This is a genomic window from Pseudarthrobacter sp. H2 (assembly GCF_050157045.1).
In the GTDB taxonomy this organism is placed as follows: Bacteria; Actinomycetota; Actinomycetes; order Actinomycetales; family Micrococcaceae; genus Arthrobacter.
The window spans coordinates 4,818,555-5,047,844 of sequence record NZ_CP189594.1 but is presented as its reverse complement, the minus strand read 5'-3'; the positions used below and the strand labels follow the sequence as shown (position 1 = coordinate 5,047,844).

195 protein-coding genes, 3 pseudogenes and 1 riboswitch (1 of these 199 cut by a window edge) are annotated in these 229,290 nt (G+C 67.0%); of the genes and pseudogenes, 111 read left to right on the top strand and 87 right to left on the bottom strand.

Annotated features, from left to right (window positions below; all coding sequences use genetic code 11):
* Positions 1 to 4: 4 nt before the first annotated feature.
* The 4 genes from ACQCSZ_RS23365 to ACQCSZ_RS23350 form a co-directional block, all read right to left on the bottom strand.
* Positions 5 to 664, bottom strand: a complete 660-nt coding sequence (locus tag ACQCSZ_RS23365; protein ID WP_427005964.1) for a nucleoside/nucleotide kinase family protein — start codon at positions 662 to 664, stop codon at positions 5 to 7.
* A 63-nt stretch (positions 665 to 727) separates the two neighbouring features.
* Positions 728 to 1,630, bottom strand: coding sequence for a rhamnose ABC transporter substrate-binding protein (locus ACQCSZ_RS23360; RefSeq protein ID WP_427008436.1), 903 nt, complete (start codon positions 1,628 to 1,630; stop codon positions 728 to 730).
* A 184-nt stretch (positions 1,631 to 1,814) separates the two neighbouring features.
* Entirely contained in the window at positions 1,815 to 2,873 is a 1,059-nt protein-coding gene (locus ACQCSZ_RS23355) for an ABC transporter permease (RefSeq protein WP_427005963.1), read from the bottom strand.
* A gap of 2 nt (positions 2,874 to 2,875) precedes the next feature.
* Positions 2,876 to 5,515, bottom strand: coding sequence for an ATP-binding cassette domain-containing protein (locus ACQCSZ_RS23350; RefSeq protein WP_427005962.1), 2,640 nt, complete (start codon positions 5,513 to 5,515; stop codon positions 2,876 to 2,878).
* Between the two features lie 636 nt (positions 5,516 to 6,151).
* Between ACQCSZ_RS23350 and ACQCSZ_RS23345 the strand changes: the two genes are divergently transcribed.
* From ACQCSZ_RS23345 to ACQCSZ_RS23300, 10 genes are all read left to right on the top strand, one after another.
* The gene (locus ACQCSZ_RS23345) at positions 6,152 to 7,051 is read left to right on the top strand and encodes a serine hydrolase (RefSeq protein WP_427005961.1); all 900 of its coding nucleotides are present in this window, start codon (positions 6,152 to 6,154) and stop codon (positions 7,049 to 7,051) included.
* A gap of 334 nt (positions 7,052 to 7,385) precedes the next feature.
* The gene (locus tag ACQCSZ_RS23340; protein WP_427005960.1) at positions 7,386 to 8,051 is read left to right on the top strand and encodes a response regulator transcription factor; all 666 of its coding nucleotides are present in this window, start codon (positions 7,386 to 7,388) and stop codon (positions 8,049 to 8,051) included.
* A gap of 62 nt (positions 8,052 to 8,113) precedes the next feature.
* On the top strand, positions 8,114 to 9,628 hold the full coding sequence (locus tag ACQCSZ_RS23335; protein ID WP_427005959.1) for a sensor histidine kinase: 1,515 nt from the start codon (positions 8,114 to 8,116) through the stop codon (positions 9,626 to 9,628).
* A gap of 187 nt (positions 9,629 to 9,815) precedes the next feature.
* On the top strand, positions 9,816 to 10,991 hold the full coding sequence (locus ACQCSZ_RS23330; RefSeq protein WP_427005958.1) for a glycosyltransferase family protein: 1,176 nt from the start codon (positions 9,816 to 9,818) through the stop codon (positions 10,989 to 10,991).
* Positions 10,978 to 12,198 carry a glycosyltransferase family 4 protein gene (locus ACQCSZ_RS23325; protein ID WP_427005957.1) on the top strand — a complete coding sequence of 407 codons (1,221 nt, stop codon included), beginning with the start codon at positions 10,978 to 10,980 and terminating at the stop codon, positions 12,196 to 12,198. The genes ACQCSZ_RS23330 and ACQCSZ_RS23325 overlap by 14 nt, the downstream gene beginning before the upstream one ends.
* Complete coding sequence (locus ACQCSZ_RS23320) at positions 12,195 to 13,370, top strand: glycosyltransferase family 4 protein (protein ID WP_427005956.1); 1,176 nt, start codon at positions 12,195 to 12,197, stop codon at positions 13,368 to 13,370. The genes ACQCSZ_RS23325 and ACQCSZ_RS23320 overlap by 4 nt, the downstream gene beginning before the upstream one ends.
* Positions 13,367 to 15,280 (top strand): ABC transporter ATP-binding protein, encoded by a 1,914-nt coding sequence (locus ACQCSZ_RS23315; protein WP_427005955.1) that lies wholly within the window; start codon positions 13,367 to 13,369, stop codon positions 15,278 to 15,280. The genes ACQCSZ_RS23320 and ACQCSZ_RS23315 overlap by 4 nt, the downstream gene beginning before the upstream one ends.
* Positions 15,277 to 16,539, top strand: a complete 1,263-nt coding sequence (locus ACQCSZ_RS23310; RefSeq protein ID WP_427005954.1) for a phosphotransferase family protein — start codon at positions 15,277 to 15,279, stop codon at positions 16,537 to 16,539. The genes ACQCSZ_RS23315 and ACQCSZ_RS23310 overlap by 4 nt, the downstream gene beginning before the upstream one ends.
* Positions 16,536 to 17,645, top strand: a complete 1,110-nt coding sequence (locus ACQCSZ_RS23305) for a phosphotransferase (RefSeq protein ID WP_427005953.1) — start codon at positions 16,536 to 16,538, stop codon at positions 17,643 to 17,645. Before ACQCSZ_RS23310 ends, ACQCSZ_RS23305 begins: the two co-directional genes overlap by 4 nt.
* A complete protein-coding gene (locus tag ACQCSZ_RS23300) occupies positions 17,642 to 18,757 on the top strand; it encodes a phosphotransferase (RefSeq protein ID WP_427005952.1) in 1,116 nt (371 codons plus the stop codon). The genes ACQCSZ_RS23305 and ACQCSZ_RS23300 overlap by 4 nt, the downstream gene beginning before the upstream one ends.
* A gap of 327 nt (positions 18,758 to 19,084) precedes the next feature.
* Here ACQCSZ_RS23300 and ACQCSZ_RS23295 read toward each other — a convergent pair whose 3' ends face one another.
* Entirely contained in the window at positions 19,085 to 20,473 is a 1,389-nt protein-coding gene (locus ACQCSZ_RS23295; protein ID WP_427008435.1) for an IS1182 family transposase, read from the bottom strand.
* A gap of 205 nt (positions 20,474 to 20,678) precedes the next feature.
* On the opposite strand from ACQCSZ_RS23295, the gene ACQCSZ_RS23290 reads away from it, so the two are divergent.
* Both ACQCSZ_RS23290 and ACQCSZ_RS23285 read left to right on the top strand, forming a co-directional pair.
* Entirely contained in the window at positions 20,679 to 21,194 is a 516-nt protein-coding gene (locus tag ACQCSZ_RS23290) for a hypothetical protein (RefSeq protein ID WP_427005951.1), read from the top strand.
* Between the two features lie 183 nt (positions 21,195 to 21,377).
* A complete protein-coding gene (locus ACQCSZ_RS23285) occupies positions 21,378 to 22,214 on the top strand; it encodes an alpha/beta fold hydrolase (protein WP_427005950.1) in 837 nt (278 codons plus the stop codon).
* A gap of 137 nt (positions 22,215 to 22,351) precedes the next feature.
* On the opposite strand, the gene ACQCSZ_RS23280 is transcribed toward ACQCSZ_RS23285, so the two are convergent.
* Positions 22,352 to 23,161, bottom strand: coding sequence for a serine hydrolase (locus ACQCSZ_RS23280; protein WP_427005949.1), 810 nt, complete (start codon positions 23,159 to 23,161; stop codon positions 22,352 to 22,354).
* Positions 23,162 to 23,492: 331 nt separating this feature from the next.
* Here ACQCSZ_RS23280 and uraD point away from each other — a divergent pair, with 331 nt between their 5' ends.
* From uraD to nboR, 4 genes are read left to right on the top strand one after another with little or no spacing between them, the layout of a single operon-like run.
* Complete coding sequence (gene uraD / locus ACQCSZ_RS23275) at positions 23,493 to 23,990, top strand: 2-oxo-4-hydroxy-4-carboxy-5-ureidoimidazoline decarboxylase (protein ID WP_427005948.1); 498 nt, start codon at positions 23,493 to 23,495, stop codon at positions 23,988 to 23,990.
* Entirely contained in the window at positions 23,987 to 24,328 is a 342-nt protein-coding gene (gene uraH / locus ACQCSZ_RS23270; protein ID WP_427005947.1) for a hydroxyisourate hydrolase, read from the top strand. Before uraD ends, uraH begins: the two co-directional genes overlap by 4 nt.
* Before the next feature lie 33 nt (positions 24,329 to 24,361).
* On the top strand, positions 24,362 to 27,160 hold the full coding sequence (gene aceE, locus ACQCSZ_RS23265) for a pyruvate dehydrogenase (acetyl-transferring), homodimeric type (RefSeq protein ID WP_427005946.1): 2,799 nt from the start codon (positions 24,362 to 24,364) through the stop codon (positions 27,158 to 27,160).
* Positions 27,161 to 27,181: 21 nt separating this feature from the next.
* Complete coding sequence (nboR, locus tag ACQCSZ_RS23260) at positions 27,182 to 27,790, top strand: nicotine blue oxidoreductase (protein WP_427005945.1); 609 nt, start codon at positions 27,182 to 27,184, stop codon at positions 27,788 to 27,790.
* 28 nt (positions 27,791 to 27,818) lie between these two features.
* On the opposite strand, the gene ACQCSZ_RS23255 is transcribed toward nboR, so the two are convergent.
* The gene (locus tag ACQCSZ_RS23255; RefSeq protein ID WP_427005944.1) at positions 27,819 to 28,469 is read right to left on the bottom strand and encodes a uracil-DNA glycosylase; all 651 of its coding nucleotides are present in this window, start codon (positions 28,467 to 28,469) and stop codon (positions 27,819 to 27,821) included.
* A 79-nt stretch (positions 28,470 to 28,548) separates the two neighbouring features.
* On the opposite strand from ACQCSZ_RS23255, the gene ACQCSZ_RS23250 reads away from it, so the two are divergent.
* A complete protein-coding gene (locus ACQCSZ_RS23250; protein WP_427005943.1) occupies positions 28,549 to 29,073 on the top strand; it encodes a DUF488 family protein in 525 nt (174 codons plus the stop codon).
* Between the two features lie 15 nt (positions 29,074 to 29,088).
* Here the strand turns inward: ACQCSZ_RS23250 and ACQCSZ_RS23245 are convergent, their stop codons facing one another.
* From ACQCSZ_RS23245 to ACQCSZ_RS23225, 5 genes are all read right to left on the bottom strand, one after another.
* Entirely contained in the window at positions 29,089 to 31,977 is a 2,889-nt protein-coding gene (locus ACQCSZ_RS23245; protein ID WP_427005942.1) for a molybdopterin-dependent oxidoreductase, read from the bottom strand.
* Between the two features lie 2 nt (positions 31,978 to 31,979).
* Positions 31,980 to 32,942: an FAD binding domain-containing protein gene (locus ACQCSZ_RS23240; RefSeq protein ID WP_427005941.1), complete on the bottom strand. Its 963-nt coding sequence runs from the start codon at positions 32,940 to 32,942 to the stop codon at positions 31,980 to 31,982.
* Complete coding sequence (locus ACQCSZ_RS23235; protein WP_427005940.1) at positions 32,933 to 34,291, bottom strand: XdhC family protein; 1,359 nt, start codon at positions 34,289 to 34,291, stop codon at positions 32,933 to 32,935. Before ACQCSZ_RS23235 ends, ACQCSZ_RS23240 begins: the two co-directional genes overlap by 10 nt.
* Before the next feature lie 169 nt (positions 34,292 to 34,460).
* Positions 34,461 to 35,999, bottom strand: a complete 1,539-nt coding sequence (locus ACQCSZ_RS23230; RefSeq protein WP_427008434.1) for an NCS2 family permease — start codon at positions 35,997 to 35,999, stop codon at positions 34,461 to 34,463.
* A 14-nt stretch (positions 36,000 to 36,013) separates the two neighbouring features.
* A complete protein-coding gene (locus ACQCSZ_RS23225) occupies positions 36,014 to 36,508 on the bottom strand; it encodes a nucleoside deaminase (protein WP_427005939.1) in 495 nt (164 codons plus the stop codon).
* Positions 36,509 to 36,919: 411 nt separating this feature from the next.
* Between ACQCSZ_RS23225 and ACQCSZ_RS23220 the strand changes: the two genes are divergently transcribed.
* Entirely contained in the window at positions 36,920 to 38,293 is a 1,374-nt protein-coding gene (locus tag ACQCSZ_RS23220; RefSeq protein WP_427005938.1) for an 8-oxoguanine deaminase, read from the top strand.
* 100 nt (positions 38,294 to 38,393) lie between these two features.
* Here ACQCSZ_RS23220 and ACQCSZ_RS23215 read toward each other — a convergent pair whose 3' ends face one another.
* Positions 38,394 to 38,603, bottom strand: a complete 210-nt coding sequence (locus ACQCSZ_RS23215) for a hypothetical protein (protein WP_427005937.1) — start codon at positions 38,601 to 38,603, stop codon at positions 38,394 to 38,396.
* Positions 38,604 to 38,703: 100 nt separating this feature from the next.
* Between ACQCSZ_RS23215 and ACQCSZ_RS23210 the strand changes: the two genes are divergently transcribed.
* The 3 genes from ACQCSZ_RS23210 (at position 38,704) to ACQCSZ_RS23200 (ending at position 41,577) form a co-directional block, all read left to right on the top strand.
* Entirely contained in the window at positions 38,704 to 38,868 is a 165-nt protein-coding gene (locus ACQCSZ_RS23210) for a hypothetical protein (RefSeq protein WP_427005936.1), read from the top strand.
* A 152-nt stretch (positions 38,869 to 39,020) separates the two neighbouring features.
* The gene (gene pucL, locus ACQCSZ_RS23205) at positions 39,021 to 39,929 is read left to right on the top strand and encodes a factor-independent urate hydroxylase (protein ID WP_427005935.1); all 909 of its coding nucleotides are present in this window, start codon (positions 39,021 to 39,023) and stop codon (positions 39,927 to 39,929) included.
* A 163-nt stretch (positions 39,930 to 40,092) separates the two neighbouring features.
* Positions 40,093 to 41,577, top strand: a complete 1,485-nt coding sequence (locus tag ACQCSZ_RS23200) for a nucleobase:cation symporter-2 family protein (RefSeq protein ID WP_427005934.1) — start codon at positions 40,093 to 40,095, stop codon at positions 41,575 to 41,577.
* A 105-nt stretch (positions 41,578 to 41,682) separates the two neighbouring features.
* Here ACQCSZ_RS23200 and ACQCSZ_RS23195 read toward each other — a convergent pair whose 3' ends face one another.
* Positions 41,683 to 42,438, bottom strand: coding sequence for an IclR family transcriptional regulator (locus tag ACQCSZ_RS23195; protein ID WP_427005933.1), 756 nt, complete (start codon positions 42,436 to 42,438; stop codon positions 41,683 to 41,685).
* 211 nt (positions 42,439 to 42,649) lie between these two features.
* Between ACQCSZ_RS23195 and ACQCSZ_RS23190 the strand changes: the two genes are divergently transcribed.
* From ACQCSZ_RS23190 to ACQCSZ_RS23175, 4 genes are read left to right on the top strand one after another with little or no spacing between them, the layout of a single operon-like run.
* Entirely contained in the window at positions 42,650 to 44,053 is a 1,404-nt protein-coding gene (locus ACQCSZ_RS23190) for an NAD-dependent malic enzyme (RefSeq protein WP_427005932.1), read from the top strand.
* A 25-nt stretch (positions 44,054 to 44,078) separates the two neighbouring features.
* Positions 44,079 to 45,692: a malate synthase A gene (gene aceB / locus ACQCSZ_RS23185; protein WP_427005931.1), complete on the top strand. Its 1,614-nt coding sequence runs from the start codon at positions 44,079 to 44,081 to the stop codon at positions 45,690 to 45,692.
* A 3-nt stretch (positions 45,693 to 45,695) separates the two neighbouring features.
* Positions 45,696 to 46,964, top strand: a complete 1,269-nt coding sequence (locus tag ACQCSZ_RS23180; protein ID WP_427005930.1) for a DUF6986 family protein — start codon at positions 45,696 to 45,698, stop codon at positions 46,962 to 46,964.
* Between the two features lie 10 nt (positions 46,965 to 46,974).
* On the top strand, positions 46,975 to 47,787 hold the full coding sequence (locus ACQCSZ_RS23175) for a bifunctional allantoicase/(S)-ureidoglycine aminohydrolase (protein ID WP_427008433.1): 813 nt from the start codon (positions 46,975 to 46,977) through the stop codon (positions 47,785 to 47,787).
* A 145-nt stretch (positions 47,788 to 47,932) separates the two neighbouring features.
* Here ACQCSZ_RS23175 and ACQCSZ_RS23170 read toward each other — a convergent pair whose 3' ends face one another.
* Positions 47,933 to 48,829: a LysR family transcriptional regulator gene (locus ACQCSZ_RS23170; RefSeq protein WP_427005929.1), complete on the bottom strand. Its 897-nt coding sequence runs from the start codon at positions 48,827 to 48,829 to the stop codon at positions 47,933 to 47,935.
* A 109-nt stretch (positions 48,830 to 48,938) separates the two neighbouring features.
* On the opposite strand from ACQCSZ_RS23170, the gene ACQCSZ_RS23165 reads away from it, so the two are divergent.
* The 6 genes from ACQCSZ_RS23165 to ACQCSZ_RS23140 all read left to right on the top strand — a co-directional run bounded on the left by ACQCSZ_RS23165 (position 48,939) and on the right by ACQCSZ_RS23140 (position 53,648).
* Entirely contained in the window at positions 48,939 to 49,862 is a 924-nt protein-coding gene (locus tag ACQCSZ_RS23165; protein ID WP_427005928.1) for a pseudouridine-5'-phosphate glycosidase, read from the top strand.
* Positions 49,863 to 49,872: 10 nt separating this feature from the next.
* Positions 49,873 to 50,760, top strand: a complete 888-nt coding sequence (locus ACQCSZ_RS23160; RefSeq protein ID WP_427005927.1) for a carbohydrate kinase family protein — start codon at positions 49,873 to 49,875, stop codon at positions 50,758 to 50,760.
* Positions 50,761 to 50,885: 125 nt separating this feature from the next.
* Positions 50,886 to 52,307 (top strand): MFS transporter, encoded by a 1,422-nt coding sequence (locus ACQCSZ_RS23155; protein WP_427005926.1) that lies wholly within the window; start codon positions 50,886 to 50,888, stop codon positions 52,305 to 52,307.
* An 84-nt stretch (positions 52,308 to 52,391) separates the two neighbouring features.
* Entirely contained in the window at positions 52,392 to 52,970 is a 579-nt protein-coding gene (locus ACQCSZ_RS23150; RefSeq protein ID WP_427005925.1) for a DUF1097 domain-containing protein, read from the top strand.
* A 3-nt stretch (positions 52,971 to 52,973) separates the two neighbouring features.
* Complete coding sequence (locus tag ACQCSZ_RS23145; protein ID WP_427005924.1) at positions 52,974 to 53,114, top strand: hypothetical protein; 141 nt, start codon at positions 52,974 to 52,976, stop codon at positions 53,112 to 53,114.
* A 48-nt stretch (positions 53,115 to 53,162) separates the two neighbouring features.
* Positions 53,163 to 53,648, top strand: a complete 486-nt coding sequence (locus ACQCSZ_RS23140) for a carbonic anhydrase family protein (RefSeq protein ID WP_427005923.1) — start codon at positions 53,163 to 53,165, stop codon at positions 53,646 to 53,648.
* A 31-nt stretch (positions 53,649 to 53,679) separates the two neighbouring features.
* Here ACQCSZ_RS23140 and ACQCSZ_RS23135 read toward each other — a convergent pair whose 3' ends face one another.
* Complete coding sequence (locus tag ACQCSZ_RS23135) at positions 53,680 to 54,612, bottom strand: threonine/serine dehydratase (RefSeq protein ID WP_427005922.1); 933 nt, start codon at positions 54,610 to 54,612, stop codon at positions 53,680 to 53,682.
* Positions 54,613 to 54,878: 266 nt separating this feature from the next.
* On the opposite strand from ACQCSZ_RS23135, the gene ACQCSZ_RS23130 reads away from it, so the two are divergent.
* The 6 genes from ACQCSZ_RS23130 (at position 54,879) to bcp (ending at position 61,780) form a co-directional block, all read left to right on the top strand.
* Positions 54,879 to 55,679, top strand: coding sequence for a hydroxypyruvate isomerase family protein (locus ACQCSZ_RS23130; protein WP_427005921.1), 801 nt, complete (start codon positions 54,879 to 54,881; stop codon positions 55,677 to 55,679).
* Between the two features lie 108 nt (positions 55,680 to 55,787).
* Positions 55,788 to 56,666 (top strand): 2-hydroxy-3-oxopropionate reductase, encoded by an 879-nt coding sequence (locus tag ACQCSZ_RS23125; RefSeq protein WP_427005920.1) that lies wholly within the window; start codon positions 55,788 to 55,790, stop codon positions 56,664 to 56,666.
* 130 nt (positions 56,667 to 56,796) lie between these two features.
* A complete protein-coding gene (gcl, locus tag ACQCSZ_RS23120) occupies positions 56,797 to 58,587 on the top strand; it encodes a glyoxylate carboligase (RefSeq protein ID WP_427005919.1) in 1,791 nt (596 codons plus the stop codon).
* A gap of 26 nt (positions 58,588 to 58,613) precedes the next feature.
* Entirely contained in the window at positions 58,614 to 59,804 is a 1,191-nt protein-coding gene (locus tag ACQCSZ_RS23115) for a glycerate kinase (RefSeq protein ID WP_427005918.1), read from the top strand.
* Positions 59,797 to 61,140 (top strand): allantoinase AllB, encoded by a 1,344-nt coding sequence (gene allB, locus ACQCSZ_RS23110; RefSeq protein WP_427005917.1) that lies wholly within the window; start codon positions 59,797 to 59,799, stop codon positions 61,138 to 61,140. Before ACQCSZ_RS23115 ends, allB begins: the two co-directional genes overlap by 8 nt.
* A 160-nt stretch (positions 61,141 to 61,300) precedes the next feature.
* Complete coding sequence (gene bcp, locus ACQCSZ_RS23105; protein ID WP_427005916.1) at positions 61,301 to 61,780, top strand: thioredoxin-dependent thiol peroxidase; 480 nt, start codon at positions 61,301 to 61,303, stop codon at positions 61,778 to 61,780.
* Between the two features lie 72 nt (positions 61,781 to 61,852).
* Here the strand turns inward: bcp and ACQCSZ_RS23100 are convergent, their stop codons facing one another.
* The 3 genes from ACQCSZ_RS23100 to ACQCSZ_RS23090 all read right to left on the bottom strand — a co-directional run bounded on the left by ACQCSZ_RS23100 (position 61,853) and on the right by ACQCSZ_RS23090 (position 64,915).
* A complete protein-coding gene (locus ACQCSZ_RS23100) occupies positions 61,853 to 62,728 on the bottom strand; it encodes a class I SAM-dependent methyltransferase (protein ID WP_427005915.1) in 876 nt (291 codons plus the stop codon).
* Between the two features lie 103 nt (positions 62,729 to 62,831).
* Positions 62,832 to 64,211, bottom strand: coding sequence for an ATP-binding protein (locus ACQCSZ_RS23095; protein WP_427005914.1), 1,380 nt, complete (start codon positions 64,209 to 64,211; stop codon positions 62,832 to 62,834).
* Between the two features lie 23 nt (positions 64,212 to 64,234).
* Positions 64,235 to 64,915, bottom strand: coding sequence for a response regulator transcription factor (locus ACQCSZ_RS23090; RefSeq protein ID WP_427005913.1), 681 nt, complete (start codon positions 64,913 to 64,915; stop codon positions 64,235 to 64,237).
* A 134-nt stretch (positions 64,916 to 65,049) separates the two neighbouring features.
* Here ACQCSZ_RS23090 and ACQCSZ_RS23085 point away from each other — a divergent pair, with 134 nt between their 5' ends.
* The 4 genes from ACQCSZ_RS23085 (at position 65,050) to purM (ending at position 68,855) form a co-directional block, all read left to right on the top strand.
* Positions 65,050 to 65,532, top strand: coding sequence for a hypothetical protein (locus ACQCSZ_RS23085; protein ID WP_427005912.1), 483 nt, complete (start codon positions 65,050 to 65,052; stop codon positions 65,530 to 65,532).
* A 72-nt stretch (positions 65,533 to 65,604) separates the two neighbouring features.
* A complete protein-coding gene (locus ACQCSZ_RS23080; RefSeq protein ID WP_427005911.1) occupies positions 65,605 to 65,916 on the top strand; it encodes a hypothetical protein in 312 nt (103 codons plus the stop codon).
* A gap of 66 nt (positions 65,917 to 65,982) precedes the next feature.
* On the top strand, positions 65,983 to 67,674 hold the full coding sequence (gene purF, locus ACQCSZ_RS23075) for an amidophosphoribosyltransferase (protein WP_427005910.1): 1,692 nt from the start codon (positions 65,983 to 65,985) through the stop codon (positions 67,672 to 67,674).
* A 23-nt stretch (positions 67,675 to 67,697) separates the two neighbouring features.
* Positions 67,698 to 68,855, top strand: a complete 1,158-nt coding sequence (purM, locus tag ACQCSZ_RS23070) for a phosphoribosylformylglycinamidine cyclo-ligase (RefSeq protein ID WP_427008432.1) — start codon at positions 67,698 to 67,700, stop codon at positions 68,853 to 68,855.
* Positions 68,856 to 68,928: 73 nt separating this feature from the next.
* On the opposite strand, the gene ACQCSZ_RS23065 is transcribed toward purM, so the two are convergent.
* The 3 genes from ACQCSZ_RS23065 to ACQCSZ_RS23055 form a co-directional block, all read right to left on the bottom strand.
* Positions 68,929 to 69,723 carry a VOC family protein gene (locus tag ACQCSZ_RS23065; RefSeq protein ID WP_427005909.1) on the bottom strand — a complete coding sequence of 265 codons (795 nt, stop codon included), beginning with the start codon at positions 69,721 to 69,723 and terminating at the stop codon, positions 68,929 to 68,931.
* Entirely contained in the window at positions 69,720 to 70,514 is a 795-nt protein-coding gene (locus tag ACQCSZ_RS23060) for a VOC family protein (protein WP_427005908.1), read from the bottom strand. The genes ACQCSZ_RS23065 and ACQCSZ_RS23060 overlap by 4 nt, the downstream gene beginning before the upstream one ends.
* 295 nt (positions 70,515 to 70,809) lie before the next feature.
* Positions 70,810 to 71,043, bottom strand: a complete 234-nt coding sequence (locus ACQCSZ_RS23055) for a DUF3073 domain-containing protein (protein WP_211882627.1) — start codon at positions 71,041 to 71,043, stop codon at positions 70,810 to 70,812.
* 459 nt (positions 71,044 to 71,502) lie between these two features.
* Here ACQCSZ_RS23055 and ACQCSZ_RS23050 point away from each other — a divergent pair, with 459 nt between their 5' ends.
* Entirely contained in the window at positions 71,503 to 72,162 is a 660-nt protein-coding gene (locus tag ACQCSZ_RS23050) for a septum formation family protein (protein ID WP_427005907.1), read from the top strand.
* Positions 72,163 to 72,222: 60 nt separating this feature from the next.
* Here ACQCSZ_RS23050 and clpB read toward each other — a convergent pair whose 3' ends face one another.
* Positions 72,223 to 74,892 (bottom strand): ATP-dependent chaperone ClpB, encoded by a 2,670-nt coding sequence (gene clpB / locus ACQCSZ_RS23045; protein ID WP_427005906.1) that lies wholly within the window; start codon positions 74,890 to 74,892, stop codon positions 72,223 to 72,225.
* A 462-nt stretch (positions 74,893 to 75,354) separates the two neighbouring features.
* Between clpB and ACQCSZ_RS23040 the strand changes: the two genes are divergently transcribed.
* Positions 75,355 to 75,846 carry a carboxymuconolactone decarboxylase family protein gene (locus ACQCSZ_RS23040; RefSeq protein WP_427005905.1) on the top strand — a complete coding sequence of 164 codons (492 nt, stop codon included), beginning with the start codon at positions 75,355 to 75,357 and terminating at the stop codon, positions 75,844 to 75,846.
* Between the two features lie 25 nt (positions 75,847 to 75,871).
* Here ACQCSZ_RS23040 and ACQCSZ_RS23035 read toward each other — a convergent pair whose 3' ends face one another.
* The 4 genes from ACQCSZ_RS23035 to ACQCSZ_RS23020 form a co-directional block, all read right to left on the bottom strand.
* Positions 75,872 to 76,933, bottom strand: a complete 1,062-nt coding sequence (locus ACQCSZ_RS23035; RefSeq protein ID WP_427005904.1) for a sulfate/molybdate ABC transporter ATP-binding protein — start codon at positions 76,931 to 76,933, stop codon at positions 75,872 to 75,874.
* Positions 76,930 to 77,715: an ABC transporter permease gene (locus ACQCSZ_RS23030; protein WP_427005903.1), complete on the bottom strand. Its 786-nt coding sequence runs from the start codon at positions 77,713 to 77,715 to the stop codon at positions 76,930 to 76,932. Before ACQCSZ_RS23030 ends, ACQCSZ_RS23035 begins: the two co-directional genes overlap by 4 nt.
* A gap of 97 nt (positions 77,716 to 77,812) precedes the next feature.
* Positions 77,813 to 78,637, bottom strand: a complete 825-nt coding sequence (gene modA, locus ACQCSZ_RS23025) for a molybdate ABC transporter substrate-binding protein (protein WP_427005902.1) — start codon at positions 78,635 to 78,637, stop codon at positions 77,813 to 77,815.
* Complete coding sequence (locus ACQCSZ_RS23020; RefSeq protein WP_427005901.1) at positions 78,634 to 79,044, bottom strand: TOBE domain-containing protein; 411 nt, start codon at positions 79,042 to 79,044, stop codon at positions 78,634 to 78,636. The genes modA and ACQCSZ_RS23020 overlap by 4 nt, the downstream gene beginning before the upstream one ends.
* A 124-nt stretch (positions 79,045 to 79,168) precedes the next feature.
* Between ACQCSZ_RS23020 and ACQCSZ_RS23015 the strand changes: the two genes are divergently transcribed.
* Entirely contained in the window at positions 79,169 to 80,038 is an 870-nt protein-coding gene (locus tag ACQCSZ_RS23015; protein ID WP_427005900.1) for a DUF4031 domain-containing protein, read from the top strand.
* 40 nt (positions 80,039 to 80,078) lie between these two features.
* Here the strand turns inward: ACQCSZ_RS23015 and ACQCSZ_RS23010 are convergent, their stop codons facing one another.
* From ACQCSZ_RS23010 to ACQCSZ_RS23000, 3 genes are all read right to left on the bottom strand, one after another.
* Positions 80,079 to 80,552 (bottom strand): SRPBCC family protein, encoded by a 474-nt coding sequence (locus tag ACQCSZ_RS23010; RefSeq protein ID WP_427005899.1) that lies wholly within the window; start codon positions 80,550 to 80,552, stop codon positions 80,079 to 80,081.
* 11 nt (positions 80,553 to 80,563) lie between these two features.
* Positions 80,564 to 80,971 carry a YccF domain-containing protein gene (locus ACQCSZ_RS23005; RefSeq protein ID WP_427005898.1) on the bottom strand — a complete coding sequence of 136 codons (408 nt, stop codon included), beginning with the start codon at positions 80,969 to 80,971 and terminating at the stop codon, positions 80,564 to 80,566.
* A 77-nt stretch (positions 80,972 to 81,048) separates the two neighbouring features.
* Positions 81,049 to 81,600 (bottom strand): YceI family protein, encoded by a 552-nt coding sequence (locus tag ACQCSZ_RS23000; RefSeq protein ID WP_427005897.1) that lies wholly within the window; start codon positions 81,598 to 81,600, stop codon positions 81,049 to 81,051.
* Positions 81,601 to 82,052: 452 nt separating this feature from the next.
* Between ACQCSZ_RS23000 and ACQCSZ_RS22995 the strand changes: the two genes are divergently transcribed.
* The gene (locus ACQCSZ_RS22995) at positions 82,053 to 82,940 is read left to right on the top strand and encodes a metallophosphoesterase (protein WP_427008431.1); all 888 of its coding nucleotides are present in this window, start codon (positions 82,053 to 82,055) and stop codon (positions 82,938 to 82,940) included.
* Between the two features lie 78 nt (positions 82,941 to 83,018).
* On the opposite strand, the gene ACQCSZ_RS22990 is transcribed toward ACQCSZ_RS22995, so the two are convergent.
* The gene (locus tag ACQCSZ_RS22990; RefSeq protein ID WP_427005896.1) at positions 83,019 to 84,077 is read right to left on the bottom strand and encodes a glycoside hydrolase family 16 protein; all 1,059 of its coding nucleotides are present in this window, start codon (positions 84,075 to 84,077) and stop codon (positions 83,019 to 83,021) included.
* Between the two features lie 233 nt (positions 84,078 to 84,310).
* Here ACQCSZ_RS22990 and ACQCSZ_RS22985 point away from each other — a divergent pair, with 233 nt between their 5' ends.
* The 8 genes from ACQCSZ_RS22985 to ACQCSZ_RS22950 all read left to right on the top strand — a co-directional run bounded on the left by ACQCSZ_RS22985 (position 84,311) and on the right by ACQCSZ_RS22950 (position 92,678).
* Positions 84,311 to 85,171 (top strand): glycosyltransferase family 2 protein, encoded by an 861-nt coding sequence (locus ACQCSZ_RS22985; protein ID WP_427008430.1) that lies wholly within the window; start codon positions 84,311 to 84,313, stop codon positions 85,169 to 85,171.
* 1 nt (position 85,172) lies between these two features.
* Complete coding sequence (locus ACQCSZ_RS22980; RefSeq protein WP_427005895.1) at positions 85,173 to 86,171, top strand: glycosyltransferase family 2 protein; 999 nt, start codon at positions 85,173 to 85,175, stop codon at positions 86,169 to 86,171.
* A 67-nt stretch (positions 86,172 to 86,238) separates the two neighbouring features.
* The gene (locus ACQCSZ_RS22975) at positions 86,239 to 87,339 is read left to right on the top strand and encodes a hypothetical protein (RefSeq protein ID WP_211879886.1); all 1,101 of its coding nucleotides are present in this window, start codon (positions 86,239 to 86,241) and stop codon (positions 87,337 to 87,339) included.
* Positions 87,340 to 87,350: 11 nt separating this feature from the next.
* Positions 87,351 to 89,459, top strand: coding sequence for a glycosyltransferase (locus ACQCSZ_RS22970; protein WP_427005894.1), 2,109 nt, complete (start codon positions 87,351 to 87,353; stop codon positions 89,457 to 89,459).
* Positions 89,456 to 91,354 carry a hypothetical protein gene (locus ACQCSZ_RS22965; protein ID WP_427005893.1) on the top strand — a complete coding sequence of 633 codons (1,899 nt, stop codon included), beginning with the start codon at positions 89,456 to 89,458 and terminating at the stop codon, positions 91,352 to 91,354. The genes ACQCSZ_RS22970 and ACQCSZ_RS22965 overlap by 4 nt, the downstream gene beginning before the upstream one ends.
* Positions 91,344 to 91,721: a hypothetical protein gene (locus ACQCSZ_RS22960; protein WP_427005892.1), complete on the top strand. Its 378-nt coding sequence runs from the start codon at positions 91,344 to 91,346 to the stop codon at positions 91,719 to 91,721. Before ACQCSZ_RS22965 ends, ACQCSZ_RS22960 begins: the two co-directional genes overlap by 11 nt.
* A complete protein-coding gene (locus ACQCSZ_RS22955) occupies positions 91,718 to 91,888 on the top strand; it encodes a hypothetical protein (protein ID WP_211879878.1) in 171 nt (56 codons plus the stop codon). Before ACQCSZ_RS22960 ends, ACQCSZ_RS22955 begins: the two co-directional genes overlap by 4 nt.
* 322 nt (positions 91,889 to 92,210) lie before the next feature.
* A complete protein-coding gene (locus ACQCSZ_RS22950; protein ID WP_427005891.1) occupies positions 92,211 to 92,678 on the top strand; it encodes a hypothetical protein in 468 nt (155 codons plus the stop codon).
* Between the two features lie 175 nt (positions 92,679 to 92,853).
* Here ACQCSZ_RS22950 and ACQCSZ_RS22945 read toward each other — a convergent pair whose 3' ends face one another.
* Entirely contained in the window at positions 92,854 to 93,453 is a 600-nt protein-coding gene (locus ACQCSZ_RS22945; RefSeq protein ID WP_427005890.1) for a phosphoribosylanthranilate isomerase, read from the bottom strand.
* 136 nt (positions 93,454 to 93,589) lie between these two features.
* On the opposite strand from ACQCSZ_RS22945, the gene ACQCSZ_RS22940 reads away from it, so the two are divergent.
* The 3 genes from ACQCSZ_RS22940 to ACQCSZ_RS22930 all read left to right on the top strand — a co-directional run bounded on the left by ACQCSZ_RS22940 (position 93,590) and on the right by ACQCSZ_RS22930 (position 96,230).
* A complete protein-coding gene (locus tag ACQCSZ_RS22940) occupies positions 93,590 to 94,267 on the top strand; it encodes a HutD/Ves family protein (protein WP_427005889.1) in 678 nt (225 codons plus the stop codon).
* 254 nt (positions 94,268 to 94,521) lie between these two features.
* On the top strand, positions 94,522 to 95,532 hold the full coding sequence (locus ACQCSZ_RS22935; RefSeq protein WP_427005888.1) for an aldo/keto reductase: 1,011 nt from the start codon (positions 94,522 to 94,524) through the stop codon (positions 95,530 to 95,532).
* A gap of 47 nt (positions 95,533 to 95,579) precedes the next feature.
* Positions 95,580 to 96,230 (top strand): MBL fold metallo-hydrolase, encoded by a 651-nt coding sequence (locus tag ACQCSZ_RS22930; protein ID WP_427005887.1) that lies wholly within the window; start codon positions 95,580 to 95,582, stop codon positions 96,228 to 96,230.
* Positions 96,231 to 96,317: 87 nt separating this feature from the next.
* Here the strand turns inward: ACQCSZ_RS22930 and ACQCSZ_RS22925 are convergent, their stop codons facing one another.
* A complete protein-coding gene (locus ACQCSZ_RS22925) occupies positions 96,318 to 98,210 on the bottom strand; it encodes a DEAD/DEAH box helicase (RefSeq protein WP_427005886.1) in 1,893 nt (630 codons plus the stop codon).
* Between the two features lie 442 nt (positions 98,211 to 98,652).
* Entirely contained in the window at positions 98,653 to 99,921 is a 1,269-nt protein-coding gene (locus ACQCSZ_RS22920) for an MFS transporter (RefSeq protein WP_427008429.1), read from the bottom strand.
* A 707-nt stretch (positions 99,922 to 100,628) separates the two neighbouring features.
* On the opposite strand from ACQCSZ_RS22920, the gene trmB reads away from it, so the two are divergent.
* Both trmB and ACQCSZ_RS22910 read left to right on the top strand, forming a co-directional pair.
* A complete protein-coding gene (trmB, locus tag ACQCSZ_RS22915; protein WP_427005885.1) occupies positions 100,629 to 101,552 on the top strand; it encodes a tRNA (guanosine(46)-N7)-methyltransferase TrmB in 924 nt (307 codons plus the stop codon).
* Positions 101,553 to 101,691: 139 nt separating this feature from the next.
* Positions 101,692 to 102,498: a DUF1206 domain-containing protein gene (locus ACQCSZ_RS22910; protein WP_427008428.1), complete on the top strand. Its 807-nt coding sequence runs from the start codon at positions 101,692 to 101,694 to the stop codon at positions 102,496 to 102,498.
* A 22-nt stretch (positions 102,499 to 102,520) separates the two neighbouring features.
* Here the strand turns inward: ACQCSZ_RS22910 and ACQCSZ_RS22905 are convergent, their stop codons facing one another.
* The 3 genes from ACQCSZ_RS22905 to ACQCSZ_RS22895 all read right to left on the bottom strand — a co-directional run bounded on the left by ACQCSZ_RS22905 (position 102,521) and on the right by ACQCSZ_RS22895 (position 105,597).
* Positions 102,521 to 104,287 carry a hypothetical protein gene (locus ACQCSZ_RS22905; protein WP_427005884.1) on the bottom strand — a complete coding sequence of 589 codons (1,767 nt, stop codon included), beginning with the start codon at positions 104,285 to 104,287 and terminating at the stop codon, positions 102,521 to 102,523.
* A gap of 114 nt (positions 104,288 to 104,401) precedes the next feature.
* A complete protein-coding gene (locus ACQCSZ_RS22900) occupies positions 104,402 to 105,100 on the bottom strand; it encodes a zf-HC2 domain-containing protein (protein WP_427005883.1) in 699 nt (232 codons plus the stop codon).
* Positions 105,097 to 105,597 carry a sigma-70 family RNA polymerase sigma factor gene (locus ACQCSZ_RS22895; RefSeq protein ID WP_427005882.1) on the bottom strand — a complete coding sequence of 167 codons (501 nt, stop codon included), beginning with the start codon at positions 105,595 to 105,597 and terminating at the stop codon, positions 105,097 to 105,099. Before ACQCSZ_RS22895 ends, ACQCSZ_RS22900 begins: the two co-directional genes overlap by 4 nt.
* 215 nt (positions 105,598 to 105,812) lie before the next feature.
* Here ACQCSZ_RS22895 and ACQCSZ_RS22890 point away from each other — a divergent pair, with 215 nt between their 5' ends.
* The gene (locus tag ACQCSZ_RS22890; protein ID WP_427005881.1) at positions 105,813 to 106,361 is read left to right on the top strand and encodes a COG4315 family predicted lipoprotein; all 549 of its coding nucleotides are present in this window, start codon (positions 105,813 to 105,815) and stop codon (positions 106,359 to 106,361) included.
* Between the two features lie 66 nt (positions 106,362 to 106,427).
* On the opposite strand, the gene ACQCSZ_RS22885 is transcribed toward ACQCSZ_RS22890, so the two are convergent.
* Entirely contained in the window at positions 106,428 to 107,255 is an 828-nt protein-coding gene (locus ACQCSZ_RS22885) for a DMP19 family protein (RefSeq protein ID WP_427005880.1), read from the bottom strand.
* Between the two features lie 230 nt (positions 107,256 to 107,485).
* Between ACQCSZ_RS22885 and ACQCSZ_RS22880 the strand changes: the two genes are divergently transcribed.
* The gene (locus ACQCSZ_RS22880; protein ID WP_427005879.1) at positions 107,486 to 111,010 is read left to right on the top strand and encodes an SNF2-related protein; all 3,525 of its coding nucleotides are present in this window, start codon (positions 107,486 to 107,488) and stop codon (positions 111,008 to 111,010) included.
* A 16-nt stretch (positions 111,011 to 111,026) separates the two neighbouring features.
* Here the strand turns inward: ACQCSZ_RS22880 and ACQCSZ_RS22875 are convergent, their stop codons facing one another.
* The 7 genes from ACQCSZ_RS22875 to ACQCSZ_RS22845 all read right to left on the bottom strand — a co-directional run bounded on the left by ACQCSZ_RS22875 (position 111,027) and on the right by ACQCSZ_RS22845 (position 117,360).
* On the bottom strand, positions 111,027 to 111,425 hold the full coding sequence (locus tag ACQCSZ_RS22875) for a hypothetical protein (protein WP_427005878.1): 399 nt from the start codon (positions 111,423 to 111,425) through the stop codon (positions 111,027 to 111,029).
* A gap of 261 nt (positions 111,426 to 111,686) precedes the next feature.
* The gene (locus ACQCSZ_RS22870; protein WP_211879841.1) at positions 111,687 to 112,109 is read right to left on the bottom strand and encodes a heat shock protein transcriptional repressor HspR; all 423 of its coding nucleotides are present in this window, start codon (positions 112,107 to 112,109) and stop codon (positions 111,687 to 111,689) included.
* A gap of 14 nt (positions 112,110 to 112,123) precedes the next feature.
* On the bottom strand, positions 112,124 to 113,104 hold the full coding sequence (locus ACQCSZ_RS22865; protein ID WP_427005877.1) for a DnaJ C-terminal domain-containing protein: 981 nt from the start codon (positions 113,102 to 113,104) through the stop codon (positions 112,124 to 112,126).
* A 94-nt stretch (positions 113,105 to 113,198) separates the two neighbouring features.
* Positions 113,199 to 113,873: a nucleotide exchange factor GrpE gene (locus tag ACQCSZ_RS22860; protein ID WP_427005876.1), complete on the bottom strand. Its 675-nt coding sequence runs from the start codon at positions 113,871 to 113,873 to the stop codon at positions 113,199 to 113,201.
* 2 nt (positions 113,874 to 113,875) lie between these two features.
* A complete protein-coding gene (gene dnaK, locus ACQCSZ_RS22855) occupies positions 113,876 to 115,738 on the bottom strand; it encodes a molecular chaperone DnaK (RefSeq protein ID WP_427005875.1) in 1,863 nt (620 codons plus the stop codon).
* Between the two features lie 250 nt (positions 115,739 to 115,988).
* Entirely contained in the window at positions 115,989 to 116,510 is a 522-nt protein-coding gene (locus ACQCSZ_RS22850) for a hypothetical protein (protein WP_427005874.1), read from the bottom strand.
* Positions 116,511 to 116,607: 97 nt separating this feature from the next.
* Positions 116,608 to 117,360: a TetR/AcrR family transcriptional regulator gene (locus tag ACQCSZ_RS22845; RefSeq protein ID WP_427005873.1), complete on the bottom strand. Its 753-nt coding sequence runs from the start codon at positions 117,358 to 117,360 to the stop codon at positions 116,608 to 116,610.
* A gap of 169 nt (positions 117,361 to 117,529) precedes the next feature.
* Between ACQCSZ_RS22845 and ACQCSZ_RS22840 the strand changes: the two genes are divergently transcribed.
* A complete protein-coding gene (locus ACQCSZ_RS22840; RefSeq protein ID WP_427008427.1) occupies positions 117,530 to 118,453 on the top strand; it encodes an NAD-dependent epimerase/dehydratase family protein in 924 nt (307 codons plus the stop codon).
* A gap of 23 nt (positions 118,454 to 118,476) precedes the next feature.
* Here ACQCSZ_RS22840 and ACQCSZ_RS22835 read toward each other — a convergent pair whose 3' ends face one another.
* Positions 118,477 to 120,708 (bottom strand): MMPL family transporter, encoded by a 2,232-nt coding sequence (locus ACQCSZ_RS22835; RefSeq protein WP_427005872.1) that lies wholly within the window; start codon positions 120,706 to 120,708, stop codon positions 118,477 to 118,479.
* 155 nt (positions 120,709 to 120,863) lie between these two features.
* Between ACQCSZ_RS22835 and ACQCSZ_RS22830 the strand changes: the two genes are divergently transcribed.
* From ACQCSZ_RS22830 to ACQCSZ_RS22805, 6 genes are all read left to right on the top strand, one after another.
* Positions 120,864 to 121,406 (top strand): MarR family winged helix-turn-helix transcriptional regulator, encoded by a 543-nt coding sequence (locus tag ACQCSZ_RS22830; RefSeq protein ID WP_427005871.1) that lies wholly within the window; start codon positions 120,864 to 120,866, stop codon positions 121,404 to 121,406.
* 114 nt (positions 121,407 to 121,520) lie between these two features.
* The gene (locus tag ACQCSZ_RS22825) at positions 121,521 to 122,336 is read left to right on the top strand and encodes a class I SAM-dependent methyltransferase (RefSeq protein WP_427005870.1); all 816 of its coding nucleotides are present in this window, start codon (positions 121,521 to 121,523) and stop codon (positions 122,334 to 122,336) included.
* Positions 122,337 to 122,407: 71 nt separating this feature from the next.
* Positions 122,408 to 122,863, top strand: coding sequence for a hypothetical protein (locus ACQCSZ_RS22820; protein WP_427005869.1), 456 nt, complete (start codon positions 122,408 to 122,410; stop codon positions 122,861 to 122,863).
* 374 nt (positions 122,864 to 123,237) lie between these two features.
* Positions 123,238 to 123,720, top strand: coding sequence for a hypothetical protein (locus ACQCSZ_RS22815; protein WP_427005868.1), 483 nt, complete (start codon positions 123,238 to 123,240; stop codon positions 123,718 to 123,720).
* 112 nt (positions 123,721 to 123,832) lie between these two features.
* A complete protein-coding gene (locus ACQCSZ_RS22810; protein WP_427005867.1) occupies positions 123,833 to 124,384 on the top strand; it encodes a dihydrofolate reductase family protein in 552 nt (183 codons plus the stop codon).
* A gap of 64 nt (positions 124,385 to 124,448) precedes the next feature.
* Entirely contained in the window at positions 124,449 to 125,072 is a 624-nt protein-coding gene (locus ACQCSZ_RS22805) for a LysE family transporter (protein ID WP_427005866.1), read from the top strand.
* 65 nt (positions 125,073 to 125,137) lie between these two features.
* On the opposite strand, the gene menE is transcribed toward ACQCSZ_RS22805, so the two are convergent.
* The 9 genes from menE to ACQCSZ_RS22760 form a co-directional block, all read right to left on the bottom strand.
* Positions 125,138 to 126,697: an o-succinylbenzoate--CoA ligase gene (gene menE, locus ACQCSZ_RS22800; RefSeq protein ID WP_427005865.1), complete on the bottom strand. Its 1,560-nt coding sequence runs from the start codon at positions 126,695 to 126,697 to the stop codon at positions 125,138 to 125,140.
* An 88-nt stretch (positions 126,698 to 126,785) separates the two neighbouring features.
* The gene (locus ACQCSZ_RS22795; protein WP_427005864.1) at positions 126,786 to 128,150 is read right to left on the bottom strand and encodes an MFS transporter; all 1,365 of its coding nucleotides are present in this window, start codon (positions 128,148 to 128,150) and stop codon (positions 126,786 to 126,788) included.
* Positions 128,151 to 128,188: 38 nt separating this feature from the next.
* Positions 128,189 to 128,644, bottom strand: coding sequence for a MaoC family dehydratase (locus ACQCSZ_RS22790; RefSeq protein WP_211879805.1), 456 nt, complete (start codon positions 128,642 to 128,644; stop codon positions 128,189 to 128,191).
* Positions 128,645 to 128,735: 91 nt separating this feature from the next.
* Positions 128,736 to 129,956, bottom strand: coding sequence for an acyl-CoA dehydrogenase family protein (locus ACQCSZ_RS22785; RefSeq protein WP_427005863.1), 1,221 nt, complete (start codon positions 129,954 to 129,956; stop codon positions 128,736 to 128,738).
* Between the two features lies 1 nt (position 129,957).
* On the bottom strand, positions 129,958 to 130,851 hold the full coding sequence (locus ACQCSZ_RS22780) for an amidohydrolase family protein (protein WP_427005862.1): 894 nt from the start codon (positions 130,849 to 130,851) through the stop codon (positions 129,958 to 129,960).
* 1 nt (position 130,852) lies between these two features.
* A complete protein-coding gene (locus ACQCSZ_RS22775) occupies positions 130,853 to 131,803 on the bottom strand; it encodes an SDR family NAD(P)-dependent oxidoreductase (protein WP_427008426.1) in 951 nt (316 codons plus the stop codon).
* A gap of 217 nt (positions 131,804 to 132,020) precedes the next feature.
* Complete coding sequence (locus tag ACQCSZ_RS22770; RefSeq protein ID WP_427005861.1) at positions 132,021 to 132,449, bottom strand: nuclear transport factor 2 family protein; 429 nt, start codon at positions 132,447 to 132,449, stop codon at positions 132,021 to 132,023.
* Positions 132,449 to 133,690, bottom strand: coding sequence for an MFS transporter (locus ACQCSZ_RS22765; RefSeq protein WP_427005860.1), 1,242 nt, complete (start codon positions 133,688 to 133,690; stop codon positions 132,449 to 132,451). Before ACQCSZ_RS22765 ends, ACQCSZ_RS22770 begins: the two co-directional genes overlap by 1 nt.
* A 118-nt stretch (positions 133,691 to 133,808) precedes the next feature.
* On the bottom strand, positions 133,809 to 134,507 hold the full coding sequence (locus tag ACQCSZ_RS22760; RefSeq protein WP_427005859.1) for a GntR family transcriptional regulator: 699 nt from the start codon (positions 134,505 to 134,507) through the stop codon (positions 133,809 to 133,811).
* A gap of 135 nt (positions 134,508 to 134,642) precedes the next feature.
* On the opposite strand from ACQCSZ_RS22760, the gene ACQCSZ_RS22755 reads away from it, so the two are divergent.
* Together ACQCSZ_RS22755 and ACQCSZ_RS22750 are read left to right on the top strand one after the other, a co-directional pair.
* Entirely contained in the window at positions 134,643 to 136,337 is a 1,695-nt protein-coding gene (locus ACQCSZ_RS22755) for a bifunctional 3-(3-hydroxy-phenyl)propionate/3-hydroxycinnamic acid hydroxylase (RefSeq protein WP_427005858.1), read from the top strand.
* Positions 136,334 to 137,551 (top strand): acetyl-CoA C-acetyltransferase, encoded by a 1,218-nt coding sequence (locus ACQCSZ_RS22750; RefSeq protein WP_427005857.1) that lies wholly within the window; start codon positions 136,334 to 136,336, stop codon positions 137,549 to 137,551. The genes ACQCSZ_RS22755 and ACQCSZ_RS22750 overlap by 4 nt, the downstream gene beginning before the upstream one ends.
* A 126-nt stretch (positions 137,552 to 137,677) precedes the next feature.
* Here ACQCSZ_RS22750 and ACQCSZ_RS22745 read toward each other — a convergent pair whose 3' ends face one another.
* Positions 137,678 to 139,183: an FAD-dependent monooxygenase gene (locus ACQCSZ_RS22745; protein WP_427005856.1), complete on the bottom strand. Its 1,506-nt coding sequence runs from the start codon at positions 139,181 to 139,183 to the stop codon at positions 137,678 to 137,680.
* A 183-nt stretch (positions 139,184 to 139,366) separates the two neighbouring features.
* Here ACQCSZ_RS22745 and ACQCSZ_RS22740 point away from each other — a divergent pair, with 183 nt between their 5' ends.
* The 5 genes and pseudogenes from ACQCSZ_RS22740 to ACQCSZ_RS22720 all read left to right on the top strand — a co-directional run.
* Positions 139,367 to 140,080, top strand: coding sequence for a VOC family protein (locus ACQCSZ_RS22740; RefSeq protein WP_427005855.1), 714 nt, complete (start codon positions 139,367 to 139,369; stop codon positions 140,078 to 140,080).
* A gap of 14 nt (positions 140,081 to 140,094) precedes the next feature.
* Positions 140,095 to 140,940 (top strand): fumarylacetoacetate hydrolase family protein, encoded by an 846-nt coding sequence (locus ACQCSZ_RS22735; RefSeq protein WP_427005854.1) that lies wholly within the window; start codon positions 140,095 to 140,097, stop codon positions 140,938 to 140,940.
* Positions 140,941 to 140,973: 33 nt separating this feature from the next.
* Positions 140,974 to 143,001, top strand: a complete 2,028-nt coding sequence (locus ACQCSZ_RS22730; RefSeq protein WP_427005853.1) for an acetoacetate--CoA ligase — start codon at positions 140,974 to 140,976, stop codon at positions 142,999 to 143,001.
* A 258-nt stretch (positions 143,002 to 143,259) separates the two neighbouring features.
* A complete protein-coding gene (locus ACQCSZ_RS22725; protein WP_427005852.1) occupies positions 143,260 to 144,561 on the top strand; it encodes a PucR family transcriptional regulator in 1,302 nt (433 codons plus the stop codon).
* Positions 144,562 to 144,820: 259 nt separating this feature from the next.
* A pseudogene (locus ACQCSZ_RS22720) lies at positions 144,821 to 146,035 on the top strand (ISAzo13 family transposase); the annotation flags it as partial.
* Positions 146,036 to 146,070: 35 nt separating this feature from the next.
* On the opposite strand, the gene ACQCSZ_RS22715 reads toward ACQCSZ_RS22720, so the two are convergent.
* Positions 146,071 to 146,559 (bottom strand): flavin reductase family protein, encoded by a 489-nt coding sequence (locus ACQCSZ_RS22715; RefSeq protein WP_427008425.1) that lies wholly within the window; start codon positions 146,557 to 146,559, stop codon positions 146,071 to 146,073.
* A 335-nt stretch (positions 146,560 to 146,894) separates the two neighbouring features.
* Here ACQCSZ_RS22715 and ACQCSZ_RS22710 point away from each other — a divergent pair, with 335 nt between their 5' ends.
* From ACQCSZ_RS22710 to ACQCSZ_RS22685, 6 genes are all read left to right on the top strand, one after another.
* Positions 146,895 to 148,109 (top strand): acyl-CoA dehydrogenase family protein, encoded by a 1,215-nt coding sequence (locus ACQCSZ_RS22710; protein WP_427005851.1) that lies wholly within the window; start codon positions 146,895 to 146,897, stop codon positions 148,107 to 148,109.
* Positions 148,110 to 148,235: 126 nt separating this feature from the next.
* Complete coding sequence (locus ACQCSZ_RS22705; RefSeq protein ID WP_427005850.1) at positions 148,236 to 148,412, top strand: hypothetical protein; 177 nt, start codon at positions 148,236 to 148,238, stop codon at positions 148,410 to 148,412.
* Between the two features lie 183 nt (positions 148,413 to 148,595).
* Positions 148,596 to 149,483 carry an AMP-binding enzyme gene (locus ACQCSZ_RS22700; protein ID WP_427005849.1) on the top strand — a complete coding sequence of 296 codons (888 nt, stop codon included), beginning with the start codon at positions 148,596 to 148,598 and terminating at the stop codon, positions 149,481 to 149,483.
* 35 nt (positions 149,484 to 149,518) lie between these two features.
* Positions 149,519 to 150,004, top strand: coding sequence for a MarR family winged helix-turn-helix transcriptional regulator (locus tag ACQCSZ_RS22695; protein ID WP_427005848.1), 486 nt, complete (start codon positions 149,519 to 149,521; stop codon positions 150,002 to 150,004).
* Between the two features lie 71 nt (positions 150,005 to 150,075).
* A complete protein-coding gene (locus ACQCSZ_RS22690; protein WP_427005847.1) occupies positions 150,076 to 150,918 on the top strand; it encodes a prephenate dehydratase in 843 nt (280 codons plus the stop codon).
* Positions 150,919 to 150,979: 61 nt separating this feature from the next.
* A complete protein-coding gene (locus tag ACQCSZ_RS22685; RefSeq protein WP_427005846.1) occupies positions 150,980 to 153,097 on the top strand; it encodes a chorismate-binding protein in 2,118 nt (705 codons plus the stop codon).
* Between the two features lie 18 nt (positions 153,098 to 153,115).
* Here ACQCSZ_RS22685 and cls read toward each other — a convergent pair whose 3' ends face one another.
* On the bottom strand, positions 153,116 to 154,591 hold the full coding sequence (gene cls, locus ACQCSZ_RS22680) for a cardiolipin synthase (protein WP_427005845.1): 1,476 nt from the start codon (positions 154,589 to 154,591) through the stop codon (positions 153,116 to 153,118).
* Between the two features lie 93 nt (positions 154,592 to 154,684).
* Here cls and ACQCSZ_RS22675 point away from each other — a divergent pair, with 93 nt between their 5' ends.
* Positions 154,685 to 155,638 (top strand): aminodeoxychorismate lyase, encoded by a 954-nt coding sequence (locus ACQCSZ_RS22675; protein WP_427005844.1) that lies wholly within the window; start codon positions 154,685 to 154,687, stop codon positions 155,636 to 155,638.
* Between the two features lie 171 nt (positions 155,639 to 155,809).
* Here the strand turns inward: ACQCSZ_RS22675 and ACQCSZ_RS22670 are convergent, their stop codons facing one another.
* Positions 155,810 to 157,339: a purine-cytosine permease family protein gene (locus tag ACQCSZ_RS22670; protein WP_427005843.1), complete on the bottom strand. Its 1,530-nt coding sequence runs from the start codon at positions 157,337 to 157,339 to the stop codon at positions 155,810 to 155,812.
* A 109-nt stretch (positions 157,340 to 157,448) separates the two neighbouring features.
* On the opposite strand from ACQCSZ_RS22670, the gene ACQCSZ_RS22665 reads away from it, so the two are divergent.
* A complete protein-coding gene (locus ACQCSZ_RS22665; RefSeq protein ID WP_427005842.1) occupies positions 157,449 to 158,993 on the top strand; it encodes a PucR family transcriptional regulator in 1,545 nt (514 codons plus the stop codon).
* A gap of 64 nt (positions 158,994 to 159,057) precedes the next feature.
* Here the strand turns inward: ACQCSZ_RS22665 and ACQCSZ_RS22660 are convergent, their stop codons facing one another.
* The 3 genes from ACQCSZ_RS22660 to ACQCSZ_RS22650 form a co-directional block, all read right to left on the bottom strand.
* The gene (locus ACQCSZ_RS22660) at positions 159,058 to 159,885 is read right to left on the bottom strand and encodes an IclR family transcriptional regulator (RefSeq protein WP_427005841.1); all 828 of its coding nucleotides are present in this window, start codon (positions 159,883 to 159,885) and stop codon (positions 159,058 to 159,060) included.
* A gap of 92 nt (positions 159,886 to 159,977) precedes the next feature.
* The gene (locus tag ACQCSZ_RS22655) at positions 159,978 to 161,234 is read right to left on the bottom strand and encodes an aminopeptidase P family protein (RefSeq protein ID WP_427005840.1); all 1,257 of its coding nucleotides are present in this window, start codon (positions 161,232 to 161,234) and stop codon (positions 159,978 to 159,980) included.
* 58 nt (positions 161,235 to 161,292) lie between these two features.
* A complete protein-coding gene (locus ACQCSZ_RS22650; RefSeq protein WP_427005839.1) occupies positions 161,293 to 162,648 on the bottom strand; it encodes an MFS transporter in 1,356 nt (451 codons plus the stop codon).
* Between the two features lie 395 nt (positions 162,649 to 163,043).
* Between ACQCSZ_RS22650 and ACQCSZ_RS22645 the strand changes: the two genes are divergently transcribed.
* Together ACQCSZ_RS22645 and ACQCSZ_RS22640 are read left to right on the top strand one after the other, a co-directional pair.
* Positions 163,044 to 164,180, top strand: a complete 1,137-nt coding sequence (locus tag ACQCSZ_RS22645) for an S-(hydroxymethyl)mycothiol dehydrogenase (protein ID WP_427005838.1) — start codon at positions 163,044 to 163,046, stop codon at positions 164,178 to 164,180.
* The gene (locus ACQCSZ_RS22640) at positions 164,177 to 164,797 is read left to right on the top strand and encodes an MBL fold metallo-hydrolase (RefSeq protein WP_427005837.1); all 621 of its coding nucleotides are present in this window, start codon (positions 164,177 to 164,179) and stop codon (positions 164,795 to 164,797) included. The genes ACQCSZ_RS22645 and ACQCSZ_RS22640 overlap by 4 nt, the downstream gene beginning before the upstream one ends.
* 112 nt (positions 164,798 to 164,909) lie before the next feature.
* On the opposite strand, the gene ACQCSZ_RS22635 is transcribed toward ACQCSZ_RS22640, so the two are convergent.
* The 9 genes from ACQCSZ_RS22635 to ACQCSZ_RS22595 form a co-directional block, all read right to left on the bottom strand.
* Positions 164,910 to 167,066, bottom strand: coding sequence for a glycogen debranching N-terminal domain-containing protein (locus ACQCSZ_RS22635; RefSeq protein WP_427005836.1), 2,157 nt, complete (start codon positions 167,064 to 167,066; stop codon positions 164,910 to 164,912).
* Between the two features lie 313 nt (positions 167,067 to 167,379).
* On the bottom strand, positions 167,380 to 168,357 hold the full coding sequence (locus ACQCSZ_RS22630) for an ABC transporter substrate-binding protein (RefSeq protein WP_427005835.1): 978 nt from the start codon (positions 168,355 to 168,357) through the stop codon (positions 167,380 to 167,382).
* A gap of 74 nt (positions 168,358 to 168,431) precedes the next feature.
* Positions 168,432 to 170,465 carry an ABC transporter permease gene (locus tag ACQCSZ_RS22625; RefSeq protein WP_427005834.1) on the bottom strand — a complete coding sequence of 678 codons (2,034 nt, stop codon included), beginning with the start codon at positions 170,463 to 170,465 and terminating at the stop codon, positions 168,432 to 168,434.
* Positions 170,465 to 171,499 (bottom strand): quaternary amine ABC transporter ATP-binding protein, encoded by a 1,035-nt coding sequence (locus tag ACQCSZ_RS22620; protein WP_427005833.1) that lies wholly within the window; start codon positions 171,497 to 171,499, stop codon positions 170,465 to 170,467. Before ACQCSZ_RS22620 ends, ACQCSZ_RS22625 begins: the two co-directional genes overlap by 1 nt.
* The gene (locus ACQCSZ_RS22615; protein WP_427008424.1) at positions 171,496 to 173,007 is read right to left on the bottom strand and encodes an aldehyde dehydrogenase family protein; all 1,512 of its coding nucleotides are present in this window, start codon (positions 173,005 to 173,007) and stop codon (positions 171,496 to 171,498) included. The genes ACQCSZ_RS22620 and ACQCSZ_RS22615 overlap by 4 nt, the downstream gene beginning before the upstream one ends.
* Positions 173,008 to 173,045: 38 nt before the next feature.
* Complete coding sequence (betA, locus tag ACQCSZ_RS22610; RefSeq protein WP_427005832.1) at positions 173,046 to 174,743, bottom strand: choline dehydrogenase; 1,698 nt, start codon at positions 174,741 to 174,743, stop codon at positions 173,046 to 173,048.
* A 60-nt stretch (positions 174,744 to 174,803) separates the two neighbouring features.
* Complete coding sequence (locus ACQCSZ_RS22605) at positions 174,804 to 177,311, bottom strand: GcvT family protein (RefSeq protein ID WP_427005831.1); 2,508 nt, start codon at positions 177,309 to 177,311, stop codon at positions 174,804 to 174,806.
* A 71-nt stretch (positions 177,312 to 177,382) separates the two neighbouring features.
* Positions 177,383 to 178,324 carry a formyltetrahydrofolate deformylase gene (purU, locus tag ACQCSZ_RS22600; protein ID WP_427008423.1) on the bottom strand — a complete coding sequence of 314 codons (942 nt, stop codon included), beginning with the start codon at positions 178,322 to 178,324 and terminating at the stop codon, positions 177,383 to 177,385.
* A gap of 68 nt (positions 178,325 to 178,392) precedes the next feature.
* On the bottom strand, positions 178,393 to 178,743 hold the full coding sequence (locus ACQCSZ_RS22595) for a bifunctional 3-phenylpropionate/cinnamic acid dioxygenase ferredoxin subunit (RefSeq protein WP_427005830.1): 351 nt from the start codon (positions 178,741 to 178,743) through the stop codon (positions 178,393 to 178,395).
* A gap of 232 nt (positions 178,744 to 178,975) precedes the next feature.
* On the opposite strand from ACQCSZ_RS22595, the gene ACQCSZ_RS22590 reads away from it, so the two are divergent.
* Together ACQCSZ_RS22590 and ACQCSZ_RS22585 are read left to right on the top strand one after the other, a co-directional pair.
* Complete coding sequence (locus ACQCSZ_RS22590) at positions 178,976 to 180,217, top strand: NAD(P)/FAD-dependent oxidoreductase (protein WP_427005829.1); 1,242 nt, start codon at positions 178,976 to 178,978, stop codon at positions 180,215 to 180,217.
* A gap of 52 nt (positions 180,218 to 180,269) precedes the next feature.
* Positions 180,270 to 181,406, top strand: coding sequence for an aromatic ring-hydroxylating oxygenase subunit alpha (locus tag ACQCSZ_RS22585; RefSeq protein WP_427005828.1), 1,137 nt, complete (start codon positions 180,270 to 180,272; stop codon positions 181,404 to 181,406).
* Between the two features lie 73 nt (positions 181,407 to 181,479).
* Here ACQCSZ_RS22585 and ACQCSZ_RS22580 read toward each other — a convergent pair whose 3' ends face one another.
* From ACQCSZ_RS22580 to ACQCSZ_RS22565, 4 genes are all read right to left on the bottom strand, one after another.
* On the bottom strand, positions 181,480 to 182,289 hold the full coding sequence (locus ACQCSZ_RS22580; RefSeq protein ID WP_427005827.1) for an IclR family transcriptional regulator: 810 nt from the start codon (positions 182,287 to 182,289) through the stop codon (positions 181,480 to 181,482).
* A gap of 318 nt (positions 182,290 to 182,607) precedes the next feature.
* Complete coding sequence (locus ACQCSZ_RS22575; protein ID WP_427005826.1) at positions 182,608 to 183,411, bottom strand: creatininase; 804 nt, start codon at positions 183,409 to 183,411, stop codon at positions 182,608 to 182,610.
* Positions 183,412 to 183,482: 71 nt separating this feature from the next.
* The gene (locus ACQCSZ_RS22570) at positions 183,483 to 184,739 is read right to left on the bottom strand and encodes an aminopeptidase P family protein (protein WP_427005825.1); all 1,257 of its coding nucleotides are present in this window, start codon (positions 184,737 to 184,739) and stop codon (positions 183,483 to 183,485) included.
* Positions 184,740 to 184,796: 57 nt separating this feature from the next.
* Complete coding sequence (locus ACQCSZ_RS22565; RefSeq protein WP_427005824.1) at positions 184,797 to 186,341, bottom strand: purine-cytosine permease family protein; 1,545 nt, start codon at positions 186,339 to 186,341, stop codon at positions 184,797 to 184,799.
* 143 nt (positions 186,342 to 186,484) lie between these two features.
* Between ACQCSZ_RS22565 and ACQCSZ_RS22560 the strand changes: the two genes are divergently transcribed.
* Complete coding sequence (locus ACQCSZ_RS22560; RefSeq protein WP_427005823.1) at positions 186,485 to 188,002, top strand: PucR family transcriptional regulator; 1,518 nt, start codon at positions 186,485 to 186,487, stop codon at positions 188,000 to 188,002.
* A 9-nt stretch (positions 188,003 to 188,011) separates the two neighbouring features.
* Here the strand turns inward: ACQCSZ_RS22560 and ACQCSZ_RS22555 are convergent, their stop codons facing one another.
* A complete protein-coding gene (locus ACQCSZ_RS22555) occupies positions 188,012 to 188,686 on the bottom strand; it encodes a GntR family transcriptional regulator (RefSeq protein WP_427005822.1) in 675 nt (224 codons plus the stop codon).
* A 174-nt stretch (positions 188,687 to 188,860) separates the two neighbouring features.
* Between ACQCSZ_RS22555 and glyA the strand changes: the two genes are divergently transcribed.
* The 8 genes from glyA to ACQCSZ_RS22515 all read left to right on the top strand — a co-directional run bounded on the left by glyA (position 188,861) and on the right by ACQCSZ_RS22515 (position 200,067).
* Positions 188,861 to 190,171 (top strand): serine hydroxymethyltransferase, encoded by a 1,311-nt coding sequence (glyA, locus tag ACQCSZ_RS22550; protein ID WP_427005821.1) that lies wholly within the window; start codon positions 188,861 to 188,863, stop codon positions 190,169 to 190,171.
* A complete protein-coding gene (locus ACQCSZ_RS22545; RefSeq protein ID WP_427005820.1) occupies positions 190,168 to 191,388 on the top strand; it encodes a sarcosine oxidase subunit beta family protein in 1,221 nt (406 codons plus the stop codon). Before glyA ends, ACQCSZ_RS22545 begins: the two co-directional genes overlap by 4 nt.
* A gap of 14 nt (positions 191,389 to 191,402) precedes the next feature.
* Entirely contained in the window at positions 191,403 to 191,732 is a 330-nt protein-coding gene (locus ACQCSZ_RS22540) for a sarcosine oxidase subunit delta (protein WP_427005819.1), read from the top strand.
* Positions 191,729 to 194,671 (top strand): FAD-dependent oxidoreductase, encoded by a 2,943-nt coding sequence (locus ACQCSZ_RS22535; protein WP_427005818.1) that lies wholly within the window; start codon positions 191,729 to 191,731, stop codon positions 194,669 to 194,671. The genes ACQCSZ_RS22540 and ACQCSZ_RS22535 overlap by 4 nt, the downstream gene beginning before the upstream one ends.
* On the top strand, positions 194,664 to 195,311 hold the full coding sequence (locus ACQCSZ_RS22530) for a sarcosine oxidase subunit gamma (protein ID WP_427005817.1): 648 nt from the start codon (positions 194,664 to 194,666) through the stop codon (positions 195,309 to 195,311). Before ACQCSZ_RS22535 ends, ACQCSZ_RS22530 begins: the two co-directional genes overlap by 8 nt.
* Positions 195,311 to 196,702 (top strand): L-serine ammonia-lyase, encoded by a 1,392-nt coding sequence (locus tag ACQCSZ_RS22525; protein ID WP_427005816.1) that lies wholly within the window; start codon positions 195,311 to 195,313, stop codon positions 196,700 to 196,702. The genes ACQCSZ_RS22530 and ACQCSZ_RS22525 overlap by 1 nt, the downstream gene beginning before the upstream one ends.
* A 3-nt stretch (positions 196,703 to 196,705) precedes the next feature.
* Positions 196,706 to 197,602 (top strand): formyltetrahydrofolate deformylase, encoded by an 897-nt coding sequence (purU, locus tag ACQCSZ_RS22520; protein ID WP_427005815.1) that lies wholly within the window; start codon positions 196,706 to 196,708, stop codon positions 197,600 to 197,602.
* A 152-nt stretch (positions 197,603 to 197,754) separates the two neighbouring features.
* The gene (locus ACQCSZ_RS22515; protein ID WP_427008422.1) at positions 197,755 to 200,067 is read left to right on the top strand and encodes an FdhF/YdeP family oxidoreductase; all 2,313 of its coding nucleotides are present in this window, start codon (positions 197,755 to 197,757) and stop codon (positions 200,065 to 200,067) included.
* 25 nt (positions 200,068 to 200,092) lie between these two features.
* On the opposite strand, the gene ACQCSZ_RS22510 is transcribed toward ACQCSZ_RS22515, so the two are convergent.
* The 4 genes from ACQCSZ_RS22510 to ACQCSZ_RS22495 all read right to left on the bottom strand — a co-directional run bounded on the left by ACQCSZ_RS22510 (position 200,093) and on the right by ACQCSZ_RS22495 (position 205,676).
* Complete coding sequence (locus tag ACQCSZ_RS22510) at positions 200,093 to 202,249, bottom strand: glycogen debranching N-terminal domain-containing protein (protein WP_427005814.1); 2,157 nt, start codon at positions 202,247 to 202,249, stop codon at positions 200,093 to 200,095.
* A 69-nt stretch (positions 202,250 to 202,318) separates the two neighbouring features.
* A complete protein-coding gene (locus ACQCSZ_RS22505) occupies positions 202,319 to 202,789 on the bottom strand; it encodes a YkvA family protein (protein WP_427005813.1) in 471 nt (156 codons plus the stop codon).
* Positions 202,790 to 202,868: 79 nt separating this feature from the next.
* Positions 202,869 to 204,206 (bottom strand): NADP-specific glutamate dehydrogenase, encoded by a 1,338-nt coding sequence (gdhA, locus tag ACQCSZ_RS22500; RefSeq protein WP_427005812.1) that lies wholly within the window; start codon positions 204,204 to 204,206, stop codon positions 202,869 to 202,871.
* Between the two features lie 222 nt (positions 204,207 to 204,428).
* The gene (locus tag ACQCSZ_RS22495) at positions 204,429 to 205,676 is read right to left on the bottom strand and encodes an amidohydrolase (protein ID WP_427005811.1); all 1,248 of its coding nucleotides are present in this window, start codon (positions 205,674 to 205,676) and stop codon (positions 204,429 to 204,431) included.
* 362 nt (positions 205,677 to 206,038) lie between these two features.
* On the opposite strand from ACQCSZ_RS22495, the gene ACQCSZ_RS22490 reads away from it, so the two are divergent.
* The 6 genes and pseudogenes from ACQCSZ_RS22490 to ACQCSZ_RS22465 all read left to right on the top strand — a co-directional run bounded on the left by ACQCSZ_RS22490 (position 206,039) and on the right by ACQCSZ_RS22465 (position 210,620).
* Entirely contained in the window at positions 206,039 to 206,773 is a 735-nt protein-coding gene (locus ACQCSZ_RS22490) for a DUF5058 family protein (RefSeq protein ID WP_427005810.1), read from the top strand.
* Positions 206,774 to 206,797: 24 nt separating this feature from the next.
* Positions 206,798 to 207,562: a hypothetical protein gene (locus ACQCSZ_RS22485; protein ID WP_427005809.1), complete on the top strand. Its 765-nt coding sequence runs from the start codon at positions 206,798 to 206,800 to the stop codon at positions 207,560 to 207,562.
* A gap of 13 nt (positions 207,563 to 207,575) precedes the next feature.
* Positions 207,576 to 208,823 (top strand): amidohydrolase, encoded by a 1,248-nt coding sequence (locus ACQCSZ_RS22480; RefSeq protein ID WP_427005808.1) that lies wholly within the window; start codon positions 207,576 to 207,578, stop codon positions 208,821 to 208,823.
* Between the two features lie 99 nt (positions 208,824 to 208,922).
* Entirely contained in the window at positions 208,923 to 209,915 is a 993-nt protein-coding gene (locus ACQCSZ_RS22475; protein ID WP_427005807.1) for an Lrp/AsnC family transcriptional regulator, read from the top strand.
* 16 nt (positions 209,916 to 209,931) lie between these two features.
* Positions 209,932 to 210,009, top strand: a pseudogene (locus ACQCSZ_RS22470) (L-arabinose isomerase family protein); the annotation flags it as partial.
* A gap of 194 nt (positions 210,010 to 210,203) precedes the next feature.
* Positions 210,204 to 210,620, top strand: a complete 417-nt coding sequence (locus ACQCSZ_RS22465; protein ID WP_427005806.1) for a RidA family protein — start codon at positions 210,204 to 210,206, stop codon at positions 210,618 to 210,620.
* An 86-nt stretch (positions 210,621 to 210,706) separates the two neighbouring features.
* Here ACQCSZ_RS22465 and ACQCSZ_RS22460 read toward each other — a convergent pair.
* Positions 210,707 to 211,009 (bottom strand): annotated as a pseudogene (locus tag ACQCSZ_RS22460) (pyridoxal-phosphate dependent enzyme); the annotation flags it as partial.
* 49 nt (positions 211,010 to 211,058) lie between these two features.
* Positions 211,059 to 211,173, top strand: a riboswitch (SAM riboswitch).
* A gap of 12 nt (positions 211,174 to 211,185) precedes the next feature.
* Between ACQCSZ_RS22460 and ACQCSZ_RS22455 the strand changes: the two are divergent.
* Genes ACQCSZ_RS22455 through ACQCSZ_RS22445 form a run of 3 tightly spaced genes read left to right on the top strand, consistent with a single transcriptional unit; the run spans position 211,186 to position 213,107 of the window.
* Positions 211,186 to 211,491, top strand: coding sequence for a DUF1737 domain-containing protein (locus tag ACQCSZ_RS22455; RefSeq protein ID WP_427005805.1), 306 nt, complete (start codon positions 211,186 to 211,188; stop codon positions 211,489 to 211,491).
* Positions 211,488 to 211,898 carry a rhodanese-like domain-containing protein gene (locus tag ACQCSZ_RS22450; RefSeq protein WP_427005804.1) on the top strand — a complete coding sequence of 137 codons (411 nt, stop codon included), beginning with the start codon at positions 211,488 to 211,490 and terminating at the stop codon, positions 211,896 to 211,898. Before ACQCSZ_RS22455 ends, ACQCSZ_RS22450 begins: the two co-directional genes overlap by 4 nt.
* Positions 211,899 to 213,107 carry an O-succinylhomoserine sulfhydrylase gene (locus ACQCSZ_RS22445; protein WP_427005803.1) on the top strand — a complete coding sequence of 403 codons (1,209 nt, stop codon included), beginning with the start codon at positions 211,899 to 211,901 and terminating at the stop codon, positions 213,105 to 213,107.
* On the opposite strand, the gene ACQCSZ_RS22440 is transcribed toward ACQCSZ_RS22445, so the two are convergent.
* On the bottom strand, positions 213,094 to 215,028 hold the full coding sequence (locus tag ACQCSZ_RS22440; RefSeq protein ID WP_427005802.1) for an FAD-binding monooxygenase: 1,935 nt from the start codon (positions 215,026 to 215,028) through the stop codon (positions 213,094 to 213,096). The two genes, ACQCSZ_RS22445 and ACQCSZ_RS22440, sit on opposite strands and share 14 nt — an antisense overlap.
* A 204-nt stretch (positions 215,029 to 215,232) precedes the next feature.
* Here ACQCSZ_RS22440 and ACQCSZ_RS22435 point away from each other — a divergent pair, with 204 nt between their 5' ends.
* From ACQCSZ_RS22435 to ACQCSZ_RS22405, 7 genes are all read left to right on the top strand, one after another.
* The gene (locus ACQCSZ_RS22435; RefSeq protein WP_427005801.1) at positions 215,233 to 216,714 is read left to right on the top strand and encodes a fumarylacetoacetate hydrolase family protein; all 1,482 of its coding nucleotides are present in this window, start codon (positions 215,233 to 215,235) and stop codon (positions 216,712 to 216,714) included.
* The gene (locus ACQCSZ_RS22430) at positions 216,707 to 217,405 is read left to right on the top strand and encodes a GntR family transcriptional regulator (protein ID WP_427005800.1); all 699 of its coding nucleotides are present in this window, start codon (positions 216,707 to 216,709) and stop codon (positions 217,403 to 217,405) included. Before ACQCSZ_RS22435 ends, ACQCSZ_RS22430 begins: the two co-directional genes overlap by 8 nt.
* 57 nt (positions 217,406 to 217,462) lie before the next feature.
* Positions 217,463 to 218,977, top strand: a complete 1,515-nt coding sequence (hpaE, locus tag ACQCSZ_RS22425) for a 5-carboxymethyl-2-hydroxymuconate semialdehyde dehydrogenase (protein WP_427005799.1) — start codon at positions 217,463 to 217,465, stop codon at positions 218,975 to 218,977.
* A gap of 49 nt (positions 218,978 to 219,026) precedes the next feature.
* Positions 219,027 to 220,100, top strand: coding sequence for a 3,4-dihydroxyphenylacetate 2,3-dioxygenase (gene hpaD, locus ACQCSZ_RS22420; protein WP_427005798.1), 1,074 nt, complete (start codon positions 219,027 to 219,029; stop codon positions 220,098 to 220,100).
* A gap of 2 nt (positions 220,101 to 220,102) precedes the next feature.
* Positions 220,103 to 220,888, top strand: coding sequence for a 2-oxo-hept-4-ene-1,7-dioate hydratase (gene hpaH / locus ACQCSZ_RS22415; RefSeq protein WP_427005797.1), 786 nt, complete (start codon positions 220,103 to 220,105; stop codon positions 220,886 to 220,888).
* A complete protein-coding gene (locus ACQCSZ_RS22410) occupies positions 220,873 to 221,691 on the top strand; it encodes an HpcH/HpaI aldolase family protein (RefSeq protein ID WP_427005796.1) in 819 nt (272 codons plus the stop codon). The genes hpaH and ACQCSZ_RS22410 overlap by 16 nt, the downstream gene beginning before the upstream one ends.
* Before the next feature lie 62 nt (positions 221,692 to 221,753).
* Complete coding sequence (locus ACQCSZ_RS22405; RefSeq protein WP_427005795.1) at positions 221,754 to 223,262, top strand: NAD-dependent succinate-semialdehyde dehydrogenase; 1,509 nt, start codon at positions 221,754 to 221,756, stop codon at positions 223,260 to 223,262.
* 10 nt (positions 223,263 to 223,272) lie between these two features.
* Here the strand turns inward: ACQCSZ_RS22405 and ACQCSZ_RS22400 are convergent, their stop codons facing one another.
* The 5 genes from ACQCSZ_RS22400 to ACQCSZ_RS22380 form a co-directional block, all read right to left on the bottom strand.
* A complete protein-coding gene (locus tag ACQCSZ_RS22400; protein ID WP_427005794.1) occupies positions 223,273 to 224,424 on the bottom strand; it encodes a glutamate--cysteine ligase in 1,152 nt (383 codons plus the stop codon).
* A gap of 115 nt (positions 224,425 to 224,539) precedes the next feature.
* Complete coding sequence (locus ACQCSZ_RS22395) at positions 224,540 to 226,063, bottom strand: UDP-N-acetylglucosamine 1-carboxyvinyltransferase (RefSeq protein ID WP_427005793.1); 1,524 nt, start codon at positions 226,061 to 226,063, stop codon at positions 224,540 to 224,542.
* Between the two features lie 129 nt (positions 226,064 to 226,192).
* Entirely contained in the window at positions 226,193 to 226,996 is an 804-nt protein-coding gene (locus ACQCSZ_RS22390) for an energy-coupling factor transporter transmembrane component T family protein (RefSeq protein ID WP_427005792.1), read from the bottom strand.
* The gene (locus ACQCSZ_RS22385; RefSeq protein WP_427005791.1) at positions 226,993 to 228,702 is read right to left on the bottom strand and encodes an ABC transporter ATP-binding protein; all 1,710 of its coding nucleotides are present in this window, start codon (positions 228,700 to 228,702) and stop codon (positions 226,993 to 226,995) included. The genes ACQCSZ_RS22390 and ACQCSZ_RS22385 overlap by 4 nt, the downstream gene beginning before the upstream one ends.
* 56 nt (positions 228,703 to 228,758) lie before the next feature.
* Positions 228,759 to 229,290, bottom strand: the 3' portion of a protein-coding gene (locus tag ACQCSZ_RS22380) for an ECF transporter S component (RefSeq protein ID WP_427005790.1). The gene runs 101 nt beyond the window's last position; 532 of the gene's 633 nt are visible here — the last part of the coding sequence; its start codon lies beyond the right edge, outside the window; it ends in the stop codon at positions 228,759 to 228,761.

The window sequence follows — 229,290 nt, the reverse complement described above, 5'->3', positions numbered from 1 at the left end:
GCCGTCATGAAAGCCTGATGACGAGGTCGGCCGTGTGCCGGGTGGTCCGGATGAATTCCGCGTTTGGTTCATCGGACCGGTGTACCCATTCCACTGCTCTGGCCAGTGCCTTGCCGAAGTGGACGTGCCGGTCAACGAGTCTGGCTACCCGGATCTCGTCAGGGGTTTCCAGGTACCAGACCTGGTCCAGTTCGGCACGGACCGCCTGCCACCGGGGATCGGGAGCCAGCAGGTAGTTTCCTTCCGTGATGATCACGGGAAGTTCCCGGGGCACGGCGATGGACGCCGCGATGGGCTCTTCGAGTCCTCGGCGGTACAGCGGCGCGTAGACAACATCTTCGTCGCGGGACCTGATCCGCTGAAGCAGGGACCGGTAGCCGCCGACATCGAAAGTGTCGATCGCGCCTTTACGGTCAAGCTTCGGGGAATCCTTGATGACCTCGTGACCGAGGTGGAAGCCGTCCATGGGCACTACTACCGCACGGTCGCTGCCCAGCCGGTCCGCGAGCTGGTCGGCGAAGGTGGACTTGCCAGCCCCCGGCGCCCCGCACAGGCCAAGGATCATCCGCGACCCGGGTGCCAGGTTGCCCAGGATCCGTTGGGCCAGCTGGTCCACGTCAGTCTCCAGGATCTCTGGAAACGGCCGCTGCTTGCTCAGCTCCATGACTTAACTCCTTGTAGTTGGTGCCTGCGGCCGGCCGGGATGCCCGGCCAGCCGCAGGGGATTTCAGAACGCGAATTCGTTCACGTTCGCGGTGGTGACGATCTTGGCCGGTCCGAGGATGACGGTCTTCTCATCGCCCACCGTGTAGGAACCCAGCTTGCCGGCATCGAACTTTTCGCTGGCTTTTCCGGTCACGGTGCAGCTCGCGGCGGCCTTGGCGGCGTAGAAGGACAGGTAGCCCAGATCGGTGACGTTCCACCAGATGTCCTGGACATTACCGGTCTGGATCTGCTTCTTGATCAGGGACGCCGGTGCCAGTCCGGTCAGTTTGACCTTGCCCAAGGCGCCGATTTCATCCAAGGCTGTTGCAGCCGCGGGCAGCGAAATTCCGGCCGGGACAATGATGCCCTTGAGATTGGGGTGGGTAGTGACCAGCTCTTTGGCCCGGTTGGCGCTGACGTCGGCCTTCTCTTCGCCATAGACAACGTCGACCAATTTCATGCCACTGAACTTCGCCTCGCTGGCGAGCCGCTTCTTGATGTCGGCGATCCAGGCGTTCTGATTGACCGCTGTCTGGGTCGAGGAGAGGATGGCGAACTCCCCCTTGCCGTCCAGGAGGTTGCTCATGCTGTCCAGCATCCCGGTTCCGAGTTCGTCGGTCTTGGCCTGGTTGATGAAAAGCGACCGCGCGTCGGGGGCGACGTCGGAGTCGAAGGTAATGACCTTGATGCCCTGGGCCTGGGCCTTCTTAAGCTCGGCGGCCGCACCGTTGAGGTCGCTGCCGGAGATGGCGATGACGTCAACCTTCTGGGAGATCAGCTGCTGGACAAACGGGATCTGTGCGGCCCCGGTTGCTTCGCTGGGCGAGGTGTACACGACCTTGTTGTTGCCGCCCAGTTCGGTGGCTGCCTTCTGGGCACCGTCCCTGACGGTAGTCATGTAGGGGTCGTCGCCCAGTTTGGGGATGTAGCCGACGGTGATGTTGTCCTTGGGGGTGCATGTTCCTCCTCCGGAGGCGGCTGTGCCTCCGGGGGGGGGTGCAGGCAGTCAATGCAAGGCTTGCGAGGCTAAGAACGGCAAGGCCCGACAGGGCAGCCCGTGCAGGTGTACGCATGTAAATCTCCTGTTATTTGGTGGGGGTTGTGGCTGGTTATTTGGCGGGCAGAACGGTTGTGGCTGGTTCGGGGGCCGGGTTGCCGAGCTTTTGGGCCCGGGTCCGGCGGCTGGCCAGCATGGATGAGGTTCGGTTGACGATGTTGGCCATCAGCAGGGAAACGATGAGGACAAGCCCGACGACGGCGGCCTGGCCGTAGGCGCCGAAGTTCTGCAGTTGGAGCATGCTGCGGATGGCGATGACGACGACCAGTGCCCAGAAGATGCCGGTCATTTTTCCCTTACCGCCGAGGAAGCTGACGCCACCGAGGAATACGACGGTGACCACGTCGAGTTCGTATCCGATGGCGCCGTCCGGCGCTGCCGAGGAGGTGATGCCGACGTGGATGATGCCGGCGAGGGCAGCGACGAGCCCGGAGGTGGCGAACAGCCGGAAGATGATCCGCGATTTCCTGACGCCGGAGTAGGAGGCCGTGTCGGGGTTGCCGCCGATGGCGAAGACGCGGCGGCCGAAGGGTGTCTTGTGCAGGACGATGTAGAAGACGGGCGCCATGAGCAGGAACGGAACAATGGCTGCGGGGATGTAGGTCCCGAGTATTGAGTCATTGCCCAGCGAGATGATTTCCGGCGGCATGTTGCTGATCGGCGTGCCTCCGACGAGCACGTAGCACAGCCCACGGAACAGGGCCAGGGTGCCCAGCGTGACCACGAGGGAGGGCAGACCGAGCACCGCCACGAAGAAGCCGTTGAGTGCGCCGCAGGCAAGTCCTACTGCCAGTGCCACGGCGACGGCGGCTAGCGTTGATCCGCCGGACTGGACAGTCAGGCCGAACGCGATGCCGGCCAGTCCGGCGGTGCTGGCGACGGAGATGTCGATTTCGCGGGCGATGATGAGGAACACCAGGGGCAGCACCATCAGTGCTTTCGCAGCCATGCGGGCAACGGAGGATCCCAGGTTGTAGCCATCGGCGAAGCCAGGGGTCGTGATGCTGGCGGTGATGATCAGGATAATGGCGAAGGCTCCGAGAAGCCCTTCCCAGGACAGGATCCGGGATTGGAGCCGGTGGGGCCATCCGGTGGTGGTTGATGTCGACATGGTCAGTGTCCTTTCGCCTTGTTCCGGCGGCTGTGGAGTACGACGTCCACGGAGACCGCGGCAATGATCGCGGCTCCGTAGACTGCCTGCAGATATTGGTCCGGTACGCCGGCGATGGTCAGGACCTTCCTGATGGCCAGAAGTCCCACCGTGCCGATCAGGACGCCGACGACGGTGCCGGACCCGCCTCGGAGGGCGACTCCGCCGACGACGACGCCGGCGATGATGGCTGTCTCCAGGCCGAAGGCCACCTGTCCGTCCACGAAGGGGTAATAGGACGCCCACATGGCGCCGACGGCGCCGGCGAGGAGTCCTGAGATGGTGAAAGCGGCCAGGGTGCGGCGTTTGGCGGGGATGCCGATGAGTTCCGCGCCGGCGGGGTTGGATCCGGCGAAATAGGTTTCGCGGCCCTTGGCAGTCCACCAGAGAATGAAGCCGGCCAGGGCAAATACGGCGATGGCGCTGAGCTGGACGGGGGAGATGCCGAGGATGGCCGTTTTGGTCATGGTGAGCCAGTCATGTGAAACCTGTTCGGGCTTGACGCGGTCTCCTGAGGAAACGATGCTCAAGACGCCCCGGTACAGAGCCAGCGTTCCAAGTGTCACCACGATGGAGGGGACTCCGCCGTAGGCGATGACTGCCCCGTTGATGAGGCCGCAGAACAGTCCGACCGCGAGGGCGACGCCGATGCCCAGAAGGATCGGAGCGTCCGGCACCGCCCGCATGGCCGCGGCGGAGCCGTACGCGGCAAGGCCGAGGGTAGAGGCGACGGAAAGGTCGATGTTCCGGGTGAGGATCACCAGCATCTGGCCGATCCCGACGATGCCGAGCATTGCCGAGTAGTCGGCCAGGTCGTGCAGGTTGTCGCCGGAGTAAAAGTTGGTGTTGAGCAGGCTCAGCGGTGCCACGACGGCCGCCAGCGCCAGCAGGAGTCCCAGTTCACGGCGTCCCAGTGCCTGCCGGGGCCAGGAGAGGTTGCGGTCCCACGCCGTATCCGCGGGCCGTTTAGTCCGCGCTGGTCGCGCCTCCGGCGGTTCCTTGCCGGCTGCTGGTTTAGCCGCGGTTGGCTTGGTGGTTCGTGTGGATGCGTGCAGGCCGGTGGCTGCGAGGCCGATGTCGTACTGGTTGGCGTGTTCGCGGTCGAATTCCGCGACGAGGTCGCCGTGTTTCATGACGTAGATCCGGTCGCATGCCCCAAGAAGCTCGGGCATGTCCGAGGAAATCAGCAGGATGGCGATCCCCTGCGCGGAGAGTTCCCGGATGATGCGGTGGACTTCGGCTTTGGCCTGCACGTCGATGCCTTGTGTGGGTTCATCCAGGATCAGCAGCGTCGGTTTCGTCGCCAGCCATTTGGCCAGGACAACTTTCTGCTGGTTGCCGCCCGAGAGGTTGCCGATCGGCTGGTCGTAGCCGGCGAACTTCAGTTTCATCCGCTCCAGGGGACCCTGCACCATGGCGAGTTCGGCTTTGGTGCTGATCAGTCCCCATTTTGTGGCCTTGCCGACGACGGGCAATGTGGCGTTGTCCAGGATCGTGAAGTCTTCGACGATGCTTTGGCCGCGGCGGTCCTCGGAGACGTAGGCGATCCCTTCGGAGATGGCGTGGGCCGCGGATTTGATGGTCCGCTCGTGGCCGTGGATCAGGATTTTGCCGGACGTCGGCCGTTCCATCCCGAAAATGGCACGCGCGACTTCGGTGCGGCCGCTGCCGATGAGCCCGGCCATTCCCACGACTTCGCCTGCGCGGACGCTCAGGTCGATATTTCTGAACTTTCCTGTGGAGGAGAGTCCCTGGAGTTCCAGGACGGTGTCTCCGAGTACGGCTGCAGACCGTTCGTACAGGTCGCCCAGCGCCCGGCCGACCATGAGCTTCACGATCTCTTCTTCGGTGACTTCCGATGTCCGGCAGGTGTCGACGACGGCGCCATCGCGAAGCACTGTCAGGCGGTCCGAAATTCTGAAGATTTCCTCAAGGCGGTGGCCGACGAACATCATCGCGACGCCTTGCTCCTTGAGCCGTTCGATGACCTCGAACAGGCGGTCCACTTCGGCGGTGGTCAGGGCCGCGGTCGGCTCATCCAGGATCAGGACCTTCGCTTCTGAGACCAGGGCTCTGGCGATCTCGACGAGCTGTTGCTCTGAGACGCGCAGAGAGCCGACGGGCATCGTCACGGTCCGTTCGAGCCCGAGCTGCGCCAGGACCTTTTGAGCCTCGGTCTTCATCCTCGTGTGATCCAGCAGACCCGTCCGTGAGCGCAGCGGCTGCCCGGCAAAAACGTTTTCCGCGATGGACAGATCAGCGAAGAGCCCAGGGTGCTGATGGACGACTGCCACGCCGTGCTTGTGCGCTTCCAGCGCAGTCGAAAAATGGACGTCCTCCCCCGCGATGCGGACGGTTCCGCCGTCGGGGTGATAGACGCCGCCAAGCATCTTCACGCAGGTGCTCTTTCCGGCACCGTTTTCACCCACGAGCGCCAGAACCTCTCCGGTGAACAGCTCGAATGACACCTCCGAGACGGCCACCGTCGAGCCAAAGATCTTCGAAACACCTGCGAGCTGGGCCGCCGCTACCGGGCCGTAGGCCTCAGGCTCGCTCTTCCCGCCCACGGCTGGGGCGGCATGGTTTGTCCGTGTTACATCCACGATGATGTCCTCCAAAGATCTCAACGGCCGGGCAATTCTTGAAGCAATCGAATGCGCATTCGTATGCGCGTTTAGGCAATCGTATGCGCATGTGACTTGGATTACAAGAGAGGCGGGATGCTCAGTTCATAAACATGGGGCTGATGCGCCAGGTGCGTCCCGGAGTCTGGTAGCACCGTCACTTGATTCCAAGAACCCGGACTATTTGAAAGACAACGTGGCATAACACCAGATGTCCTTGAAGCCACTGCCACCAAATGTCTCGTACCCTCCGTCGCGCGAGACTCTCGGATTGCAAGGCGCGATCCCGGCCTTCCACGCAGATAACTCCCGGTCCACTAGATACCGAGACGACGTCGTGTCCGCCTGGGAAATGAGAAGCCACAGCGTAACCAGAGCGGGACGACTCTTTACCTCCGGCGGCGGCGTGTGCCTGCTTAATCACCGGGCTGGTTCGTCCCCTGGAGCGGGCGTTCCCTCCACTGCGGACGGACGACGGCGGGCGCCCGCCGTCGCCCGTTCCTGGGAGTTTGCCCACACCTGCCGCAAGTCCGGCGCGGTCGGTGGACATGCTCCCGGCGGCGGCATACGTTCTTGGGGAATCCCGCCCCCGCTTGCACTGGAAGGTCCTGGCCCATGAACTCAACAGGTCCTGTCAGTTCGCACGGGCAGGACCCGGCTGGCGGCAGCAACCGGAGGATGCTGGCTTTGGTGTGGCTGGCCACGCTGCTCATCATTGCGGCCACCATCGTCGTCGCCGCAGTCCGCACCGGGCCGGTGCCGAAGACGGACTTCCTTGCCCTTGCCGCCGTGCCGGAGCTGCGCGGGGAGGTCTCCGCGCCGGACGCCGGCGTCGAGCTCGGCGCCAGGCTGCAGGGCATCCTGGACGAGAACGGGGACCACCGGATCGGCGTCGCGATCGTGGACACCCGCAACGGGAAGCTGCAAGCCTTCGGTGACGCGTCGCCGTACGCGGCCGCCAGCACCGCCAAGATCATCACGGCCGCCGCGTACTACCATCTGGTGGAAACCGGCGAAAAGTCGCTGGACGCTCCCCTGGGCTCTTTCGACGCCGGGTTCCAGGTCAAGGCCATGGTCAATACCAGCAGCGACGATTCCTGGCTGCTGCTCATGCAGGACATCGGCTACCCCCGGCTGATCGAGTACGCCGGCTCGATCGGGCTGGACTACGACCCCGAACAGAACCTCCTGACCCCGCCGGACATGGCACTGCTGCTGACGGCGCTGTCCGCAGGGAAGCTGCTCAACGCCGGACACACGGAAGAGCTGCTGGGCTACATGCAGCAGACCAACGACGAGGACCTCATCCCCGCCGCCCTGGACCCGGACATCACGGTCCACCACAAGTACGGCGTCGTGGAGGGATATGTCCACGACGCCGCCATCCTGAGCTCCGGTGACCGTTCCTACGCGGTGGCGATCTACACCTGGGGGCCTGACGATGCCGACAGCGGGGACCGCCTGGGCATCATCCACCGGCTCACCCGCGAGATCACCGGGGCGCTGTTCCGGTAGCAGCGTCTTGGCCGCCGGTGGAGGGCTGAGGGCCGAAAATTCCGGAATCCTGGCCGCGAGGGGTGGCGCGGGCCCCGCCGCAGGAGCACCATAGGAGAACACCGGGTCCAATGCCAATCGCGGATGCCGGAACTTCGCGCACGGATGTTAGCAATGTCCGCACAACGCCCGCACTCCGGGCCGATCGAGGCTGCTGGGGCCTCCGACCTTCCTCCCAGCACATGCAGGAGACGCCGCAGTTTGGAGCAGGCCTGAATTCACGGGAATAGTGCCGGGAACGCCACGGGCGGCCCCCTTGAACCGTTCCCGATCCGGGCATTTCCTTGGGGTTGTAGTGATCCGCATACTCATCGCCGAAGACGAAGAGCGCATCTCCCGGTTCATCGAGAAGGGTTTGCGGTCGGCCGGCTACGTACCCACCGTCGTCGCGGACGGCGTCACAGCCGTGGATTACGCCTCCAGCGGCGAGTTCGATCTCCTGCTCCTCGACGTCGGACTCCCCCGCCTGGACGGTTTTACCGTCCTGACCGTGCTGCGCAAAAACGGGGTGGACATTCCGGTCATCATCCTCACGGCGCGGGGCTCGGCCGCGGACACGGTAGCAGGCCTTGAGGGCGGCGCGGACGACTACATGACCAAGCCGTTCCGCTTCGAGGAACTCGTGGCCCGCATCCGGCGCCGGCTCCGGCCCGGGGACAACAATGACCCGCCCGCGGACCACATCATCCGCTACGCCGCCCTGGAACTGAACCTTCACACCCGCACGATGAGCGTCGGGGACAAGGTCGTGGAACTCTCGGCCCGCGAGTTCGCGCTGGTCGAAATGTTCCTGCTCCACCCGGGGCAGGTCCTGAGCCGGCAACAACTCCTCAGCCACATCTGGGGGTACGACTTTGACGGGACGTCCAACGTGGTCGACGTCTATGTGCGGCAACTGCGGCAAAAGATCGGCGCGAACCACATCGTCACAACGCGCGGCGCGGGATACCGCCTTGGCTAGGCAACGGAGAAATTGTGACATCCCTTCATGACCGTCTGATACGAAACGGCCACACTGCGCCCGTGGCGCCGGCGGCTGCTCCGGCCGGGCCTTTTCCCCCCGCCGCGGACCTGGACCCGTCCGGCTGGGGCGCGAAGTTCCACTCGGTGCGCTTCCGGGTGGTGGCCGCCATGCTGGGCATGATGCTTGCGGGGCTGGTTGCTGCGGGACTGATCGCCTTCGTTGTCCAGTTCCAGGACTCCGATGCCAGGGTTGACCAGGCAATCCTGGACAAGGGCAATTCGCTGGTCAAACTGGTACAGACCAACATCAAGTCCAGCGGCGATTCATACAGCAAAAGACTCCACGAAGCCGCCGAGGACATCGAACCCCGCAGCAACGAAGTCATGGCCGGAATCGTTGACGGGCGCGTTGAGTGGATCATCGAGGGGAATTCCGACGAACCCCTCCTGACCGCAGGCCTGTACCCCGCCGCCACCCGGCTCCGGGACGTCTCGGGCGCCGCCTTCGGCGAGTTCAACGCCGGCGGGCGCCCGCTCAGGACGGTCGTCCTGCCGGTGAAGGGTACGGGGGCCGAAAACACCGGGACGTATCTGTTGCTGGGCCGGGACGCCGCCGACCAAAGGGCTCACAATCTCGCCTCGGTCCAGACGTACTCACTGGTGGCAGCCGGCACGCTGCTCGCCGCAGCCCTGATCGGAGGCCTGGTGGCCGGCCGTCTGCTGAGTCCACTCCGGCGTTTGCGCGAGGCCACCCTTGTGGTCAGCCATGAGGACCTCACCCGGCGCGTGGAAGTGCGCGACGGCGAGGACGACGTGACTCTCCTCGCGAAGACCTTCAACACCATGCTGGAAAGACTCGATGAGGGCGCCCAGCAGCAGCAACAGTTCCTGGACGACGCCGGCCACGAACTGCGGACCCCACTCACCATTCTCCGCGGACACCTGGAGCTGGTGTCCGTCGACGACCCCGCCGATGTCATCGCCACGAGGGAGGTGCTGCTCGAAGAGGTGGACCGGATGCAGCGCCTCGTGGATGACCTGCTTATGCTCGCCAATGCCGGCCACCCTGACTTCATCAGGAAAGCGCCCATCCGCATCCCGGAATTCCTCCACCAGGTGATGGAGAAGATCCATGTCCTCGCGGACCGCCGCTGGCAGATCGATGAATCCGCCGACTACGAGATCGAGGCCGACCCCCAGCGCCTCACCCAGGCCCTCGTCCAACTGGCCGCCAACGCCGTCAAGTACACCGGGCGCTCCTCCACGATCGCCCTGGGCAGCAGGATCGAAGGCCCGACGGCGCCGGACGGCACCCCGGTGCCGGATTCCGACACGCTCCTGCTGTGGGTGCGGGACGACGGGACGGGGATCGCCGCGGAGGACCAGCAGCGGATCTTCGAGCGGTTCGGCCGGGCCCACCCAGGCCGCGGGCAGGAAGGGTCCGGCCTCGGCCTGGCCATCGTCACTGCCATCGCCGAAGCGCACGGCGGTACGGCCACCGTGGAATCCGCCTACGGCCAGGGATCGCGCTTCATGATCCGGATCCCGCTGCAGGCCGTCGGCGTCCGGCTCTGAACCGGCCGCAGCGGGCACTCCCTTCATGAGAACTCCTTAATCTTCCCCTCATCCGCTCCTCACCCTTGCGTTGCAGGCTGGTTCCTAACATCAACCACCGCTGGCAAGGAACATCCCTGCTGCGGACCGTGGGCTTGGGAGGATCGCCGTGCAGCCTATGCGAATAGTGCTTTACTCACATGATTCAGTGGGTCTGGGGCATGCGCGCCGTAACCTGGCCTTGGCCCACGCGCTGAACAATCAACTACCGGGACTCACCGGCCGGCCGGTCACCGGAATCCTCATCACCGGCACGGCCCTGGCGCCCGCGTTCCAGGCGCCGGAAGGCTGGGACTGGGTCCTGCTTCCCGGGGTGGAGAAAAGCCCCGAAGGCTACCGGCCCCGGAACCTCTCCTTGCCCATGCACGAGCTCGTATCCCTGCGGGCCAGGCTGCTTCAGGCGGCCGTGGCCGGATTCCGCCCGGACCTGGTGATCGTGGACCGCCACGCCACCGGGGTGCACCGCGAACTGGAACCGGCCCTGCGGCGTGCCCGCACGGCCGGCCCGGTGCGGGTGGTGCTGGGGCTCCGCGAAGTCCTGGACTCCCCCGAGGCGGCCTTCGCTGAATGGGCCCGTTATGGCGGCCCCGAGCTGGTGAAGGCTCTCTTTGACGCGATCTGGGTCTACGGCGACCCCGCCGTCCACGACCCCGTGGCGGCGGGCGAGATACCGTTCTCCCTGCGGAAGCTGATCCGCTATACCGGCTACCTCGCCGCCGGCCGCCCTTCGGTTTCCGGGACGAGCTGCATGCCCGGTCCGTACTGCATGACGACGGTGGGGGGCGGTTCGGACGGTCATGCCTTGGCCAGCGTGGCCGTCGCCGCGCCGGTGCCTGCCGGACTGGGCCACCTGATCGTGGCAGGCCCGCAGATGCCCCTTGAACAGCTCAACGACCTGCGGCGCCAGGCCGGGCCGGCCGTCAAGGTTGTCGCCGCGGTCGATGACGTCGTCTTCCACCTCCGGCACGCGGCCGCCGTCGTCTCGATGGGCGGCTACAACACGGTGTGCGAGATCATGAGCACCAATGTCCCTGCGCTGATCGTGCCCCGCACCCAGGCGCGCGCCGAGCAGCGCATCCGTGCCACGTCCCTGGCCGATGCCGGGTATCTGGAACAGCATGACATCGGCACCCTGACCCCCGAGTTCCTGGCCGGATGGCTGGCCGCGAGGCTCGGCACCACGGTGGACCGCCACCGCGCAGTCCTGGACGGACTGATCCGCGTTCCGCAACTGGCGGCCGAACTGCTGCAGCCGCTCGTTCATGTGGCTCACAGTCCTGCGGCAGCCGAGGCCAAGGAAAGTGCCGGCCGTGTCGCCGTCTGAGCCGGGGACTGCGTACGTCCTCAAGATGTATCCGCGTTTCTCGGAAACGTTCATCGTTTCGGAGATCCTGGCCCGGGAAGCAGCGGGAGACAGGATCGAGATCTTCTCCCTCCTGCCGCCCAACGACCCCAGGTTCCACGCCGATCTCGCACGGGTCCAGGCGCCGGTGACCTACATTGACCGGCCGCTGAAGACAGTTGACCTGTGGGAAAGCTTCAATGCGGCCGGAGCGGCCGGGCTCACGGGCGCCCTGGCCCGGAATTTCGCCGAACTCGCCGCCGCCACGCCGGACGACGCCGTCCGGGCCATCAACCTGGCCGTTGCCCTGCAGCACCGGAATATCCGGCACATGCACGTCCACTTCGCGTCGGGCGCCACCAGCGTAGCGCGGCTGGCCTCGGCCATCACGGGCATCCCGTATTCCTTCACGGCCCACGCCGTCGACATCTTCCATGAGTCGGTCAGCAGCGAAGACCTCCGGCTCAAGCTCGAACAGGCCCACCACGCCGTGACGATCAGCCGCTTCAACCTGCGATACCTGCGCCGCCGCTTCCCCGCGTCCACTTCCAGGCTCCATCTGGTGCGCAACGGCCTGGAACTGGGACGCTTCCCGTACCGCGATCCGCGCCCCCTCGGAACCACGGTGAGGATCGCCGCCGTGGGCCGGCTGGTGGAAAAGAAGGGGTTCCAGCATCTGCTGCCCGCAGCCGCCGAACTCCTTGACCAGGGCTTCAGCCTGGACTTGCGCATCGCCGGAACTGGCGTGCTGGCCGAGGAGCTCGAGTCCAGCATCGAACGGCTCCGACTGGGCGACCACATCCGGCTGATCGGCCCCCAGACCCAGGACCAGGTCCACGAACTCCTCAGTTCCTCCGACATCTTCGTCGCCCCCTGTGTCATCGGCGCCGACGGAAACGCGGACGGCATGCCCACCGTCCTTCTGGAGGCCATGGCCACCGGTATTCCGTGCATCAGCACCGCGGTCACCGGGATCCCGGAAGTGGTCCGGAACGGATCCACCGGGCTCCTGGCCCGGCCCGGAAATCCCCGCGCTCTGGCCCGGGCCATCCAGGCGATGAGCTCCCCAGGCACCGACCGCGTGACGCTGGCCCGGAATGCCCGGGCCCTGATCGAGGACCAGTTCGATGTCCGCCGCCAGGCCGAAGCCCTGAGATCCCTGTGCCTCGATGAAAGGAAGGCCGCATGATGCGCGTGGCCTACCTCTGCGCCGACCCCGGGGTGCCGGTCTTCGGCACCAAGGGTTCCTCGGTGCATGTCCAAGAAATCGTCCGGGCGTGGCAGGGAGCCGGCGCCACCGTCACGGTCTACTGCACCCGACGGGGAACCGACTGCCCCGCCGACCTCGCCGGCCTCGACGTCGTCGAAATCCGGCCGGACAGCGCCCCCGGACCGGACCGTGAGCGGGCGGTCGAAGACGCGGCGCTCGCCCTCGCCGACGAGGTCCTGCGCCACGGCTGCGGCCTGATCTACGAACGCTATTCGCTGTTCAGCCCGGCACTCTCGGTGGTTGCCAGCATCCTCAACGTCCCGGCGGTGCTCGAAGTCAACGCCCCGCTCATCGAGGAACAACAGCGGTACCGCCAGCTGCTGGACGTGAAGAAGGCCGAAACGATCCTGCGGCGCAACGCCCGGACGGCCGACGTCGTCGCCTGCGTCTCGCAGCCGGTGGTCCGGTGGGTCCGGGACCGGGCGCCCACGGCCAGGACGGTGCTGGCACCGAACGGCGTCAACGTCGAACGCATCACTGCCCGCCGCCCCGGACGGCGCAACCCCGACCACCTCACGGTGGCCTTCGTTGGAACGCTGAAGCCCTGGCACGGGGTCCCGGCCCTGCTGTACGCAGTTGCCCTGGCCAATGCGCAAACGGCCGAAAAGGATCAGCGCTGGAGCGTCAAAATCATCGGCGACGGGCCCGGCCGGGCCGACCTCGAACGCCTCGCCGCGACGCTTGGCGTCGAAACAGACTTCGCCGGCGCGGTGCCGCCCGCAGCCGTACCGGGCCTCCTGCAGGAGTGCGACGCCGCCGCCGCCCCCTATCCCCCCGAAGCGGATGGCGAGGACGACTACTTTTCCCCGCTGAAGGTGTACGAGTACATGGCCGCCGCGATGCCGATCATCGCGAGCGCCGAGGGCCAGATCCCGTCCATCGTGGAGGACGGGCGCACCGGGATCCTGGTGCCGCCCGGGGAACTGGAATCCCTCGCCGCCGCCCTCACCAGCCTTGCGGGGGATCCCGCGCTGCGGGAACGGCTCGGGGCAGAGGCCCGCCACGACGCCGTCGAGCGGTTCAGCTGGAACGGCGTCCTCGGCCGGATCATTGCGGCGTTGCCGCCCGGACGGAAGGTGGCCCTCCGATGAGCGCCACGCCCAGGCATCTGCCTCCCCGGTGGCTCCCCGTGCGGCACTCGCGCCGGGGCCGCGGCCCCAAGCCGGAGTCCGGGCTGCGCCGGACACTGCGGTGCGTGCGGCCGCACCTTCGCGGGCACCGGCTCCTGATGGCCGGCGGATTCGTGGCACTCGCAGCGGACGTCCTGCTCCGCCTGCTCGAGCCGTGGCCGGTGAAGCTGGTGATCGATGCGGTGTCCCGCTCGCTGGGTGCAACACTGCGCAAACCCGGACCCCATTTGGACGCCAGCCTGGAAACGCTCCTGCTGTGCGGCGGCGCGATCGTAGTCATCAGCATCGCGCGTGCCGTCGCCAACTACTGGTCGGCGATCTCCTTCGCCCTGATCGGCTCCCGGGTGGCCGCCGACCTCCGGGCCCGCACCTTCCGCCACGTGCAAAGCCTGTCCATGCGGCACCACACGCGGGCCTCCTCCGGAGACACCGTCCAGCGCCTCGTAAGTGACGTCTCCCGCCTGCAGGAAGTCGCCGTCACCGCGGGACTTCCCATGCTGGGCAACATGGTCACCCTCGTGGCCATGATCATCATCATGCTCTGGCTGGACCCCCTGCTTGCCCTCGTCGTCTTCGTGGCCACCGGGATTTTCGCACTGCTGTCCCGCCGGAGTTCCGGACCGATCACCGCCGCGGCCGGCAAGTCCCGCAAGGGCGAAAGTGCGCTTGCCACTACGGCCGGCCAGACCCTCGGCGCCATGCGGGAAGTGCAGGCCTACGGACTCGAGGACACCATCAGCTCCAGCTTCCGCAACAGCAACAACGCAGCCCTCGGCACGGGGGTCGTCGCGCTGCGGCTGGCCGCCAGCCTGGAGCGGCGCACCGACGTCCTGATCGGCGTCGCCACCGCGGTGGTGCTGGCCGGAGGAGGCTGGCGGGTGCTGGATCATTCGATCACGCCAGGGGACCTCGTCGTGTTCCTGATGTACCTGAAAACCGGGCTGAAACCATTGAAGGACCTGGCCAAACAGACCAGCCGGATCGCCCGGGCCACCGCTTCCGGCGAACGCGTGGCGGACCTCCTCGAGGCCCAGACCGACCTTCCCGAGGCCCCGGACGCCCGCCCGCTGCTGAGCCGGAACCCGGACATCGCGTTCGAGAACGTCTTCGCCGGCCACGGCGAGGGGACCACAGTGCTGCACGGGATCAACCTCCGCATTCCGGCCGGGGAGCACCTGGCCATCCTCGGTCCGTCCGGCGCGGGAAAATCGACCCTGGCGAGTCTCGTCCTGCGCATGATCGATCCCGCCTCCGGCGCCGTCCGGGTGGGAGGCGAGGACCTCAAGGAGCTCCAGATCGCATCGGTGCGCTCGCACGTCTCCATCCTGCTGCAGGACTCCGTCCTCTTCGGAACCACCGTCCGGGAGAACCTCAGGTTCGGCCGTCTCGACGCCTCCGACGACGACATCGAACACGCCGCGTCGCTGGCACAGGCCGACGGCTTCATCCGCGCCCTCCCCAACGGCTATGACACGGTCCTGGGGGAAGCCGCCAAGGATCTCTCCGGCGGCCAGCGCCAGCGGCTTGCGATCGCCCGCGCCATCCTCCGGCAGGCACCGATCGTCATCCTGGACGAGGCGACCGCAGGACTGGACCCGGCTTCGCGAGCATCGATCCTGGACGCCATGGAGGTGCTGACCCGGGGACGGACGTCGATCACGATCACCCACGATGCCTTCGCCGCACGCTTGTGTGACCGGATCATCTGGCTCGAGGACGGCCGCATCATCGAGGAGGGCCGCCCGCCTGAGCTGTTGCAGGACCCCGGCAGCCGATTCAGCAAGTGGATGGGAGAGGCACCCGCCCCTCGCACCGGGGAGGAACCGACTGTGCAGGAACGCGGCGGGCAGGAACTGGAGGTGCCGACGTGAGCGCGATACCCATTCGGTTGCGCGACGCGGACGTTTCACTCGCCGGCCGCGACGATGCCCTTCCGTGTCTGGCCGTAGTGCTCGACGACGGCCGCCTCTCCGAAGTCTTGGGCGAACCGGTCCGCATCACCCGGGTCCGGTACAAACCACACACATCGGCCCTCGTTGCCTTCCGCCGCAGCCGCAACGGCCAGGAGGACTACGGCTGGGCACTCACCACGGCCCGCAATACGAAGCTGTACGGACGTGCCCAGAAATCGGCGCGACACGGCGGCGGCCTGCAGCTGATCCGCCCTGCCCTGCGTCACACGGACGCGATCATCGCCGTAGGTGGTATCGCGGACGACTGGGCCTTGCGCGAGAACCTTCGCTGGCTCGGCGACAGCGGACTGGAACAGCTCGGCGCCGTACATCAGCCCGGACAACCGCTCCTGGACAGCACCGCCCGGGTGCTGCGCTATCTACCCGAGTGCCGGCTGGTGTTTATGCGGAAAACGCCGGGCGGCTCCATCGTGATCAGGACGGCGGCGCAGCCGGTCCCGGAGGACGAGCGCATGCTCCTGCGGCGGCTGGAGCTGCACGGGGTTCCGGTGCTTCCCCGGCTCGGCGACGCCGACTGCTCGCGCCACGGGATCAGCGCCAGCCCGGAGTGGGGCGACCATGATCTGTCCGCGTGCGAGGACCCGCAGGGAGCACGCCGGGCAGGGAAAGCCCTCGCCAAGCTGCACGGCATCCCGGTCGAGGCCCAGCCGGACCGCTCCGTGGTCGCGCAGGATCTTCTCCGGCAACTGGCGGCGAACCGCGAGATGGTCGCGGCCCTGCTGCCTTCCCTCGCGGACCCTGCCGCAAACGTGGCGGCCCGGATCTACCGCCGGCTGGAAGGGTGTGCGGGCCACGGGACGGTCGTGGCCCACGGCGACTTCTCCGCAGACCAAGTGCTGGTCGGCGGAGCGGAGGTCCGCCTGATCGACTTCGACCGCTCCCATCTGGGAACCCCGGAAACCGACCTGGGTTCTTTCGCGGCCGTTGAAGAAATGAGCCGGTGGCGGGGACCCGCGGACGCGCCGCGCGGTTCTCACACGGACCACCTCCTCGATGGCTATGTCGAGGCCGGCGGCGGGATCAGGCAATCTGCCGTGGAGGCCTGGATGGCCTTCCGCCTGTTCACCGGTGCCGTCGATCCATTCAGGAACAGGTCCCCGGATTGGGCCGCCGACATGTGCCGGCACATCGACCGGGCCGGGGAACTGGTCCCATGAACTGGCTCCCGCCGGTCCCCCCGGCCGCCGTCGACAAATCCGGCCGAACCTGGCAGGTCCACCGGGCATGGCCCGATAGAACTCCCGGAGACTACATCCTGGAGGTCCTGACGCCAGGACGGACGGGCGTCCGGGCAGCCCATCTCCGGTCCGGGCACTTCGAGCTGGTGCCCCGGGATGATCCGGGGCTGCCGGCCCTGCGGGCGGAAGCACGTCGTGGGGAAATAATTTCCCACCGGCCCCACGCACGCGCCGTCATCCGGGCAGCGGGCCGCTACATCAAAGTCTTCCGGCCGGGTGAGGCGCTCGTCCCCGCCGAACGGTGCACACAGGTAGGGCTCCTACTGGACGCCGGGAATTTTTCGTCTCCCACGGTCCTTCGGGGCTCCGCGGACGTCATCGTCTTCAGTTCCCTCCCCGGGCGGACCCTCGGCGAGCTCGGCCAGGACCACACGACGGTCAGCGATGAATCGTTCGCCAGGATGTGGGAAGAATGGTCGCACGCCTGGACCGCCCAGGTGGGTGGCCGCTACGACACCGCCAGGAGCAGCGCGCTGGCGACCCTGCCCGTGCATTCGCCGGAGGTGGAAGCAGCGGATTTGCAGCGGTGGGTAAACCGTTGGCTGCGTCACTATGAAAACGTCCCGGATGCGTCGCCGCACCGCGATGCTTTGTGTGCCAGGGCAGAAGAGGTGACGCAGAACCTGCTCCGGACGGCACCGGATCCGCTGGTATGGGCCCACGGCGACCTCCACGACAAACAAATCCTCGCCGCCGACGGCACGTCCCCGCTCGGGCTGCTGGACTTCGACGACACCGCCCAGGCCGAAGCCGCCCTCGATCTGGCCAATCTGGATGTCCACCTGGAGCTTCACGTACGCCAAAACCGCATGACGCCGGCACGCTACCTCACGGCCCACACCCAGGTACTGGCCGCCGCTGACAAACTGCAGGTCACCCCGGAGCGTTTCCGGGCCTATTCCGATGGCGCCTGGCTGCGTCTGGCATGTTCCCCGCTCCCCGGACGCTCGTCCCAGGCCCTCGCCATTCTCGACGAACGCGCCGCGCATCCGCCCGTCCGCCGGGCCCGGGAATTGATGGCATGAGCTGGCACCCGCCCGTCCCGCCCGTGGTCCCGGACACGGAAGGAACGGACTGGCAGGTCATCCGGGCCTGGCCCGAAACAACCGCCGGCGACTACACCCTGGAGGTTCTGGCTCCGGACCCGCCCGGCGTCCGGGCAGGCCATCTGCGGGACGGAGCGTTGGAGCTGCTACCGGACGGCGGCGACCGGTTCCTGCCCGCCCTGGCGCAGGCGGCACCGCTGGGCGAGGTGGTGGTGCACCGGGCCCACATGCGTGCGGTGGTCAAGGCCGGCGACCGCTATCTGAAGATCTTCCGGCCCAGGCAGTCCGCCGAAGCCGCGGCCCGGCACACCCGGATGAACGCGCTCCTGGGCGCCGAGGACTTCCTGACCCCTGAGGTGGTTTCCTTCAGCCCGGGCTGCCTCATCCTCGCCAGCCTCCCCGGCACATCGCTGTTTGAACTGGGGCAGGATCTCGCGGCCAGCGACGTGGTGTTCGAAAGAGCCTGGCAAAAGTGGTCCCAGGGCTGGGTCCGGCAACAATCCCTGGCCAGGGCGCCCGCGTACCGTCCGGCCCTCGAGGCGCTCGCACCGCGCACGGCCGCCGTCGAACTGGAGAACCTGCAGCGCCTGGTGGACTTGTGGCTGTTGCATGCCCAGGACATTCCGGCGGCGCAGGCCCAGCGCAACGCCGTACGTGCCGCCACGGTGCAGATCGCCCACCAGTTGCTCCGGGCCGAACCCGATCCCCTGGTCTGGTCCCACGGTGACCTCCACGACAAGCAGATATTCGCCCAGGATCCCGGCGCCCCCCTGGGGCTGCTGGATTTCGACGAGGCCGGCCGGGCCGAAGCTGCAGCCGACCTGGCAAACCTTGCCGTGCACCTTGCGCTGCGCCTGCGTCAGGGGCGCCTGACGGCCGGGCGGTACCGGACCGCCCACCGCGAGGTCATCGCCGCTGCCGAGGAACTACGGGTCACACCGACGCGCTTCGATGCCTACGCGAATGCGACCCGCCTGCGGCTGGGCTGCCTGTATTCCTTCCGGCCCCGGTGGGCCGCCCTGGCCGGGGAATTCCTCAACCAGCGAGCAGAACCGCTGTCCGCCGCCAGCACATCAACGCCCAAGGTCTAGGTTGAGCGTTCACCGCCGCCGCATGCTCGTTTGCGCGGCAGCGGCAGCGGCATATCCATTGACATGGCACTCACGATGGTCCTGCGTTGAGGGTCCGCGGCAAACGGTCTCCACCGTCCAGAGTTGACGGTGTGCCACCACTAGGTGCGTGGGTCGGTAGTGGTTTGACGGTTCCGCTGGTTTGAGTCGTGATGGTCCAGAGGCCGGCCGCCTTTTCGTGGAAGGGGGCCGGTCTCCGGGCGTTTTCGCGGAAGGAAGCCTGGGAGGCTCCCGCGGGGCGCGGTCCGGTGCTGCAGGTTTGATCCCGGGGCATCGTCCCGGCCGTGTTCAGGCCGTGGCGGTGCGGTAGGTGAAGAGTTTGAGCAGGTTGTGGCAGCCGGCCATCAGCTTCCATTCCCCGGATGCCTTCTCCAGCCCGCGCAACAGGACATGCTTGCCCTGGCGGGTGTTGATCTGTCCGAAGACCGGTTCGACGATGGCTTTGCGCCGGGCATAGACCGCTTTGCCCTTCTTCGTTTTCAGTTTCCGGGCCATCCGCTCGGCCAGGGTCGCGTCCGCCGGGATCCTGCCCCTGGGCGAGTCCGGGACCGGGCGTCCGTGTTTCATCCGCCGGGTGGAGATGAAGAACTCGGTGCCGCCACCGGCTTCGAGGTCTTTGACGTGTTCCAGGTTCGCTGCCGAGCAGTACCCGGCGTCGGCGCTCCACTTCCCGGGCATGGCTTCCAGGGTGTCCTGCGCGTTCTTGACCATCGGGACCAGTTGCTGGACGTCCACCGCGGTGTTGGTCAGTTCGGTGGCAACGATGACCTGGTGATCTTTATCAACGACGCCCTGGGCGTTGTAGCAGTAGTGGTAGGAACCGTCCGCGGTCTTCATGATCCTCGCGTCGGGGTCGGTGAAGTTGCGCTGGGCGGTGGGCTTGGGCACCGCCGCGGCAGCGGCGGCATCGCCCTTGCCCGAGACATCGTCGTCATCGTCCCCGCGGGACCGGGCCTTCTCCTGGGCCTCACGGCGGGCCCTGTCCGCGGCCTCGGCCTCGATGGATGCCCGGGCGGTCTTCATCGCCTCGGCGCGCCGGGCCCGGTTGGCCAGTTCGGCCGGGAGTTCATCCCCGCGTTTGCCCGGCCCGAAGCGGGCGTCCTCGGCCGCGTCCACGGTCTTGGCCTCCGCCATCAGGTCGCTGATCTCATCGGCCAGGACCTTCTGTTTCTCCGTCAGCCGGGCATAGCTCATGGCCTTGTGCCGGGAGGCGTTGGCACGCACCTTCGTCCCGTCCAGTGCGACATGGCCCAACGAGACCATGCCCGCGGCCCGGCAGAGCTCCAGGGCCTGGAGGAACACGTTGGCCAGCGCCGCGAGGTGGCGTTCGCGGAACCGGGCGATGGACCGGAAATCCGGGGCCTGCTGGGCGGCCAGCCAGCGGAACGCGACCACGTCCGTGCAGGATTTTTCCAGTTCCCGCGAGGACCTTACCCCGACGCAGTACCCGTAGAGCAGGATCCGCAGCATCAGCCGCGGATCATACGGCGGCTGGCCCTTGGCCTTGGCGTAGGAGGCGTGGAACCGGGTCAGGTCCAGTTCCCCGTCGACGAGTTCGGCGATGAACCGGGCCAGATGGCCCTGGGGCAACCATTCATCCAGCGACGGCGGGACCAGCATCACCGCATCGGGCTCGAAGGCCTTGAAGCGTTTGTTGACCCCGCCGTTGGCATCCATCGGCACATCGGTGGGCTGCCCGACCCGCTCCACGAGCGACTCGTCGAACAAACCATCCTGCGCGGAAGAACCGGTATCCATACCCCGATTCTCCCAGCCACCCCCAACCGGCCCCGGTTAATCTGCCGGCGTTTTAAAAACCGGCACCCTCACTACTGACCCACGCACCTAGGAAGCCTCGCTTCCTCGGCATCGGAGGTACCCCATGAAACAGTCCACAACGGCCCGCCTATCGGCAGCAGCAATACTCGCAGCAGCTTTCTGCTCCGCCCCCGCCGCGAACGCGGCCCCGAGCGGACCACCGGATCCTCTCGTTGTCGATCTGGAGGCCGGAACGGGCTGCTCCTTCGCGCTGAGCGTGAGGGGCGTCGATTCCAATCGCCACACCAAGAATTTCCTGGACGCAAACGGCAAAATCGTTCGCACCATCGACGCGGGCAAGGGATTCACCCTCACCTTCACCAATGCCGAGAACGGCAAGTCCATAACCTTCAAAGGGAATGGGAGCGTCACCCACACGACAATTGACAATGCCACTGGAATCTCGACGGTCACCGCCACCGGCCACAACGGCCTCGTCCTGTTCCCGACTGACATACCCGCCGGGCCCACGACGACGGTGTACACGGGCCGAATCGTCTACACCGTCGACGCGGCGGGCGTCTTCACTCTGAAGAGCACGTCCGGCACGAAGGTGGACGTCTGCGCAGCGCTTAAGTAGCCCGAGGACCATCAAGGCATCTCGTTGATTCCCGCTCTCCTCCGGCACCGCAGCCGGGGAGGGCGGGAATCCCTTCACGGACACCCTGTTGCCCGGCGGCGTTGGTTCCCTACAGTGGTACCCACGATTGGGGACGCTCCTGCACCGTACGGACGTCACCCCTGTACCGAGAGGACTGCCGGCATGGCTTACATCAAGGTTGGAACCAAGAACAGCACCGATATCGAGCTCTACTACGAGGACCACGGGTCCGGCCAGCCGGTGGTCCTGATCCATGGTTACCCGCTGGACGGCTCGTCCTGGGAGAAGCAGACCACGGCGTTGCTCGCCGCCGGCTACCGCGTCATCACCTATGACCGCCGCGGCTTCGGCCAGTCCAGCAAGCCCACCGACGGCTACGACTACGACACCTTCGCCGCAGACCTCGACACCATCCTCACCACGCTGGGCCTGAACCAGACGGTTCTGGTCGGCTTCTCGATGGGAACCGGCGAAGTGGGCCGCTTCCTGGCCACTTACGGCTCGGCCCGGGTGGCGAAGGCCGTGTTCATCGGGTCGCTGGAGCCCTACCTCCTGCAGGCCGACGACAACCCCGAGGGCGTCCCGCAGGCTGTCTTCGACGGGCTCATGGAGGCAGTGACCGCGGACCGGTACGCCTTTTTCACCGAGTTCTTCCGGAATTTCTACAACAGTGGCACCTTCCTCGGCACCCCCCGCCTCAGCCAGGAAGTCATGCAGGCGGGCTGGAACCTCGCCACCCGGGGCGGCGCCACCGCCTCGGCCGCCGCGCAGCCGACGTGGCTGACGGATTTCCGGGCCGACATCCCGAAGATCGATGTACCGGCGCTGATCGTCCACGGGACGGCGGACAACATCCTGCCGATCGACGCCACCGGCCGGAGGTTCGCCAAGGCCCTGCCCGGCGCCGAATACGTGGAGATCGACGGCGCCCCGCACGGCCTGCTGTGGACCCACGCCGCCGAGGTCAACGAGGTCCTGCTGCGGTTCCTCGCGAGGTAAGGGCTGCTTTTCGGTCTCGCCCGGCGCCGCCCGGGGGCACTTTGACACGAAACGCCGGGCCGGCGTCGTCCGTTTCGACGCCGGCCGCCCCAAAGTAGCCCCGGACCGTCGGCGGGACGCGCGCTGACGGCACGCTCCTAGAACAGGGCCCCGGCCACCGCCTCCGTCAGCCGGTGGATGACCCCGGTGCGCTGCGGGATGTCGCCGGTGTCCTCGCCCTTGGTGTAGATGACGAAGGCGTAGGCCGTGCCATCCTTGGCGAGGACCGCGGCGTCGTGCAGTTCCCCACCCAGCAGCCCGTACTTGTGGAAAACGGTGATGCCGGCGGGGACGGCGGCGGGAATGAGGGATTCATAGTTCGTGTCCTGCATGTAGGACAGCAGCTGCGCGGTGTCGTCGGCGTCAAGCAACTCCCCGGAGTAGAGTGCGGCCAGGACCTTGGCCATTTCCGCCGGGGTCAGTGTGTTGCTTTCGGGGTCATAGCCCACCCCGATCGACGCCGCATAGCCGCTCAGTTCGTCGTGGCCGATCGCGTCCATGATGAGGGACCAGGACTCGTTGTCGCTGTCCTGGATCATTTCCTTGAGCTGGAACCCGGCCGTCCAGTCCCCCAGGGGCTCGTCCAGGGAGGCTGCCCCGGTTTCGACGAGGTGGTAGTAGGCTGCGGCGGCCAGGACCTTGGCGGTGCTGGCGGCCACGAACGCCTGCCGGACGCCGTACTCATGGACCACGCCGTCGGACAAATCGATGAGTGCCACGCCGATCTGATACCCGCCGTTGGCATCGATGATGGCGTTGATTTCCGTGTCCAGGCCGGCGTTGGGGGTTCCGGCAGCCTGGGCGTTCAGGCCCGGTCCCGCGTCCGACGCCGGCGCGCTGGCCGCCGCGGCTCGGGGCGCCGCTGAGCGGGCCTCGCCCGAGGTGTAGATGGTGGCGGCCAACGCCACGGCCAGCACCGCGGCACCCGCGCCCAGAAGGAATTTGCGGAATCTCCGGAACCTCCGCAACCGGCCCGGCGCCCGGCGGTGGCGCCTGTCCCTGTCGGACCCGTGACTTGGCTGCTGCGTTCGTTCTTCCATAGTGCCTACAAGCTAGCGACGCGAGCTATGCCGGAGCTATGAACTGCCTGTCGGTCCGAGGCCCGGGGAGTTGACACCCGCACCGGCGTAGGGTTGACTTTTGCATATGCTGAAATAACAGTTCCACGATACGAAATAAACTGTTTCGTATAACCCCGCACCGTGGATGCCAGCATCGACCCCTATGAGGACCTGGCCCATGCACATTGAACAGTTCAACGCGGCCGACCGCACGGACGCCGTCGCATCGCTGCGCCCCTGCCTGGACATCCAGCGCTGGCTTGATGAACTCGCCGACGCGCGGCCCTATTCCGGCCTTGAACCGCTCCTGGCCGCCGGCCGCCGGGCGGCGGATCCGTTCACCCCGGCGGAGGTGGCAGCCGCCTTGGCCCACCACCCCCGGATCGGGGAGCGCGCGCCGGGCACCAGCACCGAGGCGCGCCTTTCCCAGTCGGAACAGGCCGGACTCGGCAATCCGGAGGCGGCCGTGTCCGAAGCCCTGGCGGACGGCAACCGCGCCTACGAAGAGAAGTTCGGCCAGGTGTTCCTGATCCGCGCGGCAGGCCGCAGCCGCGAGGAGATCCTGGCGTCCCTCAACGCCAGGCTGGCCCACACGCCCGAGCAGGAAGAACCCATCATCGGCCAGCAGTTGCGCGAGATCGCAGTGCTCCGACTCGAAGGACTGATGAGCAAGTGAGCGTCTCCCACGTAACCACCCACGTGCTGGATACCGGCTCGGGCAAGCCTGCGGCCGGCGTCGCCGTGACGCTGCAGGCCCTCGACGGCGGGCGGTGGGTCCTGATCGCCGCCGGTTCCACCGATGCGGACGGGCGGATCAAGGAACTCGGCCCCGACAGGCTTCCCCCGGGAACCTACCGGCTGGGCTTTGACACCGGTGCCTACTTCGCCGCGACCGGCACGGAGACCTTCTTCCCCGAGGTCACCCTCACGTTCGGGGTAGCCGAGGCGCAGGCGCACTACCATGTGCCCCTGCTGCTGAGCCCGTTCGCCTACTCGACCTACCGGGGCAGCTAAGCCCTGACCGCCGTGGACCACCCGAAAAAACCGATGTTCAAAGACGAAGAGAGGCCAAACGTGGCTGCAGGAGAAGAAACCTCCCATATCCTCAGCGGGTTGACAAACCAGCTGCCTGATCGTGATCCGGAAGAGACCGCCGAGTGGCTGGAGTCCCTGGATGACCTGATTCAGGATCAGGGCACGGAACGTGCCCAGTACATCATGCGCAGCCTGCTCCAGCGGGCCGGGGCGCAGTCCGTGGGGGTGCCGATGGTGACCACCACGGACTACGTCAACACGATCCCGGTGGACCAGGAAGCGCCGTTCCCCGGTGACGAGGAGATCGAGCGGAAGTACCGGGCCTGGCTGCGGTGGAACGCCGCGGTCATGGTGCACCGGGCGCAGCGGGCCGATATCGGCGTCGGCGGGCACATCTCCACCTACGCGGGCGCGGCGACCCTGTACGAGGTCGGCTTCAACCACTTCTTCCGCGGCAAGGACCACCCCGGCGGCGGGGACCAGGTCTTCTTCCAGGGCCACGCCTCCCCCGGCATGTACGCCCGGGCCTTCATGGAAGGCCGGTTGAGCGAGGAGGACCTGGACGGCTTCCGGCAGGAGAAGTCCAAGGAAGGCCACGCCCTGTCCTCCTACCCGCACCCGCGGCTCATGCCGGAGTTCTGGGAGTTCCCCACCGTGTCGATGGGGATCGGGCCGATGAACGCGATCTATCAGGCGCAGTCCAACCGGTACCTGCAGAACCGCGGCATCAAGGACACCTCGGACCAGCAGGTCTGGGCGTTCCTGGGCGACGGCGAAATGGACGAGCCCGAATCCCGCGGCCTGCTCCAGCTCGCCGCGAACGACAAGCTGGACAACCTCAACTTCGTGATCAACTGCAACCTCCAGCGCCTGGACGGGCCGGTCCGGGGCAACGGCAAGATCATGCAGGAACTCGAGGCCTTCTTCCGCGGCGCCGGCTGGAATGTCATCAAGGTCGTCTGGGGCCGGGAGTGGGACGCGCTCCTGGACAAGGACGGGGACGGCTCGCTCGTGAAGATCATGAACGAGACCGTCGACGGGGACTACCAGACGTACAAGGCCGAGTCCGGCGCGTTCGTCCGCGAGCACTTCTTCGGCCAGACCCCGCAGACCAAGGAAATGGTCCAGGACCTGACCGACGACCAGATCTGGAACCTCAAGCGCGGCGGCCACGACTACAACAAGGTCTACGCCGCGTACAAGGCCGCCACCGAGTTCAAGGGCAAACCCACCGTCATCCTCGCGCACACGGTCAAGGGCTACGGCCTGGGCACCCACTTCGAGGGCCGCAACGCCACCCACCAGATGAAGAAGCTCACCCTGGCGGACCTGAAGGCGTTCCGTGACCACCTGCGCATCCCGGTCACGGACGACCAGCTCGAAGCGGACCTCTACCGGCCGCCGTACTACCACCCCGGCATGGACTCCCCGGAAATCAAATACCTGATGGAACGCCGCCGCGAACTCGGCGGCTTCGTCCCCGAACGCCGGCCGGACCACGCGCCGGTGGAGCTGCCTGACCCCAAGACCTATGAGGTTGCCAAGCGCGGTTCCGGGAAGCAGCAGGCCGCGACCACCATGACGTTCGTCCGGCTGCTCAAGGATCTGCTCCGGGATAAGAAGTTCGGGCACCGGATTGTCCCGATCGTTCCGGATGAATCCCGCACGTTCGGCATGGACGCGTTCTTCCCCTCGGCGAAGATCTACAACCCGGACGGCCAGGGCTACCTGTCCGTGGACCGGGACCTGGTCCTTGCCTATAAAGAATCGGCCCAGGGCCAACTGATCCACCCGGGCATCAACGAGGCCGGGGCGGTGGCGGCCTTCACCGCCGCGGGAACGTCCTACGCCACCCACGGCGAACCGCTGGTCCCGGTCTACGTCTTCTACTCGATGTTCGGTTTCCAGCGCACCGGCGACTCCTTCTGGGCCGCCGCGGACCAGATGACCCGCGGCTTCATCATCGGCGCCACCGCGGGCCGGACCACGCTGACCGGGGAAGGCCTGCAGCACGCGGACGGGCATTCCCCCATCCTCGCCGCCACCAACCCGGCCGTCGTCACCTACGACCCGGCGTTTGGGTACGAAATAGGCCACATCATCCGCGACGGACTGGAGCGGATGTACGGGCCGGCCTCCGCCGCCGGAACAGCCGCCGCCGGAACAAGCACCGACCGGAACCTGATGTACTACCTCACGGTCTACAACGAGCCGATCTTCCAGCCGGCCGAACCTGAGAACCTGGACGTCAACGGGGTCCTGAAGGGCATCTACCGGGTGTCGGCTTCGGAGATTGAAGGGCCCAAGACGCAGATCCTCGCCTCGGGCGTGTCCGTCCCCTGGGCCCTCGAAGCCCAGAAGGTCCTCGCCGAGGACTGGGGCGTCTCAGCCGACGTCTGGTCCGTGACGAGCTGGACCGAACTGCGCCGCGACGGAATGGCCGCCGAGGAGGAAGCCTTCCTCAACCCGGGCCAGCCCGCGCGCGTCCCGTTCGTCACCCGGCAGCTCGCCGGCGCCACCGGACCCATCGTGGCGGTCACCGACTACATGAAGGCCGTCCCGGACCAGATCCGCCAGTTCCTCCCGAACGAGTTCGCCTCGCTCGGTGCGGACGGCTTCGGCTTCTCGGACACCCGGGCCGCCGCGCGCCGCTTCTTCAAGAACGACATCCACTCGGTTGTGGTCCGTTCCCTGCAGATGCTCGCGGCCCGCGGCGAGGTCGACGCCGGTGTGCCCTCCTACGCGATGGACCGCTACAAGCTCCTGGACGTGAACGCCGGAACCACCGGCGGAGCGGGAGGCGAGGCCTGACCGGCGCGTTAGGGTGGGCAGATGAGCGACAGTGGCGCACCAGGCACGACGGCGGTGCTGCTGGCCGCCGGAGCCGGGACGCGGCTGGGGCTCGGGCCCAAGGCGCTGCTCCGGTTCCGCGGCCGCACGCTCGTCGAAGTGCTGGCTGACGTGCTGCTCGCCGGCGGCTGCCGCGAGGTGGTGGTTGTGCTGGGCGCGGACGCCGCCAGGGTCCGCGCCGCCACCGACCTCAGCCGACACCGGGTCATCGAAAGCCCGGACTGGGACACCGGGATGGGCGGCTCGTTCCGGCTGGGGGTTGCGGCGGCCGCTCCCGACGACGACGTGCTGGTGGCCCTCGTGGACCAGCCCGGCCTCACACCGGCCACAGTGGCCCGGCTCCTGGCCACCCACCGTCCGGGCCGGGTCACGGCAGCCGCCTACCGCGGCACGGACGGGAAACCCAGGCGGGGACATCCGCTGCTGCTCGATGCCGCCCTGCGTCCGGGTGCGGCAGCGTCAGCAACGGGCGACGCCGGTGCCCGGCTTTTTCTGCAGGCCCACCCGGAGCTGATCGATCTGGTGGACTGCAGCGACCAGTCCGGGGGCGAGGACCTCGACACCCCGGGCCAGCTGCACCTCCTGGGCTGACTGCCCGATGGTGACTGCCCGATGCTGACTACCCGATGGTGCCGTCGGCCAGCAGCCCTTGCAGGCCCAGCTGGAACCTGGCCTTCCCTCCGTGGGCCGGGTGCCGCACCTTCGGTACGTTCCGACCGCTCCGCAGGATGCTCCGATGCGCCACGTTGCCCACCGCCACCACGGACTCGATGGCGAACAACTCAAGCAAGGCCTGCCAAAAGGGAGCGCCCACGGCGGCCTCCGCGGGCGTCGGCGTGCGGTTGGACAGGGGCTTGCCCGGAATGTGCGAGTGCAGTGGGTAGGCACTCCACAGCAGCGGCAGGAAATCGAGCTCCTGCAGCACCTGCCACATCACGGTGGCTGTGGGCTCCGACGCTATGCCCGCGGCGTCCGCGGGCACTGCATAGCCTTTTCCCGGCCCGAACAGGCCGAACGCATTTGCCGGCCCCTCCAGAATGGTGCGGTTGGTAAACGGAACTCCGGTGATCTTCATGCCCCGGAAGCCGGGGGCTTCCCCCACCAGCAGCACCCTGGGGTCCCGGTCCCGCATTTCCCCCAGGAAGATCTCCAGGTTTTGCCGCCGCTGGGAATTCGCAGGGACGGCGTAGTCGAAGAAGTTCTGGCACCCCGGACCCGTATCCACGGAAGCGAGCCTGTCAATGAAGGACTTGACGGATGATCCGCTCATTCAAAGGCGCCCTTCCCTTCGCAGCGTTCAAGGCAAACAGGATATCCGGGCAGGCTCACAGCCGCCTTAGCATGGGGGCATGACGGACCTGACCATCTTCACGATTGGCCACTCCACGCATCCGATCAACGAATTCATCGCCATGCTGGAGGCACAGGGCATCAAGAAACTCATCGATGTGCGCACCATCCCGAAATCGCGGCACAATCCGCAGTACAACGGTGACTCGCTGGCTGCGAGCCTCCGCGCCCGTGGAATCACGTACCGGCGGATGGAATCGCTCGGCGGCCTGCGGCACGCCCAAAAGGACAGCCCCAACAGTGCGTGGCGGAATGCTTCCTTCAAGGGATTTGCTGACTACATGCAGACCGAAGAATTTGCCGCTGCGGTGGACCAGCTGGTGCAACGCGGACGGAACAACGATGCGGTGATCATGTGTGCGGAAGCCGTCCCCTGGCGCTGCCACCGCTCGCTGATCGGGGACGCCCTCCTGGCCCGGAATATCGCGGTGCTGGATATCATCGCCGAAAAGTCCGTCAAACCCCACACGCTGACGTCCTTCGCCCGCGTTGACAAACACCGGGTGTGGTATCCAGCCGGCTAAACATCGCGGGGTCACCTACGGCCCATCCGCAACGACCTTATGGGCGCTAAGTGACCCCACGTTGCCGTGGAGGGGCGGCACAAGCCCGGCTTCCTTCAGCCCCAGGTAGATCTTGTCCCGGGCGATCGGCAACTCGGCGAACCGCACGCCGGTGGCGTTGCGGATGGCATTCGCGAGCGCGGGCGCCACCGGGTTGAACGGGCTCTCGCTCATGGACTTGGCACCCAGCGGCCCCAGGAAATCGCTCGTTTCGGCAAAGTACACCTCGCTGCGCGGGACGTCCGCGAAAGACGGGATGTGGTACTGCCGGAGGATGTCGGTGGTGACCTTGCCGCCGTCGTCCACCCTGACTTCCTCGTACAGCGCGGCGCCGAGCGCCTGCGCGATCCCGCCTTCGATCTGGCCGCGGCACTGCCGCGGATTGACCACCACACCGGCGTCGGCCGCCTGCACGCTCTGCAGGATCCGCAGCTCGCCCGTCCCGGTGTTGACGGCAACCCTGAACCCGTGGACGTTGAACGCCACGGAACGCGGTGTCCCGCCCCAGCGCCCTTCGGCGGCGAGTTCGACGCCGGCGCGGGCGGCGGCGTCGTAAATCTCCGCCAGCGGCACCCTGGTTCCCTCGCAGAGGACCGCGTCGCCGTCCAGCGTGCAGCCGGATACCTGGATCTGGCGGACGCCGGCGGCGAACGCCCGGATCCGCACCGCAAGTTCCTCGGCGGCAGCGAGTGTCGCCTTGCCGGCCACCACGGTACCGGCGGAGCCGAAGGCCCCGGTATCGTGCTCGACCAGATCCGTGTCCGACTGCCGGACACTGATGCGGCCGGCCGTTGTGGCCAGGGCCGTCGCCGCGAGCTGGGCGTGCACCGTGGTGGTGCCGTTGCCGAATTCGGCGGTCCCGACGTCGGCCGCATACGTGCCGTCCGGCAGGAGCCGGAGCTTCGAATGGGCGAAATGACCTCGCGGCGGGACGGTGTCGATCATGGACAGCGCCGAGCCCTCCCCGGTGACCCAGTCCGGGCCAAGGTCGTCCAGACCTGCCGCGCGGTAACGTTCGCGGCCCCGGTCCAGGGCGTCCGCGACGAGCCGCAGGCACTGGTCCAGCCCGTAGCTGCCGTAGTGCACGTCCTCCTCGGGTTCCGGATGCGTGGACAGCATGTCATCGCCTTCGCGGACCATGTTGCGGCGCCGGAACTCGAGCGGGTCCAGGCCGATTCCGGCCGCCAGCTCATCGATGGCTGACTCGACGGCAAAGATCATCTGGCTCAGTCCGTAGCCACGGAAGGCCCCGGACGGCACCGTGTTGGTGTAAACGGCCTGGGCGTCCACCTTTTTGTTGGCGCATTTATACACACCCAAGGATTCGCCGCAGCCGTGGAACATCACTCCCACGGCGTGGTTGCCGTAGGCGCCGGTGTTGGTCAGCACGTCCAGCTGCAGGGCGGTGAGCCGGCCGTCCCGGCTGGCGCCCGCCTTGAGCCGGATGGTGAACGGGTGCCGCGTGGTGGCCGCCGTGAACTGTTCGGTCCGGGTGAACTCCAGCTGCACGGGACGGCGCAGTTTCAGCGCGGCGAGCGCCACGATGTCCTCTGTGAGCACCTCCTGTTTGCCGCCGAAGCCGCCGCCCACCCTGCCGGCCACCACGTGGACCTGGTTCTCAGGCAGCCCAAAAACCCTGCACAGCGTCCGGCGGACCAGGAACGGCACCTGGCTGGAGGTACGGACCTGCAGCCGGCCGTCGTCGTCGATCGACGCGATGGAGGCGTGCGTCTCCAGCGCCACATGCTGCACGCGCTGCGTGCGGTACGTCCGCTCGTGGACGAAATCCGACCCGGCAAAGCCGGCGGCCACGTCCCCCAGCTCGGAATGCAGCTCCACCACGACGTTCCGCTCCGGCCGGCCGATGCGCGCCGTTGCCGCATCCTTGTCCCCGTGAATGGCCGGGGCCCCGGGCCGCAGGGCCTCCTCCGGCGTGAAGACGGCGTCCAGCACCTCGTACTCAACGGCCAGCGCGCGGACGCCGGCTTCCGCTGCGCTCACGGATTGGGCGACGACGGCGGCAACCCGCTGCCCGATGAACCGCACCACGTTATCCAGCACCCGGGTATCGTCCGGGTCGTCCGTGTAGAGCTCGTGCTGGGCCGTGGAGAACAGCTGGGCCGGGGCATCCTCGTGGGTGAAGACGGCTTCCACTCCGGGAATCTGCAGGGCGGCCGTTGCGTCGATGGAGACCACCCGGGCGTGGGCGTGCGGGGAGCGCAGGAGCAACAGGTGCAGCAGGCCCGGGAACTCGTCCGCCGGAACATCCAGGGTGTAGCGCGCCTGGCCTGTGACAATCGCCCGGCCGGCCGGTGCGGGGACGTCGTCTCCGAGCTGCCCGCTCCGGGGCTCCGGATGGGGCTGCTCTTCGCCGGCGGTTCCGGCACCCGGGCCGGCCGGGGCAGGGCGGCTGGATTCGCTGTGCGCGGCGTGCCCGCACACCGCGTCCTCGATGGCGCGGTATCCCGTGCAGCGGCACAGGTTGCCTTTGAGGCTGCGGGGCAGGTTCTCCTTCTGCGCCGCGTCAAAGGTGGCGGCGGTCATGAGCATTCCGGCAGTGCAGAAACCGCACTGGAAGCCCTGCCGGTCCAGGAACTGCTGCTGCACCGGGTGGAGCGCGCCGCCGGTTCCGGCTGTGGCGGACAGTCCCTCCACGGTGGTGACGGCATGGCCTTCCGCCCGGACGGCCGGATAGATGCAGCTGTGCACGGGGGTGCCGTCCACGTGGACGGTGCACGCCCCGCAGTCGCCGCCGTCGCAGCCCTTCTTGACGCCGAAGTTGCCCTGCTCCCGCAGGAACGTGCGCAGGCATTGGCCCGGGCGGGGTTCGGCCTGGGCCGGGGCGCCGTTGATTTCGACGGCCATGCTCAGGCCCTTTCCTTCGGGGATGCATTCAGGGTCGGATCCACAGACGCGTTCAGAGCCTGGGGGACTGATGCCCGCGGAGGCCAGAAGTCGCCGGAAACGTGCAGAGGCGTGCCGCCGGCCGGGGCTGAAAGTTCGACGCGGATTTCTTCGGCCAGCCGGTACGTCATGTCCCGCCGCCAGGCAGGGAGCCCGTGGATGTCGTCGTGATACAGCGCCGCCGGGATGGCGGTGTCGAGGGCAGCAGCCAATGCGGCGGCGTCCGGTTGCGCGTCGAACCGCAGCTGGATCGGCCGCTTGGTCGCTGCGGTGACGGTGAGCGCCAGGTTCCCGCCGGCGTCGAGCGTCCCGATCAGCAGCACCCCGGACCGTCCCAGGTTGCTGAGGGAGAGCCGGCGGAACGCCGCCCGCGAGGCGAGGGCCGACGCCGGGAGGTGCACGCTGCGCAGCAGCTCGCCGGGAGCCAGGGCGTTCCGCCCGTCCCCCGTCACGAACTCCGTCACCGGAATAGTGCGGCTGGCGCCGCCCGGGCCCAGGACGGTGGCCTGACCGTCCAGGGCGGCGCACAGTGAAATCATGGGTCCGGCGGGCAGCGAGGTGCACAGGTTGCCGCCGACGGTGGACATGTTCCAGACCTTGAAGGAGGCCACGAAGGAATCGCAGCAGGGGCGGATGAGGGCAAGGGCGGGCCAGGATCCGGCGTGCCCGCCCAGGGCCGGATCATCCGGGAGTGCATACAGTTCCGCGACGGTGCACGTTGCCGCGAGCTCAATGCCCTCCCCGGTGACCGTGACCGCGGGCCATCCGGTGGAGCCCAGGTCCAGCAGGCGCTTCAGCGGTTGCTGGCCGAACGCGTAGCTGCCGTAGGAGAACAGGACCGTGCCGCCGGCGAGCCAGGCATCGCCGTCGCGCCATTCGGCCGGGTCCGCGGTGGGGACAACGGCCTCAATGGTGTTCATGTCCATGCGATCTCCTGGTGTGCTGTTTCTGAGTGCCCGGCTTCTTTGTGCTTGGCTTCTTCGTGCCCGGCCTCTTTGTGCCCGGCTTCTTTGTGCTTGGCAGCGGTGCTGCGTCCTGCGGAGCGGTGGATGGGGCCGCTCCCGTCTTTCAGCGGAGCGCAGCCGGCGGCAGGTGTTCCACCGGCCCTCTGGTTGCGGGCGGCTATCAGCTCGGCCGTGATGGAGACGGCGACTTCGGCGGGGGTGACGGCTCCGAGATCAAGGCCGATCGGCGAATGCAGCCGTGCCAGCCGCTCCGGCACAACCCCCGCCTCGAGCAGGGAGTCGACCCGTTGGCGGTGGCTCCGCCGGGATCCCATGGCCCCCACGTATGCCAGCTCCAGGCCGAGGGCGGTCCGGAGCAAGGGGACGTCGAACTTGGGGTCGTGGGTGAGGACGCAAACCACGGATCTGCCGTCCACCCGGCCGGCCGCAGCTTCTGCGGCCAGGTAGCAGTGAGGCCAGTCGGTGACCACTTCGTCTGCAACACTGAACCGCTGCTGCGCCGCGAAGGCCGGCCGGGCATCGCACAGGGTCACGCGGTAGCCCAGCAGCTTCGCGGCGGGAAGCAACGCGGCGCCGAAGTCGTTGGCGCCGAATACCAGCATGCGCGCCGGCGGCAGACGGCTTTCCACGAGCAGGGTGACGGGCTCGGCGTGCGGCAGGGTGGCTACCGGGGCCACGGCATCCGGCACACCCATGCCGAATACCCGGCCGGCGCAACCATCCGCAGGCGCCAGCCGCACCAGGCCCGTGTGCCCTCCCCGCAGGAGGGGTTCGAGCTGGGCCGCTGCAGCCAGCATTGCGGAAGCGTCGTGGCGCACGTGCAGTCCCAGCAGCGCCGCGAGTTCGGCGGAGTGCGCCGCGGAAAAGGCGGCCGGATCCGGAACCACGATGCCGCCTCCGCCGTCCGCATCCACCCTCCGGATCAGCGCCAACGCCCCGTCAGCGCCGGCCGGGAAGCCCCGGAGCGCCTCCAGCTGCAGGGCGCCGGAGCGGGATCCGAGTGGCTGGATGTGCACTTCAAGCTCTCCCCCGCAGGTGAGTCCGGCGGCGAATGCGTCCTCGGCGCTGTACCCGAAAGTTTCCAGGCGCGAACCGCCGTCGCGCATGGCTTCCAGCGCCGCCCCCACCACGGCGCCTTCAACACAGCCGCCGGACAGGCTGCCCAGCACCTCGCCGGAATCGGAGACCACCATGGACGTGCCCGGCGGCCGCGGCACGGACCCGCTCGCCGAAACGATGGTGGCCACGGCGCACTGCTGCCCGGAAACCGCGGGGCGCCATTCGTTCAGTGAAGGCATCAGGTCCAGCATGGCGGCACTCCCTTTTCCGGTGCGGCGATCGTATCCATATTCTCGTTCCTATCAGTGGGCGGGGAAAGCATCGCCCCGGCGGGGTTGCTCAGAAGTGCGCTGCGCTTCCGGATTTTCGCGCCCGGGATCCCCGGTGCGGCAGCCCGAAAGCGCAGCGCAAGTCCGGATGCTAGCCGCCCAGCAGCAGGCTGATCGGTCCGCGCGCGAAGTACACCAGGAATCCCGCGCTCACCACCCACATCAGCGGATGGATCTTCCTGGCCTTGCCGGACGCTGCCCCGATGATGGCCCAGGAGACACAGCCGACGCCGATGCCGTTGGCGATCGAGTAGCTCAGCGGCATCGTGACGATCGTCAGGAATGCCGGCAGGGCCACCGCGAACTTGGTGAACTTGATCTCGCGGATCTGTGCCATCATCATGGCGCCCACCACCACCAGGGCGGCGGCGGCCACTTCCAGCGGAACCACGCCGGTGAGCGGGGTAAGAAACATGGAGCCAAGGAACAGGACACCGGTGACCACGGAGGCCAGCCCGGTCCGGGCGCCTTCGCCGATGCCCGCCGCGGAATCGATATATACGGTGTTCGAGGATCCCGAGGTGGCTCCGCCGGCAATTGCACCGAAGCCCTCAACGATGAAGGCGGATTTCAGCCGCGGGAAGGTGCCGTCCTTGTGCGCCACACCGGCGCTCTTGGCGAGGCCGGTCATGGTGCCCATGGCGTCGAAGAAGTTCGTGAACACCAGTGTGAAGACCAGCATGGTTGCCGCGAGCCCGCCGATCCGGCCGAAGGCGCCGAACATGTCGAACTGACCCACGAGGCCCAGATCCGGTGCGGAGACCAGCTGGCCCGACAGCACGGGAGTGTTCAGGTGCCAGCCGCCGGGATTGGTGGCGCTCGAAGGACCGATGTGCAGGATGGCCTCCACGACAGCTGCCAGCACGGTGGTGGCTACGATGCCGATCAGCAGGCCGCCCTGGACCTTGCGTGCCACGAGGATGCCCATGGCCAGCAGGCCCACTACAAAGACGAGGGTCGGGATCGACGTAATGGAGCCGTCATTGCCGAGCTGCACCGGCGGGCCGGCCTTGGTGGCACGGACGAAGCCGGAATCCACGAAGCCGATGAATGCGATGAACAGGCCGATGCCCACGGTGATGGCAGCCTTGAGTTCCTTGGGGACGGCCCGGAAAATCGCGGTCCGGGCTCCGGTGATGCCGAACAGGACGATCAGGATGCCGTTGACGACCACCAGGCCCATGGCCTCGGGCCACGTGACCTCGTGGATCACTGAGACCGCGAGGAAGGAGTTGATGCCCAGCCCCGCTGCCAGGCCGAACGGCAGATTGGCCACCAGCCCGAAAAGGATGGTCATCACACCGGCGGTGAGTCCGGTGACCGCGCCGACCTGCGCGGCCGACAGCCAGCCGCCGGCCACATCGGTGGGGGCGTTGTCCGCGCTGAAGCCGCCCAGGATCAGCGGATTCAGGATCACAATGTAGGCCATGGTGAAGAACGTGACCAGGCCGCCGCGGAATTCGCGGGCAAGTGTTGAACCACGCTCGGTGATCTGGAAGAAGCGGTCCAGGAAAGCGTTCGACGCCGGCGGCCGGGTGTTGCGGCCCTGTCGCTTGGCGTGCGGTGCGGCGTTGGGGGCCGGCGCCGTTGCCGGTTGCGGCCCTTCGTGGGACTGGTCGAGGATTGTCATGTCAGCCACCGGCCCTAGTAGTCAATCCTGGAGTCGAGCGTGTTCCAGGTGTTGAACGGCTCCAGCACTGCGGGGGCCTGGGGATCGCCCAGGTCCAGCTTGGACACCGGCATCAGGACATCCCGGTTCTCGTTCTCGAAGTACTCGTAGAAGACGGCGTCGTCGAAGCCCACCGACGCGGCGTCGTGCCGGTCCGCGGCGAACACCACGCGGTCAATGCGGGCCCAGAGCGCCGAGGCAAGGCACATGGGGCACGGCTCGCAGCTGCTGTAGAGGGTGGATCCGCGCAGGTCAAACGTGCCGAGTTCGGTGCAGGCCCGCCGGATGGCCGTGACCTCGGCGTGGGCCGTGGGATCGTTCGTGGCGGTGACGCGGTTGACGCCGTCGAACGCTTGACCGCCCGCGGTGACGACGACGGCGCCGAACGGCCCGCCGCTGTTCAGGACGTTGGCCGTGGCCAACTGGATGGATCTGGCCAGAAACTGTTCGGCCGTGACGGTGCTGCTCATGATGCGACTCCCTTTGCTTGGAAGCCGGTATACCGAGGTGGGACGGAAAGGACCAGATGCGACGGTTACCAGGCTTCAGCATGTGCTTTTGAAGGTTAAGTTGCGCCTGGTAGATAGCTTCCCCGGAGTCCGGGTGCCCGCCTTTGGCAAGATCGAGACTAGCACCGGGATGTGGTGTGCGCCATAGTTTTTGGAACTTTAATTCCGCAGTGTGAAATCTGATTTCATGTTCCGGGGGCGTTGACGGGCATTTGCCGGCTACCTTACGCTGATCCCGGGCCGCCGCTGTTCGCAGTGCCGGCCAACCTGGATCAGCAGACAGGGCCTCACTGAGCTGGAACCTTCACCACCGGGACGCGCCGGGACTCACCGGAACGAGCGGACCCGGAACCATCAGACAAGGAACCAGCCATGGCCCCCACTCATCCCCATCCCTCCGCGACCCGGCTGTGGATCAAGAATCCACAGGCGGCATTCACCGCGAATGGCCTCGACGCCTCGGGCGGCATCGTGGTCAGCGGCGGCAAAATAGCGGAGGTCCTGGCCGCCGGACAGCAGCCTTCCGCACCCTGCGAGGAGACGTTCGACGCCGGAAATCACGTCCTGCTCCCCGGCCTGATCAACACCCACCACCACTTTTACCAGACGCTCACCCGGGCCTGGGGGCCGGTGGCCAACGCGCCGCTCTTCCCCTGGCTGCAGAACCTGTACCCCGTGTGGGCCAGGCTCACGCCGCGCGGCCTTGAGCTGGCCGCCACGGTGGCCCTGGCCGAACTTCTGTTGTCCGGGTGCACCACCGCCGCCGACCACCACTACCTCTTCCCGGGCGGCATGGAAGATGCCATCGACATCGAGGTGGAGGCGGTCCGCAGGCTGGGAATGCGGGCAACCCTCACCCGCGGTTCCATGACGCTGCGAGAGGACGACGGCGGCCTGCCGCCGCAGTCCACAGTGCAGGCGCCCGAGGTGATCCTGGCGGACAGCGAGAGGCTGATCGGCGCGTATCACGAGCGCGGCGAGGGGGCCACGATCCAGATTGCCCTGGCCCCGTGCTCGCCGTTTTCCGTGACCAGGGAGATCATGGCCGAGAGCGCTTTGATGGGAGGGCGCCTGGACGTCAGGCTGCACACCCACCTCGCCGAGACCCTGGACGAGGAAGATTTCTGCCGGGAAATGTTCGGGCTGCGCACCGTGGACTATCTGGAAAGCGTCGGCTGGCTGACGGACCGGACCTGGCTGGGCCACGGCATTCACTTCAGCGACGACGAGATCGCCCGGCTGGGAGCCGCCGGCACCGCCGTCGCACATTGCCCCACCTCAAACATGCGGCTGGCATCCGGCACCGCGCGGATCCTGGAACTGGAGGATGCAGGCGTGCCGGTGGGGCTGGGAGTGGACGGATCGGCGTCGAACGATGCCTCCAACATGATCCTCGAGGCACGGCAGGCGCTGTACCTGCAGCGGCTGCGCTACGGGGCGCAGGTCCCGGTGGAGCGGGCGCTGGGCTGGGCCACACGCGGCTCGGCTGCCGTGCTGGGCCGACCCGATCTTGGCCAGCTGGCACCGGGGATGCAGGCGGATCTGGCCCTGTTCAGGCTCGATGACCTGCGGTTCTCCGGAAGCCACGATCCCGTTGCTGCACTGCTCCTGTGCGCGGCCGACCGCGCCGACCGGGTCATGGTCGGCGGGGCGTGGCGCGTCGTGGACGGCCGGATCCCGGGCCTCGACATCGCCGGGCTGATCGCGGAACACTCGACCGTGGCACGGAAACTGGTCTCCGGTTAACCAAAAGCAACGCGGGGTCACTTCGGGCCCATCCCCGGCATCGGGATGGGCTCAAAGTGACCCCGCGTTGCTCCAGGATCGGTCCAGGAACGGGTGGGCCCTAGGAACGCAGCCGGCCCACAATCGGGAGGCGGTGCACCCAGCGCGAGAACGGACCGGGGCCATGCCCGCGGTCGGCCGGGATGAAGAAGTCCGGGTCCGTCCCGCCACCCGTGGGGAGATAGAACTCCTGGGCTGGTGCTGCGGCTCGGGCTGCGGCCGGTGCCGCGGCTCGGGCCGGCGTGACATGTTCCTGCTCCTGCGGGGTCATCTGATCCTCCTCATCTGGACTTTCGTGGGTACTTCAAAATTTTCGCTGTGCATATTCTCGCTGTGAATATTTTCGCTATGCGGAAAATAAATATTGTTCTATGGAAATCTTAGATCGCCTGCGCTGGCGCCGTCAAGGGCTGGTTCAGGGGTGGGCGCCGCCCACAGGTTCCGCGCTGCTCACAATCGGATTTTTCAGAAAAGTGATGTACACCATGGGTTTCCCGCGCTACGCTTTAACCCAACTCGTGGCGCAGGTCACGTAACCTGGGAGCAGCAGGCAGGGTCGTAATGAGCTGGCGTCAATCGACGTCGGCTCATTTTTTGTTGGGTCGACGGCACAAGAAACGCACGCGAAACGCGTACGAAATTTCTATGTGGGAATTTGATTCCACATACCGGAAGTTGGGAACCCGTCATGAGCAACAAGATCGTCCTCGGTACTAACCAGTACGGCAAAGCAGAGGTCCGCGTCGTCAAGATCACCCGCGACACGGAGCGCCACGAGATCGAAGACCTGAACGTCACCTCGCAGCTGCGGGGGGATTTCGCCGCCGCCCACCTCGAAGGCGACAACGCCCACGTGGTGGCCACGGACACCCAGAAGAACACCGTCTACGCCTTCGCCCGGGAAGGAATCGGGTCTCCCGAAGCCTTCCTGCTGCGTCTCGGCGAGCACTTCACGTCCAGCTTTGACTGGGTGACCGGCGGCCGCTGGGAAGCCGAGTCCTATAGCTGGGACCGCATCCAGGCCCACGGCAGCGCGCACAATCACTCGTTCGTCCGCAACGGCCAGGAAGTCCGCACCGCGGTGGTGGTCCGGGACGGCGCGGCCACCCACGTCATCTCCGGGCTGACCGACCTTACTGTCCTGAAGTCCACCCAGTCCGGCTTCGTGGGCTACCCGAAGGACAAGTACACCACCCTCCCGGAGACCACGGACCGCATCCTGGCCACCGACGTCACGGCGCGCTGGCGCTTCAACGCCGGCACTGACTTCAGCTCGCTGGACTTCAACAAGAGCTACGACGACGTCAGGAGCCTCCTGCTCGAAGGCTTCACGGAGAACTACTCCCACGCCCTGCAGCAGACCCTGTTCGACATGGGGACCAAGGTCCTCGAGGCACACAGCGAGATCGACGAAATCAAGTTCTCCATGCCCAACAAGCACCATTTCCTGGTGGACCTCTCGCCGTTCGGCCTCGACAACCCCAATGAGGTCTTCTTCGCTGCGGACCGCCCCTATGGCCTGATCGAGGCCACCGTCCAGCGTGATGACGCCACCCCGGCGGACATCGCCTGGAGCGGCATCGCCGGTTTCTGCTAGGCCGCCGCATCCTCGAATAAGTAAACATCGCAACACCCCGGAGTTGCCGCGCCGACAGGTGCAGCAACTCCGGGGCACTCTCAACGTACCCAAAAGCCCCAAATTGTTAGCCAGACATTGTTAGCCAGACGAAGGCGTCTGCCATGAACCAAGAAAGTCTGCCATGAACACTAAGAAGAAATCCCGCATGTCGGAAGCCCGCCCCGAGGACAAGCGCCTCCCGATCGGAAGCACGTTCGCCTACGGGTTCCAGCACGTCCTGACCATGTACGGCGGCATCATCGCCCCGCCGCTCATCATCGGGGCCGCCGCAGGAATGACGTCCCAGGACATCGGCCTGCTGATCGCCGCGTGCCTGTTCGTCGGCGGCCTCGCCACGATCCTGCAGACCATCGGCATCCCGTTCTTCGGATCGCAGCTCCCGCTGGTCCAGGGCGTCTCGTTCGCCGGCGTCTCCACCATGGTGGCGATCGTCAACGGCGGCGGAGGCATCCAGGCGGTCTTCGGATCCGTCATGGTGGCATCGCTGATCGGGCTGGCCATCACGCCGCTCTTCTCCAGGATCATCAAGTTCTTCCCTCCGGTGGTCACCGGAACGGTCATCACCACCATCGGCCTGACCCTCATGCCCGTCGCGGCCAACTGGGCCATGGGCGGCAACGCGAAGGCGCCCAACTACGGGAGCATGGCCAACATCGGCCTGGCCGCAGCCACGTTTGTGGTGGTTCTGCTGCTCAGCAAGGTCGGCAACGCCGCAATCTCGCGCCTGTCCATCCTGCTCGCCATGGTGGCTGGCACCGCCATCGCCTTCGTCACCGGCATGGCGGACTTCTCCAAAGTGGGCCAGGGAGACATCCTCGCCTTCCCCACTCCTTTCGCGTTCGGCATGCCCACCTTTGAGATTGCCTCGATCATCTCCATGCTGATCGTCATCCTGGTCACCCTTACCGAGACCTCCGCTGACATCATCGCTGTCGGCGAGATCGTCGACACCAAGGTGGACTCCCGCCGCATCGGCGACGGCCTCCGCGCGGACATGCTCTCCAGCGCGATCTCCCCCATCTTCAACTCCTTCACGCAGAGCGCCTTCGCCCAGAACGTCGGGCTGGTGGCCATCACCGGGATCAAGAGCCGCTTCGTGGTCAGCGCCGGCGGGCTCATCCTGGTGGTCCTGGGCCTGCTGCCCGTGCTTGGCCGCGTTGTCGCGGCGGTGCCGACACCCGTCCTGGGCGGCGCCGGCGTCGTACTCTTTGGAACGGTGGCCGCCAGCGGCATCCGGACGCTGTCCAAGGTGGAATACCGCAACAACATGAACCTGATCATCGTGGCCGCGTCCATCGGCTTCGGCATGATTCCGATTGCCGCCCCGGCGTTCTACAACCAGTTCCCGGCCTGGTTCTCCACCATCTTCCACTCGGGCATCAGCTCGGCCGCCCTCATGGCGATCGTGCTGAACGTGCTCTTCAACCACTTCAGGGCGGGCAACACGGACAACCAGTCGGTGTTCGTGGCCGGCACGGGGCGTGTGATCCGCGAGGAGGATATTGCCTGCCTGGCCGACGGCGACCGCTACGAAGACGGCAAGCTGATCGACTGCGACGGCAAGGAGGTCCCCGTGCAGCCCGCCAGCAAGCCAGCTGGGCACTAAACCGGGCAAACGCCGCCTGCCGACGAGGCCGAACGGGCACTTGGGGACCGGAATCCGCGGATTTCGGGGCCCCAAGTGCCCGTTCGCGCTGCCAGTACAGCGGGCTCAGATCTGGTTGAGCTCCTCCGAGATCGCCTTGGCCGCGGCACGCAGCAGCGGCACGGCCCGCTCGGCAAAGGACTGGTCCACGCGGGACACCGGCCCGGAGACGGAGATGGCCGAGGGGGTGGGCGCGTTGGGAACCGCCATGGCGAAGCAGCGCACGCCGAGCTCCTGCTCCTCCTCATCGATGGAGTAGCCGCGTTCGCGGATCAGCTTCAGGTCCAGGAGGAGGGAATCGATGTCGCCGATGCTCTTGGGCGTGGGAGTAGGCATCCCGCTGCGGCCGACGATTCCGCGGACCACGTCGTCGTCCAGCTGGGCCAGGATGGCCTTGCCGACGCCGGTGTCGTGCGTATGGGCGCGGCGGCCCACCTCGGTGAACATGCGCATGGAGTGCAGGGACGGGACCTGCGCCACGTAGATGACCATGTCCGAATCGAGCACGGCCATGTTGGAGGTTTCGCCCAGCCGGTCCACCAGTGACTTGAGCTGCGGCCGGGCCAGGGCGCCGAGCTGCTTGTTGGCGCCTTCGCCAAGCCGGATCAGCCGGGGGCCCAGTGCGTAGCGGCGGTTGGGCAGCTGGCGGATGTAGCCCAGCGTGACCAGGGTCCGCAGGAGCCGGTGGATGGTGGGAAGCGGCAGATCTGTGGATGAGGAAAGCTCACTGAGCGTGACGTCGCCGCCGGCGTCAGTGATCAGTTCCAGAAGTTCAAAGACGCGCTCAACGGACTGCACGCCTCCGGGGGCTTTTTCAGCCATTTCGCAAGTCTCCTGCTGCTCGGATTCCGACAACTCTTATCCACATCGTGAAAAGAACTGCTTTGAAATCCCAACATACAGCACGGCCGGCCGCCACGTCGACGAACCCCAGGGGGTTGTGTTTCCACAAAGTAGATAATAATATCCATAATACGAAAACATTTGGCACCAACAGCCGGCCCATGCATGGGCCCTACCAGGAGGACATTCAATGGCGAACCCGAGCCCCGGAAATTCAATCACCTTGCGCGTGGAGGCACCGTCCAGCTTCTCCGCCACCAGCGAGCTTGCCGCTGCCGTGGGAGCTGCCGGTGCGGCAATCACCGCGCTGGACGTCACCGAGTCCCACCACGAGACCCTGGTTGTGGACGTCACCTGCAACACCACCGACGACGCCCATGCCGACCGCGTCAAGGACGCCCTCAATGCGCTCGACGGCGTCAAGGTCCAGCACGTTTCGGACCGCACCTTCCTGATGCACCTTGGCGGCAAGCTCGAGGTCGTCCCCAAAGTAGCCCTGCGGAACCGCGACGATCTCTCCCGCGCCTACACTCCCGGCGTCGCCCGTGTCTGTTTGGCCATCGCCGAGGACCCGGCAGCCGCCCGGAACCTGACCGTCAAGCGGAACACCATCGCCGTGGTCACCGACGGCTCGGCCGTCCTGGGCCTGGGCAACATCGGCCCCGCAGCCGCGCTTCCCGTCATGGAGGGCAAGGCTGCCCTGTTCAAGCAGTTCGCCAACGTCGATGCCTGGCCGGTCTGCCTGGACACGCAGGACACCGAGGAAATCATCATGATCGTCAAGGCGCTGGCCCCCGTCTACGGCGGCGTGAACCTTGAGGACATTGCGGCCCCGCGCTGCTTCGAAATCGAGAACCGGCTCCGTGCGGAACTCGACATCCCGGTGTTCCACGATGACCAGCACGGCACGGCGATCGTTACCCTCGCGGCATTGGCGAACGCTCTCCGGGTGGTGGACAAGAAGCTCTCCGAGGTCCGCATCGTGGTGTCCGGCGTGGGCGCGGCAGGATCCGCCATCATCCAGCTGCTTAAGGCCCAGGGCGCACGGCACATCGTGGCCGCCGGCCGCTCCGGAGCCATCCACTCCGGCGAAAAGTACGACGACGAACACCGCAGCTGGATCGCCGCGAACACCAATGAAGAGGGTTTCTCCGGAACGCTGCACGAGGCGCTCAAGGGCGCGGACGTGTTCATCGGCGTCAGTGCCCCGAATGTGATCGGCGAGGAGCAGGTCGCCTCCATGGCAGAGAAAGCGATTGTGTTTGCCATGGCCAACCCGACGCCGGAAATCGATCCGTCCATCGCGTCCAAGCACGCGGCGGTGGTGGCCACCGGCCGCAGCGACTTCCCCAACCAGATCAACAATGTGCTGGCGTTCCCGGGCTTCTTCCGCGGGCTCCTGGATGCCGGCGCATCCGACATAACACCCGAGATGCTGGTGGCCGCTGCCGAGGCAATTGCCAACCGGGTAGCTGACGACGAGCTCAATGCCAGCTACATTATCCCCAGCGTCTTCGATCCGCATGTTGCCGCCGACGTCGCAACTGCTGTGGCAAACGCAGCCCACGCGGCAACCGCTTCCGCCACCGCCTGATACGCAGCCAAGAAAAGGACTCAACATGGCTATCACCGTCACAGACCCCCGGCCGATCGAACGTGCGGAGGAAATACTTACGCCGAAGGCACTGGCCTTTGTGGAGGAACTCCACAAGCGTTTCGCCGGCACCCGCGCGGAGCTGCTGGCCGCCCGCGGCGTCAAACGCCAGCGGGCCACCGATACCGGCAAGCTGGATTTCCTGCCGGAAACGCAGGACGTGCGCAACGGGGACTGGAAAGTTGCGCCGGCACCGGCAGCCTTGCAGGACCGCCGGGTCGAAATGACCGGCCCGGCCACTCCGGCCAAGATGGCCATCAACGCGCTGAACTCCGGCGCCAAGGTCTGGCTCGCCGACCTGGAGGATGCCAGCACCCCCACGTGGGCCAACGTCATCGACGCCCTCCTGAACCTTCGTGACGCCGCCACGGGCAGACTCAGCTACTCCTCGCCCGAGGGTAAGGAGTACACGCTCCGCACGGACGCTCCGCTGGCCGTTGTGGTGGCCCGTCCCCGCGGCTGGCACCTGCCGGAAAAGCACCTGCTGATCGACGGCGAACCCACCGTGGGGGCGCTGGTGGACTTCGGCCTGCACTTCTTCCACACCGCCAAGCAGCTGGTCATGAATGGCCAGGGCCCGTACTACTACCTGCCCAAGCTGGAGAGCCACCTTGAGGCGCGTCTCTGGAACGACGTGTTTGTGTTCGCGCAGGATTTCCTGGGCCTCGGGCAGGGTACGGTCCGCGCCACGGTGCTGATCGAGACCATCCCGGCAGCTTTTGAGATGGACGAGATCCTCTACGAGCTGCGCGACCATGCGGCCGGCCTGAACGCCGGCCGCTGGGACTACCTGTTCAGCATCATCAAGTACTTCCGCGACGCCGGCGAGGAATTTGTCCTGCCGGACCGTGCCACGGTGGCCATGACTGCACCGTTCATGCGTGCCTACACGGAGCTGCTCGTCAAGACGTGCCACCGCCGCGGCGCTTTTGCCATGGGCGGCATGGCCGCGGTCATCCCCAACCGGCGCCACCCCGAGGTCACCGAGGCGGCCTTCGAGAAGGTCCGCGCCGACAAGACCCGCGAGGCCAACGACGGCTTCGACGGCTCGTGGGTTGCCCACCCGGACCTGGTCCCCACGTGCCGGGAAGCGTTCGGCGCGGTGCTGGGCGATCCGGAAAAGGGCGGGCGCCCGAACCAGCTGGACAAGCAGCGTCCCGAGGTCTCCGTGACCGCGGGCCAGCTGCTGGACATTGCCTCGGCCAAGGGCCAGGTCACCGAAGCCGGAATGCGCCTGAACCTGTATGTCGCCGTCGCCTACACCGCGGTGTGGCTGTCGGGCACCGGCGCGGTGGCCATCCACAACCTCATGGAGGACGCCGCTACGGCCGAGATCTCCCGCTCCCAGGTGTGGCAGCAGATCCGCAACAAGTCGGTGCTCGCGGACACGGGCAATACCGCGACCCGCGAGCTGGTGGAACGCATCCTGGGCGAGGAAACCGAGCGCCTGCGGACCGAGTTCGGCGACGAAGCCTTCCGCCTCTACTACGAGCCGGCCAGCAAGCTGATCGGGGAGATCTGCCTCTCCGAGGAATACACCGATTTCCTCACGACACCGGCCTACGAACTGGTGGGCTGAGGCATGGCAGAGTCCTCCTTCAGCACGGCCGATCTTGCCCGGATCGAGGAACAGCTGGCCGCCACCGACCAGCTCCTTGACCAGGGCTACCCCGGCGACGACGGCAGCCGCCAGCCCGTGCACACCGTGTACGTGCCGGCGGACCGGTTCACGCCGTCCCTCGCCGCCGACTGGGGCGCGCAGGCGCTCGCGGCGGCGGAAGCCCACGGGGGGCTGGCCCGCCTGGGTTCCCTGCTCGGCCAGGACAGCGAACTCGCTTCCGCCGTTGCGGAGCGGGTTGCCGCGAAGCTCGCCAGCGAGCCGATCGAGGACCTGCGCCTGGACTTCGAGGATGGCTACGGTGACCGCGGCGACGAGGCAGAAGACGCCGACGCCGTTGCTGCCGCCAACGCGGTGGCCGCGGCAGTTGCCGCCGGCACCGCCCCGCCGTTCATCGGTATCCGCTTCAAGTGCTTCGAGGCCCCCACCCGGGCGCGCGGGCTGCGGACCCTGGGTCTGTTCGTCTCCACCCTCGCGGCCGCCGGCGAACTGCCTGCCGGGCTCATCCTGACACTGCCCAAGGTCACCACGGTGGCTCAGGTTCAGGCGATGGACTATGCGGTGTCCCGGCTCGAAGAAGTCCACTCGCTGCCCGCGGGACGGTTGAGGTTCGAGGTGCAGGTGGAGACACCGCAGCTCATCCTCGGCCCGGACGGAACCTCCCCGGTGGCGCAGCTGCCGCACGCCGTTCCCGGCCGGATCAGCGCCCTGCACTACGGCACCTACGACTACTCGGCGTCCCTGCAGATCTCCGCGGAATACCAGTCCATGGAGCACCCTGTTGCGGACTTCGCCAAGGAAGTCATGCAGCTGGCCGTCGCCGGCACGGGCATCCGCCTCTCCGACGGTTCCACCAACATCATCCCGGTGGGCGACGCTGTCGAAGATGCCTGGAAGCTGCACGGACGTTTGGTCCGCCGCTCGCTTGAGCGTGGCTACTACCAGGGCTGGGACCTGCATGCGGCCCAGCTGCCCAGCCGTTTCGCCGCCACGTACGCCTTCTACCGTGAGGGGCTCCCGGCCGCAGCGGCGCGCCTGCGCAACTACGTGGATCGCACCGAAGGCGGGGTCATGGACGAACCCGCCACCGCCCGGGCCCTGGCAGCGTTCGTCCTGCGTGGCGTCCAGTGCGGCGCCGTGGGGACCGAAGAGGTCCAGGCGCGTGCCGGCGTCGAACTTTCCCAGCTGACCGCACTGGCGCACCCGCGGCTGGCACACTCCACTTCGAAGTAAGGATCCAATGATGGGCAAGTACTACACCCCGCAGGGCGGTCTGCCGCCGCAGACCCACCTCACCACGGAGCGGGCAATCGTCACGGAGGCCTACACGGTCATCCCCAAGGGCGTGATGACCGACATCGTGACCAGCACCCTGCCGGGTTTCTCCAACACCCGCTCCTGGATCCTGGCCCGCCCGATCTCCGGGTTTGCCACCACGTTCTCGCAGCTGATCGTGGAGATCGGCCCGGGCGGCGGCGCTCCGAAGGCCGAGTTTGAGCCCGGTGTTGAGGGCGTTGTCTTCGTCACCAAGGGCAAGGTCAACCTGACCCTCGACGGCGAACTGCACCAGCTGGAGGAAGGCGGCTACGCCTACCTGGCCGCCGGTGCCACCTGGGGCCTGGAGAACGTCTCGGATGACATTGTCTCCTTCCAATGGATCCGCAAGGCCTACGAGCGGCTCGAGGGTTACGAGGCAAAGTCCTTCGTCACCAGTGATGCCGAGGTGGAACCCACCGCGATGCCGGATACCGACGGCGCCTGGAAGACCACCCGCTTCACGGATTCCAGCGACCTGGCCCACGACATGCAGGTGAACATTGTGACGTTCCAGCCGGGCGGGGTCATCCCGTTCCCGGAGACCCACGTCATGGAGCACGGCCTGTACGTCCTGGAGGGCAAGGCCATGTACCTGCTCAACAACGACTGGGTCGAAGTGGAGGCCGGCGACTTCATGTGGCTGCGCGCCTTCTGCCCGCAGGCCTGCTACGCCGGTGGTCCCGGCCAGTTCCGTTACCTGCTGTACAAGGACATGAACCGCCAGATCCGCCTCACCTAGGCTGCGTCTTTACCGGCTGGCCGCCGAAATCGCCGGAACCGTGCCGGGTCGCTGCAAATTTGCGGCGACCCGGACACGGTTCCGGCGATTTCGCGTACGGCGGCACCCGGGTTCCGCCGTCGGCCCCTCCTCGGTGAGGGGGTGCTTAGCCGAGGGCAAGCGCCTTGCTGCGGATAATGTCCAGGAACTGCGGCACGATCACACGCGGATCATGCTTAAGCCACAGCATTTCCAGCGGCAGGGTTGCCCTCGTCTTCAGAGGGATAGCCTGCAGGCTCGCCGGGAGGTGGTTGGCCGCGGACTGCGGAACCAGGGAGAATGCTCTGCCCTCGGCGATCAGGTAGGAGCGGGCCCCGACGATGAGCGGCGGGCTGACCAGGATCAGGGGGGACAGGCCGCGGTCGTAGCAGATCTGGAGCAGCGCGTCGTAATACCCGGGGTTCTGCTCGCGGGACCAAAGCAGCAGGGGGAGATCGCCCAGATCCTGCAGCTCGATGGACTCGGACCCCGCAAGCGGATGGCTGGAGCTCAGGGTCACCAAGACGGATTCGTCTACCAGAGTTTCCTTCCGGAACCCCGGCGGCGGGGTCAGGAAGCGGCCCAAGCCGATGTCGCCGCCTTCACTTTGCAACTTCAAGGACACAGCGCCGGTGTCCACTGGAACATCCTCGATGCTCAGCCCCGGCAGCTCCCGTTCTGACTCGCTGATCACGTCCGGCAGCAGCCGGTTGACGATACTGGGCGACGCCACGACGCGCAGCCTATTGACGTGTTCGGGAGAGAACAGCAAGGCCTTGTCCATCAGCTGCGTCGCCGATGCCATGAGCTGCTTGGCCTCGACAAGAATGGCCTCACCCGCCGTGGTCAGATGGGCCGCACGCGTGGTGCGGTCAAACAGCTGCACCTGCAGGGCACGCTCAAGCCGGCGGATCTCCTGGCTCACCGTGGGCTGGGAGATGTGGATGGACTCGGCAGCCCGGGCAAAATGCATCTCGGAGGCGACCGCGAGGAAGATTTCGACCTGACGTAACGTCATTTTCATAGGCAAAGTCTATCAATTATGATCATTTTGATTCTTGTTGCCTCAGAGTGGAGCCAATAGCTTGGGTACATCGAAGGTATCGATCTACCCAACAGAAAGAAGACCCGCCATGTCTTCCACGCTTGCCACCAACGCCGTCTACGTGTCCGAAGAGGTCACCGCAGCAGTCGCCGAGGGACGCCCCGTCGTCGCCCTTGAATCGACCATCTTCACCCACGGCCTGCCCCGCCCCCGCAACATCGAGGTCGCCCTGGAGGCCGAGGAGTCCCTGCGCAAGTCGGGCGTCGTGCCGGCCACCATCGGCGTCTACAAGGGCGTTCCGACCGTTGGCCTGAGCATCGAGCAGATCGAATCGCTCTCGAACGATGACTCCGTCACCAAGGTCAGCCTCCGCGATCTGCCCGTCGCCGCAGCCCTGCGGCTGAACGGCGGCACCACTGTGGCAGCAACTGCATTCCTGGCCCACAACGCAGGCATCAAGGTGTTCTCCACCGGCGGCCTCGGTGGCGTCCACCACGGCGCCTCCACCACGTTCGACGAGTCCGCGGACATGACCACCCTGGCCCGCACCCCCATCATCGTCGTCAGCGCCGGCGTCAAGTCCATCCTGGACGTTGCAGCAACTCTGGAGCGCTTCGAGACCCTCAACATCCCCGTGGTCGGCTACCAGACCAAGAAGTACCCGGGCTTCTACGTTGCAGACTCCGGTTTTGAGATTGAATACTCCGTGGAGACGCCCGAGGAAGTGGCCGCCATTTCCAACGCCCGCGACTCCCTGCAGATCGAAGCCGCGCTGCTGCTGGCCAACCCGATCGCCGAGGACAAGCAGCTCCCGCCGTCCGAACTGGACGACATCCTGGCCCGCGCATGGGCCGAGGCCACCAAGAACGGCATCTCCGGCAACGAGACCACGCCGTTTCTGCTGGACTTCATCCAGCGGGACACGAATGGCCGTAGCCTGATCGTCAACGTTGATGTTTACCGGAGCAACGTAGCCCTGGGCGGCCGCGTCGCAGCGGCCTTGGCCCGTTAGTACTGGAGGTATGACGATGCTCGGTGTGGTAGGCGACCTGGTTGAGGACGTGATCGTGTGGCTGGGAGAACCCGTGCAGCACGGCACTGACAGCAAAGTAGAAATCTTCCACACCCGCGGCGGCAGCGGAGCCAACGTGGCCGGGTTCGCTGCCGCGCTGCATCCCACCCGGTTCCTGGGCTGCGTTGGCGATGACCATGTGGGCCGTTTCCTTGTCGATGACTTGGAAGGCAAGGGAGTCGATGTCAAAGTCCAGCGCCGCGGAAAGTCCGGCACCATCGTGATTCTCATCGACGAGAACGGCGAGCGGACCATGCTCCCGCAGCGTGGCGCTTCCATGCTGCTCCAGGACGTTTCCGACGACTGGATTGACGGCCTGGATCTGCTTCACGTTCCGGCCTACTTCTTCGACGGAGGGCCTCTGCAGCACACGTCCTGCGATCTGATCCGCCGGATGAAGAAGCGCGGCGGACTGGTCTCCGTGGATGCCTCGTCCACGGGCATGCTGCAGCACTTCGGCGTCGATCCGTTCCTGGACCTCATGGCGGAGCTGGGCCCCGATTTCATCATCGCCAACCAAACGGAAGCCGCATTGTTGCAGCTCTCCAGCAACGGCGTTCCCGGGGACGGCCTGGCCCGTCTCCCGCACACCATCGTGGTTGCCAAGTCGGGGCCGGAGCCCACGGTGGTCCACATCCCTGGCCGTGAGCGGCTTGTGGTTCCTGTCCCGCCGGTGGACTGTGTCCGCGACCTCACCGGCGCGGGCGACGCCTTTGCCGCCGGCTTCCTGGCCGGATACTTGCAGACCCGCCAGCTGTGGGAAGCCTGCGTCACAGGCCATGCCACCGCGGCGAAGGTCCTCTCCTCCCCCGGGGCATCCATGGCCGAGGCCGCCTAGCCCGAACACTTCCAGTCCGACGGCGGTGGGCGCCGGTTCTTCCTGACGCCCACCGCTTTCACGACCGCACAAACGCACACCAGCTTCCCACTCCAACTTCCGCATGCCCAAGAAAGGTAGTCCCAATGACGGCGACTGCTCTAATTCCTGAAGCTACAAAGAAAATCCGCATCGGCGCGCTGATGGTGGCCCTGTTGGCCGCCTGCACCGCATTCCAGCTCAACGCCAGCATGCTCAGCCCGGCACTGGTGACCATGGCAAAGGAACTGCACACGGACGAGGTCAGCGTCGGTCTCTCCCAGACGGCGTTCTTCACCAGCACCGCACTGTTCGGCCTGTTCCTGCCGCGGCTCAGCGACATTGCGGGACGGCGGAAAATCCTGATCCTGATGGTGGCCGGCATGACTGTGGGGGCAGTCCTTGCGGCCTTTGCGCCGAACATGGAAATGCTGTTCGTGGCACGCGCCATCCAAGGCATCTCCGGCTCGATCATTCCGGTCTGCCTGCTGATGCTGCGCACGGAAATCACCGACCGCAAGAAGTACGGCACCCTGATGGGCGTGGTCGCCGCAGTCAACGGCGGCATTGCCGGCCTTGATGCGCTGGCCGGCGGCTACCTGGCCACAGCGTTCGGCTTCCGTTCCATCTTCTGGGTGATCACCGGCGTCGGGATCGTGGCGACGTATCTCGTGGTGCGCATCGCGCCGGACTCACGCCCCTCGGCAGGCGTCAAGATGGACTGGCGCGGCGTGGTTCCCCTGGTCCTTTCCATCCTGTTCCTGCAGCTGGCCGTAAATGAAACGGGCAAGCTGGCCGCGGCCGACTGGTCCCACGTGGCCCTTTTCCTGGCGATTGGCGCCGCCGCGGGCGTGGTCTTCTGGGTGCTCGAAGGCCGCACGGCCGAGCCACTGGCCTCCCCGCAACTGCTCAAACAACGGTCCACCTGGGCCATGGTGCTGACCACAGTGCTGACCATGACCGGTGTTTTCGCCACCGTCAACGGTGTGGTGATGTCCCTGGCCCAGAACCCTGCGGTCGGGTTCAACCTCCAGGCGGATGCGGCCTCGCTGTGGCTGCTGACACCGTACGCGCTGGTCGGCTGGGCCGTGGGGCCCTTCGCCGGACGGTTGGCACCGGTCCTGGGCTACCGCACCATCCTGCGGATCGGCCTGCTGGGCAGCATTGTGGGAATCGTGGTCCTGGCCCTCTGGGGCGTCCATTCCCTGCCGATGCTGATCGGCGGCACCGTGCTCCTGGGCATCACCTACGCCGGCATGGCCAACATCATGCTCAACGGTCTGGGCGTGGTGCTTTCGCCGAAGGACAACCCCGGGTTCCTGCCCGGCCTCAATGCCTCGGGCTTCGGCCTGGGTGCCGGCCTGAGCTTCGCGATCCTGCCGGCCGTGCAGCTCGCGTCCAGCTCCGGCGGAGCCGCCACCGTGGACGGTTACTCAGCCGCCATGCTGGTAGGTGCGGGCATTACCGGCCTGGCGTTCCTCATGTCCCTCCTCATCCCCAAACCCATCAATGCTGAAGTAGAGCACTGATGCCCCACGGCGCGCCGCCGGCCCCCAGGTCGGCGGCGCGCCGTTTTTCCTGCAACCCGCGTCACCAGCCAAAGGATCAATTGCATGCGTTTTCGACTCCCGGTGGAAGTTTCGGCAACATTGTTGGCCGCGTCCACTGTGTTCGTCGGCATGGCCGGACTGCCCGCGTGGGGCATCTTCCTTGGCTGGGCCGCCACTTCGCTCTGCGGCGGGCCAACGGGCCGCGTTGTTGCGGTCCTCTGGCGGACCCTGCCGCTCGGCGCCGTCTTCGCGGTGGCCACAGCATTCCTGCAGGGGTGGCTGGCTGGCGTTTTCGGTCCGGACGTTCCGGTTTGGGCCTCCCTGCTGCTGGCCATCCTGGTGATGAACCCGGGCATGCTGCTGCTGGGCCGCATCCGGGCACTATCGCTGATCCCCGGCATGTTCATCGGTTTTTCCACTGTGCTGGCAACCCAGGCGGGTCACTTTGGTCCGGTGCCTGGAAACATCATGTGGTCCGCAGCCTGTGGTCTTGCGATGAACCTGGTTGGACTCGGTGTCGCCTGGGCGGCCACGGCAATGTCCGGCGGCCGGCCCGCCACAGCGCCTGCGGCACCTGCATCTCCCACAGCACTTCACGCCCGCCCCTACGGCCCGCAGGAGAGTACCGCCAGCAGCCGCTGAGCGATGGGCTTTGCCCGCAAGGTGGCCGACCGCGTGGTGTTCATCGACGGCGGCAGGATCGCCGCCGACCTCCCGCCGGAAGAGTTCTTCTCCGAAAGCAACACCAACCCGCGCATCCGGTCGCTCCTGGAGAAGGTTCTGTAACCCAGGACTCCTTCGGGGACCGTGGGTCACATCCTGCGGTGAGGCTCTGTGACAAGACCTGCCACCGGCCCCGTGGGCATCACGGTCAGCAGCAGGCAGTACGCCTTCAAGCGGATGCACTTCCATGCCCCGTCCGAGCACACGCTGGACGGCGTCCGGCACGAGGCCGAGTTCCACTTCGTCCACCAGGCCGACGACGGCGGGCTGGCCGTCGTCGGGATCCTCGCCACGGTGGGGACGGCCAATGCGGCGTGGGCGCCGTTCACGGACGGCGTGCCTGCCGCAGCCGGCGGGCAGAAGGTGGCGGCCGGCGTCGTGGACTTCCCGGCGCTGTTCCCGGCGTCGCTGGATCATTTCGCGTACGACGGCAGCCTGACCACTCCGCCCTGCTCGGAAGGCGTGCGCCGGCTGCTCCTCGAGACCCCCGTCGAGCTGGGAGCCGGGCAGCTCGCCACGCTGCGCGCGGCGCACGCGGGCAACAGCCGGCCGGTCCAGCCGCTCAACGGCAGGGACGTCGTCGTGGTCGATCAGTAGCGTCGCGGCAGGGCACCCGCCGCTTCCGGGGTCAGACCGTGGCGGGGTCCGTGTTGGCGCCGCAGAGGATCACGGCCACGCGTTCCCCGTCCGCCGGGACGTAGGCGCCGGAGTGCAGGGCGGCGAAGGCCGCGGCCGCGCCGTGCTCCACCATGATGCGGTACTGCTCCCACAGCAGGGAGCGGGCGGCCACGATGTCCTCGTCGGAGACCAGCACAGCGCGGACGCCGGTACGGACGGCCACTTCGAAGCCGATCCGGCCGATCTGCCGGGCCCCCAGGGAGTCGGCGGCGATCCCGGAGACGGCCACATCCACGGGGGTCCCGGCCGCGAGCGCGGCGTGCAGGGTGGGCGTGGTTTCGGACTCGACGCCCACCACTTTGGCCCGGCCCTCCACGGCGGCCGCGACACCCGCCATGAGCCCGCCGCCGCCCACGGCCACCACCACTGTGTCCACTTCGCCCAGCTGCTCCAGCAGCTCGGTTCCGATGGTGCCGGCGCCGGCTGCGATCTCGGGCTGGTCGTAGGCATGGCAGTAGACCGCGCCGCTCTCGGCGGCGTAGGCCATCGCGGCGTCGTACGCCTCGGAGTATTCGGCACCGTGCTGGACCACCTTGGCGCCGATGGCCCGAAGTTTCTCGACCTTCACGACTGGGGCAGTCTCGGGCACGAACACGGTGGCAGGGACGCCCACTTCCGTGGCGGCGTAGGCGTTGGCGAGGCCGGCGTTGCCGCCGGAGGCCACCACGATGCCCACGTCGTCCTTCAGTTCGCCGCGCTCCCGGCAGGCCAGGACACGATTGAACGCGCCCCGGGCCTTGAACGTGCCGGTGTGCTGCATGAACTCGCACTTGAGCCACACCTCGCCGGGGAACGTGCCGCGGTCTGCCTCCAGCACGGGCGTGACGCGGATCCTCCCGGCAATCCGGGCAGCGGCTTCGTCGACGTCGGTGCGTGTGATCATGGGGAAATCCTCGTTCCGGGGTGGGGCTGGGTTTAACGATCAGGCTATACGGACAGTCGGGCTGGATGGTCATGCACGGCGACAGCCGCCTGCCACCCATCTCGCCTTGGCCTCCCAAACCTCCGCTGCCCCACACACCCCCTTGACTCCCACCCACTCCTTCTCTAAACTTTTCATAAAGCAGAATCTAAATTCCACAAAGCGGAAACTCAACAAGAGCCGAACGCTGGAAGATAGATCCCAGCCCCTCCTCGGAAGGACCTACGATGACGTACACAGTGAACTGCTCCATCCTCCTGACGGAGCTTCCCCTGCTCGAGCGCCCCGCAGCCGCGAAAGCAGCGGGTTTTGACGCCGTCGAGTTCTGGTGGCCCTTCGACACCTCCGTCCCCACGGACGCCCAGGTCACCGGGTTCGAGAACGCCATCCAGGACGCCGGCGTCCAGCTCACGGGCCTGAACTTCAACGCCGGCAACATGCCCGGCGGCGACCGCGGCCTGGTTTCCTGGCCCGCACGCTCCACCGAATTCCTGGACAACATCGACGTCGTTGCAGGCATCGGCGAGCGCCTCGGCTGCAAGGCCTTCAACGCCCTCTACGGCAACCGCGTCGACGGCGAATCGGCCGAGAAGCAGGACGCCATCGGCGCCGAAAACCTCGCCGCGGCAGCCGCGGGAGTCGCCCGGATCGGCGGCACCGTCCTCCTGGAACCGGTCAGCGGCGCGCCCCGGTACCCGCTCCTCACCGCGGAGGACGCCCTCACGGTGATCGCCCGGGTGAAGGCTGAAACCGGCGCGGAGAACATCAAGCTCCTCGCCGATTTCTACCATCTGGCGGTCAACGGCGACGACGTCGCCGCGGTGATCGAAAAGCACGCCAAAGACTTCGGCCACATCCAGATTGCCGACAACCCAGGCCGGGGGGCTCCCGGAACCGGAGAGCTTCCGCTTGGTGAATGGATCGCCCGCAGCCGGGAACTCGGCTACACCGGAAATATCGGCCTCGAATACAAGGAGCCGGCGGAAACGGCCTTCAGCTGGGCCATCCGCGAGCGCGTCTCCCGCTAAGCCCCACCCGCCCAACTGACTAGCAGTAGATGTCGTTTTGAGCCCTCATAACGACATCTACTGCGACCTAGTTGGGTCCGCCACCAAAACTTTCAGTAAGGAACCATCATGAGCAACGTTGCAGTCATCGGACTCGGAATCATGGGCCTGCCCATGGCCATCAACCTCGCCAAGGCCGGCCACGCCGTCACCGGCTTCAACCGCAGCCAGGACAAGATCGACAAGCTGGTCTCCGAGGGCGGCCGGGGCGCCACCAGCATCGCGGACGCCGTCAAGGACGCCGACGTCGTCATCACCATGGTGCCGGACTCCCCCGACGTCGAGGGCGTAGTCAGCGGCAAGGACGGCGTCTTCGCCAACGCGAAGAAGGGCACCTTGTGGATCGACGCCAGCAGCATCCGCCCGGACGTTGCCAAGCGGCTGGCCGACGACGCCAAGGCAGCCGGCATCCGCGCCCTTGACGCCCCGGTCTCCGGCGGCGAGCAGGGCGCCATCGACGCCGCCCTGTCGATCATGGTGGGCGGCGAGGCCGCAGACTTCGAGGCAGCGCAGGGCGTCCTCAACGCCGTCGGCAAGACCATCGTCCACGTCGGACCCGCCGGCTCCGGCCAGACCGTCAAGGCAGCCAACCAGCTGATCGTGGCCGTCAACATCGAGGTCCTCGGTGAGGCCATCGCCTTCCTCGAGGCCTATGGCGTGGACACCGACGCGGCCCTCAAGGTCCTCGGCGGCGGCCTGGCCGGCTCCAAGGTCCTCGACCAGAAGGGCCGGAAGATGCTCGACCGCAACTTCGAGCCCGGCTTCCGCCTGGCCCTGCACCACAAGGACCTCGGCATCGTCACCTCCGCCGCCCGCGAAGCCAACGTCGCCGTTCCCCTCGGCGCCGTCGTCGCGCAGCTGGTCGCCGCCACCGTCAACCAGGGCGACGGCGGACTGGACCACTCGGGCCTCTTCAAGCAGGTCCTCCAGCTCAGCGGCCGCAAGTAAGCACCTCCGGCAGTAGCTGGACAACAAGCAAAACCGGCGATCCGCCGTCATACATCACGACGGCGGCTCCCCCAGACACACCCATTTTCGGGCCTCGACAGGCTCGACCACCAGATTTTAGGAGTACACCATGACTAAGATGCGCACCGTAGACGCAGCAGTCGCCATCCTGGAAAAGGAGGGCGCCACCGAGGCGTTCGGCCTGCCAGGCGCGGCCATCAACCCGTTCTACTCGGCCATGAGGGCCCACGGCGGCATCCGCCACACCCTGGCCCGCCACGTCGAAGGCGCCAGCCACATGGCCGACGGCTACAGCCGGGCCAAGGACGGCAACATCGGCATCTGCATCGGCACCTCCGGCCCCGCCGGCACGGACATGATCACCGGCCTGTACGCCGCGTGGGCCGATTCCATCCCGATGCTCTGCATCACCGGCCAGGCCCCGGTGGCCAAGCTGCACAAGGAAGACTTCCAGGCCGTGGACATCGAGTCCATCGCCAAGCCGGTCACCAAGATGGCCATGACCATCCTGGAACCGGGCCAGGTTCCCGGCGCCTTCCAGAAGGCCTTCCAGCTGATGCGCTCCGGCCGCCCCGGTCCGGTGCTGCTGGACCTGCCCATCGACGTGCAGATGGCCGAGATCGAATTCGACATCGACACGTACGAGCCCCTGCACGTCGAGAAGCCCAAGGCCAGCCGCAAGCAGCTGGAAAAGGCGCTGGACATGCTCACCGCTGCCCGGCACCCGCTGATCGTGGCCGGCGGCGGCATCATCAACGCCGGCGCCTCCGCGCAGCTGGTGGAACTGGCCGAACTGCTGAACGTTCCGGTGATCCCCACCCTGATGGGCTGGGGCGCCATCTCCGACGAACACCCGCTGATGGCCGGCATGGTGGGCCTGCAGACCTCGCACCGCTACGGCAACGAGACCATGCTGGCCTCCGACTTCGTGATCGGCATCGGCAACCGCTGGGCCAACCGCCACACCGGCGGCCTGGATACCTACACGGCCGGCCGTAAGTTCGTGCACATCGACATCGAACCGACCCAGATCGGCCGGGTCTTCTCGCCGGATCTGGGCATCGCGTCCGACGCCGGCGCGGCGCTGGACGGCCTGATCGAGCTGGCACGCGAGCGCCAGGCCGCCGGGTCCCTGCCGGACTACTCGGGCTGGGTTGCCGAATGCGCCGGGCGCAAGGCCACGATGCACCGCAAGACGCACTTCGAGAACATCCCGATCAAGCCGCAGCGCGTGTACGAGGAGATGAACAAGGCCTTCGGCAAGGACACCACGTACGTGTCCACCATCGGCCTGTCCCAGATCGCCGGCGCCCAGATGCTGCACGTGTTCGGCCCGCGCAAGTGGATCAACGCCGGCCAGGCAGGCCCCCTGGGCTGGACCGCACCGGCTGCCCTGGGCGTGGTCCGCGGCAAGCCTGACGAGACCGTTGTTGCCCTCTCCGGCGACTACGACTTCCAGTTCATGATCGAGGAACTGGCCGTGGGCGCGCAGTTCAACCTGCCGTACATCCACGTGGTGGTGAACAACTCCTACCTGGGCCTGATCCGCCAGTCCCAGCGCGGCTTCAAGATGGAACAGAACGTGTCCCTGGCGTTCGAAAACATCAACTCCACCGATCTCTCCACGACCGCAAGGGGCTACGGCGTGGATCACATCAAGGTGGCGGAAGGCCTGGGCTGCAAGGCCATCCGGGTCGAGGACCCCAACGACCTGGGTGCCGCGTTCGGCAAGGCCAAGGCCATGATGGGCGAGTTCCAGGTTCCGGTGGTGGTTGAAGTGATCCTGGAAAAGGTCACCAACATCTCGATGGGCACCGAAATCAACGCCGTCAACGAGTTCGAGGACCTGGCCGAGACCCGCGAGGACGCCCCGACCGCCATCCGCTCCTCGCTGGCCTGACGCAAACAATGGAAGGAGGAACCAGCATGCGCGTGGTCATCGCCCCCGACAAGTTCAAGGGCTCCCTGTCCGCCCCCGACGTCGCCCGTCACCTGGAAGCAGGGCTGCGGGCAGCGTGGGGAACCGCAGGCTCCCGCGGTGAGCTGGCTGTCCTCCGGATTCCCGTGGCCGACGGCGGCGAGGGCACCCTCGATGCCGCCGTCGGCTCCGGCTTCACCCGCCGGAGCGCCGTGGCCAGCGGCCCCACCGGACAGCCGCTCCGGGCGGAGTTCGCGGTCCGCGGACGCGAAGCGGTGATCGAAATGGCCGCCGCGTCCGGGCTCGCCGTCCTGCCGGACGGCATCAAGGACGCCACCGGGGCCACCAGCCTGGGCACCGGTGAACTGATCCGCGCAGCGCTCGACGCCGGGTGCCGGCAGATCATTCTGGGCGTCGGCGGGAGCGCCAACACCGACGGCGGCGCCGGGATCCTCCAGGGACTCGGCGCCAGGCTCCTCGACGCCGGCGGCCGGGAACTCCCGCCCGGCGGCGGCGCCCTGGCCCGGCTGCACCGGATCGATTTCTCCGGGTTCGACACCCGCCTGGACGAGGCCCGCTTCATCCTGGCCAGCGACGTGGACAACCCGCTGCTCGGCCCCGAAGGCGCCCCCGCCATCTTCGGCCCCCAGAAGGGCGCCACCCCTTCGGACGTCGCCGCGCTCGACGCCGCGCTGTCCCGCTTTGTCGAGGTGCTCGCGAAGGAAATCGGCCCCCGCGCCGTCAAAGCAGCCCTTGCCCCGGGCGCCGGCGCCGCGGGAGGCGCGGGCTACGCCGCCATCGCGGTCCTGGCCGCGACGCGCAGGCCGGGCATCGACGTCGTGCTTGAATTCACCGAACTCGGGCAGCGGCTTGCCGGCGCGGACCTGGTGATCACCGGCGAAGGCAGCCTGGATGAGCAAAGCCTCCTCGGCAAGACCCCCATGGGCGTTGCCCGGGCGGCCGGACGCGCCGGAGTCCCCGTCATCGCGGTCTGCGGACGCACCACGCTGGGCGCGGAACAGCTCCGGAAGTCCGGCTTCCGGGACGTCCATGCTTTGACGGAGCTGGAAAGCAATGTAGACACGTGTATAGCGGAAGCGGGACCGCTGCTGGAACGCCTCGGTCGGCGCATCGGCGAGCAGCTGGCGGCCCTGGCTCCGGCAACGAACGCCGACACGAAGGAGGCCCTCCATGCCTGAAGAGACATTTGACCTGGTGATCCGGGGCCGGCGGGTCCTGACCACGGCCGGGATCGCCGCGCGCGAGGTCGGGGTCCGCGGCGGGAAGATCGTGGCGATCGAGCCGCTGGGCAACAACCTCTCCGGCGCCGAAACGATCGAGCTGGCCGACGACGAGACCCTCATCCCGGGCCTGGTGGACACCCACGTCCACGTCAACGAGCCGGGCCGGACCGAGTGGGAGGGCTTCGCCTCCGCGACCCGCGCGGCGGCGGCCGGGGGCGTGACCACCATCATCGACATGCCGCTGAACTCCATCCCGCCCACCACCACCGTGGAGAACCTCAAGCTCAAGCGCAGCGTGGCCGCGGACCAGGCGTTCGTGGATGTGGGGTTCTGGGGCGGCGCCGTGCCGGGCAACACGGCGGACCTCCGTCCGCTGCACGACGAGGGCGTGTTCGGGTTCAAATGCTTCCTGCTGCACTCCGGCGTGGACGAGTTCCCGCACCTGGAGGCGGACGAGATGGAGGCCGACATGGCCGTCCTGAAGTCCTTCGATTCGCTGATGATCGTCCATGCGGAGGACTCCCACGCGATCGACCACGCACCCCACCCGGGCGGGGACCAGTACGCCACGTTCCTGGCCTCCCGCCCCCGCGGCGCCGAGAACAAGGCGATCGCCGAGGTGATCGAACGGGCCCGCTGGACCGGGGCCCGGGCGCACATCCTGCACCTGTCCTCCTCGGACGCGCTGCCGATGATCGCCACGGCCAAGCGCGACGGCGTGCACCTGACCGTGGAGACCTGCCCGCACTACCTGACCCTGATGGCCGAGGAGATCCCCAACGGCGCCACCGCGTACAAGTGCTGCCCGCCGATCCGCGAGGCGTCCAACCGGGAACTGCTGTGGAAGGGCCTGCAGGACGGCACCATCGACTGCATCGTCTCGGACCACTCACCCTCCACCCTGGACCTCAAAGACCTGGAAAACGGCGACTTCGCCGTGGCCTGGGGCGGGGTGTCCTCCCTGCAGCTGGGCCTGTCCCTGATCTGGACCGAGGCCCGGCACCGCGGCATCGCCCTGGAACAGGTGGTGTCCTGGATGGCCGAGAAGCCGGCCGCCCTGGCACGGCTCTCCACCAAGGGCCAGCTGGCGCTTGGGTACGACGCGGACTTCTCGGTCTTCGCCCCGGACGAGGCCTACGTCGTGGACGTCTCCAAGCTCAAGCACAAAAACCCCATCACCCCCTACGACGGCAAGGCACTCTCCGGCGTCGTCCGCAAAACCTTCCTCCGCGGCACCCTGGTCGACGGCCGGACCCCCACCGGCAAACTCATCCGCCGCGGCGGGATTTGAGCCGTGCACGCAATCATGACTTGTCCGCAGCGGAGCCACCGGTTCGTTCCCGGGCTCCGGGTCCGCGCGAGAGGCCGGTGGAATACAGCATCTGGTGGAACTGTTGTTCATCACAGACCCAGGTAACCAGTCCGCTTTTCTACTCGATCAAAGGAATCCCATGAACACCAATCTCACGGTCAAGCTCCAGCCCGGAACCCAGGCTCCGGACTTCGCCCTGCCGGACGCGGAGGGCAAGCAGATCGCGCTGGCCGATTACCGCGGCCGGAACGTCATCGTGTACTTCTACCCGAAGGCCGCGACGACGGGCTGCACCACCGAGGCCTGCGATTTCCGCGACAACCTGGCCTCCCTGCAGGGTTCCGGCTACGAGGTCCTGGGCATCTCCCCCGACGGCCCGGAAGCCCTGGCCCACTTCACCGGTGACTTCGCACTGACCTTCCCCCTCCTCTCCGACGAGGACCACGCCGTGGCCCTCGCCTACGGCGCCTGGGGCGAAAAGCTGGTCAACGGCGAAATCACCGAGGGACTCGTCCGCTCCACCGTGGTGCTCGACCCCGAGGGCAACGTAACGCTGGCGCAATACCAGGTGACCGCCCAGGGCCATGTGGCGGCGCTGAAGGGAGAGCTGGGCCTCTAACCCCGACGCTCCCCCACCTTCCGCACGCACCAACCCGGCGCTCCCTCACCTGATGTGAGGGAGCGCCGGCCGTTAGACGTCGAATCGTGAGGGGGCGCCGGCCGCCCGGGTCCCCGCCACGATGGTGGCCGTGGACCGGAGCCGGATGGCGCCGTCGTGCTCGTAGCGGTCCAGCAGCTGGAACACGTCCGAGCGGATCAGTTCCCGGGCAGCCGTATCCGCCTGGGCAAGGCCCGCAGTTACGGTGGCAGCGATCTCCGTCATGAACTCCCAGTAGCTCTCCGGCGAATTCCGCACCAGTTCTGTGCTGACTTTCCGCTCCGTCACGTCGAGGAGTCCTGCATTCTGGAAGACCCGGCTCATGAATCCCAGGGCGGCGCAACGGAACAGCCCGGGTGCGCCTTGTGCCGGCAAAGGCAACTCCGTGTGCCGCGCGATCGTGCCCAGGACGAGGCTCGCCCAGGGGTTTTCCGCGGCCCGGCTCCAGACTGCGGCGCTGATCCGGGCCCCAGGCCTGGCCGTACGGACCATTTCCGCCAGGGCAGCAGACATATCCGGAAAGTACATGAAGCCGAAGCGGCACAGGACCGCGTCAAAAGTGCCGTCGCCGAACGGCAGGGCGGCGGCGTCGCTGACCGTGGTGTGCACGTTCCGCAGACCCCGCGCCGCTGCCTTCTCACCCGCCACGCGGAGCATGCCCTCCGAAATGTCGGTGAGGGTCACGCTGCCCTCGGGGACGAGGCCGGCCGCGGTGAGACCGGGCTCGCCCGTGCCGGCCGCGACGTCGAGCACGGAGGAGTCGGGCCGGAGCCGGGCCTCCGTGATCAGGGCATCCCCGAACGGTGCATGCCAGCCCAACACCTCAGCGTCCCATTTCTTCCAGCCGGCCGAGAACTGATCCCAGACAGTCCGTTGCTGGTCCCGGATATGGTCCGCTGCGGGCGACATGGCGGTTCCTTAGCTCGTCAGTACCTGGGCCTCCCCCACCCCTAGTGTGCTCCCGCCGACCAATCGCGGCAAACAGAAATTTGCGGGGGTTTCGGGCGGGATTTCACGCTGAATTGAACGTCACGCAGGCGTCCAGGCCGGTGGCACCGGTTCCCGGTGCGGGTGCCCTGGGCGCCAGTGAGGCTTCGGCGCCGCTGGCCTCGGCAAGCTGTTGGACGATGGACAGGCCCAGCCCGCTGCCCTCGCTGTCCGTCCGGCCCCGCCAGAACCGGCTGAACGCCCGCTGGCAGTCCGCCAGGGACAAGCCCGGACCCTCATCCAGGATGTGCAGTTCGATCGTGCCGGGCTGTTGCCCGCGGGACACCACCAGCATGATGTGCGATCCGGGCGGAGCGACGGCGAGGGCGTTGTCGATCAGGTTGTCGATGATCTGCTCCGCCGCCCCCGGCAGGACCATGATGGGCGCCTCCGGCGGGGCGTCCAGGCTGATCCGGACCCCGGTTTCTTCGGCGAGCGCCTCCCATTGCTCCTTGCGGGTCAGCGCGACGTCGGCGAGGTCCGTCGCGACCGGGAGAACGGTCTGGCCTTCGGCCCGGCTCAGCAGCAGCAGGCCGTCGATGATCCGTTGCAGCCGGTAGGTCTCTTCGAGGGACGCCGCCACCATGGTCCGGCCGGCTTCCGGGTCAGCCGGCATGGCCTGGACCGCGTTCTCGAGCCCGAGGCGCAGCCCCGTCAGCGGGGTGCGGAGCTGGTGGGAGGCGTCGGAGGCGAACCTCCGTTGTTGCTCGAGCAGGTGCTCCGTCCGGGCTGCCATCCGGTTGAACGAAACCGCCAGGGTCCTCAGCTCCGGCGGACCCACGCCTTCCTCGGTGCGGGTGCCGAGATTGCCCTCAGCAAAGAGTTCCGTGGCCCTCCGCAGCCGCTTGAGCCTGCTGGTCACGGCGCCGGCCATGAAGTATGCCACGACGCCGGCAAGCAGCACCGTAGTGCCTGCCACGGTCCAGATGGTCCGCAGCTGGCCGTTCACCTGGTCGGACACGACAGACGCCGGGTAGGTCAGCCGGACGGCGCCGGAAATCGTGTCACCGCTGAGCACCGGCACCGCGACGTACAGCAGGTCCAGGCCCAATGTCTGGGAGTACCGCTGGCCGGTGTTGATCTGACCGGTCAACGCCGCGGCGATTTCCGGCCGTGAAGTGTACGGGGATCCGGTGGCTGACTGATCATCATCCGAGGTGGCAACCGCTGTCCCCGCGGCGTCCACGATCACCACGCGGGCGCCGCTCGCCTCCCGGTAGCGTCGCACAGCCGTGGCCACGTCCCCGGGCATGGCGCCGCCGGTTTTCAGGGCATCCCCGGTCCGGCCGGCCATCAGAAAGGCATCGCGTTCCAGCGATGTGGTCAGGCGGTCACGCTCCACGCGGACCAGGTAGCTGCCCAGCGGAATGTCCTGTACCAGCACCACGAGCAAGGTGATGAGCATGAAGGCCCCAATCAACCGCCATCTCATCCGGGAATGCCCAGCCTGAAGCCGACACCCCGGACGGCCTCGATCCAGCGCGGATCACCGAGCTTCTTCCGGATCGCCGCCACATGGGCATCCACCGTCTTGGTGGTCCCGTACCAGTCGCTGTCCCACACGGCGCGAAGGATTTCACGCCGCTGGAACACCGCGCCGGGATCTTCGGCCAGATAGTAGAGGAGTTCGAACTCCTTTGCCGTCAGACGTACCTCGACGCCGTCGAGGACCACCCGCCGCGACCGCTGGTCTATGCTCAGGCCGCCGAGGTTCCGGTTGAAGGCGTCCGGCTGTCCGTCCGGGACCCGCTCGTCCGTGCGGCGGGCGACGGCCCGGATCCTGGCGATGAGCTCCCGCATGCCGAAGGGCTTGACCAGATAGTCGTCGGCACCGAGTTCCAGGGCCAGCACGCGGTCGATCTCCTCGTCCCGGGCGCTGACAACGATGATCGGGGTTGCGGTCAGCGCACGGACGGCCCGGCACACGTCAGTTCCGTCCATATCCGGCAGCCCGAGGTCCAGGAGCACAAAATCCGGGCAGGAGTCCCTGACGGTGTCCAGGGCATGGCCGCCCGTGGCAACATGGCTGGCCGCAAAACCGGCCCTGGTCAAACCTTCCACGACGCCGGCGGCTACTGACTCGTCATCCTCCACTACCAGGATCTGCATACCCCTGATTATGTTCCCGGCTTGCCAAAAAAACTGGTACCGGCCGTTTTTTGGGCGGATTGCGTCAACATTCTTGGACAACTCTTGGATTTTCGCGGGGCCGATCTTGTCCCTGGGATTCCTAGAGTTGAGCCATGAAAACAAAAACAGCCCTGGTCCTGGCAACGGCAGGAGCCCTCCTGACCGGCTCCGCCGCGCTCGCCGCGAATACCCTGACCCTGAACAGCTCACCGGCCGGGAACACCGTCCCCGCGAACGGGGTCCTGCTCCCGCAGAATTCCACCACCGCCGAGCCGGTGATCTCCGATTTCCCGTCGCCGGCGTCTGCCAAGGACCCTGCCGCCACGTCCCGTGCCGAGGCGCCCAGCAAGACCGACAGCGCCTCAGACAAGGCGGGCGCTCCCGACAGCGCCTCCAACACGCCAAGCCCGCCCCGCACGGCCGACGACACGCCACATTCCGAGGATGTCCGCCATTCCGGCACCGACGATGCCGCCGTCTCCCGTCCCGTGGCGCCCGCGCCGGCACCGGAGCCTGCCCGTTCCGTCGAACCCGGCGATGACCACGGAGGCGGCGCATCCGAGCCCGGCCACAAGCACTCCGGCAAAGACGACTGAGCAATCCACCCAGGCGGGCGCCCTGGCGGCACCTGCGCGTAGCCGCCGCGGGCGGGCAGTAGGCTTAACGGCATGTCTTCCCCAGAAACTCCGGCGCCCGAGCGGCGCGAGGTGACCGTGCGCCGGGCACCGAAGTACGTGCCGTTCCTGATCCTGGGCGCGCTGGTGGGCATTGCCGTGGCGGCCTTCATCGCCTTCGGAATTCCGGGAGATGAAAACTGGGACCCCAGCGCCGTCTTCGGCTTCTTCCTGGTCCTCTGCGGCGCAGGCGGCGCCGTCCTCGGCGCCATCGCCGCACTCGTGCTGGACCGCCTGAGCGTCCGCCGGGCCGAGCGCGCCGTCGTCGAGTCCGTCCCCGAGTCCGACGGCGACGACCTCCCCTGAGCGGGGCGGCAGGTCATAAAACGGCCGCCGGAAAAGTCATAGCGCATCCCGTGAGATAATCAACCAGTGGCACGCGGCGATGGAAAACTTTCTCATGATCTTCTCCCTGGCGAAAAAGGCCCCCGGGACGCTTGCGGCGTCTTCGGGGTCTGGGCACCAGGTGAAGAAGTAGCAAAACTAACCTATTACGGGCTGTATGCACTGCAGCACCGTGGTCAGGAGTCGGCTGGCATAGCAACCAGTGACGGCACCCGGATCAACGTCTACAAGGACATGGGGCTCGTCTCCCAGGTCTTCGACGAGACGACCCTGAACACCCTGACCGGGCACCTGGCCGTCGGCCACTGCCGCTACTCCACTACCGGCGCCAGCCACTGGGCCAACGCCCAGCCGACTCTGGGCGCGACCGCCACGGGGACTGTGGCCCTGGCCCACAACGGCAACCTGACCAACACGGCCGAGCTCAAGGCCATGATCATGGACCGCAACGCCGGCCAGCTCAGCGGCGAGATGAAGCAGGGCAACACCTCGGACACCGCCCTGGTCACGGCACTCCTGGAGGGCGAAGAGGGTAAGTCCCTTGAGCAGACGGCCATGGAGCTGCTGCCCAAGATCAAGGGCGGCTTCTGTTTCGTCTTCATGGACGAAGGCACCCTCTACGCGGCCCGCGACACCTACGGCATCCGCCCGCTCTGCCTGGGCCGGCTGGACCGCGGCTGGGTTGTCGCCTCCGAACAGTCCGCCCTGGCCACCGTCGGCGCCAGCTTCATCCGCGAGATCGAACCCGGCGAATTCATCGCCATCGACGAGGACGGCGTCCGCTCCCAGCGCTTCGCCGAGGCCACGCCGGCCGGCTGCGTCTTCGAATACGTCTACCTGGCCCGCCCGGACGCCTCCATCGCGGGCCGCTCGGTCTACGAGTCCCGCGTGGAGATGGGCCGCCAACTGGCCCGCGAAAACATCCAGGAAGCGGACATCGTCATTCCGGTCCCGGAATCCGGCACCCCCGCGGCTGTCGGCTACGCCGAGGAATCCGGCATCCCGTTCGCGCACGGCTTCGTCAAGAACTCCTACGTTGGCCGCACCTTCATCCAGCCCTCGCAGACGCTGCGCCAGCTGGGTATCCGACTCAAGCTCAACGCGCTGGAATCCGTGATCCGCGGCAAGCGGGTTGTGGTGGTGGATGACTCGATCGTCCGCGGCAACACGCAGCGCGCCATCGTCCGGATGCTCCGGGAAGCCGGCGCCGCCAGCGTCCACATCAAGATTTCCTCCCCGCCGGTCAAGTGGCCGTGCTTCTACGGCATCGACTTCGCCTCCCGGGCGGAGCTGATTGCCAACGGCGCCACCGTCGAAGAGATCACCCAGGCCATTGGCGCCGATTCCCTGGCCTACATTTCCGAAGACGGCATGATCGGCGCCACCCAGCAGCCGCGCGAACGCCTTTGCACCGCCTGCTTCACCGGAAAGTACCCGATCGAGCTGCCGGGCGCCGACAAGCTGGGCAAGAACCTGCTGGAACGCACGGACCTCGGCGGCCTCCCGGCCGCCGGAGATGCCGCCCTCGGCGCCGCAGCGTCGGAATCCGCCGCCGAAGCCGCCGCCGGTATCAGCACCGATGAGGATCCGGCCGAGAAAGCCGGGGCCACCGGCTGCGATCCGGGACCGGACGCCGAGTTCGAAGAACTACTCACGGATGCTGATCGCGTCAACCCCGCTGATCGTTCAATCGTTGCCGACAAGAAAGAGCCCGTATGACTTCCGCCTCCCCGTCCGCGGACATGAGCGCCGCCATGAACGCCGCCCAGAATGCCGCCGGCATCACCTACGCCTCGGCCGGCGTCGACGTCGAAGCGGGGGACCGCGCCGTCGAACTCATGAAGGACGCCGTCAAGGCCACGCACAATTCCTCGGTGATCGGCGGGGTCGGCGGCTTCGCCGGCCTCTACGACGTCTCCCGGCTGCTGACCTACAAGCGCCCGCTGCTGGCCACCTCCACCGACGGCGTCGGCACCAAGGTGGCCATCGCGCAGGCGATGGACATCCACGACACCATCGGCTTCGACCTGGTGGGGATGGTCGTCGATGACATCGTCGTGGTGGGCGCCGAGCCGCTGTACATGACCGATTACATCGCGTGCGGCAAGGTTGTCCCGGAGCGCATCGCGGACATTGTCCGTGGCATCGCGGCCGCCTGCTCCGTGGCCGGCACCGCCCTGGTGGGCGGCGAAACCGCCGAGCACCCGGGCCTGCTGGGTGAGAACGAGTACGACGTCGCCGGTGCCGCCACCGGTGTGGTCGAAGCCGACTCGCTGCTGGGCCCGGACCGGGTCCGCGCCGGTGACGTGGTGATCGGCATGGCCTCCTCCGGCCTGCACTCCAACGGCTATTCCCTGGTCCGCCGCGTGATCAACCATGCCGGCTGGGCGCTGGACCGCCAGGTCTCCGAACTGGGCCGCACCCTGGGCGAGGAACTGCTCGAGCCCACCCGCGTGTACGCCGCGGACTGCCTGGACCTCGCCCGCACCTTCCCGGTCAGCGGCTCCGCAGCCGGGCAGGCCGTGCACGGCTTCAGCCACGTCACCGGCGGCGGCCTCGCCGCCAACCTGGCCCGCGTCCTGCCGCAGGGCCTGCTGGCCACCGTGGACCGCGCCACCTGGGAGCTGCCGGCCATCTTCAAGCTGGTCGCCGAGCTGGGCAACGTCCCGCTGGCCGACCTCGAGCGCACCCTGAACCTCGGCGTGGGCATGGTCGCGATCGTCTCCGCGGAGGCCGCCGACGCCGCGGTGAACCGCCTCAACGACCGCGGCCTGCCGTCCTGGATCATGGGCACCGTGGAGGAGAATTCGGACTCGGTCCTCAAGACCGGCCCGGATTACGTCCAGGGCGCCAAGGGCGTCGACGGCGGCGCCGTCCGCCTGGTCAACGCCTACGCCTGACCCCCTTTCCCATCGAGTGCTCCGCAACCGCCGTTTTGAGAGCTGAAAACGGCAGTTGCGGAGCACTCGCCGCTTAAACCTGCACGAGGCTGAAAACACCGCCCTGCGGATCCTGCAGGGTGGCGATGATGCCGGCCTCCTCGCCGTCCTCCGGACTGTCCTCAGGTTCCACGAGGACGACGGCGCCTGCGGCCGCCGCCGTGGCCACCGCGGCCGCGACGTCCGAGACGCCGAAGTACACCTGCCACTCGGCCTCGCGGGTTCCCTCCTCATCCGCCGGCAACGGGGCGATCCCGGCCACCTCCGCGCCGTTGGCGATGAGCGTCGTGTACGTGCCGCCGTCATCCTGCGGGTATTCGGTCACCTCATGTCCGAACAGCTGCTGGAAGAACCCGACGGCGGCCTGCGGCTCCGGCGTGACCAGCTCGGCCCAGGCAAGGGCGCCGGGCTCGTTGCTCCGGGCGGTCCCGAAGTGCGTGCCGGCCTGCCACACGCCGGTGGTTCCTCCGCCGGGTGCCGCGAGGAAGACCATGACGCCGGTGTCAGCCACCGCCTCCGGCCCGGACTGCACCTCGCCGCCCGCATGCGGGGCTTCCTCGGCAACGGCCCCGGCGTCGTCCGCCGCAAAGTAGATGTTCCACTGCGCCGTGGCCCTGGACGCCTCCTGCTGCGGGTTCTGCGGGGCGATGACCGTGACGAGGTCATTGTCCAGGAAGGCCTTGGCGTAGCTCCGCCCGTCAGGGGTCGGCAGATCCTCGTAACGCCATCCAAAGACCCCGGCGTAGAAGGACTTCGCGGCCTCGACGTCCTGTGTCTGCAGGTCCGCCCAGCAGACCTCGCCCGTTCTGTAGCCCGTGCGGCCGGTCACGGCGTGCCGGACGATTCGCCGGCCATGAGGCTGAAGGCCGCTCCGTTCGGGTCCGCGAGCACGGCCAGCCGGCCCACTCCGGGGACGTCGAAGGCGGGGGCATGGACCGCTGCGCCGAGCTCCTGCGCCCGTGCCACGGCTTGGTCCACATCCTCAACCTTGAAGTAGGTCATCCAGAACGCAGGCACTCCCTCCATGGGCTGCCTCATGGCGCCGGCAACGGGCTGTCCGTCCACCAGGAAGGTGGTGTATTCGACCAGGTCGCCGGCGGGGCCCGTTTCCGTGGTGCAGCCGGTGACTGCCTGGTAAAAAGGAACTGCCCGGGAGACGTCGTCGGTCTGCAGCTCGCTCCAAGCCATGGCGCCGGGTTCGTCAGCCAGACCAGAGCCGATGTGGGTGCCGGCCTGCCAGAAACCGATCTCGGCGCCGGTGGGATCGGACGCGAAAAACATCCGCCCGGCGCCGTTCGGAACGTCATCCACGGGAAACAGCAGCGTTCCGCCGGCCTTCGTGGCCCGGACGGCTGCCTCATCGGCGTCATCCACCGCGAGGTAGTTCTCCCAATGGGACGGCACCCCGGCCGCCGCCATGTCCGGCATCTGCTGCATCATTCCGGCCACATAGCGGCCCTGGAGCCTGGCCATGTAGTACGTCATGTCCGGCCCGGCAGGCATGGCGTCCAGCTCCCAGCCGAACAGCTGCGAGTAGAACGTTTTGGCCGCCTCGATATCAGTCGCAGAAAGATCCACCCAGCACGGCGTCCCCTGCTTATAGCTTTCAACCTGTGGCATAAAGAATCATTCCCCTTCGGACCTTCGATGAACCCGCCGGCAAGCCGCCCACGAACAACCTAGTACGGGGCCCTGACCCTGACAACAGCCCTGGCGCCCGGGCGTTATGGTGCCGGTTGTGGCGCCGGCTTTGGTGTCGAGGGCCGCCGGCAACAGAAAAGGCCCGCGGGACACACCGCTAACGGCGTGCCCGACGGGCCTGATACCTGGAGTCAGCACCGACGGTGCTGTAAAAAGAGACGGTGCTGTAAAAAGAAGATCCGGGGTGCCGCGCTGCAGCTTCGGCGGGCGGCAACTAACCTATCCGACGGGAATCCACCTCGTCGTCGTCTTCTTCCAAATCGTCCGCGTACTTATCCACGTAGGCTGAATAGTCCGGCTCGACCGGGTCATCCGCGAAGTGGCTCGTGGCACGGCCGCCCGGGCCCGTGAGCTCGCGCTGAAGTGCCGAATAGTCAGTGTTCGGGGAGTAGTACTTGATATCCCGAGCCTGCTTGGTAGCTTTTGCCTTTTGACGGCCGCGCCCCATGGCGTGACCCCCTTTGTACTCGGACCGGAGGTGGTCACCTTGGCGATCGGTGAGGCCCCGGAATGTTTGGTCAATTTGTCGTACACCTAGATTACATGCTTTCGGGCCCGACTGCTCGCCGGCGCCGCCCTTGTGGACCGTGTGGCGCGTCCGGCGGCCCCGGCCGGGGCCCCGCGGCATGCGGCCCGGAAGGCTTCTTCGGTAGAGTTCCGTAGTGGACTCCCGGAAAAAGGCCATGGCGCCGGGCCTCCAGTCGCGGCAAAGACGCACGGAAGTGGTGAATTCTCAGTGACCGAAGAGAACGCAAGGCACGGCGATGCCGGGCTGCCTGAGGCTCCTCCCGCCGGTGAGCCGCGCGGACAATCAGGGCCCGGTATCCCACCGCGGCCCTCAACACCGCCGACGTCCGCGACGCCGGTCGTGCCGCCTGCCGCGCGGTCAACGCCCGTCCGCCCTTCCATGCCGCCGGCCAGCAGGGAAGACACCCGGACTTTCTTCACCTACTCCCGCCGCCGGACAACGGCCGGAACCGCCGCGTCCGGCGCCAGCAGGCTGGTCTCGGCGCGCGCCGCCCAGGTGGGCGGCTGGCTCCGGCGGCAGGGCCTGCCGAGGGTCGGCGCCGGCGTGGCCGGGCTCCTTGTCCTCGGCGTCCTGGCCTGGTGGCTGGCATCCTCGTTCGGGGGCGGCTCCAGCCCCTCCGCCGGGAACAGCTCCCCCGCTCCCGCCGCAGCGTCGTCGGCTCCCGCCAGCCGCGGCCCGTTGCCGCTGGAGGGCGTCAATGCCCTGGATTTCCGGCTGGGCGACTGCTTCAAGGACTTCGATCCCGAAGCCCCGCAGTCCACCGTTGTGGCCTGCGAAACCGGCCATTCTGCCCAGCTGATCGCCGTCGAGACGTATCCGGCTGAGGACGCCTATCCTGGCCGCGACCCGCTCAAGCAGAAAGCCCTGGACGCCTGCAAGGCGGCGCCGCTCACGGACAAGCGAGCCGACTACGTCCTGAGCTACAAGCTTGCCTACCCGAGTGCCACCAGCTGGGACAAGGGCGACCGCCGGGTGGACTGCTTCGTCACCGCGGACACCGGCAACGCCATCATGCAGTCCCTGCTCCCCCAGCCGTAAGCCGGCAGCCGGGCCGTAAACCGGCAGCCGGGCGGGGAACCGGCTGCCGGGGCAGCCCCGCTAGTCCCTGCGCCGCACCGAGAGACCGCCGCTGGTGGCCGCACCGCCGTCGGGCCAGCCCGAAGCCAGCGCGCCGCCCCCGGTGAGTTCCTCTAGGTCCGGGGCGGTGTCCACCAGCACGGTGTCACCGTCCGTGATCTCGCCGGCGAGGATGGCCTTGGCCAGCCGGTCCCCGATCTCGCGCTGCACCAGCCGGCGCAGCGGACGGGCGCCGTAGGCCGGATCGAAGCCGGTCACCGCCAGCCAGGCACGGGCGCCGTCGGTGACTTCCAGGTTGAGGCGGCGGCCCTTCAGCCGCTCCCCCAGCTCCTTGACCTGCAGTTCCACGATCCGGGACAATTCCTCGACGGTCAGCGGATCAAAGAGCACCACTTCGTCCAGCCGGTTCAGGAACTCGGGTTTGAAGGCCGCGTGCACCGCCGCCATCACGGCGTTCCGCTTGGCCGTGGCATCCAGGGCCTGGTCCACGAGGAACTGGCTGCCCAGGTTCGAGGTCAGCACCAGGATCACGTTGCGGAAGTCCACGGTGCGGCCCTGGCCGTCGGTGAGACGGCCGTCGTCGAGCACCTGCAGGAGGATGTCGAACACCTCCGGGTGCGCCTTCTCCACTTCATCGAGCAACAGCACGGAGTAGGGACGACGGCGGACGGCTTCGGTCAGCTGGCCGCCTTCCTCGTAGCCGACGTAGCCAGGGGGCGCCCCGACCAGGCGGGCCACCGTGTGCTTCTCCGAGTATTCGGACATGTCGATCCGCACCATGGCGCGTTCGTCGTCGAAGAGGAAGTCCGCGAGGGACTTGGCGAGCTCGGTCTTGCCGACGCCGGTGGGGCCCAGGAACAGGAAGGAGCCGGTGGGCCGGTTGGGGTCGCTGATGCCCGCCCGGGCGCGGCGCACGGCGTCGGAGACGGCGGTGACGGCTTTCTGCTGGCCGATCAGCCGCTCGCCCAGCACGTGTTCCATCTCGAGCAGCTTCTGGCTTTCGCCCTGCAGCATGCGCCCGGCCGGGATCCCGGTCCAGGCGGAAATCACCTCGGCGATGTCATCCGCGGTGACTTCGTCGGCCACCATGAGCTCCTGCTTTGAACCCCCGCCTGCCACGCGGGCGGACTCCGCCTCGGCGGCGGCGCTCAGTTCCCGTTCGAGAGCGGGGATCTCGCCGTAGAGGATTCTGGACGCCGTCTCGAGGTCACCCTCGCGTTCGGCCTTTTCCTCTATCGAACGCAGCTCATCAAGCCTCGCCCGGAGGTCGCCCGCCCGGTTCAACCCGGCCTTCTCGGCCTCCCAGCGGGCGTTCAGGGCCGCGAGCTCTTCCTTCCTGTCCGCCATGTCCGCGCGGAGGGCGGCAAGGCGTTCCACGGACGCGGCGTCCTTCTCATTGGCAAGGGCAAGCTCCTCCATGGTCAGCCGGTCCACCGACCGGCGCAGCTGGTCAATCTCCTCCGGGGCGGAATCGATCTCCATCCGCAGCCGGGAAGCGGCCTCGTCCACGAGGTCGATCGCCTTGTCCGGCAGCTGGCGGCCGGAGATGTAGCGGTTGGAGAGCGTGGCGGCGGCGACGAGGGCGGAGTCTGAAATGGAGACCTTGTGGTGCGCCTCGTAGCGTTCCTTGAGGCCGCGCAGGATGCCGATGGTGTCATCCACGCTCGGCTCGCCGACAAAGACCTGCTGGAACCGGCGTTCCAGGGCCGGATCCTTCTCGATGTTTTCCCGGTACTCATCCAGCGTGGTGGCACCGATCAGGCGGAGTTCGCCGCGGGCCAGCATGGGTTTGAGCATGTTGCCGGCGTCCATGGAGCTGTCCCCGGTGGCGCCGGCGCCCACCACAGTGTGGATCTCGTCGATAAACGTGACGATCTGCCCTTCGGAGCCCTTGATCTCCTCCAGCACCGCCTTGAGCCGCTCCTCGAACTCGCCGCGGTACTTGGCGCCGGCCACCATGGACGCGAGGTCCAGGGCGATCAGGGTCTTGCCGCGCAGGCTCTCGGGCACGTCGCCGGCCACGATCCGCTGGGCCAGGCCTTCCACGACGGCGGTCTTGCCGACGCCGGGCTCGCCGATGATGACCGGGTTGTTCTTCGTGCGGCGGCTCAGGACCTGGATGATGCGGCGGATTTCGGCGTCGCGCCCGATCACCGGATCCAGCTTGCCCGAGCGGGCAATGGCGGTGAGGTCGGTGCCGTACTTCTCCAGGGCCTGGAAGGTGTTTTCCGGGTCCGCAGTGTTGACCTTTCGGTCGCCGCGGACGCCGGGCAGGGCCGCGAGCAGCGCCTCGTGGGACGCGCCGGCGTCGCGCATCAGCTTTCCCGCCGCATCGCTCCCCGCGGCGAGTCCCAGCAGCAGGTGTTCGGTGGAGACGTAGGAGTCCCCGAGCCGGTCGGCCTCGGCCTGCGCAGCCTTGATGGCCAGGAGCGCGGTGCGGGACAGTTGGGCCTGCTGCACTGAAGTGCCTGAGGTGGACGGGAGCGCCTTGATGGCGGCGCTGGCCTGGACACTGACCGCATCCGGGTCTGTTCCGGTGGCGCGGAGCAGCGCGACGGCGACGCCCTCCCGCTGGTCCATGAGGGCCTTGAGCAGGTGGGCAGGTTCCACCTGGGGATTTCCCGCCGTCGAGGCGTTCATGGCTGCTGCCGCAAGAGCCTCCTGGCTCTTGGTGGTGAATTTGGCGTCCAAAGAGAGCTCCTTCCGGATTGACTGCTGTTAAAGTTGAGTCTATCCCGCTCAGGTTTTGGTGGACTCCCCTTGGATCCAAGTTGCGCACGGCGAAACGCCTGTCCAGCCTTGGTGTCTTGCCGGACGCCCGAGCCCCCGCACCCTGGACCCGCCCCTGGCCCCGCACCTGGACCCGCGCCAACCCCGCTCTGGACCCGCGGACATGCCCTCCGCTGGCCCGCGCGACCGGACATAACCCCACTATGCCCAGTGGCTGAGCCCAGGAATGGGCATGTCCCCCGGCGCGCGGGAGCGGGAATGGGCATGTCCCCCGGCGGATGATGGCCGCCCGGCGATTCGGTGGCCGGCTCCCCCAAGGAACCGGCCACCGAACCGTGGCTCTTTTGCATCTGAAGCTTGTCATATCCTTGACTGATCTGTCACGTCGCGCGTCAAGGGCGGGCGGTGGGTATTCTGGGCAGCATGGACGAGACGGCGGCACCGCAGAACCCCATCACCCGGAGTGTTTTCCTGGACAAGGAAAATCCGGCGGTATGGAAGGCACTGAACGGACTGAAGCTTAAAGCCCGGGAGGCCGCCGAGGAGGCTGGACTCGACCGGACACTGACGGAACTGCTGAATATCCGCATCTCCCAGATCAACGGCTGCGCCTACTGCCTGGACGTGCACGTCAGTGATGCGCTGGACAACGGCGAATCGACACAACGGCTTGCCGTGCTGCCTGCCTGGCGCGAAACCACGTTGTTCACCGCGAAGGAACGTGCGGCTCTCGCCCTGGCCGAGGCCGTCACCAACGTCAGCGATTTCGCTGCCCGCGAGCGGGACAGCGGCTACGCCCGGCATCACCTCACGGTCGAGGAATTTTCCGTCATCAGCTGGCTGGCGATCACGATGAATGCCTTCAACCGGCTCTCCATCGTCAGCGAACACCCCGTCCGGCGCCGGCAGCCGTAACTGCAGCCTGGAGCCGCCGCCCCGGCTACGCCGGGTAGATGGACACCGCGGCAGCCTTGACCACGAAATACACGCCCAGGCCCGGCACCAGGCCGAGGTCCCCGGAAGCTGCCGGTGTGACATCGGCGGACAGTTCCCCGGCCCGGATCCGGATCTGGTCGCCGTGCGACTCCAGGTCCGTGATGGTCACCGGAAACGAGTTCCGCGGGCTGCCGTGCGCCTCGCCGAGGAAAACGGACACCGCCGACGGCGGGAAGGCGGCCACCCCGGCCTGCCCGGGGATGAGCGGGACGTCATGCCGTCCGGCGAACTCCAGGCCCTCCGCGGAGCGGATCCCGGTCGCGGTCACGGAGCCTGTGACCAGGTTCAGCCCGGCCAGGCCGGCGGCGAAGCTGCTGCGCGGCCGCCGGAGCACCTCGCGGGTGGGGCCTTCCTCGGTGATCCGGCCATCCTCCATCACGATCACCCGGTCCGCGAGCATGTACGCGTCCAGCACGTCGTGCGTGACGATGATGGCCCTGCGGCCGGCCAGGACCCGCTTCAGCAGCCGGCGCAGCAGCGGGGCGGCGTGGATGTCCAGGGCGGCCATCGGCTCGTCCAGCAGCAGCACGTCGGGACCGGCTGCCAGCGCCCTCGCCACCGCCACGCGCTGGGCCTGTCCGCCGGAGAGTTCCCCGGGGCGCCGGGAGGCAAGGTCTTCGGCGTCGACCTCGGCCAGCCAGCGCAGGGCGGTCTCCCGGGCCGCCCGCTTGGGCACCCCGGCACTGCGCGGCCCGAAGGCCACGTTCTCGAGCGCGCTCAGGTGCGGGAACAGCAGCGGTTCCTGGGCCAGGAGGGCTGTGCCCCTGCGGTGCGGGGCGGTCCAGCCGGCCGTCCCGTTCCTGCTGGCTGACGGCAGGTCGAACAGGATCCGGCCGTCCACTTCCGCCCTGCCCGTATCGGGGCGCAGCAGGCCCGCGACCACAGCAAGCAGAGTCGATTTTCCGGCGCCGTTGGGCCCCAGGACGGCGATCGTCTCGCCGTCCCCCAGCCCCAGGGACACCTCGAAGCCGCGGGCGGCGACGGCGGCGTCGATCCTGAACGTCATGCGCCAGTCCCCGGCCGGGCGCTGGCCCGGATCCCGGCAGGCGCCGGACGCCGGTAGGAGAGCCCGACGACGGTCACCGCCACCGCCACCAGCAGCAGGGAGAGCGCGACGGCGGCGTCGGCGTCGGTCTCGCGCTGCAGGTAGATCTCCAGCGGCAGCGTGCGCGTGACCCCCTGCAGGCTGCCCGCGAAGGTGAGGGTGGCGCCGAATTCGCCGAGGCTCCGGGCGAAGGACAGCACGGTCCCGGAGGCGAGGCCGGGCAGGACCAGCGGCACCGTGACCCGGCGCAGCACCGTGGTGGGGCGCGCGCCGAGGGTTGCCGCCACGGCCTCATACCGGCTCCCGGCCGAGCGCAGGGCACCTTCGAGGCTCACCACCAGGAACGGAAGGGCCACGAAGGTCTGGGCGAGCACCACCGCCGTCGTCGAGAACGCGATCTGGATCCCGGCCACTTCCAGGCTCCGGCCCAGCAGGCCCTGCCGGCCGAAGGTGTACAGCAGGGCGATGCCGCCCACCACCGGCGGCAGGACCAGCGGCAGCAGCACGAAGGAGCGCAGCAGGGACTGCCCGCGGAAGCGCCCGCGGGCGAGCACCAGCGCCAGCGGCACGCCCAGCAGCACGCACAGGAGGGTGCTCGCCGCGGCCGTGCGAAGGCTCAGCCCGAGCGCGGTGAGGGACGCCTCGGAGGTCACCAGCGGGAGGAACAGCGGCCAGTTGACCTTGGCCACCATGGCCGCCAGCGGCAGCAGGACGAACAGCGCGCCGGCGGCCGCCATCGCCATGATCCAGACTGGAATCCCGCTGTACTGGTGGCCCGACGTGCTGCCTGTTCTTTTCCCTGTGCCGTTTCCCCGGCGTCGTGACGGACTCATCCGCCGCCTACGGTGCGCCGAAGCCGGCGTCGAGGAGGACTTTCCGGCCCTCGCTGCCAGTCACCGCGGCGATGAAGGCGGCGGAGAGGTCCTTGTTCCTGCCGGTCCGCACGGCGGCGATCGGGTAGGTGTTGACGGCCTGGGCCGACTCGGGGAACGGGATTCCCCTGACCTTGTCCCCGGCGGTCCTGACGTCAGTGACATAGACCAGTCCGGCGTCGGCTTCACCCGAGGTGACCTTGCCCAGGACATCGGTGACGGAGGATTCCTCGCTGACCGGCTGCAGGGTGATGCCGCTTGCCTTCTGGACCGTCCGGGCCGCGGCGCCGCAGGGCACCTGGCTCGCGCAGATGACGACCTTCACTCTCGGTCTGGCGAGGTCCGCAAACGAGCCGATCGAGGCGGGATTTGCCGGCGGCACGGCGATGGTCAGGACGTTGGTGGCGAAGTCCCGGGGCGATCCTTCGATGAGCGACGCGTCGGAGAGCTTGGCCATGTTCTTCGTATCGGCCGAGGCGAACACATCCGCCGGGGCCCCCTGGGTGAGCTGGGTAACCAGATCGGAGGAACCGGCGAAGCTGAGCGTGACCCTGGTTCCCGGGTTCCTGGCCTCGAAGTCGCCGGCCAGCCTGGTGAAGGTGGCCTTGAGGGACGCCGCCGCGAAGACCGTGATGCTCCCGGAGAGTCCCGGCGTCTCGGACCCGCCCGCTGCGGCGGCGGCGGAACTGCCGGAGGCGGCGGGGGTGCCCGATGCGGCGGGGGTGCCGGATGCACAGCCGACGAGGCCGGCGGCCAACGCACCCGCGAGAAGGAAGGCCGGTGAAAATTTCATAGGATGCTCTTGCCTTTCGGCGTTTCGATGATGACGGTGGTGGCCTTGACGACGGCGGTGGCAACAGATCCGAGCTCCAGCCCCAGGTCCCGCACGGCCTCGCTGCTCATCAGCGACACGACCCGGAACGGCCCGCACTGCAGTTCCACCTGCGCCATGACGGTGTCCGCGGTGATGGCGGTGACCAGCCCGACGAAGCGGTTCCGGGCCGAGCTGCCCACTTTGGCCGGGTCATCCGGAAGCTGCGCCTGTTCCCGGGCCAGCCGCGCGAGCTCCAGCCCGTCCACGGCCAGCCGGCCGGCGTCGTCCTTAAGCGGGGTCAGGCTTCCGTTCTCGGTCCAGCGGCGGACGGTGTCATCACTGACGCCGAGGAACCGGGCGGCCTCGGAAACGCGGATATTAGGCATAGGGCCATCTTAGATCCTCAAATGCGGCGCGGGAAGCCCGTTGGTTCCGCACAGCAGGAGGACCGGAGCGGATGGGATTCCCCTGATTGGCCATGGTCCGGACCCGCCGCAGTACACTTCCTGCATGGCCGTCTACGTTGACCCGCCCCTCTGGCCTGCCCATGGCACCCACTTCTCGCACCTGATCTCGGATACCTCGATCGAGGAGCTGCACGCCTTCGCCGTGGATGCCGGCATCCCGGAACGGGCGTTCGACGGCGACCACTACGATGTTGCCGAGGCCCGGTATGGAGCACTCGTGGCGGCCGGAGCCATCCCGGTGGAGGGCAGGATCCTGGTCCGCAAGCTGATCGCCAGCGGCCTTCGGATCCCGGCACGGCGGCGCGGGGAGACGCTGAAGGTCCCGCTCCTGAACCGCTGGAACGGCGTGCTGCCGGGCCGCGACGCCCTCTTCCTGGACCTGTTGGACCGCTGGGGCGAAGAGCACCGGAAGTACCACGGCCGGACCCATCTGTTGGCGGTGCTGGAAGCCCTGGACGTGCTGACCGATCCTGCCGATCCGCCCCGCACCGTGCTGCTCGCGGCCTGGTTCCATGACGCCGTCTACCGCGGCATCGCGGGCCAGGACGAGGAAGAATCGGCCCGGCTGGCCGAGGATACGCTCGAACGGGCAGGGCTTCCCTACGCCGAGGTGGACGAGGTGGCCCGGCTGGTGCGGCTGACGGCCGACCACCGCCCCGCGCCGGAAGACGACGCCGGCGCCCTGCTCAGCGACGCCGACCTCTCGGTCCTGGGCGGGGACCCCGAGGCCTATGCCCGCTACCTGGCCGCGGTCAGGGAAGACTTCGCGCACATCGGCGACGACGACTTCGCCGCCGGGCGCGCCGCCGTCGTCCGCCAGCTCCTGCAACAAGAGCCGCTGTTCCACACAAGCCGCGGACGCGAACTGTGGCTGGCGGCTGCCCGCCGGAACCTCCAGGGCGAACTCGCTTGAGCGGGCCCGGCCCGGCGGGACGTCCCCGCCCGGGTCCGGACTAGGCTGCGACGCCCAGGTGATCGGCCAGCCGGTCGAACGACTCCCGCCAGCCGCTTCCGTGGCCGTCGCGGCTTTCCACGGACTCGAACGGCCCCTGGCTGAAAGTCATGCGGGTGCCGCCGCCGATCTCCTCCAGGCGGAATGCCGCCTCGGTCTCGGCGCCGCGGGTCCCGTCCGGCTTGTCCCAGGCATGGGTGAACACAAACAGGGTGGGCGGTTCAATGTCGGTGTGGACGCCGCCCCACCAGTGTTCCTCCCCGGTTGCGTCGTTGATCATGCAGGCCCGGTACAGGCCTCCGATCTCAGGGTCCGCGTCGACACTCCCGCGCGGGACATGGAAACCGTGCGGCCCCCACCAGTCCGGGGCCTGGTCCGGATCTGTGAGCGCGGACCAGAGGGCCGCGATGGGCACCGGGAACTCGCGGACGATGACCAGCATGAGGTCTTCGCTCTTCGTTGAATCTTCAGGCATCGTGGTCTTCCTCAACTCGCGCGGTAGGCCGTCACGAAGGGTGAGTTGCTTGGGATGATCTGTTTTCCCAGCGGCATCAGGGACACCGGGATGAGTTTGAGGTTGGCGATGGCCAGCGGGATGCCCACGATCGTGACCGCCATGGCGAACGCCGTCACGACGTGTCCAATCGCGATCCAGATGCCGGCCACCAGCAGCCAGATAACGTTCCCCAGCAGGGTGAACACGCCGGTGCCGCCGGGCCGGTCCACCACCGTCCGGCCGAAGGGCCAGAGCGCATAGGAGGCTATGCGGAACGAGGCGAGCCCCCACGGAATCGTGACGACCAGCAGGCAGCAGATGATTCCCGCCACGAAGTATCCAAGCGCCAGCCAGAGACCACCGAAGAGCAGCCAGATGAGGTTCAGAAGAGTCTTCATGGACCCATTCTCCCCCTCGAGGAGCCGATCAGTACCAGGGGCGGACCCTGCACGGCCGCTGACGACGGGAGGCGCCCCTAAGCCTGAGCCTGCTTCACCATGGCCGCTTCGACGTTGATCTTGACCTTGTCGCCCACCAGCAGGCCGCCCGCTGACAGGGCGGCGTTCCACGTCAGGTCGAAGTCCTTGCGGCTGATTTCCGCCTCCGCACTGAAGCCTGCCCGGGTCGCCCCGTAGGGGTCGACCGCGACGCCGGTGTATTCGACTTCCAGGTCCACAGGCTTCGTGATGCCGCGGATGGTGAGATCGCCCGTCAGCACGTAGTCCTCGCCCTCCCCCCGGAGCGAGGTGGCCCGGAAGGTCATCTCGGGGAACTTCTCGACGTCGAAGAAGTCAGGACCGCGGACGTGGCCGTCGCGGTTGGCGTCACTGGAATCGAAGCTGGCGGTCTTGACGGTCGCGTGCAGGGTGGCGTCGGCGAGGGAATCCCGCAAACGGGCCTCCGCGGAGGCCTCGTTGAAGCGGCCACGGACCTTGCTGATCCCCGCATGGCGGACGCTGAATCCGATTTCACTGTGGGACATGTCCAGCGTCCAGACGCCAGTGGTCAATCCTTCGGGCAGAGTCACAACGGTCTCCTTCGAGAAGCGGGGCCGAACCCGCCCGGTCATCGGGGTACTCCCCCACAGAGCATGCTAACGAGGAAGCTTGCAGCATGCTAGGGCACGGGGTTGGCCCATCCGGCCTCTGGTCTTCGACCCCTTGCCGGGTTAGTCTGGCGTATCAAACACCGAGCTTTCACATAAGCCTGATCCACCCAGTGATGTGAGGAATCGTGGCCGGATCGCCGAGTAAACGGGGCAAGCGTAATTGGGGCAGGCGCGGCAAGGTTTGCTGGGGTGCCGGCTGGCTGAGTCTGTGTATGCTGCTGGCAGCCTGCCAGCCTGGCCCGGCACCAACACCGTCCCCGGCGCCGCCGACACCCACGCAGTCGCCGGCGCCCCCGGCACCCTCGCAGCCGCCGGCACCCACCGCGGCGCCATCACCCGGGACCGCCGTACACTTCACGGCCCAAGGCGACATCGGTGTGAGCACGGGAGCCAAGAAGGTGCTGGACGTCGTGGCGGCGCTCAATCCGCAACTGAATCTCGCTCTCGGTGACTTCACCTATGAAGCGGGAATCGAGCAGAATTTCTGCGACATGGTCACCGGCGCACTGGGGGCCGAGTTCCCCTATCAGCTGATCACGGGAAACCATGAGAGCGATGGGCATGAAGGGGATATCGAGAATTTCGTCCGTTGCCTGCCGAACAAACTGCCCGGCCTTCAGGGCGAGTACGGCACGCAATGGCGCGTGGACTTCCCGGAACAAAATCCTCTCGTGCGGTTCATTATGGTTTCCCCGGGCATTGACTTCCGCGGCGGTCAACCACTCGATTACTCGAAGGACAGCGAACGCTGGCGCTGGACCATTGACGCCATCGAAGAGGCCAAATCACAAAAGATCCCCTGGACCGTGGTCGGCATGCATGTTCCCTGCCTGAGCGTAGGCAGATATGACTGCCAGGCCGGCCAGGAATTCACGAATATGTTGATCGAAAAGAAGGTCGACCTGGTTTTGTCCGGCCATGACCATGTCTACCAGCGAACGCACCAGCTGAGCCTGGGCGGACAATGCCGGGAAGTCGTCCCTGCCGCCTTTTCCGGCGGGTGCCTCGTCAACACCGATGCCAGTATGGTCCAGGGCTCGGGGACAGTCTTCGCAACCATAGGAGTGGGTGGGGTCGGGCTCTACGACGTGAACGAGGGAGACCCGGAAGCGGGCTACTTTGCCTCATGGTCCGGAAAGAACCTGAATCCCACGCTGGGGACCCTGGACGTCACCGCCACTGCGGCCGATCTTTCAGCCCGGTTCGTTCCCGCCGAGGGGTATACGTTCACCGACTCCTTCACCCTCCGGCGAAGGTAGCAGGGGCGTGCGAAGGTAGCAGGGCGTGTGGTGATCGGCGGCGAGCGCAGTGAAAGCCCAAAGATTCCCGCAGGATCCTCAGGCCGGCGTCCAAATGCTGATCCAGTCGAGGTAGACATGGCCCTGGGTCTCCGGAAGCGGGCAGCCCGTAAGGCAGGACTCTGTCTGCAGAATCAAGTGCATTGGCGTCGTGGGCGGTGCGGTCATGCTGGCGCTGATGGATTGGCCGTCAAGAAAGAACTCGACCCGTCCCGGGCTCCACTCCATAGTCGCAACGTGCCACGAGGAGTAGTACGCGGCCGATTCACCTTTGTCGAAGGTGTCGCTACCATCCGGCCTTGGGTAATGCACTGCCCCATAAATGACTCCGGCGAGGTCACCCTCGGGGAAGTCGATCTCACCGTCGCGGGGCCAGACGCCGCTGTCCGGCCACATGAGCCATGCCGTCTTGAATCCGGCCAGCGAGTCGGCCTTGAAGCGAACCGAATAGCGGCCGTACAGCAGGCTGTTGTGACGCGGCGGGTTGGCACTGGCGTTGGGAATCCTGGGCTGGGGCGCAGCCCCCATGGATATCCCGTTTTCAGAGTGCAGATACCAGTCAAGGGCACCGTCTTTGACGCTGAGGACTTTCGACGGGTAGTAGCCGGAGCGTCCGCCGCTGAGCTGCCCTGCCGTGTCTGGCGTTCCGTCCTTATAGCCCGCGCTCCAGCGCGTGCCATACAGCTCCCCGGGGAAGGCGCCAAGGGGGACATCGCCGGCGGAGAAATCTTCCTCGAAAACCTGTTTCCAGCCGGGCAGATCGCCGCTCTGTTTCAGATCCGCGGCGGCGCTCTGCGGCGACGCGGGGGACGCGGGCGAAGCGGGGCCATCGGAGGCTCCGGCGGCAGGAGGCTCGACGCCTGCCGGCTGCGCCCCGGGCGCATCGCCGCCCTGGGTCGAATCCGGCGCGGGGCTGAGCGGCACCCGCTGGTCCGCGGGGCCGGCCATCCCAACGCCGCAACCGACCAGTACCAACACGACGGGGGGAACGAGGATATGCAGGAATCTGCGCAGCAACCGGCTGCTTGTTCGGGCAGCCGTTCCTTGATCCGGTTTGCGCATGCGGCCAGTGTGGCATGGAAGGATCCGGCGGATCAACCGATTTTCGCCCGGGTGGGACGAGCGATTCGCCTTGACCTCGGCTTCCCGGCTTAGAAAGTGGAAGCTTCAATAAAACCCAAGGTTTATGCAAGGTGCCTCGCCCAGTATTTAGGTCTGGGGTATTTTCACTAAGTTGCCACAACTTATCAGCGGAAGTGACGGGTCTATTTCCCGGTTTGAGGGTCCGGGGAAGCGCTGCAGTTGGGGCGAGCAGACTACGTCATTGAGTGGTGAGGCCAGTGTCCATCCCGAATCTTAAACCAAGTGTGCGCCCCCAGTCCACGCCCCCGCCGGCAAGCCCGTCCGTCAGCGTCGTCATCCCTACCCTGAACGAGGCAATGAACTTGCCCTGGGTGCTCCGCAGGATGCCGTCCTACGTGGACGAGGTGGTGATAGTTGACGGCCGTTCCCTCGACAGCACCGTCGACGTAGCCCGGGCCCTCCGTCTGGACGTCGTGGTCGTTTCAGAACTCCGTCCCGGCAAAGGCAACGCAGTGCGCGCCGGCTTCGCTGCAGCATCCGGCGACATCATCGTCATGCTGGATGGTGACGGCAGCATGGACCCCCAGGAAATTGGCTGGTTGGTCACGCCGCTCCAGCACGAATACGATTTCGTGAAAGGCTCGCGCTACGTCACGGGCGGCGGTTCCGACGACATCACCTGGTTGCGCAGCACCGGGAACCGCATGCTCACGGCCCTGGCCAACACTGTCCTTCACAGCGACTTCTCGGATCTCTGTTACGGCTACATCGCTCTCCGCCGTGAATGCGTCGAGATCCTGGAGCTGGAGTCGGACGGCTTCGAAATCGAGACAGAACTGATCGTGAGGGCTTCCAGGGCCGGGCTTCGGATTGCCGAGGTACCCAGCCACGAACTGTGCCGCATCTCCGGCAACTCAAACCTGAACACGTTCCGGGACGGGTGGCGGGTCCTGCGGACACTTGCCCGGGAACGCGTCAGTTGGGAAGCACCCACTGCCGGAGCCCGCCCTGAAGCCCTGCGGCGCGTGAAATACAAGTACCCCAGCAAAGAGTTTCCCCATGTCCCCACGGATCCCCGAAGCATTCTGGGTTTGAGGGCGGGTGAGTAGAATGTCCCAGCCGACCGGCTTGCCCGCCGTATCCGTGGTCATCTGCTCCTACGCCGAAGAGCGCTGGGACCTGTTGATGGGCGCGCTGGACTCAGTTCGGGGCCAGACGCTTCCTCCGCAGCAGACGATCGTCGTCGTCGACTACAACATGGATCTTTACAAGAGGCTCATCTTCACCGTGCCGGACGCGGTGATAGTCGAAAACACCGGCCCCAAGGGCCTCTCCGGCGCACGCAACACCGGAGCCGGCGTCGCGACTGCCGAGATAGTGGCCTTCCTCGACGACGACGCCGAGGCAGCCCCGGATTGGCTCGAACGGCTCGCGGCGCCGTATGACGATCCGGATGTGCTCGCCGTGGGCGGCCGCGTCGCGCCGCAGTGGGAAGCCGGCCGGCCCCGCCATTTTGCCGAAGAGCTGGACTGGATTGTCGGCTGCACGTATCGGGGTATGCCCAAGGTTTCCACCGAGGTCCGGAACGTCATCGGGGCGAACATGTCATTCCGCGCCGAAGTCCTCAGCCGCGTCGGCGGCTTCAACACGGCGCTTGGCCGGCAGGATGCCATTCCGCTCGGCTGCGAGGAGACTGAGCTCTGCATCCGGGCGGTGATCGGGGCGCCGGGCTCCCGCGTCGTCTACGAACCCGCAGCCCTCGTGCACCACCATGTTCCCGTTGAACGGGGCACCTTGAAATACATGCTGTCCCGCTCCTGGTCCGAAGGAATTTCCAAGGCGCAAGTAAGCCGGGTCGTCGGCCACAAGCGGGCACTGGGCCCGGAACGGCGCTATGTCCGGCGGGTCCTGCCCCGCGCGGTGTTTTCCGGAGTGCGTGACTGGATCCGAGGCAAGGATTCCGCCGGGCTTGGTCGTGCAGGCGCGGTCATCGCCGTCCTCGCGTCCACCGCCAGCGGATACGTGCGCGGCCGCCGCCAGCCTCTCGAGCCCATGCCAGTCAAACCAAGCCCGGTAACACCGGACGACCTCTGGAGGGAAGTTCAGTGAAACGGACACGCCAACCCCATGCCCCGACGGTTGCCAGCGGCAGCCCTGATATCAGGAAGCGGCAATCATGAGCCAGTCTGAACGAGACGTCAAGCAGCCGACTGGGGCGTCTCTCGGCGCCAGCTTCGACGTCCACGGCGTCGTAGGCATCGAAGTCGAAGCCGGAACGCCTGGCGAGTCGCAACTGCGCGACATGCTCGCCCCGTTCCTAGGCGAGTCCCACGCACCAAGGCGGATCACCATCGGCGGAAACGTCTCACCGGGATCCGGCCAGTCGCACGCAGAGGACGCCTACCGTTTCACTGCGGACTCGCTCTACATCCCGGCCGACCGCGTTCAGATCATCGAGACACCGGACGGATACCGCATTGAAGGCGCCGGTGAGCTGTTGACCGCCGTGATCCCGCTGCTGGATCGGTTGTGCGTCCTGGAAGAGACGGCGATGATCCATGCGGCCGTCGTGGATTTCCGGGGTTCCGGGGTTCTCCTCCCGGCGTGGGGTGGTGTCGGCAAGACCAGCACCGTCGCCAAACTGGTCGCCATGCGCGATGTACGCTTCATGGCGGATGACTGGGCATTCATGGGGGCCGGCGGCATGCTGATGGGATATGCCAAGCCAATGTTCATCAAACCCCACCACCGGGCCATCTACCCGGACTTGTTTCGTGGAACCCGCAAGCCCCTGGCGCCGGGCTGGCTGACGAACCCTGTCGCCCATCTGGCCACGGCCGTCCACCCCGTTATTGTGCGCTACCCGAAGACCGCAGCCTTCACGAGACGCTGGTCCCCCGAACACCGGATGGTGCAACCGGACCATGTCTTCGGTTCGGAGCGGATCTCGTCGGCGGCACCGGCGCAGCTGGCAATCTTCCTCGAACGCTATGACGGGGCTGACGCCCGGCTGGAAGCCCGCAGCACGGAATGGATGACCTCCCGCATCGTTGGAAACTTCCATTCCGAACTGCCGATGGTTTCGCGTCGGCTGGTCGAAGCCCTCGGTGCCACCAGCCTGGTTCCGCTGGAGGAGCACTTCGGGCAGAAAGCCGCGGTCGTCAGGCGGGCACTGGAGGACGTGCCGTGCTGGTTGCTTCGGCTGCCGGCCTCTTGGTCCGCGGACCAAGCCTCCGACTTCATTGCCAACATGGTCCGCTCCAAGCTCGACGAGTGAGGTGAGGCCACGTGAGCGATCTCAAGGTGTCAGTTGTTGTTCCGGCACGCAATGCAGCGACCTGGTTAGGGGAATGCCTGGAGTCCATTGGCCGCCAACACCCCCACGAAATGATCGTCATCGATGGATGCTCGACGGATGACACGGTCCAGATTGCACGATCCTTTGGAGCGCGCGTCATTTCCGACGAGGGCCGCGGCCTCCCGGCCGCGCGGATGCTGGGCGCCCGAAGCGCCAAGAGCGACGTCGTCGCCCTGATAGACGCCGACGTCGTACTTCCTCCTGGGAGCCTGGAGGAACTCCTGGGCGAATTCGAGACAGGAGGCTTTGACGGACTCCAGTTCGGGCTGGCCAGCGAGTCCGATGGCCCGGGGTACTGGGGCTCGGCCCTGGCATGGCACCACAACCACAGCCGGGTGCGGTCCTGGTTCGGGGTCTGCGCCACCCTCATGCGTCGTGACGTGCTGCTCTCGGTCGGATTTGACGACAACTTCCGGTCCGGAGAAGACATCGAGTTGAAGATACGACTGGAGGACGCCGGGTACCGGCTCGGCGTCTCCCCCACCACCGTGGTCCGGCACCGCTTTGCCGACACGTTTGACTGTGCCCGCGACCAATGGCTCCAGGACGGCGCAGGGTTGGCCCGGACCATCCGCAAGCACCCTGCCCGCGCCGGCTGGATGCTGGTACTGCCGCTGCTGGCGTCAGTGCGCGGGGCGGGTCTGTCCCTGGTCCTTGCACCCCGCTACCTGCCGTATTGGGCGGGCTTCCTGCTCTACAACTACCGCTCCATGTTCGGCGAGATCCTGCGTCCGCAAAACCAGCCGATCTCGGTCGGAGGAAATGCGGCCTGGCTGGCCGCAGCCAGGGTTGCCCCCATGCTGACGGGGTTCCTGTTCTGGGCTTTGGCTGCCCTGGTGCTTCCTCCGGCCCAAATAGGCCTGGGCTCGGCCGTCGTGTCCGCGGCCCTCCTCACCGTCCAACTGGGAATGCTGGGCGTCGGACCGGCAACGCTGACGCTTCTCCCGCGAGAAACGGACGGGGGGCGCCGCCTCATCGCCACCAGCCTGCTCACGGTGGGTATTTTCTCGCTCGTGGTGGGCGGAGCATTGGCGGCGATCACGCACTCGCTGGGTTCGGGCGTGGGGGAGGCCTGGAATAACCCGCTGGTAACCCTTGTCTTCCTCGCTACGGCTCTTTTCGCCGCCAGCGCCTATCAGCTGGACCACATCGGCGTCGCCCAGGAGCGTGCTGACCGCACGCTCGTCCGCAGCCTCGTCCAAAGTTTGGTGCAACTTGCGTTCCTTGCCGGTGCGTTCGCCGTCGGAATCCGTGATTTGCTGGTTGTCATCGGAGCGGTCGGCGCCGGCGCACTGCTCAGTGTTCTGGTGGGGCTGCGCCAACTTGGCCGCGCGCACGTCTCGCCTGACTGGCGGCATGGGCTCAGACCCCGCCCTGCCTTGAGGCTCTTGAAACCGGGCCTCCCGAACCACGCGCTCATGATTGCGGACCGGGCACCCGGCTATTTGCTTCCGCTCATCGTCGCTGCCACCTTGGGCCCGGCGGCCACGGCAGCCTGGTACATCGTGTGGATGATGGCCTCAGCGGTATTCTTTGTGCCGCAGTCCGCCGGGTTCACGCTCCAGACAGCCTTGGCAGGCCCACGTTCGAAGCCTGGCCTCGTCGCCTCCGCAATGCGGGCCAGCCTCCTCCTTACCCTTGCGGCCGGCCTGATCCTAATGGTTGCCGGACCCTTCCTCCTCAGCCTCCTCGGTCCGCAGTACGCCTCGGCCTGGGTACTGCTGCCTGTACTGGTTCCGGCGCTGCTGCTGAGCTGCTTCACCCAGGTTTACTACGGGCTGTGCCGCGCCCAGGGGCGTCTGGTGGAATCCACATCCCTTGCCCTCGTTGCCGCCATCCTGGTCGTGGCACCGGCTGCAGCAGTTGCCCAACAATATGGCCTTACGGGCGTTTCCGTGCTCTGGTCCGTCGCCCAGGCGGCGGTTGCGCTGATCGCCGTCCGACGTCTGATCAAGCTGACCCGAGAGATGCCCGCCGCCGCAACCGGCGGGGTCCCTTCGGCGGCGCGCCATGAGCCGACAGGAATCGAGAAACCATGACAAACGACACGGCAGAAACTGTACCTGTGCGCACGGCGCCCGGACGGGACGAGCACGCTCGACACAGCGGTGCAAAACCTCCCACGGACCGCAACCTCGGGCTGACGCCCAGCTGGAAAGTCGGCGCTCTAGCGGCCGTGGCCGCGGTGGCCCTGGTTCTTGGGATCTGGAGCATGACCGGCGTTGATCCTCAACAGATCGGCGGCTCCGGACTCATCAGCGCTCTCCCCCTTACTTACTTCGTGGCGCTTGCCCTCAGCTTGGCCGGATTCGTGGCCTCGCTTGGTCTGCGCCGCTTCATTCCGGGGCTCCTGACCTGGCAGGTTCTGGTCCTGGTCCTCATCCTGCATGGCGCCGACCCCATCATCCATGGTCTGCCACGCCTCGAAGCAAGCTTTCGCCACTTGGGGATTGCCGACAACATATCCCAATCCGGACAAATCAATACGGGTCTGGACGCATATTTCAACTGGCCCGGCTTCTTCGATGCGCTGGGGATGCTGTCGGGGGCAACCGGCGTGGCGGACCTGACGGGTATCGCCACCTGGGCTCCCGTCGGGATCAACGTGATCCTCCTGGCGCCGCTCCTGGCGCTCGCGACACGGTTGACTTCAAATCCGAGGCAGGCGTGGGCGGGTGTGTGGGTCTTCTATCTGACCAGTTGGGTCGGTCAGGACTATCTGGCCCCCCAGGCCTACGCCTTCGTTCTTCTGCTGACTCTGCTGGCCCTGCTTCTCAGCACCTTCAGTGGATGGGCGTGGCCGACGGACCGAAACCGGTTCTGCAGGTGGCTTGCCCGGAGTGTATCCGGACTGGACGGCCCGGTTGCCCGGCAAGGAATAGTCGGGCCTTCCAGGGTGGACGCGGCGATCCTCGTGGTGGTCAGCTCACTGATTCTCATGGCGATGACGGCGTCGCACCAGCTCACGCCCTTTGCAGTGATCCCGTTCCTGGCTGTTTTTCTGCTCACTGGCCAGCTGCGGCTGCGGTTCCTGCCCGTCCTGGCGGTGGTCCTGCCGCTGGGCTGGCTGCTCTTCGCCGCGTCAGCGTACCTCCAGGGGCACACCGGCCAGCTCTTCGGCTCCTTCGGCGACGTCGGGGCCAACACTCTGGGGGCGCTGTCCACAAAAGTGTCCGGCAGCGATTCACATATGTTTGTGGTCTACACCCGGTTAGCGGAAGTGGCGCTGGTATGGGTCCTGGCCATCATCGGCGCCATAACGGGCTACAAGCGAAAGACGCCCTGGCTTGCGGCCGCGGCCGGTACGCTCGCACCGCTGTTCCTTATTCCGGCCCAGCCGTACGGCGGCGAACTGCTTCTTCGCCTGTATCTGTTCAGCCTGCCCTTCGCGGCATGTCTCGCGGTGCTGCCTCTGATGTCGGACAAGATCGTGGCGTCGGACCGGACCGGGGGCCTGGGCTTGAAACGGGCTCTGATCCTGCTGCTGCTCGGCGGGCTACTCGCCGCAACGACCATCGTTACCCGCTATGGAAACGACAGCATGGAGAGCTTCAACGACGACGAAATCGCCGTCGTGAACCACCTTTACTCGACGGCCCCCACGGGATCAATACTGATCGAAGCGGTGCGCAACACTCCGTGGAAGGCCCAGCACTATGCGGACTATGACTACCGGGCACTTGTGGCAGCCGAAGCAAGGCCCGGCGCGGCCCCGCTCACCTGCGACCCTGTCAACGAGATCGCCCGCAACTCGGGGGCGTACGTGATTGTCACCGACAGCCAGCAGGCGGCCGCCGATCTTCGCGGCTCGACTCCAGCAGATGACCTTAAGCACTTCATCGCCACCTGCGGCACCAGCCCCGGCTGGACAAAGGTATTTGAAAACGCCGGCGGCGTGATCTTCCAGATCCAAGGAGCAAAAAATGGCAAATGAACGCATCTACCTGAGCTATGCGACGGCCTCCGTCGCAGTCGCCGCCGTACCGCTCTCGTTCTTCGGTCCGGGCGGCCTCCGGCTAGCGGTGATCGGCCTGCTGATGCTCGCCGGCCCCGGGACGGCGCTGGTCCTGCTCCTCCGTCTTGACCCCCCGCGCTCCATGCAGGCAACCGGGGTGCTGCCACTGAGCATCGCCGTCGCAATCGCGTTCAGCCTTGCGATGTCCACGCTGGTAGCGACCGCAATGATCTACGCAGGACTTTGGTCCCCGCCCGCGGGCGTCTTCATCCTCACCGCCGCCACACTCGCACTACTGGGATTTGAGCTCAAAAGGTCCCGGACCACCCTGGCCGGTGCGAAATGATCGTCTTCCTGGTGGGCTTCGCCACCGTAGTGGCACTCGTAAGCTGCGAGGTGCTGCGGGTGTTGAAGCCCGAAAAGCGACTCCCCAAGGGGGCCGTATTGGTAACCGCTGCTCTTCTATCGGTGATTGGCATCTCGGTCGTAGTGCAGTTGGTGACGCTGGCCTGAACAGGGCCAGCCTGCTCGTCGCTTCGGCGCGAGATCACCTTAACAAGCAGAACCAATCACGGAGAGTACATCAATGAAAAGTTTAAAAGCACTGAGCACAGCGGGGACACTCGGACTGATCGTAGCCGGTACCCTTGTTTTCGGTTCCGCGCAGGCAAGTTCCGCGGCCACCTGCAGCGTACCGCCCCCCGGAGCCCCCATCACCTCCACAGGCTTTGAGTCCGGCAGCCTTTGCACGCTGATCCCGAAGGTATCGGGAACCGGCACGGCAACCGTTACGGGATCATTGGCAAAAGCCGGGACCCGTTCAGCCAAACTGCATGTGACCACCGATTCCGGTTCCCTCGCGAACCTCTCAACTCCACCCCTCCCCGCGGGGACCAAAACGGTCACCGCCGACGGCTGGTTCAATATCACCAAGGCCGGAGTCGCCGGCAACGATGTGCCGTATTTCCGCTTCTTCTCCGGCACCACCCGGGTTGCGGATATCTACCGCTACAACAGCAACGGGCAGCTGTGGCTGCGGGTGACGGCTCCGAACGGGAACTTTGTCTACACGAAGCTGATCGCCGGAAACATATCCATGAGTGCCTGGCATCACGTCACGATGCGCGTCACCGCCAACGGCAGCAAATCAACGATCCAGGTTTTGTTTGACGGGGTGCAGAAATACTCAAGCAGCACGGTCAGCATGACCGGGACCAGCCTTAGCAAAGTCCAGCTTGGGGCCGAGCACAACCGCCAGATGGGCGACGAATACATCGATGACGTCGTCATCAAGGCCTCATAGCTGAACAGCCTGGACAGAGGCAGCGCTCGCGGCCTCCGACGGGAACAACGTCAGCGCCGCAATGACCAGAGGGCGGCGGCCGGAGATCTTTCCGGCCGCTGCCCTCCGGCGCGGGCTTCCCGCCCTCGGCCGGCCAGGTTTCAGCCCTGGCATCGGCCCTTCCTGTCACTGGCCCTCACGACGATTTGGCTGCCGTCACGAAGGCCTTGATCTTGGCCAGGTCCTTGACCCCGCGGGACGATTCGACGCCGGAGGAGACATCCACGCCCCAGGCACCTGCCTGCGCGGCAGCCTGGGCGACATTGATTGGATCCAGGCCCCCCGCCAGCAGCCAGGGCCGGCCTTCGAGCCCCTTGTCCCGGACGGAACCGTAGTCCCAGGCCTCACCGGAGCCCGGTACGGCGGCGTCGATCAGCAGCAGGTCCTCGCCCCAGCTGCCGAACGCAGCAGGAGGGGCGGACATCGTGACGGCGCGGATGATTTTCAGGCCGGCGTCGTGCACCGTCTCCACGTCCGCCGCGGAGCGCTCACCGTGCAGCTGCACCCAGGCCAGGCCGGCCTCGCGGGCCACCGCGACGGCGGCCGCGGCCGCCTCGTGCCGGAAGACGCCCACAGCAGGAAACCCGGCCGGGAGCTGCGCCAGGAGTTCCCTGACCTGCGCCGGCGTCACTTCCCGGGGACTCCGGGTCAGGACGAAGCCGACGGCGTCTGCACCGGACCCGACCGCCAGGCGCACCGACTCGGGCGTACTGAGGCCGCACACTTTGACAAACATTTCAGCTCCTTTCGCAGCAGTTCCTGCCTCTGACGTTAGCAAGACGACACCGCCGGCGCCGAGGTTACGCCCCGCCACCCCGTGGCGCATCCAGGCCGGCGTCCGGCCAGAGTGAGCCGGCCGCTAGGCTGGGGACATGGAGATCATCCGCTATGCCGAGCTGAAAGCCCAACCCTGGCGAAACGGCGGCGGGCTGACCCGCGAACTGGCCAGCCATCCCGCGGCCGCCCCGGCGGGTGACGCCACAGTGCAGCACGGCTGGGACTGGCGGGTGAGCATCGCCGAGGTGTCCAAGGCCGGCGGCTTCTCGACCTTCCCCGGCATGGACCGGGTGTTGACGGTGATTGATGGTGAGCTGCTGCTGCTGAGCGTCGACGGGGCCGAGCACCCGCTCGAGAAATACCGCCCGTTCCGGTTTTCCGGCGACGCGGACTCGGCCGGGGCCCTGCCGACCGGCGACGTCCGGGATCTGAACGTCATCACCCGGAACGGCGTTTTCAAGGGCTACACCTCCATCGTCGAGCTGTCCAAGAAGCGCGCCCATCCCGTGTTTGCAGGCCAGTGGGGCATCCTCCTGCACGGCCAGGCCAGGGTCAGCAGCCCCGGAACCGCGGGAGGCGCGGCCGTGCCGGGCGGCGCGGCGGCGTCCGCCGGGCCGCCTGAGCCCGAACCGGCCGCCGTGGAGCTAAACCGTTTTGACGCCGTCGTCGGTTCAGACACGGCCACGCCGGAAATCCTGGGCCGCGGATTCCTGGCCGTTGTTTCCATCGACCGCGTTTCCGGCGGCGCGGAGAGCGGGCTTGCCACGGACTAACAGTCCCGAACCAGCAGTCACGGCAGGGTTCCGTGGCCTTCACCCATCCCGTCCGGCCCGGACTGTCCGGGCAGCCCCAGCGCCCGGGAAAACTGCCACTGCCTCGACGCTCCGGCCCGGCTGGTCGGAGCCCGGGCGGCGTGCCCGCGGCAACACGCCGTGCCAGGAGCCGGTTCGCGGTCAGCGACTGGGCAGGAGCGCTGGAATATAGGACACTGGCCCGGGGTTCTGGGATAGAACGAACGGAGCACATCATGGCAGCATCAGTCCAGCTCGGCGACGGCCTGACGGTCAGCCCCCTGGGGTTCGGCGGCATGGCCCTGACCCCGGTGTACGGGGAGGTGGACCAGTCCGAGGCCCTGAAGACCCTGCACCACGCGGTGGATGCCGGCGTCAGCTTCATCGACACGGCGGACATCTACGGCGGAGGCGGCAATGAGGAGCTGATTGCCCGGCTGCTCAAGGAACGCCGCGGCGAGGTCCAGCTGGCCACGAAATTCGGGCTGGTCGGCACACCGGCAACCGGCTACACGGACATCCGGGGCGACGCCGCCTACGTGCGGCAGGCCGTGGACCGCAGCCTGCAACGGCTGGGCACCGACACCATCGACCTGTATTACATGCACCGCCGTGACCTCCGCGTTCCGATAGTGGAAACCGTGGAGGCCATGGCGGGGCTCGTGCAGGCCGGCAAGGTGCGGCATCTTGGCCTGTCCGAGGTGACGGCCGAGGAGCTGCGCGAAGCCAGCAGCATCCACCCGATCGCCGCGGTCCAGAGCGAATGGTCCATCTGGAGCCGCGATGTGGAACGCAACGTTGTTCCTGCGGCGGCCGGGCTGGGGGTGGGTTTTGTGCCCTACTCGCCGCTGGGCCGGGGATTCCTCACCGGCACCGTGGACGCCTCGAAGCTGGGCAGCAACGACTTCCGCCGCAACATCCCCCGCTTCGCCGAGGACGCCGCCGTCGCAAACCAGGGTGTGGTGGCCGCCGTGCAGGCAGTCGCCGCCGAAGTCACCGCCGCCGGGCAGGGTGCCACGCCGGCGCAGGTTGCGCTGGCCTGGCTCCTGGCGCAGGGCCGGAAGCTGGGGCTCCCCGTCGTCCCGATCCCGGGCACGCGCAAGGCGCACCGGATCGATGAGAACCTGGGCGCCCTGGGGCTCAACTTCACCGCCGCCCAACTGGAGAAGCTCGACACCGCTGCGGACGCCGTCGTCGGCTCCCGGTCCCCAGACCCCCGCTGGGTGTCCCAGGGCCGGGAACAATAGGGGCGTGAACAGCAGGGCCGCGAATAAAGCGACCGTAGACTAAGCCCATGGACTCGCTCATTCACTCACTTCGTGACATCACCATCCGCCGGATTTCGGTCAGCGAGATGGACAACAACGTGTACCTGCTCACCGCCAAGGAGTCCGGCGCGCAGCTGCTGATCGACGCGGCCGACGACCTGCCCGCCATCCGGGGGCTGCTGGAAGACGCCGCCGCGGACACATCCGCGACGCCGAAGCTGGCGATGATCGCCACGACGCACCAGCACTGGGACCATGTCCGTGCACTGCCGGGCCTGGTCGAATCCACCGGCGCGAGGACGGCGGCCGGTACGGAGGACGCCCCGGAGCTGCCAGTGCCGGTGGATGTCCTGCTGGGCCACGGCGACGTCGGCAACTTCGACGGCTTCGACGTGACGGCGGTGCACCTGCGCGGGCACACCCCGGGCTCGGTCGCGCTGGTGTACGAGGACCCGGAGGGACCTGCGCACATCTTCTCCGGCGACTCGCTGTTCCCCGGCGGCGTGGGCAACACCCAGAAGGATCCTGAGCGGTTCGCCCAGCTCATCGCGGATGTGGCCGAGCGGCTGTTTGATGTGTATCCGGATGACACCGTGGTGCATCCGGGCCATGGCAAGCCCACCACCCTGGGTGCGGAACGCCCGCACCTTCACGAGTGGCGTGCCCGCGGCTGGTAGGTCTGAAACCTCATCGAGTGCTCCAGAACTGCCGTTATGAACCTTCTAAACGGCAGTTACGGAGCACTCGATGGTGGTTAAGCGGCCTTAGCGGCTGCGGCGTTCGTTCGACGCCGGAGCGGACGCGCGGCGGGGGCCGCCGCTGCGTGCCGGACGGCCTTCGCCGGAGCGGCCGCTGCCGCCGCCTGCGTAGGATCCGCCCGAGGTGCCACCGGTGTTGGATGACCAGACAGCAGCGTTTCCTCCGGTTTTGCTTCCGGTTTTGCTTCCAGAGGGCTGGGCGCCGGCAGCTGCACGCTGGCCGGTTGCCGGACGTCCGCTGCGCTGGCCGCCTGCCGAAGCACCCGTGCGGGGTGCGCCGGTGCGGGGAGCGCCGCCGCGGGGAGCGCCGCCGCGTCCTTCGGAGGTGCGGCCGTCAGAGCCACGGCCAGCCGCTGCGCGGCCGCCTGCTGCCGGTACATCGTTGCGGTGTGTGCCGTAGGAGGTTGAGCGTCCGCGGGTACCGCGGCGTTCGGCGCGCTCGGCCTCCATCCGGTCCTCGTTCTTTTCCGTGACGCGCTCCGCGGCGTTGCGCGCGGCGGCCTGGCCTTCGTACGCCACCGCACGGCGGTCGGCACGGGCCAGATCGGTGCGGGGGGCCTCAGCCCCGACGCGTCCGCGTCCGCCACGTCCGCCGCGGCCACCCGCGGTGGGTGCGGCCTGGGTGGTGCGGCGGGCGCGCTTGCGCTCGGCGTTGGCTCCGGTGGACGTGCCGCCGCCCTGGTTGGACTTGGCGGCCAGCAGCGCGGCGCGGGTGCGCGGATCGATCTTGTCCGCCATTTCGCCAACCAGTTCGGCGACCAGCGGGGAGTTGGCGGTGACGCGCTCGAAGTTGACCTCGACGCCGGCAGCCTTCATCAGCTTCTTGACGTCGGACTGCTGCTCCGGCAGGGTCAGCGTGACCACGGTGCCGTCGGAGCCGGCGCGGGCGGTACGGCCCGAGCGGTGCAGGTAAGCCTTGTGCTCTGTGGGCGGATCAACGTGGATGACCAGTTCGACGTCGTCGACGTGGACGCCGCGGGCCGCGACGTCGGTGGCCACCAGGACGCGGACTTCGCCGGAGGAGAACTCGGCGAGGTTCCGGTCACGGGCGTTCTGCGAAAGGTTGCCGTGCAGATCGACGGCGGGGATGCCGGCGTCGGTCAGGGTCTTGGCCAGCTTGCGGGCGTGGTGCTTGGTACGCATGAAGAGCACCCGGCGGCCGGCGCCCGAGGCGAGCTCGACGATCAGCTGCTTCTTGACGGTCTGGTCGTTGACGACGAGCACGTGGTGTTCCATCGTGGTCACCGCTGCCTGTGATTCATCCACGGCGTGGGTCAGCGGGTTGGACAGGTAACGCTGGACGATCTTGTCCACGCCGTTGTCCAGGGTGGCGGAGAACAGCAGGCGCTGGCCCTGGCTGGGGGTCATGTCCATGAGCTTCTTGACGACCGGCAGGAAGCCGAGGTCGGCCATGTGGTCGGCCTCGTCCAGCACGGTGATCTCGACGGCTTCGAGGGTCAGGATGCGCTGGCGGATCAGGTCCTCCAGGCGGCCCGGGCAGGCGATGACGATGTCGACGCCGGCACGCAGGGCCTTTTCCTGGCGGGCCTGGGAGATGCCGCCGTAGATCACGGTGGTGGTCAGGCCCATGGCCTTGGCCATCGGTTCGATGGTGGCGTTGAGCTGGGTGGCCAGCTCACGGGTCGGGGCAAGGACCAGACCCATGGGACGGCCGGGCTTGCGGAAGTGCTTGGCTTCCCGCTCGGCGAGTCGTGCCACCAGCGGGATAGCGAAAGCGATGGTCTTGCCGGAGCCGGTGCGGCCGCGGCCCAGGACGTCGCGTCCGGCCAGGGTGTCCGGCAGGGTCTTGACCTGGATGGGGAACGGCTCGACGATCCCCTGGGCGGTGAGGGTGTCGGCGAGTGCCTTGGGCGTGCCGAGGGCAGCAAATGTAGTCATATGTTTCAAAGGTCTTTCAGGCGGTATCCATGCGGATATCGGCCCCCGATGCCGGTTGGCTCAGGGGTTCGCCGAAGAAAAGTCAGGTGATCAACCGGGCTGCTACTAACCTTGCGGCAGTTGCGGCCGGGACCAAATAGAACGCGTTCATCGACGCAGGATGTGCCTCTCACATGAAAAAAACCCACTCCCCGCAGTCGGATTCCGGGAGGAATCCAGCAGGGGAACCGGTTGATGAACCGGAACAAAAGTGGGCATCACTGCACATCAAGTTCCCTCAGTCTATCAGCTGCGGTACCCCTTCCCTGCACACGGCCCACGGCGCGGCTCCGTGGAAGGCCCGGGGGAAGCATGGCCCCCAGGTAACTCGCAATAGATGCCGTTTTGAGCCCTCAGAACGACAACGAATGCCAGTCAGTTGGGCAGGCCACGCCGTCGGGCGTCAGCCGCCGATGAAGCGGTTCCGGCCGGCGCGGTAGCCGAAGACCGCCGCCAGCGAACCGACGGCCAGGAACAGCACACCCGCGGCGGTAAAGGACCCCGTGGACTGGTGCAGCTGGCCGACCATGAGTGTCCCGGTGGAGCCCAGCCCGTAGCCCACGCCCTGCATCATGCCGGACAGGTGTGCGGCCGTGTGCCCGTCGCGGGTGCGCAGCATGATCATCGTCAGCGCCACCGCAGTCAGGCTCCCCTGGCCCAGGCCCAGCAGCCCGGTCCACAGCCAGATCAGCTGCAGCGGTCCGAAGATGCTCAGGGCGAACCCGCCGCCGGTCATCAGCGCGACGACGGTGTTGATGGCGCGCTGGTCACGGAACCTTGCGGCCAGGGCCGGCGCGAACAGCGACCCCAGCATCTGCAGCACGATCGAGGCCGAGACGATCAGCCCGGCCGTGCCGCCGTCCACTCCGCGTTCGCGCAGGATCGGCGCGAGCCACGCAAACACGCTGAACGACATCATCGCCTGCAGCACCATGAAGACCGTCACCTGCCAGGCGACGGCCGAGCGCCACACGTTGACGCCGTCGGCCGCCTGCTGGTGCGGGCCGTGGTGCTGCCGCAGGGCCAGCGGCAGGAACAGCAGCAGGACGACGCCGGCCGGCACCGCCCAGAGCCACAGCGCCGCCGTCCACTCCCCCGTCGTGGTGTAGACGGGGTAGGTGAAGCCGGCGCCGAGCGCGGCCGAGGCGCAGATGGCCGTGGTGTACAGGCCGCCCATCAGGCCCAGGCGGTGCGGAAAATCCCGTTTCACGAGCCCCGGCAGCAGCACATTGCACAACGAGACCGCGGCGCCGCACGCAGCGGTTCCGGCCAGCAGCGCGGGAAGATGCCCGGCCCCGGCAGCGTCCAGCGGCCGCAGCAGCAGCCCGGCGGTCAGCACCGCCATGGCCCCGAGCAGCACGCGTTCCGCGCCGAAGCGCCGCGCCAGCACCGGGGCCAGCGGGGCGAACACCCCAAGCAGCGTCACCGGCACCGTGGTGAGGACCACCACGGCCCAGCCCGGCAGCCCGGCGTCGGCCGTCACCTCGGGAAGCACGGCGGAGAAACTGGAGAACACCGTGCGCAGGTTCAGCCCGATCAGGACCAGGCAGACGCCCAGGTAGGCCAGCCCGCGCCGGCTGCCGATGCGGGTGGGCTCCGCCGCGGGAACGTCGTCGGCCTCCGCGTCCACCAGGGCGGTGCGGAAATCCTTGGCGCGGCGTTCCGCAAAAATGCGGTCGACGGCGGCTGCCCCGCCGGCAGCGGAGGCCTGGGCTCTCTTCGGTACGGTCACTGACCCATTCTGGCAGGCGCCCCGGGACGGCGGAGGCGCACATGGGATTTATCCACATACGGCGCAGGCGCGTGGAGGCATGTCCCGATCCGCACGTACGCTGACCGAACAAGCACGACCACATGCACTGCCCGCACTTACACTGCCCAGTAAACACGGGAGGAACAATGATTCTCCAGCAGTCCCGGCCAACGCCGCCGCCCGTTCCACCCCCTGCACCGGGCCTCGGCGCCGGTGTAGCAAGTCTCGTGTGCGGCGTCCTGGGGGCCTGCAGCTTGACTGTGACCGTGCGGGCCAGTCTCCTCGCCGCGGTGCTTACGCGGGGGGACTTTGGCCGCGGTCCGCGCGATTGGGTTGCGCCCGCGGTCTTTTGGAGTCTGCCGGCTCCCCTCGGCCTGGCCTGCCTGATCCTGGGCATCATCGCCGTCGTTCGATCAGGCGGCCGGACGAATGCCCGGGTCGCCGGCGTCCTGGGGTTGTCCGTTCTGGCGGTCCAAATTGTCGGCCTTGTGGCTCTGGTGGCCAACGGCGGAGGATTCCTGATGGTTTGGTGAACGCCACCGGCATCCCGGCGCTCTCTGGTCCGCCCGCCCCGGCGGCTTCCCCCGGCGCCGCCCACCCCAGCAAACTCCTCTATTCTGGAAGGGATGAGTGAATCCCCAGAATCCCCCCGGACGCAGCCGCCGTCGCGCCCGGTGACCCCCGGCAGCCAGGCCTCGTTCGGGACCTACGGCGGCCGGCCGGTCAGCTTCGTGCGCCGCGGAACCCGGCTGCAGGGCCGTCGCCAGGCGGCCTGGGAGGAGCACTCCGACCGCTGGGCCGTGGAGGTCCCCCGCCACATCTCCAACACCTCCGTACACCCGGACTATGTGTTCGACGCCGCCGCCGAATTCGGTCGCACCGCGCCGCTGATCGTGGAGATCGGTTCCGGCCTCGGCGACGCCGTCTGCCACGCCGCGGAGCAGAACCCGGACACGGACTTCGTGGCTGTGGAGGTTTACACCCCCGGCCTGGCCAACACGCTGATCAAGATCAACAGCCGCAAGCTGAGCAACGTCCGGGTGGTCGAGGCGAACGCCCCGGAAGTGCTCGCCACGATGCTGCAGGCAGCCTCGGTCACGGAACTGTGGGTCTTCTTCCCCGACCCCTGGCACAAGTCCCGCCACCACAAGCGCCGGCTCATCCAGCCGGCCTTCGCCGGGCTCGCCGCGAGGGTCCTCAAGCCCGGCGGCGTCTGGCGGATCGCCACGGACTGGTCCAACTACGCCGTCCATGTCCGCGAGGTCCTGGCCGGCTCGCCCGATTTCGAAAACCTGCACGGGGGCCAGCGCAGCGGCAGCGAGAGCCCCCTGACCCGGGTCTGGGAATCCGGCGTCGAGTCCCTCGTCGGAGGCGCGCCCGTGAAGGAAGGCCGCGCACCCGTCAGCACCGACCAGACAGGCCCCAATGAAGGCGTCGATGAGACCGGCGGGTGGGCCCCGCGGTTCGAGGGCCGGATCCTGACAAGCTTCGAAAACAAGGCGCACGACGCCGGCCGCCTCATCTTCGACCTCAGCTACCGGCGCCGCTAAGCCTCGGCTGCCGACGACGCCTCAGGCACCTGTTCGGAAACCCTTCCGCGTGGCACGATTATTGAAGGGACATGCGCCGGCGTAGGTTTCGTCCGGGAGGACAACCGAGTCACTCGAGGGACTGGCCATCAAAAAGGAACTGAGGGACGCGGCGGATGCCGCCGAAGACGTCACCAACTCGAAGCCGCTCGAGGTGGTGGCGCGGGCCGGGTTTGCTGTGAGCGGCGTCCTGCACCTCCTGATTGGGCTGGTCGCCGTCCGGCTCGCCACGGGCGGCCAGGGCAAGGCCGACGTCAGCGGCGCCATGGCGGAACTGGCCGGCCAGCCCGCCGGACCGGTGCTGCTCTGGAGTTCCTTCGTGGCATGTGTCGCCTTGGCGCTCTGGCAGACCAGTGACGCGGTCTTCGACTTTCAACATCTTCCCGCCAAGAAGAAGCTCGGGAAGAAACTCAAGGCCGCACTCCAGGCCGTGGTGTACGCCGCACTCGCCGTGACGCTCGCGTCTTTCGCCAGGGGCACGGGGAAGGACCAGGGCCGTACCACGAGCGACTTCACGGCAACGCTCATGAAGGCACCGGGAGGCGTCGTCCTCCTGCTCGCCATCGGCGCCGCCGTGGCCGTCACCGGAATCATCTACGCCATCCGGGGCTTCCGGAAATCGTTCATCAAGTACCTCCGGATGCCGTCCTCGGACACGGCCCGGACGGTGGTGACGGTGCTCGGCGTCGCCGGCTACGCCGCCAAGGGCATCGCCCTTCTCCTGGTGGGCCTGCTGATAATCATCGCCACCGTGACCGTGCACCCCGAGGAATCAACAGGGCTCGACGGCGGCCTGAAGGGCCTGCGCGAGCAGCCGTACGGCATCTACCTGCTGGCAGCCGTGGGCGCCGGCCTGATCTGCTACGGCGTCTTCATGATGGTGCGCGCCAGGCTCGCCAAGATGTAGGTACCCGCTCAGGAGTACCGGTTCACGGCTTGTAATCGTCGTGGACGACAACCCTGGACAGCTCGATCGCCCCGTCCGGCAACCTCCAGAAGTGCAGCCGGCGGGCGGCTGCAACGTTCTTTTCAATCGCCACGCGGAAACAGGTGGCCCCGTCGTCACGGCGGTGTGGCGGAGTGTCCCCCGCCGCGTTGGCCCGCAGCGGGTGGAGCTCCCGGGCCGGGTTGCGCTCGGCTGCCCCCGTCAGGATCTCCACCGTGGCCTTGAGGGCCTTCGCTGCCACACCGGGCTCTGTGAAAGCGTAGAGTGAGGCTGCGAATTCGGGCCCGGCCTTCCATCCCGGCGGCAACGCCTGCCGTGCCTTCTCAGCGGCCGGTGTATTGCGCACCCATGAGAGATAGACATCGTGGCGAAGGCGGGCGTCCAGCGTCGCGAACAGTTCGCCGGGATCAACCTGCGCCCGTTTGAGCGCCTGCTGGGTTTCGCGGTTGCGGGTGCGCAGGCCCTGGAGTTCCTCCCGCTGCCTGGCCAGCCGCGCCCTCGCCGCCTCCAGATCCGCATTTGCCGCGTCCGAGATCTTCCGTTCGGTTTCCAGCTGCAGCTTCAGCGCTTCGCGGTCCTTCTGGAGGCTGACCAGCCGGGCGCCGGCCTGGCTTCCGGCGGACACAAGCTCCTGGAGCGCAGCGACTTTCCGTCGTTCGGCGTCGAGCTGCAGCTGGGCGGACAGCAGCGCGGCCGACGGCTTCGGCGCCGGGGCGGAGGCCTCCGCCTTGCTGCCGACCGCGTCCGTGGACGCGGTGCCCGCCACGTCTGCTCCGGGGGCAACGAATGTCCTGCCGGCCCTGGATTGTTCGGCCAGATGGCGCCCGGCCCGCAGCCAAGGGGTGCCACCTGCAAGAAGCGCGGGCGATTCCTTCACCTCGGCGTCGTCATCCACATCAAGGAGGGACAACACCACCGCCCCCTGCTCCCGCAGGAACCGTGCCACCACAACCTCGCCCTCCGTGACCAGGCTGTCGGCGGTGTCCAGCGGGTTGGAAGAAATGCAGTCCGCGCCGACCGACCAGCTGGAACCCGGGAACAGTGTCAGTTCGACGCCCCTGGCAGTGACCTCCTCGGCCAGGGCCAAAACGAGGTCCCCGGAACGGTAGAGCTCTGCAAGCCGGGGAGTGGCCTTTAGTTCATTGACGTCCAGCGCCTTGTCTTCATCGTTGAAGAGGCCCTCGATCGGCTGCCCCGGCGCAAGCATCCAGTCGAGGCGGACGGGCGGAACAACCCGTTCCCGCTGGATGGAACAGCGGGTGCCGTCGTCCAGTTCGACGATTGCCCTGGAGCCTGCGCTGGTGAAAGCCCTGATGGTGCCGCGGACGCGGCGTGGTGCCGCGGCGGCGGGCCTCGTTTTTGGGGGAACCACGGTGATCAGGCTGAGGACGTCCTCGATGATGTCCTCAGCCGCGCGCGCTGCGGCCGGGCGGTCCCCGGCCATGCGCAGCGGACTCTGATAGACGTCCCGCATCCAGCGGAGATCCGCCGAGTAGACCCGCGCGGCGTTGCCGAAGACGTGGGCGCCCGCCGACAGGTGGTCTTGGAAGATATAGCTTTCCCCGCCGTTTTCCAGGCAGAAAATCTCCGCCAGCCCACCCACTTCCCGGGCGATGTGGTCCACGTCGATGCGGTTCCGCTCCAGCTGCGGATGCCAGGAGATCACCGCTGCCGGTTTGGTCCGCCCCTTGGCCATGAGGCGGAGGGCCAGGTCCTTTCCTGACGTGACAACTTCATATCCCTGTTCCACGACGAATCCCCATTTCGTTGGTGCGGAGGTGCGAAGTCCGCGTGTGACGGAGAAGCCTGCGGACTCTCCACGCTCAGTTGAGCAGGAGGGTCTGACAATAACGGGCCGGCGCGGCTACCCGTCCGGCACGGCGATGACGGCCACGGTCTGCTGCTGCCCGTTCCGCATCTCCACGCTGCCGATACTGGCGAGCTGCAGCGGGGTGGCCCCGGTGATCCTGACCCGGCCGGACGGGGTCGCCGTCCAGGAGCACGCGCGGTCTTCTCCGCCGTCGCGGTCCTTCACCCACAGCGAGAACGTCCCCGCCACGGGCAGGCTCCGGCCATCCACCGCCAGTTCGGTGCCCCAGGTCTTCCTGACCAGGCCGACGGTGACCTGCAGGCCCTCGCCGGACTGAACGGAGTAGCTGGCGTCCGGCTTGGGAGGTTGATTGAGCAGCGGGGCGGCCACGATCCCGAGGGCGAGGCACGCCGCAGCCGCGGCGGCCACCGCCGCGGACCACCGGCGCCGGACTGTCCGGCGGCGCGCGGCAACTTCATCGAGCAACAGCCGCAGCACGGGGCCGGACTCGTGCGCAGCGGGGGCCCGCTCACCGGCCCCGGGCACAGCCGCAGCGGCTGCCGCGGCGGTCAGCGCGACGGCGTCGGGCACCGGAAGCGCGTCGAGCAGCGCCGGGAGGCTGGCCAGATCATCCAGTTCCTGCCGGCAGTCCGCGCAGGAGTCCAGGTGCTCCTCAAAGGCTGCAGCCTCCGCGGCCTCCAGCCCGCCGAGCAGGTAGGCGCCGAGCAGGTGGTGGAGCCCCGTTCCGTTCACCGCTGCACCCCCATTTCGTCAAGGATGGTCCGCAGCGCGCGCACGGCGTAGAACGCCCTGGACTTCACTGTGCCGCTGGGGATGTTCAACCGGGCGGAGGCCTCCTGGACCGTGTAGCGGCGGTAGTGCAGGGCGACGAGGACGTCGCGGTGCTCCGCGCTGAGCCGGAGCAGCGCCTCCTCCATCAGCACCTTGTTGAGCAGATCATCGACCCGGTCGGCCGCGTCCACGGGATCGGTCCCATCGCGTTCCGTGGCCTCGAGGGGGCGGCGCTGGGACTTGCGGTAGTTGTCGATCATGATGTTTCGGGCCGTCCGGAACAGGTAACTGCGTAGGCTCCCGGTGATCTGGGGCGCCTGCTGCCAGACCCGCAGCACGGTCTCCTGCACGACGTCGTCCGCCAGGTGCGGATCCCGGGAGGCGTTCAGGACGAAGCGCCTCAGGGCCGTACCGTGGTCGCGGTAAATCGCGGCCACCACGTCTTCGTCCAGCGACATTCCGCACCTCCGGGCTCGTGTCCTGATGCCCCTTACGACGTACGGGCGGCCGCATTAGTTCAGTGCGCGCGCCGGCCGGGAGCCGGGAGCCTGAGCCGGGTCAAGAACAAGGGCCAGGAATAATCCCCCAGACCCTGAACCATTCTTCACCGCAGTGCGTCATATCGGATAGCGCCGGACTGACGAATTGGCCGGCACGAGCCAAGGAGCAGCAGATGAAAAAGCACCTCAGCATTGGCCTGTCAGCTTTCGCCCTCGCCGCGTTACTCTCCGGCTGTGCGGGCGGCGGCACTACGACCGCCACGGTGGCACCGGCGCCTTCGGCCAGCAGTGCCGCGGCCAGCAGCCCGGCCACTGCACCGGCCACCGGTGCGCCCCTGCCTTCCCCTCCGGCATCTGCCGCGGAACTCATGGTCGCGCCATCGAAGGCCGGACAGATCGTGGTCGATGGCAAGGGCATGAGCGTCTACTACTTCACGAAGGACACGAAGGACTCCGGGACCAGTGCCTGCACCGGCGGGTGCCTCACCGCCTGGCCGCCGGTCACCACCACCTCTGCCACCCCGGCTGTCGCCGGCGTCACCGGCACCGTGGGAACCATCACCACACCGGACGGCAACAAGCAGCTGACCATCGGCGGCATGCCCGTCTACTACTTCGAAAAGGACAAGGCCGCCGGCGACATCCTGGGCCAGGGCGTCGGCGGCGTCTGGTACCTCGTGGCTCCGTCCGGGGAGATGATCACCGCACCGGCCGGTTCTTAAAGACGCCTGGCGCCTGCTGCCGGGGGCAGCAGGCGCGGCGCCGCTCCCGCGGAGCCCGCTGTCCGCCTACTCGAACTCGACGGCGGCCACGATCTCCTTGGTGTCCGGATGGATCATGAATGCTTCGTCGTCGTCTTCCACCATCAGGAACTCGCCCTGTTCCGTGCTGAAGTGCCAGGCCAGGGTGCGTTCGCCGTTGTGGTCATAGTTGGGGTCGCCCATGGTGATCTTCAGCAGCGTATGGCCGGCCACAGCGCACAGCTCACGGATGGTCAGCTCGAACTCCGGAGCGTCCAGGCGTGCGTCTTCGGCAGCCTCGGCCTGGCGTTCTTCCAGGTTGGGGATCCGGGCCACCCGCTCGACGATATGCCGGTCGAGTTCCTCTGCGTCCAGGACCAGAAGGTCCTCCTGGCCCCGGAGCCAGGCCGCGTTCAGCGCGATGAGGTCCTCGGTCTCCAGCAACCCCTCGAACTCGACGTCGAGCTCCTCCAGCTGCCGGACGGCCCCGGAGACGCCCGCCTCGCCGTCGGTGTCCACGCCGGCGCCCCCCTCCAGGTAGCAATCGACGTCGTCCTCCGTGAGGGAGTCGAAGGCGGCCACCGTGCGGTTGAAGAGGTCCAGATGGGCGACGGCACCCATGCTCCCAAGCCCTGCGCGGATGTAGGCATCGATCTCTTCGCGCTCGGGCGCCGTGAAGACGTACTGGGCGAAGCCGCCTTCCAGCGACTGCGTCATGTAGAAGTCCACGTAGTAGCTGCGCAGCGCGTTTTCGGCGATTTCCTCGACGTCGAGCAGTTCCGCGTACATGGCGTTGACGACGTCGACATTGGCGTCCACCACGTCCGCGTCGCCGCCGTTGATGCTCTCCTGGCTCAGGACCAGGACGTTTGTCATGCCGGAAGGGCTACTGGGAAGGCCGTTGCTCATTGGGATCCTCACTGCTGAATGCGGGTGGCGCTCCGAACCACTCCAAGCTACCGTCCCCGGCTGTCCCCCGGCTGAGCTGGAGTTGAACGGCAGGGGAACCCTGGGGGCGGATCCGTGGCCGCCGGCTCCTGCGAAGTTCAGGGGCCTCCGGGTCGCTAAGATGGATCAGATGACCAACTGCTGAAAGTAGCGCGCACATGCCATCCCATCCGGACGAGAGTGCGGCACTGGCAATACAGACTCCCGCCATTAACGACCGCTCCCTCGCGGCCGGACTGGCCTACGCCATGGGGAGCCGCGTGTCCGGAATCTCCTTCGACGCCGCCACCGGGCTCATGCTGGGCAAGGTGCGCGGCGGCGCGGACGTGCCCTATTCGACGACGGCGAAACTGGTCCGGAAGGCGGGTGGCTGGAGCTGCACCGTAGGGGTCTGCAGCTGCCCGGTCCGGAAAGACTGCAAGCACGTGGCCGCCCTGCTGTTCGCAGCCGAAGACAACCCGGCAACCCGGGTCCAGCTGCTGGCCCCGGGCGGGGCCACCCGGCTGTCCCGCCAGGCTGCGGCGCCGGAGGCGCCGGACTGGGAGCAGGCCCTCAGCCCGCTGCTCGCCCGGCCCGGCATCACCGCGTCCACCAACGGCACCCCGCTGGCGCTCCAGTTCGAGGTGGAGGAACCCGCCCCGCACTTCTCCTACACCGGCCGCCGGGATCCGCTGCGCAGCGTGCGCCAGCTCAAGGCGCGGCCCGTGATCATGGGCGCCAAGGGCAAATGGATCCGCGGGGACGTCTCCTGGAACACCCTGAGCTACCTGAGCTACCGGCGCGAATGCAATGCGGCCCACGTCGAGTGGATGCAGGAATTCCTGGCCTCGCACACGGCCCTCGCCAACCGCCAGCACTCCGCGACCGCCCCGTGGCTGGGGCTGAACACCTACGCCGGCAGGAACCTGTGGGGACTGCTGGCCCAGGCGCAGAAAATCGGACTGGCCCTGGTCCACGGCCGCGGCCAGGAGCCGGTGCGGCTCGTCGAAGAGCCTGCCGCCGTCGGCCTCAATCTGAGCCGCTTCGGCGCCCCGGTTCCCTCCGAACCGGAGGCGGCGGCCGCCGTCGTACCCGCAACCAGCGGACAACACGACAGCGGACACGACGGCGGACACGACGGCGGCGGGCTGGCGCTTGAACCGACCATCACCGTGGAGGGCGTCGTCGTTGACCCGGCCACCGTGGGTACCATCGGCCACCCGGCGCACGGGATCTTCCTGGCCTCGGGCGGTGACGCCCTCCCGGGCGTCGCAGCGGCGGACCCTGTGATCACGCTCGCGCCGCTGGAAAGCGGTCTCAGCGAGGAACTCCTGACGTTCGTGACCGCGGGAACCACCCTGCACATTCCGGCCCGGGATGAGAGCCGCTTCCTGACCGGTTTCTATCCCAAGCTCAAGCAGACCGCCCGGGTCACCGCGTCCGATGAGTCCGTGGAGCTGCCCGCGCTGGCCGTTCCCGCGCTCTCCTTGCTCGCCAACTACGGCGCGGACCACCGGGTCCGGCTGCACTGGGAATGGCACTACACGTCCGGAAACCTTGTCACGGCCCAACCCCTGTGGCGTCATCCCGGCGATCACGGCTACCGGGACGACCCCGCCGAAGCCAGCATTCTGGAGGGTGTTGGCCAGCCCTGGGACGTGGTTCCCGCCCTGGGCGAATCAGCCACCGGCGGTTGGGGGACCCCGCGCCTTGCGGCTTCCTCCGAACTCAGCGGACTGGACACCCTGACCTTCACCGAGGAGGTGCTCCCCCGGCTCCGGGAGCTCCCCGGCGTCTCGGTCGACACCGCCGGGGAGATCGCGGACTACCGCGAAGCTGAGGAGGCGCCCGTGGTGGCGATCTCCACGACGGCGACGGACAGCCGCGACTGGTTCGACCTTGGCATCGTGATCACCCTGGAGGGCCAGCCGGTTTCCTTCGCGGCGCTGTTCTCGGCCCTTGCCGCCGGGCAGACCCGGATGCTGCTGCCCAGCGGCGCGTACTTCTCGCTCGACCTGCCCGAACTGCACCAGCTGCGGGCGCTGATTGATGAGGCACGCATCCTTCAGGACAACCAAGGCAAGGATGCGCCGCTGCAGATCAGCCGGTTCCAGGCCGGCCTCTGGGACGAGCTCGCGCAGCTCGGCATCGTGGACCAGCAGGCCACCGCCTGGCGCGAGGCTGTCGGTGGCCTGCTGGAAGGCGGGGTGCAGGGCCTGCCGCTGCCCGCGACGCTGAACGCGGAGCTGCGCCCCTACCAGCTGGAAGGGTTCAACTGGCTCAGCTTCCTCTACCGCCACGGGCTGGGCGGGGTGCTGGCCGATGACATGGGCCTCGGCAAGACCGTCCAGGCGCTGGCGCTGATCTGTGCCGCCAAGGTCGCTGCCAATGACTCCGCTCCAGCATCCGGAGCAGAACCCGACGCCGGCGCAGCCGATGCCGCCGCAGGGGCCGCCGCAGGGGCGGCCCCCTTCCTGGTGGTCGCCCCGACGAGCGTCGTGGGCAACTGGGAGGCGGAAACCGAACGGTTCGCCCCCGGCCTGACGGTGCGGGCGATCAGCGAGACCTTCGCCAAGAGCGGCTCCAGCCCGGCCGAGGCGATGGCCGGCGCGGACGTCATCATCACCTCGTACGCGCTGTTCCGGATCGACTACGACGCCTACGCCTCAAGGGAATGGGCCGGCCTGGTCCTGGACGAGGCCCAGTTCGTCAAGAACCACCAGTCCAAGGCCTACCAGTGCGCCCGCAAGCTGCCGGCCGCCTTCAAGCTCGCCGTCACCGGCACGCCGCTGGAGAACAACCTGATGGAGTTCTGGGCTCTCACCTCCATCGTGGCGCCGGGGCTCTTTTCCAGCCCCAAGCGGTTCGCGGAGTACTACCAGAAGCCGGTGGAGAAGAACGGTGACAAGGCGCAACTGGACAAGCTCCGCCGCCGGGTGCGGCCGCTCATGATGCGCCGCACCAAGGAACAGGTCATCCACGACCTGCCGCCCAAACAGGAGCAGATCCTTGAGGTGGTGCTCAATCCGCGGCACCAGAAGGTCTACCAGACCCATCTGCAGCGGGAACGCCAGAAGATCCTGGGCCTGATCGAGGACGTCAACAAGAACCGCTTCACGATCTTCCAGTCGCTGACCCTGCTGCGGCAGCTCAGCCTGGACGCGTCCCTGATAGACCCGTCCTTGTCCGGCGTCCGGTCCAGCAAGCTCGACGTGCTTTTTGAACAGCTGGCGGACCTCGTGGCGGAAGGCCACCGGGCGCTGATCTTCAGCCAGTTCACCGGTTTCCTGGGCAAGGTCCGGGAGCGGCTCATCGAGGAGAACATCGAGTTCTGCTACCTCGACGGGAGCACCCGCAACCGTTCCGACGTCGTCAATGAGTTCAAGAACGGCGCGGCCCCGGTGTTCCTGATCAGCCTCAAGGCCGGCGGCTTCGGCCTGAACCTGACCGAGGCGGACTATGTGTTCCTGCTGGACCCGTGGTGGAATCCCGCGTCCGAGGCGCAGGCCGTGGACCGGACGCACCGGATCGGCCAGGCCCGGAACGTCATGGTCTACCGGCTCGTGGCCAAGGACACGATCGAGGAGAAAGTCATGGCGCTCAAGGCCCGGAAGTCCCAGCTTTTCGCGGACGTCATGGAAGGCGATGCCCTGACCGGCGGCGCGCTGACCGCGGACGACCTCGCCGGGCTGTTCAACGACTAAGTGCTTTCCGGCACAATCATGCGGCGGCGGGGGCCGCCAAGGAGCGTGAGGGCGTCCGGCTGCGGAGCCAGCGGGCCAGCTTCTTTCCTTTGCCCTTCCACCAGTTGTCTTCGTCCGTGTCGTTGCGCCACCTGAAGGTCACGGTCATGAGGATGAAAACCCCTGCGGCGACGTTCTGCCAGGCGCCGGAAGCCACGTCGATCAGCACGCTGGCCGCCATGATCACGATGGCCGGAAGTGCCAGGGTGCGGAAGACCGTGGCGGCCACGTAGCGGCGGTGCGAGCGGGGCACGGAAAGCAGCCGGATCATGTCCGAGCAGATGCAGACCAGGACCAGGGCGTGCCCGAGGATCAGCAGGATCGAGCCCGGCACAGACCCCGCGAACTGCACGGCCGATGCCAGCCCGGAGCTCATGACCGGGGTCCGGAAGCTGCGAAGCGTTGCCCGGATCTCACCGGTTTCGAAGATTTTGACATGGTGCCCTCCCGACAATTCTGGCGGTTGCGCCGGCAGCAAGGTTGAACGGCCTGCCACACCCATTCAACGGGGCGGGGCGTCGTGAAGTCACGTGAAGGAAGTACCCGACTTTCTCCCCGGGCTACCTGAAAAATTCCGCGACCACCCGGTCCGGAGCACCCGCCGCGCGGAAGCGGCAGGCAGGGAGCAGCTAACGGACTATTCGTTTCCGCGGGGCCGCCACACCACGAGGGCCTGGGACCGCGGGCGGGGACGCTTCCCGCGGGCCAGGCTGACGACGTCGCCGGCCGTTCCCGCGGCGAAAATACGGGAGTCCAACGGCAGCCGGCGTTTGTCCAGCTCCTCGGTCAGCTCGCCCACCCGCCGCTGGAGCGCGGCCACCTGGTTTTCCAGCTGGAGGATCCGCTTGATGCCCTCGAGGGAGACACCCTCGTGGGAGAGCCGCTGGACCTCACGGAGCATGATCACGTCCCGCTGTGAGTACCGCCGGGACTTGCCGGGGGCGCGGCTGGGCGAAACGATGCCCAGCCGGTCATACTGCCGCAGTGTCTGCGGGTGCATGTCCGCCAGTCCAGCGGCGACGGAGATGACGAAGATCGGCTGGTCGAAGTCGATGGCCATGACGGGACCCGTTCTTAGAGCGTGGCCTTGGCTGCCAGGCCGGTACGGACATCTTCGCCGGCAGTCGCTGCGGCGAAGGCCTTCACGGCTTCCTCCGCTTCCTTGCTCAGCTTCTTGGGTACGGCGACGTCGATCGTCACCAGCAGGTCCCCGGTCGCCTTGGCGTGTTTGACGCCGCGGGCCTTGACCCGGAGCGTTCGCCCGGACGGCGTGCCGGCGGGGACGCGGACCCTGACCTTGTCGCCGTCGATCGTCGGGACCTCGATATCGGCGCCCAGGGCTGCCTCGGGGAAGGTGACCGGAACATGGATGCGGAGGTTGTCGCCGTCGCGCGTGTAGAAATCATGCGGCTTCACGGACACCGCGACCATGAGGTCGCCGTTGCCCGCGGGGCCGGACTGGCCCTTGCCCCGGACCCGGACCTTCTGCCCGTCCTTAATGCCAGCCGGGATGCGCACGTCGATCACTTCGCCGTCCGGTTCGCGCAGTCCGATGGTGGTGCCGCGGATCGAGCCCGCGAAGGAGATGGTGGTGGATGCCGTACGGTCCGCACCCTTCTGCGGGGTCCGCTGGAACGACTGGCCGCCGCCGAAGCCGCCGCCGCCGAACAGGTCGGCGAACTCAGGCGGCATGCCGCCGGCGGTGCTGAAGCCGCCGGAATGGCGGCCGGCGTTGCCGGTGAAGAGCCCGCCAAAGAGGTCCTCGAAGCCTGCCCCGCCTGCGCCGCCGCCCGCGCCGCCCGGGGCAAAGCGCGCCCCGCCGCCCATGGCCCGGATGGCGTCGTACTGCTGGCGCTCCTCGGGGTCGGACAGTACCGAGTAAGCCTCGGAGATGTCCTTGAATTTCCGCTCCGCAGCCGCGTCCCCCGAGTTCGTATCCGGGTGGTGCTGCCGCGCGAGCTTCCGGTAGGCCTTCTTGATGTCGGCGTCGGAAGCGTCCTTGGCGACACCCAGGATCTTGTAGAAGTCCTTGTCCACCCAGTCCTGGCTAGCCAATGGCGTTTCCTTTCAAATCTGTGTGCCGAGGTGACAGTTCGCGCCAATGTTTGGTTGAAACACGGGCGCGAACTGTCACCTCGATGACGTACTGCTAGGCCGGTACAGCCACGATGACCTGTGCTGCGCGAAGCACCCGGTCACCGGACTTGTAGCCCGTGCGCAGGACCTGGCTGACGGTGTCGATCTCGACGTCCGCGCCGGGCTGCTGGATGAGGGCCTCGTGGATCGTGGGATCGAACTCCACTCCGGTCTCATTGATGCGCACCAGGCCATACGTCTGCAACGCGTTCTCCAGTTTGGCGGCGATCGCGGCGAACGGGCCGTCCGCGAGGTCACCGTGCTGGCGGGCGGCGTCGACGTCGTCCAGTACCGGGAGCAGCGAGTTCAGGACGCCGATGACGGCCATCTCCCCTGCCACGGCACGGTCGCGTTCGACGCGCCTGCGGTAGTTGACGTACTCGGCCTGCAGCCGGCGAAGATCGTCCTTCAACTCCTCCGCTTCGGCAGAGACAGCACTCTGGGCCACGGATTCCTCCGCAGGCACCTCAACGCTGTTGAGGATGTCCTCGGCCTGGGACAGCGCGTCCCCTGAACCGGCGTCCCCTGCTGCGGCGCGCTCCTGGTCAGGGTGGCGGGCCTGGCCGGTCTCCGGATCAACCTTGCGGTTGTCGTGGATGATGGGCTTCTGCGGCTCGTTCTCCTGCTCGTTACCGTGGCCCCGGTTCCCGGAAGAACTGTGCTCGTCTTCGTTACCGTGATGGGGCATGGTTACTTCTTCTCTTCTTCGTCAACGATCTCGGCGTCGACGATGTCCTCGTCGGATCCGGCGGCCTTCTCACCCGCGGGTGCGCCCTGGGTGCCCGTGGCGCCGTCCGGCGAACCGGCCTGCGCGTAGATGGCCTCGCCGAGCTTGGTCTGGGACGCCTGCAGCTTCTCAAACGCGGTCTTCACGGCGGCGTCGTCGGTGCCTTCGAGGGCCTTCTTGAGGGCGTCGACGTCGGCCTTGACCTCCGTCTTGACCTCTTCCGGCAGCTTGTCAGCGTTGTCGGCGATCAGCTTGTCCACGGAGTAGGCGAGCTGCTCGGCGGTGTTGCGGGTGTCGGTGGCCTCGCGGCGCGCCTTGTCCTCCGCGGCGTGCTCCTCGGCGTCACGGACCATACGGTCGATGTCCTCCTTGGAGAGCGCGGTGCCGCCGGTGATGGTCATGGACTGTTCCTTGCCGGTGCCCTTGTCCTTCGCGGAGACGTGCACGATGCCGTTGGCGTCGATGTCGAAGGTGACCTCGACCTGCGGGACGCCGCGCGGTGCCGGCGCGATGCCGGTCAGTTCGAACGTGCCCAGCGGCTTGTTGTCACGGGTGAACTCGCGCTCGCCCTGGAAGACCTGGATGGCCACGGACGGCTGGTTGTCGTCCGCCGTGGTGAAGGTCTCGGACCGCTTGGTGGGGATGGCCGTGTTGCGCTCGATCAGGTGCGTCATGACACCGCCCTTGGTCTCAATGCCCAGAGACAGCGGGGTGACGTCGATCAGCAGCACGTCCTTGCGCTCACCCTTCAGGACACCGGCCTGCAGGGCGGCGCCGACGGCGACGACCTCGTCCGGGTTGACGCCCTTGTTGGGCTCCTTGCCGCCGGCGAGTTCCTTGACCAGCTCGTACACGGCCGGCATGCGGGTGGAGCCGCCGACGAGCACGATGTGGTCGATCTCGGAAAGCTTGATGCCGGCTTCCTTGATGACGTCCTGGAACGGCTTCTTGGTGCGGTCCAGCAGGTCCTTGGTCAGGTCCTGGAACTTGGCGCGGGTCAGCTGCTCGTCCAGGTGGACCGGGCCGTCGGGGGTGACGGAGAGGTACTGGAGGGAGACGTTGGTGCTGGTGGAGGAGGAGAGTTCCTTCTTGGCCTGCTCGGAGGCCTCGCGCAGGCGCTGCAGGGCGATCTTGTCCTTGGACAGGTCGATGCCCTTGACCTTGAGCTGGTTCAGCAGGTAATCGACAACACGCTGGTCCCAGTCGTCGCCGCCGAGGTGGTTGTCACCGGCGGTGGAGCGCACCTGGATGGTGGAGAAGTCGTCCTCATCCTTGCCCACCTCGAGGAGGGAGACGTCGAAGGTTCCGCCGCCGAGGTCGAAGACCAGGATGAGTTCGTCTTCCTTGCCCTTGTCCAGGCCGTAGGCCAGGGCAGCCGCGGTGGGCTCGTTGACAATGCGGAGGACGTTCAGGCCCGCGATTTCGCCGGCCTCCTTGGTGGCCTGGCGCTGGGCGTCGTTGAAGTAGGCCGGGACGGTGACGACGGCGTCGGTGACCTTTTCGCCGAGGTAGGACTCGGCGTCGTTCTTCAGCTTCATCAGGATGCGGGCCGAGATTTCCTGGGCCGTGTACTTCTTGTCGTCGATGGCGACGGTCCAGTCGGTGCCCATGTGGCGCTTGACGGAATGAATGGTCCGGTCAATGTTGTTGACGGCCTGGCGCTTGGCGATCTCGCCGACCAGGACCTCGCCGGACTTGGAGAATGCCACGACCGACGGCGTGGTGCGGCCACCCTCGGCGTTGGCAATGACGGTGGGCTCGCCACCTTCGAGAACGGAGACGACGGAGTTGGTCGTTCCGAGGTCAATTCCTACTGCACGTGACATATGTTGCTTCCTTCTTTCTGGGAAACCTGCTGGGCCTGGCTGCGGACGTGGAGGTCCGGCCGTCGTTGAGCGATCTACACTCAACTTTACCCAGGGCTGGATTTAAGTCAATCCAGAGTTGAGTGGATGTGACTCAACTCTGGATTGACGCCGGCCCGGAGGACTGTCCCAGCGGCGGTTTTTCCCGGAATTCCGCAGGCGGAAGCCGCAGGGCGACGGGTGTTCGCCCTGCGCGAATACCTTGCGGAGACTAGATGTCGTCGGGCTCCGTGTTGTCACTGCGGCGCTGGTCTGCCCGCCGGGTGTCTGCCGTTCCTGCGGTTCCCGCAGCACCGTAGTCGCCTTCCTGATACTCGCCCTCTTCGGCGGCAGCGTCGCCGACGGCGGCCGGCTCGCCGGCGGGGGCTGCGCCACCGGCGGCGTCACCGACAGCGGCCGGCTCGCCGACGTCGCCGGCCGCGCCGTAGTCGCCCGCAGGGTAATCGCCGGCCTCGGCGCCGACGGACGCCGTGCCTGCCACGCCCGCCGTGCCGTAGTCGCCGGTGGGGTATTCGCCCTCTGCGGCGGTGGGCGGATTCTCGCCGGCCACCCCCGCTGCGCCGTAGTCGCCCTCGACGTACTGGCCTTCGGCGGGGGCGGGTTCTGTATCCTCGGCTTCGGTCACGGCGGGTTCGGCGGGTTCGGCGGCGGCGGGGGCCGGCGTGGCGCCCTGCCGCTGTTCTGCCGCCGTGCGGTCAAACTCGCTGTTTTCAGACATGCTCTCTTCAGACATGGACGGATCCTTCCTGGAAGCATCGGGCGCGCCGGGAGGGCGCAGTGGCAGTCTATCGAGCACCGCGCGGGGGCAACAGGGGGCGCCGGGACGCAGCCTAGGCAGGCTGGCCAGGAAGGCCTGCCACTCCTGCCAGCAGTTCCAAATGGTGGGCGAAGAGCTCGTCACGGGCAGCGAAAGTGTCCGGGCCATACTGGCCGAAAACCTCAAAGCTGATGGCACCGAACAGCGAGGTCCACACCAGCGCCCCCCGCGCCAGCAGCGCATCGGCGACAGCAAGGCCCTGCGCCGCCCGGATTTTCGCCAGGTCCGCCGCCAGCCCCGGGCCCACCATGGGCGCGACAACGGCGGCTGGGTGGCCTTCCGCGGTCAGCCGGCCCGCCCGGTAGGCGCCGTCGAAGATGGCCATCAGCGCGTAGATGACCCGGGTTCCGGGGCCGGTGGTCCGCTCGGGCGGCGCGCGGTAGCCGGGCACCGGGCTGCCGAACAGCAGGGCGTAGCGGGCAGGCTCGCGCAAGGCCCAGTTCCGGACGGCCAGTCCGAGCGCCCGGAACCGTCCGGCGAAGTCGCCTTCCGGCACGGCCTCGACGGCGGCATCCACTTCGTCGCCCAGTTCGCCGTAGGCGTCGATCAGCAACAGCGTCAGCAGCTCCTCGCGGTTCTCCACGTAGCGGTACACCGCTGAGGAGACCACACCGAGGTCCCGCGCCACCGCACGGAGGGAGAGTGCCGCCGCCCCGTGCAGCGCCAGGTGCTCCCGGCCCAGCCGGATGATGTCGGCAACCGTCCGGGCGCGCGCCCGCTCACGAGGCGTGCGGGGCTTTGCGGGGCTGGCTGTGGCGAGGGGCATGGTTCCAGCATTCCACAATGCAGAGCACTGTCAACAAATGCGAGCACCGCTCTTGACTTCCCCTCGCATCGGCGCCATTCTTGTTGTGAGAGCAGTGCTCTCACAACTGAGAGGGAGACCAGTGAGCGAATACAAGGCGCCTGAGCCTGATGTGTCCGGACAGTCTGAACTGTTTGTAGTCACCGGAGCAGGCCCCGTCGGCTGGACGGTCGCCGAGCAACTGGCCGCGGCCGGCCACCGGGTGCGGGTCCTGACGCGGTCCGGAAGCGGCCCTGCCGGCACCCGGATCGAGAGGCGGGCCGTGGATGTGTCGGATGCCGGGCAACTGGGCGACGCCTTTGTCGGAGCCAGGGCCGTTTTCCACTGCATCCATGGTTCGCAGTACAGCGCCAAGGTCTGGGAAAAGGAACTCCCGGCAGCCGAGCAGACGGTGCTGGCAGTGGCGGCCGCGGCTGGCGCCGTCGTCGTCTTCCCGGAAAGCCTGTACTCCTACAGCGAGCCGGGACGGACGATGCGCGAGGATGGTCCGCGCCAGGCAAGCGGCGGCAAACGCGGGGTGCGGACCGCACTGCTCCGCGCCCGGGCAGCGTCCCCCGCGGATACCGTGAGCGTCGTGGCGAGCGATTTCTTCGGCCCGAGGGTCCGCAGCTCCCATGCCGGCGAGCGCGTGGTCCGGCCGGTGCTGGCGGGCAGGTCCCTGCAGGTGATCGGCAGCACGGAACAGCCGCATTCCTTCACCTACGTCCCGGATCTGGCCGCAGCCATGATCACGGCGGCCCGGACCCCTGCGCTGTGGAACCGGGTGTGGCACGCCCCCACCGGGCCGGCGCTGACGCAGCGGCAGATCGCCGGAGCATTCGCCGCCGCAGCCGGCGCCTCCGCACCGCGGGTCACGGCTGTTCCTGGCTGGGTGGTGCGGGCGGCCGGGTGGTTCTCGCCCGGCATGAAGGAGCTCGTCGAGACGCTCTACCAGTTCGAGCGGCCGTTCGTGATGGATTCCGGCGCCAGCGAGGCGGCCCTTGGCCTGCACCCCACACCGCTTAAGGAAGCAGCCGCCGCGACCGTTGCCTGGTGGGGGGTCCAGGAACGGTGACGGCGGCTGCGGTCAGGGAGCCCCTACCGAATGACGGCTGGCGCGGGGTCGGAGTCCTCGGGGGCGGAGTCCCCGGCCGTCAGCCGGTGGCGTGCCTGCCCATCCTGCTCCCGCCGGCCCGGCCTGGCCGGCCACCAGATCCGTGCCCCGAGGTCGTAGGCCAGCGCGGGGACGAGCAGGGAACGGACCAGCACCGTGTCCAGCAGCACCCCGAAGGCAACGATGAAGGCCAGCTGTACCAGGAACATGATCGGGATGACGCCCAGCGCCGCAAAGGTTGCGGCCAGGACCACACCGGCGGATGTGATCACGCCGCCCGTCATGCCCAGGCCCCGCAGGATCCCGGCCCGGGTGCCATGCTTCAGCGATTCCTCCCGGACCCGGCTCATCAGGAAGATGTTGTAGTCCACACCCAGGGCAACCAGGAAGACAAAGCCGAACAACGGCACCGTGGCATCTGCCCCCGGGAACCCGAAGAGGGTGTTGAACACGAGGGCTGAGACGCCCATGGCGGCCCCGTAGGAAAGGACAACCGAGGCCACCAGCAGAACCGGCGCGAGCACAGACCGCAGCAGCAGCATCAGGATCACGAGGATGACCGCCAGGACCACCGGGATGATGGTGACCAGGTCGCGCTGGGCCGTGGTGTTCGTGTCCAGTGCCGTCGCGGTCACGCCGCCGACCAGGGCGCCGTCGTCGATCTTCTTAAGGTCCTGGCGGAGGTCCACCACAACGCTTTCGGCCTCGTTGGAGTCCGCGGCGAAGTTCAGCGTCGCGTTGATCAGCACCTTTCCGTCCCGCACCGCGGGGGCGGTGGGGGGACCCGCGGCGGCTGGTGGGCCGGTGATGATGGGGACGCTGCCGTCGGCCAGTAGGTAGGCGTCCCCGACGCCGTCGCCCGCCTTGACCGTGTCCAGCACCGCCTGCGCTTTCGCCTCGTCGGCGACGATCACCGCGGGGCTGCCGGAACCGGCGTCGAAGTGCCGCGCCAGGGCGTCCTGTCCGTCGACGGCGTTGGACGCGCTCAGGATGACGTCGGTCTGCGCCACGCCGTTGGCCTTGAGCTGCAGGACGCCGGCGGACGCCACCAGGAGCAGCAGCACGGAAGCCACCCAGACGGTCCGCGGCCGCCGGGAGACCAGCATGCCCGTGGCCCGCCACAGCCCTTCCTGGCCTTCCATGCCGGTGACCAGCTCCGGCTCGTGTTCCGTCGCCGGGAGGAGCTTCGGGCGGAGCGGCCAGAAGGCGGCGCGGCCCAGCAGTGCCATCAGCGCCGGCAGCAGGGTCAGTGCCGCAAAGAGGGAGCAGAGGATGCCGGCGGCGGCCACGGGGCCGAGCGCCTTGTTTGAGTTGAGGTCCGAAAACAGCAGGCACAACAGGGCGATGATGACCGTGGCGCCGGACGCCAGGATCGGCTCGAAGGAGGCTTTCCAGGCTGTCAATGCGGCGGCGGTCCGGTTGGCGGTGTGCGTCAGGGCTTCACGGAACCGTGCCACGTACAGCAGGGCGTAGTCGGTGGCAGCACCGATCACGAGGATGGACAGGATGCCCTGGCTTTGGCCGTTGAGCTGGATCCAGCCGAGCTTGGCCATCCCGAACACCAGCAGGATGGCGGCGCAAAGGGCGAAGACGGAGGTGAACAGCACCGCGATGGGCAAGAGCAGCGAGCGGTAGACCATCAGCAGGATCAGGAACACCGCGCCCAGCGCCACGAGCAGCAGGATGCCGTCGATGCCGGCGAAGGCGCTCACGAGGTCCGCCGTCAGCCCGGCAGGGCCCGTCACGAAGGTCTGCATACCCTCCGGGGCGGAGGCCGTGACCGTATCGCGCAGATCCTTGACGGCTGCCTTGACCTGCCCCGAGGAGGAGATGGGCACCACGAACTGGACGGCCTTTGAGTCCTCGGACGGGATGGGGCCGATGACGGTGCTGCCGCCCTTCAACGCTTCAAGCTTGCCCTGGAGGACAGCGGCCTGGCCGAGCTGCGCGGGAGTGAACGCGGCGTCATTCTCGATCACGATGACGGCGGGGATTTCGTTGGAGTCCCGGAACTTTGCCTGCCAACCCTGGGCTTCGGTGGCTTCGGCGCCCGCGGGCAGGAAGGAGGCCTGGTCGTTGGACGAGACCTCGCCCAGCCGGCCGAAAGTGGGTCCGCCGATTCCGGCGATGGCCAGCCACGTGATGACGAGCAACAGGGGAACCAGCCAGCGCAGCCAGAACGGGACTCGCACGGTGCTGTGAGGGGTCTTGTTCATGGATCCTTCTGGAGGGTGCCGCGGAAGAGTACAACATGTTCCAGCATAGACTATCTCCGCGATAGAGATATATGCGTGGGCCGGAATCGCTGCAGTAAACTCCGGAGGACGCCCATTCGAGGCGCCGCAACGGCAAAGGAGGAGGGACGTGCGCCGTGCCAGCTGAAACACCCGAACATCCCGCAGCGGCAGGCCCCCCGCCCCTGATCCGGATCCTTCAGGAATTCACCCTCGAAGCCAACCGGTATGTGGACGCCGCCGGCGGTCGCAATGACATGCACCGGACCGACCTCAACGCCCTGGCCGTCATCATGCGCCACACCGCGCGGGGAGAGACCGTCACGCCGGGCATCCTCCGGAATGAACTCAACCTCAGCTCCCCCGCCACCACCGCACTGATTGACCGGCTGCACGGCTCGGGCCATGTGGTCCGGGAGCGGGAGGGCCCGGACCGCCGGCAGGTCCAGCTCCGCATGACGCCGAAGGCCTACCGCGACGGCAGTGCCATGTTCCTCCCGCTCGCCCGCAACATGGGCGACGCGATGGCAGGCTTCACGCCCGAGGAACTGGCGACCGTCACGCGGTTCATGAACTCCATGATCGAGGCAACCATCCGGGCAGCGCAGGAAGCAGGCCAGGATGCGGCGCAGGCCCAGCCCGGAACCGGGGACGCCGCCGTCGTCCGCCCGCCCGGCTGACTCGCATTCGGTGTCATTTTGAGTCGGGCGGTTTGAGGCGGCAGAACGGCAACAACTGCTGCCTGGTTGGGTGGGTTCGAACGGATTTCCCGGGCGGAGGGGTAGCGTTTTCCTATGAGCGACCAGCAGCCCGAAGACGTCTACACCCACGGCCACCACGAGTCCGTGGTCCGCGCCCATGCCTCACGGACCGCGGAGAACTCCGCGGCCTTTGTCATCCCGCACCTTACGCGAGGGGTTTCGGTGCTCGACGTCGGCTGCGGACCGGGCAGCATCACCTGCGATTTCGCCGAACTCGTCGCCCCCGGCCAGGTCACCGGGCTGGACCGCTCCCCCGAGGTGGTCGCCCAGGCCACCGCCCTGTCCGCCGAACGCGGCGTGCAGAACGTCACGTTCGTCGCCGGCAACATCTACGACCTGGGGTTCGACGACGAGACGTTCGACGTCGTCCATGCTCACCAGGTGCTGCAGCACCTGACGGATCCGGTGGCCGCGCTGCGGGAGATGCGCCGGGTGGCCACGCGCGGCGGAATCGTGGCGGTGCGCGACGCCGATTTCCACGGCATGAGCTGGTACCCCGCCATCCCGGAGCTGGACGAATGGATGGAGCTGTACCAGCGCATCGCCCGCCGCAACGGGGCCGAACCCGACGCCGGCCGGCGCCTGGTGTCGTGGGCGCAGTCCGCCGGGTTCACCGACGTCGCCCCCTCCAGCAGCAACTGGCTCTATGCCACCGGGCAGCAGCGCCGGTGGCAGGCGCGGGTGTGGGGCGAGCGGGTCCTGCATTCGGCGTTCGCGGACCAGGCCCTCGAATACGGCTTCGCCAACGCCGCCGACCTGGCCCGGATTTCCGCGGGCTGGCACCGCTGGGGCTCCACCGACGACGGCTGGTTCCTGATCCCCAACGGCGAGGTCATCGCCCGGGCATGACTGGCAGGCCGTTGTCCACATAGTCACTCCCGGCTCTGGAGCTCCGCGGGCGGGGTTTGTAGCGTCGAATCATGATTATTCAAGCTGGTTTCGACTTCGAATTTCTTGCCCGGCCGTTCATCGTCCAGGACGGCAAACCCATGCCAAAGCTCGTGCTGATCTGCGTCGACGCGGAAATGCGACTGAACAGCGTCGACGTCATAGCAGAGGATTTTGCGGGCTCACTGGCTCCTTTCCATGATGCAGTCTTGGTGGCGCTGGATCCGGAATACACCAGGTACTTTGCCATCGCCCACCCTGGCAGATTCAGTGAATACGATTTTTCGGAGCCAATCATGGACGAGGCACACAAGTTGGAATCGAAGGCAGCCGAACGGGGCATGCAACTGATCGGCCATTTTGCCATCGACGAAACGGGCTACATGTCCGCTCGGGCAAGATCGTATTTCGACCAGTACCCTGACCATGACGACCTGCCACGGACCATGTTCCACTGGAGTCATTCAAGGCTCGGTAAGTGTGGCTGAGCTACCGCGCATGAGCGACCTGCCTGCTGAAACTCAATGAAAACTTTAGTTTTGAGATATCGATCATTTCAAAACTAAAGTTCTTTAGTAGTTCCATGGCCCATACAACCATTCGCAGGTTTCCAGCAGCGCGGATACAACCTGCCGCGCCAATTCTGAGAGCTGTTCGATTTCTTCCGCGTGCTGGCCAGTCTTGGCCATGCGGCCCGGCCTTGCGCGGCGGGCGTCGCACCCCCGAGTCTCAACCAGCGGGCCGACACTCACAGCGCCGCCACAGCGGCACCAAAGTCCCGCCATACCTCCGCGCCCGAGGCTGGTTACAGGCCGAAAGCTCGGCCGGCCCGGGGATCCGGGCCCCAGCAAAGGAGATCCAGATGGCAAAGATCAACAAGACCACTGCAGGAATCATGCTCGCCGCAGTCATCAGCGGCGGCGCAATCGGTGCGGCGGCCCTCCCGGCGATGGCCGACGACGCCAGCGGCACTTCGACGTCGACCGCCACCACTGCCGCGAACGGTTACGGCTACGGAACGTCCGACGGCGGCACCGCTGCCCCGCGCGGCCCCCACCAGGCCAACGGCAAGACCGAGGAAATCCTCACCGGCGACACCGCCACGAAGGTCGAGGCGGCCGTCAAGGCTGCCCAGCCCGATGCGACGATCGAAAGGATGGAAACCGACGCCGACGGCGCCACCTACGAAGCCCACATCACCAAGGCGGACGGCACCCACGCCACCGTCCTGCTCGATGCGAACTTCACGGTCACGGAAACCCAGGACCAGGGCCAGGGCGGGCCGCACGGCGGACATGGCGGCCCGGGCGATGCGGACGCGGACGGCGGCGCCTCCAACGGCTGACCCGCCGCGCTGGTGACTGCCCCGGATCGCGGCACTGCCGCGGTCCGGGGTATTCCCTGCCTTCCGATCTGCCGCTAGGGTGCAGTCAAAGACCCAGCGGCGAGGAGAACCCATGCGCAAAGTAACGGCCGGCCTGTTCAGTTCCGTGGACGGCGTGGTGGAAGACCCGTTCCTATGGCAATTCGATAGCTTCGACGAGGAGCTGGGGGCGGGGATGGGCGAGATGATGGGCCGGATCGACACCGGGCTCCTGGGCCGCGTCGGATACCAGCAATGGGCGGAGTACTGGCCGAATGCCGAAGCCGACGCCGACTTCGGCGGGTTCATCAACCCGCTGCCCAAATTTGTGGCCTCCCGGACCCTGGCCGGCGAGCTGGCGTGGCAAAATTCGCAACTGATTGAGGGGCCGCTGGAAGAATTCGTCGCGGGCCTGAAGAACGGCGACGGCGGCGACATCGGGGTCTTCAGCAGCATCTCGCTGGTCCGCCAGCTGCTCTTCGCCGGGCTGCTCGACAGCCTGATGCTGATCGTCCATCCCGTGATCGCGGGCAGCGGCCGACGGCTCTTCGACGATGGCGATCCGCTGACCCGGCTTGAGCTGCAGTCATCCGAGCAGACCAGCAAGGGCAACATGATTCTGAGCTACGGGCTCCGCGCCGGCTGAAGCGGGCACTGGGGGGCAGCGCCAGGGGAAAAGTGGGATACCTCCGCGGCCTTAAACTGGCTGGGTGCAACCTTCCCTTTGGCTGGCCCTCGCGGGCGCCGGCGTCCTGATCAGCTTCACGCCCGGCGCGGGCGCAATCAACACCATGAGCAACTCCCTGAACTCGGGGTTCCGCCGCTCCCTGTGGGGCATCCTGGGCCAGCAGGCGGCACTGGTGGTGCACATCCTGATCGTGGCCCTGGGCGTCGGGGTGCTCGTGGCCAGCTCGCCGGTGGCCTTCAGCGTCATCCGCTACGCCGGCGCAGCGTACCTGGTTTTGCTGGGTATCAGGCAGTTCCTGCACAAACCGGACCTGGACCAGGAGAAGGCCGCCGCACTGCGGAATGAACCGGCCCGCTCGATGTTCCGCCGCGGCGTGTGGGTGAACCTGCTGAACCCCAAGGCGATCGTGTTCTTCCTGGCCTTCATGCCGCAGTTCATCCGCCCGGAGCAGCCGCTGCTGCCGCAATACCTGGTCCTGGCCGCGACGGTGATCGGAATCGACATCCTGGTGATGTGGTTCTTCTTCGCCGCCGCGGCCAGGTCCTTCCAGCGCTTCACCCACGATGCCCGCGGACAGAAGATCCTCAACCGGATGTTCGGGGTGCTGTTCGTGACGATGGGCGCCCTGCTGGCACTGATCCACTGACCCGCCGGCGCGACCCGGAGCGGTCCTGCCCGGCGGGCGCCGTGCCGGCACGTGCCGGCACGGCGTCACTGCTGGCTGGAACTCAGCTTCCGGAGATCGGCCTTCCTGATCTTGCCGCTGGCGGTCCGGGGCATCTCATCGACGAACACCACGGACTTGGGGATCTTGTAGCGCGCCAGCCGGCCATCCAGGTGGGTCCTGAGCTGATCCTCGGTGAGCTGCGCCCCCTCGCGCAGCAGCACCACCGCCCGCGGGACCTCGCCCCACTTCTCATCGGGAACACCGATCACGGCGACGCTTCCCACCGCCTCGAGTTCGGCGATGGCCTGCTCGATTTCGGCCGGATAGATGTTTTCGCCGCCGGAGATGATCATGTCCTTGAGCCGGTCGGAGACGAAGACAAACCCGTCCCCGTCCTTGTAGCCCATGTCGCCTGACTTGAACCAGCCGCCGGGTGCATAGGATTCGGCCGTTGCCTCGGGCCTGTTCCAGTATTCATGGATCACGTTGGGACCCTTGATCTGGATCTCGCCCACGGTTCCCTGCGCCGCCGGGCGTTCGTCGAAGCCGGCGATCCGGACGTCGGTGAAGAACTGCGGAAGCCCTGACGATCCCGCCTTCTCACGGGACCGGGCGGCCGGAAGCGTGGTGGCCCCCGGTGCTGTTTCGGTCATTCCGTAGCCGTTGGAGAACCGCAGGCCGCGCGCTTCATAGGCTTCCAGGACCCGCATGGGCACCGCGGAGCCGCCGCACGTCAGCTTGTTCAGCGAGCCCAGCTCCGTGGTCTCCCAGGCCGGGTCCTCGCACAGCATCTGGTAGGTGGTGGGCACGCCGCTGATGGTGGTGGCCCGGTGCTTTTCGATGAGCTCCAGCGTCCGCCGGGCATTGAACTTGGGCTCGAGAACCACGGTGCCGCCCTTGAGGAGCGTCGGCAGCACCCCCATGTCCAGCGACGCCACGTGGAACATCGGCGAAATCATCAGCGCCACGTCCTGCGAGGAGAAATCGAAATCCACGATCACGTTGATGCAGTTCCAGGTGATGTTCCCGTGGGTCAGCAGGGCGCCCTTGGGGCGCCCGGTGGTGCCCGAGGTGTAGAGGATCATGGCGCCGTCGTCCAGGGTCACCGGTTCATCGAGGGGCCGGTCCGCGCCGGAGGCCAGCACCTGCTCGAAGTCCTCCACCGCCGTCGGGCCCTCAGCGGCGCCGGACGGCGCGCCGTCAACGGAATCGTCGACGGCGATGAGTCTCGCCACCGCCGTGCCGGCCGATCCGCGGGCCGCCAGTTCGCGCAGGCTCCGCGAGTGGACCAACGCCGCGGCCCCGCTGTCCTGCAGCTGGAACTGCAGTTCCGGAGGTGCGAGCCTGGTGTTGAGCGGGACGAAGACGGCACCGAGGCTGGCGCAGGCGAACAGGGTCTCCAGGAACGAGGGGTGGTTCTCCCCCAGATACGCCACCCTGTCCCCCTTGGCCACGCCGCGGTCCCGCAGCGCATTGGCCAGCCGGACGCTCCGGTCAGCGAACTGTTCATAACTGAGTTCGTGGTTCCCGCTGATCAGCGCAGTCTTGCTGCCCGACTTGGGGCGGCGACGTTGCAGCCACGAGCCGATGCCAAAATTCTCCACGGCGAGTCCTTTCTATAACGAGGTTAGTACGGTGTGCCGGGTTCAGGCCCGGACCGGAGGCCGGTTCCGGGCCCGAACCCTGCCAGGGTCAGGCCTGGACCGTCTGGAGGTCGTTGTTCTTCGGTTCCCGGGTCAGGAGGATGAACACGATGGACACGGCCGACATGATAGCCAGGAACCAGACCACGGACGACGTCTGCTGGCCGGAGTCCTTGAAAATCTGCGCCACGATGCCCGGCGTGAAGCCGGCACCCAGCAGGGTTGCCAGCTGGTAGCCCAGGGATGCGCCGGTGTAGCGGGAGGTGGTGCCGAACTGCTCGGACACGAACGCCGCCAACGGCCCGAAGAGGGTGGAGTGGATCATCAGGCCGATGGCGAAGGCCACGAAGATCAGCATGATGTTGTTGGAGGAGAGCAGCGCGAACATCGGCACGAGGTAGATGACGAAGAGCACCAGTCCGCCGATCATCACCGGCCGCCGGCCCACCTTGTCGGACAGCTTGCCGCCCAGGAGCACGAACACGATGGAGACCAGGGAGGCCGCGGCAAAGGCATACAGTACGCCCTGCCGGTCGGCGCCCTTGGAGACGGTGTAAGTTACGGCGAACGTGGCCAGGACCACCTGGAGCCCGAACCCCGCGGCGCCGGCGAGCATGGTGAAGATGAGGGTCTTGGGCCGACGCAGCACCTGCAGGAGGGGCATCACCTGCTTTGTTGTGGCGTCCGCTTTGTCTTCGAGCGCCGCTTTCTCCTGCTCGGCCTTTTCCTGCTCAATAGCCGCTTTGAAGATGGGGCTTTCGGAAACCTTCAGCCGGACGAACATGCCCACGCCCAGCAGCACGAAGGAGAGCAGGAACGGCACGCGCCAGCCCCAGGCGAGGAACTGGTCGTTCGGCAGGGCGGAGAAGGTGCCCATGATGAGCGTGCCCAGGACGGCGCCGGTGGGGGCGCCGGCATTGACGAACGAGGCCGCAAAGCCGCGTTTCCCCGATTCCGAGTGCTCGAGCGCCATCAGGGCAGCTCCGCCCCACTCTCCGCCCACGGCGATGCCCTGGAAGACCCGGAGGATCACCAGCAGCACCGCGCCCCAGGGGCCAATGGCCGAGGCTCCCGGCACCAGGCCGATCAGGGTGGACGCCAGGCCCATGACCAGCATGGAGATGATCAGCATGCCCTTGCGGCCCATCCGGTCGCCGAAGTGGCCGAAGATGATCCCGCCGAGCGGGCGGGCCACGTAGCCGGCGGCGAACGTGCCGTAGGCGGCCACCACCCCCACCCAGTCGTCCATGCCGGAGAAAAAGACCTTGGGGAAGACTACGGCTGACGCGGTGGCGTAAAGCAGGAAGTCATAGAATTCGATGGTGCTGCCCAGGTAGCTGGAGGCGATGACCGTGCGTGCTTCCTTGCGGCGCTCGGCGGTGCCCAGGGCTTGAAGCTGGGTGAGTCCGGACATGGTTGTTCCTTTGAACAGAGGGTCTTGAAGAGGCGCTTTTACTTGTAGAAGCGGGCGAGGAACTCGGCCACGACGGCGGGGCGTTCCTGGCCTTCGATTTCGATGACGTTGGCCACCTTGATCTGGGCGCCGCCCTTGACCTCGGTGACCTCGGCGATGGTGGACTGCATGCGGATCCGGGAACCCACCTTGACCGGGGAGGTGAAGCGGACCTTGTCGAGCCCGTAGTTGACCTTGGTGGTGACGCCGTCGACGTCGAACAGCTCGCCCCAGAACGGGATGATGAGCGAGAGCGTGAGGAAGCCGTGGGCGATCGGGGCGCCGAACGGGCCGTCCTTGGCGCGTTCGGGATCTACGTGGATCCACTGGTCGTCACCGGTGGCATCGGCGAACTTGTTGATCTGTTCCTGGGTGATTTCGCGGTATTCGGTGGTGCCGAGGTCGGTGCCGGCGAGGGTGAGCAGTTTGTCGAAGTCGACGACGAGGTTGGGCATGGTGTCCTCCTGGAGGGATGGCTGGGGTAGGGAAGTGTCCGACGGCGGCGTCGGAGTGGGGTGGTGCTGTTTCAGTTGGGTGGTGGTGGGGTCAGCGGGTGAAGGCGCTTTCGCCGGTGAGGGCCCGGCCGATGATCAGGGCGTTGATTTCGTGGGTGCCCTCGTAGGAGTAGACGGCTTCGGCGTCGGCGTGGAAGCGGGCGACGTCGGTGGCGAGCGTGATGCCGTTGCCGCCGACCACTTCGCGGGCGAGGGCCACGGTTTCGCGCATCAGCAGGGACGTCTGCATCTTGGCCAGGGCCGAGTCCTGGTCCCGGTAGATGCCCTTGGCCTGCTGCTCCGTCAGCCGGACCACCAGGGAAAGGGACGCGGTGACGTTGCCGAGCATCCGGGCGAGCTTTTCCTGGACCAGCTGGAAGGACCCGAGCTGGCGGCCGAACTGCCGGCGTTCCGTGACGTAGCGCAGGGCCGCCTCGAACGCGCCGGCCTGGATGCCGGTCGCGATCCACGCGACATCCGAGCGCATGGCCTTCAGCATCGCGGCCACGTCCCGGAAGGAGTTCACGTTGTGCAGCCGCATGGACTCCGGAACGCGCACGCCGTCGAGCGTGATGTGCGCGTTCTGCATCATCCGGAGCGCGGTTTTACCGTGGATCTTCTCCAGCGTCACACCGGCCGCCTCACGCTCGACCAGGAACGCCTTGACCTGGCCGTCGGCCACGTCGCGGGCAAACACGGCCAGCACATCGGCGGTGGAGGCGCCACCGATCCAGCGCTTGGCACCGTCCAGGACCCAGCCGTGGCCGTCCGGGTCACGCCGCGCCGTGGTGGACAGCCCGCCGGCGATGTCCGAGCCGGAGTCCGGTTCGGTCAGGGAAAAGACGCCCTTGAGCGAGAAGTCGATGACCTTGGGCATCCATTCGGCCTGCTGCTGCGCGGAGGCGCCCACGCGGATGGCCGTGCGGAACAGCCCGGCCTGGGCGGTGTAAAAGGTCGCCAGGGAGGCGTCGGTGCGGGCGAGTTCGAAGATCCGGAAGCCCTGGTAGATGCCGCGGGCCGGGTTGCGTTCTGCACCCGGGGCGCCAGTCAGCTCCGCCGGTTCCATCAGGTCCAGGTCGATCAGGGGCCGGGTGAGCTGCTCCGGGAATTCGCCGCGTTCCCAGTACTCGGCCAGCAGCGGCCGGGCCTTCTCATCGAGGAAGGCCCGCAGCCTGCCGAGCACGCTGCGCTCATCCGCGGTGAGCAGCGACTCGGCGTCGTAATAGTCGCAGACCCCGTACAGCCTGGTCTGGTTTTCGGTCTCCACTGACATCTCAGACTCCGAGCCCGAGGAGCCGGACGGCGTTGTGCTTGAGGATCTTGGGCCGGACCTCGTCCTTGAGCGGCAGGTCCGCGAAGGCGCGCAGCCACTTCTGCGGGGTGATGAGCGGGAAGTCGGTGCCGAAGAGCACCTTGTCCTGCAGCACCGAGTTGGACATCCTCACGAGGGACTCCGGGAAGTACTTCGGGGACCAGCCGGAGAGGTCGATGAACACGTTGGACTTGTGCGTGGCGATGGAGTTGGCCTCGTCCTGCCACGGCACCGAGGGGTGGGCCATGATGATCTGCAGTTCGGGGAAGTCCGCCGCGACGGCGTCGAGCAGGAGCGGGTTGGAGTAGCCCAGCTTGATGCCGTAGCCGCCGGGGAGCCCGGCGCCCATGCCGTTCTGGCCGGTGTGGAAGATGGCCGGCAGTCCGAGGTCCTGCAGGGCCTCCCAGAGCGGGTAGAACTGTTCGTTCGAGGGGTCGAAGCCCTGCAGGGACGGGTGGAACTTGAAGCCCCGGGCGCCCAGATCAATGGCCTGGCGCTTCGCCCCCTGGATGGCCTCGGTGCCGGTCCGGGGGTCGACGCTCCCGAACGGGATCAGGACGTCGTTGTTCCGGGCGGCGCCGGCGATGAGGTCCTCAATGCTGTTGGGCTCGTGCTTGAGCTGGGTGCGGGCGTCCACGGTGAACACGACGGCGGCCATGTTCAGTCCGCGGTAGGTCTCGGCAATGGAGTCCAGTGAGGGGGTGCGGTCCTCGGCCTTGAAGTACTTCGCCGATGCTTCAGTCAGAGCCGGCGGCAAAGATTCGTGGCCGTGGCCGTCCACTTCGAGGTGGACGTGCATGTCGATCGCGTCGAGCTTGGCGACGTCGATGTTGAGTTCGTAGCGCTGGGCAGCCATCTCAGCGCGCCTGTGCTGCTGCCGGCTGGGCGGCTTCGGGCTTGAGGTCTTCGGGGAGCGGGAGGAATTCCTCGCCGACGCTCTGCAGCTTGTCGCCGAAGAGCTTCCCGAAGTTCTCCACCAGGTCCGCGTAGCCCCAGCCGCCCTCGCGGTATTCGGTGGCCGCGGCCTCGGGGTGGGTCCAAAGCTGCAGGCGGTCCCCGCCGGCGCCGATGGCCTGGCCGGTGATGCCGGCCGCCGCGTCGGAGGCGAGGAAGGCGATGAGGCCCGCGACGTCGTCGGCGGTGCCGAAGCCCAGCTCGTGGCGGAAGAAGGCGGGCATGGCCTCGCCGCGCTCGTCCGCCTCGACGGCCTTCTGGAAGTACGGGACGGTCTTGGTCATGGCGGTGGCGGCCACCGGGATGACGGCGTTGGCGGTGACGCCGGCCTTCTTCATCTCCAGCGCCCAGGTGCGGACCATGCCGACGATCCCGGCCTTGGCAGCGGCGTAGTTGGTCTGGCCGAAGTTGCCGCGCTGCCCGGTGGGCGAGCCGATGGTGATGATGCGGCCGGCGATGCCGTTTTCCTTGAAGTAGGCGAACGCCTCGCGGGCGCAGGTGAAGGTGCCCTTCAGGTGGACGTTGATCACGAGGTCGAAGTCCTCGTCCGTCATCTTCAGCAGGGACTTGTCCCGCAGGATGCCGGCGTTGGTGACCAGGATGTCCAGCCCGCCGAAGTTCTCGACGGCTGCCGCGACCAGGGCCTTTGCGGATTCGGTGCTGCCCACCGGCGCCACGACGGCGACGGCGCGGCCGCCGTCGGCCTCGATGGTCTGGACCGCTTCGGCCGCCACGCCGGCGTCGACGTCGTTGATCACGACGGCGGCGCCCTGGCGGGCGAGCTCCCGGGCGTAGGCCAGGCCCAGGCCCCGGCCGCTTCCGGTGACGATTGCTACTTTTCCTGACAGGCTCATGGCTGCTCCTTTGTACTGCGCCTTGCGGCGGATCTCCTGGGGCCGGCGTGTGACGCCGGTCTCCGTTGTCTGGTTCAATCAGAACCCGAATCCTTGAAAATGTCAATCATTTATTTCTGCATTCAAAATGCGGCAGGCCGTCAAACGGGGAATAAGCGCCTCCCGGCCGGGGATTCCGGCCGGGAAACGCTCGACTCCGACGACAGGTTGGCCGGCGCTAAGCCTGGACGGCCGTCAGCTGGGACGCCAACAGCTTCCAGGCCCCGGCCTCACGGACCCAGACGGACGTAGAGACGTTGCGGACCGTTCGCAGGGCTCCGGACACGCTCAGTTCCGCTTCCATGGAGCCCGTAACCACGGCGCAATCCCCGGCCAGCGCTATCTGTTCGGCGGTGGCGTCGATCCGGTGGTAGCGGATCAGACCCTTGCGGCAGGCCGCTGAAAAGGATGATTTGGTGTCCCGGTGGCCGGTGGAATGTGTGTAGATGAAGCGGTCGTTGCAGAGGTCGTCGAAGGTGTCGAAGTCTCCGTCGACCAGGGCTGCGAAGCGTCGTTGTTCGGCCCGGCGCACTTCTTCTTCCGCGGCGTCTTCCGCGGCCGGCCCGGCACGGCCGGCTTCGTGCACTGTTGCTGCTGCCGTGGCCATTAGTTCACCGGGACCGAGGACGTGGCCGCTGCCGTGCGGGCGGACTTGCCGGGGGCAAAAAAGCTGACGACCGCGGCGGCACCGGCGGCAATGCCCAGGATCCCGACAGCGGCCGGCATGCCCCCGGCAGCCGCTCCCAGCGCGGCAATGATGAACGGTGAGAGGAACTGGCCGATCCAGAGGGCGCTGGTCCAGATACCGGTACCCGTTCCGCGGACCTCGAGAGCGAGCAGGTTCACGGCCCAGGTGAGCAGGGTCGGCAGCAGCAGTCCCGCGCCGGCACTGGCCAGCACGGCCCCGGTCATGACTGCGGGAACGCTGCCCGCGAACCAGATCACGATGAATCCGACCGCGGTCAGGCCGAAGGCGGCCGGCATGAGCCGGTGCGGTCCGAATTTTCCGACGGCGCGGAAGGAGAATGCGCCTACGGCTGTAGCCAGCGAAGCCAGCGCTGCCATCAGGCCGATGCCCCCAATGTCCGTCAGCCCCTGGCCGGCGAGCAGGAATGAAAGGTGGACTACGAGAGTGTAGAAAACGATGCCGCCGAACAGGGTCACGAGGGCGGGCCTGATGATCTGGTTCCACGGCACTGCCTGGCGGAGATGTTTGGTGGGCTGCTTCACCGGTTCCCAGAGCACAAACATCATGGGCACGGCGATCACAATGCTGATGGCGTAGAGCCAGAACGGTGCACGCCAGCTCAGTGAGCCCAGCGCACCGCCCGCCGCCAGGAAGACCGTGGCGCTGATGGTGGTGACCACAGTCTGCAATGAAAGGTACTTGTTGCGGCGCTGCGCCGAGTAGTAGTCACCCAGGAGCGTCGTGCAGCACGTCATGATGAAGCCCTCGCAGATGCCGACACCCACCCTGGTCACGACGATGGCCTCGAGGCTGTCCATGAAGAACGGGGCGACGCCGAGGACGGCGTAAGCGATCATCGCCGCGAGCAGCACCTGCTTGCGTCCGACCTTGTCTGCCGCGGCGCCTGCCATGGGGGCCACGATGGCCACCATCAGGGCGGGCACGGTCAGGATCATCGGCACGAGGACGGCAACGCCGGGGGTGGCCGCGAAAACCTGCATGAGATTCGGCAGGGAGGGCGCGAGCAGGACGGCGCCGAGAACGGGAAGGCAGCTTCCGATCAGGAGCAGGATGCCCTGGAAGGTCGTCCCGGAACGGTCGGAGGATGCGGGGGCGGCTCCATTCGTGATGGAGCCGGTGGGGGTCGGGAGAATCGCCATTGAGATCCCTTTGCTGGGTCGCGGCGCGCGGTGGTCCTCGCGCCTGTCGTCAGCCCAGAGTGCCCCAGTTTCACTAGTTAAACAATAGATTTTCGAAAATAAGGAAATTCTATGGTGATTACCGGGCGCTCCCGGCGGTTGCTACCGGCTCAGCCAGGACGGACTCCAGCAAGGCGTCGGTGGTCCATTGCAGGTGCCGCCGAAGCGACTCGACCGCCTCGTCGGCCTGACGGCCCGTCGCCAGCTCCATCAGTTCCCGGTGTTCACCCTTCACATCGCGGCTTCTTTCCACCGCCGTTCCGGAGAGCTGGCGGTACAACTCCGAGCTGTCGCGCAGGGTGCGGGTGAATGCAATCAGACGCGGGCTGCCGCAGCCGACACCCAGGGCGTCATGAAAAGCCGCATGGGCCGCGCTCCATTCCTCGGTGGTGCCAGGTTCGCCCGGATGCGTCAGCGGCGCCCGCTCCAGCCGGTGGTGGGTTGCCACGACATTGGCCTCCCAGCCCATGTCGCCGGACTCAACGGACCGCTGCAGGGCCAGGCCTTCGAGCCGGATCCGCAGATCGGTGAGGTCGATCAGGTCCTGCCGGGAGATGGTGATGACCCTGAAGCCCTGGTTGGGCGCAAGAGCCACGAGGTGCTGTTCAGCCAGGCGGACGAGGGCCTCCCGGACGACGGCCATGCTGACGCCGAACTCCTTGGACAACGCAGCGAGACGCAGCGGGCTGCCCGGAACGTAGCGGCCCTTGAGGATGCCGGCACGAAGCTGTTCATAGACATGCTCGGTCAGGGTCGAGCCGCTGGGATTGGTTGCCATGGTTCCACGATAGCCGATGTCCGCGAATCCGTTTATTTTCGATAATTCTTGAATGCATGAAGAATCTCTGCGATGCTGGCCATGACCCCCGTCACTTTAAACGCAGGCCGGCATCGTTTCAAGGGAGAAAATCGCATGTCAGATTACGCAGCAGACCCTTCGGGTCCGCCGGAGACCGCCCTCACGGCCCCCGTCCACGACGTGGCAATTGTCGGGCTTGGACCCGTTGGCCAGGTGCTGGCGCTGTTGCTGGCCCGGCACGGGCACGACGTCGTCGTCGTCGAGAAGCAGACCGAACCGTACCCGCTTCCCCGCGCCGTCCACTACGACGGCGACATCTCCAGGGTCCTGGACGGCCTCGGACTTGCCGGCTTCATGGCCGAGTTCTCCTCCGCCTCGGATATCTATGAGTGGCAGACGGCAGCCAGGGAAACCCTGCTGCAGTTCAGGTTTCCCCTGGAGGGCCCCCAGGGCTGGCCTGAATCCACGATGTTCAACCAGCCCGCCCTCGAGGACCGGCTGCGCCGGCGGGCCGGGGACTTCCCCAATATCCGGGTCCTGCGCGGCACCGAAGCGGTCGGCCTCGAACAGGGGGAAGGCCACGCCACCCTCGCCATCACCAGCCCCACGCTCAAACACAAGAAGCTGCGCGCCCGGTACGTGGTGGGCTGCGACGGGGCCAGGAGCTTTGTCCGCCAGTACATGAACACCGCCGTCACCGATCTGGGGTTCTTCTACGACTGGCTGATAGTGGACATCCTGCCGAAAGAGGTCCGGGAGTGGGTGCCGGACAACCTGCAGGTGTGCGATCCCGCGCGTCCCACCTCTGCCGTCAACGGCGGACCGGGCCGGCGCCGCTTCGAATTCATGCGGATGCCGCAGGATAACCTCAAATCCTTTGACACCGATGAAACGGCATGGAGCCTTCTCGAACCGTGGGGCGTCACGCCCGCGAATGCGGCGCTGGAACGCCGGGCCCTGTATACCTTCCAGGCCCGGTATGCCTCGTCCTGGCGTGACGGCCGGATTATCCTGGCCGGCGATGCGGCCCACCAGATGCCGCCGTTCTTCGGCCAGGGCATGGTCAGCGGTGTGCGGGACGCGGTGAACCTGGCCTGGAAGCTGGACCTTGTCCTCCGGGGCGCCGCCGGGGACGCGCTCCTGGATACCTACGATTCGGAACGTTCAGCGCACGTCCAGCACGCCATTGGCATGTCGGTGGAGCTGGGAAAGGTCATCTGCGAAACCGATCCGGCTGCGGTGGCCGCGCGGGATGCGCACTTCCTGGCCAACGGCCCGGACCCGGTGTCGGCTCTTCCGCCGATCCCGCCGGAGCGGCTGGGCCGCGGCGTCTTCCCGGGCGGTGACCCGCTCAGTTCCGCCGTGGCGGGAATCATCGGCGTGCAGGCACGCGTCCGGTTTGCCGATGGCATCACGGACTTGCTGGACCGGCGCACTTTCGGCGGCTTCACCCTCGTGTGCGACGGGTCAGCGGTCGGCCCGCAGGCCGCCGTCGAACTTGCCGGTTCCTTCCCTGACGGGATCGCAGGCTGGGTTGTCCGCGTTCTGCCGCCGGGGTCCGCGCTGCCCGTGGAGGCGCGCCCCGAAACCGGCAGGACGGCGCCCGGCGGCGTCCTGACAGTGGAGGACACGGGCAACCTGTACCTGGAGTACCTCGCCGGATACGGCCACATTGCCCAACTGTTCCGTCCGGACTTCTACGTCTACGACGGCGCCGCAACCCTCGCAGATCTCCACAGTCTCATCACGGGCCTGGGCGACAGCTTGAACACGACCGCAACCGCACTCTCCAGGAGCACAGCACCATGACCCCCAAAGACAACGACGCCGTCATCGTCGCCATCGGCCGCTCCCCCATCGGGAGGGCCGGCAAAGGCACCCTGACTGCCATCCGCCCCGACGACCTGGCCGCCGAGGTCTTCACCGGGATCCTGGCGAAAGTTCCCGATCTGCCCCTCAGCGAGTTCGAAGACCTGCATCTGGGCTGCGCCCAGCCTCAGGACGAGCACGGCTGGAACATGGCCCGGCGCGTCGCGGTGCAGCTGGGCGCGGATCTGTTGCCCGGAACCACCGTCAACCGGTACTGCGCGTCGTCACTTCAGGGCGCCCGCATGGCCTTCCACGCGATCCGTGCCGGTGAAGGCCGGGGATATCTGGTGGGAGGCGTGGAGTGCGTCTCCTGGTACGGAGAAAACCGGGAGGCCGCCAACCCCGGTTTCGCAGAAGCGTCGGCGCGGACTGCCCGCATCGTGTCCACGGGTGCAGCATGGTCCGATCCGCGGCTCGAGGGCCTACTCCCGGACTACTACATGTCCATGGGCCATACTGCAGAAAATGTGGCCGCGCTGACCGGGACGACGCGGTCCGAGATGGACGCGTTTGCCGCCCGCTCCCAGCAGCGCGCAGTCGCCTCTGCCGCGAACGGGTTCTTTGCCCGCGAGATCATCCCCGTGACCGGCCCCGACGGACAGGTCTTCAGCGCCGACGACGGCCCGCGGCCGGGCACGACAGCGGAGAAGCTGGCCGGGCTGAAACCCGTGTTCAGGGAAGACGGCACTGTCACGGCAGGCAATGCCTGCCCCTTGAATGATGGCGCGGCCGGGTCGGTCATCGTGTCCGCGGAACTGGCCCGCGACTATGGACTGAAGCCGCTGGCACGCATCGTCTCCACGGGAGTGACCGGCCTGTCGCCCGAGATCATGGGACTGGGCCCCGTGGAGGCCAGCCGGATGGCCCTCCGCCGGGCGGGACTGGGCATCAAGGACATCGGCATCGTGGAACTTAACGAAGCGTTCGCGGCCCAGGTTCTCCCCTCGGCCCGCCAGCTTGGCATCGACATCGACGAACAGCTGAATCCGCACGGCGGCTCCATCGCCCTGGGCCATCCGTTTGGTGCCACCGGCGTCCGCTTGCTCACCACCCTGATCAACGGGCTGGACACGCGCGACCAGCAGTTCGGGCTGGCCACGATGTGCGTTGGTGGCGGCCAGGGAATGGCGATGGTGATCGAGCGCCTGAGTTGAGGGCACGCTTCGACTGACGGCTCTCAACGCAAACCGGGACCCATCCGACGATGAAGGGCGGTTGCGGAACTCACGTTCCGCAACCGCCCTTTCGGTCTTCAATCCAGCTGCCGGTCCTTCCTCGGGCTAGGACCGGCCAGCGATGGAGAGGAAGGCCTGCCGGAGCTCCTCATCCGGAGAGTCCCCTGCCTTGTCAGCCCGGAACGCAATGAACTTATCCGGCCGGACCAGAATGGCTCCGGCGGCTGTGTGTCCGCGGTCCCGGATCCACGCGCAACGGGGATCGAGCACGATGGCGGCCGAATCGTAGCGGAATCCGGCCTCAATGTTATGTTCCCGGAACTCCATGGACTGGGCGGCAATCGTTGCGCTCAACACGGCGCGGAAGTCGTCGTCGGCCGCGTCCTCGCTCCAGACCCGCCGCAAGGAGGCCAGGTTGTCCTCGGTGCTGTTGGCCGGGCTGACACCGAGGGCCTCCCCGATGGCCAGGTGGTTCATGGCGTTCTCCGTGGAACGGCGGACGTTGGTGGCGGCCACCGGCTGCCGCTCGGCCTGGTAGGTCTCCAGCAGCGCGGGCGAGGCCTGCCCGCGCAGGACCGCGGCGGTCTTCCAGCAGAGGTTGTAGGCATCCTGAATGGCGGTATTCAGGCCCAGGCCGCCCGTGGGGCCATGGCGGTGCGCTGCGTCCCCGAGCAGGAACACCCGGTCTTCCTGGAAACGCTCGGCGACCAGGGCCTCAAAGGTCCAGCGGCTGATCTTGTGGACAGTGGGCTCAAGATCAGGCAGGCCGAGCGCCTTCTTCATGTTGGCGATCAAGATCTCATCGTCCGCCACCCTGTTGTCGTCGAAGGCGTAGTTCTCGTGGAAGACCCATTCCTGCGAGCCAGGGCCCCAGTTATCGGGTCCCATCGGCACCAGGAGGGTCATATTGCCGGTGTGGGCGGGCCACATCCAGTTGATCAGGACGCTGGGATCCTTGAGGTACTTGCTGAGGTCCGCCGTGAAATGCACCGAGACGGTGTAGAGGATGTTGCGCTGGCCAAGGAGTTCAATGCCGGCTTCGGCGCCGACCTTCCGCCCGCCGTCGGCCCCGTAAAGGTACTGGCTCCGGACCGTATAGGTCTCACCGGTGTCCTTGTTGAGGACGGTGGAGCTGACGCCGGCGTCGTCCTGGGTGAAGGAGAGCAGCTCGTGGTTGAACCGGATCGCGTCCTGGTTCTTCCGCTTGGCGTGCTTAAGGAGGACAGGTTCCAGGCGCAACTGGGGCAGATTGGTCATCCGGCAGGGGCTCGCGGCGATGTAATCCGGGTCCGTGTAGCCGGCTCCCCACACCTCCTGGCTGGCGATCTCCCGCCCGTAGACGGGGTCATCACCGTTCAGGCCCGCGTACCAGGCGGTCCTGGCCATCGCTTCCGGCGGGGTTCCGGCCTCGTAGATGTCCCCGGCCACCCCGAGTTTGCGGTAAATCTCCATGGACCGCTGGTTGACGACGTGCGCCTTGGGCAAGGTGGACGTTCCGGGCAGGGCACTGACCAGCAAATGCTCAATGCCCAGATCGGACAGGAGCATCGAAGCCGTAAGCCCGGCCCCTCCTCCGCCGATAATAAGGACGGGAACTTCGATATCTGACACTGAATCCTCCACGCTGGGTAAGTGATCTCGGGCACGTTCTGTCCCACCGCCATCCTCTCCCAGTTTTAACTACTAATCAATGGATTATCGAGAATTTGTTGACATACCGAGAATCCTGGGTTTTGATGGAACCTGGAGCCGGCGGCAAAGACCGGCAATCTGCCTTCGATGAAAGGGACAACGATGTCGACCAATGAGCAGTCCAACTACCTGCGCAACCCCAAGCCGCGGCCCATCACGGCACCCAAGCTGCACCATGCAACCTTCATGACAATGGACGTGGACGCCATGGTGCACTTCTACGAACTGGTGTGCGGCCTTCAGCCGGTGTATTACTCCTCCCACGCCGCCTGGCTCACCAACGATGAGGCGAACCACCGCATCGCGCTCCTGCGACTGCCCGGCACCAAGCCGCCGGTGGACAAGCCCCACACCGCAGGCCTGCACCACACGGCGTTCGAGTACGCCACGTTTGACCAGTGGCTGGACAACTACGAGCGCCTCCGCGACCAGGGAATCCTGCCGGCCGTCTGCCTGGACCACGGCATGACCATGTCCATGTACTACGTGGACCCCGACGGCAACGGCATCGAAATCCAGGTGGACAACTTCGGGGACTGGGGCCTGTCCAAGGAATGGATGTGGGCCGCGCAGGAATTCTCCGAAGACCAGGTCGGCCCCCAGTTTGATCCCGAGCAGCTCGTCCAGGCCCGCAGGGACGGCCTGGACGGTGACCAGATCCACAAGAACGCCTACGCCGGAAAGTACCGGCCGGAGAACGAGAGCCCGGACATGTCCTTCCCGGACCCGTGGCCGGCCCGGATCGCGGCCAACCCGGCCCTCGCGGACGGCGTCCCCCTCCCTCCGGGCGCCGATGTCGCGCCGGGAATCGACTAGAAGGGCTGCCGACCATGCGCATCGCCAACCTCAAAGGCCGATCCGTCCTCCTCAGGGAGGGCAAAGCCCTCGATATTGAACGGGCCAGTCATGGCGCCTTCGCTGCAGATCCTTTGTCCGTCTACCAGGACTGGGACGCTTTCCGGAGTTGGGCGGACGGCGCCGACTACTCCGCCGCCGAGCCCTTCAACGAGGACCACCTGGGTGCTCCCGTTCCCAACCCGCGGCAGATCTTTGCCATCGGCCTCAACTACAAGGACCATGCCGACGAGGCCAGCCTTCCGTACCCGGAGCACCTCGTCGTGTTCACCAAGTTCCAGTCCTCGCTGGCCGGGCCAAATGTGACGGTGGACCTCCCGTCCGACAGCGTGGACTACGAAACCGAGCTCGTCGTCGTCATCGGCAAAGAAGGCTACAAAGTCGACGAGGAAAAGGCCTGGGACCACGTCGCCGGGCTGAGCCTGGGCCAGGACTACAGTGAGCGCGTCGTGCAGCGCCGCGGGCCGGCCGCCCAGTTCAGCCTCGGCAAGTCGTTCCCGAACTTCGCACCCTTCGGGCCGGCTGTCGTTACCACGGACGAACTTGCGGACAAGGATTCCCTGCGTATCTCCGCGGTCCTTGAAGGTCCCGGGGTGGACGGCCAGTGGACAGTCCAGGACGGCAATACCCGCGACCTGATCTTCTCAGTGCCAAGAATCGTCGCCGATCTTTCCCAGGTGGTGACCCTGCAGCCGGGGGACCTCATTTTCACCGGAACACCGGCCGGGGTAGGTATGTCCCACGGCATCTTCCTCAAACCCGGCAACGTCCTCACCAGCACCCTTGAGGGCATCGGAACCATCCGCAATCAGTTCGTTTAGCCACGCACCACCCCAGAATCACCAGGAAGGGCAATGATGCCTCAGGAAGTCCAGACCGAAACTGCCATTGCCCCGCCGGTGATGTGGTCTCCCAGCCCGGAACAACGGGAGGGCACGCGGCTGTGGGACTTCATGGGACATGTCTCCCGGAGCCGCGGAATCGGCCTCACCACCTACCGCGAGGCGTGGCAGTGGTCCGTCGACGAAATGGGGGACTTCTGGGCCGCCGTGACCGGGTACTTCGGGGTAATAGGCGACGGACTCGACGGCCCGGCCCTGGCTGAGGAGCGGATGCCCGGCGCCCGCTGGTATCCGGACGGCCGGCTCAATCTGGCCGAAAACATCTTCCGTCGCAGCAATGGAGGTAAGGAGCGGAGTCCGACGGCGGTGCTGACCGTCGAGGAGGACGATTCCACCCGCTCGCTGAGCTGGCAGGAATTTGAACGGCAGGTCGCGTCGCTGGCTGCCGCGCTGCGGCGGCTGGGAGTGAAGCCCGGGGACCGCGTCGGCGCCGTACTGCCCAACATCCCCGAGGCACTCATCGGGCTCCTCGCGGCTGCGAGCATCGGCGCAGTCTGGTCCATCAACTCTCCGGACCTCTCGGCTGAGGCCAGTCTGGACCGCCTGCGCCAGCTCGAACCGACCGTGCTGATCGGGGTGGACGGATACCGGTTCAACGGCAAGGAAATTTCGAGACTCGCTCAACTGGCCGAGGTGGAGGCAGGGCTACCCAGCCTCCGCCAGACCATCCTGGTCCGCTGCCTCCACCCTGGCCAGGAGCCGGAGGCGGGCCGGCTTTCCTTTGACGGGCTTCTGGGCGGGGACGCCGAACCGGACTACGAGCGGGTTCCGTTCGACCACCCGCTGTGGGTGCTTTTTTCTTCAGGAACGACCGGTGCGCCGAAGGGCATCGTCCATTCCCATGGCGGCATGACCCTGGAGGCGCTGAAGGGCATCGGCCTGAATCAGGATGCCGGGCCGGGGGATCTGTACTACGTGGCCGCCAATACCTCGTGGATGGTGTGGAACACCCTGGTCAGCTACCTCGTCACCGGAGCCTCGGTAGTCACCTACTCCGGTTCGCCCACCCTGGCGCGCAAGGACCGGCAGTTCCAGATCCTGGCCAATACCGGCGCCACGATGTTTGCCACCGGCGCCGCGTATCTGTCCCTCGTGGAGAAGTCCGGACTGGAGCCGGGACGGGAGTGGAATCTGGCGAAGCTGCGCTTCATCATGTCCACCGGCTCGCCCCTGCCCGACTCCACCTGGTGTTGGGTACACGAGCACGTCAAGGCCGACGTCCACCTGGGCTCCGACTCCGGCGGCACGGACATCTGTTCCGGGTTCATCGGCTCAAATCCCCTGGAGCCGGTCCACCTGGGCGAACTCCAGGGCCCCCTGCTGGGCGTCGCCGTGGAGTCCTGGTCCGACACCGGGCAGCGGTTGATCGGCGGCATCGGTGAAATGGTCATCAGACGGCCCATGCCGTCGATGCCCGTCTTTTTCTGGGGAGACCCGGACGGATCCCGCTATTTCGATTCCTACTTCGCAAAGTTCCCGGGAGTCTGGACGCACGGTGACTGGATCACCGAAACCCGGCGGGGCTCGTTCATCGTCCACGGCCGGTCCGACGCCACACTGAACCGCGGCGGCGTGCGGCTGGGCACCTCGGACATCTACGCGGCCCTTGCCGGCATCCCGGAAATTACGGATTCCCTCGTCGTCGGCGCCGAACAACCGGACGGAGGCTACTACATGCCGCTCTTCGTCGTGCTCGCCCCCGGCGCAGCCCTGGACGACCCCCTGAGGGACCGCATTCGTTCGGCCATCCGCGCCCGCTCCTCCGCACGCCACGTGCCGGATGAAATCATCCAGGCACCGGCAATTCCCGTAACCCACTCCATGAAACGGGTCGAGGTGCCCATCAAGAAGCTTTTCAGCGGACTGGCACCCCGGGACGCGGTCAGCGTGCAGGCTCTTGCCAACCCCGAGGCGATGGACTGGTTCGTCACCCAGGCGCAGAGCTACAGGGAGCACCGCAACAACAGCATCGTAGAGTAACCAACGAACTGATCCTCCAAGTAGCTGGCGCAGCCGGAATATCCCTGGGCTGACCTCGGGACTGGCGAAATCAAACAAGCAGATCAAGTTGCAGGAAAAATCTTCACCACACAACCAGACGGGTCCGCTGCGGATGCACGGCTTGGACGTTGCCTGCGACAATTTTTGGAAAGAACCGGAATGCACAGCGCCAAGACTCTTTTCGACCGCCGGTGCGCTAGCTAGGACGATGACGATGTCTGATGGAAGTGAGGAGTGATGGGCGCTGATTCGTGGCTTCGACAGCTGACGCCCGTGCCCGGCGTTGAAGTGCCCAAGCCCGCAAGCCGTCCGGTGACTGTTGCTGACGCGATTGAGCGGCTTGGGGTTGGACCTGTTGAGTGGGCGATCCAGGTTGGGGCGGCGATGACAGCCAAAGTCATGGCAGAAATACCGAATCATCAGCAGGGGCCAGAGGAATTCGAATCGCTGCGGATGGGCCCGGAGTCGTCGGTGATCAGGGCGCTATTCTGGCTCAGCCACGAAGGGGAAGGTTTGCCCGCTATCACCCCAGAGGCCCTTCAAGGGGATATGGACTTCGTTCGCCGTGGGATGCGCCTGGACAGCGTTTTACGCGGGATACGGCTGGGCCACGCCGTCATGACGAAAGCCTTTCTGGATTCCTGCAGCGTTCTGGTGCCGGAAAAGGACCGAGTCGGTCAGATGCAGCTGATCTCAGAGGGTCTGTTCAAGTACATTGATGAATTCTCTGCGGATATGGCGGAATCCTTTCTGGGCGAGCGGGAACGATGGACGGTCAGCGCCGCCGCGGCCAAGGCTGAAACCATCCGTCAGATCCTGGAAGGAACCCGTAGAGACAAGGCAGAAGCGTCACGGGACTTAGGGTATGACCTTTCCCGCCAGCACATCGCGATGACGCTCTGGTTTGATCCGCCGAGAAACGGCACCGACACGCCCGATCTTGAGGCTGCTGCAATGGAAGCCCTTGCCCGGATGGACGCTACGAAGACTTTGGTTATGCCCGTCGGGGGTGGCAAGGTTTGGGCTTGGGGCAGCCGAACGAGTTTCTCTTCGCCGCCGGCTGCTGTCGACTACCCGCCTCCGGCAGTAGACATCCACATGGCCGTGGGGTGTCCTGCCCGGGATGTGGACGGGTTCCGTCGCTCCCACCGGGAAGCAGAGGTAGCTGAGCGCACAGCCAGAACCCGTCACACGTCAAGGGCCTGGGCAACCTACTACGCGGACGTTGCCATCCCCAGTATGCTTTCAGCGGATATGTCGACGGCCCGCGACTTGGTCACGCGCGAGCTCGGTCCCCTGGCTCTGGACACGCCTAATGCCCGGGACCTGCGCACCACCTTGCTGATTTACTTGGAGGAGGAAAGCAGCCCCCATGCGGCAGCCCAGCGGCTGTTCGTCTCTCGAAACACCGTGGCGTACCGGGTCAAGCGCGCGGGAGAATTGCTGGGCTATGACGTGGCCCAGCGACGGTTTGAATTGCATACAGCGCTGGTTCTCGCAGATACATTTGGGTCTCTGGTGCTTCTAGCCTCCATGTGAGCGGCCGCTTCCAATCCCGGGGCCGCAGTGACGGACAACTGCTCCCCGCACACCGTTCACAGCCCGGTGGGATGCTCAGGCGGAACCTTCTGGCTGGACCAGTTATACGCGGACCGATGCAGTCCCAAACGAACATGAGATCGGCCACCTTGAGTAATTTCAGTCCTCACGGACCCGCAGTACGGTGAGCAACTCAGGCGCGTTAGGGAACGCCCATAAATAAGTACGACTAATTGACCTTTGAGTGAGACAATGGTGTATGCCCATTTCCGCTGAGGTTGTCGACTCACTGCGTGCAAAGTTCGACACGATCCTGCCCCACCTCGATGAACGGGCCACGCGGCTACTGCTGGCGGCCGAGGCCCGGTCCCTGGGCCATGGCGGGATCGCCGCGGTGGCCCGGGCCTCGGGCGCCGCTCGCTCAAGGGTCCAGCAGGGCGTCAACGAGCTGGAAGCCGGCACCGCCCCGCTTCCGGGCATCCGCAAGCCCGGGGCTGGCCGCAAGACCCTGACCGAGAAGAACCCCGGACTGGTCCCGGCGTTGCTGGCGCTGGTGGAACCAACCCGCCGCGGGGACCCCGAATCCCCATTGTCATGGACGACTCTCTCAACGGCGAAGCTGGCCACCGAGCTCACCGGACAAGGACACCGGGTGGGAGCGGAGAGCGTGGCGAAACTGCTCAAGGACAATGGCTTCAGCCTGCAGGGAAACGCCAAGACCCTCGAGGGCGGGCAGCACCCGGACAGGGATCAGCAATTCGCCTACCTCAACGCCCAAGCCTCCGACCACCTCGAAGACAACCAGCCGGTCATTTCCGTGGACACCAAGAAAAAGGAACTCGTCGGCGAGTACAAAAACAAAGGCACCGAATGGCGCCCCGCCCGAGACCCCGAACAGGTCAAGGTCCACGACTTCATCGACAAAGAAAAAGGCAAGGCCAACCCCTACGGCGTCTATGACGTGGGCACCAACACCGGGTGGGTGTCGGTGGGCACGGACCACGACACCGCAGCTTTCGCCGTGAACACCATCCGCTCCTGGTGGAACACCACCGGCCACACCACCCACCCAAGTGCCAACCGGATGCTGATCACCGCCGACGGAGGCGGCTCCAACGGCTACCGGACCCGGCTCTGGAAGACCGAACTCGCCGCACTGGCCGCCGAAACGGGCCTGGAGATCACCGTCTGCCACCTGCCCCCGGGCACCAGCAAATGGAACAAGATCGAGCACAAACTCTTCTCCCACATCTCCATGAACTGGCGCGGCCGGCCGCTGACAAGCCACGAAGTCATCGTCAACTCCATCGCCGCGACCACCACTAAAACCGGACTCACCGTCCAGGCCGAACTGGACACCGGCACCTATCCCACCGGCGTGAAAATACCCGACGAGCAAATGGCTTCACTGCAGGACACCGGCGCCGCCCTCACCAGGCATGAATGGCACCCCGAATGGAACTACACCCTCAAAAACCGCAACACACCAACTAAATAATCAGTGGGCCCTTAGTGCGCCCACCAACCGAGGTGGTTGGTCTTCCCTTGGCGTCCGGACGTCGGGTGCAGCCGGGAAATGAGTCCACGGTAGAAGATCAGGGGACGGCTGTCCGAGGTTGTCAATCCCGTTACCCGTGCCATCAGACCGAAGTGGTCTCCGGCTTCGAACACCGAATCGATGCGGCATTCCATGGATACGGTGGCGTTCTTCAAGGTCGGCACGTCATGTAATTCCATGTCCCAGTTGCCGACCTCGAATTTGGGACCCGTGGATGAGGCGAATGCGAAGCAGATGTCGGTCTGGTCTTCGTCCAGGACGTTTATGCAGATCGTCCGTAGGGTTCGAAGGGTGGCGAAGGAACGTGAGTTTTTCATAGCGAAAAAGGTCATGAGCGGCGGATCGAGGGAAACCGTTGCTACGGACCCAACAGTCATTCCAACCGGACCTTCGGGCCCGTGACCTGTCACGACAGCCACGGAGGTCGGGATAAGGCCCATCGCTCGGCGAAGGGACAAGGCGTCCAGTGCAGCGGGACGTTCTATCGATACGGTCATCATTGACTCCTTGGTTGGCATGGTGGGGATACGGCAACACTGATGTCAGTGAACCAGACCATAGTGGGGCCTTCCATGGCTCCACCTCTAAGCCTGAGGTCCAAGTTTGTGCTGAGAGCCACATGTAGCCCTTGCCTGCGCCAACCGCCAAGCAGGGGGCCGTGATCTTGGTGGCCCAGCACAAGAATCGAAACAAGCTGAGGTCCAACATGGTGGAATGCAGCTTCTTGGGAGGCTCCTGAAACTAATCTCATCCGTGAGAACCCTCTGGAAGGACAATGATGACCATCATCACAGAGCAAACTGCCCCATCCACCGCTGATCTTGCCTTGGAGCTTCCCATCCGGGCAGCCCAACTCCTGGATCTGTTGCGAAAGAATGCCGGCCAAACGGAGACGGACCGCCGTGTCGTCGAGGAAAACATCTTGGCCCTGGAGGAGGCTGGTCTTTTCAAGATTGCTGTGCCCAAGCGGTTCGGTGGTCACGAAGCAAACATCTCCACGATCCTGAAGGTAACCTCGACCCTAGGTCAGGCCTGCGGGTCCACGGCCTGGGTATCGACTCTTACGAACGTCTGTTCCTGGCTGGTGGGTCTGTTTCCCGACCAAGCCCAGCGTGACGTTTTTGAAGGCGCCCCCAACGCCCGCGTCTGCGGTGTCCTTGCTCCGAGTTCCAGCAGCGTGGCCGTCGAAGGCGGGCTGAGAGTCACCGGGAAATGGGGCTTCGCTTCGGGGTCATCGCACGCCGGCTGGGCTGCTCTAGGCGTTCCCGTGGTCGATGGGACTGGTGCGCAGGTTGATCAGGGTGTCGCCTTGATCCCGATGACGGACCTGAGCATCGAGGACACGTGGTACGTTGCGGGCATGCGCGGGACCGGCAGTAACACTCTTGTCGCCGAAGACGTGTTCGTTCCCGCCCACCGGATTATTTCAGTGACCCAAGCAGTGGAGGGTCACACTGCCACCGAGCACAAGGACGAGACCTTGTACCGCTCGGCGTTTGTCCCAGTCTCGGCCATTGTCCTCGCTGCCCCCCTGCTGGGGCTGGTGAAGGGAGCACTTGATCATGTCATCAATTCCCTCGGCAAAGGTAAGGGCATCTCGTACACCTTCTACGACAGGGCCACCGATGCTGGATCCACCCAGATAAACGTCGCCCTGGCGGCTTCCCTGATTGACTCTGCTGAGCTGCATCTTTTCCGGGCAGCGGATGACATTGACAAGGCTGCTGCATCTGGCGAGTACATGGACTTCAATACCAGGGCGCGGGTTCGGATGGATGTTGGAGTGGTTGCCACTCGATGCCGTGAGGCCATGGACCTGCTGCTGAGCGTCCAGGGGGCCGGTTCCTTTGCCGAGGCCAACCCGCTTCAGCAGAAATGGCGGGACCTTGAAACAGGGTCCCGCCATGCAGTCATAAACCCCGCGATCTCCAGCGAAGCCTACGGACGGGCATTGCTCGGCGTAAAGGAACAGGTGACCCCGCTGATCTAGGCAGAAAGCTCAGGAAGAGGGCAGGCGCCGTTGGCTCCTGCCCTCTTCGGTAATTATCTGAGCTGCTTTTCCGCCAAGGCGTGTTCATAGCCTGCATAAACTTCGAAGGAGAAGCCTCCATGTCTGATGCGCGCAACCATCACCACCCACAACGGAAGCTTTGGAGGCTTCATGTTCGGAAAGTTCACCGCGCCCCGACTGGAACCGTGTGGACACGCCCAGAGGATCGCGTTCGAGCTGATGAAGGCCGTCCCCGACGGCCAGCCCGTACTAATGCTGACCCTGATGGGCTGGCTGGAATAGCTCAAAGGCCACGGCGGCCAAGCCGACCGGCACCTGAATCTCGCGACAGTGGACGTGCCTGCGTTCCGGGTCGCGGTCCTGCTGCGGGAACTGATCAACCGCGGAAACATCGCGGACGTCGCGGCGAACGCCGAAACCTCCTATGAACGCCCAATGATCTAACCCGCCGCGTATCTGTCCCTCGTGGAGAAGTCCGGACTGGAACCCGGGCGGGAATGGGACCTGGCGAAGCTGCGCTTCATCATGTCCACCGGTTCCCCGCTGCCGGACTCCACCTGGCGCTGGGTCCACGAACACGTCAAGACCGACGTCCACCTCGGCTCCGACTCCGGCGGCACCGACATCTGTTCCGGATTCATCGGCTCAAACCCGCTGGAGCCGGTCCGCCTGGGCGAACTCCAGGGACCCCTGCTGGGCGTCGCCGTCGAGTCCTGGTCCGACACCGGGCAGCGGGTGATCGGCGGCATCGGCGAAATGGTCATCGCACGGCCCATGCCGTCCATGCCCGTCTACTTCTGGGGAGACCCGGACGGATCCCGCTACTTCGATTCCTACTTCGCAAAATTCCCGGGAGTCTGGACCCACGGGGACTGGATCACCGAAACCCCACGGGGCTCGTTCATCGTCCATGGCCGGTCCGACGCCACCCTGAACCGCGGCGGCGTGCGGCTGGGCACCTCCGACATCTACGCGGCACTTGCCGGCATCCCGGAAATCACGGATTCCCTCGTCATCGGCGCCGAACAGCCCCACGGAGGCTACTACATGCCGCTCTTCGTAGTGCTCGCCCCCGGCGCAGCCCTGGACGACCCCCTGAGGGACCGCATTCGTTCGGCCATCCGAACCCGCTCCTCGGCACGCCACGTGCCGGACGAAATCATCCAGGCACCGGCAATTCCCGTAACCCACTCCATGAAACGGGTCGAGGTGCCCATCAAGAAGCTTTTCAGCGGACTGGCACCCCGGGATGCGGTCAGCGTCCAGGCCCTCGCCAATCCGGAGGTGATGGAATGGTTCATCACCCAGGCACGCAACTACCGGGAACACGGCAACAGTGGGATCATTGAATAATTCAACGAACTAGCCCGCCCTGCCCGAAAGGCATCATGACACTCCAGGCAACGGACGCCGTCGGAAACTCCAGCGAGCCGTCCTCGCGGCTGGCAGAATCAAGCATCAGCAACGACATGGGCTTCCTGCTGGCCAAGCTGCACGCGGCCGGGAGCGTGCTCAATAACGCAGCCCTGGCCGAGTTCGGGCTGAAGGAGCGGTCCTATTCAGTCCTGGCGCTGGCGTGCGGTGACCTCGGGCCCACACAGCGGGAACTGGCCGATTTCCTCAGCCTCGATCCCAGCCAGATTGTCGCCCTCATCGACGAACTGGAGCAGCGCGGCCTGGTGGAACGGAAACCGGGCGTCTCGGACCGGCGGCAGAAACTCGTGGCCGCCACCCCGGAGGGCCGGAAGGTCCATGCCGCGGCACAGCAGGCCACCAAGGCAGCAGAGGCCCGCCACCTGAGCATCCTCAGCGCCCACGAGGTCGCGTCGCTGCGGTCCATTCTGCGCAAGGCGGTCTGGGCGGGGACTCCCTAATCGAGCCTGAGTCGCCGGGAGCGCGGGTCCGCCGGCGTCCAGGGCTGGAAAACCGTGAAAGCATTTGCACCATGGCCAACAGGATTGCGTACCAGGGGGAACCCGGCGCCAACTCAAACATTGCATGCACGGACATGTTCCCGGACATGGACGCCGTGCCGTGCGCCAGCTTCGAGGACGTCTTCGAACTCGTGGCGGGCGGTACAGCGGACCTGGCGATGATTCCGATCGAAAACTCGATCGCCGGACGCGTAGCCGACATCCACACGCTCCTTCCAAATTCCCGCCTTCAAATCGTCGGAGAGTACTTTCTTCGCATCCGGTTCGACCTGCTCGGCATTCCAGGCAGCACCATCGAACAGGCAAAGGAGGTGCACAGCCACCTGCATGCATTGGGCCAGTGCCGCAAACTCATCCGGTCGTTGGGGTTAAGGCCCGTCATCGCAGGCGATACCGCCGGTTCTGCACGGGAAGTCCGCGATTGGAACGACCCTTCCAAAGTCTCACTGGCGCCACCGCTGGCCGCAGGCATGTACGGTCTCGACGTCCTGGCCTCCGGCGTCGAAGATGATCCGACCAACACCACCCGCTTCGTCGTCCTCGCACAAGAGCGTCCGACACCCGGCCGTGGCACCCTCCCCGGACCCGTGATCACGAGTTTCCTGTTTCGTGTCCGCAACGTCCCGTCCGCGCTGTACAAGGCGCTGGGCGGTTTCGCCACTAACGGCGTCAACATGACGCGGCTGGAAAGCTACATGGTCGGCAACGAATTCTCGGCGACCATGTTCATGGCCGACGTCGAAGGCCACCCGGATGAACCACCGCTGCGCAGGGCACTGGAAGAGCTGGAATTCTTTACCACTGAGGTGAGAATACTGGGCGTCTACGCCGCGGATGCCTACCGATCCGGATAACCCGCACGCACCGGACCGGCAACATCACCGCAACATCACGGCAGCGGGTACGCTCTATTTCATGAGCCAAGCACCCGTCATCATCGCCATCGACGGGCGGTCAGGCGCGGGAAAGACCACTCTGGCCATCGAACTCGCGGCGCGCCTCCGGGAGCACCACAAGGTCTCGCTCTTCCACCTCGAGGACATCTACCCCGGCTGGAACGGGCTCACCGCGGGGATCGAGCGCTACATCTCCACGGTCCTGGCCCCGCTGCGGCGCGGCGAGACGGCCGCCTGGGTCAGCTGGGACTGGGACAGGCATTACGACGGCGAAACCCGCACCACCCAGCCGGCCGAGATCGTGCTGGTGGAAGGCGTCGGGGCCGCCGCGGAAGCCGCCCGGCCCCTGCTGGACGCGGTCATCTGGGCGGACTCCCCGGAGCCGGACCGGCGCGCCCGCGCACTGGCCCGCGACGGCGATACCTACGCGCCCTTCTGGGAGCAGTGGGCGGCCCAGGAGCTGGAATGGCTCGCGGCGGATGACGTTCCGGCGCACGCCGACGTCCGGGTGCTCAACCTCGCGGACGGCTCCGCACCGGCCGATGTCCTGCAGTCCCTCCAGTACCTTCCCGCCCTCGCACCCGTGCTCCTGCCCGAGCTCGCGGCCCGCCGCGGGCTCCAGCTCCGGGCCGAACGGATCGCGGCGGCGCCGGATCCCGCCCGGCTGTTCGAGGCGCTGTTCGGCCACTCCTCCAACGCGGTGTGGCTGGACTCCTCGCTCGCGCCGGCGGGCCTGTCCCCGGCGGCCGCAGGACGCAGCCGGTTCAGCATCCTGGCGGACGACGGCGGCCGCTTCGGCCAGGCGGTCCGGCACAGCTCCGGGCTGACCCGGGTGAGCGCCGGCACCGCCACCGTGACCACGGACGGTCCGTTCTTCCGCTGGCTCGACGGCGTCTGGGGCGGCCGCGCCCTCCCCACCCCGGACGGCTACCCCTGCGAATTCACCCTGGGCTGGCTGGGCTACCTCGGCTACGAACTCAAACGCGAGACCGGCGGCAGCGACGTCACCGCGCAGACCCCCGACGCCTGCCTGATCTTCGCGGGCCGCGCCGTGGTCCTGGACCATCTGGAGGGCGCGGTGTGGCTGCTGGCCCTCGACACCCCCGACGCCGGGGACTGGCTCGGGGCGGCCCGCTCGGCGGTGACGGACGCGGCACGGGAGCCATCGGCGGGCGGCGCCGCCGCCGTCGTACATTCCGCCCCCGGCCCCACACCCCTGGACTTCCGCGCGCGGGACAGGGAGGCGGACTACAAGGCCAAGATCGCCGAGGCCCAGCGCGAGATTTTCGAGGGAAACACCTACGAGGTCTGCCTCACCACCACCCTGTCTGCCGCAATGCCGGCGCCCTCCCTGGCTCCGGCCGGGCCGGGAAAGCTGGACCCCTGGCAGGCCTACCTGGCGCTGCGGCGGAGGAACCCGGCGCCCTTCGCCAGCTATCTGCGCTTCGGGGACCTCGCCGTGGCCAGCACCTCGCCGGAGCGCTTCCTGAAGATCGCGGCCGACGGCGGGATGCGCGCCGAGCCGATCAAGGGCACCCGGCGCCGGGACGCGGATCCGGGCCGGGACGCGGCGTTGCGGCGGGACCTCGAATCCTCCCCCAAGGACCGGGCCGAGAACATCATGATCGTGGACCTGCTCCGCAACGACCTCAGCCACTTCGCCGTCCCTGGTTCGGTGACCGTCAGCCGGCTCTGTGCGGTCGAAAGCTACGCCACCGTGCACCAGCTGGTGAGCACCATCGACGCCCGGCTCAGGCCGGGCATGCCCCGGGCCGAGGCCGTGGCCGCGTGTTTCCCCGCCGGTTCCATGACCGGCGCGCCCAAGGTCAGCACCATGGCCATCCTGGACCGGCTCGAAGGCGGACCGCGCGGCGTGTACTCCGGCGCGATCGGCTACTTCTCGCTCAACGGCGCCACCGACCTCGCGGTGGCCATCCGCACCCTGGTGGTCAGCGCCGGCGCTGACCCGTACGGGGCAGACCCGGACGGCGCCCATGGCGGGGCCGGCACGGTGCTCAGCCTCGGCGTCGGCGGGGCGATCACGGCGGATTCCTCCGCGCAGGACGAGTACGACGAGATCCGGACCAAGGCGTTCGGCGTCCTCTCGGCGCTCGGCGCCGAATTCCCCGCCGGCTGACACCCGCAGGCTGAAACCCTACTGGAGGGTGGCCGTCAGCCTCGCGACATTGTCCACGTACTTCGCCGCCATCGGCCGCTTCATCCAGTCATCGAGGGTCAGTTCGTGCGAGATGTCGCGGTAGGTGTCCTCCACGGCCCGGATCCTCTTCACGATGTCCTCGCCCAGGAGCATCACCGAGACCTCGAGGTTCAGCGAGAAGGAGCGCATGTCCATGTTGCTCGAGCCCAGCACGGCGACCTCTCCGTCGATCGTGAAGTGCTTGGCGTGCAGCACGAACGGCGCCTTGTAGAGGTAGATCCGCACCCCGGCTTCGAGCAGCGCCTCATAGTAGGACTGCTGGGCGTGGTGGACCAGGAACTGGTCGCCCTTTTCCGAGACAAAGAGTTCGACGTCGACGCCCCGCTGGGCCGCCGTCGTCACCGCGTAGAGCAGCGAATCGTCCGGGACGAAGTAGGGGCTGCAGATCGATATCTTGTGCTGCGCCGAGTAGATGAGCGTGTTGAAGAGCCGCAGGTTGTTTTCGGTGATGAAGCCGGGGCCGCTGGGCACCACCTGGGCCGTGATGTGGCCGGGATGGGATTCGGGCCGGTGCTCCAGCTGGTCCTCGAGCGATTCGTCGGTCTCGCTGAGCCAGTCGGTGGCGAAGACGACGTTGAGCGTGGTGACGATCGGCCCGCGCAGGCAGGCCATGAGCTCCACCCATTCGCGGCCCACCTTGCGGTGCCGCGGGTTGTTGTAGGAGGGCTCGATCAGGTTCTGCGACCCGGTGAAGGCCACCTCGCCGTCGATCACCATGATCTTGCGGTGGTTGCGCAGGTCCGGCCGGCGCCACTGTCCGCGCACGGGACTCAGCGGCAGCATGGGCCGCCAGCTGATCTTGCTGGCCTTGAGCCGGGCGATCAGTTTGCGGTACCCCTTGATCCGCAGCGTGCCGAGGTGGTCGAACAGGATCCGGACCTCGACCCCGCGCCCGGCGGCGTCCTCCAGGGCGGTGAGCAGATCATCCGTGATGTGGTCCGTGCTCATGATGTAGAACTCGGCGTTGACGAAGGATTTTGCCCCGCGGACAGCCTCGGCCATCGCCTTGATCGAGTCCGGGTAGCCCGGCAGCAGCTCGACGCTGTTGCCGTCCACCATGGGCAGGGACCCCAGGGTCTGGTTCAGTTCCGCCGCGGAGGCCACCCATTCGGGGCCGTCATACTCGCTCTCGAGGGCAGCCAGCGCGGATATGCCGGCCCGGACGCGCGCGTTCACCTCCTCCTGCTGCTCCCGCCGGCGCCGGGACAGCCGGAAGTTGCCGAAGAGCAGGAACAGGATCAGGCCAAGGGCCGGGACGAAGAAGATGCCCAGCAGCCAGGCCATGGCCGTGGTCGGGCGGCGGTTGCCGGGGATGATCCCGAGGGCCAGCACCCGGATGACGAAGTCGGCGACGCTCAGGATCAGGATCACCCAGGACGGCAGTGTTCCCGCCAGCGGAAATGGCCACAGCACAGGCGAACCCCTCAAGCTCCAGACCCGCGGAACGGTTCCGGAACGGGCAATCCCCAAATCCTATCCCGGCGTGTCCGGCACTAAGCTGAAACCATGACCTCTCCTGCCTCTGTTCCCGCCCCTGCCCCGGTGCTGGTTTTCCTGGATCCCGCGTATGCGGACGGCCGCGTTGCCGACGCTTCCAAACCGCAGCTGATGGCCACGGACCAGGGCGCCACCCGGGGCGACGGCGTCTTCGAGTCGCTGCTCGCCGTGGGCGGGCAGCCCCGCAAGCTCCAGGCCCACCTGGACCGGCTGGCCGGATCCGCCCGCGTGATGGACCTGGTTATCCCGGCGGAGGATGCGTGGCGGCGCGCGATCGGGACGGCGATCGGCGAATACCGGAGCCAGCATGGTCCGGCCGGCGCCGGTGATGAGCTGGTGGTGAAGCTCCTTGCGACCCGCGGGGTCGAGGGTGCCTCCACCGCGACCTGCTGGGTACAGGCCTCCGAGCCGGGGCCCTCCGGCCGGCGCCAGCGCGAGACCGGGATCGACGTCATCCTCCTGGACCGCGGCTATGACAGTGACGTGGGAGAGCGCGCGCCCTGGCTGCTGCTGGGCGCCAAGACCCTCTCCTACGCGGTGAACATGGCCGCGCTGCGGTACGCCCGCAAGCATGGCGCCGATGACGTCATCTTCACCTCCGCGGACGGCATGGTCCTGGAGGGCCCGACGTCGACCGTGCTGCTGGCGCACCTGGAAACCTCCGACGACGGCGCCGGCGGCGTCCGCACGGTCCGCCGTCTCATCACGCCGCAGCAGGACAGCGGCATCCTGCCGGGGACCTCGCAGGGCGCCCTGTTCACCGCGGCCAAGGCGGCCGGCTGGGAGCTGGGCTACGGGCCGCTGGAGCCGAAGGACCTGCTGGACGCCGACGCCGTGTGGCTCATTTCCAGCATCCGGCTCCTGGCACCCGTCAACCACATCGACGGCCAGGAAATCGGCACCCCGGAACTGCGCCGGCAGCTCACGGCCGAGCTCAACGAGCTGTACGCCACCATCGGGTAGCCCCCTCGCACTGCTTATCCCCCGCCCCCTCCCCCATGCGCAGCAACGCGGGGTCACTTACGGCCCATTCCGTGGTCCCGGATGGGCGGTAAGTGACCCCGCATTGCTTGTCATGGCCTTCGGGCCACGTGATGGGGGTGTGCCGGAAAGTTCCTCCGATTGATCTCCTGGTCAGAGGCCGGAGGGAGTGGTGGATGCGGCCGGGATGCCGGACGCCAAGGGGACGGACGCCTCGGGGGCGGTTTCTGTGCCGCTGCTCAGGTGCAGGTAGCGGCGATGGAACCGCGGGCCCATGATGGCGTAGGATGCGGCTGCGGCCAGGCCGCCCGCGAGCCAGGACAGGTCCCAGCCGCCCAGGGCCACGGCGATCGGTCCCTGCATCGCCGGTACCAGCCCGTACATGAACAGCCAGGTGGCGAAGATGCCGATCAGCAGGGAGGCGATTCCCGCAGGGTTCACGCCCGGCAGGCGCTTGGTGCCGACCCCGTCGAAGAGCCTGGACGGGTCCCCGGGCCAGCGCTTCTCGATCCAGAAGTAGTGGACCAGCATGACTCCGCCCCAGGCGGCCACCCAGGCGACCAAGCCGATCAGCCAGGCATCAAGCACCGAGGCGAAATCCTCCTGGAAGATGAAGAAGACCACGGCGGCGAGGGAGAAGACGCCGACGAACAGGTTCAGCTTGCGCCTGCTGATGGAGATGTCCAGTGCCTGGGTGGCTACCGAGAAGGTGTAGATGTTCAGGATGTTGGTGGCGATCGGGCCGTGCAGCACCATCAGCAGCACGGGCAGGGCCAGGGCGCCGAAGTTCTGCACGATGAGTTTGCCGGGGTCGATCTCACCGGTGTTGGTGGCCAGGCTGGCCCCCAGGATGCCCAGCCAGACGACGGGGATGAACTGGCCCAGCACCGACGCGAGGTAGACCTTGCGCTTGGGCACTTCGGTGCTGACGAAGCGGGAGTAGTCGGCGGCGTAGGTGAACCAGGTGATGCCCCAGCCGATGCCGATGGCCGTCATGACCGCGCTCATAGCGGCGATGCGGTCCGAGCCTTCCAGGATGTGGCCGGCGGGGCCGGCGTAGGACCAGTTGATCTTCATGCCGAACCAGGCCACCGCCGACATCACGGCCAGGATGACGATGGTCGGCGGGACCGTCCACTTTTCGAACGCCGCGATTGCCTTGTAGCCGAACCAGGCAATCGCCACCTGCGCGGCCATGATGACGGTGGCGATGCCGACCTTCCACGCGTAGTTGTGGGCGAGCGGATCAACCCATCCAAGGGTGCCGAAAAGCGCCATGACCAGATCCAGGATGATCCAGGTGTTGACCGCGCACCAGCCGATCACCAGGAGGGCCTGGATGCCGGCGGGCAGGTAGTTCCCGCGCCGGCCGAATACGGCCCGGGCCAGGACCATGCCGGTCGCTCCCGTCTTTTGGCCAAGCAGCACGAAGAGCCCGAAGAGCAGCATGCCGATGAGGTTTCCCAGCACGAGCACGGTGACCGTGTCTGCAAATCCCAGGCCGAGCTGGATGCCAAGGGCACCGAGCACCCAGTTGATCGGGGCGAGGTTCGCGCCGGCCCAGATCCAGAACTGGCCGGAGACTTTCCGGGTCCGCTGTGATTCGGGAATGGGCTGGAGCCAGGCTTCGTGGTCTTCGCCGGCCACTGGGCCAGCCGGAACCGCTGGGGTTTGTTGACGCATTGGGGGGCCTCCGTGAGAGTTTTAGGGATGCCTTAAGGTTATGTGGCGTAGCCCACACCCCCTATATACAATGTGTCGAGACAATCGGGCTCGAATGCGACGGAGTGTAATGGCGATACGGCTTGCGGATGTTCTTACCCATCCGACCCTGGCGGCGGCGGACCCCGTGCTCCGGGCAGCAGCCGCCGCCGCAACCCGGACCCAGCTCCGGTGGATCCACTCTAGTGAAGTCCTGGACATCGCGCCGCTGCTTGGCGGCGGGGAGCTTCTGCTTACGGGCGGGGAAGCCCTGGCCCTCGCCTCCGAAGAGCGGCGGATCAACTACATCCGCGAACTGGCAGAGCGGGGAGTGGCCGCCCTGGCCATCGAAACCGGCCATGCTCTTCCGTCAATCCCCTCCTCGATGGTGGCGGCAGCCGAAGAAGCAGGCCTTCCGCTGATCGAGCTTCGCAAGGTGGTGCCGTTTGTCGGCGTCATGCAGGCCATCAATTCCATGCTGGTCAGTGAGTCGGTTTCCCAACTGCAGCGGGCCGATGAGGCCAGTCACGCAATGGCCGTTGAACTGGCGCACGGCGGCAGCCTGGATCGGATTCTGTCCGTGCTGGCCGGCATCACTCACGCCGAGGTGACCCTGACCTCAATGTCGGGTGCAACTCTGGCCAGTGCAACGTCCGGCCAGGCCGAGTCCGCCGACGGTGCCGTCTCCGGCGCTGCCGCCCAGGAACGCCTACGTCCGATTCACATCGACGTTCCCGTGCGCGGAATCCTTTCGGCGCGGCTGGCCCTCCAGATCCCGGCGGACGGGGACGCGAATCTTGCGCGTACGGCCGGAAACCGTTCGGTGGACATTCTGGCCCTGGCGTTGCTGCAGCGGATGTCCCCCGGCCTGAAGGAAGTTGCCGCGGCAGCTTTGCTGCGGGCGATTGATTCCGGCAGCCAGGCCTGGCGGCTGCAGCAGTTGGCTTCCACAGCCGGGATTCCTGCATCTGCCCCGCTCGTGGCAGTGGTGGTCCGGTCCGCCATATCGCAACAGGTGCGGGCCTCCGTGGAGCAGCTTCTGTCCCGAAGGGCGCAGCCCAGCGCCACGTATGTGGATAACGCCGAGCTTCTGGCAGTGACGGTCCTCCCGGATGATGCTCCCAAGGCAGGCCGGAACGAGCTCCTGGCCCGCCTGCGGGCGCTTCCGGCCCTGGCAGGGACGCTCACTGCCGTTGGTCCGCTGGCCGCCGGAATTTCGGAAGCCCCCTGGGCATTGGCCGAAGCGAAGCTGACTCTGGAATTGGCGGGCGGCCAGGGCCAATCCCCGGCGGGGGCTGGTGGCACGCACACTCCCGTGATCGATTCCGAGGCATTCGCCCTCGAACGTTTCGCTGTTCAATCCCTGGATACCGAGCAGAGACGGAACTTCGTGCGCCGGCAGCTGGGCGCGCTCCTGGACCATGATGCCCATCGCCATTCGCAGCTGCTGGGCACGCTGGCAACGTGGCTGGATTCCGGCTGCAACACCGCCCAGGCGGCCAGGGAGCTGCATGTGGAACGGCAGTCACTGCACCAGCGGCTGCAACGGATCTTCGAACTGTGCGGCGGTGACCCACGGGTCACGGGTCGGCTGGCGGCATTGCATCTGGCCACCCGGCTTGCGCGCCTCCCCTGAGTATCCGGGGCCGCGTCACCGGCACGTCCGGCCATGGATCACGAAGCGAAAGTTGCGCGGCCAGCTAGCGTTGCTTGCGTTGTTCCGTGCTCCCGGGCGCACGTCCGCCCAGGCGGGTGGTGACCCGGTGTGCCGCGGCGGCGCACGCTTCGCCCAGGCTTTGCAGCCGTTCCCGTGAGACGCGGAACCGGGGGGCCGGGACCAGGACGGCGGCCACGACATCGCCCCGGTGGTCATAGACCGGTGCTGCCACGCCCACTTCGTCGATGGAGGATTCGCCGTAGTTGATGGCCCAGCCCCGGCGCGATACGTCCTTGAGCCTGATCTGGTAGGCCTCGATGCCTGCGTCGTCCAGTCCCGGATAGGTGATCGCTCCGCTGCGTAGCATCGCGCTGACGCGTTCGGCGGTTTGGGCGGAGAGGAAGACCTGCACGGAGGCGCTCATGGCGTCGTTGTACCGCGCGCCGAGCGGGGTGGTGTGTTTGATCTGGTGATGGCTGGCGATCTGTTCCACGCACATCGATTCGGTGCCGTTCCACACCATGAGGGCGCTCGTCTCGCCCGTCTGTTCGGCAAGTTCACGCAGGACCGGATACGCCACGCGCCGTTCTTCCAGTTCGGCCAGCAGCGGCCCGGCGATGGCGATCAGCCCCAGGCCCAGGCGGAAACGGCGCGTTTCCGGGTCCCGTTCCACCAGGTGTTCCTGTTCGAAGGTGGCCAGGATCCGGGAAACGGTGCTTTTGTGCAGGCCGACCCTGTTCGCGATCTCGGTGACGCCGAGCAGTGGTTCGTCCGCGGTGAAGGTCCGCAGGACGGCGATGGCGTTGACGATGACGGAGGTGCCCTTGGTGTCGCCGTTTCCGTTGGTGTCAGGAGAATCTGCTGGAGTCATGATATAGACCATCATTCCGTACGGGAGCCGAAAAGCGGCGCCACGTCGGACGTGGCGCCGCTTCCTTGCGGGCTAGGGGCGGTCAGGGACGGTCAGGCGCTGATGATGTTGTGTTCGGGGCCGAAGGGGAACTTGGTGATGTTCTCGGCTCCGTCCTCGCCGACCACCAGGATGTCGTGCTCACGGTAGCCGCCGGCGCCGGGCGCACCGTCCAGGACGGTGATCATGGGTTCCATGGAGACCACCATGCCCGGCTCCAGCACGGTGTCGATGTCCTCGCGGAGCTCCAGTCCGGCTTCCCGGCCGTAGTAGTGGCTCAGGACGCCGAAGGAGTGTCCGTAGCCGAACGTCCGGTTGGCCAGCAGTCCGTGGCCCACATAGATCTCGTTCAGTTCGGCGGCGATGTCCTTGCAGACAGCGCCGGGCTTGATGAGCTCGAGGCCCCGCTTGTGGACTTCCACGTTGATGTTCCACAGCTGAAGGGAGCGGGCATCCGGTTCGCCGTAGAACAGGGTCCGTTCCAGGGCGGTGTAGTAGCCGGAGGTCATCGGGAAGCAGTTCAGGGACAGGATGTCGTGTTCCTGGATCTTGCGGGTAGTGGCCCAGTTATGCGCGCCGTCGGTGTTGATGCCGGACTGGAACCAGACCCAGGTGTCCCGGATTTCGGAATCCGGGAAAGTCCGCGCGATTTCGTGGACCATGGCTTCGGTGCCGATCAGGGCGACCTCGTACTCGGTGATCCCGGCGGTGATGGCGTTGCGGATGGCTTCCCCGCCCAGGTCGCCGATGCGGGCCCCGTGCTTGATGACCTCGATCTCTTCGGCCGACTTGATCATGCGCTGGCGCATGGCGGCCTGGGCCACGTCCACCAGGGTGGCCGATCCGAAGGCGGCCTGGATCTTGTTCCGGTTGTCCAGCGGCAGCGAGTCGTCCTCGACGCCGAGCCGGCGGACGGAAATGCCGCGCGTGCGCAGCGCCTCCTGGATGGCGAAGATGTAGTTGTCCCGGCGCCAGTCCGTGTAGACCACGTTGTCGCCGTAGCTGCGCCGCCACGGCATACCGGCGTCGATGTTCGCGGTGACGGTCACGGTGTCGTCCTTGGTGACCACCATGGCGTAGGAACGGCCGAAGTAGGTGAAGAGGAAGTCGGAGTAGTACTTGATGGAGTGGTAGCTGGTCAGGACGACGGCGTCCAGGCTCTTCTCTGCCATGATCCGGCGGAGGCCGGCGAGCCGGCGCTCAAATTCCGCGGTGGAGAAAGTCAGCTTTTCCTTCTGCCCATTGTGCAGGACCTTCAGGCGCTCCAGTTCTGCGATGGACGTGGCGTTCTCGGATGCTGTGGTGGTCATTGTGGTGATGCCTTTCTTTGGTGCGGTTTCATTCGAGGAAAGTTTGGAGCCCGTCCGACTATTCGTGGCGGAGCGGTTCTTTGCAGGTTTCGCGGGAGAGGGCGACGGCGATCAGGGAGATGACAGCGGCGCCGACCAGGTACCAGGCCGGAGCCAGATTGTTGGCAGTGGCCGCTATCAGCAGGGTGGCCATGAACGGAGCCGTGCCGCCGAAGAGCGCGTTGGAGAGGTTGAAGCTGACCGCGAAGCCGCTGTAGCGGACCCGGGTCGGGAACATTTCGGCAAGGAAGCTCGGCAGCGTACCGTCATTGAGGGTGAGCATGGCGCCCAGCAGGATCTGGACGAGGACGATCACCAGGAAGTTCCCGGTGCCCAGCAGCGCGAAGGCGGGCACTGTCAGCACGATGAAGGTGATGGATGCGCTGATGAGCACCTTCTTGCGGCCGTAGCGGTCCGAGAGCATTCCGGTCAGGAAGATGAACCCGATGTACGTCAGCAGGGCGATGGTGGTTGCCAGGAAGGATTCGGTTGCGCCGAGGCCCAGCTCCGAGGACAGGTAGGTCGGCATGTAGCTGAGAATCACGTAAAAGCCGACGGCGTTGAGCAGCACGGCTCCGACGGCCTGCAGCAGCTGCCGCCAGTGGTTCCGGAACAGGCTGGACACGGGAGCCTTGATGGTCTCGTCCTCGGCTGCCAGTTCGCGGAACACCGGGGTGTCTTCGAGCTTGGTCCGGATGTAGCGTCCGATCAGTCCCATCGGGGCGGCCAGCAGGAATGGCAGGCGCCAACCCCAGCTTTGCATTGCCTCGGAACTGAGCAGGACTGTCAGCAGGCCCGCGATCAGGGAGCCGAGGAGCAGTCCCGCGGCGGTGCTGGCGGGAACGACGGCGGCGTACAGGCCGCGCTTGTTGGCCGGGGCGTACTCCACCAGGAAGGCCGACGCTCCGGCGTATTCACCGGAGGCGGAAAAGCCCTGCGCGACCCTGACAACCAGAAGCAGGATCGGAGCCCAGATGCCGATCGTGTTGTATCCGGGGATCAGTGCGATGCAGAAGGTCGCCCCGGACATGATCAGGATTGACAGGGAAAGTGCGGTCCGCCGGCCGACCTTGTCGCCGATATGGCCCCAGACGAAACCGCCGAGCGGGCGCACCAGGAACGATATTGCGAACAGGGCGAAAGTCAGCAGAAGACCGGTCTGGGGGCTGGATTCGGGGAAGAAGACCACGGCGATGGTTGCGGCCAGATAGCCGTACACGGCGTAGTCGAACCATTCGACGAAGTTGCCGATGAAGCTGGCAGCGATGACTCTACGGCGGGTGTCCTTGCTGATGCCGTCGCCGTTGACGGGTGCGGGCTGGCCGCCGAGCGGCGATGACGCCGATGCAGCCATGGATGTTGTTTCGTTACTCATAGGTCCACCAATGATTTTTTGGGGTTGCAATGAACGCAACGCTGTTGCACAAGACTAAGGGTGATGCGGACCACAGTCAATGATTTTTTGTCTAGAGGTGGAAGAAAACACTGGCTTCGATGCGTTCGTCTTACCATTTCGAGTTCCAGGTGATCAGCCCTAATGTTGCATTAGGCAAAACCGTGTTGCGGTAAAGCAGACCCATGGAAGGCTTTCGGCCGAGGGTCGGCGCGGCCCTGCCGCACAATCTATTGACACCCTCTGTGGGGACTGCCATATTTTCAGTAAGCCCCATATGCACCATGTTGCGTAATACGCAACCAGCTTGAGCCAGCAAGATGGGCAACGATGCCGCCATCAGGAGTCCCGGGGATTCAGGAAAGGAACACAATCCAGTGGTTCACAAGGTAAAGGCAGTCATTGCCAAGGAAAAGAATGCCCCGGTGTCGGTCGAGACCATCCTGGTGCCGGATCCCGGACCGGGCGAGGCCCTGGTGGACATCCTCACCTGCGGCGTCTGCCACACGGACCTGCACTACAAGCAGGGCGGAATCACCGACGATTTTCCCATCCTGCTGGGCCACGAGGCCACCGGTGTGGTCAGCGCCGTCGGACCGGACGTCACCGAGGTGGCTCCCGGCGACCGCGTGATCCTGAACTGGCGCGCCGTGTGCGGCGAATGCCGCGCCTGTGCCAAGGGGCAGCCGCAGTACTGCTTCAACACGCACAACGCCACCCAGAAGATGACGCTCGAGGACGGCACGGAACTCTCGCCCGCGCTTGGCATCGGCGCCTTCGCCGAGAAGACGCTGGTCGCCGCCGGACAGTGCACCAAGGTTGACGAAGACGCCGATCCCGCCGCCGTCGGGCTGCTCGGCTGCGGAGTGATGGCAGGCATTGGCGCCGCGATCAACACCGGTGAGGTCAAGCGGGGCGAATCCGTCGCCGTGATCGGCTGCGGCGGCGTGGGTATCGCCGCCATCGCGGGCGCGAAGCTGGCCGGCGCCACCACGATCATCGCCGTGGACATCGACGCCAACAAGGTGGAAATGGCCAAGTCCCTCGGCGCCACCCACGGGGTGGACTCCAGCAAGGAAGATCCGGTTGAAGCGATCCGGGCGCTGACCGGCGGCAACGGTGCCGACGTCGTGATTGAGGCGGTGGGACGCCCCGAAACCTACAAGCAGGCGTTCTACGCCCGGGACCTGGCCGGCCGCGTGGTGCTGGTGGGCGTCCCGACGCCGGATATGAAGCTCGAGCTGCCCCTGCTGGATGTCTTTGGCCGCGGCGGGTCCCTGAAGTCCTCCTGGTACGGCGACTGCCTGCCGTCCCGGGACTTCCCGATGCTGGTCCAGCACTACAAGCAGGGCAACCTGGACCTCGACGCCTTTGTCACCGAGCGCATCACCATCGACCAGGTGGACGAGGCCTTTGGCAAGATGCACGAGGGCAAGGTCCTGCGTTCCGTGGTCGAAATCCGCCCAGCCGTTGCCGGCGCTGCCGCCGGAACCGCCACGGCGGTCTCCGCATGAGCGTCACCATCGAGAACCTGGTCACCTCGGGGACGTTTTCGCTCGACGGCGGCGCCTGGGACGTGGACAACAACGTCTGGATCGTGGGGAACGAGGACGAATGCGTGATCATCGATTCCCCGCATGACGCAGAGGCGATCATCAGCCAGGTCCGCGGGCGGAAGGTCCTGGCCATCCTGCTCACGCACGCGCACAACGACCACATCGGCGCGGCGCGTGCCGTGGCGGAGGCCGTGAAGGCACCGGTCTACCTGCATCCCGAGGACCTGGTGCTGTGGGAACAGGTCTATCCCGATGCCAGGCCGGACCGCAACCTTGCCGACGGCGACGAGTTCCAGGTGGGCGGGGCCACCCTGCGCGCCCTCCACACCCCTGGCCACTCGCCGGGATCCACCTGCTTCCTCCTGGAGGGCGAAGGGACGGTCTTCACCGGAGACACGCTCTTCAACGGCGGCCCGGGTGCCACCGGCCGGTCCTACAGCGACTACCCCACAATCCTCGCCTCCATCCGCGAACGGCTGCTGACGCTGCCGGCAGGGACCGTGGTCCGCCCCGGCCACGGGGACAGCACCACCATCGGGGCGGAGCGGGAGACGCTGGCCAGGGTCAGCCGATGAAGGCGTCCCCATCAAGTTCGGCAGGCAGCCGGCTCCCGTCGCGGACAAGGACAGCCGCACCCGCCGGAGCGGGTGCGGCTGCCGCAGGGTTCCCGAACGCCTCGCACAGTCCCTAGTCCTTTCTGTGCATCCTGGCCTGCTGCACCAGGTCGGCCATCCAAGGCCGGGTTCCGTGGCGGAGGACCATGCCCTCCGGCAACCCCTGGATGGTCGCGTCGGAGCCGGAAATATCGATGGTAATCCGGCCGCCGGCCATGGGCGCGTTGGTGATGTGCAGGTGTCCGTAGGATTCCGGAAGCACGGGATCCATCCACAGGGCGCCCTCGGAAACGTGCGGGTTGTAGCGCATCAGGTTCGTCACCAGGTAGATCGGTGTGGTGGCCGCCCACGCCTGCGGCGAGCACGCCGTGGGGTAGGGCACAGGCGCGGAGAAGTGCTCCCGGTCGAAGCCGCAGAACAGTTCGGGCAGCCGTCCGTCCGAATGCTCGGCCGCCTCCAGCAGGGCAGTGGAAATCCGCTGCGCCTCCTCCACGAACCCGTAGCGCAGGAGGCCGGCCTGGATGATCGCATTGTCGTGCGGCCAGACGGAGCCGTTGTGGTAGCTCGCAGGATTGTAGGCGCCCATGTCGGATGCCAGGGTCCGCACTCCCCAGCCGCTGAACATTTCCGGGGACATCAGCCGTTCCACGACCAGTGGCGCCTTGTCCTCGTCGATGATGCCGTTCCACAGGCAGTGGCCCATGTTGGACGCGCACGCATCGACCGGACGCTTGTCGCGGTCCAGCGCGATGGCGTAGTAGCCGCGCTCGGGCAGCCAGAACTGTTCGTTGAACTGCTTCTTCAGCCGTGCCGCGCGGTCCCGGAGGTCGGCGGCCAAAGCCTCGTCACCGGCGTCGTACGCCATCCACGACCGCGCCATGTACGCGCCGTAGACGTAACCCTGCACCTCGCACAACGCGATCGGCGCCTCGGCCAGGCGGCCGTCGGCGAAATTGACGCCGTCCCACGAATCCTTCCAGCCCTGGTTGATCAGGCCCCTTTCGTTGAGGCGCGCGTACTCGACGAATCCGTCGCCGTCGCGGTCCCCGTATTTCCGGATCCATTCCATCGCCCGGTCCGCATGGGGCAGCAGGGCGGCAATGGTGTCCTCGGCAAAACCCCAGCGGCTCACCTCGCCGAGCACCAGGACGAACAGCGGCGTGGCGTCGACGCTGCCGTAGTAGGCGGATTTTCCGCCCAGGGAAAGCCCGCTGGAGACGTCGAGCCTGACTTCGTGCAGTATTTTGCCGGGCTCCTCCTCGCTCATCAGGTCCACGGCGCTGCCCTGGCGGTCGGCCAGGGTCTGCACGGTGCCCAGGGCGAGGGACGGGTCCACAGGCATCGACATGATGGAGGCAATCAGCGAGTCGCGTCCGAAAAGGGTCATGAACCAGGGCGCGCCGGCGGCCACGACGATCCGGTCCGGGTGCTGCGGATCCTCAATCCGTAGGGCACCCAGGTCGTCGTAGCTGCGGCGGATGGTCCGTTCGATCGAGCGGTTGCCCATGTGCAGCACAGGAATCTTGGACACCCATGCCTGCCGCCGCCGGTCGCGGGGGGACATTTCCCCGGCAGCAGTGTGGGCGAACGGCTCAGCGGGGCCGGTGCCGTCGACCTTGGGCACCACGCTGACCCAAGTGTTCCAGTCCCCGTGCGGAGGGATGACCGTCCGGTAGGTCAGGGACTCCGCTCCGATGTCGGCGCCACCTGCGTTGACGACGACTCCCTTCCTGACGTCCTGCCAGGCGGCCCGGATGGTCAGCGTGCCGCCGTCCGGCTGGCGGCTCTCTTCCCAGTGCCGCTGGATCCGTGCCTCCTTGACCTCGAAGAGATCCGCGAAGTCCGCTTCAACGCTCAGCTCCACTACGCATTCGGCGGCCTCAGCCGAGTAGTTCCGGACGGTGATCTCCTCCAGGATTCCCGCACCCACTTCGCGCAGGCGCTCCACGATCAGCGGGCTGTCCGCGTACCCGTCCGAGCGGGGAACACGGCCGGCAAACAGTGCGCGGTACGGCTCCTTCGTCTCCGCCGCCAGCGGCTCGATGGACTGGCCGTTGACGGTCAGGTTCCAGCGGGACAGGATCCGGGTGTCTTCATGGAAAACCCCGTGCGGGTGTTCCGGATGGATGTCTCCGTTGGCCGAGGAAATACAGAATGATGAACCCTCCACCAAAGTGACCGTCCCGGCCCCCAATGGCCCGGCAGCTGTATCCGCATTCCATCCGGCCATGGCCGTCTCCTTCAATGGATTGACACCGCTGAGGCGGCGCCCGGACACAAGTCCAACCTGCGGACGCCGCCTTTTGTCTGTGTAACCGACGCTACGCCTAGCTACTCCGCGATGCCAGAGTGGACGGACGGCCGGGTCTTGAACAAATCCTTGCACGGCCTTGAGCCGATGCCGTGGCGGGTCGACCTGATCACCCAGCGCCTGCAGCGCGAAACAGTGGCCTGGGGGAAACGAGTCACCCACCCACGGATCTCCCCTGGGTGGGTGACTTTTGCTGGCTGCTTCTATCCCGTGGGCGGGGGGACGGGCTCGCTTAGTTGAGCCAGGAATCTACAACCTGCTGATTCGCGTCCACCCATTTCTTGGCCGCAGCCTCGGGCGTCATGCCGCCCTGGATGTCCGTGGCAACGGCGTCCTGGTCCTTGTTGGTCCATTTAAAGGCCCTGGCCAGTTTGGCTGCGGGCGATCCGCTGTCCTCGAACTTCTTGGAGATGACCTTGTTGAGCTTGTACGTCGGGTAGTCGCAGGCCACTTTTTCCGGGTTCGCGTCGCAGCCCTCGGTCCACTCCGGCAGATTGACCTTCTTGAGTGAAACCTCGGACAGGAACCACTGCGGCTCGTAGAAGTAGCCAAGGAGCGGCGTCTTATTCTGCTGCGCCGTCCGGAACGACTGGATCAGGGCGGCCTCCGAACCGGAGAACACCACTTTGTAGTCCAGGTTCAGGTTCTTCACCAGGGCCTCGTCGTTGGTGACGAAGGCGGGATCGCCGTCGAGGACCTGGCCCTTTCCGCCGGACTCGGACGTGGCGAACATCGAGGCGTACTTGTTCAGGTTCTTCCCGTCCGTGATGTCCGGGTACTTTTCCGCCATCCATGGCGCCACGTACCAGCCGATGTGTCCTTCATTGCCGGTGGGACCGGCGTCGACCGCCACCTTCTGCTCCGTGATGTACTGCTTGGCCAGATCCTCATGGCCCCAGTTTTCCATAACGACGTCCACCTCACCGGAGGCGAAACCCTGCCAGGAGATCTGCTCGTTCAGGTCCTTCTGGACCACGGTGCAGCCAAGCTTGTTCTTCGCCACGTAGCTGTACACGGCTGCATTCGCCGTGTAGCCCACCCAGGCGTTGAGCGCCACATTAACACTTCCGCACGGCGCCTCGGCGGCACCGGTGGCAGCGGCCACCTGGTTCACCGAGGCGCCGCCGCAGCCTGCCAGGAGCAGGGCGGCGGCAGCAGCTCCAGCCACCGCCGGGACAGTTCGTTTCAACAGCAGTCCAGCTTTTTTCATCGTAAGGTCTCCTTGTTGGGGTGGAACGGGGAGTGTGCGGGGGCCGTCAGGCCCTGCGCCATGGCGCAGGGCGGTTAGGCTGCCGGGGTTTTGGACGAGGGGATTTTCCGCACCGGGGTGGCTGCGGCAGCCTGGGTCATCCTGTCGAGCAGGATGCCGAGGAAGACGATGGCGAGGCCCGCGGCCAGGCCCTTGCCGAAGAGCGCGCTTTGGACAAAGCCGGCGACGACGTCGTACCCGAGGCCGCCTGCGCCCACGAGCGCACCGACCACCACCATGGCCAGGACATAGATCAGGCCCTGGTTGGCGGCGAGGGCCAGGGTCTGCCGGGCCATCGGAAGCTGGACCTTGGTGATGACCTGCCAGGGGGTGGAGCCGCTGGCGACGGCAGCTTCGACAACAGTGGGGGAAATCGCTGAGATACCGTCAGCCGTGATCTTGATGGCCACGGGGGCGGCGTAGATGATGCCGGCGATGATCGCGGTGAACCGGGTGGCGCCGAAGAGTCCCAGGAACGGGACCAGGTACACAAAGGCCGGCATGGTCTGGCCTGCGTCCAGCATGGGCCGCATGATCTGGTCCACCCGCCCGGACCTGCCCATTGCGACGCCGAAGACAACACCCAGAATCATGACCACTGTGGTGGCCACCAGCGTTCCGGCCAGGGTGACCATGGAGTCGCTCCAGAGGCCAAGGTAGATGATCACGCCCAGGCATGCCGTGGTCAGGGCCGCGAGCTTCCAGCCGCCGAGGGCGTAGGCGGCCATGGCAATGACGGCTACGAGGATATAGAAGGGCGTGTCCGTGAGCAGTGACTGGAACGGGTTAAGGATCCCTGTGGTGACGGCTTCCCGGAAGGACACGGTGAACAGGGACAGGTTGGTCTGCATCCACTGGCTGGCCGAGCCGACCGCCTGGACGATCGCCGGGCCGATGTTGAGGTCCTTCGGGAACGCCGCAGCCCACAGCAGGGTCCGGGAGAAATGCACCATGGCCAGTGCCAGCACCAGGGTGACGCCAATGAGGGTGTACCTGGTCCTGCGGGAAACCCTGCGGTTCCGGGCCGCCCCCGGTTCCGCACGGCGGCTGGCGGCGGTGGTCACCCGGTCCAGCACGATCGCGAGCAGCACGATGGAGAGCCCGGCGTTTACGGCCGTGCCGACGTCGAGCGATTGCAGCGCCCGGACCACCACCTGGCCAAGCCCGGGAGCTGCGATCAGCGCCGCGATGGTGACCATGGACAGGGCCGCCATGGTGCCCTGGTTGATGCCCATGACGATGGTACGGCGGGCCATGGGCAGCTGCAGGGTGACCAGCCGCTGCAGGCCCGTCGTGCCCAGCGAATCGGAGGCTTCGCGGGTGTTCTCCGGGATGCAGCGGATGCCGTGCGCCGTCAGGCGGATAATGGGCGGTGCTGCGTAGATCACAGTGGCGATGACGGCCGATGCCGGGCCGATCAGGAAGACCAGGGCAAGCGGGGCCAGATACACGAACGTGGGCAGCGTCTGCATGAAGTCCAGCACCGGCGTGATCACCTTGGCAACCCGGCCGGAGACGCCGGCCACGACGCCGAGCGGGATCCCGACCAGAAGGGTCAGCAGCACGGCGGTGAGGACGAGGGCGAACGTGTAGGTGGCCTCGAGGAACAGGCCCTGAAGTCCGAAGAACACAAAGACGGCGACGGTCAGCGCCGCGACCCGGGCGTTGCCGATCGCGAAGGCGATCCAGCCCAGCAGGCCCACGGTTCCGAGCCAGCCGATCTCCGGCAGGCGCAGGCCCGTGGAACTCGCGGCAAAGGTGGCGATGAACAGGCTGGCCACGGCGTCGACGGCGGCACGCAGGGGCGTGAAGACGTAGAGGAAGACAGGGTTGTCCGCGCGGTTGGCTGCCACCCAGGCGTTGAACTGGTTCAGGGACCGGTGCAGGTCAGTCAGCTCTGAGGCGGGCAGGGTCAGGGTGGAGGTTCCGTGCAGGACGAGGAATCCCAGGATCCAGACGACGGCGGCGCCTCCCAGCAGGATGGTGCGCCGGCTGGGCCTGCGGCGGGGTTCACGGGCGGGCGCGGGTGTGGGTTGCACCGTGGCCCGATCTCGGACGAGGGTAGACATCAGGCCGCTGCTTCCGCGGGCTGCAGCACCGAAAGGATGCTGTCGCGGTCGATCTGCCCCGTGATCCTGCCGCCATCCTCCACCAGGACGGGACAGGAGGAGTGCATGACCGCCGCTATGGCATCCCGGATGATCATCCGGGAGCTGAGGACCGGCGCGTCGCCCGGTGTTCCGGCCGCCACGGGCCGGGTGATCCATTTCAGGGTCAGGACGTCCGCGCGGGGGACTTCGGACACAAAGTCCTCAATATACTTGTCCGCCGGCGAGCCCACCAGATCGTCTCCCGTACCGCACTGGACCGTCTCGCCGTTGCGCATGATCAGGATGCGGTCTCCGAGCTTGAGCGCCTCGGAGAGATCGTGGGTCACGAACACCATGGTCTTGCCCATTTCCTTGTGCAGCCGGATGACTTCCGCCTGCATGTCCCGGCGGATGAGCGGATCCAGCGCGGAGAAGGGCTCATCGAAGAGGATGGTGTCCGGATCGCCGGCCAGGGCCCGGCCCAGGCCGACGCGCTGCTGCATTCCTCCGGACAGCTGGTCCGGGTAGTGCTGTTCGTAGCCCTTCAGGCCGACCAGTTCGATGATTTCACGGGCCCTGGCGTAGCGTTCGTTCTTCGCAGCCCCGCGGATCTGCAGCCCGTAGGAGACGTTGTCCAGCACGGTGCGGTGCGGGAGGAGGCCGAAATGCTGGAACACCATGGACATCTTCCGCCGGCGCAGCTCGCGGAGCTCGGCAACACCTGCCTGCAGGACGTCCTTGCCGTCCACCAGGACCTGCCCGGAGGTGGGCTCGATCAGCCGGGTCAGGCAGCGGATCAGGGTGGATTTGCCGGATCCGGAAAGTCCCATGACCACGAAGACCTCGCCCTTGGCGACGTCGAAACTCAGGTTGCGGACGGCGGTCACGCAGCCGGTGCGTTCAAGCAGTTCCGCGGAGCTGAGGGCCGAGAGTTCTGGATTGTTGGGGATCTTGTCGCCCCCCGGTCCGAAGACCTTCCAAAGGTTGCGCACTGAGATGTCGGGACTGTTCATTGCTGTACTCCTGCCTGTGGAGGCTTGAACCAGTGGCTGGCCTTGGGGTTGATGTTTTGCCAGATATGCTTGGTTTCGCGGTACTCCGCGAGACCTTGGAGACCCAGTTCGCGGCCGTTTCCGGACTTGCCGAATCCGCCCCACTCTGCCTGGGGAACGTACGGGTGGTAGTCGTTGATCCACACCGTGCCGTGCCGGAGGGCCCCGGCCACGCGCTGCGCGCGCGACCCGTCCTGCGTCCAGACGGCGCCAGCCAGTCCGTAGGCGGTGTCGTTGGCCAGGTTGATGGCCTCCTCCTCCGTGCTGAAGGTCTCCACGGTCAGGACTGGTCCGAACGACTCATCCTGCACTGCGTTCATGGAGGTGTGGCAACCGTCCAGGATGGTGGGAGGGTAGTAGCTGCCGAGTGCCATCGCCCCGGTGTCGGGGATATAGCCGCCGCATAGAAGCGTGGCTCCTTCGTCGATGCCGGCCTGGACGTAGGCATGGACCTTGTCACGGTGCGCGGCCGAGATCAGCGGGCCGGTCTCCGCGAGCTCGTCGAAGGGGCCGCCAAGCCGGATGGCCTGCGCACGTCGCACCAGTTCCGCCACGAATTCGTCGTGGATCGATTCTTCGATGATGAGCCTGGTTCCGGCCGAGCACACCTGACCCGAATGCAGGAACACCGCGGTGAGGGCGTTGTCCAGGGCGGACTCGCGGTCGGCATCGGCGAAGACGATGTTCGGATTCTTCCCGCCCAGTTCCAGGGCAACGCGCTTCACCGTGTTGGCCGCGGTCTTCATGATGTTGATCCCCGTGGCCAGGCCGCCGGTGAACGAGACCAGGTCAACGTCCGGGCTTTCGCTCAGGACTGCGCCGACCTCGGGACCGGTGCCGGTGACGAGGTTGGCGACCCCGGCCGGCAACCCGGCCTCAAGGAGCGTATCCATCAGCAGGATGGAGGTGGAGGGAGTCAGCTCACTGGGTTTGAGGACGAAGGTATTGCCGGCCAACAGGGCCGGGGCCACCTTCCAGGACGCCTGCAGGAGGGGGTAGTTCCATGGCGTGATGAGCCCGCACACACCCACAGGGGCGTGGACCACGCGGCTGATGGTTTCCGGTATCCCGGTATCGATCACGCGGCCGGCGTCCGTTCCGGCGATGCCGCCGTAGTACCTGAAGCAGGCGGCGATATCGTCGATGTCGTATTCCGCTTCGACGTAGCGTTTGCCTGTGTCGAGGGCTTCGGCCCGGGCGTAAAGCGCCTTGTCGCGTTCCAGCAGTTCGGCGGTGCGGAGCAGGACCTGTCCGCGTTCCTTCTCGCTGGTGCCGGGCCACGCGCCGCCATCGAACGCCCTGCGGGCGCTGGCAACCGCGGCCTCGGCATCGGCGGGGGTGGATTCGGCCACCTCGGCGACTTGTTGGCCGTCGGCCGGGCACGTGATGCTCCGCGTTCTTCCGGCGGCCGCCTGGGCCCACCGGCCGTCCACGAACAGGCCCCGTACCGGCGCCGCGTCCTGGTCCATCACGGTCGGGCTGCCGGTCCCGGCAACCTGGACGCCGCTCATGCGCGGCCCAGGCTGGGTGCGGCTTCGGGAGCCACAGCGGAATCGTGCCGATAGAAGTCCGCGTGCTCGGGTGCCAGCGGCGTACGTCCCAGGATGAGGTCCGCGGCCTTTTCGGCGAGCATCATGACCGGGGCGTAGATGTTGCCGTTGGTCACGTAGGGCATGGCGGAGGCATCCGCCACGCGGAGCCCCGAGGTGCCATGGACCTTCATGGTCAGCGGATCCACCACAGCCAGGGGGTCGGAGGCCGGGCCTATCTTGGCGGTGCAGGAGGGGTGGAGCGCCGTTTCGGCATCCCGGGCCACCCAGTCGAGGATCTCCTCGTCCGTCTGCACGGAGGGGCCGGGCGAGAGTTCGCCGCCGCTGTAGGGCGCGAGGGCCGGCTGGGAGAGGATGTCGCGGGTGACCCGGATGGCCTCCACCCATTCGCGCCGGTCCTGGTCCGTGGACAGGTAGTTGAACTGCATGGACGGGTGCGCGGCGGGGTCCGTGGAGGTGATCTTCAGGCTGCCTCTGGCGTCGGAGTACATGGGGCCCACGTGGACCTGGTACCCGTGCTTGGCGCCGGCTTTCTGGCCGTCGTAGCGCACAGCAACTGGCAGGAAGTGGAACATCAGGTTGGGGTAGGCGACGTCTTCGTTGGAGCGGACGAACCCGCCTCCTTCGAAGTGGTTGGTGGCTGCGGGGCCCTTGCGGCCGAGCAGCCACTGGAGTCCGATCAGCGGGTAGCGCCAGAGGCTGAGGTTCGGCTGCATGGACACGGGCTGTGTGCAGGAGTGCTGGACGTACACTTCCAGGTGGTCCTGCAGGTTTTCGCCGACTCCCGGCAGGTCCACCACCGGTTTTATGCCCAGCGACAACAGGAGCGCGGAATCCCCCACGCCCGAGAGCTGCAGCAACTGGGGCGTATTGATCGCGCCGCCGCACAGCACCACTTCCTTGGCGTTGACCGTGTGCAGCCGGCCGTTCCGCCGGTAGGTGACTCCTGTGGCCGTTGTGCCGTCGAAATTGACCTTGGCCGCAAGCGCGCGGGTGCGGACCGTCAGGTTTTTCCGGCCCTTGTTGGGGCGCAGGTAGGCACGTGACGCCGAGAGCCGCTGGCCCTTGTGGACGTTTCGGTCGAACGGGCCGAAGCCCTCCTGCCGGTACCCGTTGACGTCATCGGTGCGCTTGTGGCCCGCCTCCTCGGAGGCGCGGAAGAAGGCCTGGAACAGGGGATTGCGGGCGGGCCCGCGCTCCAGGACCAGGGGTCCGTCATGGCCGCGCAGTTCATCGTCCGGAGCTGCGGCGAGCGCGGTTTCCATGCGCTTGAAGTAGGGCAGGCAGTGCGCGAAGTCCCAGGTTTCCATGCCGGCGTCAGCTCCCCAGCGTTCGTAGTCCAGGGGGTTGCCGCGCTGGAAGATCATGCCGTTGATGGAGCTGGAGCCGCCCAGCACCTTGCCGCGGGCGTGGGCGATCCTGCGGCCGTGCATGCGGGGTTCGGGGTCGGACTCGTATTGCCAGTCGTAGAACCTGTTGCCGCTGGGGAAGGTCAGGGCCGCCGGCATCTGGATGAAAAGGTCCCACGGGTAGTCGCTGCGGCCGGCTTCAAGGACCAGCACTGTGTGCGTCCCGTCCGCGCTCAGCCTGTCCGCCAGGACGGATCCGGCGCTTCCGCCGCCGACAATCACGTAGTCGTAGCTCTCGTTCGTCATGAGGTAAATCTCCTTGGGGCGTGGTCTGGAGTCGTGTTGAAGCGCCTGGATGGGTCCGGTTCAGCCGCGCAGGCGTTCCATGCCCGGGTCCACCAGCGGCTCCGCCGTGACGGTTGCGGCGACCCGGGTGCCGAAGTATTCGATTTCCACGGCATCGCCTTCGGAGGTGCCGGCCGGGAGCCAGGCGTAGGCGATCGGCCGCTTCACCGTGTAGCCGTAGGCCGCGCTGGTCACGTAGCCGGCGGCTTCGCCCTTGAAATACACGGGTTCCTTGCCCAGCACCACCGAGGTGCCGTCGTCGACCGTCAGGCAGCGCAGCTGCATGGCAGCCGGCTGCGCGCGGCGTTCGGCGAGGGCTTCGGCACCCACGAAGGAGTCCTTGTTCTTGGCGATCGAGAAGCCCAGGCCTGCCTGGTAGGGCTCGTGTTCGGGCGTCATGTCCGTCCCCCAGAGCCGGTATCCCTTTTCCAGTCGGAGGCTGTTGAAGGCGCCGCGGCCGGCGGCGATGATGCCCTGTTCCTGGCCGGCCTCGAAGAGGAGGTCCCACAGCTTCAGACCGTGTTCGGCGGTGGTGTACAGCTCCCAGCCCAGCTCGCCCACATAGGACAGCCGCATGGCCGTCACGGGGATGCCGCCGATCCGCACCTGCTTGGTACGGAAGTAACGAAGACCGTCATTGGTGAAATCATCGGTGCTGACCTTGGCAATAACTTCGCGTGCCAGCGGCCCCCAGAGCCCGATGCAGCACGTGGATCCCGTAATGTCGCGGATCTGGACCCACTGGCTGACGTCATCAGCCGTCTGCTTGCGGGCCTCCCGGGTGAAGTAGTCGAAGTCGATGTTGCCGTTGGCGCCCACCTGGAACGTGGCCTCATCCAGCCGTGCGATCGTGATGTCGCTGCGCACCCCGCCGTCGTCGTTCAGCAGCAGGCAATAGGTGACGGCGCCTGGCTTCTTGTCGATCTGCCCGGCGCTGAGGCGCTGCAGCAGGGCGAGGGCGCCGGGTCCGCTGACTTCGAGCCGCTTGAGCGCGGTCATGTCGTAAAGTGCGACGGCGGTGCGCGTCTTCCATGCCTCGGCCGCGGAAATGGGAGAGCTGAACATGGCCGCCCACGGGCCGCGGTCCGGCGCCTGCCATTCAGGCGGCAGTTCGTCCAGCAGCGGGCGGTTTGCCTCAAACCAGTGCGGGCGCTCCCAGCCGCCGGCCTCGAGGAAGAACGCTCCCAGTTCCTTCTGCCGGCAATTGAAGGGGCTCACGCGCAGGTCCCGGGGTGATTCGCGCGGCTGCAGGGGGTGCAGGATGTCGTAGATTTCGACGAAGTTCTGCTGGGAGGTTTCGCTGACGTAGCTCTCTGCGGTCTGGACGGCTTCGAAGCGCGATACCTCGCATTCGTGGAGCGGGATGCGGGACTGGCCCTCGATCAGCAATTCGGCTACCGCGCGGGCCACGCCCGCGGAGTGCGTCACCCAGACCGCTTCCGCGACGTAGAAGCCCTCAAGCTCCGGGGCCTGCCCGATCAACGGGCCGCCGTCCGGCGTGAAGGAGAAGATGCCGTTGAAGCCGTCGGCGATCTCCGCACCGCGGAGGGCGGGCAGCAGCTGCCGGCTGTCCTCCCAGCAGGGGAGGAAATCCTCCCCGGTGAATTCGAGTCGGGAAGGCATGCGGTGCTCGGACATCTGCCCTGGCGCCACCTCCGGCAGCCGGTCCAGGTCCACGGGCATGGGCCGGTGGGCATAGGAGCCGATCCCGATCCTGTCTCCGTGCTCACGGAAATAGAGGTCTTTGTCCTGGTGCCGGAGAATCGGCATGCGGGCGCCGTTGGAGGGGTCCAGGGGGTTCGTGCCCAGGTTGGCGCCCGCGAGTTCCGGCACCGTGGTGGTCTTGACGTACTGGTGGGCAAGCGGCAGCAGCGGCACGGCCATGCCTGCCATCGCGCCTATCTTGGGGCCCCAGAAGCCGGCGCAGGAGACGACCATGTCCGCCGGGACCACGCCGTCGGGAGTCTGGACCCCCGTTACTTTTCCGCCGGACTGCTCGATCCCGGTCACCGGAGTTGATCCGATGAACCTGACGCCGGCTGCCGTGGCTTTGCGGATCAGCAGCTGAACGGCGCGGGCGGCGGAGGCGAGGCCATCGGACGGGACGTAGAGGCCGCCGAGGACCATGTCCTGGTTCAGCAGCGGATAGTGCTTGCTGCACTCATCGGGGTCGATGATCCTGCCCTCGATGCCCCATGAGGTTGCGTAGCCGAGCTTCCGTTTGAGGTCCTCCAACCGTTCCGGCGTGGTGGCGATCTCCAGGCCACCCACCTGGTTAAAGCAGGCGACACCCTCGTCGCTCAGGGAGAGGAGCTTGTCCACGGTGTAGGCAGCGAACTGCGTCATCGTCTTGGAGGGGTTGGTCTGGAACACCAGGCCGGGTGCGTGCGACGTGGAGCCGCCGGCGAGGTTGAGTGGTCCCTGTTCCAGTACGGTGACGCTGGTCCAGCCTCGGGTGGCCAATTCATCTGCCAGGTTCGCACCGACAATGCCGGCGCCGATGATAACGACGCGGGGTGTAGCGCTCATACGGAAGCTCCTGTTCTTGACTTACTGCGTGTTGCGTGGGGGCGCCCCGTTTGAGGGCTCGCGGGGTGGCTCTAACGGAAGACGACGGTCCGGGTGCCGTTGAGGAGGACGCGGTGCTGGCAATGCCACTTCACCGCGCGGGAGAGGGCGATCGCTTCGGCGTCGCGGCCTGCCGTTACCAGGGAATCCGGGTCCACGCCGTGGTCCACCCGGAAGACTTCCTGCTCAATGATGGGACCTTCGTCGAGGTCGCCGGTGACGTAGTGGGCAGTGGCCCCGACCACCTTCACGCCGCGTTCGTAGGCCTGGTGGTAGGGCTTGGCCCCTTTGAACCCGGGCAGGAAGGAATGGTGGATGTTGATGGCCCGGCCGTGGAGTTCCCCGCAGAGGCCGTCGGACAGCACCTGCATGTAGCGGGCCAACACCACAAGGTCCGCGTCGTATTCCTCCACGAGTTCCAGGAGCCGGGACTCCGCCAGCGGTTTGGTGGACGCCGTTACGGGTACGTGGATGAAGGGAAGCCCTGCGGTTTCCGCCATCGGGCGCAGGTCCTCATGGTTGGAGACGACGGCGGCGATGTCCGCCCCCAGGCTCCCGGCGCGCCAGCGGAAAATAAGGTCATTGAGGCAGTGGCCGAACCTGGAGACCATCACCAGGATGCGCTGCGGCCTGTCGTCGTGGAAGCTGTAGGACATTCCGAACTCGCCGGCGATCTCCGCGAAGTCGGCGGACAGGGAATCGGCCGTGCGGTCCGCACCGGTACCACTGGCGCCAGCGGCGCCGGCCAAGGTGCCGGTGAAGGCGGTGCGCAGGAAGAGCGTATTGCTGACGTGGTCATCGAACTGCTGGTGTTCGGCAATGTCAAAGCCGCGCATTGCCAGGAAGCTGGACACGGCGTGGACGATTCCACGGCGTTCGGGGCAGGCAACGGTGAGGACGAACGGCGTCGCCTGCTGCCCGGATGCTGCCCGTGGCTGCCCGGCGGGGGCCGCGGAACGGGTCCGTTCTTGCAGCTCGTTACTCAGTTGTAGGGTCAAGAACTTCACCTCTTAGCTTGAAATGGAGTACAGCCTGGTGGTGCCTAGACGTGGCCGTTGACGGTCAGGCCCGGTGGAAGGTTGGGCGCCTCGCTGGATTCCTCGACCATGATCTGGCCGTCCACCACGGAGACTTTGTGGACCCGCACCGGCAGCTTGGCCGGCGGGGCGTCCACTTCACCCGTGCGGAGATTGAACTTGGAAGCGTGCAGGGGGCACTCCACCTCGCAGCCTTCCACCCAGCCGTCTGCGAGGGACGCGTCCTGGTGGGTGCAGGTGTCGTCGAGGGCGAACAACTCGCCATCCTCGGTGTGGAAGACGGCGATCGGTGGGGACGTGTCGAGACGGAGGGCGTCTCCGGGGGCCAGTGCGGTGAGTGGGCAGGCGATGTGCATCTGATAAACCTCTTTCCCAGTTGACGGGCTCAGCCCGGTCGGCGGGTTGTGCCATCATCAACGCCGATCACAATACGCAACAGAGTGATCCATGCCACTCTGCCTTGTCAAGGGCTCCCCTTAATGAAACCGACCCTTGACACCCCTTCGTGGTCTGCGTCACGCTGTCTCACATACAGAACGTTGTTGCGTCATACGCAATTAGTTGCATTCAGCGAACGGGAAGGCGGCCATGCAGACATTGGCAATAGTGGGGGCATCCCTGGCGGGGATCTCGGCCGCCCGTGCGGCCCGCGCCCAGGGCTTCGCAGGGAGGCTCGTCCTCATCGGCGACGAGCCGCACCGGCCCTATGACAGGCCGCCCCTGTCCAAGGATTTCCTGGCGGGAAAGATCACCCCGGAACACCTCAGCCTGGAGAGTCCGGAAGACGGTGAAGGCGCAGATCCGCTTCAGGCCGAGTGGCTGCTGGGAGCAGCAGCACGCAGCCTGGATGCCGCGACCCGGACGGTAACACTCGACGACGGCACGGAAATAAAGGCCGACGGCGTGGTCATCGCCACCGGGGCATACGCCCGGACGCTGCCCGAACTCGCCGGGCTGGCGAACGTCTTCACCCTGCGGACCCTGCACGACGCGCAGGACCTCGCTCCCGAACTGGTGCCGGGGACCAGGCTCGTCATCGTAGGCGCCGGCTTCATCGGCGCCGAGGTTGCCTCCACCGCCCGGGCACTCGGAGTTGAAGTCACCGTCGTCTGCTCGGGCGCCGTTCCGCTCAGCCGCCCGCTGGGTGCGGAGATGGCGGGCACCCTGGCCGCGTTACATGGAATTAACGGGGTGGAGCTGATTTGCGACGCCGCGATCGAGTCCTATTACAGCGGCGAGGGCGTGGTCAGCGGGCTCCGCCTGGCGGACGGCCGGTACCTGGCTGCCGACGTCGTCCTGGTGGCCATCGGTGCCGTACCCAACACAGCCTGGCTTGCCGGCTCCGGTCTCGAACTCGGCGACGGCGTCCTCTGCGATCCGATGGGCCGTACCAACGCGCCGGGCGTGGTGGCCGTCGGGGATTGTGCTGCGTGGCTGGACGAAGAGTCCGGAAAACACCGGCGCGTGGAGCACTGGAGCGGTGCAGTGGAGCGCCCGGCGCTCGCCGTCACGGCGCTCCTGGAGCCGGGGGCCGTCCGTCAGCCGCTGAACCTGCCGTACTTCTGGTCCGACCAGTACAACGTCAGGATCCAGTTCGCCGGTCACGCCCGGGACGCTGACCGGGTGGACATCGAGGCCGGAGATCCCGCAGCTCACAGTTTCCTGGCCGTCTACTACCGAGGCGGCCAGCCTGTAGCCGTCCTTGGCGCCAACCAGCCCCGCCTCTTCACCAAGTGGCGGCGGCAGCTCAACACCGCACGATCGGCGGCCGCCCCAACCGGCGCCGCCGCCGCCCAGCCTGTGCTGGCAGCATCCGCCAGTTTCATCTGATCCCCTACAGACCTTCCAAACCCCGACGTCAGTCACCGCAGAGGAGTTAAGAATGACCACCGAAGTCTTCACGCCCAGCCTGATCCCCACCCTCCCGGGCCACGCCTACGTCAGCGAAGAGATCTTCCGCGCCGAGCAGGAGCGCATTTTCGAGCAGATGTGGTTCTGCGCAGTACGGTCCGCCGATTTGGACAAGCCCGGGGCCTGGCGGACGGTGCAGGTGGGCCGCGAGAGCGTGCTGATCAGCCGCACCCGCAAAGGCGGCATCCGCGCCTTCTACAACGTGTGCCGGCACCGTGGCGTCAAGCTGTGCATGGAGGAGCAGGGCGAGGCTGCACGCTCGTTCCAGTGCCCGTACCACGCCTGGACCTACGACTTCGAAGGCAAGCTCATTGCGGCTCCCAACCTGACTAAGATGCCGGACATCGACCGGGACGAGTACGGGCTCGTGAAGGTCCACACCCGCGAGTACCTCGGGTATGTCTGGGTCTGCCTGGCCGACGAGCCGCCGTCGTTCGAAGAGGACGTCATGGGTGCCATCGAGGAGCGGCTCGGGGACCTGCGGGCGGTGGACGACTATGACATCGCCAACCTGAGCCTGGGCCGCCGCATCAAGTACGACGTCAAGGCCAACTGGAAGCTCATCATCGAGAACTTCATGGAGTGCTACCACTGCGCCACGATCCACCCCGAACTCACGGAGGTGCTGCCTGAATTTGCCGACGGCCTGGCCGCCCAGTACTTCGTGGGCCACGGCGCCGAATTCGGCGAGGATATCAAGGGCTTCACCATCGACGGCTCAGAAGGGCTGGACCGGATTCCGGGCGTGGGAGAGGACCAGGACCGGCGCTATTACGCAGTGACGATCAAGCCGACGGTCTTCGTCAACCTGGTTCCGGACCACGTGATCATCCACCGCATGTTCCCCATGGCCGCTGACCACACCATCGTTGAATGCGACTGGCTGTACCTTCCCAGCGTTGTGGAAAGCGGCAAGGATGTCAGCGCCTCGGTGGAGCTCTTCCACCGCGTCAACGAGCAGGACTTCGACGCCTGCGAGCGCTGCCAGCCGGCCATGGGCTCAAAGGTCTATGCCAAGGGCGGCGTGCTGGTCCCGAGCGAGCACCACATCGGCGCCTTCCACGAGTGGGTGCAGGAGAAGGTAGGAGACATCACGCCGCGCGCCTGAATCCAGCTGATCCGGAACTGGTGGTTGAGCTTGTCGAAACCTGGATCTCGACAAGCTCGATCACCGGTTCTGTTTAGCGCCCGGTGTAGCCCATGTTCGCGCTGATCTGGAGACCTGCCTGCTTCAGTGCCTCCAGGAGCCCGGGCGTCTTTTCCGGATCAAAACGGAAGGCTGGTCCGGAAATACTGACGGCACCGATCACTGATCCCATATGGTTGTACACCGGCACAGCCATGGAGTTGAGCCCGATCTCGAACTCTTCCCGGATGACGCAGTAGCCGTCATGGGAGATGTCCAGAAGCTGGTTTTCAAGCGTATCCCTGCTGGTGATGCTCCGCGGGGTTCGGGCAGGGAGCCCTGTCTCCTTCAGGATCCGGTCCCGTTCATCCGCGGAGAGCGCCGCCAGAAGGACCTTCCCGCTGGAGGTTGCGTGCAGCGGGGTCAGGCTGCCCACCCAGTCGTACGTGGCGAGCGTCGACGGCCCCATGGCCTGGTCCACATTGACTGCGTAGTTGGAGCGCAGCACGGCAAGGTTCACCGTTTCCTTGAAATCCTCGGCAAGGCTTTCAAGTACGGGGCGGGCCTCGCGGACAAGGCTCAGCCTCCCTGGAATGGTGCTCGCCAGCCGCAGAATGCCGAAGCCCAGCTGGTACTTTCCCCGTTCGTTGTTCTGGTGGACGATATCCCGACTCACCAGCGAGCCCAGCAGCCGGGACACCGTGGACTTATGGATGCCCATCTCCTCGGCTATTTCGCTAACCCCCGCATGGCCGTCCCGGGCCAGGATCTCCAGGACCGCAAGGGCCCGGTCCACTGACTGGACACCGCCGTGCTGGCCGGCCTCCGTATCGACGTCGGATTCGGGGTCATTGTTCGAAGCCATGATCCATACTCTCAAGTAGTTTCTGCGGCTTGCCTACCCGCCACAAGGCCGCCTATAGCGTCCCCTCGGTTAGTTCCACAGATTCGATCCTAGACCGGGAAGCGTGACGGAGCTGAGATTGCGTTGAAGCGGCTTAACGCAGGCCGTTGCTGTGGGCGAGCGCTGACCGGAAGTGAAACCACCGTCTCCTCCAGGGGACTCACACCTCCAGCAAATGCCCATGCCGGGCGTACGAAATGCGCCGCGGCGGGAAAGTCCCACCGCGGCGCATTCGTTGCACTGCGTGAAATCGCGTTGAGCTACGGAATCGTTGTCCCGCTACGCCGGAACAGCCGCGGCCGCGGATTCACGGACCAGCTCGCTTGCGAGGTCGGCGGCCAGGTCGTCGACAACCTGGCCGTACAGCAGTGCGCCGTTGGCTGCGCTGGACCCGGCTGCCGATGAGAGGCAGCCGGTGACCGGCGTCCGCTCCGGCACCACGGGGAGCCGGTCGAAGCGCGGCAGAACCGCGGCAGGACCGTCGACCAGGCGGTCTATGGCAACCCTGGCCGGCTCAAGGTGGAGCATGAGCGAGGTTTCCAGGACGCCGCCGTGCTCGATGTCCCAGCCCGGGAAGCCGTCGGGGTAGACCTGGGCCAGCGTGTCCTGGCTGACAAAGTCCCAGTAGGACAACAACAACACGCTCTGTTCCGCCCCCGGCCCGATCCCCAGCTCTTCCAGGGCCAGGTCGATCCCCTCGTAGAGGAACTGGTAGTTCTCGAAGTGCCCGTTGACAAAGACCACGTGCCGGACACCCTGGTTGAGGAAGGACTTGACCAGGTTGCGCGCCACGCCGATGAGTGAGGCGCCGTCCAGGCTGGTGGTTCCGGAGAGGTGGTTGCCACCGCCGGACTTCTGCTGTGACTTGTACCCGTAGGCGATGGGCTGGGCAACAAGTGCACCCAGCCGCCTGGCAACACCCTCCGCGAAGCGGGAGGACAGAATGGTGTCCGTTCCCAGAGGCAGGTGTGGCCCGTGCTGCTCCAGGGACCCGACAGGGATGAGGACGATCGCCTCCCCGGATGTCAGGGCTTCACGGTAGGCAAAGGCGTCCAGGTCTTCCAGAAATACTGACTTGTCCATGCTGGTGGTGCTCCTCGTTAAGTGCGGTGTGCAACGTGGCGGCGGCCGGTGGCCGCCGCCACGGCGGGGTGTCAGGCGCTGATGATGTTGTGTTCGGGGCCGAAGGGGAACTTGGTGATGTTCTCGGCTCCGTCCTCGCCGACCACCAGGATGTCGTGCTCACGGTAGCCGCCGGCGCCGGGCGCACCGTCCAGGACGGTGATCATGGGTTCCATGGAGACCACCATGCCCGGCTCCAGCACGGTGTCGATGTCCTCGCGGAGCTCCAGTCCGGCTTCCCGGCCGTAGTAGTGGCTCAGGACGCCGAAGGAGTGTCCGTAGCCGAACGTCCGGTTGGCCAGCAGTCCGTGGCCCACATAGATCTCGTTCAGTTCGGCGGCGATGTCCTTGCAGACAGCGCCGGGCTTGATGAGCTCGAGGCCCCGCTTGTGGACTTCCACGTTGATGTTCCACAGCTGAAGGGAGCGGGCATCCGGTTCGCCGTAGAACAGGGTCCGTTCCAGGGCGGTGTAGTAGCCGGAGGTCATCGGGAAGCAGTTCAGGGACAGGATGTCGTGTTCCTGGATCTTGCGGGTAGTGGCCCAGTTATGCGCGCCGTCGGTGTTGATGCCGGACTGGAACCAGACCCAGGTGTCCCGGATTTCGGAATCCGGGAAAGTCCGCGCGATTTCGTGGACCATGGCTTCGGTGCCGATCAGGGCGACCTCGTACTCGGTGATCCCGGCGGTGATGGCGTTGCGGATGGCTTCCCCGCCCAGGTCGCCGATGCGGGCCCCGTGCTTGATGACCTCGATCTCTTCGGCCGACTTGATCATGCGCTGGCGCATGGCGGCCTGGGCCACGTCCACCAGGGTGGCCGATCCGAAGGCGGCCTGGATCTTGTTCCGGTTGTCCAGCGGCAGCGAGTCGTCCTCGACGCCGAGCCGGCGGACGGAAATGCCGCGCGTGCGCAGCGCCTCCTGGATGGCGAAGATGTAGTTGTCCCGGCGCCAGTCCGTGTAGACCACGTTGTCGCCGTAGCTGCGCCGCCACGGCATACCGGCGTCGATGTTCGCGGTGACGGTCACGGTGTCGTCCTTGGTGACCACCATGGCGTAGGAACGGCCGAAGTAGGTGAAGAGGAAGTCGGAGTAGTACTTGATGGAGTGGTAGCTGGTCAGGACGACGGCGTCCAGGCTCTTCTCTGCCATGATCCGGCGGAGGCCGGCGAGCCGGCGCTCAAATTCCGCGGTGGAGAACGTCAACTGCACCTTCTCACCGTTGTGCAGCACCTTCAGGCGCTCCAACTCAGAGACATTCGAGGCAAGGGCGGTGGTGGAGATGGTCACGGGTTATTCCTTTGCGTGTTAATGGTGAAATATTGGGGGGTTTGGCATTGCCGGCTCTCAGACCAGGCGGGCCGGTTCCGGAACGGGGACCGGTTCCTCGCAGGCGTCGCCGTGCTCTGCCAGCACTGCTTCTTCCTGCAGGTCCAGGCGGATACCCAAGGGCACACCGGCCCGGATGCGCTTGCGGAAGCGCGGGTAGCCGAGGGCAAAATAGAGGACCGACGATGTCACGGTCCCGGCCAGCCAGGAGAAGTCGACGCCGCCCATTGCCGTGGCAATGGGACCCTGCAGGGCCGGGATTCCGCCGTACATGAACATCCACGTCATGACGATGCCGGCGAAGAAGGCGATGAACGCCGAGGGATTGATGGCCTTCAATGCGGTCTTCTTCGAATCAAGGAAGAGGTAGGAGAAGTCCTTGTGGTGCCGCTCGAAGATGAAGTAGTGGACGGCCATGATGCCGCCCCAGGTGGCCACCCACGCAACGATGGCGCCGAGCCAGGAGTCGAGGATCGTCGCGAAGTCTTCGGCGAACATGAAGCCGATAACCGCAACCATTGACAGGATCCCGACCATGATCGACAGCTTGCGCCGGGAGATCTTGACATCGAGGGCCTGGAAGGCGACGCCGAAGGTGTACAGGTTGATGATGTTCGTGGCAATCGGTCCGTGGATGACCAGCAGGATGACCGGGATGGCCAGAGAGCCGAAGTTGGAGACAATCAGCTGGCCCGGATCCGCCTGTCCGTTCTTCGTCGCGAGGCTGGCGCCGAGGATGCCTAGCCAGACCACGGGCAGGAACTGGCCCAGGACGCTGACCAGGTACAGCTTGGCCGGCTTGACCTTGCGGCTGACAAAGCGGGAGTAGTCGGGGGCGTAGGTGAACCAGCCGATACCCCAGCCGATGCCGATGACGGTCATGATCGAGGACATCGCGGCTAAGCGCGGCAGGCCCTCCAGGACCGCGCCCGCCGGTCCGGCGTAGCTCCAGTTGATGTCAAGCTGAGTCCAGGCGACGATGGACATCCCCACCAGGACGAGGATGGTGGGCGGCATGGTGATCCGCTCGAACTTGGAGATGGCACGGTACCCGCGGTAGCAGATCGCGACCTGGACGGTCATGATGACCGCGGCGACGACGATGCGCACCATGATGTTGCGTTCGTTGGGGTCAACCCAGCCGATCATGCCGAAAAGTGCCAGGATCAGGTCCAGGATGACCCAGGTGTTCACTGCCGACCAGCCGATGGCGATGGTCGCCTGGATGGCGGCCGGCAGGTAGGCCCCGCGGCGGCCAAACGCGCCGCGGGCGAGCAGCATGCCGGTGGCACCGGTCCGCTGGCCCAGAATGACGAAGAAGCCAAAGCCGGCCATTCCGATGATGTTTCCGACTACCAGTACTATCAGGGTGTCGCTCAGGCCCAGGCCGAGCTGGATGCCGAGGGCCCCGAGGATCCAGTTGATGGGGGCGACGTTGGCGCCGGCCCAGATCCAGAACTGGCCGGACAGCTTGGTGGTCCGGGCCGATTCGGGGATGGGTTGCAGGACATCTTCAACCTCGTCGATCGCTTCTTCGTGCGACCGTTGTCTAACTTGGGTCATGCGTGTCTCAATTCACTACGTTGTGATGCAGAACGGAAGATTCATCCCAGCTTATTGGTGAGCTGGCCCACAACATAGATGCTTTATGATTACACTAAAGCAGTATCAGGTGACAAAACGTCAAACTGCAATGTGGGAGTTCCATGATCACGCTCGCCGAAGTCCTTGCGTCCCAGCCCATGTCCGCCGCTGACCCCCTGCTGCGCAGCAGCGTGCCCGGAACCCTGCAGCGGGCAGTCCGGTGGGTGCATTCAAGCGAGGTGCTCGAGATTGCCCCGCTCCTGCGCGGAGGTGAACTGCTGCTCTCCGGCGGAGAGGCGTTGCTGGCCCTTCCCGCGAAGGAACAGGAGGACTACATCCGCAGCCTCGCGGGCCGGCAGATAGCGGCCCTGGCCCTGCAGACAGCCGGCCAGGCGGCCCCATTGTCGGAGCGGCTCATTGCCGCGGCCAACGAGAACGGGCTGCCGCTGATAGACCTGCGCTCGGTGGCGCCCTTTGTCGACATTGCCGAGGCAGTGAACCGCCTGGTGGTCAACGAGCAGGCGGCTGCCCACCTGGTGGTCGACGACGCCTCCCGCCGGATTGCGCGCCAGATCACCGACAGGGGCCCCCACCTGCCCACCATCCTTGAGATGCTGGCCACGGCCCTGGAGGCAGAGGTCTCGCTGGTGGCTCCCGACGGAGTGCTCCTCGGCCACGCCGGCAGCCCAGTCGGCGCAGGCAATAAGGAAGGCTCCACGGCTGTGGCCGGAATTCTGGTCGGCGGCCAGCTGGCGGCCCAGTTGACGCTCCGCTCCCCGTCGCAGGATCCCTTCCTGCTGGACCTTGCAGCCGACCGGCTGTCCGGCATCCTGGCCTTGGCCCTCGCGCAGGCCTTTCGTCCGACGCCGGCCCAGGTGGCCGATGCGCGCCTGCTGGAGTCGGTGATCGAGGGCGGCGACGACGCAACCCTCAGGCCGCTATGGCTGCAGGCCGGGCTGCAGCCGGGCCAAGCAGCGGTCATGGCTGTCTTCCGGGCGGCCGGCAGGGAAGCCAACTTCTCCGCCGTCGAACGGGCCCTTCATGTGGGAGGAGTGAACGTCAAGACCCACGCGTGGGACGGTGAACGGGCCGTGCTGCTCGCCCTGCCGCGCAAAGACACCCGGGCGGCACGCGAAATGCTGCTCCGGGCAGCGCGGGACGCCGTGGCCGGCTCGGCCGCCTGCGCGGCCTTCGGACCAAACGTGGCCGACGGTATCCGCGCGCACGACTCCTACGTTGAGGCGCAGGAAATAATGCGGCTCGGGACGCCTGCCGCGGGCGAGGTGCTCGACGCAATGGACTTCCTGGGCCGGCGGATCCTGGATGCGGTGCCCCACCCCGGATTTCTGGACTCCTATGTGGAGTCGATTCTCGGGGAAGTGCTGGGCTGGGACCGGAAGCACGGCACGTCCCTGCTGGCGACCCTGCTGTGCTGGCTCGATTCGGGGTGCAACACGACGGCGTCGGCCGTCGCCTTGAACGTTGAACGGCAGACGATGCACAAGCGGCTGAACAAGATCCAGGACCTGCTGGGCGGGGACCCGCGCACCTCCGGCAGGCTGTTTGCCATCCACCTCGCAGCAGCGGCGGCAGCGGCGGGTGCGGCGCCCGCCCCGCACCGGCCCCGGCCGGCACCCTAGGCGGACGCTCTAAAGTACGCTGCGGACGGTTTTTTCGAAGCTGGTCACGTGCTCGAGTGCCAGGCTGGCGGCCAGCTCGGCATCGCCGTCGGCAATGGCATGGAGCAGGTCGACATGCTCGGTAATGTGCCCGGCGACGGACGGGATCTTGTCCAGCACCAGGCACCAGATGCGCGTCGCAAGGTTGTCGTACCGGATGAGCACGTCCTCCAGGTGGGGATTTGCGGCGGCCGCGTAGATCTGCCGGTGGACCATGATGTCGAAGCGCATCAGCGTGTGCTGGTCGGCGCCCTGCGGCCCCGAGTCGGCGATGTCGGCCGCCAGCTCCCGGAGCCTGGCCCGCATGTCCGGGTTGGCCGTTCGTGCTGCCCGCCGCGCCGCCAGGGGCTCCAGCAGTTCGCGGATCTCCGAGATGTCTGCCAGCTCCGTGATGTCGACGCGGGTTGCGAAGGTTCCCCGGCGCGGGTAGGAGACCACCAGGTGGTCGCTCTCCAGCCGCTTGAGCGCCTCGCGCACCGGGGTGCGCCCGAACCCGAGCCTGGCCGCCAGCACCGAGTCGTTGATGGCTTCGCCCGGGCGGATCTCCAGCATGATCAGCTGATCCCGCAGGTGCCGGTAGGCCTGTTCAGATAGGGGCAGCTCCGTTTCGGCCGCTGCCTCGCCTTCCACTGCAAGGCTCGTCATGTCCCCTCCTCATGTCTTCGTTTGCGCCGCGGCGACTGGCTTGCCGCGCGTTGTCCGAACGACGCCCTTGACGTCGAGTGATCTACAACATATTGTTGCATTCAATCTAATATATCAGTCATGTATTAGTTGGCTAGTAGTTGTTGACTACCCGCTAATCGAAAGGAACAGACCATGGCAGACGTGCTCACAGGCACCCTCTCCAGCGTAGACGCCGAGGTAGATGCGGCCATCGCCCGAGAGCTGGACCGCCAGCAGTCAACGCTGGAAATGATCGCCTCGGAAAACTTCGCCCCCACGGCCGTCATGACGGCCCAGGGCTCGGTGCTGACCAACAAGTACGCCGAGGGCTACCCGGGCAAGCGCTACTACGGCGGCTGCGAACACGTTGACGTGATCGAGCAGCTGGCCATCGACCGGGTCAAGGCACTTTTCGGTGCCGAGGCAGCAAATGTCCAGCCGCACTCCGGCGCCCAGGCAAACGCCGCAGCGATGTTTGCGCTGCTGAATCCGGGCGACACCATCCTGGGCCTGGCTCTGGCCCACGGCGGGCACCTGACCCACGGCATGAAGATCAACTTCTCCGGCAAGCTGTACAACGTGGTTCCGTACCATGTGCGCGAATCGGACATGACCGTTGACATGGCCGAGGTGGAGGCACTGGCGCTGGAGCACCGGCCCAAGCTGATCGTGGCCGGCTGGTCCGCCTACACGCGCCAGCTCGATTTTGCGGAGTTCCGCCGCATCGCCGACCTGGTGGGCGCCTACCTCATGGTGGACATGGCCCACTTCGCCGGCCTGGTGGCCGCGGGACTGCACCCGAACCCGGTACCGTACGCCGACGTCGTCACCACCACCACGCACAAGACCCTGGGCGGCCCGCGCGGAGGCGTCATCCTCAGCCGCGAGTCCCTGGCACGCAAGATCAACTCCGCCGTTTTCCCCGGCCAGCAGGGCGGACCGCTGGAACACGTCATCGCCGCCAAGGCCGTGTCCTTCAAGATCGCCGCAACCGCTGAGTTCAAGGACCGCCAGCAACGCACCCTGGAAGGGGCCAAGATCCTGGCCGAGCGCCTGCTCGCACCGGACGTCGCCGAATACGGGATCTCCGTGGTGGGCGGCGGCACCGACGTCCATCTGGTCCTGGTGGATCTGCGCAACTCCGAACTGGACGGCCAGCAGGGCGAGGACCGCCTGCACCGGATAGGCATCACCGTGAACCGCAACGCAGTCCCGTTTGACCCCCGCCCGCCGATGGTCTCTTCCGGACTCCGCATCGGCACCCCGGCGCTGGCCACCCGCGGCTTCGGCCCGGCCGAATTCACCGAGGTTGCCGACATCATCGCCGAAGCCATCAAGGGCGAACTCAGCGAAGAGTCCGCCGTGCTGCTCCGCGACCGGGTCACGGTCCTGGCCGAGAAATTCCCGCTCTACCCGAACCTTTCCGGCAACGCCGGAACCACCCCGAACGGAGTTGCACAGTGACGACCGAACATTTGCCGGAGCACCCCGACTTCCTGTGGCGCAATCCTGACCCGAAGAAGTCCTACGACGCCGTGATCGTCGGCGGCGGCGGCCACGGCCTCGCCACTGCCTACTACCTGGCCAAGAACCACGGCATGACCAACATCGCCATCCTGGAAAAAGGCTGGCTCGCCGGCGGCAACATGGCCCGGAACACCACCATCATCCGCTCCAACTACCTCTGGGACGAGAGCGCGGCGATCTACGAGCACGCGCTGAAGCTGTGGGAGATCCTGCCGGAAGAACTGGAATACGACTTCCTGTTCAGCCAGCGCGGCGTGATGAACCTGGCCCACACCCTGGGCGATGTCCGCGAAAGCATGCGCCGGGTCGGAGCCAACAAGCTCAACGGCGTCGACGCCGAGTGGCTGGACCCGAAGCAGGTCAAGGAACTCTGCCCCATCCTGAACATCAGCGACAACATCCGCTACCCCGTCATGGGCGCCACCTACCAGCCCCGCGCAGGTATCGCCAAGCACGACCACGTCGCCTGGGCCTTCGCCCGCAAGTGCGACGAACTCGGTGTGGACATCATCCAGAACTGCGAAGTCACCGGCTTCGTCAAGGAGGGCAACCGGGTGGTGGGCGTCAAGACCAGCCGCGGCACCATCAACACCGAAAAGGTCGGTCTCTGCGCTGCCGGACACAGCAGCGTCCTGGCCGAAATGGCCGGCTTCCGCCTGCCGATCCAGTCCCACCCGCTCCAGGCGCTGGTGTCCGAACTGCACGAACCCGTCCACCCCACGGTGGTCATGTCCAACCACGTCCACGTCTACGTCTCCCAGGCGCACAAGGGCGAACTGGTCATGGGCGCCGGTGTGGACTCCTACAACGGCTACGGCCAGCGCGGCTCCTTCCACGTCATCGAGGAGCAGATGGCAGCGGCCGTGGAGCTCTTCCCGATCTTCGCCCGGGCCCACGTGCTCCGGACCTGGGGCGGGATCGTGGACACCACCATGGATGCCTCGCCGATCGTGGGGCTAAGCCCGGTGGAGAACATGTTCGTCAACTGCGGCTGGGGAACCGGCGGGTTCAAGGGCACCCCCGCGGCCGGCCTGACCTTCGCCCACACTATCGCCACCGGTGCCCCGCACCAGCTCAACAAGCCCTTCGCACTGGAGCGCTTCGAAACCGGTGCCCTGATCGACGAACACGGCGCCGCTGCCGTGGCCCACTAGAAAGAGGTAAGGACATGCTCCTGATTCCCTGCCCCAACTGCGGCCCCCGGGACGAAACTGAATTCCACTACGGTGGCCAGGCCCATGTGGCCTACCCGGAAAGCCCTGACGCCCTGAGCGACCGTGAATGGGCCGAGTACCTGTTCTACCGGGACAACACCAAGGGTGCCTTCGCTGAACGCTGGGTCCACAGCACCGGCTGCCGGCAATGGTTCAACATGCTCCGGGACACCGTGAGCTACGAAATCCAGGCCATTTACCCGATGGGCCAACTGCGCCCCGCCACGGGGCACACGGCCCCCACAGTCCCCACCCCTGTCTCCCCGGAAGGAGCCCAGAAGTGACCAGCCAGAACTCCCGCCTCTCCACCGGCGGCCGCATCGACCGCAGCATCTCCTGGCGGTTCACCGTGGACGGCCAGGAATTCACCGGCCACCCCGGCGATACCATCGCATCGGCGCTGCTCGCCAACGGCCATATCAGCGCGGGCAACTCCCTCTACGAGGACCGCCCCCGCGGCATCATGGCCGCCGGCGTCGAGGAACCCAATGCACTCGTGAAGGTCGCCGCCCGGTTCCCGGGGCACGTGGCCGAGTCCATGCTGCCGGCCACCACGGTGTCCCTCGTGGACGGACTCAGCGCCGAGCTGCTCAACGGACTTGGCAAACTGGATCCCAACGAGGACCACGCCGAATACGACAAGAAGTACGTCCACACCGATGTCCTGGTGGTGGGCGGTGGCGCTGCCGGCCTGGCCGCGGCCCGTGAAGCCGTCCGCACCGGCGCCCGCGTCATCCTGATCGACGACCAGCCCGAGCTCGGCGGCGCGCTGCTGTCCGGCTCCACAGCCCCGGCGCTGCAGGACACCGTCGAGGGCAAGGCCGCCCTGGACTGGGTGGCCGACGTCGAAGCGGAGCTTGTCTCCGCCGCCGAATGCACCGTGCTCAACCGCACCTCCGCCTTCGGCTCCTACGACTCCAACTACTTCATCGCCGCGCAGAACCGTACGGACCACCTGTCCAGCCCGGCAGCCCCCGGGGTGTCCCGGCAGCGTATCTGGCACATCCGTGCCAAGCAGGTCGTGCTGGCCGCCGGCGCCCATGAGCGTCCGCTGGTGTTCGAGAACAACGACCGCCCCGGCATCATGCTCGCCTCGGCCGTCCGCAGCTACCTCAACCGCTACGCCGTGGCAGCCGGATCGCGGGTGGTCATCAGCACCACCAACGACTCCGCCTACGCCCTGGCAGCCGACCTCCGCGCCGCCGGGATCACCGTCGCCGCCGTCGTTGACGCCCGCCCGCAGCTCAGCGGCACGGCCGCCACGGCAGCCGCCGCCGGCGTCCGCGTCCTGATCGGCAGCGCCGTCGCCGACACGGCAGGTGAGCGCACCGGCCGCCTCGCCGGCGTCACCGTCCGCAGCATCAACGACGACGGCGAACTCACCTCCGGCGTCGAACAGCTCGCCTGCGATCTGCTGGCCGTCTCCGGCGGCTGGAGCCCGGTGGTGCACCTGCACTCCCAGCGCCAGGGCAAGCTCCGCTGGGACGAGGAACTCGCCGCCTTTATCCCCGGCAGCGTGGTTCCCGACCAGCAGGTCGTGGGATCCGGCCGTGGCAGCTACGCACTGGCGGACTGCCTGGCCGAAGGGATCTCCGCCGGCGCGGCAGCGGCCATCGCCGCCGGCTTCGACTCCGCCGTCGAGCCGTCAGCACCCAAGGAACCGGTGGCCTCGGCCCCGACCCGCCAGCTCTGGCTGGTCCCCGGCCAGGCAGGCACCCCCGACGAGTGGCACCACCACTTTGTGGACTTCCAGCGTGACCAGTCCGTGGCCGATGTGCTCCGCTCCACCGGGGCCGGCATGCGCTCGGTGGAACACGTCAAGCGCTACACCTCCATCAGCACCGCCAACGACCAGGGCAAGACCTCCGGCGTCAACGCCATCGGCGTCATCGCGGCGGCCCTGAAGTTCGGCGGCGAGGAAGCCGCCGGCATCGGCGAGATCGGCACGACGGCCTACCGTGCACCGTTCACCCCGGTGGCCTTCGCAGCCCTGGCCGGACGCCAGCGCGGCGAGCTCTTCGACCCCGCCCGCAAGACGTCCGTCCACCCGTGGCACGCCGCCCAGGGAGCCTTGTTCGAGGACGTCGGACAGTGGAAGCGCCCCTGGTACTACCCGCAGGCCGGCGAGGACATGGATGCCGCGGTCCTGCGCGAATGCGCCGCCGTCCGCGACTCCGTGGGCTTCATGGACGCCACCACCCTGGGCAAGATCGAGATCCGGGGCAAGGACGCCGGTGAATTCCTGAACCGCGTCTACACCAACGCGTTCAAGAAGCTCGCGCCGGGATCCGCCCGCTACGGCGTCATGTGCACCCCTGACGGCATGATCTTCGACGACGGCGTGACCTTGCGCCTGGACCCGGACCGCTACTTCATGACCACCACCACCGGCGGCGCCGCCAAGGTGCTGGACTGGCTGGAGGAATGGCACCAGACTGAATGGCCCGAACTGGACGTGCACTGCACCTCCGTGACGGAACAGTGGACCACCATCGCCGTCGTCGGTCCCAAGTCCCGTGCCGTGATTGCCAAGCTCGCCCCGCAGCTGGCCGCCGGCGGCGGCCTGGAGGCCGAGGCGTTCCCGTTCATGACCTTCCGGGAGACCACGCTGGCCTCCGGAGTGCAGGCGCGCATCTGCCGCATCTCCTTCTCCGGCGAACTGGCCTACGAGATCAACGTGCCGTCCTGGTACGGGCTGAACACCTGGGAAGCCGTGGCCGCCGCCGGTGCGGAGTTCAACATCACCCCGTACGGCACCGAAACCATGCACGTGCTGCGTGCCGAAAAGGGCTACCCGATCGTCGGGCAGGACACCGACGGTACGGTCACCCCGCAGGACGCCGGGATGGAATGGATCGTTTCCAAGGCCAAGGACTTCATCGGCAAGCGCTCCTACAACCGCACGGACGCCGCCCGCACCGACCGGAAACACCTGGTCAGCGTGCTCCCGGTGGATGGAAGCATCCGGCTGCCTGAAGGCACGCAGCTCGTGGAAAAGGGCATCACCGTCAACCCCGCCTACGGCCCCGTGCCGATGCAGGGGTTCGTGACCTCCAGCTACCACAGTGCCGCGCTGGGCCGTTCCTTCGGCCTGGCTCTGATCCAAAACGGCCGCAACCGCATCGGCGAGACCCTCGTGGCCTCGATGGGAGACCAGCTGGTCGACGTGGTTGTTGGCGAAACCGTACTTTTCGACGCTGAAGGGACCCGCAAAGATGGCTGAAACAGCAGCACCAGCAGAAGCAGCACAGGTCAACGGACTTCGGGCTGCCCGACGCAGCCCGGCCTCGCACCTCACCGAGGCCTTCGCGGCCGGCTCCGTGCCGGGCACCGCGACGCTGAGGGAAATCCCGTACCAGACCATGGTGGGGATCCGCGTTGAGCGCGGCTCCGACGCCGCGACGCGCGTCGCCTCCGTGACCGGCGGGCTGCCGGCCTCCAGCGGCGACGTTAGCGGCAGCGACGCCGCTGTCAGCGTCTTGTGGCTCGGGCCCGCAGAATTCATGGTCGTCGCCCCGGAGGAGTCGCACGGCTCCGTCGGCGGCTCGCTGATCAGCGATCTCACGGCGGCACTGGGCAGCGACGAAGGCCAGGTGGTGGACCTGTCCGCCAACCGCACGACCTTCGAGCTCACCGGCAGCCGGGCCCAGGCAGTCCTCGAGAAGAGCTGCTCGCTGGACCTGCACCCGCGCGTGTTCAAGGCCGGCACCGCCCTGGCCACGGAAATCGGGCACATCCCGGTCGTGCTCTGGAAGACCGCGGACGAGACGTTCCGCCTGTTCCCGCGGGCCTCGTTCGCCGACTTCCTGGGACGCTGGCTCGTGGACTCCATGCGGGAGTACGCCTCACCCGAGGTCCCCTAATGGCCCTGAGCGTGCTTGACCTGTTTTCTGTTGGCATCGGGCCGTCGTCGTCGCACACGGTCGGCCCGATGCGGGCGGCGAAGCAGTTCACGGACGGTCTTGAATCGTCCGGCCAGCTTGCGGCCACGGTGCGCGTCCAGGCCGAGCTTTTCGGCTCCCTGGGCGCCACCGGCCGCGGCCACGGCTCGGACAAGGCCGTGGTGCTGGGGCTGCAGGGACAGGCCCCGGAAACCGTGGACACCCGCACCGCCGACGACCAGGTTGCCGCAGCCGCGCTCAACGCGGAGCTGCATGTCGGCGGCAGCCACCGGGTGGACTTCAACTGGGACGAAGACGTGGTCCTGCACCGCCGCAAGTCCCTGCCGGCCCACCCGAACGGCATGACGTTCCGCGCGCTGGACCACACGGGGGAGGTGCTGCGGGAACGCAGCTACTACTCCATCGGCGGCGGATTTGTGGTGGACGGCGACGCCGCCGGCACGGACAGGGTTGTCGCAGACGCCACGGTGCTCCCCTACCCCTTCACCACGGCGGATGAGCTCCTGGCGATCTGCGCCCGCGAAGGCAAGTCCATCTCGGACATCATGCTCGCCAACGAGCTCGTGTGGCGCAGCGAGGCCGAGCTCCGCGAGCGGCTGCTCAAGATCTGGGCCGTCATGCGCGAATGCGTGGACAACGGCTGCGCCGCCGAGGGCATCCTGCCGGGCGGACTGAACGTCGTCCGCCGCGCGCCGTCGCTGTTCAGGACGCTCTCGGCCACCGACGCGGACCTGGATGGCGCGGCCTCGGCCGACCCGCTGCTCGCGATGGAATGGGTGAACCTTTTCGCGCTGGCCGTCAACGAGGAAAACGCCGCCGGCGGGCGGATCGTCACCGCCCCCACCAACGGTGCCGCCGGCATCGTGCCGGCTGTCCTGCACTACTACACGAAGTTTGTGCCGGGCGCCAACGACGACGGCGTCATCCGCTTCCTCCTGGCCGCCGCCGCCGTCGGGATCCTGTTCAAGATCAACGCCTCCATCTCCGGGGCCGAGGTCGGCTGCCAGGGCGAGGTCGGCTCGGCCTGTTCCATGGCGGCGGCGGGACTGGCCGAAGTACTCGGCGGCACTCCGGCCCAGGTGGAAAACGCCGCCGAAGTCGGGATCGAACACAATCTGGGCCTCACGTGCGACCCGGTCGGCGGGCTGGTGCAGATCCCCTGCATCGAACGCAATGCCATCGCCAGCGTCAAAGCCATCAACGCCGCCCGCCTGTGCCTCCACGGCGACGGCAGCCACAAAGTTTCGTTGGATAAAGCCATCAAGACCATGCGCGAGACAGGAGCAGACATGAAAACCAAGTACAAGGAAACCTCCCGCGGAGGCCTTGCCGTGAATGTGATCGAGTGCTGACCGATGACGGCTATCCAGTCTGAAGCACAGGCATCCCGGGAGGCGGTCACAGTGGAGCATGTCCTCACGCTCGATTGCCCGGAGACGCCGGGCATCGTCCACGCCGTCTCCGGCTTCCTGCTGCACCACGGCTGCGACATCATCGACAACCATCAGTTCGGCGAACGCTCCGAAGGCCACTTCTTCATGCGGGTGCACTTCGGGTCCGACGGCGATGCGTCCACTGCGGACACCTTGCGGGCAGCCTTCGCCCCTATGGCCGACCGCTTCGGGATGCGCTGGCGGCTGGAGCCGCACGGCTCCAAACGCCGGGTGCTGATCATGGTGTCCAAGTTCGGGCACTGCCTCAACGACCTGCTCTTCCGGGCCAGGATAGGCGAACTGCCCGTGGACGTGGTTGCCGTGGTCTCCAACCACACGGACCACCAGACCCTCGTGGAATGGCACGGCATCCCGTTCTTCCATGTGTCCGTCACGGCAGCCACCAAGCCTGCGGCGGAGGCACGGCTCCTCGAGCTCGTGGACGAGTTCGACGTGGAGCTTGTGGTGCTGGCACGCTACATGCAGGTCCTCAGCGATGACCTCACACGCCGGCTGGACGGCCGCGCCATCAACATCCACCACTCCTTCCTGCCCAGCTTCAAGGGCGCCAAACCGTACCACCAGGCATATGCGCGCGGCGTGAAGACCGTCGGTGCCACCGCGCACTACGTCAACGCGGAGCTGGACGAAGGGCCCATCATCTCGCAGCAGGTGGTGGAAGTGGACCACACCTACGGTCCGGAGGAACTGGTGGCGGCAGGCCGTGACACCGAGTGCAAAGCCCTCTCCAACGCCGTCCGCTGGCACTGCGAAGGCCGCGTGATCCTGCAGGGCAACAGGACAGTGGTGCTGCGCTAGGCTTCCCGGCCCGGGCCCCGGAGGCCGAGCAACGCGGGGTCACCTACGGCCCATTCCGCGGCCCGGGATGGGCCGTAGGTGACCCCGCGTTGGTGGCAAGCGCGTTACCCTAGTCCAACAAGCCCGAACCGGTGAGGAATCCAAAATTGAAATTGACCCGTCCTGCGCCTACCGAAGACATCAACGAAGATGACCTGGAAGTACGTGCGCCGAAGAAAGCGGCTGCCGGCGTCAAAGCCGTGACGGTGGCGCTGGAACGGGGAATTGCCCAGGCCGGTGTCGCCCGGACGGTGCGCTCGATGCTGCGCGTCAATCAGCACAACGGCTTCGATTGCCCGGGATGTGCCTGGCCGGAATCCATCACCGGCAAGAGAAGCGCGGCCGAGTTCTGCGAGAACGGGGCCAAGGCCATCGCGGAGGAGAACACCACCCGGACCGTGACCCCGGAGTTCTGGGCTGCCCACTCCATCGCGGAGCTGGAGACTAGGACCGACCACTGGCTGGGCAACCAGGGCCGCATCACCGAGCCCGTGGTGCTCCGGCCCGGCGACACCCACTACTCCCCCATCAGCTGGGCGGACGCCTTCGACCTGGCCGCAGGGCACATCCGCGCCACCACACCGGACCGTTGCGTCTTCTACACCTCCGGACGGACGGCAAACGAAACCGCCTTCATGTTCCAGTTGTTCGCCCGCAGCGTCGGGACCAACAATCTGCCCGACTGCTCCAACATGTGCCACGAATCCTCCGGCTCCGCCATGAACCCCACCATCGGGATCGGCAAGGGAACCGTCTCCCTCGAAGACATCCACGCCGCCGAGCTCGTCTTCGTGGTAGGGCAGAATCCCGGCACTAACCACCCCCGGATGCTTTCGGCCCTGAAAGACTGCAAGAACAACGGCGGCAAGGTCGTGGGCGTCAATCCGCTGCCCGAGGCAGGGCTGATGAACTTCAAAGACCCGCAGTCCCTCACCGGGGTGGCGGGGCACGGCACAACCATCGCCGACGAATACCTCCAGATCAAGGTCGGCGGGGACCTGGCCCTGTTCCAGGCCCTGGGCCATCTCCTGCTCGAAGCCGAGAAAGAGAATCCGGGCACCGTGGTGGACCACGCGTTCATCCAGGCACAGACCGAAGGATTCGACGACTACGTGACGGCGCGCAGCAGCGTTGACTGGGCCGAGACGAAGAAAGCCACCGGCCTGGACAAGGACGACATCACCAGGATCGCCGGCATGATGGCCGCCTCCAAGGCCACCATCATCTGCTGGGCGCTGGGCCTGACGCAGCAGCCGCACTCGGTGGACACGCTCCGGGAGATCATCAACCTGCTGCTGCTGCAGGGAAACTTCGGCAAACGCGGCGCCGGGGCCTGCCCCGTCCGCGGCCATTCGAACGTCCAGGGCGACCGCACCATGGGCATCTGGGAGAAACCCAAGGAAACGCTCCTGGCCGCCCTGGACCAGGAGTTCGGGATCAGCACACCCCGCGAGCACGGCCACGACTCCACGGAAGCCCTGCAGGCCTTCGAACTGGACAACGTGGACGTCTTCGTGGCGATGGGCGGCAATTTCGCGGCGGCGAACTCCGACACGGGACCCCTGGAAGCCGGCATGAAACGTGCCGGCCTGACAGTCCACATCTCCACCAAGCCCAACCGTTCACATGTTGTCCACGGCCGGACCTCCCTTATCCTCCCCACCCTCGGGCGCACGGACACCGATGACAAGCACCCGGGAGGGCGGCAGTTCCTCTCCGTGGAGGACTCCATGTCCGTGGTCCACTCCACCCAGGGCCGGCTGAAACCGGTCTCCGACCACCTGCTCAGCGAACCGGTGATCATCGCCCGGCTGGCCCAGGCCACCTTCGGCGAGAACCACCCGGTGGACTGGCGGGCCATGGCCGAAGACTACGACGTCATCAGGGACCACATCTCCCGCGTCATCCCCGGATTCGAAGACTTCAACGCCCGGATCCGGACCAAGAACGGCTTCGTGCTGCCCAACCCGCCCCGCGACACCCGGACGTTCGCCACCCCCACCGGCAAGGCCGCCTTCACCGTCAGCCCGCTGGAATACCTGGCACCCCCGGCCGGCCACCTGATCCTCCAGACCATCCGCAGCCACGACCAGTACAACACCACCATCTACGGACTCGACGACCGCTACCGGGGCATCTCCGAAGGCCGCCGCGTCATCCTGGTCCACGACGACGACCTGTCCGAACTGGGCTTCAAGGACCGGGACCTGGTGGATGTCATTTCAACATTCCGCGGTGCCGACGGCCAATCCAGCGAACGACGGGCGGACAGGTTCCAGCTGGTGGCCTATCCCACCGCCAAGGGGTGCGCTGCGGCCTACTTCCCTGAGGCAAATGCGCTGGTCCACCGGGAACTGGTGGCACGGGAATCCAATACGCCCGGGTTCAAAGCCATGACCATCCGCTTCGTGAAACACGCTGGTTGATTCCGTCAGCCCGGCTGCCGCCTTGCTAAGCCTTTGGGCGCCGGGCGGCCTGCTCCACGAGTTCTGTGATCCATGGCCGGTGCCCGTGATGGAACACCATGCCTGCGGGCAGCCCTTGGACGGACGGGACGGAATTGGCGATGTCGATGGTGATCCGGCCGCCGGCCATGGGCGCGTTGGTGATGTGCAGGTCGCCGTAGGATTCCGGGAGCACGGGATCCATCCACAGGCCGCCCCGGGAGATGTGGGCGTCGTACCGCATCAGGCTCGTCACCAGCAGGATCGGTGTGGTCGCCGCCCAGGCCTGCGGCGAGCAGGCCGTCGGATAGGGGACAGGTGCGGCGAACTGGTCCCGGCCGAAGCCGCAAAACAATTCGGGCAGCCGGCCGCCGGAATACTCGGCCGCCTCCAGCAGGGCCGTGGAGATCCGCTGCGCCTCCGCCACGAAACCGTAGCGCAGCAAGCCGGCCGCGATGATCGCATTGTCGTGCGGCCAGACCGAGCCGTTGTGGTAGCTCGCCGGGTTGTACGCGCCCATGTCGGATGCCAGGGTCCGCACGCCCCAGCCGCTGAACATCTCCGGGGACATCAGCCGTTCCGCCACCTGCGGGGCCTTGTCCTCATCCACCAGGCCGAGCCAGAGGCAGTGGCCCATATTGGACGCGCACGCATCGACCTGCCGCTTGTGGCCGTCCAGGGCGATGGCGTAGTACCCGCGCCCGGGCATCCAGAACTGTTCGTTGAACTGTTTCTTCAACTGCGCCGCCCGGTCGGTGAGCCCGTCCGCCAACGCCGCGTCGCCGGCGTCGTACGCCATCCAGGCGCGCGCCAGGTACGCGGCATAGACGTAGGCCTGCACCTCACAGAGCGCGATCGGCGGTTCGGCCAGGTGGCCGTCGGCAAAGTTGATGCCGTCCCAGGAGTCCTTCCAGCCCTGGTTGAGCAGCCCCCGGTCGTTGAGGCGCTCGTACTCGACGAACCCGTCGCCGTCCTTGTCCCCGTAGTCCCGGATCCAGTCCAGCGCGCGGTCAGCGTGCGGCAGCAGCGCGGCGATGGTGTCTTTGGCGAATCCCCAGCGGCTGACGGCCCCGAGCACGTCCACGAACAGCGGGGTGGCGTCGACGCTGCCGTAGTAGGCGGACTTGCCGCCCAGGGCCAGGCCGGTGGAGACATCGAGCCTGACCTCGTGCAGGATCTTGCCCGGTTCCTCCTCGCTCATCGGGTCCACTACGGTGCCCTGGCGGTCCGCCAGGGTCTGCAGCGTGCCCAGGGCCAGGGAGGGATCCACCGGCAGCGCCATTTCCGAGGCCCACAGCGAGTCCCGGCCGAACAGGGTCATGAACCACGGCGCCCCGGCGGCCACCACCACGCGGTCCGGATGGTCCGGGTCCTCGATGCGGAGGGCGCCCAGATCGTCATAGCTGCGCCGCAACGTCCGTTCGATGGAGCGGTTTCCCATCTGGAGCACCGGAATCTTGGCCACCCACTGCTGCCGGCGCCGGTCCCGGGGGGACAATCCGTCCCCGCCAGTATGGACGAACGACGCCGCGGGACCGGCTTCCTCGGTGCCGGGCACCACGGTGAGAACCGTGCTCCAGTGGCCGTGCGGCGGGACGGACACCCGGTACGTGAGGGCCTCCGGCGAAATGTCTGCCCCGGGGGCCTGGATCACGACGCCCTTCCGGACATCCTGCCAGAGCGCGCGGATGGTCAGCGCGTCGACGTCCGGCTGCCGGGTTTCCTCCCAGCGCCGCTGGATCCGAGCCTCCTTCACCTCGAAAAGATCCGCGAAATCCGCCTCGATCTTCAGGGAGATCACGCATTCGGCCGGCTCCACGGAGTAATTGCGGACGGTGACCTGCTCCTGGATGCCGGCCCCCACTTCACGCAGCCGCTCCACGATCAGCGGGCTGTCGGCATATCCGTCCGCGCGGGGGACGCGGCCGGCAAACAGCGCCCGGTACGGCTCCTTCGTCTCCGCCGCCAGCGGCTCCAGCGGCTGGCCGTTAACCGTCAGGCTCCAGCCGGAGAGGATGCGGGTGTCGAGAACGAAAAGACCATGCGGATGTTCGGGATGGATGTCCCCGTTCGCCAGGGAGATGCAGAAAGACGATCCCTCCACCAAGGTGACCGCCCCGGAACCTAACGGCCCGGCCGCTGTGTCAGCATTCCATCCAGCCATCGCCGGCTCCTTCACGAAACCAACACCAGCGCGCCCTGGCCCCTCAGGCCACGCTGCTGCCCGTCGCCGTCATTCTCTCCGATCGACGCTACTCCTGCTGGCTCCCCGATTCCAGAGCCCGCGGCTCGTGGTGGCCGTACCGGCCAGGCGTTGGATCAGGACGAGACCGGCGGGTGTTCCCGGCCAGTGTTGTTCCAAGGGTCCGTTGCCCGCTTTCCGGATGACCGAGCGCAGGACCAGGGCCACGATGATGGCGTCATCGGCGTACCCGATGACCGGAAGGAAATCGGGGACCAGATCAATGGGCGAGGCCAGGTAGACCAGCAGCAGGAGCAGGCGGACCCGGATTCCGCGCGGCAGCGTCGGGTCTGCGGAAAGCCGGCGCAACAGGGTCAGCAGGTCCGGCAGCAGCCGCAGGGCTTCCTTCATGCCCACCGTTTCCGGGTGTCGTCGCGCGTATAGGGCCAGAAGGACAAGCAGTACGGCGTAGACAAGCACAACTCCGCCGATGACGGCGATCGCCGCGTCCCAGAAGTTCATGTCATTGCCTCATCGGTGGTGTGCTGAATGACGGACAGGGCCTTCCGGGTGTCCTGCCCCCCGGCGGAGCGGGCAGAGCCTAGATGAGGCCCTGGGCGAGCATCGCGTCGGCCACCTTGACGAAGCCGCCGATGTTCGCACCCAGCACGTAGTTGCCCGGGTCGCCGTACTCTTCGGCGGTGGCGGCGCAGCGGTCGTGGATGCCGACCATGATCTCGGTGAGCCGCTGTTCCGTGTGCGTGAAGGACCAGGAGTCGCGGCTGGCATTCTGCTGCATCTCCAGCGCGGACGTCGCCACGCCGCCGGCGTTGGCGGCCTTGCCCGGGCCGAACAGGATCCCGGCGTCCTGGAAGACGGCGACGGCGTCGCGGGTGGACGGCATGTTGGCGCCCTCGCCGACCGCGAGCAGTCCGTTGCGGACCAGCCGGGCGGCAGCGTCGCCGTCGAGCTCGTTCTGGGTGGCGCACGGCAGGGCCACGGTGGCGTTGACGTCCCAGACGGAGCCGCCGTCGACGTAGGACACGGCCGGGCGGCGGGCCTGGTAGTCCTTGAGGCGGCCCCGCTCGACTTCCTTGATCCGGCGCAGGAGGTCGACGTCGATCCCTGCCTCGTCCACGATGTAGCCCGAGGAATCGGAGCACGCCACGACGCTGGCGCCGAGCGACTGCGCCTTGGCGATCGCGTTGATGGCCACGTTGCCGGAGCCGGAGACCACCACGCGCTGGCCGTCAAAGGACTGGCCGCGGGTCTTGAGCATTTCCTGGGTGAAGATCACCGTGCCGTAACCGGTCGCTTCGGGCCGCACGAGGGAACCGCCCCAGGAGATGCCCTTGCCCGTCAGGACACCGGATTCGTAACGGTTCGTGATGCGCTTGTACTGCCCGAAGAGGTAGCCGATCTCGCGTCCGCCCACACCGATGTCACCGGCCGGGACGTCGGTGTATTCGCCGACATGGCGGTACAGCTCAGTCATGAAGGACTGGCAGAAACGCATCACCTCGGCGTCGGAACGGCCGCGCGGGTCGAAGTCGGAACCGCCCTTGCCGCCGCCGATCGGCATGCCGGTCAGCGCGTTCTTGAAGATCTGCTCGAAGCCCAGGAACTTCACGATGCCCAGGTACACCGAGGGGTGGAACCGCAGCCCGCCCTTGTACGGGCCGAGGGCCGAATTGAACTGCACCCGGAAACCGCGGTTGATCTGCACCCGCCCGGCATCGTCCATCCACGGCACCCGGAAGATGATCTGCCGCTCCGGCTCGCACAGCCGCTCCAGGATGGCGCCCTCCAGGAACTCAGGGTGGCGGTCGTGCACCGGACCCAGGCTTTCGAAGACCTCGGTCACCGCCTGGTGGAACTCGGCTTCCCCGGGGTTCCTTGCCAGCACCGTGTCCCGGATGGCTTCCAGCCGTGCGTCCATGCAAATCTCCTTAACCGCGGCGCCCGTCATGGAGCGCACGCTTTCATCGAACTGATTGGTTCTGTGGCCGGGCCGCCAGCACCCGCTGCGGCTGTGTCCTGCCTATGCTTGGCTATGGCCTGCCTATGGCCTGACTTTGATTAGATCACTTTCGGCGGCACCCGCGCCCCGAAGGAGCTTCCCGGGGCCATCGCTGTCCTACGGCACCCGGGGGCCCGGGACCTACAGGGCAACTTTCGACAGAATCGCCGTCAGCGCCGCCCGGACACCGGTGGTCAGTGTGGGTTCCAGGGCCGGGCCGAAGTGCGGTGAATGGTTTCCGGGCACGAGCGCCTCCGAGGCCAGGCGTTCTGCGGTGTAGCCGCCGAACATCCAATACACCGAGGGCACCCCGATGGCGTCGGCAAGGGTGCCGAAGTCCTCGCTGCCCATCAGGGGCGGGACCTCACCGACCGCGTCGTCGCCGAGCGCGGTACGGAATTCCGAGATGAGCATGGCTGTCTGCTGCGGATCGTTGTAGCAGCGCGGGAACGTGTAGAGCTCCTCGATTTCAGGTGTCGGGGCGTTGGAGGCAGCGGCCTCGGCGTTGATGATCCGGCTTATCGCGGCGAGGACGTCGTCGCGGACCTCCTGGTCAAAGGTCCGCACGTTGAGGGTGAATTCGGCGGTGCCGGGAATGATGTTTTCCTTCAGGCCGGCGTGGAAGGTCCCGACCGTGACGACGGCGGAGTCCATCGGATGCAGTTCGCGGGACACGATGGTCTGGAGCCTGACCACCATGTGGGCGCCGAGCACGATCGGATCGATGGCGTCCTGCGGCTGGGAACCGTGCGCCTGGCGCCCGTGCACGGTGACCTTCAGGGAATCGGCCATGGCCATGGCGCTGCCCTGGCTGATGCTGATGGTTCCGGTAAGGCCCGGCATCACGTGCTGGCCGTAAATGATCTCCGGGACGGGCGCCTTGTCCCACAGGCCGTCGTCGACCATCGCACGGGCGCCCGCGGCGGTCTCCTCGCCGGGCTGGAAGATGAACACAATGGTGCCGGCCCAGGCATCCGTGGCGTCCGCCAGCAGGGTGGCGGCGGTCAAGGCCGCCGTGATGTGGGTATCGTGGCCGCACCCGTGCATGACCGGGACCTCGGTACCGTCCGGCAGGGTGCCGGCGGCCGTGCTGGCGTACTCGAACCCGGTGTCCTCCTTGATCGGCAGGCCATCGGTGTCGGCCCGGAAGGCGACGACCGGGCCCTTGCCGTTGCGGAGCACACCGACGACGCCGGTGCCGCCGCAGGCAAAGGTCTCCAGGCCCAGGGCCTTCAGACGCCGGGTGATGAATGCCGCCGTCTCGTGTTCCTGCATCGAAAGTTCCGGGTTGGCGTGCAGATGGCGGTACAGCGCGTGCATCTCGCCGGTCTGCTCATCGGTGAGCTCCCAGCGCGCGGAGGCGAGCCTGGAGGTGGTGGTGGTGGTCATCGCAATGTCCTTTGCTGGAATTGGAAGGTGGAGTTGTTGCAGGCCCTAGGCAGAAGCCTACTCAAGGTGCGGCAGCTGGGCGCCCGTGACGGCGGTCCTGCTCCGGAGGAACCACCCAGGAGGACGGTGGAGAACACGGCGATGGCGGTTGCCACGAAGGCCAGGGACGGGACCAGCTGGTGCGGCCGCCGGAATTTACGCTTCCGCACCATGGCTGACACATGCCGGAAATCTGAAAAGTATGTACTTATGGACATCAAGTGCTGTACAAATGAAACACAACGGCATGAACTGTTCATTTAGTCCACCTTTTAGACACCTCCATTCGTGGGGTGTTCCTCACACTTTGCAAGGGAGCAAACGTGGCTGTTGCAGCTGTCGATCCCAGTTCCACAGATATAACCCCCCTCATCCAGCACCCGGTCCTCTGGGCCTGCGCCGCAGGCGTCTTCGCCGTGGTCATCCTCCAGTCCGTCATCTATTTCAGGGCCATCCGGAAGGCGGCGCCCGCCGTGGGCCTGACGCCTGCGCAGGTCACCAGCTCGGTCCGCTCGGGAGCTGTGGCGGCCATCGGACCGTCGCTCGCCGTGGCACTGGTTGCGATTTCCCTCCTGCCGCTGTTCGGCACGCCGGCAGTACTCACCCGCATCGGTCTGGTCGGATCGGCCGCGTTCGACGTGGCCGCTGCCGGCATCTCGGCCGGCACGCAGGGCGCCCAGCTGGGCGGCCCAACGTACACGCAGAAGATCTTCGCCCTCGCCTTCGCCGCCATGACCATCGGCGGACTGGCCTGGATGCTCTCCGCCCTGATCCTCACGCCCATCCTGAGCAAGGGTGATGCGAAACTCCGCAAAGTCAATCCCGCGGTCATGGCCATCGTCCCGACGGCGGCGCTGCTGGGTGCCTTCTTCACGCTCGCCTTCTCGGAGGTGGTCAAGTCTCCCGTCCATCTGGTCACCATGATCGTGTCAGCGGCGGCGATGGGCGTCTGCATTCTACTGGCCCACAGGCTGCGGCGTCCCTGGCTGCGCGAGTGGGGCCTGGGTATCGCCATCCTCGTGGCCCTCGCGGCCGCCTACTTCATGACCGCGGCCTGAAAAGCCCTGAAAGGAGCCAATCTGATGTCAACAACGACTTCCACTGACACATCCGCAGGACTTGCAGCATTTGACCGCACTACGTCCATCTGGGGGCCCATCACCCTGGCGCTCGGGCTGCTCATCTCCCTGGCCGCTGCCCTGTACGCCGCCTTCGGCTCGGGCATGGGGATCACACCCGTGGAACTGGTCACCGCCGTCGTGGCCGTACTCGCCACGTTCGGCATCATCGCCATCATTGAGCCCATCTCCTACTTCCCCATCCTGGGCCGCTCGGCCATGTACCAGGCCTTCCTGATCGGCAATATCGCCAACAAGCTGCTCCCCGCGGCGGTCGTTGCCCAGGTCAACCTCGGCGAGCGGCCGGGCACCCGCCGGGCAGAACTCATCGCCGGAAGCGCCATCATCGGCGCGGTGCTGATCCACATCACCACGCTCATCCTCTTAGTGGGTGTCCTCGGCACCTGGTTGGTGGGGATGCTTCCCGCGCCGCTCATTGCGACTGCCCGCCTCTATATCCTGCCTGCTGTCTTCGGCGCCGTGGTCCTGCAGAGTGTGATGGCTATGAGGAGCCGCCGCACCACCATCGTGGCCGTTATCGTCGCCGCCCTCATCGTTTTCGTGGTGGTCCCGCTCGTGCCGGCGCTGACTTACTACGCCACCGCGCTGGCCGTGATCATCACCATCGCCGCCTCCTGGTTCGCGCGGTCCAAGACCCCGCCGTCCGGCGCCGGCACCGCCCCCGGCGAAGCAAGCCCGGCCGTACCCATCGCTGAACCCACCCGCTGAAAGGGAACCAGAAATGACCACCACCACGAGTGTGCGGCTGACCGCCGCCATAGAGGTTCCCGAATCATTTGTGGACGACTACGTCGCCGTCTACAAGCACCTGCACGCCCACCCCGAGCTCTCGGCCCAGGAATTCGAGACCGCCGCGTACATCGAAGCCCATCTTGCAGGCCTGGGGATTGAATCCTTCCGCTGCGGTGTGACCGGTGTGGTGGGCATCCTGAAGAACGGCGACGGACCCGTCGTCGGCTTCCGGGCCGACACCGACGGACTGCCCATCGCCGAACAGACAGATCTGGATTACTCCAGCGAGGCAACCGGCACGCTGCCGGACGGGGCCACCGCCCCGGTGATGCACGGCTGCGGACACGACACCCACATCGCCTCCGCCCTGGCGCTCGCCTCGCTCCTCTCGGAGCGCCGCGGCCTTTGGTCCGGGACCCTGGTCCTGATCTTCCAGCCCGGCGAGGAGACGGCGTACGGTGCGAGGGCAATGATCAACGACGGCCTGTGGGACCGGGCGCCCAAACCCGAGGTGGTGCTGGCCCAACACGTCATGCCCGTGGGCCAGGGCAAGCTCGTCATCCGGGGCGGGCACATGGCCAGCCTGGCCGACTCGTGGAAGATCACGGTCCACGGCCGGCAGGCACACGGCTCGCAGCCGGAGAAATCCATCGACCCGATCGTTGCCGCCTCTGCCATGGTCCTTCGGCTCCAGACCATCGTCTCCCGCGAACTGGCACCGTCGACGCCTGCCGTCATCACAGTGGGTACCTTCCACGCGGGCCTGAAGGAAAACATCATCCCCGAGTCCGCGGAGTTCTCGGTCAACGTCCGGACCCCGGATGAAGACACCCGCGCAACCGTGCTCGCAGCAATCCGGCGGATCATCTCCGCCGAAGCCGCTGCCTCGGCGGCGCCCGAACCCACCATCACGGAGCTGAACAACTTCCCCCGCTGCTACAACGATCCGGCAGCCACCCGCCGCGTCATCGAAGCGTTCACGGCGGACTTCGGCGCGGATGCACTGATCGACGCTCCGCTCGGGATGGGTTCCGAAGACGCGGGCTGGCTCAGCGACGCCATTGGTGTTCCCGGTGTCTTCTGGGCCTTTGGCGCCTTCGCCCCGGAACTCTTCGAGGACGGAGCATCACCGGCCGGCAACCACTCGCCGTTCTTCGCCCCGGAAGCACACGCCGCCGTCGTCGGAGGAACAGGTGCGGCACTTTCCGGAGTGCTAGCCTATCTGGGCCGGAACTGAGATGACACGGGGCGGCAGGCTTGCCTGCCGCCCCGTGCCGTTAAGGTATCGACGCCGGCCGGCGTCGAAGGCGGGAAGCAGCAGTGAAAGGAACCGGACATGGAGCAGCTTGATACGCTCGATCGGCAGATCATGGCCGCGCTCGTGCGCAATGGCCGCGCCCCGTGGCGGCTGATCGCCGAGGTCCTGGGCCAACAGGAACGGACCGTGGCACGCCGCGGCAACAAACTGCTCGAATCCGGTGCCGTACGCATCAACGCCTTCATCAACCCCGCGGCAGTAAGCTCGCGCGCTGCCTTCCTGCTCCGCGTGACGGCGCCTCCCAGACAGCTGCGCCAGGTCTGTTCGTGGCTCGCCGACCAGGACGAGTCCTCGTGGGTCAGCGCCCTATCCGGATCGAGTGAGGGAGTGGCGGAAATGTTCCTCGCTCCCGATGAGCTCGCAGAGCTGCTGTACCACCGTCTCGCGAAGGTGGAGGGCGTCCAGTCGTTCACCATGATGCCGCTGTTCGAGTACTTCCGGACCCCCTCCGGCTGGACGCCGGACGTCCTGGCTAAACAACAATATGCCGCGCTGCACCCCGATGAGGATGCCCGCCTGGCCGGCACGCCGAGCGGCCATCCCCCGCTCGATGACACCAGCCGGATGCTGGCCGGGCTGCTGCACCGCAACGGCCGGGCCACCATGGACGAGCTCGCTTCAGACCTGTCTGTCTCCAAGGCAACCGTCAGCCGGCGGCTGGATGCGATGACCAGCTCCGGCACCTTGTTCATCAGGGCCGTGGCGGACCTGCCGTCATTGGGCTTCCCCGTCGAATCCCTGATCAGTATCACCTGTGCGGATGCAGCGACGGAGGGGCTGGGGGCACACCTGGCCGGGCTCCCCGTCACGCGCTGGGCCGCCGCCTCCGGCGAGCAGCTCGTGGCGCAGGTGGCTTTGGCCACCCTGGACGACCTTCGGCTGCTGCTGGCTGATCTCCAGAAACGGGACGGCGTGGCCTCGGCCCGGTCCTCCATCTATGCAGAGGTGTTCAAGCGAAGCACCGTGCGGTACCACGACGGAGTTCCGGAGAGGCCCGCGGCGGTAGCCTGAGCCGGCCGCGTGAAGAGGCTACGGCTTCGGCGCCGAAAGCGATTGGAAGACCGCCGTCCTGGGCCGCTCCGCCAAGGTCATGGGCGCCGGGATTTGGCGATGCCGAGCATCTGAGCGAGGGTCAGTTGGTGCATCCGGTGGTGGACCGATCACGCGGTCCCTTGAGGCGTGGCGTCCTGGCCGTGGCGGGCAGGGCCGATATGATAGACCGGACCTCTGACGGGTGGCCCCCGCATGCGCGGTTCCGCCCCGTTGGGCCATGACGGCAACGGTGCCTGTCCGGGACGAATGGAGTACTCAATAACGCAGACCCGACGAATGATCCTGCCCGCCGCATTACCCCGCGAGATTGCTGAGAACAACGCGTACTCTTACGGGGTCCTGGACGGGGACGTCCTGCATGTCTCCGGCATGGTCGCCTTTGCACCCGACGGCTCCTACGTGGGCCTGGGGGACATCCAGGCGCAGGCCACCCAGGTCTTCGAGAACCTCACCGCCGTCCTCGAAGAGGCCGGCGGCACGCTGGAGGACATCGTCTCCACCACGACCTATCTCGCTGCCGCCGAGTACGCCGCCGCCGTTGGGGCGGCCCGGAAGAGGTACTTCACCGGCCCCGTTCCGCCGACCTCGACCGTGGTGGTAGCACCCATGGCGCGAGAGCAGTTCCTGGTGGAGATTTCGGCCATAGCCCGCCTCCAGGGCTGACAGCAGAGCTGCGTTCTTGCGGTGATGGCACCGACGTGAGGCAGTTACTGTCGGCGTCGGGGGCTATCGCCACCGCCACGGACCCGCGGGGCGCGGCGAGTGTAGACGGAGCCGAACGGGTCGGCGCCGACCGCCTCCACGCGCCCGCCCGACTTCTCCTTCAGATAGCGGCCGGTGCCGCTGATGGTTCCGCCGGTCCCGACGCCCGCGACCACGTGCGTGACCTTGCCGCCGGTCTGCTCCCAGATCTCCGGGGCCGTGGTTTCGTAGTGAGCCCGCGGGTTCGCCGGGTTGTCGAACTGCAGGGGACGCCACGCCCCCGGGGTCTCCGCCGTGATCCGTTCCGGCATCCTCCTTTGCAACGTTGCCGGCGGCCCGTTACTCAACATGACGACGGCGGCGGTGCGGGCCGGCGTCGTAGGTGTTACGTTTTTGGGGAGTAATGAGACCCGGCGCCAAGCCCTGACTGGCCGGTCGGCAACCCTCCCTTTCGCGGCGGGGTGCCTCAGGTGAATACTCGGCATATCGACCATTCGAGCTGCAAGCGTGAGAGAAGGAGATCGTCGTGCCCGACGCGTCCACCCAGGCGGCACCGCCCGCCACCCCCGCCACCGAAGAAAAGCTGGCCTACCGCCTGTTCACCGGCCCCGACGACCGCTCCTTCTGCGAGCGCGTTGCCGCGGCCCTGGCCGAAGGCTACGTCCTGCACGGGAGCCCCGCCGCCACCTTCAACGGCACCACCGTCATCGTGGCGCAGGCCGTCGTGCTGCCGGCCGCGATCGCGAGTGCGGACGCCGCCGTCGCCAGCGCGGTGGATGACCTGGAAAGCGACGGCTTCGGCGCCGACGAAGCCTTCGAGGGCCACGCATGAGCTACGCCGGAGACCTCACCCCGCAGGAAGCCTGGGCCAAGCTCGAGGCGGGCGCCGTCCTGGTGGATGTCCGCACCGAGGGTGAGTGGGCGCACATCGGCATCCCGGACACCAAGGCCACCGAAAACGATCCCCTGTTCATCCAGTGGACCTTCCCCGGCGGCATCCCGAACCCGGATTTCATCACTCAACTCCAGCAGCAGGCCCCGGACAACGACGGCGCCGAGCTCGTGTTCCTGTGCCGCTCCGGCCAGCGCTCCATCGCCGCCGCCACCGCCGCCACGGAGGCCGGCTTCACCTCCTACAATGTCCTTGAGGGCTTCGAAGGCGAACCGGACCGCTACGGCGAGCGGACGGTCAACGGCTGGAAGAACCGCGGCCTGCCCACCAACCTCGGAAAGCACTAAGTGACCTTCAATCCCGACGCCGCCGGCTGGAGCCCCGACACCCAGGCGGTCCGGGGCGGACTGGACCGCACCGGCTTCCAGGAAACCACCGAACCGATCTTCCTCAACTCCGGCTTCGTCTACGAATCCGCCGCCGCCGCCGAACGCGCCTTCACCGGGGAGGACGAGCGCTTCGTCTACTCCCGCTACGGCAACCCCTCGGTCGCCACCTTCCAGGAGCGGCTCCGGCTGCTGGAAGGCACCGAGGCCTGCTTCGCGACGGCGTCGGGCATGTCCGCGGTCTTCACCGCCCTCGGCGCGCTGCTCGGCGCCGGCGACCGCGTGGTCGCCGCACGCTCCCTGTTCGGCTCCTGCTTCGTGATCCTCAACGAGATCCTCCCGCGCTGGGGCGTGGAAACGGTCTTCGTGGACGGGCCGGACCTGGAACAGTGGCGCTCCGCCCTGTCGGAGCCGACGACGGCGGTCTTCTTCGAGTCGCCGTCGAACCCCATGCAGGAAATCGTGGACATCGCCGCCGTGAGCGGACTGGCGCACGCCGCCGGAGCGACCGTCGTCGTCGACAATGTCTTCGCCACCCCGCTGCTGCAGCGCTGCGGGGACCTCGGCGCGGACGTGATCGTCTACTCCGGCACCAAGCACATCGACGGCCAGGGCCGGGTCCTGGGCGGCGCGATCCTGGGCACGAAGGAGTTCATTGACGGGCCGGTCAAGCAGCTCATGCGCCACACCGGACCGGCGCTCTCCGCCTTCAACGCCTGGGTCCTGGCCAAGGGCCTGGAGACCATGGCGCTGCGGGTGAACCATTCCTCGGCGTCCGCCCTGCGCCTGGCCGGATGGCTCGAGGAGCAGCCCGCCGTCAATTGGGTGCGGTACCCGCTGCTGCCGTCCCACCCGCAGTATGAGCTGGCCGCGAAGCAGATGAAGGCCGGCGGCACCGTGCTGACCCTGGAGCTGTCCCCCTCCGCCGGGCGCTCCGCGAAGGAGGCCGCCTTCGCCCTGCTGGACGCGCTGAAGATCATCGACATCTCCAACAACCTGGGCGACTCGAAGTCCCTCATCACCCACCCGGCCACGACGACGCACCGCGCGATGGGCCCGGAAGGCCGGGCCGCGATCGGCCTGGGCGACGGGGTCGTGCGGCTCTCGGTGGGCCTGGAAGACGTCCAGGACCTGATCGGCGACCTCGGCCAGGCGCTCAAGCAGGTCTAGGGAGTGCTGCCTCCTGCCGCAGCCGGTCCGGCAGGAGGGGCGCGAAGAACGCGGCGAGCTCGGCCGTCGCCGTCAGCGGCAGGACGTTGGCCACGTACTGGTCCGGGCGCACCACCACGACGACCCCGCCCCGGTCGAGGCCGCGCAACTCGAAGATGTCCGCCTTCGGATCGGCAGCGTAGACCTTCTCGTAGTCCGTGAGCTGGAACGGTCCCACTTGCGGCATGAACGCTTTGGGAACGGCGCCGATGTCGATGCTCGCGTGGTCCTGCTGGTAGATCACTTTCACGTCGAACCACGCGTCACGGTCAGCGCCCGACGGCGTCGCGGCGAGCGGCGATTCCGGCGAGTTCGCGATCCACTCGGCGAAGTCGGCGGCGGCCGACGCCGTGCCCTGCTGTCCCGTGCGGGGCGCGGCCTGGTCGGCGAAGACGTAGATGCGCCACCGGCCGTCCGCCGTGGCGTGATGGCCGAGGTGCATCGGGTTGGCGTCGCAAACCCGGACGACGGGCGCGGACTTGAAACGCTTGCCGATGGTGAAACCGCTGGCCAGGTCCTGGTGCGCAGGCTCGGCGGTGAGAATGGACGGGGCGTACTGGGTCATGAAGCCGGCAGGGAACTCGGCGGTGCTCACGTAGAAGTCCTCGAGCTCGGAGGGGCTATCGAACTCCTCCGGCTTCTTCGCCATGAGCGTGGACCACTCCTTGTCGAAGTCGATGAGGTTCTTCGCGACGACCTGGCGCTCGGCGGAGTACGTGGACAGCAGGCTCGCCGGGGTGCGGCCCTCGAGCACGTGCCCGAGCTTCCAGCCGAGGTTGAAGCCGTCCTGCATGGAGACGTTCATGCCCTGGCCCGCCTTGGCGCTGTGCGTGTGGCAGGCGTCGCCGGTGATGAACACGCGTGGCGTGCGGGTGCCGCGCTGGTCCGGGAGGACGTCGTCGAACCTGTCAGTGAGGCGGTGGGCGACCTCATACACACTGTGCCAGGCGACGTTGCGGACGTCGAGTGTGTAGGGGTGGAGGATGGCGTTCGCGTGGCCGATGATCTGCTCGATGGTGGTGCTGCGCACGGCGCCTTTGTCGTTCTGGTCGACCTCGCCGAGGTCGACGTACATGCGGAAGAGGTGGCCGCCTTCGCGCGGGATCAGCAGGATGCTGCCGCCCGTGCCGGACTGGATGGCGCATTTCGTGCGGATGTCAGGGAAGTCCGTGACGGCAAGAACGTCCATGACGCCCCAGGCGTGATGGGCCTGGTCGCCGGCGAGCGTGCAGCCGATCGACTCCCGCACCTTGCTCCGTGCGCCGTCCGCGCCGACGACGTACTTGGCCCGGACAACGCGTTCCCGGCCCTCGTCGGGGCCGGCCGTGTGGAGGAGCGTCACGGTGACGGGGTAGTCGCCTTCGCCGGTGACCTCGAGGCTGCGGAACTCAAAGCCGTAATCGGGTGACATGCGCGCGGGCGAGTTCGCCATGTACTCGGCGAAGTAGTCCAGCACCCGGGCCTGGTTGACGATGAGGTGCGGGAACTCGCTGATGCCCATTTCGTCGTCGACCGCGCGGGCGCCCCGGATGATGCGGGAGTGGTCCGTGGGGTCCGGTTTCCAGAACGCCATCTCGGTGATCCGGTACGCCTCGGCGATGATCCGCTCGGCGAAGCCGAAGGCCTGGAAGGTCTCGACGCTCCGGGCCTGGATGCCGTCGGCCTGGCCGATGGCGAGCCGCCCGCCGCGGCGCTCCACGATGCGCGTCGTGACGCCCGGGAACTGGGACAGCTGGGCTGCGGTGAGCATGCCCGCGGGCCCGGTGCCGACGATCAGCACGTCGACCTCGTCGGGAAGCTGCGCCGGCCGATTGATGCCGACGCCGGCGGCTTGCTGGACTCGCGGGTCACCGGATACGTAACCGTGGTGGTGGAACTGCACGGGATTTCCTCACTTCGTTGGGTGGCCATATCGCCAGGGGTGTTCGATATGAGAACTTGAATTTCTATAATCGAACAACGATCTTTGTCCCACACTGTACGCCAGGTGTGACGCGGGTGACAAGGATTTAATGTGAGGGTTGACGGGACCCCGTTGATGAGTGATAGTGATCGTATACGATTTCGTACTTGATGAGGAGGCACCTTGGAACAGGTCAACCACGGCACGCTGGCGGCAGCCGGCAAGGTCATCGCTGTGCACGTGAACTACCCGAGCCGCGCCGCCCAGCGGGGACGGACCCCGGAGCAGCCCTCGTATTTCCTCAAACCATCATCCTCCCTGGCGCTCAGCGGATCCACCGTCGAACGCCCGGCCGGCTGCGAGCTGTTGGGCTACGAGGGTGAAATCGCGCTGATCGTCGGCAAGCCGGCCCGCCGCGTCGGCATCGAGGACGCCTGGAGCCACGTCGAATGGGTCACCGCCAGCAACGACCTGGGCATCTACGACCTCCGTTACGCGGACAAAGGCTCCAACCTCCGGTCCAAGGGCGGCGACGGCTTCACCCCGATCGGGCCGGGGCTCATCCCGGCGGACGCCGTCGACCCCGCGGGGCTCCGGATCCGCACCTGGCACAACGGCGATCTGGTCCAGGACGACACCACCGAAGACCTGCTCTTCCCCTTCGCCCGCCTCGTCGCGGACCTCTCCCAGCTCCTCACCCTCGAAGAGGGCGACATCATCCTCACCGGCACCCCCGCCGGCGCCTCCGTCGCCACCCCGGGTGACGTCGTCGAGGTGGAAGTCAGCGCGACGGCGGACGGCGGCCTGGCTACCGGCCGCCTTGCCACCGCGGTGGAGGAAGGCACGACGGCGTTCGCCGACTTCGGTGCCCGCCCCAAGGTTGATGACCTGCAGCGCGAAGAGGCCTACGGTTCCCGTGTTGCGGCCGGCCTGCCGGCGCCCGTTCCGGTCCTGTCCGCAGCGCTGAAGGCGAAGCTGGAAAGCGTCTGCACCGCCACTCTTTCCTCCCAGCTGCGCAAGCGGGGCCTGAACAACGTCAGCATCGACGGCCTCACGTCCACCCGGCCGGAGAAGCGGATTGTGGGCCTGGCCAGGACGCTGCGCTACGTCCCCAACCGCGAGGACCTGTTCAAGACCCACGGCGGCGGCTTCAACGCCCAGAAACGGGCCATCGACACCGTCAACGAGGGCGAAATCCTGGTCATGGAGGCACGCGGCGAAAAGGGCACCGGCACCATCGGGGACATCCTGGCCCTGCGCGCCCAGGTCCGCGGCGCCGCGGCCATCATCACCGACGGCGGGGTCCGGGACTTCGCCGCGGTCGCCGCGATGGACATGCCCACGTACTACGCCAACCCGCACCCCGCTGTACTGGGCCGCCGGCACATCCCCTGGGACACGGACATCACCATTGCCTGCGGCGGCACCACCGTGCAGCCCGGGGACATCATCGTGGCCGACGCCGACGGCATCCTGGTGATCCCGCCGGCGCTGGCCGAGGAACTCGCCGATGATTCCATCGCCCAGGAACGCGAGGAAGTCTTCATCGCCGAGATGGTCGAGCAAGGCCACGGTGTGGACGGCCTCTACCCGCTGAACGCCCAGTGGCGCGCGCGCTACCAGGAATGGGCCGCTGCGCGGGAAGCGGTGAGTGCGCATGACTGACGTCGCCGCCCCGACCGGCAGCAAGTCCGAACAGGCCTACGCCGCGGTCAAGGCCCGGATCATCGACGGCGTCTACTCCCCCGGCTACCGGCTGGTGCTCTCCAAGATCGCAGAGGATCTGGGCGTCAGCGTGGTGCCGGTCCGGGAGGCCATCCGCCGGCTCGAAGCCGAGGGCCTGGTGAAATTCGAGCGGAATGTCGGCGCCACGGTCGCGGGCATCGACCCCACCGAATACCTCTACACCATGCAGACCCTGAGCATCGTGGAGGGGGCGGCCACCGCACTGTCCGCCCCGCTGATCGGCGCAGCGGACATCGCGCGCGCCCGCGCCGTGAACGAGGAAATGCGGGAATGCCTGCAGCACTTCGACCCCGTCCGCTTCACCCGGCTCAACCAGGACTTCCACAGCGTCCTGTTCGAACACTGCCCCAACCCGCACATCCTGGACCTCGTCCACCGGGGCTGGAACCGGCTCGCGTCTCTGCGGTCCTCCACGTTCCGCTTCGTCCCCGGCAGGGCCCACGATTCCGTGGACGAACACGAGGGACTGCTCCGGCTCATCGAGACCGGGGCGGCAGCCGACGAGATCGAAAAGGCAGCCCGCCACCACCGCAGCGCCACCCTGGACGCCTACCTCTCCCAAACCAACACCACTCCCACCAGCAACACGGGGTCACTTAGCGCCCATTAACCCGCCTCGCATGGGCCATAAGTGACCCCGCGTTGCATAAGTAGTAAGGAACCAACAATGACGTTCACTGCCGCAGAAGCCAGCACGCATTACGTGCCGCAGGACCTGCCCACCCACATCCAGCACTACATCAACGGCCAGTTCGTGGACTCCGTCAACGGCGCGACGTTCGACGTCCTGGACCCGGTCTCCAACACCAACTACGCCACCGCCGCCGCCGGCCAGAAAGAGGACATCGACCTCGCCGTCGCCGCCGCCCGCGAAGCCTTCGTCAACGGTCCCTGGCCGAAGAAGAAGCCGCGCGAACGCGCCCGCGTCCTGAACAGGATCGCCGACGCCGTCGAGGCCCAGGAGGACCGGCTCGCCGAACTCGAGACCTTCGACACCGGCCTGCCCATCACCCAGGCCAAGGGCCAGGCCCTCCGCGCGGCGGAAAACTTCCGCTTCTTCGCCGACCTGATCGTGGCGCAGTTCGATGACGCGATGAAGGTTCCCGGCGCGCAGATCAACTACGTCAACCGCAAGCCGATCGGCGTCGCCGGCCTCATCACCCCGTGGAACACCCCGTTCATGCTGGAGTCCTGGAAGCTCGCCCCGGCCCTGGCCACCGGCAACACCGTGGTCCTCAAACCCGCCGAGTTCACCCCCCTCTCCGCGTCCCTCTGGGCGACGATCTTCAAGGACGCCGGGCTGCCCGACGGCGTGTTCAACCTGGTCAACGGCCTCGGCGAGGAGGCCGGCGACGCCCTGGTCAAGCACCCGGACGTCCCGCTGATCTCCTTCACCGGCGAGACCACCACCGGGCAGACGATCTTCCGCAACGCCGCGGAAAACCTCAAGGGCCTGTCCATGGAGCTCGGCGGCAAGTCACCCTGCGTGGTGTTCGCCGACGCCGACCTCGACGCCGCGATCGACTCCGCCCTGTTCGGCGTGTTCTCCCTCAACGGGGAACGCTGCACCGCCGGCTCCCGCATCCTGGTGGAGCGCGGCATCTACGAGGAGTTCTGCGAAAAGTACGCCGCCCGGGCCAAGAACATCGTCGTCGGCGACCCGCACGATCCGAAGACCGAGGTCGGCGCCCTGGTCCACCCCGAGCACTACGCCAAGGTCGCCTCCTACGTGGAGATCGGCAAGTCCGAGGGCCGGCTGCTGGCCGGCGGCGGACGCCCGGAAGGCCTCCCGGAAGGCAACTACATCGCCCCCACCGTGTTCGCGGACGTGAAACCCGACGCGCGGATCTTCCAGGAGGAAATCTTCGGACCGGTCGTCGCGATCACCCCGTTCGACTCGGATGAGGAGGCGCTGGAGCTGGCCAACGGCGTCAAATACGGGCTCGCCGCCTACATCTGGACCCAGAACCTGACCCGCGCCCACAACTTCTCCCAGAACGTGGAAGCCGGCATGGTCTGGCTCAACAGCCACAATGTCCGGGACCTCCGCACCCCGTTCGGCGGCGTCAAGTCCTCCGGCCTGGGCCACGAGGGCGGCTACCGCTCGATCGATTTCTACACCGACCAGCAGGCCGTGCACATCACCCTCGGCACCGTCCACACCCCTAAATTCGGCGCCTGAGCCTTTCCCGCAGCGCCACCCAGCCACTCCTCAAAGAAGAGAGAACACCATGACAAACTTCATCCCCACCCCCACCGTCCCGGCCCCGGACATCGTCCGCTGCGCCTACATGGAGATCGTGGTTACGGACCTCGCCAAGTCCCGCGAGTTCTACGTGGACGTCCTCGGCCTGCATGTCACCGAGGAAGACGAGAACAACATCTACCTGCGTGCCCTCGAGGAGTTCATCCACCACAACCTGGTCCTGCGCAAGGGACCGATCGCCGCCGTCGCAGCGTTCGCCTACCGGGTCAAGTCCCCGGCCGAGGTGGACGCCGCCGAGGCCTACTACAAGGAGCTGGGCTGCCGCACCGAACGCCGCAAGGGCGGCTTCACCAAGGGCATCGGCGACTCCGTCCGCGTCGAGGACCCGCTGGGCTTCCCCTACGAGTTCTTCTACGAGACCGAGCACGTCGAACGCCTCACCCAGCGCTACGACCTCTACAACGCCGGCGAACTGGTCCGCCTGGACCACTTCAACCAGGTCACCCCGGACGTGCCGCGCGGCCGGGCGTACCTCGAGGACCTCGGCTTCCGCGTCTCGGAAGACATCAAGGACTCCGACGGCGTCACCTACGCGGCCTGGATGCACCGCAAGCAGACCGTCCACGACACCGCCCTGACCGGCGGCGACGGGCCCCGGATGCACCACGTCGCGTTCGCCACGCACGAGAAGCACAACATCATCCAGATCTGCGACAAGATGGGCGCCCTGCGCATCTCGGACCGGATCGAACGCGGCCCCGGCCGGCACGGCGTGTCCAACGCCTTCTACCTGTACATCCTGGACCCGGACGGCCACCGCATCGAGATCTACACCCAGGACTACTACACCGGCGACCCCGACAACCCCACCATCACCTGGGACGTGCACGACAACCAGCGCCGCGACTGGTGGGGCAACCCCGTGGTCCCCTCCTGGTACACCGAGGCCTCCCTGGTCCTGGACCTCGACGGCAACCCGCAGCCCGTCATCGTCCGCACCGACGCCTCCGAAATGGCAGTCACCATCGGAGCAGACGGCTTCGCCTACACCCGCGAACCCGGCGAGGAACGCGGCTTCAAGCTCGGGGCGCAGCTCTAGCCATGATGGATGCCGCGACGATCGAGGCCATCGCCGACGAGCTGCTGGAGGCGGGCCGGAACCGCAAACCGGTCCCCCGCCTGACCGCCCGTTATCCGGAGATGACGGTGGAGGATTCCTACGCCGTCCAGCAACTGTGGCGCCGCCGCAACGAGGAAGCCGGCCGCAAACTGGTGGGCCGCAAGATCGGCCTGACCTCCCGGGCGATGCAGGCGGCCACGGGCATCACCGAACCGGACTACGGCGCCATTTTCGATGACATGGTGCTGGAGACGGGCTGTTCGGTGCAGTGGGACCGGTACACCCATCCCCGGGTGGAAGTGGAGCTCGCGTTCGTGCTGAAGAAGGACCTCTCCGGTCCCGGCTGCACCATCTTCGACGTCCTGAACGCCACCGACTACGTGGTTCCGGCCCTGGAGATCCTGGACTCCAGGATCGAGATGGAGGGCCGGACCATCGTGGACACCATCGCCGACAACGCGGCGATGGGCGCGATGGTGGTCGGCGGCAACCCCGTCCGCCCGGACGCCGTCGACCTCCGCTGGGTCTCCGCCATCCTGTACAAGAACCAGACGGTGGAGGAGACCGGCGTGGCCGCCGGAGTCCTGGACCACCCGGCCGCCGGCGTGCACTGGCTCGCCAACAAGATCGCCGCCCACGGCGACGGGATGAAGGCCGGCGACATCATCCTCGCCGGCTCCTTCACCCGCCCCATGTGGGTCCACAAGGGCGACACCGTCCACGCCGACTACGGACCCCTGGGAGTTGTCACATGCCGCTTCGAGTAGAACCGGATCCCACCTTCCGCCACGCCCTGGCGGCCGCGGACCGGCCGCTCGCCGGCATGTGGGTCTGCTCCGGCAGCCCGCTGGTCGCCGAGATCTGCGCCGGGGCCGGGCTGGACTGGCTCCTGATCGACGCCGAGCACAGCCCGAACGGGCTGGAATCCATCCTGGCCCAGCTGCAGGCCGTGCACGGCTACCCCGGCCAGGTCCTGGTCCGCCCGCCGGTCAACGACACGATCGTCATCAAGCAATACCTGGACCTCGGGGTCCAGAACCTGCTGGTGCCGATGGTGAACTCTGCCGCCGAGGCGGAGGCGGCCGTCGCCGCGACGCGCTACCCTCCGCACGGCGTCCGCGGCGTCGGTTCGGCCCTGGCGCGGTCCGCGCGCTGGAACCGGACACCGGACTACCTCGCCCGCGCCAGTGAGACGGTGAGCCTGACCGTGCAGATCGAGTCCACGGCCGCCGTCGCAGCCGTGGACTCGATCCTGGCCGTCGACGGCCTCGACGCCATCTTCCTGGGCCCGTCCGACCTCGCCGCCTCCATGGGCCTGCTGGGACAGCAGGAACACCCCGAGGTGCGCGCCGCCGTCGAACACTGCCTCGCCGCCGCGAAGCAGGCCGGCAAGCCCGCCGGCGTGAACGCCTTCAACCCGGGCACGGCCCGCTCCTACCTGGCCGCGGGGGCGTCGTTCGTGCTGGTGGGCGCCGATGTTGCCCTGCTGGCACGCGGTTCCGAGGCCCTCGCCGCCGAGTTCATCCCATCTCCGGTGGTTGAGCCTGCCGAAACCCCCGCCAGCTACTGACCCGTCCCCGGTGGTTGAGCCTGTCGAAACCCTGCCACCCAACCCACTTTCCGAGGAGACCCATGACCAATTCACTTGCCACCCCGCCCGCTGTAACCGCTGAACGCGAAGCCGCGCTGATCGCGTCCGTCCCCACGGGCCTGCTCATTGGCGGGCAGTGGCGCGATGCCTCCGACGGCGGCACCTTCGACGTCCACGATCCTTCCACCGGCGAGGTCCTGGCCACACTTGCGTCCGCCACCAGCGAGGACGCCCTCGCGGCGCTCGACGCGGCGGACAAGGTCCAGGCATCGTGGGCCCGCACGGCGCCCCGGGAACGCGCCGAGATCCTGCGCCGGGCCTTCGACCTGATAACAGCCCGGGCCGATGACTTCGCCCTCCTGATGACCCTGGAGATGGGCAAACCGCTGGCCGAAGCCCGCGGCGAGGTCACCTACGGTGCCGAATTCCTGCGCTGGTTCTCCGAGGAGACGGTACGCGACTACGGCCGCTACCTCACCTCGCCCGAGGGCAAAAACAAGATCCTCGTGCAGAAAAAACCAGTGGGACCCTGCCTGCTGATCACCCCCTGGAACTTCCCGCTGGCCATGGCCACCCGGAAGGTCGCCCCGGCCATCGCGGCCGGCTGCACCATGGTGCTCAAGCCCGCGAAGCTGACGCCGCTGACCGCGCAGCTTTTCGCCCAGACCATGCTCGACGCCGGCCTGCCCGCCGGTGTGCTCAACGTGGTGGCTTCCTCCAGCGCCGCCGGGATCTCAGGCCCGCTGCTCGCCGATCCGCGGCTGCGCAAGGTCTCCTTCACCGGTTCCACGCCGGTCGGCAAGCGCCTGATGGCCGACGCAGCCGCCAACGTGCTGCGCACGTCCATGGAGCTCGGCGGCAACGCGCCCTTCATCGTCTTCGAGGACGCTGACCTGGACAAGGCCGTCGACGGGGCCATGGCGGCCAAGATGAGGAACATGGGCGAGGCGTGCACCGCCGCCAACCGCTTCCTGGTCCAGGAATCCGTGGCGGCCGAGTTCACCCGGAAGTTCGCCACGGCCATGGCGGGCCTCAACGTCGGCCGGGGGACCGATGCGGGCTCCAACGTCGGCCCGCTCATCGACGCCGGCGCTCGTGACGACGTGCACGCCCTGGTCGCCTCCGCCGTCGCGGCCGGTGCCACCGCGGTCACCGGCGGCGCTCCCGTTGAGGGCGCCGGCTACTTCTACCCGCCCACGGTCCTGGCCAACGTGCCCAACGACGCCGCGATCCTCCGCCAGGAGATCTTCGGCCCCGTGGCCCCGGTCACCACCTTCGCCACCGAGGAGGACGCGATCCGGCTGGCCAACGCCAGCGAATACGGCCTGGCTTCCTATGTGTTCAGCCGCGACTTCAACCGGCTGCTGCGCGTGGCCGAGCAGATCGAGTTCGGCATGGTGGGCTTCAACGCCGGCGTCATTTCCAACGCCGCCGCGCCCTTCGGCGGCGTCAAGCAGTCCGGCCTGGGCCGCGAGGGCGGCTCGGAAGGGATCGCGGAATACACCACCACGCAGTACATCGGCATCGCGGACCCGTACGCCGCCGGCTAACCGGAAATCTTCACGGCCGCCGCACCCGTGCGTGCGGCGGCCCGGCCTCCGCCGGCACTTCCGCGGCCTCCTCCGTCGTCGCCCGCACCGCGTGATCCACGACGGCGCAGAGTCCGGCTTCCCGGAACGGCGGGCGCAGCTGCTGGGAACCGGTCCCCCGGGCCAGGATCCGCTGGACGCCGGCGCGCACCAGTTCCAGCTCGCCCTGCTCCGCGAGCACGGGGGCCACAAAGTCCACCAGGGCTTCCACCACCTCCCGGGCCGGTGCCGGGCGGAAACTGCCGAAGTCCAGCAGCTCTCCCGTCAGCCCGCAGTTGCTTGCCTGCCAGGCGGCCATCCGCAGCAGCACCGTCGGCACCGGGGCGGGATCCACGCCGTCCTGCCACTCCCGGCTCGCCGATTCCACGAGTGCCCGCACCAGCACCGCGATCAGCGCCGCGTCCTCGCCCCGAAGGCAGACGTCGGCAACCCGGACCTCCACGGTGGGGTGGTTCCGGGAGAGCCGGGAATCGAAGTAGACCATCCCCTCGTCGAACAGCACGCCGCTCTCCTGAAGCCTGGTCACCACCCTCCGGTAGACCGGCAGGCTGCCGAAAATCATCGAGGGCCCCGCCCCCGGCCACCGGTTCCACGCCTGGGTGCGGTAACTTTCAAAACCCGTCTCGCGGCCGTTCCAGAAAGGGGAATTGGCGCTGAGCGCTATCAGCACGGCCAGCTTGTCGCGGATCCTGTCCATGACGGCCACGCCCTCCTCCGGCGACTCCACGAGGGTGTGGACGTGCATGCCGCAGGTCAGCTGGTCATGAACCGTGAGTCCGAAGCGTTCCTGCATGGTCGCGTAGCGCGGATTGGGCGTCGTGTGGGTGGAGACGGGAAGCGGGGAGGTGGCCATGGCCGCCACGCGCGCGCCATGCGCGCGGGCAGCCCGGTCCGCGATGGCCCGTCCCCGCCTGATTCCGTGGAGCAGGCCCGCGTGGTCCAGGCACGGCACCGTCTGGGTTTCAATCTGTTCAAGCTTGAGCTCGAAACTGAAGCCGGTGGTGTCGTGGCCGGTGGTGTGCCCCGGGTTCAGGCCCGACATCAGGGCGTCGGCGAGCGCAACCGGGGAACCCGTCCCCGGGTCCACAATCAGCAGCTCTTCCTCAACACCGAAGGTGCGCATGCATCCATTGTGCGCAGGATGGGAGGAAGTGCGCCACACCACGGGGTCACATCGCGCCCATGCCGGGCCGCCGCATGGGCGCGATATGACCCCGCGTTGCTTGAATCAGCGGCGGTCAGTCCTGGAAATACTCGATCTTCGCGCCCAGGGTGTTCAGCCGTTCGGCCAGGTCCTCGTAGCCGCGTTCGATCACGTAGATGTTGCGCAGCAGCGAGACCCCGCGGGCGGCGAGCATCGCCAGCAGCAGGCAGGCGGCCGGGCGGAGCGCCGGCGGGCAGCCCACTTCCGCCGCACGCCATTTGGTGGGCCCGTTGACATAGATCCGGTGCGGATCGAGCAGCTGCACCTGGGCGCCGAGCTTGTTCAGCTCGGTCAGGTAGATGGCGCGGTTGTCATAGACCCAGTCGTGGATCAGGGTCTGGCCCTGCGCGTTCGCGGCAATGACCGCGAAGAACGGCAGGTTGTCGATGTTCAGGCCCGGAAACGGCATGGGGTGGATCTTGTCCTCGGGCGCGTTCAGCGCGGAAGGCTTGGTGGTGACGTCCACGAGCCGGGTGCGGCCGTTGCGGGCCAGGTACTCACCGGACACCTCCAGCCGCTGGCCCATCTGCTCCAGCGTGGCGAGTTCGATTTCCATGAACTCGATGGGCACCCGGCGGATGGTCACTTCCGAATCCGTCACGATGCCTGCGGTGATCAGGCTCATCGCCTCGATCGGGTCTTCGGACGGGAAGTACTCGATGTCGACGTCGATCGACGGGCGGCCGGTGATCTTCAGCGTCGTGGTGCCCACGCCGTCGATCTGGACGCCGAGCATCTGCAGGTAGAAGCAGAGGTCCTGGACCATGTAGTTGGGGCTGGCGTTGCGGATGATGGTGCTGCCAGGGCGGTGGGCGGCGGCCATGATCGCGTTTTCGGTCACGGTGTCGCCGCGTTCGCTGAGCACGAAGGAACGGTCTTCGGTGTCCGACGGCGGCGCCTGCACCGCGTAGAACCCGGACTTCGCCTCCACGCCGAGGCCGAACTGCCGCAGCGCCTGCATGTGCGGCTGCACGGTGCGGGTGCCAAGATCGCAGCCGCCGGCGTACGGCAGCCGGTATTCGCCGGATTCGTCCAGCAGCGGGCCCAGCAGCATGATGACGCTGCGGGTCCGGCGGGCGGCCTCCACATCCATGGAGTCCAGGTCCAGGACCGCGGGGCGGCGGATCCGGAGATCGTTCGCGTTGAGCCACGTGCATTCGACGCCGATGCTGGCCAGCACCTCGACGATCCGGTTGACCTCCTCGATCCGGGCCAGGCGGCGCAGCGTGGTGGTTCCGCGGTTGATCAGGCTGGCACACAGCAGGGCCACGCCCGCGTTCTTGCTGCTGTTGACGTCCACGGACCCGGACAGGGTGCGGCCGCCTTCCACCCGCAGATGGGTCATCTGCGGCCGGCCCACCTTGACGATGGGCCGGCCGAGGATTGCCTCCAGCCGCTGGATCATTTTCAGGCTCAGGTTCTGTTTGCCCTGCTCCATCCGGGCGATGGCGCTCTGGCTGGTCCCCAGCTCGGTGGCGAGCTGTCCCTGGGTCCAGCCCTTCTCCCCGCGGGCCTCGCGGAGCAGCAGGCCTACATGTTCGGCAGTCTGTTGAGTCATTCCAACAAAATATCACGGATGAGTTATTTGCCCCAGCAATTGGGGCCTGGGAGCCATTTATCTCACACAAATACCCGTCCCGTGCGATAAAGCCGGGGGGTGATCCCGCCGGGGTGTGATCCGCGGCGGCTACTGCCGCGTCAGAAAGACGAGGTTCCAGGTGCCGGCGGCCAGGGCCGCCGCGACGGCAGCCGCGGCGATCCCGAGTCCGCCCAGCAGCACCCACAGGTCCAGGCCGCTGAACGTCGAGGGCCGCGCCCAGGTCCGCTGCGCCCCGCCGAAACCGCGGGCCTCCATGGTCACGGCGAGCCGGGAGGCACGCCGGATGGCCTGCACGAGAAGCCCGAAGCCCTGCCCCAGGGTGGCCCGGACGCGCTGGTAGGGATTGCCGTGCGAACCGACGCCGCGGGCCCGCCGGGCCATGCCGATGGTCTGCCATTCCTCGGCCATGAGTCCCACCAGCCGCATGGCCGCAAGGGTGCCGAGGACGAAGCGGTGCGGCAGTTTCGCGTTCTGGGCCAGGGCGTCGGCCAGATCCGTGGGGTCCGTGCAGCTCATCAGCAGCACGGCCGGCAGCGCGATCGCGAGCCCGCGCAGCATGAAGCCGAGTCCCAGCTGCAGCGAGCCGGCGCTGATGGACCAGATGCCGGCGTCGAGCAGTATGCTCCCGGTGTCCGGAGCCAGGATGGCGGTGCTCCAGCCGCCCAGCGCTGCCGCCAGGATCAGCGGCCAGCCGCGCTGCCACAGCAGCATGGGGCCCAGCCCCGCCAGCGGGAAGAGCAGCAGCTCGCAGGCCAGCGCCACCGACGCCGAAACCCAGTCGATGGACAGCGCCAGCACCAGGGTGATCAGTACGACGGCGGTGAACTTGGCCAGCGGATTGGCGCGGGCCAGGAGCGCATGGTTGCCGCCCAGGCTTAAGGCTTCCCTCATGGCGCCGCGACCCCGGGCAGCTCACGGCGCGGCGCCCCGGGGCCGTCCGGGCCGGGTGATCCGGCCCCGGGTGCGGCCAGGCTGAGCTGGGTCCCGCCCAGGACGGCGGTGAATTCCGCGTCGTGCGTCACGGAGACGACGGCGGTGCCGGCGTCGAGGAGCTCGGAGAGGAGGGAGGCCAGCTCGGCCCAGGTGTTGGCGTCCTGGCCGAAGGTGGGTTCGTCCAGGACGAGGACCTGCGGGTGGGCGGCGAGCACGGTGGCCACCGAGAGCCGCCGCTTTTCGCCGCCGGACAGCGTGTAGGGGTTGGCGTCCACCAGTTCCGCCAGCCGCAGCCGTTCCAGCAGTTCGTCCACGCGCTCTTCGCCCCGGCCCAGGTGGCGCGGGCCGAACATCAGCTCGTCGAGCACCCGGCCGGTGACGAACTGGTGCTCCGGTTCCTGGAACACGGTCCCGATCCTGGCGATGAGTTGCTCTGCCTTCCATTTGTACGGGTCGATCCCGGCGCCCGCGCTGAGCTCCAGCGTGGCGGAGACCGCGCCGGAGACCGGCCGCAGCAGGCCGGCCAGGGTCAGGGCGAAGGTTGATTTCCCCGAGCCGTTCGGGCCGGTGATGGTCAGCGCCTCGCCGGCCCGGACCTGGGCGGTGATGCCGGACTGGACGGGGCGCGGCGGGATGGAACGGAAGCCGCCGCGCGGGCCGGCCCGGCGCGGCCGTTCCCGGGACACCGCAAGGTTCTCCGCGGCCAGCAGCAACTGCCCGGCGGCCACCCCGGCGGCGCCGGCTGGCCCCGCAGTGCCAGCGGGCGCCGCGGCCGTCACAGCGGCCACCCCGGCCGCGCCGGCCGCCAGGTCCCCGGCACCGGCGCGGGCCCGTGCCGGCGGGACATGTCCCGGAACCCAGACACCCGCTGCGATGAGCATGTCCCGTGCCTGCACCAGGACCCGGTCCGGCGGCCCGTCGATCAGCACCGCGGACCCGGTGGCGGATCCCGGCTGCAGCACCACGATCCGGTCCACGAGGTCTTTCCACACGGCAACCCGGTGCTCCACGACCAACAGGGTGGCCCCGGTCTTGTCCAGGCAGCGGCCCACGGCGTCGCGGACCTCGAGGACGCCGGCCGGGTCCAGGTTGGCGGTGGGTTCGTCGAGCAGGAGCAGCCCGGGACGCATCGCCAGGATCCCGGCGAGCGCGAGGCGCTGCTTCTGGCCGCCGGAGAGGGCCCCCGTCGGATGGTCCAGCGGCAGCCGGGCCAGCCCGACGTCGTCGAGCGCCTCGTGCACGCGCCGCCAGATCTCGGCCGGGGGCACGGACAGGTTTTCCGCCCCGAAGGCGACGTCGTCGCCGAGGCGCGAGAGCACCACTTGGGTCTCCGGGTCCTGCTGCACGAGCCCGGCCCGGCCCCGCTGGGCGCGGGGCGGGGCGCCGTCGATCAGCAGGCTGCCGGTCTCGTCGGCGTCCTCCGAGTCCGCCGGGGACGCCGGGGAGCCAGCAGCCGCCGCTCCGGCGGAACTGTCGCCGAGCACCCCGGCGAGGGCGTGGAGCAGGGTGGACTTGCCGGCGCCGGAGGGGCCCAGCAGCAGCACCCGTTCCCCGGGGCGGATGTCGAGGTCCAGCCCGTGGACCGCGGGCCGGGGCCGGCCGGCGTGCCGCCAGCCCCAGCCGCGGGCGGTGACCGCTGCCGGGCGGACGCCGTCGGAGGTCATGAGTCGTTATCCGTTGTCAGGAGAGGAACAGTCACGAGGGGAACAGCGCGGAGCCGTCAGGAAAAGACGGGTTCCGAGGCGGCCTTGCGGGAGGCGAAGGAGCTCAGCACGCCGGTCTTCGCCAGGCCTCGGGTGGCCAGCCAGGACAGTGCCCCGGCGATCACCGCACCGGAGATGGCCATGAACAGGATGTACGCGAGCTTGTCCCCGGCGGCGTAGGCGATGTTCCAGCCCCACGGCGCGAAGGAGTCATTCAGGGCGCCGAACAGTCCGGCGCCGGCGCCGGCCAGCAGGGAAACCGGCAGGTTGAACTTCTTGTACAGGATCGCAGCGAACACCAGTTCCGCGCCGAGGCCCTGCAGGACGCCGGAAATCAGCACCGTGGTGCCGTACTGCGAGCCCATGATCAGCTCGCCGGTGGCCGCCACCGTTTCGCAGAACAGCGCCGCGCCCGGCTTGCGGATGATCAGCATGCCCAGCACCGCCGGGATCAGCCAGCCGCCGGCGTAGAGTCCGGTCAGCGGCGGGTAAATCGCATTGACGGGTGCGGAAATGAGGTTGGCGCCCTGGGACCAGGCCCAGAAAATC

Bases quoted from the DNA above. Each gene is read 5' to 3' on its own strand.
- ACQCSZ_RS23365 (WP_427005964.1), bottom strand. From the start codon at position 664: ATGGAGCTGAGCAAGCAGCGGCCGTTTCCAGAGATCCTGGAGACTGAC.
- ACQCSZ_RS23355 (WP_427005963.1), bottom strand. From the start codon at position 2,873: ATGTCGACATCAACCACCACCGGATGGCCCCACCGGCTCCAATCCCGG.
- ACQCSZ_RS23345 (WP_427005961.1), top strand. From the start codon at position 6,152: ATGAACTCAACAGGTCCTGTCAGTTCGCACGGGCAGGACCCGGCTGGC.
- ACQCSZ_RS23320 (WP_427005956.1), top strand. From the start codon at position 12,195: ATGATGCGCGTGGCCTACCTCTGCGCCGACCCCGGGGTGCCGGTCTTC.
- ACQCSZ_RS23315 (WP_427005955.1), top strand. From the start codon at position 13,367: ATGAGCGCCACGCCCAGGCATCTGCCTCCCCGGTGGCTCCCCGTGCGG.
- ACQCSZ_RS23305 (WP_427005953.1), top strand. From the start codon at position 16,536: ATGAACTGGCTCCCGCCGGTCCCCCCGGCCGCCGTCGACAAATCCGGC.
- ACQCSZ_RS23300 (WP_427005952.1), top strand. From the start codon at position 17,642: ATGAGCTGGCACCCGCCCGTCCCGCCCGTGGTCCCGGACACGGAAGGA.
- ACQCSZ_RS23295 (WP_427008435.1), bottom strand. From the start codon at position 20,473: ATGGATGCCAACGGCGGGGTCAACAAACGCTTCAAGGCCTTCGAGCCC.
- ACQCSZ_RS23290 (WP_427005951.1), top strand. From the start codon at position 20,679: ATGAAACAGTCCACAACGGCCCGCCTATCGGCAGCAGCAATACTCGCA.
- ACQCSZ_RS23285 (WP_427005950.1), top strand. From the start codon at position 21,378: ATGGCTTACATCAAGGTTGGAACCAAGAACAGCACCGATATCGAGCTC.
- uraD (WP_427005948.1), top strand. From the start codon at position 23,493: ATGCACATTGAACAGTTCAACGCGGCCGACCGCACGGACGCCGTCGCA.
- aceE (WP_427005946.1), top strand. From the start codon at position 24,362: ATGTTCAAAGACGAAGAGAGGCCAAACGTGGCTGCAGGAGAAGAAACC.
- nboR (WP_427005945.1), top strand. From the start codon at position 27,182: ATGAGCGACAGTGGCGCACCAGGCACGACGGCGGTGCTGCTGGCCGCC.
- ACQCSZ_RS23255 (WP_427005944.1), bottom strand. From the start codon at position 28,469: ATGAGCGGATCATCCGTCAAGTCCTTCATTGACAGGCTCGCTTCCGTG.
- ACQCSZ_RS23250 (WP_427005943.1), top strand. From the start codon at position 28,549: ATGACGGACCTGACCATCTTCACGATTGGCCACTCCACGCATCCGATC.
- ACQCSZ_RS23245 (WP_427005942.1), bottom strand. From the start codon at position 31,977: ATGGCCGTCGAAATCAACGGCGCCCCGGCCCAGGCCGAACCCCGCCCG.
- ACQCSZ_RS23240 (WP_427005941.1), bottom strand. From the start codon at position 32,942: ATGGACATGAACACCATTGAGGCCGTTGTCCCCACCGCGGACCCGGCC.
- ACQCSZ_RS23235 (WP_427005940.1), bottom strand. From the start codon at position 34,291: ATGCTGGACCTGATGCCTTCACTGAACGAATGGCGCCCCGCGGTTTCC.
- ACQCSZ_RS23230 (WP_427008434.1), bottom strand. From the start codon at position 35,999: ATGACAATCCTCGACCAGTCCCACGAAGGGCCGCAACCGGCAACGGCG.
- ACQCSZ_RS23225 (WP_427005939.1), bottom strand. From the start codon at position 36,508: ATGAGCAGCACCGTCACGGCCGAACAGTTTCTGGCCAGATCCATCCAG.
- ACQCSZ_RS23220 (WP_427005938.1), top strand. From the start codon at position 36,920: ATGGCCCCCACTCATCCCCATCCCTCCGCGACCCGGCTGTGGATCAAG.
- ACQCSZ_RS23215 (WP_427005937.1), bottom strand. From the start codon at position 38,603: ATGACCCCGCAGGAGCAGGAACATGTCACGCCGGCCCGAGCCGCGGCA.
- ACQCSZ_RS23210 (WP_427005936.1), top strand. From the start codon at position 38,704: ATGGAAATCTTAGATCGCCTGCGCTGGCGCCGTCAAGGGCTGGTTCAG.
- pucL (WP_427005935.1), top strand. From the start codon at position 39,021: ATGAGCAACAAGATCGTCCTCGGTACTAACCAGTACGGCAAAGCAGAG.
- ACQCSZ_RS23200 (WP_427005934.1), top strand. From the start codon at position 40,093: ATGAACACTAAGAAGAAATCCCGCATGTCGGAAGCCCGCCCCGAGGAC.
- ACQCSZ_RS23195 (WP_427005933.1), bottom strand. From the start codon at position 42,438: ATGGCTGAAAAAGCCCCCGGAGGCGTGCAGTCCGTTGAGCGCGTCTTT.
- ACQCSZ_RS23190 (WP_427005932.1), top strand. From the start codon at position 42,650: ATGGCGAACCCGAGCCCCGGAAATTCAATCACCTTGCGCGTGGAGGCA.
- aceB (WP_427005931.1), top strand. From the start codon at position 44,079: ATGGCTATCACCGTCACAGACCCCCGGCCGATCGAACGTGCGGAGGAA.
- ACQCSZ_RS23180 (WP_427005930.1), top strand. From the start codon at position 45,696: ATGGCAGAGTCCTCCTTCAGCACGGCCGATCTTGCCCGGATCGAGGAA.
- ACQCSZ_RS23175 (WP_427008433.1), top strand. From the start codon at position 46,975: ATGGGCAAGTACTACACCCCGCAGGGCGGTCTGCCGCCGCAGACCCAC.
- ACQCSZ_RS23170 (WP_427005929.1), bottom strand. From the start codon at position 48,829: ATGAAAATGACGTTACGTCAGGTCGAAATCTTCCTCGCGGTCGCCTCC.
- ACQCSZ_RS23165 (WP_427005928.1), top strand. From the start codon at position 48,939: ATGTCTTCCACGCTTGCCACCAACGCCGTCTACGTGTCCGAAGAGGTC.
- ACQCSZ_RS23160 (WP_427005927.1), top strand. From the start codon at position 49,873: ATGACGATGCTCGGTGTGGTAGGCGACCTGGTTGAGGACGTGATCGTG.
- ACQCSZ_RS23155 (WP_427005926.1), top strand. From the start codon at position 50,886: ATGACGGCGACTGCTCTAATTCCTGAAGCTACAAAGAAAATCCGCATC.
- ACQCSZ_RS23150 (WP_427005925.1), top strand. From the start codon at position 52,392: ATGCGTTTTCGACTCCCGGTGGAAGTTTCGGCAACATTGTTGGCCGCG.
- ACQCSZ_RS23145 (WP_427005924.1), top strand. From the start codon at position 52,974: ATGGGCTTTGCCCGCAAGGTGGCCGACCGCGTGGTGTTCATCGACGGC.
- ACQCSZ_RS23135 (WP_427005922.1), bottom strand. From the start codon at position 54,612: ATGATCACACGCACCGACGTCGACGAAGCCGCTGCCCGGATTGCCGGG.
- ACQCSZ_RS23130 (WP_427005921.1), top strand. From the start codon at position 54,879: ATGACGTACACAGTGAACTGCTCCATCCTCCTGACGGAGCTTCCCCTG.
- ACQCSZ_RS23125 (WP_427005920.1), top strand. From the start codon at position 55,788: ATGAGCAACGTTGCAGTCATCGGACTCGGAATCATGGGCCTGCCCATG.
- gcl (WP_427005919.1), top strand. From the start codon at position 56,797: ATGACTAAGATGCGCACCGTAGACGCAGCAGTCGCCATCCTGGAAAAG.
- ACQCSZ_RS23115 (WP_427005918.1), top strand. From the start codon at position 58,614: ATGCGCGTGGTCATCGCCCCCGACAAGTTCAAGGGCTCCCTGTCCGCC.
- allB (WP_427005917.1), top strand. From the start codon at position 59,797: ATGCCTGAAGAGACATTTGACCTGGTGATCCGGGGCCGGCGGGTCCTG.
- bcp (WP_427005916.1), top strand. From the start codon at position 61,301: ATGAACACCAATCTCACGGTCAAGCTCCAGCCCGGAACCCAGGCTCCG.
- ACQCSZ_RS23100 (WP_427005915.1), bottom strand. From the start codon at position 62,728: ATGTCGCCCGCAGCGGACCATATCCGGGACCAGCAACGGACTGTCTGG.
- ACQCSZ_RS23095 (WP_427005914.1), bottom strand. From the start codon at position 64,211: ATGCTCATCACCTTGCTCGTGGTGCTGGTACAGGACATTCCGCTGGGC.
- ACQCSZ_RS23090 (WP_427005913.1), bottom strand. From the start codon at position 64,915: ATGCAGATCCTGGTAGTGGAGGATGACGAGTCAGTAGCCGCCGGCGTC.
- ACQCSZ_RS23085 (WP_427005912.1), top strand. From the start codon at position 65,050: ATGAAAACAAAAACAGCCCTGGTCCTGGCAACGGCAGGAGCCCTCCTG.
- ACQCSZ_RS23080 (WP_427005911.1), top strand. From the start codon at position 65,605: ATGTCTTCCCCAGAAACTCCGGCGCCCGAGCGGCGCGAGGTGACCGTG.
- purM (WP_427008432.1), top strand. From the start codon at position 67,698: ATGAGCGCCGCCATGAACGCCGCCCAGAATGCCGCCGGCATCACCTAC.
- ACQCSZ_RS23060 (WP_427005908.1), bottom strand. From the start codon at position 70,514: ATGCCACAGGTTGAAAGCTATAAGCAGGGGACGCCGTGCTGGGTGGAT.
- ACQCSZ_RS23055 (WP_211882627.1), bottom strand. From the start codon at position 71,043: ATGGGGCGCGGCCGTCAAAAGGCAAAAGCTACCAAGCAGGCTCGGGAT.
- ACQCSZ_RS23050 (WP_427005907.1), top strand. From the start codon at position 71,503: ATGCCGCCGGCCAGCAGGGAAGACACCCGGACTTTCTTCACCTACTCC.
- ACQCSZ_RS23040 (WP_427005905.1), top strand. From the start codon at position 75,355: ATGGACGAGACGGCGGCACCGCAGAACCCCATCACCCGGAGTGTTTTC.
- ACQCSZ_RS23035 (WP_427005904.1), bottom strand. From the start codon at position 76,933: ATGACGTTCAGGATCGACGCCGCCGTCGCCGCCCGCGGCTTCGAGGTG.
- ACQCSZ_RS23030 (WP_427005903.1), bottom strand. From the start codon at position 77,715: ATGGCGATGGCGGCCGCCGGCGCGCTGTTCGTCCTGCTGCCGCTGGCG.
- modA (WP_427005902.1), bottom strand. From the start codon at position 78,637: ATGAAATTTTCACCGGCCTTCCTTCTCGCGGGTGCGTTGGCCGCCGGC.
- ACQCSZ_RS23020 (WP_427005901.1), bottom strand. From the start codon at position 79,044: ATGCCTAATATCCGCGTTTCCGAGGCCGCCCGGTTCCTCGGCGTCAGT.
- ACQCSZ_RS23015 (WP_427005900.1), top strand. From the start codon at position 79,169: ATGGCCGTCTACGTTGACCCGCCCCTCTGGCCTGCCCATGGCACCCAC.
- ACQCSZ_RS23010 (WP_427005899.1), bottom strand. From the start codon at position 80,552: ATGCCTGAAGATTCAACGAAGAGCGAAGACCTCATGCTGGTCATCGTC.
- ACQCSZ_RS23005 (WP_427005898.1), bottom strand. From the start codon at position 80,971: ATGAAGACTCTTCTGAACCTCATCTGGCTGCTCTTCGGTGGTCTCTGG.
- ACQCSZ_RS22980 (WP_427005895.1), top strand. From the start codon at position 85,173: ATGTCCCAGCCGACCGGCTTGCCCGCCGTATCCGTGGTCATCTGCTCC.
- ACQCSZ_RS22975 (WP_211879886.1), top strand. From the start codon at position 86,239: ATGAGCCAGTCTGAACGAGACGTCAAGCAGCCGACTGGGGCGTCTCTC.
- ACQCSZ_RS22965 (WP_427005893.1), top strand. From the start codon at position 89,456: ATGACAAACGACACGGCAGAAACTGTACCTGTGCGCACGGCGCCCGGA.
- ACQCSZ_RS22960 (WP_427005892.1), top strand. From the start codon at position 91,344: ATGGCAAATGAACGCATCTACCTGAGCTATGCGACGGCCTCCGTCGCA.
- ACQCSZ_RS22955 (WP_211879878.1), top strand. From the start codon at position 91,718: ATGATCGTCTTCCTGGTGGGCTTCGCCACCGTAGTGGCACTCGTAAGC.
- ACQCSZ_RS22945 (WP_427005890.1), bottom strand. From the start codon at position 93,453: ATGTTTGTCAAAGTGTGCGGCCTCAGTACGCCCGAGTCGGTGCGCCTG.
- ACQCSZ_RS22940 (WP_427005889.1), top strand. From the start codon at position 93,590: ATGGAGATCATCCGCTATGCCGAGCTGAAAGCCCAACCCTGGCGAAAC.
- ACQCSZ_RS22935 (WP_427005888.1), top strand. From the start codon at position 94,522: ATGGCAGCATCAGTCCAGCTCGGCGACGGCCTGACGGTCAGCCCCCTG.
- ACQCSZ_RS22930 (WP_427005887.1), top strand. From the start codon at position 95,580: ATGGACTCGCTCATTCACTCACTTCGTGACATCACCATCCGCCGGATT.
- ACQCSZ_RS22925 (WP_427005886.1), bottom strand. From the start codon at position 98,210: ATGACTACATTTGCTGCCCTCGGCACGCCCAAGGCACTCGCCGACACC.
- trmB (WP_427005885.1), top strand. From the start codon at position 100,629: ATGAGTGAATCCCCAGAATCCCCCCGGACGCAGCCGCCGTCGCGCCCG.
- ACQCSZ_RS22895 (WP_427005882.1), bottom strand. From the start codon at position 105,597: ATGTCGCTGGACGAAGACGTGGTGGCCGCGATTTACCGCGACCACGGT.
- ACQCSZ_RS22890 (WP_427005881.1), top strand. From the start codon at position 105,813: ATGAAAAAGCACCTCAGCATTGGCCTGTCAGCTTTCGCCCTCGCCGCG.
- ACQCSZ_RS22885 (WP_427005880.1), bottom strand. From the start codon at position 107,255: ATGACAAACGTCCTGGTCCTGAGCCAGGAGAGCATCAACGGCGGCGAC.
- ACQCSZ_RS22880 (WP_427005879.1), top strand. From the start codon at position 107,486: ATGCCATCCCATCCGGACGAGAGTGCGGCACTGGCAATACAGACTCCC.
- ACQCSZ_RS22875 (WP_427005878.1), bottom strand. From the start codon at position 111,425: ATGAGCTCCGGGCTGGCATCGGCCGTGCAGTTCGCGGGGTCTGTGCCG.
- ACQCSZ_RS22870 (WP_211879841.1), bottom strand. From the start codon at position 112,109: ATGGCCATCGACTTCGACCAGCCGATCTTCGTCATCTCCGTCGCCGCT.
- ACQCSZ_RS22860 (WP_427005876.1), bottom strand. From the start codon at position 113,873: ATGCCCCATCACGGTAACGAAGACGAGCACAGTTCTTCCGGGAACCGG.
- dnaK (WP_427005875.1), bottom strand. From the start codon at position 115,738: ATGTCACGTGCAGTAGGAATTGACCTCGGAACGACCAACTCCGTCGTC.
- ACQCSZ_RS22850 (WP_427005874.1), bottom strand. From the start codon at position 116,510: ATGTCTGAAGAGAGCATGTCTGAAAACAGCGAGTTTGACCGCACGGCG.
- ACQCSZ_RS22845 (WP_427005873.1), bottom strand. From the start codon at position 117,360: ATGCCCCTCGCCACAGCCAGCCCCGCAAAGCCCCGCACGCCTCGTGAG.
- ACQCSZ_RS22835 (WP_427005872.1), bottom strand. From the start codon at position 120,708: ATGAACAAGACCCCTCACAGCACCGTGCGAGTCCCGTTCTGGCTGCGC.
- ACQCSZ_RS22825 (WP_427005870.1), top strand. From the start codon at position 121,521: ATGAGCGACCAGCAGCCCGAAGACGTCTACACCCACGGCCACCACGAG.
- ACQCSZ_RS22820 (WP_427005869.1), top strand. From the start codon at position 122,408: ATGATTATTCAAGCTGGTTTCGACTTCGAATTTCTTGCCCGGCCGTTC.
- ACQCSZ_RS22815 (WP_427005868.1), top strand. From the start codon at position 123,238: ATGGCAAAGATCAACAAGACCACTGCAGGAATCATGCTCGCCGCAGTC.
- ACQCSZ_RS22810 (WP_427005867.1), top strand. From the start codon at position 123,833: ATGCGCAAAGTAACGGCCGGCCTGTTCAGTTCCGTGGACGGCGTGGTG.
- ACQCSZ_RS22795 (WP_427005864.1), bottom strand. From the start codon at position 128,150: ATGTCCGGACTCACCCAGCTTCAAGCCCTGGGCACCGCCGAGCGCCGC.
- ACQCSZ_RS22790 (WP_211879805.1), bottom strand. From the start codon at position 128,644: ATGCCCAACCTCGTCGTCGACTTCGACAAACTGCTCACCCTCGCCGGC.
- ACQCSZ_RS22785 (WP_427005863.1), bottom strand. From the start codon at position 129,956: ATGTCAGTGGAGACCGAAAACCAGACCAGGCTGTACGGGGTCTGCGAC.
- ACQCSZ_RS22780 (WP_427005862.1), bottom strand. From the start codon at position 130,851: ATGGCTGCCCAGCGCTACGAACTCAACATCGACGTCGCCAAGCTCGAC.
- ACQCSZ_RS22775 (WP_427008426.1), bottom strand. From the start codon at position 131,803: ATGAGCCTGTCAGGAAAAGTAGCAATCGTCACCGGAAGCGGCCGGGGC.
- ACQCSZ_RS22770 (WP_427005861.1), bottom strand. From the start codon at position 132,449: ATGGCCACGGCAGCAGCAACAGTGCACGAAGCCGGCCGTGCCGGGCCG.
- ACQCSZ_RS22765 (WP_427005860.1), bottom strand. From the start codon at position 133,690: ATGGCGATTCTCCCGACCCCCACCGGCTCCATCACGAATGGAGCCGCC.
- ACQCSZ_RS22760 (WP_427005859.1), bottom strand. From the start codon at position 134,507: ATGGCAACCAATCCCAGCGGCTCGACCCTGACCGAGCATGTCTATGAA.
- ACQCSZ_RS22755 (WP_427005858.1), top strand. From the start codon at position 134,643: ATGTCAGATTACGCAGCAGACCCTTCGGGTCCGCCGGAGACCGCCCTC.
- ACQCSZ_RS22750 (WP_427005857.1), top strand. From the start codon at position 136,334: ATGACCCCCAAAGACAACGACGCCGTCATCGTCGCCATCGGCCGCTCC.
- ACQCSZ_RS22740 (WP_427005855.1), top strand. From the start codon at position 139,367: ATGTCGACCAATGAGCAGTCCAACTACCTGCGCAACCCCAAGCCGCGG.
- ACQCSZ_RS22735 (WP_427005854.1), top strand. From the start codon at position 140,095: ATGCGCATCGCCAACCTCAAAGGCCGATCCGTCCTCCTCAGGGAGGGC.
- ACQCSZ_RS22730 (WP_427005853.1), top strand. From the start codon at position 140,974: ATGATGCCTCAGGAAGTCCAGACCGAAACTGCCATTGCCCCGCCGGTG.
- ACQCSZ_RS22725 (WP_427005852.1), top strand. From the start codon at position 143,260: ATGGGCGCTGATTCGTGGCTTCGACAGCTGACGCCCGTGCCCGGCGTT.
- ACQCSZ_RS22715 (WP_427008425.1), bottom strand. From the start codon at position 146,559: ATGGGCCTTATCCCGACCTCCGTGGCTGTCGTGACAGGTCACGGGCCC.
- ACQCSZ_RS22710 (WP_427005851.1), top strand. From the start codon at position 146,895: ATGATGACCATCATCACAGAGCAAACTGCCCCATCCACCGCTGATCTT.
- ACQCSZ_RS22705 (WP_427005850.1), top strand. From the start codon at position 148,236: ATGCGCGCAACCATCACCACCCACAACGGAAGCTTTGGAGGCTTCATG.
- ACQCSZ_RS22695 (WP_427005848.1), top strand. From the start codon at position 149,519: ATGACACTCCAGGCAACGGACGCCGTCGGAAACTCCAGCGAGCCGTCC.
- ACQCSZ_RS22690 (WP_427005847.1), top strand. From the start codon at position 150,076: ATGGCCAACAGGATTGCGTACCAGGGGGAACCCGGCGCCAACTCAAAC.
- ACQCSZ_RS22685 (WP_427005846.1), top strand. From the start codon at position 150,980: ATGAGCCAAGCACCCGTCATCATCGCCATCGACGGGCGGTCAGGCGCG.
- ACQCSZ_RS22675 (WP_427005844.1), top strand. From the start codon at position 154,685: ATGACCTCTCCTGCCTCTGTTCCCGCCCCTGCCCCGGTGCTGGTTTTC.
- ACQCSZ_RS22670 (WP_427005843.1), bottom strand. From the start codon at position 157,339: ATGCGTCAACAAACCCCAGCGGTTCCGGCTGGCCCAGTGGCCGGCGAA.
- ACQCSZ_RS22665 (WP_427005842.1), top strand. From the start codon at position 157,449: ATGGCGATACGGCTTGCGGATGTTCTTACCCATCCGACCCTGGCGGCG.
- ACQCSZ_RS22660 (WP_427005841.1), bottom strand. From the start codon at position 159,885: ATGACTCCAGCAGATTCTCCTGACACCAACGGAAACGGCGACACCAAG.
- ACQCSZ_RS22655 (WP_427005840.1), bottom strand. From the start codon at position 161,234: ATGACCACCACAGCATCCGAGAACGCCACGTCCATCGCAGAACTGGAG.
- ACQCSZ_RS22650 (WP_427005839.1), bottom strand. From the start codon at position 162,648: ATGAGTAACGAAACAACATCCATGGCTGCATCGGCGTCATCGCCGCTC.
- ACQCSZ_RS22640 (WP_427005837.1), top strand. From the start codon at position 164,177: ATGAGCGTCACCATCGAGAACCTGGTCACCTCGGGGACGTTTTCGCTC.
- ACQCSZ_RS22635 (WP_427005836.1), bottom strand. From the start codon at position 167,066: ATGGCCGGATGGAATGCGGATACAGCTGCCGGGCCATTGGGGGCCGGG.
- ACQCSZ_RS22630 (WP_427005835.1), bottom strand. From the start codon at position 168,357: ATGAAAAAAGCTGGACTGCTGTTGAAACGAACTGTCCCGGCGGTGGCT.
- ACQCSZ_RS22625 (WP_427005834.1), bottom strand. From the start codon at position 170,465: ATGTCTACCCTCGTCCGAGATCGGGCCACGGTGCAACCCACACCCGCG.
- ACQCSZ_RS22620 (WP_427005833.1), bottom strand. From the start codon at position 171,499: ATGAACAGTCCCGACATCTCAGTGCGCAACCTTTGGAAGGTCTTCGGA.
- ACQCSZ_RS22615 (WP_427008424.1), bottom strand. From the start codon at position 173,007: ATGGACCAGGACGCGGCGCCGGTACGGGGCCTGTTCGTGGACGGCCGG.
- betA (WP_427005832.1), bottom strand. From the start codon at position 174,743: ATGACGAACGAGAGCTACGACTACGTGATTGTCGGCGGCGGAAGCGCC.
- ACQCSZ_RS22605 (WP_427005831.1), bottom strand. From the start codon at position 177,311: ATGAGCGCTACACCCCGCGTCGTTATCATCGGCGCCGGCATTGTCGGT.
- ACQCSZ_RS22595 (WP_427005830.1), bottom strand. From the start codon at position 178,743: ATGCACATCGCCTGCCCACTCACCGCACTGGCCCCCGGAGACGCCCTC.
- ACQCSZ_RS22590 (WP_427005829.1), top strand. From the start codon at position 178,976: ATGCAGACATTGGCAATAGTGGGGGCATCCCTGGCGGGGATCTCGGCC.
- ACQCSZ_RS22585 (WP_427005828.1), top strand. From the start codon at position 180,270: ATGACCACCGAAGTCTTCACGCCCAGCCTGATCCCCACCCTCCCGGGC.
- ACQCSZ_RS22580 (WP_427005827.1), bottom strand. From the start codon at position 182,289: ATGGCTTCGAACAATGACCCCGAATCCGACGTCGATACGGAGGCCGGC.
- ACQCSZ_RS22575 (WP_427005826.1), bottom strand. From the start codon at position 183,411: ATGGACAAGTCAGTATTTCTGGAAGACCTGGACGCCTTTGCCTACCGT.
- ACQCSZ_RS22565 (WP_427005824.1), bottom strand. From the start codon at position 186,341: ATGACCCAAGTTAGACAACGGTCGCACGAAGAAGCGATCGACGAGGTT.
- ACQCSZ_RS22560 (WP_427005823.1), top strand. From the start codon at position 186,485: ATGATCACGCTCGCCGAAGTCCTTGCGTCCCAGCCCATGTCCGCCGCT.
- ACQCSZ_RS22555 (WP_427005822.1), bottom strand. From the start codon at position 188,686: ATGACGAGCCTTGCAGTGGAAGGCGAGGCAGCGGCCGAAACGGAGCTG.
- glyA (WP_427005821.1), top strand. From the start codon at position 188,861: ATGGCAGACGTGCTCACAGGCACCCTCTCCAGCGTAGACGCCGAGGTA.
- ACQCSZ_RS22540 (WP_427005819.1), top strand. From the start codon at position 191,403: ATGCTCCTGATTCCCTGCCCCAACTGCGGCCCCCGGGACGAAACTGAA.
- ACQCSZ_RS22530 (WP_427005817.1), top strand. From the start codon at position 194,664: ATGGCTGAAACAGCAGCACCAGCAGAAGCAGCACAGGTCAACGGACTT.
- ACQCSZ_RS22525 (WP_427005816.1), top strand. From the start codon at position 195,311: ATGGCCCTGAGCGTGCTTGACCTGTTTTCTGTTGGCATCGGGCCGTCG.
- purU (WP_427005815.1), top strand. From the start codon at position 196,706: ATGACGGCTATCCAGTCTGAAGCACAGGCATCCCGGGAGGCGGTCACA.
- ACQCSZ_RS22510 (WP_427005814.1), bottom strand. From the start codon at position 202,249: ATGGCTGGATGGAATGCTGACACAGCGGCCGGGCCGTTAGGTTCCGGG.
- ACQCSZ_RS22505 (WP_427005813.1), bottom strand. From the start codon at position 202,789: ATGAACTTCTGGGACGCGGCGATCGCCGTCATCGGCGGAGTTGTGCTT.
- gdhA (WP_427005812.1), bottom strand. From the start codon at position 204,206: ATGGACGCACGGCTGGAAGCCATCCGGGACACGGTGCTGGCAAGGAAC.
- ACQCSZ_RS22495 (WP_427005811.1), bottom strand. From the start codon at position 205,676: ATGACCACCACCACCACCTCCAGGCTCGCCTCCGCGCGCTGGGAGCTC.
- ACQCSZ_RS22485 (WP_427005809.1), top strand. From the start codon at position 206,798: ATGTCAACAACGACTTCCACTGACACATCCGCAGGACTTGCAGCATTT.
- ACQCSZ_RS22480 (WP_427005808.1), top strand. From the start codon at position 207,576: ATGACCACCACCACGAGTGTGCGGCTGACCGCCGCCATAGAGGTTCCC.
- ACQCSZ_RS22475 (WP_427005807.1), top strand. From the start codon at position 208,923: ATGGAGCAGCTTGATACGCTCGATCGGCAGATCATGGCCGCGCTCGTG.
- ACQCSZ_RS22465 (WP_427005806.1), top strand. From the start codon at position 210,204: ATGGAGTACTCAATAACGCAGACCCGACGAATGATCCTGCCCGCCGCA.
- ACQCSZ_RS22450 (WP_427005804.1), top strand. From the start codon at position 211,488: ATGAGCTACGCCGGAGACCTCACCCCGCAGGAAGCCTGGGCCAAGCTC.
- ACQCSZ_RS22430 (WP_427005800.1), top strand. From the start codon at position 216,707: ATGACTGACGTCGCCGCCCCGACCGGCAGCAAGTCCGAACAGGCCTAC.
- hpaE (WP_427005799.1), top strand. From the start codon at position 217,463: ATGACGTTCACTGCCGCAGAAGCCAGCACGCATTACGTGCCGCAGGAC.
- hpaD (WP_427005798.1), top strand. From the start codon at position 219,027: ATGACAAACTTCATCCCCACCCCCACCGTCCCGGCCCCGGACATCGTC.
- hpaH (WP_427005797.1), top strand. From the start codon at position 220,103: ATGATGGATGCCGCGACGATCGAGGCCATCGCCGACGAGCTGCTGGAG.
- ACQCSZ_RS22410 (WP_427005796.1), top strand. From the start codon at position 220,873: ATGCCGCTTCGAGTAGAACCGGATCCCACCTTCCGCCACGCCCTGGCG.
- ACQCSZ_RS22405 (WP_427005795.1), top strand. From the start codon at position 221,754: ATGACCAATTCACTTGCCACCCCGCCCGCTGTAACCGCTGAACGCGAA.
- ACQCSZ_RS22400 (WP_427005794.1), bottom strand. From the start codon at position 224,424: ATGCGCACCTTCGGTGTTGAGGAAGAGCTGCTGATTGTGGACCCGGGG.
- ACQCSZ_RS22395 (WP_427005793.1), bottom strand. From the start codon at position 226,063: ATGACTCAACAGACTGCCGAACATGTAGGCCTGCTGCTCCGCGAGGCC.
- ACQCSZ_RS22390 (WP_427005792.1), bottom strand. From the start codon at position 226,996: ATGAGGGAAGCCTTAAGCCTGGGCGGCAACCATGCGCTCCTGGCCCGC.
- ACQCSZ_RS22385 (WP_427005791.1), bottom strand. From the start codon at position 228,702: ATGACCTCCGACGGCGTCCGCCCGGCAGCGGTCACCGCCCGCGGCTGG.